We start from the raw sequence: 230,686 nt of genomic DNA, 5'->3' as shown, positions 1-230,686 counted from the left end.
CCATTGCGCGGGCGCTGGCCATCAAGCCCAAGCTGATGCTGTTCGACGAGCCCACCTCGGCGCTCGACCCGGAACTGCGCCATGAAGTACTGAAGGTCATGCGCGACCTGGCCGAAGAGGGCATGACCATGGTGGTCGTTACCCACGAAATGGAGTTCGCGCGCAAAGTGGGCAGCCGGCTGATTTTCATCGACGCCGGCAAGGTGGCGCACGATGGCCCGCCCGCCGAACTGCTGTCGAATCCCCCCAGCCAGCGCCTGCGCGACTTCCTGCAGCACGTGGCATAGGCAGGCCCGATACGGTCTCCAGGTGCCTGGCTTCCGCAAGGGAGCCAGGCACTTTTTCATCGCGGCCGCAAATGGTTTTCGTCGATTGGCCTGCTGGCAATGATCTTGTACCAATTGGCTGATTTCCGGTCCGGAAAAATACTTGCCTTGGGACCGATACAGTTCTAGAGTGAGCCCAGCTTGCCGAGAAAGAGACAGCTGGCGAGGCAGCCAGCCGCTAACGTGGCCGGCACGGGAACTGAACAAAAATACGATCCAATTGGTTCACTATGGTGGGCCCGGCCCGTGGCTGCGTACCCTGCCGCGTACCGCCGCCCGCACACTCGAGGAGGGCTGGAGACATGATTTTTCCCACAAGAAAATGGTGGTGCGGCGCCGCCCTGGGGCTGGTGGCCTGCTGGGCGCATGCGCAGTATCCCGATCGGCCCATCACCATGATCGTGCCGTTTCCTCCTGGCGGCGTGGCGGACACGGTGGCACGGCCGGTGGCCGAGGCGCTGTCGCATCAACTGGGCCAGAGCGTCGTGATCGAAAACAAGGCGGGTGCGGGTGGCTCGGTGGGTATCGGCCAGGCTGCGCGTGCGGCGCCCGATGGCTACACCGTGCTGATGAGCCTGTCCTCGATCTCGATCCTGCCCGAAGCCGATCGTATCCTGGGCCGCAAGGCGGCTTTCCAGCTCGATCAGTTTGCGCCCATTGCCCGCGTCACGGCCGATCCCACGGTATTGATCGTGCGCGCCGATTCACCCTGGAAGACCCTGCAGGACTTCGTGGCCGAAGCCAAGCGCCGGCCCGGCGCCCTGAACTATGGCAGTTCGGGCATCTATGGCTCGATGCACGTGCCGATGGAAATGCTGAAAGGCGCCGCCGGTATCGACTTGACGCATGTGCCGTTCACGGGGGCTGGCCCGGCCGTGGCGGCCTTGCTGGGCGGGCAGGTCGATGCCATATCCAGCGGGCCTTCCAGCGTCGTGCAGCATATCCAGGCCGGCAAGCTGCGCGCCCTGGCGCACTGGGGCGATACCCAATTGGCCGCGCTGCCGCAGGTGCCCACGCTGGCCTCGCAGGGCTATGACGTCAAGTTCGTGCAGTGGTCGGGCATCTTCGTGCCGGCCGGCACGCCAGCTCCGGTGGTGGAGCGCCTGCGCGAAGCATCGCGCAAGGCACTCAACGATCCCAAGGTGCAGCAGACCATCCTGGGGGCAGGCAGCCCGGTGCAATACATGGACGCGCCCGAGTTCGCCGCCTACTGGAAAACCGATGCGCAGGCCATGGCCCGCGCAGTGCAGCGCATCGGCAAGGTGGAATAGGCTTTGGCCGTGCCGTGCACGGTCACGCGTTCGCGTCGATGCCCCATTCCCGCAAGACTTGGTCCAGTGTCTGCGGGCTGGCGGCGCGCGGCGGCGAGGGGGGGGCCGTGCCGCTGCGGCTAAAGCGCGGGGCGGGGGCAGGCTGCACCACGCCATCCACGTTCACGAAGGTCTGCCGGGCCCGCAGGTGTGGGTGCCGGGGCGCTTCGTCCAGCGATAGCACCGGCGCATAGCAAACGTCCTGGTGGGCCAGGGCGTCGCACCACGCTTGCCGGGGACGCTGGCGGAAGATGCCGGACAGGGTGGTGCGCAGCCGGGGCCAGGTGGCAGGATTCGCGTGGTCGCCCAGTTGCTCGATAGCCGCCGGGCTCAGGCCCAGCGCCTGCAGCAGATTATGATGAAACCGCGCCTCGATCGGGCCGATGGATATCCATGCATCGTCGCTGCATTGGTAGACATCATAGAAGGGCGCGCCCGAGTCCAGGATGTTCGTGCCGCGCTGCGGCTGCCAGCAACCGGCCGCGGCTAGTCCGAAGAAGGTAGTGGCCATGTGCGCCACGCCATCGACGATCGCGGCATCCACCACTTGCCCCTGGCCCGACGTGCGCGCTTCCAGCATGGCCGCCAATACACCGGTGGCCAGGTACAGCGCGCCACCGGCAAAGTCGCCGACCAATGCCAGCGGTACGGTGGGCGGCTGGCCATGCCGGCCGATCGCATCGAGAATGCCGGTGATCGATATGTAGTTGATGTCATGGCCGGCCACCGGCGCCAGCGGGCCATGCTGGCCCCATCCGGTGACACGGCCATACACCAGCTTCGGGTTGCGCGCCAGGCACGCATCGGGCCCCAGGCCCAGGCGCTCGGTGACGCCAGGGCGGAATCCTTCAATCAGGGCATCCGCCCGCTCTACCAGCTTGAGCACCAGTTCGACCGCATCGGGCCGCTTCAGGTCCAGGGCGATGGGGATGCGGTTGCGCAGCAGCAGGTTGTAGCGCAGTTCCCGTTTCACGCCCAGGTCGACAGGTTCCGTGCGTTCGATGCGCAGTACCGTGGCGCCCAGGTCGGCCAGCAGCATGGCCGCCATCGGTCCGGGGCCTATGCCGGCCAGTTCGACGATGCGCAGGCCCGCCAGGGGCCCGCGCGCGGAGGCAGATTGATCAGGCGTCATGCCGTGGGCTCCGGGTTCAATCACGTTCGATGGCCATGGCGGTTGCTTCGCCGCCGCCCAGGCACAGGCAGGCCACGCCGCGCCGCAAGCCGTGGCGCTCCAGCGCATGCAGCAGCGTCACCACGATGCGTGCCCCGGTCGCGCCCACCGGATGCCCCATGGCGCAAGCGCCACCGTGCACATTGACCTGCTCCGGCGGCAGCGCCAATTCGCGCAAGGCAATCAGCGTCACCACGGCGAAGGCTTCATTGATCTCGTACAGGTCGACTTGGTCGCGTGTCCAGCCGACCTGGTCCAGCAGGCGAGTGATGGCCTGGACAGGAGCCTCGGGAAAACGGCCGGGCGCCAAGGCCGCGGTGGCATGGCCGACAATGCGCGCACGCGGTGCCAGCCCCATGCGGTCGGCCTGCGACGCCAGGCTCAGTACCATGGCGGCGGCGCCATCCGAGATCGAAGAGGCATTGCCCGCGGTAACGGTGCCGTCGGGGTTGAACACCGGTTTCAGCCTGGGCAGTTTGTCGGCCTTGCACAGGGCCGGGGTTTCGTCATCGGCGATCATCGGTCCGGCCGCGCCGGCCGCTATTCCAGGGCTGCGGGGCAGGGCCGCGATCTCGGCCGCAAAGGCCCCCTCGGCCACGGCGCGCTGCGCGCGCTCGATGCTGCGGGCGGCATAGGCATCCTGGTCGGCGCGGCCAAAACCCAGCTCGCGCGCTGCCAGATCCGCGTAGTGCCCCATCAGGCAGCCCTCGTAGGCATCCTGCAGGCCGTCGCGATACATGTGGTCCAGCAGTTCGCCGCCGCCCAGGCGGTAGCCTTGCCGGCCCCGGGGTATCAGATGCGGGGCGTTCGTCATCGATTCCATGCCTCCGGCCAGCAGTACCCGGGCAGAGCCCGCGCGCAGCATGTCGTGCGCCAGCATGGCCGCCTTCATGCCTGAACCGCACATCTTGCTCAGCGTGGTCGCTTGCACGCCGACGGGCAAGCCGGCACCCAGCACCGCCTGGCGCGCGGGCGCCTGCCCCAGATTGGCGAACAGGCAGCATCCCATGAAAGCCTCTTGTGGCGTATCGATGGCGATGCCGGCCTGATCGACGGCGGCGCGCAAGGCGTGCGCGCCCAGCGCCGTGGCGGCGTAGGCCGACAGGGCGCCTTGGAAGGCGCCGATAGGGGTGCGCTGGGCACCGAGGATGACAACAGGATCCTGAGCGGGTTTCATGCGGGCTGTCCTGGAAAGAAAGCAGGGGCGTTCATCAGGCGGGCGTTACGGCGTCGCGCACGATGTCCAATAATGGGCGAGCCGGCCCGGCCAGTACGTGGGCGCCGATGGTCGCGGCGCACTGCTGTTCCGATGCGCCGGTGGCGCGCCATTCGCGCAGGCGGGCGGTGCGCAGGCCCAGTGTCAATTCATCGGTGACGCCGATGGCGCCATGGACGGCATGGGCAATGGCGCATACGGTGGGCACGGCTTCGCAGGCACGCAGGCGTGCCATGGCCGCTCGTGTCGGGTCCGGCTGGTGCGCCGTGGCGGCGCATCCCAGCCGGGCCGCCATGGCCACCGAGGCCACTTGCTCGGCCAATACGCTGATATCTTGCTGCACCGCCTGAAAGCGGCCCAGCGGCTTGCCGAACTGGCTGCGCTCTTGGGCATAGGCAATCGTCTGGCGCAACACGGCTTGCATGGTGCCTGCCATCTCGGCACTGCGTAGGGCGTTGGTCCATGCCGCGGCGCCGGCGTGCTCGAGCGCCAACCGGGCGGTTGCCGCCTCGCGCGTGGGCCACGAGGGGCTGCCCGAGCTGCGGCGGTACGTGCCCGCCGTTATCCGCGCCTGGGCGGCGGGCATCAGCAGCCAGGTATCGTCGTGCTCTACCAGGAACGCGTCCACCAGCCAGGCGCCAGGCACCTCGGCGCAGGCGATGCCATCGCCGGCGGCCGGTATCGATTTCGCGATGGCGATGCACGCCCCGTTGCCGGAATGGCCTGCGCGGGCCAGCAGCGCGCGCGCCGCAATGGTGTCGCCGAACGGGAAAGGCAGGCCGGCCTCGCCCGCGGCGAATAGCAGGCCGAACACTTCGGGCAGCACCAGCCCGGCGCCGCCGCCGCCATCCGGTATCAACGCGTCGGTGTAGCCCAGGGCATCGATGGCATGCCAGGCGTCGGCGTGCGCCTGCCGGTCCTCGATGTTGCGTACCGTTGCGGCCGGACAGAGTTCGGCCAGGGGGCGGGCAATGCTTTCGTACAGGGTGTCGGCCACGGAATCAGTCATGATGGATGGAGTTCCTATAGATAGTCGACATTCGCGCGTCAGCGCAGGCCCAGTTCGCGGGCGACGATGCCGCGCAGGATGTGGCGCGTTCCGCCTCGCAGCGAAAACGTCGGGCTGATACGCGTGATGTAGGCCAGCGTGCGCGTCAATTCAGCATCGGCCAGGGTACCGGACTCGCTTCCCAGGTGTGCGGCAATCCATTCGGCGACGTCGCGTTCGAACTCGGTGCCCAGGTCCTTGACCAGTACGGCGTGCAAGCCGGCATTCTGCCCCCGCTCCAGTTGATCCGCCACTGAAAGCGACATGGCGCGCAGCACCGCCAGCCGGGCCGCGATTCGTCCGGCCAGCTCGGCCGTCCGTTCATCGCAGGGGCGGGCACGTGCGTGTGCCAGCCAGGTGTCGATCAGCACCATGCTGGAAAGCAGGCGTTCCGGCCCGCTGCGTTCCAATGCCAGTTCGGCGGTTACCTGCTGCCAGCCAGCGCCCTCGTCGCCGATCAGTGCCTCGGCCGGCAGCGCGACGTTGTCAAACAGCACTTCGCAGAAATGCGTGTCGCCCGCGATGTCGCGCACTGGCCGTACCGAAATACCTGGCAACGACATGTCCACGATGAACTGCGACAGGCCCTGGTGACGGTCCTGCGGCGTGCCCGAGCTGCGCACCAGCGCGCACATATAGTGCGACCGATGGGCGTTGGTCGTCCATATCTTGCGGCCATTCAACCGCCAGCCCCCGTCGAAGCGCTCGGCGCGGGTGCGGATGCCGGCCAGGTCCGAGCCTGTGTCGGGCTCGCTCATGCCTATGCAGAAAAAGGCCTCGCCGCGAATGATGCGCGGCAGGTAGAACTCGCGCTGGCCGGCCGATCCGTAGCGCAGAATCAGCGGCGCAGTCTGCCGGTCGGCAATCCAATGGGCCGACACCGGCGCGCCGATGGCCAGCAGTTCTTCGCTGGCCACAAAGCGGGCATAGTTGCTGCGCCCGGCGCCGCCGTAGGCGCGGGGCAAGGTCAGGCCCAGCCAGCCTTGTTGCGCCAGTGCGCGGCTGAAATCGGCGTCGTATCCCATCCACGAACGGGCGCGCACATGCGGCGCAACCTGCGCCAGCGCCTCTTTCAGGAACATTCGCAATGGCGCGCGCAAGGCTTCGTCTTCGGGGGGGATGGCGATCACGCGCAATGCGCCAGCAATGTTTTCCAATAGGCCTCCGGATACGGAATGGTGCTGGCTGCGCGGCATGCCGCACCATGCCAGCTTTGATTGGCAATCTACCTGCGCGTGTCCGGCCAGTCTAATATTAGATATAGACCGGGCAATATCCATTACATATCGCGAGCCGGCGCGCCCATCCCACGGAGCATTCCGCATGGAGCTACGCCAGCTCAAGCAACTGCTAGTACTTTCCGAGACCCTGAACTTTCATCGTGCCGCCGAGCGCCTGCACATGGCGCAGCCGCCGCTGTCGACGGCTATCAAGAAGCTCGAGGAAGAGCTGGGGGTGCAGCTGTTCGAGCGTCTGCCCGCGGGCTTGAAGCCCACGCCCGCCGGTGAGGTGGTGTTGCGCTACGCGCGTACTACGCTGTTCTACGCAGATGAAGTGCGGCGCGCCGCAAAAGAGGGCGCGGCGGGCGAACAAGGAGAATTGCGCGTGGGCTTCGTGGGGTCATCCACCTACGGACTGATGCCGCGCATATTGCCGGCGTTTCGCCGGGCATATCCGCGCGTCGACCTGATCATCGAAGAATCCACCACTGCGGAACTGCTGCGCCGCCTGGACGAGCATTCGCTGGATGTCGCCTTGGTACGCTTTCCGGTGCTGGAACCTTCTGATGCACGCCTGGTCTTGTTGCAGCATGACCACCTGGTACTGGCCGTGCCTACCGACAGCCCCTATGCGGGACGCGACGAAGTTGCCCTTTCGGAACTGGCGCAAGAGCCTTTCATCGGCTATTCCCGTACCCACGTACCGGCCATGCACGCCTTGGTACTGTATGCGTTCCAGACCGCGGGCGTGCAGCCGCGCATTGCCCAGGAGGCGATCCAGGTGCAGACGATTCTCAGCCTGGTGGAAAGCGGACTGGGCGTGGCGCTGGTGCCGGCGGTTGCCCGCCGCAACGCGGGCAGCGTGGCGCTGGTGAAGGTGACGGGGCTGGCCGAGATCATCAAGGTGGGCATCGCGCTGGCTGTGCATCCCGATACGGCTTCGCCCACCGCCGCGAATTTCATGGCGATGGCGCTGCAACTGATGGCAGCCGACGCGTCGGATTGAGCCCCGTCGAGTTCACTCTTGCTGGATATTCGCCTGCTTGGCGATGCGCTGCATGGTGCGCAGCTCATCGAGCTGGAAGTCGCGCAGCACTTGCGGGCCTCCGGTGAAAGGTTCGCCTCCCAGTTTGGCCAGGAAATCCACGCCTTCGGGGCTGTCCATCGCCTGTTGAATGGCTTCGGACACCGTGGCGACAATGGTCGGGTCGACCTTGGCGGGAAAGAACGCGGCCGTCCAGGCGTAGGCCTTGTATCCCTTGGTGCCGCTTTCTTCCAGCGTGGGGACTTCAGGCAGGTCTTTGATGCGCTGGGCGCTGGTGACGGCAAGCGGATGCAGTTTGCCGCCACGTATCAGCGGCAAGGCGGCGCTGACGTCCGCGACGCTGTATTGCGCCACGCCGGCAGCCACATCGGTCAGCGCCGCCGATGTGCCCTTGTAGGGCACATGCGTGGCCGAGATGCCATTCTGTTCATGGAACAGTTCCATCACGACCCGGTATGTGGCCGTGCCGCTGGCGTAGTTCAGTTTGCCCGGCGCCGCGCGGGCCGCCGAGATCAGGTCGGCAATATTCCGGTACGGAGAGTTCTCGGGAACCACGATCACCATGGGGAACTTGGCAATAGGCGCGATGGGCGCGAAGTCGTTCACGGCGTCATAGGGCAGTTTCTTGAACACCGCGGCATTCGTGGTCATGGGCGAATTGCTGGCCACGAACATGGTGTAGCCGTCAGGCGGGGCGCTGGCCACGGCCTGCGCGGCGATAAAGCTGTTGGCCCCCGGCCGGTTTTCCACAATGAACGGCTGTTTGAAAGTTTCACCCAGGTGCTTGGACAGGAAGCGGGCTGTCGAATCTGCGCCGCTACCCGGTGGCAGCGACACGATGATCTTGACCGGACGCTCCGGATATTGCGCCGCCAGCGCGCAGGGGCTGGCACCCATCGCAAGCGTGGCGGCCAGCAAGGCGGCGGGCAAGGCATGTTGTGTCTTCATTTTCTGTCTCCTTTTTCCTTATGCATGCACGGCCTGGCAGTGCCGTGTTCGATCATCGTCATTCCGGCTGGATACCCGCCACCTCGACCGCCTGGCGCCATCGATCGACTTCAGCGCGCAGGTAACTGCCGAATTGCTGTGGTGTGGATACTTTCAGGTCCACCCCTTGTTGCGAGAACTGTTGCGTGATCTGCGCATCGCCCACCGCGGCGCGCAGCGCGGCGTTCAGGCGGTCGATGATGGGCGGCGGCGTGCCGGCGGGCGCCAATACCCCATGCCAGGTGCTGGCCTCGAAGTCCGGCATCACGGTCTCGGCCAGCGTGGGCGCGTCGGGCAATACCGTGCTCCGGGCGGTGCCCGTAACCGCCAGTGCCCGGACTCTTCCGTCGCGGATATACGGCAATCCCGAACTGACCGCATCGGCCATGAACTGTACCTGGCCGCCCAGCATGGCCACCATGGCCGGTGCCGTTCCCTGATAGGGCACGCCGACCGCGCGGGTGCCGGTGGCATGCAGGAACAGCGCGACGCTCAAGTGCGTGATGTTGCCGACGCCGCCCGTGCCGTAACTGAGCTTGTCGGGGTTGTCGCGCAAATAGGCGACAAAGTCCTTGATGTTCCCGGCCTGCATGGTGGGCGCAGCCATGATCACCAGCGGGATGGATGCGGTCTGCGCAATCGGCGAGAAATCGCGCACCGGGTCGTAGCTCAGCCGGCGGTGCAGGGCGGGGCTGATGGCCAGCCCCGATGAATGGTAAAGCAGGGTGTATCCGTCGGGGTCGGCGCGGGCGACCGTCTCGCAGGCAATATTGCCGCTTGCCCCCGTCTTGTTCTCCACTACCAGTGTCTGGCCCAATTGCGCAGAAAGTTTGGCCGCCAGCGCGCGCGCCAGGGTATCGGTAGGGCCGCCGGCCGAGTACGGCAGTACCAGGCGGATCGGGCGGCTTGGCCAGGCCGGCGCTGCGCGCACGCGTAGTGCGGGCAGCGCCGCCAGGGCGCCGATGAGTGCTCGTCGAGTGGCTTGCATAATGTCTCCTCCTGGGTGCCGGTCGTGGCCGGTCGTTGCTTATGTCGGGCGGCCGCTGCGCTTGCGTCTCTCGCGTGGCATCGATGCATTGCAGCGGTTCAGCGGCGCAGCCGCGCCAATGCGGCCTCGAGCGCGGCTTCGTGCTCGTCTGTGTGGTGGGCCAGCGCCTGATACGCTGCCGATAATTCCAGCAAGGTATCCAGCCGTGTATGCTGCCCTTCGCGCAGCAGCCGCTTGGTCAAGCGCATGGCATGTCCGGAATGCTGGGCGATCTGCTGTGCCAGGTCGCGCGCGGTGGGCAACAGGTCCTGGGCGTTCACGACCTCGGACACCAGTCCGTATGCCAACGCCGTCGAGGCATCGATGGTCTTGCCGGTAAAAGCCAATTCGCACGCGCGCGACATGCCCACGATGCGCGGCAGCAGCCATGCGCCGCCATCGCCGGCCGTCAGCCCCAGCCGCACGAAGCTCTCGGCAAAGGCGGCGTGCTCGGAAGCGATGCGGATATCGCACATGCAGGCCAGGTCGTTGCCCGCGCCGTGCGCGGGGCCGTTGACCGCGGCAATGGTTGGCACTTCCAGCTCGTACAGCGCCAGCGGCACCCGCTGGATGCCATTGCGATAGGCATGGCGGCTGTGCGGCGGGTCTCCCAGGCCGGCGCCCATTTTCTCGCGCAGCGTCTTCAGGTTGCCGCCCGACGAGAACACCTCGCCCGCGCCGGTAAGTATCACGGCCCGCACAGACAGGTCGGTATTGATCCAGGTGCAGGCCTGGACCAGCGCGTCGACGGCGTCGGGATCGGACAAGGCATTGCGCGTGGCCGGGCGGTTCATGGTCAGGGTGACCACCGCGCCATCGCGTTCGATATCAAGAAAGGGAGTCATGCGATTGTTCAAGTGGCGAATCCTGGGGGGGCGTGCGCGTGATGTTCCGGCGCAGCAGGCTGGCGATCGCGTCCTCGCCATACCCCGCTTCTTTCAGCACCTCGATGCTGTGTTCGCCCAGGCGGGGGGCGGGGCGATGGCCCGCAGCCGGCGTGCGGCTCCATTGCGAGGCCACGGCCATGGTGCGCAAGCGGCCTTCGCTAGGATGTTCGACAGGCTGGAAGAAGCCGATCGCCTCCAGTTGCGGGTCGTGCAGCAAGTCATCGATGCTCTGCATGGGCATGGCGGGAATGTCGGCCGTCTCGAACGCTTGCAGCCATTGGGCCGTAGTCCGGGTGGCCAGGATTTCCGCCACCAGGCGATATATTTCATGGATGTGGCGCGTGCGCGTGCCGATATCGCGAAAACGCGGGTCGTCCCGATACATTTCCGGGCGTCCGATCAGCGCCAGGAAGCTGGCCCATTGCTTATCGGAGTAGATCAGCACGCAGACATGGCCATCCTGCGTGGCGTAGGGACGCCGATCGGCATTGAGAATGCGCGGATACCCTGGCGGCCCCAGCGGCGGCTCGAATGTGCAGCCTCCCAGGTGATCGCCCAGTATCAATTGCGCCATGGTCTCGAACATGGGCACATCGATGGCCTGGCCCAGTCCGGTGCGCTCGCGGTGGTACAGGCCGGCTGTGATCGCCTGCGCGGCGCTGATGCCGACGATGCGGTCTGCGATGGCGCTGGGCGCATAGCGGGGCAATTCACTGCCGGCTTGCTGTGACAGGAAGGGAATGCCCACGGCGCCCTGGATTAGGTCGTCGTAGGCCGCACGGGCGGCGTAGGGGCCCCGCTGGTCGAAGCCGTACACGCCGACATAGAGAATTTCCGGATGAGCCGCCGCCACGTCTTCGTAGGCCAGGCCCAGGCGTGCCATGGCCTGGGGCCGTACGTTATAGACCAGCACGTCGGCCGTGGCCGCCAAGGCCAGCAGGGCCTGCCTGCCCTCGGCTTGTTTCAGATCCAGGACGATGCTGCGCTTGCTGCGATTGGCGTGCAGGAAAATGCCGCCCATGCCGGCATGCCGGCTGGGGCCGATGCCGCGCACATTGTCGCCGCCCGGTGGTTCGACCTTGATGACGTCGGCGCCCAGGTCGCCCAGAATCTGCGTGGCGTACGGACCCATCAGCACGGTGGTGATGTCGATGATGCGCACGCCGGCCAGGGGGCCGCTCATGCCATGCCCCCCGTATGCCGGGGGCAACAGCAGTACTTCGGGCCGGTAACGGCGATAAGGGCAAGAGACATCTGGCGATCCTTCAGAAGCGCGATGTCCCATCCTAGGCAGCGGGGGTGGCTGCGTAAAATACTATATTTGGGTCATCCGATACACGCGGTGTATTGGATGGATGCGGGGGCCGGGGCTAACCCTTCACGCGCACGATTTTCTGCACTTGCTGCACATGCCGGATGGCGCGGATGACTTGCGCCAGGTGCTTGCGGCTGTCGACCTGGATGGTCAGGTGCAGCGACACGGTCGAGACGGCATCGTCGTGCATGGTGATCTGCACGATATTGGCGTCGGCGGCCGTCACTTCGGCGGCCAGCCGGCCCAGCACGCCGCGCTCGTTGCGGGTGATCACGTCCAGCCGGGTCGACAAGTGCTTGGCGGTTTGCGCGTCCCAGGCCACATTGACCCAGCGTTCGGGTTCGCGTGCGCGCTGGCGCACGGCGATGGGGCAGTCCAGGGTGTGCACCACCAGGCCTTGGCCCAGCCGCAGGCCGGCCACGATGGGGTCGCCCGGCAAGGGGCCGCAGCAGGGGGCCAACTGCACCGCCTGGCCTTCATTGCCCTGGATCAGGATGGGCGCGCTGCGTGCCGAGGTGATCTCGTCAACGGCGGCGGCCGTGGTGGCCACCAGTTGGTGTTCGGGCGCGAAGCGCCGCGCCACCACGGCGGCCAGCCGCTTGCCCAGGCCGATGTCGGCCAGGATCTCGTCGCGCGAACTGGCACCCGTGCTGCGCGCCAGCTTCTGCCAGGCGGGGTCGTCGGAGGTGGGCAGGTCCAGATGCAATTCCTGCAGGGCCTGTTCCAGCAAGCGCTCGCCGAAGGCCACGGACTCTTCGTACCTGACGGTGCGAAGATAGTGGCGGATTTCCGAGCGCGCCCGCCCGGTACGCACGTAGTTCAGCCATTGCGCATTGGGGCGCGAGGCGGGCGACGTGATGATCTCGACGGCGTCGCCGCTGCTCAGTTCGGTGCGCAGCGGCACGAATTCGTTGTTGACCTTGGCGGCCACGGCCTGGTTGCCGATGTCAGTGTGGATGGCATAGGCAAAATCCACCGGCGTGGCTCCGCGCGGCAGCGAGATGATCTTGCCGCGGGGCGTGAACACATAGACCGCATCGGGAAAGAGATCTACTTTCACGTGCTCGAGGAATTCGCCCGAATCGCCGGTCTGGCTCTGGATGTCGAGCAGCGACTGCAGCCATTGGTGAGTACGCTTCTGCAGGTCGTTCAGCGAGACGTCCACGCCCTTGTACAACCAGTGCGACGCGACGCCTTCCTCGGCGATGTGATGCATGTCGCGCGTGCGGAACTGGAATTCCACGGCGGTGCCATACGGGCCCACCAGGGTAGTGTGCAGCGACTGGTAGCCGTTGACCTTGGGGATGGCGATATAGTCTTTGAACTTGCCCGGCACCGGCCGGTACAGCTGATGCAACGTGCCCAGCGCCAGGTAGCATTCGGGCAGCGTGTGCACGATGATGCGAAAACCGTAGATATCGAGCACTTCCGAGAATGACTTCTTCTGCTCGACCATCTTGGTGTAGATGCCGAACAGGGTTTTCTCGCGGCCCGAGACTTCGGCTTCGATGCCCGCGGCGGGCAAGGCGGCGCGTACCGCGTCGCCGATCTTGCTGATGACCTCGCGGCGATTGCCGCGCGCGGCCAGCACGGCCTTGTACAGCACTTCGTAGCGATTGGGGTACATGGCCGCGAAGCACAGGTCTTGCAGCTCGCGAAACAGCAGGTTCAAGCCCAGGCGATGCGCGATGGGCGCGTAGATGTCGAGGGTCTCGCGCGCGATGCGGCGGCGCTTCTCGGGGTTGACCGCGTCCAGCGTGCGCATATTGTGCAGGCGGTCGGCCAACTTGATCAGGATGACGCGTACATCGCGCGCCATCGCCAGCAGCATCTTGCGGAAGCTCTCGGCCTGTTGCTCGGCCTTGGTGGCGAAATCCAGGCGGTCCAGCTTGGATAGGCCGTCGACCAGCTCGGCGACCTCGGGGCCGAATTTTTCGGCCAGCTCGTGCTTGGCAATGCCCTGGTCTTCGATGACATCGTGCAGCAGCGCGGCCGACAGCGCATTCGCATCGAGCTTCCAGGCCGCACAGATTTCGGTAACGGCGATGGGATGCGAGATATAAGGCGAGCCGCTGGCGCGGAACTGCCCCAGGTGCGCCTGGTCGGCGAAGCGGTACGCTTCGCGCACGCGCTCGATGTCTTTCTTGTCGAGATAGCTGCCGATGATCTCGGTCAGCGCTGCCAGCGATGCAACTGGCGACGAAGCCTTGCCGGTTTCGTCAGCGTCGCCCGCCGAGGCGGACAACTGGGCCGCGGAGCCCTTCTTGCCGGGGCGGCGCCCCAACCGGGAACCTGCGCGCAAAGCGGCGAGCAGGCCCGTGGAAGCATACTTCAGCCGGGGAAAAGCCATGTTGCCGCCCCCAGGCCCGGATCAGGTCGGGACTTTGCGCAGCATTTCCAGGCCGGTGTGGCCGCCGGCGATTTCACGCAGGGCGGTAACCGTGGGCTTGTCTTTGCTGTCGATGCGCGGTGCATGACCCTGGGCCAGCTCGCGGGCACGGTAGGTGGCGGCCAGCGTGAGCTTGAAGCGATTGGGAATTTGGTTCAGACAGTCTTCGACGGTAATGCGGGCCATGGATTACACCTGGAACGGGCTGTGAAAGAGATTGGGCGCGTCAATGGGCCGCTGGAATGCCCAATTGCGCAAACAGCGGCGCATGACGAACGGCCTGGGACGAAAAACGTAGCCGGGCGGCGCTGACGATCTGCGCAAGTTCCGCCAAGGCTACGCTAAATTCTTGATTAATAATAACATATTCGCATTCCGGCGCATGCGCGATTTCGCCGCCGGCCGCCAGCAACCGGCGCGCGATCACCGGGGGCGCATCCTGGCCCCGCGCCTTCAGGCGGTGTTCGAGTTCTTCGATGGACGGCGGCAGGATGAAGATGCCGATGGCATCCGGGTAGCGTTGCCGCACCTGGCGGGCACCTTGCCAATCGATTTCCAGCAGCACGTCGTGGCCCTCGCGGGTGGCCTGGTCGATGCGGTCGAGCGGCGTGCCGTAGAAATTGCCGTGCACCTCGGCCCATTCGAGCAGGGCCTGACCCTGGCGCAGCTTATCGAATTGTTCGGTGCTGATGAAGCGGTATTCGCGCCCGTCGACCTCGCCTTTGCGCGGCGGCCGGGTGGTGCACGAGACGGACAGCACGAGCGATTCGTCGCGGTCGAGCAGGGCCTTGACCAGGGTGGACTTGCCGGCGCCGCTGGGCGCGACGACCATGAAAACATTGCCGGGACGTTCGGACATGGGTCGGACAGACAAACTGGGGTAAGACGCGAAGGATAGCAAATCGGCCGCCGCCATGGGGCGGCGGCCGGGTATGCGGGCCGATTCAGTCTTAATTTCTTTTGGAAATAAATAAATTCCAAATTATTATATGTCATTCTGACGCCCGCCCGCGCCAAATCGTCACCCCCGCTTGCAAACCGGAGGACACTATTGCGTTAGGATTTCGCGGTTCAGTCAGAGGGAGAACCTGATGCGTTTGAATGAGCAACCCGGGGCCCAGGTCGCACTGGTTACGGGGGCCGGTACCGGTATCGGCCGCGCTGTGGCGCTGGAATTCCTGGCCCAGGGATACCGCGTCGTGCTGGCGGGACGGCGCCGCGAAATGCTGGAGCAGACCCGCACGGCGGCGGGCGACGACGGCTTGCGTGCCTTGGTCGTACCCACCGACGTCTGCGATGAGGAAGCGGTACGCCAGTTGTTCGACGAAACCCAGCGCGCCTATGGGCGCCTGGACGTGCTGTTCAACAATGCCGGCCGCAATGCGCCGGCGGTACCCATCGAAGACCTGCCGGTCGAAACCTGGCGCGAGGTGGTCGACGTCAACCTGACGGGCATGTTCTTGTGCGCGCAAGCCGCTATCCGGCTGATGAAAGCGCAGCAGCCGGGCGGTGGCCGCATCATCAACAACGGCTCGATCTCGGCACATGCCCCACGTCCGCTGTCGATCGCCTATACGGCTACCAAGCACGCCATCACGGGGCTGACCAAGTCGATCTCGCTGGACTGCCGCAGCTATGGCATTGCCTGCGGCCAGATCGACATCGGCAACGCCGCTACCGACATGACCCAGCGCATGGCGGCGGGCATCTTGCAGGCAGACGGCAACAAGCGTGTCGAGCCGCGCATGGATGTCGCCCACGTGGCGCACGCGGTGGTGGCCATGGCCAAGCTGCCGCTGGATGCCAATGTGCAATTCATGACCATCATGGCCACCAACATGCCTTTCGTGGGGCGCGGCTGAGCTGCCGTGTTTGATGATAGGCCATGAAAAAGCGCCCACTGGGCGCTTTTTCATGGCCTGGCGGGTTTCGGCTAGCGCCCCGCGTTGGCGCTGGCTACCAGGTGGCCTTGCGGCGCGGTAGCCGGCGCGGTGTCAAGGTAGCGCCGCGCCGCGACGTAGTGGCGCGACCAATAGCGGTTGTCGAGACTGTCGACCCGTACGCTGGAGCCGCGCGTGGGGGCGTGCACGAACTGGTTCTGGCCGATGTAGATGCCTACGTGCGATACCCCGCCGCGGCGTCGCGTGGCGAAAAAGACCAGGTCGCCGGGCTTGAGTTGTTTCTTTTTGACCGCCGTGCCTTCGTGGCGCTGCGCGCGCGCGGTGCGTGGCAGTTCCAGGCCGGCGATCTCGCGGAACACGAATTGCGTCAGGCCGCTGCAATCGAAACCGCCGTCGGGGTCTTCGCCGCCCCAGACGTAGGGGGTGCCCAGGGTATCCAGGCCGGCACGCACCACCATGTCGGGCAGGGTGGGGACGGTAAGCGGGTCGATCAGGCGCAGGCCCGTCAGCGATGCCAGCGCGTCGGTCGCGATGGAGGCTTGGGCGGGGGGAGACCAGGACAGGCCGATCGCCAAAAGCGGCGCGGCCAGGAATGCGGGTAAGGCGGATATAGCTAGACGGACTTTTCGCGTCGGTGGAGTCATTGCGACACTTCAGAATTCGGAGTGGGGCGGGATGGCTGACTACGTCAAGCCGGCGAAAGTGTGGTGCACATACAACGAGGCCACGCGGCATTTTACCGGATTGACGTTTCTTTGCATTTACGGGTTATTACTGAGCCGATGCATGCAGATGATGATGGCTTGCCGCGGCGCAAGAGACGTCGTGTGGTTACGGCATAATCGAAATACCCTGCCGCCGGCACGCTGTTTTTCCGGAACCGCAACATGACTGTTGACTTTTCGATCGCTTCTATCTATTGCCCCGAACCCCTGGCGTTCGAACGATTCGACCAGGCCCAGGCCGCGGTCGACCGCCTGATCGAGATCTACGGGCGCAACACGGCTTACATACGTGCCGCCTTCCAGGATGTGGTGAATGGGCGCGACCTGCCCGGGCCGATACGGGCCTGCTATCCGGCCATCCGCATCGCGGTGGATACCTACGACCCCATTGATACCCGTTTGTCGTTCGGCCATGTGGCCGAACCGGGCCGCTATCAGACGACGGTGACGCAGCCGACGCTGTTTCGCGACTATTACCTGGAACAGATCGGCCTGCTTTTGCAGAACCATGGCGGCACGGTCGAGGTGGGCGAGTCGGAATCGCCCATTCCGCTGCATTTCGCTTTTCCGGATGGAGCCTATGTCGAGGGCGAACGCCTGGAGGCCATGCGCCGGCCGCTGCGCGACCTGTTCGACGTCCCCGATCTGGCGGTCACCGACGATGCCATCGTCAATGGCTCGTGGCGCGGCCGCGAGGGCGAGCCGCGTCCCCTGGCGCCATTCACGGCGCCGCGGGTCGACTATTCGCTGCACCGCTTGCAGCACTACACGGCCACCGCGCCGGCGCATTTCCAGAATTTCGTTCTGTTCACCAACTATCAGTTCTATGTCGACGAGTTCTGCGCGCGCGCACGGGCCCTGATGGCCAGCGGCAGCGGTGCCTACGACGCGTTGGTGGAACCCGGCAACCGCATCACCCGCCGCGGCGACAATGCGCCGCCGCCCGCGCCGGCCGCAGGCGTGCGCCTGCCGCAGATGCCAGCCTATCACTTGGTGCGGCCGAATCATTCGGGCATCACCCTGGTCAATATCGGCGTGGGGCCGTCCAATGCCAAGACCATCACCGATCACATTGCCGTGCTGCGCCCCCATGCCTGGCTGATGCTGGGCCATTGCGCCGGCCTGCGCGACTCGCAGCGCCTGGGCGACTACGTGCTGGCGCACGGCTACGTACGCGAAGACCATGTGCTGGACGACGACCTGCCCACCTGGGTTCCCGTGCCGCCGCTGGCCGAAGTGCAGGTCGCCCTGGAACAGGCGGTCGAAGAGGTAGCCGGACTGTCCGGCTGGGAATTGAAGCGCATCATGCGTACCGGCACGGTGGCCAGTATCGACAACCGCAACTGGGAACTGCGCGACCACAATGAATTGGTACAGCGTTTTACCCAGTCGCGCGCCATTGCGCTGGACATGGAATCGGCCACGATCGCGGCCAATGGGTTCCGCTTCCGCGTGCCGTACGGCACTTTGCTGTGCGTGTCCGACAAGCCCTTGCATGGCGAGCTGAAGCTGCCCGGCATGGCCAGCGCTTTTTACCGCGACCAGGTCAACCAGCACCTGGAAATCGGCATCCGGGCACTGGAACGGCTGCGCGAGATGCCGCCAGAGCGCTTGCATTCGCGCAAGTTGCGCACATTCATGGAAACCGCCTTTCAATGAATATGGCACTAAAGTAGTGTTTTTAACAAAAAAACTACTTTAGTGCCTTGCTTCATATGCCATTTAATGGCAATATAGTAGCAATATCAACGCTTTTGCTACTTTAGTGCCATGAAAACACTGCCTGCCATCGCCGATACCCTGCGCGCACGCCTGCAGCAACAGGGCCTGACCCAGGCCGGCCTGCGCGATGCCGCGGGCATTGCCCAGCGCACGCTTACCAATGTGCTCAGCGGCGAACAAGACTTCAAGGTCAGCACGCTGCTGGCGCTGGCCGATCGCCTGGGCCTGGAAATGGTGCTGGTGCCCAAGGGGGCTGCGGCGGCCATCGACGCCGGGGCCACGGTCAAGCCCAAGGTGCCCACCCGTATCGCGGTGGCGCGCCGCCAAGCCGGAGGGGTATCCGAATGAACGTCCAGGCATTGGCCGTCTTCATCGGCACCCAGCGTGTCGGTGTGCTGTTCCAGTACCGCATGCCGGGGGCGGAAGTCGTCACCCGGTTCGTGGCTGACGACGCCTTTGCGCGCCGGGCCGATGCGCCTGTCGTATCGGCGGCTTATCTTGCCGATTCGCCCGCCGACCAGGCGGCCTTCTGGGCCGACGTGCGCAGCGAGCCGCTCAATGGCCGCCATTCGCCGCAGAACGGCTGGCTGCTGCCGGCGTTCTTCCAGAACTTGCTGCCCGAAGGGGTCTTCCGCGATCACGTGGCACGCATTCGCGGCTGCGATCCCAAAGACCATTTCGAGATGCTGGCTGCCTGCGGAGCCGACCTGCCCGGCAATATCTACGCCAGGCCGGTGGAACTGTCGCGCGACGAACTGGCGCACTACGTCACGCAAGACCAGGACGCGCTGGAAATGACGGTAACGGCCGACCCCATGGAGCAAGGCGTGTCGCTGTCGGGCGTGCAGCCCAAGCTGGGTGTCATCAAACAGGGTGAACGCTACGTGGGGCGCACGCGCGACCACGACACCCATATCATTGCCAAGCTGCCGGTAGTGGGGCAGCCGCTGCTGCCCGAGCTCGAGGCGCTGTCGCTGCAACTGGCTCACGCGGCTGGCGTGGATATCTGCCAGGCGTACCTGGAACCCCTGGAAAAATTGTCAGCCGAACATGGCTACGACCTGGGCGATGCCGATGCGCGCACCTGTTTCCTGGCCGTGGTGCGCTACGACCGGGCGCCGGGACACCGCGTGCATTGTGAAGATTTCGCGCAGATCCTGGGTGCCATGCCCGAAGAAAAATATCGTGCGGCAACGTACCTGGACGTTGCCGCCGTGCTGCTGGCGTTCGATTCGCTGGGAGAGCCCGCGGTGCATGAACTGCTGCGCCGCATGGTGGTCAATGAAATGCTGGGCAATCCCGACATGCACTTGAAGAACCTGGGCCTGGTCTATCCCGATGGCAAGACACCGCGGCTTGCGCCCGCGTACGACATCGTGGGCTACGCGGCGTATCACGCCTGCCAGGGCCATGCCTTGCGGATCGTTCCGCCAGGCCTCGAGCCGCGCCGCGGCGCCAGGCAAGCGGCGGGCACCAAGCCCGCGCTGTCGCCCGCCATGCTGCGTGCGTTCTGCGCCAGCCTGGGTATCCCCGAAAAGCCCGCAGCCAAAGCGGTGGCCGATTGTGTCAAGGCGGCCCATGCACAATGGCCCGCGCTGATCGCCGGATCGGCGCTTACCGCACGCCAGCAACAGAAACTGCTGACGCATTTCCAGGCCCATGCGATGGTGAAATCGGTGCGATAAAACGGGAACTTCCGGGCGCAAAAGGGGTCTTACTTTCATGGGCGTACGTCAACGCCCCAGGAGACCACTATGACCTACACGTCACGCGGGGAACGCGAAGACTACATGAGGTGGCCAAGCGACTTTCCCGGTAAGCACTGACCCTTCCTCTCGCTGTTCCATGGCCCGCTTCGGCGGGCCTTTTAGTGGGTCGCGAATGCGGCATGACGCGTGGTCATTCCTTGCGCGGCGGCATCGTCCAGATGCGCTCAGGATGGCGCCGTTACTCTAAGATGGCTGCTTTCCAAGACCGGGGGCGCATCATGGAATTGCGGCAACTGGAACTGTTCATCGGCATTGCCGAATCGGGGGCGTATTCGCGCGCCGCGATGCGGCTGTCGATCAGCCAGCCCATTCTCAGCCGGCAGATCAAGGCGCTGGAAGATGAACTGGGCGTGGCGTTGTTCTACCGTACCGGGCGCGGCGTCACGCTGACCGAAGCCGGGGCGCTGCTGGAGCAATACGCACGCGGCCTGGTCGAGACCGCGCGCAGTGCTGCCCTTGCCGTCAAGGCGATTGGCGGCGCCCCCACGGGGCCCGTGGTGCTGGGCATGCCGGCCTCGATATCCACGGTGCTGTCGGTCTCGCTGATCGAGGCGTTCCGGCGCGCTTATCCCGGGATGTCGTTGAAATTCATGGAAGGCTATAGCGGCCATGTGCTCGAATGGCTGGCCGCCGGGCGCACCGATATTTCGGTCCTGTACGATGCGCCGCGCCTGAGCATTTCCACCTTGCCGACCGAAGCCCTGCTGACCGATGAGCTATTCCTGCTGGGGCCCGCCAACGATCCGGCCGGCCTGGGCAGTGGCCCGGTGCCAGCGGTCCGCTTGAGCCGCATACCCATGATCCTGCCCAGCCGTCCGCATGGCATACGGGTGCTGGTCGATGAATCGCTGGACAGCATCGGCCTGGCGCCGAATGTGGAAATGGAAATCGATGCCATGCATTCGATGCTGCGGCTGGTAGAGAGCGGACTGGGCTATGCGGTGCTGTCCTACGCCTGTGTCGCGGCGCAAATCGCACAGGGGCGCATGCGGATCTGGCGCATCGTGCAGCCCACCATTACTCGCTCGCTGGTCATCGCCACTTCGACCCAGCGTCCGTCGACCCACGCGGTGCGGGCATTGGGCACGCTGCTGCGCCGGCAGATCCAGGACCTGGTCGAGCAGGGGCGTTGGACGCCCGAACCGTCGGTATTCTCGTGAGGGCGCGGCTTGCGGCAGGTCAGTCCGGCAGTGCCAGGCGCGTCAGCGCGTCGGCCTCGCGCAGCAGTTCCCGGGCCAGCGCCTGGGCACGGTCGTCATCGATGTGGCCCGACATGCCGGCGGCCGTCAATGAATGGCTGAGCCGGCCCTTGGTGTCGAATACCGGCGCGGCCACCAGCGTGACGCCGGCGATGTAGTTGCCGGTATCGATGCTGTAGCGTTGCACGCGCGCCAGTTCGACTTCGGCGCGCCAGTCGGCGAAGTGGGGCGGGGATTCCCAGCGCAGCGTGCCGAAGCGCTGTTCGATGCGCGACCAGGGGGTACGCGAAAACGCCGCCATCAGGCGGCCCGTGGCGCTGATCAGGCCCGGGAATCGGCTGCCCACATCGACATGCAGCCGGAACGGCGCATGCGCCTTGGACAGTGCCACCACCACCATGTGATCCAGGTCGATGACTTCGGCGGCGATGGCTGTCACGTTCCACTGCGCCGCGATGCGATCCAGCACCGGCTGGGCCAGCGATGGAAACGAATTGGTCTGCAAGGCATTGCGGGCCAACGACAGCAGGCCGCTGCCCAATGAATAGCGCTTGGTGCTTTCGTCGACCTTCAGCAGGCCTTCATCGACCAGCACGCGCACGATATGCAGGCAGGTGCTGGTGACCAGGCCCAGCGATTCAGCGATGGCCTTCACCCCCATGGGGTTGGGAGAGCGCCCCAGCAGGCGCAAGATCGCCACGGCACGCGATACCGCCGGCACGGGCCGCAGGCATGGTGTTTTGGCTGGCGCAGGAATGGAAGAAGCAGCGGGCGTGGGCATCGGGCGTCCTTCGAACTGGGTGGGCAACGGTTTTTAATTATTGTACCAAGACAAATTAAGGGCTTATTTGACAAACCATGCCTGCCCTCTGAACAATGGCCCCATCTCTGGCAAAACTGCTTTTCGGCATCCGGCAGGCCGGGTCGCAGTCCCTTTAATAATTGTATTAGTACAAATATCAGGTCTATTTCGCAACTACCTGGCCATCCATGCCCACGCTTACCGATATCACTTCCTACGCCGAGGCCCAGGCGCAGTTCTCGCCGCAAGCCTTATGGGACCTGTTCGACGGGTCGCGCGAGACATTCAATATTGCCCACGAGTGCGTCGACCGGCATGCGGCCGGGAACGGCACGGCCGTCATCGTGGCGCAGGCCGACGGGGGCGAGACCTCGATAACTTTCCGGCAACTGGCGCGCCAGTCCAGCCAGTTTGCGCACTGGCTGGCAGCGCGCGGCGTACGCCCGGGCGACCGGGTCGCCATCATGCTGGAACCATCGCCGGCGTTCTATGCGGCCATGTTCGGGGCGCTGAAGGCCGGGGCCATTGCCGTGCCCTTGTTCACGCTGTTCGGCCCCGACGGCGTACGCCTGCGGATACGCGATTGCACGCCCCGCCTGCTGGTGACCAATGCCGAGAAGGCCGAGATGTGCCGCGCGCTGGGCGATACCGAAGTACTGGTGGCCGACGCGGCCTTCGATGCCTTGCTGCAGGCCTATCCGGACACCTACGCCCCCCGCACCCAGGCCGGCGACAACGCCATTTTCCAGTACACATCAGGTACGACGCGCGAACTGCCCGCGGCGGTCAGGCACACGCATCGCGCATTGGTGACCTTGATGCTGGCCGCCCTGTATGGCACCGGCCTGCGTCCCGGAGACCGGTTTTTCTGCCCGTCCTCGCCGGCCTGGGGCCATGGCCTGTGGCATGGAACGCTGGCCCCCTTGGCGCTGGGTATCACCATCGGCGCCTACAGCGGCAAGTTCAACGCCGAACGTTTGTTGAAGGCCTTGCAGGACGGCCGCTTCACTACCATTTCGGCGGCGGCGACGCACTTCCGGATGATGCGCAATTCCGGCGCGGTGGCGCGCTATCGCTATGACCTGCAGAAAGTGTCGTTCACCGGTGAACCCATGGATAGCGAAACGGAGGCATTCGTGCGCCAGGCGTTCGGCCGGCCGGTCTGCAGCATGTACGGCACTACGGAAATCGGCGTGATTCTGGTCAATTACCCGGGCGCCGAGGATTTCCGAGTCAAGCCGGGTTCATTGGGCAAGCCGGTTCCCGGCGGCACGGTGCAAGTGCAAGACGCGGCGGGGCAGCCGTGCCCGCCGGGCGTGACCGGCGAGCTGAAAGTATGGCGCGGCGGCACCTGGGTGGCCACCAAGGACCTGGGCCGGGTGGATGACGAAGGCTATTTCTACCATGCCGGCCGCGCCGACGACGTCATCATCTCGGCAGGCTGGACGATGAGCGCGGTCGAGATCGAAGACGCCATCCTGAAGCATCCCGATGTGCGCGAGGCTGCGGCGATCGGCGTGCCCGATCCGTTGCGCGGCCAGGTCGTCAAGGCGTTCGTCGTGGCGGGGCGTCCGGGCGACGCACCCTTCATCAAGGAAATCCAGGATCTGGTGCGCAGCCGGCTCAGCCAGCACGAGTATCCGCGCCATGTCGTGTTTGTCGACGAACTGCCGAAAACCCCCGCCGGCAAAGTCCATCGCAAGGCGTTGCGCGATCAGGAACCGCGCACCGCCGCAGTTTGAGCAACCCCCAAGGAGATACCCACATGTCCGCCACCGGCGAAAGAACGTTTCCCAAGATCACGCAGCAAGGGCTTGATGCCCTGCGCGAACGCATCGGCCACAAAATCGACAATACCGCCGAGCCTTGGTGCCATGAGGCCACCCGCGACAACATCCGCCACTACGCGCATGGCATCGGCGACGATAACCCGCTGTGGTGCGATCCGGACTATGCGGCGCGCACCCGCCATGGCGGTATCGTGGCCTTGCCCAGCTTCCTGTTTGCCACCAATCGCATCATTTCCGGGTATGTGGGCGGCCTGCCTGGCGTGCACGCGATGTGGTCGGGATCGGACTGGACCTGGCACAAATCTGTGCAGCGCAACGACGAGATTCGTACCGAGGCCTACCTGAAAGACCTGGTCGAGCACGAGACGCGCTTTGCGGGCCGCGCCATCCAGCAGATCTACCACGTGGATTTCTACAACCAGCAGGGCGACAAGGTGGCCGAGGCCGATAGCTGGTGCTTTCGCACTGAACGCGACCACGCGCGCGAGCAGGGCACCAAGTACAGCGAAGTGCGCGCGCGTGAGCCGCGCCGCTATACCCCTGAAGAGATCCGGGAAGCCTGCAGGTTGTACCGCGACGAGCCGGTGCGCGGCGCCCAGGCCCGCTATTGGGAAGACGTGGCCGAGGGCGAGGCGCTGCCCGTGATGTTCAAGGGACCCATGACGGTTACCGGCTTCATTGCCTATGCGCAAGGATGGGGCGGGCTGTATATCCGTGCCAACAAGCTGGCCTGGAAACTGATCGACGCCCATCCGGGCGTGGGCATCACCAACCGGTTCGGCATTCCCGATGTGCCCGAACGCGTGCACTGGGAAGAAGATTTCGCGCACGAGGTAGGTGCGCCCGGCGCCTACGACTATGGCCCCGAACGGGCTTCGTGGCTGACGCACCACCTGACCAACTGGATGGGCGACGACGGTTTCCTGCGCCAGGCCCAGTGCAAGATCCGCCGCCACAACCCCGAGGGCGACATGCTGTTCATCAAGGGCAAGGTGGTGGGCAAGTATGTCGAAGAAGGCCGGCACCTGGTGCGCATCGAACAAGAGGCCCGCAACCAGCACGACGAATTGTCGGTAGTGGGTTCCGGCGTCGTCGAGCTGCCTTCCAGGAAGTAGAACCGCGGCAAGGAGACAGCATGACCGAGACCCCGATCCCTGATCCCACGGCCGCCTTGCCGCCGCGGCGCCAGGGTGCCGGGGCGCTGGCTGGCATACGCGTTGTGGATCTGTCGCGCGTGCTGGCCGGCCCCCTGTGCACACAGATGCTGGCCGACCATGGTGCCGATGTCGTCAAGGTCGAGCCGCCTTTTGGCGATGAGACCCGGCGGTTGGGGCCGCCGTTCGATGCGTCGGGAGACGCGGCGTATTTCAGCGCGCTCAATCGTGGCAAGCAATCCATCGGCCTGAACCTGGCGCAGCCGCAGGACCGGCAGATACTGCATGGCCTGCTGCGCGATGCGGATGTGCTGGTCGAGAACTTCCTGCCCGGCACCATGCAGAAGTGGCAGCTCGATTTCGAGCGCGACCTGGCGCCGCGCTATCCGCGCCTGGTCTATTGCAGTATTACGGGCTTTGGCGGCGACGGGCCGCTGGGCGGCCTGCCTGGCTACGATGCCGTGCTGCAGGCCATGTGCGGCCTGATGAGCGTCAATGGCAGCATCGGCTCGGGGCCCACGCGCATCGGCGTGCCCGTCGTGGACCACCTGACCGGCTATGCCGCGTTCTCGGGCATCTTGATGGCCTTGCTGGCCCGCCAGCACCATGGCGCGGGCCAGCGCGTGGAAACCACCTTGTTCGATACGGCGCTGAGCCTGCTGGTGCCGCATGCGGCGAACTGGTTCTGCTCCGGCCAGGCGCCGGGGTTGACCGGCAACGCGCATCCCAACATCGCGCCCTATGACCAGTTCGACGCGGGCGACGGGCCCATGTTCCTGGGCATCTTGAACGACGGGCAGTTCCGCAAATTCTGCGACCGGGCAGGGCGCCCCGACCTGGCGCTGGATGAGCGCTTTCAATCGAACGCGCTGCGCCTGCGCAATGCCGCCGCCCTGCGAACCGAGATCGAGACGGCACTGCGTGCCTGCCGGCGCGACGAGCTGTGCCGCGACCTGATGGCGGCGGGCGTGGCGGCCGGGCCGGTCAACACCGTGCCGCAGGCGCTTGGCCATGCACATGCGCAGCATCGGCGCATGCATGTCGTGGATGGCGCATACCAGGGGATCGGGCTGCCCATCAAGTTGTCGGCGACGCCGGGCCGGGCGGGGGCCGCGCCGCCGGCCTTCGATCAACACCGCGGCAGCATCCTGGACGAGGCCGCGTCATGTGACCCGCCTGGCGCCAAAGACGCCTGATTGTGCAGCCGCAACCGCATCACCACGGTGCCAGGCACACAAGGTGCCCGACATCGCCAGCAGTCCCTGCAGTCCACATACCGATAAACCAGGAGACATAGCCATGTTGCGTTCCACCTTGCTGGCGGCCTGCGTTCTTGCAGCCGTCGCTGCGCCCGTTTCGGCTCAGCACGCGTATCCCGATAAACCCGTCAAGATCATTGTTGCCTATACCGCGGGCCAGGGCACCGATGTTGCCACGCGGTATTTCGCCGAACAGCTCACCCAGTTGCTGGGGCAGACGTTCTATGTGGAAAACCGGGGCGGTGCCGGCGGCAATATCGGCACTGACCTTGCCGCCCGGTCCGCGCCAGACGGCTACACGCTCACCATGGGCACGAACGCCACCCATGCCCTGAACCAGTTCCTGTATCCCGGCATGACGTATGACGCCGCGCGGGATTTCGCACCGATCGCGCTGGTGGCGACGTTTCCCATGGCCTTGCTGGCGGGTAGCGATTCGGCGTTCACGTCGGTGCCCGATGTGCTCGAGGCCGCGCGCGCCAAGAAAGGCGGCGCGGACGTCGGCATGCCCAGCACCACCGCGCGGCTGGTGCTGGAACTGCTCAAAGAGCAGACCGACGCGCCCTTGTTCGGCGTGCCGTACAAGGGATCGTCCAATGCCATGACCGATGTGATCGGCAAGCAGATTCCGCTGACCATCGACACTGTCGCCGCGGCGCGGCCGCAAGTCGAAGGCGGCAAGCTCAAGGTGCTGGGCGTGACCAGCCGGCGGCCCACCGAGCTGCTGCCCGGCGCGCCTACTGTGGCGTCGCAGGGCGTGGATGGTTTCGAGGTCATTGCCTGGAACGCCTTGTATGCCCCCAAGGGCACGCCAGCGGACGTCGTGGCGCGCCTGAACCAGGCCGTCAACCAGATACTGCGGCAGCCCGCCACCCGCCAGCGCCTGCTGCAGATGGGCTATGAGCCGGCGGGCGGCAGCGCCCAGGATCTGGCCGATTTCGGCCAGGCCGAGCGCCGCAAGTGGGAGCCGATCATCAAGAAGGCAGGCATCCGGGCGGGTTGACGCAAGGGCAATGCCGGACCTGGACGTCCGCCGGGTGCCCGGCGCCGGTGGTCCCGGTCAGGATTTCCCCCGGATCGGCACGCCGCCCCAGGTCTCGACCACCTTGGCGATGTGGGTGAAGTCGGCCTGTTCGCCGCACAGCGTGGTGGTCAGCACCAACATTTCGCGCACTGCCGAACCCACCACCATGGGCACCCCGATGGCCTCGGCCTCGTCCACGCAGAGCCGCACGTCTTTGTAGGCCAGGCGCGCCGCGAAGCCGATGTCGAAGGTGCCGGGCAGCACCGCCTTGGGGAATTTGTCCTGGGTGGCCGTGTTGCGACCCGAACCGGCGTTGATGACGTCCAGCATCACGGCGGCATCCAGGCCGGCCTTGACGCCCATGGCCATCGCCTCGGACGTGATGGCCACCGCTGCGGCCGACAGCAGGTTGTTGGCCAGCTTCATGGTCTGGCCTATGCCAGCGTCCTGGCCCAGGTAGAACACCGGCCCGAAATGCTTCAGGACAGGTTCCAGGGCCTCGTAGTGATCGCGCGGGCAGGCCGCCATCACGGCCAGCGTGCCGCGCTGGGCGCCGCCCACGCCGCCGCTGACTGGCGCATCCACGTACAGGATGTCGCGCGTTCCCAAGGCCTGGGCCACCTGCCTGGCTACGCGCGGCCCGATGGTCGACAGGTCGACCACCCGGCGTATCCGTGTGCCGCCGGCCAGGCCGTCGGCGCCAGCCGCCACTTGCTGCACGATTTCGGGCGTAGGCAGGCTCAGGAACACGGTGTCGGTGGTGTCGGCCACCTCGCGCAGGCTGGCGCAGGCGCGCGCGCCGCGGGCCTGCAAGCGTGCCACCGCATCGCGGTTGGTGTCGTAGACGGCCAGCGGGTAGCCAGCATCGAGCAAGCGGCCGGCCATGGGGGTTCCCATGTTGCCCAGGCCGATGAATCCGTAGGTCTCTTCAGACATGACAATTTCCTTCGGTTGAGTAAACAGTGCCGGGGCCGCTTCAGCGCGGCTGCAGGCCGATCTGCTGGGCCAGGTCGGCCACGCGCCGACTATCCTGGGCGAGCAGCTTGGCGAACGGATCGGGGCCGCGTTCGGCCGGGCTGGGCGCCTGGACGGCCAATTGTTCCAGCCGGCCCTTGAACTCGGGGCTGTCGACCACCGTCGACAGGGCCTGGGCCAGTTTGTCGATCACCGCGCGGGGCGTGCCCTTGGGTGCGACCACGCCATTCCAGATTGCCAGGTCGAACTGCGGCAGGCCGCCTTCGGCGAAGGTCGGTACGTCGGGCATCTGGGGCAGGCGCGCCGGCGCCGAGACGGCCAGCGAGCGGATGCGGCCGTCCTGGTGCAGGGGCATCATGGTGACGGTCTGGTCGATCACGCCGTCGATCACCCCGGCCATCAAGTCGGCCAGCGCGGGGCCCGAGCCGCGGTACTGGATCAGTTCGCCCTGGGTCTGGGACAAATGCAGGAACATGCCCTCGGCCAAATGGGCAGTGGTGCCGGGCCCGCCCGAGCCGAAGTTCAGCTTCGGGCCGGATTTCATGCGGTCCAGCAGTTCCGGCAAGGTCTTGATGCCGCTCTTGTTGCTGACCGACAGCACCATGGGCACCGTGGCCACCGTGCCGACGGTGGCCAGGTCGCGCACCGGGTCCACGCCGGCGTCCGGGTGCAGCAGCGGAATGATGGCCATCGACAGATTGCTGAACATCAGGGTATATCCGTCGGGGTCGGATTTCAGCAGCCGCTGCATGCCGATCAGGCCGCCCGCGCCCGTAGTGTTTTCCACCACCACCGGCTGCTTCAAGGTCTTGGATAAGGAATTGCCAATCAGGCGCGCCAGCGTATCCAGCGTACCGCCGGGTGCGACGCCCACGATGATGGTGATCGGCTTGGTGGGGAAGTCTTGCGCGGCGGCCTGCCCGGACAGCATCAAGGCGGCTATGCAACTGGCAAAAAATCGCAACATGTCTTGTCTCCTTGGTTCTAGGCGTTCACAGGGTCTGCCCTGTTTTTCGATTCACCCGCCCGGCGCCTTGCGGGCACCGGCCAGCCGGGTCATCCGATACTAGCCATGAGCAGTGCAACAAGCCTCTACGGCGCCGACATACCAGCCTCGTCATTTCCGGCATAACAGGCGGGCATGCCGCTTGCTAACGCGGCGGCACCGTTACTCTGTAGAGAAAGTCATGAAGCCAATCCGCAAAGCCGTATTTCCCGTGGCAGGCATGGGTACCCGGTTCCTGCCTGCCACCAAAGCCATGCCAAAGGAAATGCTGCCTATCGTCGACAAACCGCTCATCCAGTACGCGGTAGAAGAGGCCGTTGCGGCGGGGATTGTCGAATTGGTGTTTGTCACGGGACGGAACAAGCGCGCCATCGAAGACCATTTCGATAGCGCGCCCGAGCTGGAAGCGGGCCTGGCGGCCATGCACAAGACAGCCCTGCTGGAGGCGGTGCGCAACGTCATCCCGCCGCATGTGACGTGCATCTATACGCGCCAGCCCGCCCCCCTGGGCTTGGGACACGCGGTGCTGTGCGCGGCGCCCATCGTCGGCGACGAGCCGTTTGCCGTGCTGCTGGCTGATGACCTGATCGATGCCGATACGCCGGCCACCGGGCAACTGATCGATGCCGCCCGCCGCCACGACGGAAGTGTGCTGGCCATCCAGAACGTGCCGCGCGACCAGACCGGCAAGTATGGCATCGTCTCGGGGCGCCGTATTGATGCGCGCACCGCCCGATTGCAGGGCATCGTGGAAAAGCCGCTGCCCGCCGATGCCCCGAGCACGCTGGCGGTGGTGGGCCGCTATATTCTCGAGCCCCGGATATTCGATTTGTTGCGTGCCACCCAGGCCGGGGTAGGCGGCGAGATCCAGTTGACCGACGCTATTGCCAGCCTGCTGCAAGAGCGCAATGTGTACGGCTACCAGTATGAGGGCGTGCGGTACGACTGCGGCAGCAAGGCCGGCTTTTTCGCGGCCACCATGGATCTGGGCCGCAAGTATCACGGGCTGGGCATACCCGACGAGGAACCCATGGCCCTGGCCGACGACGATTGAGATGGTGGCGGCACGCGGAGTAAGCTGCCGTACGATCCCGGGAAAACCGCATGCTCGTGCTGCTGAGGCAGGAAAAACTATTGCTGCTGGCCATCGCGGCGGCTGCCGTGGCCTACGCCGCCGGCGCCCGCCTGACGGCCAGCGGCGCGACGACGGCCATCGTCTCCACGGTGCTGCTGGTGGCGGCCATCATTTGCGCGTCGCAGCGGGTGGCCTTTCACGCCGAACAACTGGCGCATCGGCTGGGCGACCCTTATGGCACCATGGTGCTGACCCTGTCGGCCGTGCTGGTCGAAGTGGTGGTGCTGGGCATCGTGATGTCGCACGACCCATCCCCCACGCTGGTGCGCGACACGATCTATGCCGCCGTCATGCTGGACATCAACGGCATCCTGGGGCTGGCGGCGCTGATGGGCGGGCTCAAGCACGGCGAGCAGGCCTACAACGACGATTCCGGCCGGGTGTACACCGTCATGATCCTGACCGCCATGGCGATCTCCATGATCGTGCCGGAGTTCGTTCCGCGCGACCGCTGGCACCTTTATTCCGGCTTCACGATCGTCGTCATGATCATGCTGTACGCCGTGTTCCTGCGCATGCAGACCGGGCCGCACAGTTATTTCTTCAGCTACAGCTACCCCGACAAGCGACGCCGGCCCGCCACGCCATCGACGGGCGACCCCACCACGCTGTCCTCCGTGGGCCTGCTGGTGGCCGGGGTGGTGGTCATCGGGGCCTTGGCGGAAGTCATGGCCAAGTCGCTGAACGTGTCGCTCGAGCACGTGGACGTCCCGCCGGCGTTGCCGGCCCTGGTGGTGGCGCTGATCTCGGCCAGCCCCGAAATCTTGACCGCCTTGCGCGCCGCGCTGGCCAACCGCATGCAATCCGTGGTGAATATCGCCCTGGGAGCCTCGCTATCCACGGTCATCCTGACAGTGCCGCTGATGGAAGCGCTGGCGCTTTACACCGGGCAGCCGTTCGACATGGCAATGACGCCCATACAGACCATGATGGTGCTGGTTACCCTGATCGTGACGGCAATCAACGTGAACGATGGCCAGACCAACGCCATCGAAGGCATGACCCACTTTGCCTTGTTTGCCACGTTCCTGATGTTGTGCGTGCTGGGCCTGTAAAAGGGCCGGGCGCCAATCAATGGTTTTCCAGTCATTCCTCGAGGAGCATGCCATGAGCCCAAAGACTGACCCCGGCGAGCCTGGCGATGCCCGTAGCGGGCAATCGTCCGAGCGTGATCCGGCGGACGAGAAAGAGCTGATCCATCATCGGTCGCGCCTGGCCCACCTGTTCGACCACTTCGCGACCGCCGTGGCCCGTGCGACGGGCTCGCCCATCGCTTTCGGTTGCGCGGTGCTGATCATCGTGCTGTGGGCCCTGGCCGGCCCCTGGGCGGGTTTTTCCGAGGTATGGCAGTTGGTGGTCAACACCGGTACCACCATCATTACCTTCCTGATGGTGTTTCTTATCCAGCAAAATCAGAACAAGGACAGTCGCGCCCTGCACGTGAAACTCGACGAACTGTTGATGGCATTGAAGGGGGCCAGCGACAAACTGGTGGACATCGAAGACCTGGAAGAAGACGAGCTCAACGCCCTTGCCGAGCGTTACCGCCGCCTGGCGACCGCTGCGCGCGACCAGGCGGCAGCGAAATAAGCGTGGGCATGGAGCTTGCTGAGCCACCGCTTCAACTTCGAGGAGATCGTCATGACTGTTTCCAACCATCGCGAACCAGGTGGCCCGCCGGATATTCCTCCGGGTGATCCCGGCCAGCCCGGCGAGCCCGGGCCCGACAATCCCACCCCTGACCCCGACCGGCCGCCACGCGATCCGGAGCAAGTGCCGGGCACCCCCCAGGGCCCCAATCCGGCCTCGCCCGATCTCGTCGACCTGGCCTAGAAAACAGGCTTCAGGCCCAGTCGCCGCGCTCAACTGCCATCGTGTCGCGCCAACGCTTCCCGGATCGCGGTGCGCTGGCTGGCCTCGATCGTCTGGCGCAGTGTCATGGCCAGCGGCGGCAAGCTGGCCGGCGGCTTGGCGCTACCCGACGGGGCCTACGACACCTGGCGCACGCTGTACGGGCAATTGCAGGAATTCCAGCAAGACCTGGCTGAACATATCCCCCTGGAAAACTGCGTGCTGTTCGTGCGTGCGGCGGGTACCGAGCCGGGCTGACCCGAGGCGCTATCCGGCGCCTTCACATGGCGCCTGCAATTTCCACCGTGCGGGCGAACAACGTGCTAGTGTTTGGTCGCGCCGAAGCCATTCTTTGGCCGTGCAAGTCAGGTTGCGCGCGTTTCAGGCCGCGCCTGGTACCTAAACTCAGTACGAGACAATGATGAAATACATCCGTATTGCCGCCGGGTTCTTGTTGTCGTGCGCGTTGGCAGGGTGCGCTACCACTGCCGACGACATCGCGGACACGAAGCCGGTTTTTACCGCCGTGACCGAGCGTAGCGCCACTGAATACGTGCAGTGTGTTTCGGATGAGTGGGCGGAATATGGTCCGATCGACCAGGCAGACCTCTTTCGCGGCAGGCGGTTGATCGTCCAGTCCGCGGGCCGCCCGACGTACGTCCTGGATGCGGTGAAAGACCGCGGCAATATGAAGGTCCGCGTGTATGGGAACGCCTCGGCCGATCAGCAGCGGCTGATTAACGCGGCGGCTGACTGCCTGTGAATGCCTGGCCGAGACGGCTGGGCGCTTGGGGTTCGATAGCTGCTGCGACGCCTATTCGATGTTCTGCGCCTGCTCGCGCATCTGCTCGATCAGCAGCTTCAGGTCCATGGCGGCGCGGGTGACTTCCATGCTGCTGGCCTTGGAACCCAGGGTGTTGGCTTCTCGGTTCATTTCCTGGAACAGGAAGTCCAGGCGCTTGCCGGCACTCCCGCCGCTGCGCTTGCCATCGGCCTTGGCCTTGGCCTTGGAGCCGCCGCCCAGCAAATGGCGCAGCTCTTCCAGGTGCGATCGCAGCCGTGCAAGTTCTTCGGCCACATCGATGCGCAAGGCAAACAGGTTGGCCTCTTGGGCCAGGCGTTCGGAGAGCTCGGGGCCTGAAATGTGCGCAAAGCCGCCAGGGAAGGCCGCCTCGACCGATTCGCGCAGCTTGGCGGCCAGCTTTTCGCGGTGGTCGGCCAGCAGCTGGGGCAAGTGCTCATCTACCGATTCAAGGATGCGCGCGACGCCATCGGCGCACTCGAGCATCGTGGCGGCCAGGCGCTGTCCTTCGCGTTCACGGCCTTCTTGCAACTGGACCAGGGCCTGCTTGGCCGCTTGCAGGCAGGCGGCGCCCCAGGCTTGCGGATCGAGCGCGTCGTTGCCGCGCTGGCCGGGCCAATTGAAAAGTTCGGCCAGGCGTGGCGGCGTCACCTCGGGTAGCACGCTGCGCGCGGTTTGCAGTTGTTCGGCCAGGTGCCGCAGCCAAGCCGGGTCCAGCGTCGCCAGCTCGGTACCGGCGTTGCGGGTGTACGAGGCCCGGATCTCGACCTTGCCGCGGCCCAGATTGGCCGTCAGCAGCTCGCGCAGCGGCGTCTCGGTATGGCGCAGTTCGTCGGGCAAGCGAAAGTACAGATCCAGGTAGCGGCTGTTGACGCTGCGCAGTTCCAGTGCCAGCGTGCCTTGTTCGAGGTCGGCGCGGGCATTGCCGAAGGCGGTCATGCTGCGGATCATGGGGGGCGTCCTGAAGAAATCCAAAAAATGAATCGGGGCAGCGGGCGCCCCGTTTTTGGCAGGATACCTCAAGCCCCCGGATTGCGTGCTGACGGCACGTACAATGCGGCCCAATATCCCTGTTTTGTGGAGTCCGCCCGTGTCCTCAACTTCCGCCCCCAGCGTGCCGCGCCCGTCCGGCCGCGCCGTCGACCAACTGCGTCCTTTCAGCCTGCAGCGCCATTACACCCGCTATGCCGAAGGTTCGGTGCTGGTGCGTGCCGGCGATACGCACGTGCTGTGCACGGCCAGCGTGCTGGACAAGGTGCCGCCGTTCCTGAAAGGGCGCGGCGAGGGTTGGGTAACGGCCGAATATGGCATGTTGCCGCGCGCCACCCATACGCGCGGCGACCGCGAGGCCGCGCGCGGCAAGCAAAGCGGCCGCACCCAGGAAATCCAGCGCCTGATCGGCCGCAGCCTGCGCGCCGTGTTCGACATGAAAACCCTGGGCGAGCGTACGCTGCACCTGGATTGCGATGTCTTGCAGGCCGATGGCGGCACCCGCTGCGCCAGCATCACCGGCGCCTGGGTGGCGGCAGCCGATGCGGTCGCCTTGTTGATGCAGCGCGGCGACCTGGCGGCCAACCCGATCCGCGATACCGTGGCAGCGGTGTCGGTCGGCCTGGTGGCCGGTCGGCCGGTTCTTGACCTGGACTACCAGGAAGACTCCGCCTGCGATGCGGATGTGAACGTGGTCATGACCGGCGCGGGCGCATTTGTCGAGGTCCAGGGTACGGGCGAAGGCGCCACCTTTGCGCGCGCCGAACTGGACGCCATGCTGGCCTTGGCCGAGCAAGGTATTGCCCAGTTGGCCAAGACCCAGCGCGAGGCGTTGGCGTAAACACGGCCGGCCGCCTGCACAAAGTGTCAGCCGCCGCCGTTTATCTGGCCGGCAAAAGGGCGCCGATGCGCGGCAGGTTTTCCAGGTTCCAGACGGTCTCGATCAGGCCCTGGACTTCGGCTTCGGTGGCGGCCTGGGCATAGACCCCCAGGCGCAGCGCCTTTTCCTCGATTTCGGCGCGGCTGAGCGTGTTGCCCGGGTCGCCCTTGGGCTCGTCCACCCGTGCATGCAGCACGCGGCCATCGGTGGTGTGCACGGTCACTTTGCCGATCCAGCGTTCGGGGTAGGCGGCATCCACTTCGGGGTCGAGTTCCATGCGGACCTTGTCCCGCAGTACAGCCACGTCCTTGTCGCCCAGGGCGGCGTCGAATTCGGCCAGGCCGGCGCGGCCGGTGCGCGCGATGAGCGCCAGCACGGTGCCCATCGAGAATTTCGACTGGTGCACGGTCTTGGGGTCGACCACCGGCCCGAGTACGTCGATGGCCCCCTGGTGCACGTGCGTGATGACTTGCGCCAAGTCGCTTTCGCGCAGCTTGTATTCGCGCATGGCTTGTTGCAGGGCATCGGCGGCCGGGTGGGTATGGCGGCACGAGGCGTGGTACTTGAACGAGGTCTCGGCCAGCGCCCAGCGCTGGCCCAGGCGGTCGAGCAGGCGGGCCGGGTCGGCGTCTTGCGACATGCCGGCGGCCATGCCTTGCGCACCTTCCAGGATGCGGCGCGCGCCGGTGAAGCCTTCCTTGGCCAGGTAGGCCGCGGTCAGGCCATCGGCGGCTGCCTTGGCGGTGTGCAGTTGCTTGGAATCGGCTGCGTCGCGCAGGAATTCCCACAGCCCGGCAGCCTGGGTGCCCGCTGAACCCAGCGCATGCAGCATCTGTTCGGCATTCAGGTCCAGCAGCTTGCCCACCGTGACAGCCGCGGCCACGGTGCCGACGGTGCCGGTGGTATGGAAGATCTTGTAGTGCGAACGGCCCAGGTATTCGCCGACGCGGATGCCGACCTCATACCCGGCCACCGATGCCACCAGCAGGTCTTTGCCGGACCGGCCCAGTGCCTGCGCCACGGCCAGGGCCGGCGGAAACACCACCGCGGCCGGATGGAATACCGACCCGTTGTGCACATCGTCTTGCTCGACCACATGGGCGGCGGCGGCGTTGACCATGGCCGCGAACAGCGGCGTAGTCTGGCTGCGGGTAATCAGCACTTGGGCGGGCCCGTCGGCCGGCCCCATGGCGGCGGCGTAGCGTGCAATGGCCTGTACCGGCGCAGCGCCGGCACCGGCCAGGATCGAAGCCAGGCAATCCAGCAGCAGGTCTTCGGCACGGCGCAGCACGGGCGCGGGGATGTCTTCGAAACGCAGCCCGACGACGAACTCGGCCAGGGCGGCACTGGGGTGGGGATGGATAGCGGTCATGGCAAGGGACTCAGAACGAACGAGGCAGGCCCAGCACGTGCTCGGCCACGTAGGACAGGATCAGGTTGGTGGAAATCGGCGCCACCTGGTACAGGCGCGTTTCGCGGAACTTGCGCTCGACGTCGTATTCCGTGGCAAAGCCGAAGCCGCCATGGAATTGCAGGCAGGCGTTGGCCGCTTCCCAGGACGCATCGGCCGCCAGCAGCTTGGCCATGTTGGCCTGGGCGCCGCAGGGCTGGTGTGCATCGAACAGGCGGCAGGCTTCGTAGCGCATCAGGCTGGCAGCCTCGACGTTGATGTGCGCCCGCGCGATGGGAAACTGCACGCCCTGGTTCTGGCCGATGGGGCGGCCGAACACGACGCGTTCCTTCGCGTAAGCCGCCACCTTGTCCACGAACCAGTAGCCGTCGCCGATACACTCGGCGGCGATCAGGGTGCGTTCGGCGTTCAGGCCGTCCAGGATGTACTTGAAACCCTTGCCTTCCTCGCCGATCAGGTTTTCGGCGGGGATTTCCAGGTTGTCGAAAAACAGCTCGTTGGTCTCGTGGTTGACCATGTTGGGAATGGGGCGTACCTGCATGCCGTGCTTGACCGCATGGTGCAGGTCGACCAGGAAGATCGACATGCCTTCGGATTTGCGGGTGACCTGCTCCAGCGGCGTGGTGCGCGCCAGCAGGATCATCAGGTCGGAATGCTGCACGCGCGAGATCCACACCTTTTGTCCGTTGATGACGTAGCGGTCGCCGCGGCGCATCGCGGTGGTCTTGATCTTGGTGGTGTCGGTGCCGGTGGTGGGTTCCGTGACGCCCATCGACTGCAGGCGCAGTTCGCCGTTGGCGATGCGCGGCAGGTATTCGCGCTTCTGGGCCTCGGAGCCATGGCGCAGCAGGGTGCCCATGTTGTACATCTGGCCGTGGCAGGCGCCCGAGTTGCCGCCGCTGCGGTTGATTTCTTCCATGATGACCGAGGCTTCGGTCAGGCCCAGGCCGGAACCGCCGTATTCCTGGGGAATCAGGGCGGCCAGCCAGCCGGCTTCGGTCAAGGCACGCACGAATTCTTCGGGATATCCGCGTTCTTCGTCGATTTTTCGGAAGTATTCGCCGGGAAACTGGGCGCACAGGTCGCGTACGGCTTCGCGGATGTCCTGGAAAGCGTGATTGGTGTCGGGCATGGCGGGGTTCTATGATGAGGCTTGCAGATAATCCAGGCACTTTGCCGCAACCCGGGCCGGATTGCCAATTTATGATTGCTTAATACCGGGTTAGCAATTGCCGAAGAACAGAGGAATACATGGCGGGGCACTTCGATCTGACCGACTTGCAGCTTATCGTGCATATCGGCGACTGGCACAGCCTGACCCGCGGTGCCGAGAAAACCCATTTGTCGCTTCCGGCGGCCAGTACGCGCATCAAGAACCTGGAAGAGCACTTTGGCACCCAGTTGCTGTACCGCACCAGCCAGGGGGTCACCCTGACCCCGTCTGGCGAAGCCCTGACCCGCCACGCGCGTACTGTCATGCGGCAGGTGGAACAGTTGCGCGGCGACATGCAGGAATTCGCCCGCGGGGTCAAAGGCCATGTGCGCGTGCTGGCCAACACCACCGCCATGACGGAGTTCATGCCGGCGGTGCTGGGCCGCTTCCTGGCCGCGCACCCCGACGTCAACGTCGAACTGCGCGAACGCCTCAGTTACCTGATAGTGCGGGCGGTGGCCGAAGGGTCGGCCGATGTGGGCATTGTCGCCGGCCATACCGCTGACCAGGGATTGCAGTTCATTCCCTATCGCAAAGACCGCCTGGTGATGGTGGCCGCGGCCGGCCATCCGCTGGCCGGCGAGCCCGCGGTGGCGTTTGCCGATACGCTGGGCAACGACTATGTCGGCTTGTCCGAATGGAGCGCCATCCATCCGTTCCTGGTGCAGGCGGCCGCGGCGCTGGGGCGCACGTTCAAGTTCCGTATCGAAGTGGGCAATTTCGAAGCCGTGTGCCGCATGATCGAGACCGGCGTGGGCATCGGCGTCATTCCCGAATCGGTGGCGCTGCGCTACGCGCGCGCACTGAAGGTGGCCATCGTGCCGCTGACCGATGAATGGGCGCTGCGCGAACTGCAGATCTGCGTGCGCGACCGCGACGCGCTGCCGGCCTTCGCGCGCGAACTGGTCGACATGCTGGTGGCCGACGTGCCCGAGCACGAACGCAAGGCTACGCAAGGCGCCCGGCGGGCCTGAGTGTCAAGAATCTGCCAAGTTCGGCCCGCATAATCGTGCCGCCTTCCGCGCATCCGGTGGAAGCTCTGTACGGGAATATATGCGCAAGACTTTTAGCGTGAACTGGGCGCTGTCGGCCATGCTGGCAGTATTCGTGGGGTTGTTCGTGGCCGCCGCCGCGGCCGGGGTCGGGCTGCTGCGCGACAGCCGCGCCGATATCGAAGCGCTGGGGCGCGGCAATGTCGAGCGTGCCAGCGACCTCAGCGACCTGAGCAGCCGGCTGTTCCAGGCGCGCGCCTGGTTGACGGACGCCAAGACCTATATGGAAGGCGGGCTGCAAGAGCAGCGCGATCAGGCGCTGGCGCAGGCGCAGGCCTTGCTGGCCCAGGCGCAGTCCAGCCATCAGCGCCTGCGCGCCAATCCCGATGTGCAGGGGCAGGGCGGCGAGTTGTTCGGCGCGGTGCAGGCGGCCTACACCGCGCTGGCCGGCGATGCGCTGCAGCCGCTGCAAACAGCCATCCAGGGCTGGAATGGCATCGAGGCCAACCGAGTCGTGGACCAGGTGCTGCCCGCGCGCAGCGCCGCCTACCTGGATGCGGTGCAGGCGTTCCAGGCTTATGCGCGGGCGCAGGGCCAGGCGGCGGTAATGCGCGCCGGCCGGGTGCTGGATCGGGCCGGCGTGGCGGCCGCCATGCTGTCGGCCCTGGTGGCGGCGCTGGGCCTGGGTTTCGGGCTGGCGTTTCGCCGCATGGTGCTGCGTCCGCTCAGGCAGGCGGGCATGCATTTCGACCGCATTGCCGATGGCGATCTCAGCTGCGCCATCGCCACACGGGGCGATAACGAGATCGGGGTGCTGTATTCGGCCATGCACCGCATGCAGTCCGGCCTGACGGGTGCGGTGGCGGCTGTCCGGCATGGCGTGGAAGAAATTCACGGCGGCGCGCGCGAGATTGCAGCCGGCAACGGCGCGATGTCGGACCGCATCGCGCGGCAGGCTGACGCGCTGCAAGAGGCGGCTGCCAATATGGCCGCGCTGGCCGGCACGGTGCGAATGACGGCGGAACATGCCGATCAGGCCCAGCTGCGGGCGCTCGAGTCGGCACGCCGGGCCGAACGCGGCGGGCAGGCCATGGACTTGGTCGCTACGGCCATGCAGAACATCGCCGACGACACCCGGCGCATCCAGGACATCGTCGAGGTGGTCGACAGCATCGCTTTTCGTACCAATATCCTGGCGCTGAACGCGGCGGTCGAGGCCGCGCATGCCGGCGAACAGGGCAAGGGCTTTGCCGTGGTGGCCGGCGAAGTCCGGCTGCTGGCGCAGCGCAGCGCCGCGGCGGCCGACGAAATCCGCGTGCTGATCCAGGCGGCGTCGCAGCGCGTGCAGCACGGCGTAAGCCAGGCTGGCGCGGCGGGCCAGGCAGTGCGCGAGGCCGTGGCCTCGGCCGGGCAGGTGACGCGCCTGATGTCCAGCATTACCGAAGCCGCTACCGAGCAGGCCGCCGGTATCGTGTCGGTCAACGATGCAGTGGCCAGGCTGGATCGCGCCACCCAAGAGAATGCTGCCATGGTCGAGCAAACTGCCGCGGCCGCCGCGTCGCTGGAGGCCCAGGCGGCGGCGCTGCAACGTGCCGTGGCCGTATTCCGGCTGGCAGGCGGCCAGCGGGCCGGCCTGGCGCCTGCGCCGGACCCGGCAGCGGTATCGCTGCGCCTGGCGGGCGCAACAGGCTAACCGGGGCACCCGCCCGCGCCCGACTACAATGGCGGCATGACGTCGACGAATACCGAAACTTCCCTGGCCCGCGTGGTGCTGGCCTCGAACAACCCGGGCAAACTGCGCGAATTCTCAGCCTTGTTCGCGCCGCTGGGTATCGAACTGATCCCCCAGGGCGAGTTGGGCGTGCCCGAGGCCGAAGAACCGCATGTTACGTTCGTCGAGAATGCGCTGGCCAAGGCGCGCCATGCCAGCCGCCTGACAGGATTGCCGGCGTTGGCCGACGATTCCGGCCTCTGCGTGGCGGCGCTGGACGGGGCGCCCGGCGTGTATTCGGCACGCTATGCACAACTGGCCAACGCGGCGGCCGAACGCAGCGATGCCGCCAATAATGCCTTGCTGGTCGACAAACTGGCCGGCGTGGACGACCGGCGCGCGTGGTACGTGGCGCTGCTGGTACTGGTGCGTAGCCACGACGACCCACAGCCTCTGATCGGCGAAGGGGTGTTGCATGGCCAGATCGTCGATGCGCCGCGCGGCGATCATGGTTTTGGCTACGATCCGTATTTCCTGCTGCCCGACCTGGGGCGCACCGCCGCCGAGCTGGACCCGGCCGAGAAAAACCGCATCAGCCATCGTGCCCGCGCCTTGGCGCAATTGCTCGACAAGTTGGCGCCGCGCTGATCGGCGGCAACCGGCAAGTAACCGCGCTTTTCCATATTGTGGCTATCACGATTCCCATCCACCAGGCCGGCTCCGGCTCCGGCACCCGCGCGCGGGTGGTAATACCGGCAGGCGCCACCCTGACCAGCCTGCCGCCGTTGTCGGTCTATGTACACGTACCCTGGTGCGTGCGCAAATGCCCATATTGCGACTTCAATTCGCATGCGATGCCGGCCGAGCTGCCCGAGCGGGCCTACCTGGACGCGCTGCGCGCCGACCTGGAGCAAGCATTGCCTTCGGTGTGGGGCCGGCAGGTGGTCTCGGTCTTCCTGGGAGGCGGCACGCCCAGCCTGCTGTCGGCCGCGGCGCTGGACGAGGTGCTGGCCATGCTGCGCGCCTGTCTGAACTTGCTGCCCGATGCCGAGATCACCATGGAGGCGAACCCGGGTACGGCCGAGGCCGGGCGTTTTCGCGATTACGCGGCCAGCGGCGTGAACCGGCTGTCGCTGGGCATCCAGAGTTTCGACGATGCCCAATTGAAGAAACTGGGACGTATCCACGACGCCGCCCAGGCACGCGCCGCCATCCAGATGGCACAGCGCGCCGTAGGGCGCGTCAACCTGGACCTGATGTTCGCCTTGCCCGGGCAAGACTTGGCGGCCTGCCTGGCCGACGTGCAACAGGCCCTGTCGTTCGGCACCGAGCATCTGTCGCTGTACCACCTGACCCTGGAACCGAATACGGTCTTTGCCAAGTATCCGCCCGAACTGCCCGACGACGATGCCAGCGCCGCCATGCAGGACGCCGTCGAGGCCGCGCTCGAGGCGGCCGGATTGCAGCGCTACGAGGTATCGGCCTATGCGCGGCCGGGCGCCCGTTGCCGCCACAACGTGAATTACTGGGAATTCGGCGATTACCTGGGCCTGGGGCCAGGCGCGCATGGCAAGCTATCCTTCCACGACCGGATCGTGCGCGAGGCCCGCCTGCGCAGCCCCGATACCTGGATGGCCGCCGCCATGGCCCGCGACGGCAGCCATATCGCCGAGACCCGCGTGGTAGGGCCCGACGAACTGCCGTTCGAGTTCATGCTGAACGCCCTGCGCCTGAAGGACGGCGTGGCGGCCTCGTCTTTCTTCGAGCGTACCGGGGTGTCCCTGGCCGCCGTCGCCCAAGCCCTGGAAATCGCCAGCGCCCGGGGTTTGCTCGACCCAGATCCTACCCGCCTGCGTGCCACTGCCTTGGGGTGGCGCTTCCTGAACGACCTGCAGGAAATGTTCCTGTAGCCAGTTTGCACCATACTGGTGCTTTCATGCCCCGTGTTTTGCACTATTATGGTGCTTTCATGCCCCTCCTTGGATTGCATGGCCCGGGGATGCCCCGTGATGGGTCTTGGCACGCATATTGCTTTCTTCTGTTCATGCCAGCCGGATCAAGGCTCAGCCCCCGGCGCTTTTATCACATGGAGATGACATGGCAAGCCCGAAAGACATCCTGAAACTGATCGCCGATAACGAAGTCAAGTTCCTGGACTTCCGCTTCACCGACACGGTGGGCCGCGAACATCACGTATCCGTTCCCACCACGGTTGTCGACGAAGACAAGCTGGAAAGCGGCCAGGCGTTCGACGGCTCGTCCATTCCGGGCTGGAAGGGTATCGAAGCTTCCGACATGTTGCTCATCCCCGACCTGGATACCGCCAACCTGGATCCGTTCCGCGAAGAGCCCACCCTGGTCCTGAGCTGCGACGTGGTCGAACCGTCCGACCTGAAGGGTTACGACCGCGACCCGCGCTCGCTGGCCAAGCGCGCCGAAGCCTACCTGAAGTCCTCGGGCCTGGGCGATACCGCCTACTTCGGTCCGGAACCCGAATTCTTCGTGTTCGATGGCGTGACCTGGAACACCGACATGTCGGGCACCTTCGTGAAGATCAAGTCCGAAGAAGCCCCGTGGTCGTCGGCCCTGGAATTCGAAGGCGGCAACATGGGCCATCGTCCGGCGGTCAAGGGTGGTTATTTCCCCGTGCCGCCCGTCGACTCGTTCCAGGACATGCGCTCGGAAATGTGCTTGCTGCTGGAACAAATGGGCGTGCCCGTCGAAGTGCACCACCACGAAGTCGCCGGCCCCGGCCAACTTGAGATCGGCACCAAGTTCAGCACGCTGGTCAAGCGCGCCGACTGGACCCAGATCCTGAAGTACGTCGTGCACAACGTGGCGCACGCCTACGGCAAGACCGCCACCTTCATGCCCAAGCCCATCGTCGGCGACAACGGTTCCGGCATGCACGTGCACCAGTCCATCTGGAAAGACGGCCAGAACCTGTTCGCCGGCAACGGTTACGCCGGCCTGTCCGAATTCGCCATGTTTTATATCGGCGGCATCATCAAGCACGCCCGTGCGCTGAACGCCATCACCAACCCCGGCACCAACTCGTACAAGCGCCTGGTGCCGCACTACGAAGCCCCGGTCAAGCTGGCTTACTCGGCCCGCAACCGGTCGGCCTCGATCCGCATCCCGTACGTGGGCAACCCCAAGGCCCGCCGCGTCGAGACGCGCTTCCCGGATCCCCTTGCCAACCCGTACCTGGCGTTCTCGGCCCTGATGATGGCCGGCCTGGACGGCGTGCAGAACAAGATCCATCCGGGCGATCCGGCCGACAAGAACCTGTACGACCTGCCGCCGGAAGAAGACGCGAAGATCCCGACGGTGTGCGCGTCGCTGGACCAGGCGCTCGAAGCGCTCGACCAGGACCGCGAGTTCCTGACGCGCGGCGGCGTGTTCAGCAACGACATGATCGACGCCTACCTGGCCCTGAAGGAAGGCGAAGTCCAGCGTCTGCGCATGACCACGCACCCCGTCGAATTCGACATGTACTACAGCCTGTGATGTTTCTGGCTTAGTCGGGGCGGGCGGGGCGGCTCGCCGGCCCGTCCTGCCCCGGTGCTGCAAATGATGAATGTCGATGCGTTTGACCTACTGGCCACGGCCGTCGTCCTGCTCAATGAGCGTGGGCATATCGAACATGCCAATGCTGCGGCCGAAGACCTGTTTGGGCGGTCCCGCAAGCAGTTGCGCGGGCTGTCGGCCGCAACGTTGTTCGGCCACCCCGAGGCTCTGCAGTCGTCCATCGACCGCGCCGTAGCCGGCCAGTTTGCCGATGTGCGGCAGTTGTCTTCGGTGCGCCGTGCCGGCGAGTCGGTCGAGGTTACCGCCACCACGGTGTCGCTGGCCGGCCAACCCTGGCCGGTACTGATCGAGGCGCGCGAGATCGAACAGCGCGTGCTGGCCGATCGCAACCACCGGCTGGTGGAAGAGATCGAGGCGCATCGCGAATTGCTGCGCAACCTGGCGCATGAAGTCAAGAATCCCCTGGGCGGCCTGCGCGGCGCCGCGCAGTTGCTCGAGGCCGAACTGCCCAATGCAATGCTGGCCGAATACACCCAGGTAATCATTTCCGAGGCCGATCGCCTGCAGGTGCTGGTCGATCGCCTCAGCGGCCCGCAACGTGTGCCGTTGGCCACGCGGCCGGTCAATATCCACGAGGTCTGCGAACGTGTCTGCGCGCTGATCCAGGCCGAATTCCGCGACAAGGTCATGCTGGTGCGCGACTACGATGCCTCGGTGCCCGACCTGCAGGGCGATGCCGCAAGGCTGATGCAGGCCGTGCTGAACGTGGCGCGCAATGCCGCGCAAGAATTGTCGCTGCAACAGCCGGGGGCCGATGTGCCGGCGGCGCAGATCATGCTGCGCACCCGTGTCGCCCGCCAGGTCATGCTGGCGCACCGCCAGCACCGGCTGGCCCTGGTGCTGTCCATCATCGACAACGGACCTGGCGTGCCGGATTCCATCCGCGACCGCATTTTCCACCCCCTGGTCACCGCCCGGCCCGGTGGCACCGGACTGGGCCTGAGCCTGGCCCAGGATTTCGTGCAGCAGCACGGAGGCATTATCGAATTCGAATCCCGACCCAGGCACACTGAATTCCGTCTGGTCTTACCGATGGAGCAGCCGCTGTGACCAAACTCGTTTGGATCGTCGATGATGACCAGGCCATACGCTGGGTGCTGGAAAAAGCCCTGGCGCGTGCCGGCATACCTACCCGCAGCTTTTCGCAGGCCGCCGACGTGCTGGCCGCACTGGACACCGCCACGCCGGCCGCGCTGGTGTCCGATATCCGCATGCCCGGCGGCAGCGGCCTGGACCTGCTGCGCCAGATCAAGGAACGCCATCCGCGCCTGCCGGTGATCGTCATGACTGCTTTTGCCGATCTGGACAGCACGGTATCGGCCTTCCAGGGTGGGGCCTTCGATTACCTGGCCAAGCCTTTCGATGTGAACGAGGCCGTCGCGCTGATCGAGCGCGCCGTGCACGAATCGGCGCCGCAAGACGAGCGGGCCGGCGAAGGCGAGGGCGGCGAGGCGGGCCAGAACAACGAGCGCTGGATGATGACGCAGTCGTCTTCCACTGCCATGCAGGAAGTCTTCCGCGCCATTGGCCGCCTGGCTCAGTCCAAGGTTACCGTGCTGATCACGGGCGAATCGGGCACCGGCAAAGAACTGGTGGCGCGGGCCTTGCATGGCCATGGCGCGCGTGCGGGTGGCCCGTTCGTGGCGCTGAACGCTGCCGCCATCCCGCGCGATCTGCTGGAAGCGGAGCTCTTCGGCCACGAGCGCGGCGCGTTCACCGGCGCCAATACCCTGCGCCGCGGCCGCTTCGAAGAAGCTCACGACGGTACGCTGTTCCTGGACGAAATCGGCGACATGCCGATCGAACTGCAGACCCGTTTGCTGCGGGTGCTGGCCGAAGGCAGTTTCTATCGGGTCGGCGGCGCCCAGCCTGTGCGCGTGGATGTGCGCATCGTGGCGGCGACCCACCAGCCGCTGGAGCAGCGCGTCGAACAAGGCCTGTTCCGCGAAGATCTGTTCCATCGCCTGAATGTGATACGCCTGCGCTTGCCGCCGTTGCGCGAACGGGTTGAAGATATCCCGGGCCTGGCAAACCATTTTCTGGCTGGCAGCGCTCGATCACTGGGAGTACCGGTCAAGCGTCTGACGCCCGACGCGGTGGCGGTGCTGACGCGCTTCGATTTTCCGGGCAACGTACGGCAGCTGGAAAACTTCTGTCATTGGCTGACGGTCATGGCGCCGGGCCAGACGATCGAGCGCGCCGATTTGCCGCCCGAGATCCGGGCCATGGATCTTCAGCCGCAAGCCGCCGCAAATGGTGTCATGGCCGTGCATGGCGGTTTCCCCTCGGCTGGCGGGGCAGCCGCGACAACGGCGCCGGCATTGCCTGGGCGCACCGACGGCGCCGTAGCGGATTGGCAGGCGGCATTGCTGCGTGAGGCCAAGCAGCGTCTCGAGCGCGGCGAACCCGCTGTCATGGCGACGCTGACGCGCCAGTTCGAGCGCATATTGCTGCAAAGCGCGCTGGACGCCAGCCGCGGCCGTCGCGTCGAAGCCGCATCGCGCCTGGGTATCGGGCGCAACACCATCACGCGCAAGTTGCGCGAGCTGGGTATCGAAGAATAGGGTGACATCCTGCAATAGCGGGCGTTACGCTGGTATGGTGCAATGATCTCTCGTTCAATTGCAGGACAGCGCCGTGCCCGACCGCCAGGCAGTGCCCCAGGCCAAGCCCAAGCCCAAGGCTAAACCCGAGCCCAAGCCCAAGCCCAAGCCCAAACCGAAATCCAGGCCCGAAGCCAGCCCCGTCCCCACCCCAAAGGGGTGGTCCGCCGATGCCATCCCAGACGCGCCTTACATGGAAGAGGCGGGCATCGCGTTGCTGCGCGAGCGCCTGTCGGGTGTTCGCACCTATCTGGAATATGGCTCGGGCGGCAGTTCGCTGATGGCGGCCAAGGCCAATGTCAGGCGGATTTACTCTGTCGATACCGACAAGCAATTTTTGCAGGCTGTGCGGCAGCGCCTGGAAAACGAAAACGTGCCGCGCAGGCGCTATGTGCCGGTGTACGTCGATATCGGGCCCACCGGCGCCTGGGGCCGCCCCAAAGACGATTCGCACGCTGCTCTGTGGCCTCGCTATTGCGGCGAGCCCTGGCGCAAGCTGCGCCGGGCTGGCGAAGAGCCCGAACTGATCCTGATCGATGGGCGTTTCCGGGTCGCGGCGTTCCTGATGTCGATCTTGATGGCCAAGCCGGGCTGCATCATCTTGTTCGATGACTACTTCATCCGCCCGTACTATCACATCATCGAACATTACTTGAAGCCCACCTGGCAGGCTGGGCGCATGGCCGAGTTCATTGTCCAGCCCCTGGCCGAGCGCGACCAGGCGCTGATCGACATGATGGCGTACTCGACCGACTCGCGCTGATCGATTCCGCCGCGCCGGCTACAGGCCCAGCAGGCTTGCGCACAGGCGCGGCGAGCGCATCTTCTGCAGCCACCACTTCAATGCCTCGCCCGCTGTCTCGGCGCGCCATGCGTAGACCAGTTGCTCGGTCATGGGTACGCCGTTGTCAGTGGCGCATTGCACCAACTCGCCCCGTGTGATGTACGGTGCGGCCAGGGTCAGCGGCAAATAGCCGCAGCCCAGGCCGCGGATCTGCGCGTCGATCTTGGCTTGCATGGTGGGCATCACGATCAGGGGTTGCTTGTTCAGCAGGCCGCGTGTCAGCGGCGGCAAGTGGCGCGAGGTATCGGCCACCGCAATCGCGCAGTAGGCCGCGATATCGTTCGCCCCCAAGGGCCGGTCCAGCATCGCCAAGGGGTGGTGCGGGGCGACGCAGAAAGCAAACTGCACTTCGCCCATGGGCTGCGACCGATAGGCGCCCGGCGGAGCGCCAGACGCGTCGGCCCCGATCAGCAGGTCGGCGCGCCCGGCCGTCAGCGCATCCCAGTTGCCACTGAGTACTTCGGTGGAAAACCGCAGCGTCGTCACCGAGGCCAGCTCGCGAAATTCCTCTATCAAGTCGTACAAGGGCGGCCAGGGCAGTATGGCATTGACCGCCACGCGCAACTCCAATTCCCAGCCCGTGGCCACGCGCTTGACCCGCCCGGCCAGGGCGTCCAGCGACTGCAACACCTGGCGACCGTCCTGCAAGAGCGTTTCACCCGCCGGGGTCAGGCGGGCCCGATGCCCGCTGCGGTCGAACAACAGGACGTCCAGCGCATCTTCCAGCTTGCGCACGGCATAGGTCACGGCCGAGGGCACCTTGCCCAGTTCGCGCGCGGCCTTGGCGAAGCTGCCATGGCGGGCAATGGCATCGACCATGTACAGTAGTTCCGGCGTAATGGCTTGCATGATGCATAATCATTCAAATAATTTGAATGATCTCATCAAACCGATTCAGTCTCAAGCCCCAGGCCCAGGCGCACAATGCCTTTCATCAGCGGTAAACAACGCCCCATGCGCTGTCACTGCTAGTTCATTAAATTGAAAGGAGTTCACCATGCTGACCCTGCGCCGTAGCAACGAACGTGGCCATGCCAACCACGGCTGGCTCGATAGCTATCACACCTTCTCTTTTGCCAACTACTACGACCCGGCGCATATGGGTTTCGGCCCGCTGCGCGTGATCAACGACGACCGCATCGCGCCCAGCCGCGGCTTCGGCACGCACGGCCATCGCGACATGGAGATCATCACCTACGTACTCGACGGCGCCGTGGCCCACAAGGACAACATGGGCAGCGGCTCGACCATCCGCCCGGGCGATGTGCAGCGCATGAGCGCGGGACGTGGCGTCATGCACTCGGAATTCAACCCGCTGGACGATCAGCCAACGCACTTGCTGCAGATCTGGATCGAACCCGACGTGACGGGCATCGTGCCCGAGTACGAAGAGCAGCGTGTGCCCGAAGCGGAAAAGCGCGGGCGCCTGCGCCAGGTCGTGTCGCCTGACGGCGCCGACGGGTCGATGCGCATTCACCAGGACGCGCGGCTGTACGTGGGCTTGTTTGACGGTGCCGAGCATGCCGAGCTGCCGTTGGCGGCGGGGCGCCGCGCCTGGGTGCATGTGGCGCGTGGCCGGGTCAGCGTCAATGGCCAGGCCTTGTCGGCCGGCGATGCGGTGGCCCTGACCGATGAGAACGCCATCCGTATCAGCGGCGGCGAACAGGCCGACGTGCTGGTTTTCGATCTGCCGTAACGGTGTCGGGCACCTTGTGTGCCTGGCACCATCCAACTCACCACTACCCCATATCGAACCGGGTCCATGTGCCCCAGAAAGGAGAACCCCATGTCCGCCATCGAAACACTGATTGTTCCCCGCAGCAGCGACCTGGGCGGCGGGCTGCAGGTCCGCCGGGCCTTGCCCTCGGCCCAGCGGCGCACCGTCGGGCCATTTGTCTTCCTGGACAACATGGGGCCGGCCATGTTCGAGCCGGGCAGCGGTGTCGACGTGCGTCCGCATCCCCATATCGGCCTGTCGACAGTCACGTACCTGTACGAAGGCGCCATGATGCATCGTGACAGCGCGGGCAATACCCAGGAAATCCGCCCGGGCGAACTCAACTGGATGACGGCGGGGCGCGGCATCGTGCATTCTGAACGTACCCCCGCCCAGCAGCGCGATACTGGCCATCGCCTGTCGGGGCTGCAGTTATGGGTGGGCCTGCCCAGCCGCCATGAAGAAACCGATCCGGGCTTCGTGCATTATGGGTTGGATGCACAACCGGTCATCGAAGGCGAGGGCGTGCGCGCTCAAGTGGTGGCCGGTTCGCTATTCGGCCAGGCTTCGGCCGTGCAGACCCTGTCGCCGCTATTCTTTGGCGACATCATCCTGCAAGAGGGGGCCACGCTGGTCGTGCCGGCCGAACATGAAGAGCGTGCCGCCTACCTTAGCAGTGGTGCCGTGCAGATCGACGGCCAGACCTATCAGCCGGGCCAATTGCTGGTGTTCACCGCCGGCCAGCCGGTCACGGTGCGCGCGCTCGAGGCAGCCCGTTTTGCCATACTGGGCGGCGAACCCCTGGACGGCCCGCGCTTTGTCTGGTGGAACTTCGTCTCCAGCAGCAAAGAGCGTATCGAACAAGCCAAGCAGGACTGGCAGCGAGACCGCTTCAACCAGGTGGTGCCCGGCGACGAGACGGAATACATTCCGCTGCCGCCTCCCCGGGCCTGATTACATGCCGCGCGCGTAGGCCTGCTGGCGTTGCGCCACCAGTGTCTCGCGCCGGACGAAATCGCGCACGAAGCCATCGGCGGGGTGGTGGTGCAGATTGTAGGGGGTGTCCCACTGCACGATCTGGCCATCGCTCATCACGCCGATGCGGTCGGCGATGGCAAAGGCTTCGGCCTGGTTGTGCGTCACCAGGATAGCCGTATGCCCGGTCGACTTGAGGATGTCGCGCACCTCGAAGGCCAGCCGTTCGCGGGTATCCACGTCCAGGTTGGAAAACGGCTCGTCCAGCAGCAGCAGATCGGGCGACGGCGCCAGCGCGCGGGCCAGGGCCACGCGCTGCTGCTGGCCGCCGGATATTTCATGCGGGTAGTTGTCGGCCGAGGCCGCCAGGCCCACCATATCCAGCATCTCTCGCACGCGCGCCGCACGCTCGGCCTTGCCCAGCTTGCGCAAGCCAAAGGCCACGTTCTGTGCTGCGGTCAGGTGCGGAAACAGGGCGTAGTCCTGGAACATCATGCCCACGCGGCGCAGTTCGGGCGCCACCTGGACGGTGGGCGACGAAATCACGGTGCCGTCCAACGATATCTGTCCGGCGCGCAGCGGCTCGAAGCCGGCGATGGCGCGCAGGATGGTGGTCTTGCCGCAGCCGGACTCGCCCAGCAGGCAGCCGATGTGGCCCGCCGGCAGCGCCAGCGACAGGTCTTGTACCACCGGGCGCAGGCCTTGCGGCGTGTCGTAGGCCAGGTGGATGCGATCTAGTTCAAGCAGGTCGGGCACGATGTCAATGTCCCATCTTCAGATTGGTTCGTGCCAGCAGGATCACCGGCAACAAGCCGGCCAACACAATGGCCAGGGCCGCTACGGCGCCTTCTTCATAAGTGCCGCGCGCAGCTTCGGCATACAGCCAGGTGGCCAGCGTTTCGAAGTTCAGCGGCCGCAGCAGCAAGGTGGCGGGCAGTTCTTTCATGGCGTCGACGAATACCAGCAAGGCGCCGGCGGCCAGCGCCGGATGCAGCAAAGGCAGGTGCACGCGACGCAGCGTGCCGCTGGCGCTTTCGCCCAGCAGCCGCGAGGCTTGTTCCAATGACGGCGGAATACGCGCCAGGCCGGCCTCGATGCCGCCCACCGATACCGCCAGGAAGCGCATGGTGTAGGCGCACACCAGCGCGCCCATCGAGCCCATCAGCAGCAGGCCTTGAAACCCGAAGACCGAACCCAGTTGCCGATCTATCCAGGTAAAGGGCACCAGCAGGCCGATGGCCAGCACGGTGCCAGGAACCGCATAGCCCAGGCTGGCGATGCGGGCGCAGGCGCGCCCCGGATTGAATCGTGCGCTTTCGCGCAGCGTACGGCCCGCCCAGGCCACCACCAGGCCGCAGCCCAGCGTGACAAGGGTTGCGGTGAAGGCCACGATCAGGGTATTGGACAAGCCATTGAGCAACTGGCCCGACACACCACCCACCAGATGCAGGCGCTTGGCGGTTTCGACGATCAAGTACCAGGCCGGCGCGACGAAGCCCAGCAGCACGGGGATCCAGCCCAGCGCCACGGCCAGCCATGCAGCCGCGCCGCGCAGCCGCCGCGGCTGCATGGGGCGCATGCGTTGCGTATTGGCGTAGCGCTGGCGCTTGCGGCCATGCCGCTCGAGCAGAATCAGTCCAACCACGATGGCCAGCATGCTCAGCGCGATCTGCGCCGCGCTGGCCAGGTCGGAACGCGTGACCCAGGTGGTGTAGACGGATACGGTCAAGGTCTGCACGCCCAGGAATTCCGAGGCGCCGATGTCGTTCAGCGTTTCCAGCAAGGCCAGGCTGGCGCCCACCGCAATGGCAGGGCGGGCCAGCGGCAGGGCCACGCGCAAGAACACGCCCACTCGGCCGGCCCCCAGGGTACGCGCCGCTTCCAGCAGGCTGGCGGCCTGGGTCATGAACATCACCCGGGTACTCAGGTAGACATAGGGGTACAGCACGAAGCCCAGCACGAAAATTGCGCCATAGATGGAACGCAAGTCGGGCAAGCGGAACTGGCGCGGGCTGTCGTAGCCCAACAGCGCGCGAATAGCGGTCTGGATAGGCCCGATGGGGTGCAGCAGGTCCAGGTAGGCAAAGGCAATGATGTAGGTCGGTACTGCCAGCGGCAACAGCAAAGCCCAGGTCAGCACCTTGCGGCTGGGAAACTCGTAGGCAGTCACCAGCCAGGCGGCACCGGTGCCCAGCAATGTCACCAGCACGCCCACTCCGGCCAGCAATATGGCGGTGTTGGCGAAGGCCTGCGGCAAAACGTATTGCGCCAGGTGGGACCAGTGCGACAGGTCGGCGTGCATCGCTTGCCAGGCCAGCGCCGCCAGGGGCAGCAAGACGGCCAGGGCGATCAGCATGGCGCCCGCCAGCCAGCCCGCGCCCCGTTCGGGGCCACGCAGCCGCCACGGGCGGGGCAGGGTTTCAGTTTGCATACTTAAAAAGAAACAGCCCCCAACGCCGCGCCTTCAGCTTGCTGTGCCCCGTGGGGCCTTTGGGCTTGAGGCAGCGTGGTGGCACAAAAAGCCGATGTGCCAGGCCCGCCTTGCGGCGCCTGGCACCCGGTTACGACAGCCGCCCCGACAAGAGCGGCATCAAGTTCAGTTATCGAAGCCTACCTTATCGACCAGTTCGCTGGCTTGCTTGCGATGCTTGGCGATTTCGGCCACTGGCAAGGAATCGACCTTCAGTTCGCCGAAGCTGGCCACCACGGGGTCCAGTTCCACGCCCGAGCGGATCGGATATTCGTAGTTGGCGCGAGCGTACAGGGCCTGTGCCGGTTCGGAAACCAGGAATTCCAGCAGCTTGATGGCGTTGTCTTTATTGGGCGCATGCGCGGCCACCGCGGCGCCGCTGATGTTCACGTGCGTGCCGTCGCCGCCGTTCTTGAAGGTGGGACGCACGACTTTGATGGCATCGCCCCACTTGCGGGCGTCGGTGCCGGGCTCGGCGTTCTTCATGTGGCCCACGTAATAGGCATTGGCGATGCCGATATCGCAGATGCCGCCCAGGATGTCCCGAGCCACGTCGCGATCGCCGCCGGCCGCCTTGCGCGCCAGGTTGCCCTTGACGCCGCGCAGCCATTGTTCGGTGGCCTCGGCACCGTCATGGGCGATCATGGCCGCTACCAGTCCGGTGTTGTAGGGATGCTGGCCCGAACGGATGCAAACCTTATCCTTCCATTTGGAATCGGCCAGGTCTTCATAGTGGAAGCTGTCGAGTTCCACATCGTTGGCCACATACAGCACGCGGTCGCGCAGCGACAGGGTGTACCACTTGCCATCGGCGCCACGCAGATTGGCGGGAATCACCGAATTCAGGGTGTCGGACTGGATGGCCTGGGTAATGCCGCCGTCGACCAGGTCGATCAGGTTGCCGATATCCACCGTCATCAGCACGTCGGCGGGGGACTGCGCGCCTTCGGCCTTGACGCGCTCGAGCAGGCCGTCTTTGACGAACACCGTGTTGACCTTGATGCCGCTTTCCTTGGTGAACGCGTCCAGCATGGGCTGGATCAGCTTGGGTTCGCGGGTGGTGTACAGGCTGACCTCATCGGCGGCCAGGGCAGGGGCAGACAAAAAAGTGCCGGCCAGGGCCAGTGCGCCCAGCAGGGGCGTCAGAGAGGGAAGGCGGATCGACATGGGGGCTCCGGTGCGTTGTATAACGGACACAAATCCACTGCGGCTGCGCTGCAGACGCGTCCGTTAACGAAAATGATTATCAAGTAGGTGCGACAATACCAGGAAGCTGTGCCCCGTTCAACTTGATGTCAGTCTCCAGTCCCGCCTAGTGATTCCAATCAAAAAGTTATAAGGGAATTACGGATTAATGAGACGAGTTATCAAGCACTCGCGGTAAAATAGGGAAAACCCTGAGCCCCGCGCCCGTCTTTTGCACGGTGCGGAATCCCACCCGGCGCACTCGTGCGTTGTACCTTTTTCGACGACATGGCAGCTTTCAATACCGAGCGCGTACTTAGCGTGCGCCATTGGAACGATACGCTTTTTTCCTTCACCACCACGCGTGACGCGGCCTTGCGGTTCCACAACGGCCATTTCGTCATGATCGGCCTGGAAGTCGAAGGCAAGCCGCTGATGCGCGCCTACAGCATTGCCAGCGCCAACTACGAAGAAAACCTCGAATTCCTCAGCATCAAGGTGCAGAACGGCCCGCTTACCTCGCGCCTGCAGCATCTGAAAGAGGGCGACACCATCCTGGTCAGCCGCAAGCCGGTGGGCACCCTGGTGGTTGACGACCTCAAGCCGGGCAAGCACCTGTTCCTGTTCGGTACCGGCACCGGGCTGGCTCCCTTCATGAGCATCATCAAAGACCCCGATGTGTACGAGCGCTTCGAGAAAGTCGTGCTGGTGCACGGGGTGCGCTGGGCCAGCGAATTGGCCTATGCCGACTTCATCGAAAAAGAACTGCCCGACAACGAGTTCTTCGGCGACGTGGTTCGCAACAAGCTCGTCTACTATCCCACGGTGACGCGCGAGCCGTTCCGCAACCAGGGCCGTATCACCCAGCTGATCGAAAACGGCAAGCTGTGCCAAGACATCGGCCTGCCGCAAATAAACCCCGAAACCGATCGCGCCATGCTTTGCGGTAGCCCGCACATGTTGGCCGACATCAGCGGCATGCTTGATTCGCGCGGCTTCCAGGTTTCGCCGGGCGTAGGCGACCCGGGCGACTACGTGGTTGAACGCGCATTCGTCGAAAAGTGAGCTTGAGCCGCCCCCCGGGGCGGCCCATCCGCAGGCGCTCAGGCCTGTGATCTTTCCAAGGTGGCGCCCGCTTGCGGCGCCATCGTGCTTTCATGGTGGGCGCGCTGGCCTATGCCCAAGCGCTGTGCTGCGATACCCATGGCCACGATCACACCCGCCAGGGCCGACGTATAAGTCACTTCGGTACGGTACGTGCCTTCCACGATCATCGTTGCCAATGCCGCAATGATGCACACGATGACGGCATAGGTCAGCCACGGGAAAAGCCACATCTTGAACTTCAGTTCCACGCCTTCGGCTTGCAGCCGGTAGCGCATGCGCAGTTGCGAGCATGCGATTGCCAGGTAGACGAACAGGGCGATCGTGCCGGTGGCCTGCATGAGCACGTCGTAGAGATCCATCGTCGAGGTGGCCATCATCCAGATGGCGGCGAATGCGAACACGCTGGATACCAGCACGCCTACGTAGGGAGCGCCCGTGCGGCGGCCGGTGGTTTGCATGATGCGATGCGCATCGCCGCGCCGCGACAGCGAATACAACATGCGCGAAGCCGTATAAAGCGCCGAATTGAAGCAGCTGCATACCGACGTCAGTACCACGAAATTGACGATGGCCTGGGCATAAGGAATACCCAGCATGCTCAGGGCGGCGTTGTAGCTGCCGTGCGTGGGTTGCACCAGCATGGGGTCGTTGTACGGCACCAGGCACACCACGATGAAGATCGAACCGACGTAGAACAGGCAAATACGCCAGACCACCGACTTGATCGTCTTGATGATTTCCTTGGCGGGATTGGCCGATTCAGCCGCCGCAACCGTGACGATTTCCGCGCCAATGAAAGCGAACATCACGCCCAGCAGCGCGACCACCACTGACTTGATGCCGTTGGGCATGAACCCCTGGGCAGTCAATTGCGACGCGCCGCGCGCCTGGCCCCATGGCCAAAGGTGCATGATTGCCAGGCTGCCGACGACCAGGAAGACGACGATGGCGCCGACCTTGACCAGGGCGAACCAGAACTCGAATTCGCCATAGTTGCGCACGTTCATGAAATTTACGGCGATCAACGAGACAGTGACGATCAGGGCATAGCCCCAATCGGGCACGAACGGGAACCAGCTGTGCAGGATCTGCCCCGCCACGTAGGCCTCCCAGCCCATGAGCAGCGCCCAGAAGTACCAGTACAGCCAGCCGATGGTGAAGCCGGCCCAGCGCCCGATGGCGCGATCGGCATAGGTGGAGAATGAGCCCGTATCGGGCTGGGCAACGGCCATTTCGCCCAGCATGCGCATCACCAGAATGACGAGCAGGCCGCCGCCTATGTATGCCAGGATCACCGCGGGCCCGGCCAGCGCAATCTGCTTGCCCGACCCCACGAACAGTGCGGCGCCGATGACTCCGGCAATGGACATCATGGTCAGATGCCGGGATTTCAAGCCACCTTTCAGGCTCGTGTGTTGTGTGTTTGCCAATTAGCTTCTCCTTTCTGCCGGGTAGCACGGCAGCTGGCCTGGACGCGTCTGGGACAGTGCCTGCGCCGCATGCCGGGCGTCAGGCTACGCCAGCGCCTGCATGCGGCGCTTGACCAAGCGCAACGGCCCGGTGGACGCGTTTGCGTATCCACCGGGCCGCAGGAAAGGCACGGCGCGCCTGTCGCGCCGCGGCATTGTGTGCTACTCGGGCTTGATGCCGGCTTTCTCGATGATTTCCCCCCATTTCCGGGATTCGCCCTGCTGGAACGCTGCCAACTCTTGCGGGGTGGAGGTGGCGGGCGCCGTGCCGGTCGATTGGTAGAAATGCTTGGCCGCTGTGCCCTGCGTGGCCTTGATCAGCAGTTCGTTCAGCTTCGCCACCACCGCATCCGGCGTACCGGCCGGCACATAGGCGCCGAACCAATAACCCATTTCGTAGCCGGGCACGCCTGCCTCGGCAATCGTTGGCAGGTCGGGGGCCAGCGGCGAACGCTCGTTGCCCGTAAAGCCCAGGGCGCGCAGCTTGCCCGCCGTGACTTGCGGCAGGCCCGTGGCCGAGTCGGTGATCATCATGTCGATCTGCCCGCCCAGCAGGTCGGTGACCGCCAGCGGGTTGCTCTTGTACGGCACATGCAGCAACTGCACGCCGGTCATCTGTTGCAGCAGCTCGCCGGCAATGCGACTGCTGGAACTGCCGCTGCCGAAGCTGAGCTTGCCAGGCGATTTCTTGGCCAGCGCCAGGAATTCGGTCACGCTCTTGGCTTGCGACGACGGGTTTACCACCATGATCTGGCCGCCCTTGCCCAGCAGGGTGATGGGCGCGAAATCCTTCACCGGGTCGTAGGGCAGGGTCTTGTACAGGTGCTCGTTGGCGGCCTGGGTGGTGTTGGTAGTGATCAGCACCGTATATCCGTCGGCGGCCGCGCGCGCCGCGGTTTGGGCGCCGATCATGGCGCTCGCCCCCGGCTTGTTCTCAATGACTACCGACTGGCCAGAGTGCTCGGCCACGCCCTGGCCGATGGCCCTGCCCAGTTGGTCGGTGGCGCTGCCGGCTGCGAACGGCACGATGAAGGTAATGGGTTTGCTGGGGAAATCTTGCGCGGCCGCTGCCAGCGGCAGGATCGCGAACACGGTGGCAAGCAGCCGTATCGGGGGGGCAATGCGCATGGGAGTCTCCTGGTGTTGTTGTAGAAACGCAGAAAAAGCCGGTTTACCGAGGCGCTTGCGGCACGCTGGAGGGCCGGTCGCCCGGGATGTCCGGCAGGCGTCGCGCCAGTTCAGGCGCGACATCGACCTGCAGGTCCAGCAAATGGAACGACAGGCTCTTGCCATGGGTGTCCAGGTTCAAGGCGTCGTTCACGCCGCCATCCAGCACGCCTTCCAGTACGAAGTTCATGGCGTGCAGGCTGGGGATCAGATATCGCGTGACGCGGGTGGGGCGCCGGTAGGCAAACCATTCGGCGACACGCGCTTCGGTGACCTGGGCCGCCAGCACCGCATAGCAGTCCGGGTCCCAGGCAATCAGGCTCAGGTTGGAAATATCGCCCTTGTCGCCCGAGCGGCTGTGCGCCAGGCGGTACAGGGGCACACTCAGTTCGGCGTGCCTGGATTTCATGCTGTCGGTTCCATCATGGTCCAGCCGCTGAGCACGGCATCGCGCGGGATGGTGCATGACACCATGTTCAGGCGCGACCGCAGGGCCGTGCGCACGCCACCGCCACCGGCCGGCCCGCAGGTGTAAAGCGCCGTCACCTCGCGCAGCAGCCGTTCGGCCACGCGTGCCTCGGGATGTTCGGCGGCCAGCCGCAGCCTTACGTCGCGGCCCGCGCCCGCGGGGCGTGCGCCCAGCATGGCGCCGCTGTCGTCGCCCAGGATGCTGAGTACGCCGATCAGGTCCGTGCGCACGCGCAAGCTGGAACCCAGGCGGCGCTGGACGATATCGGCGGCCAGGCGGGCACGGGCCTCTGCCTGCACGCCGGCATAAGAGATTTCCGCTTCGGCCAGCCAGCCACCGCGATAGCAGACGTTGACTTTCAGTTCGTCCGGCCTGGGATGGCCAGCGATACCGTGCACGGCCACGCGATCGGATCCCAGTACCTGCACCGATGCCTGGCTCAGGTCGGCCACCACGTCCGGCGTCAGGTAGCGCGACGGGTCATGCACTTCATACAGCAACTGCTCTTTCACCGTGCGCGCATCGACCGCGCCGCCGGTGTGGTCGGCCTTGCCGATCACAAAGCCGCCGTCGGCATCGATTTCGGCGATGGGATAGCCCGCCACATGCACATCGGGCACCTCTTTCAGGCCAGGCACGCAAAAATAGCCGCCGGTTACCTGGGTGCCGCATTCCAGCATATGGCCCGCCATGGTGGCGCGTCCCAGCCGCGTCCAGTCGTCCGGGGCCCAGCCGTAGTGCGCCAGGGCCGGCCCTACCGTCAAGGACGGGTCCGCCACGCGGCCGGCCACGACGATCTGGGCATCGGCACGCAGCGCATCGGCGATCTCGCTTGCGCCCAGGTAGACGTTGGCACTGACCACGTCCATCTCGTCCAGGCTCGGCCCCAGCCGCTCGCGCAGCAAGGCGCGCTGTTCGGGCGTAGTCAGCGCATCGCCGTGCACCACCGCGATGCGCGGTGCGGGCAAGCCCTGGCTGCGTGCCAGGTTGGCGATGCAGCGCGCCGCCGCCGGCGGATTGGCGGCGCCGAAGTTGCCCACGATGCGGATGCCGTGGCGCAGGCAATCGCCCAGCACCGGGGCCAGCAGTTCTTCCAGCAAGGGCTCGTAGCCGCCGTCGGGGTCGGCATTGCGTGCCAGTTGCGCCAGGGCCAGGGTCCGTTCGGCCAGGGTTTCGAAGGTCAGCGTACCGCCGCCGCGGGCGGCCAGCGATTGCACCACCGCATGCGCGCCGTCTGTGCGGTCGCCCGAAAAGCCCGTTGCGCAGCCGATCAGAAAAGGAGAAGCAGCCATCGTGGATCCATGAACCGGGCGCTGCCCGGCGCCGCTTGTAATGCGGCCACTATAGGCAGGCTTGCTTCATAAGTGAAATAGAAATATAAGATTGATTAATCCAAGGTTTCTATGAATTTATCCGCCCGCCAACTGCGTGCTTTCGTGGCCCTGGCCGACGAAAAGCACTTCACGCGCGCAGCCCAGCGCTGTCACCTGACCCAGCCGGCATTCAGTGCCTTGATCCGCGCATTGGAAGACGCCGCCGGCGTGCGGCTGTTCGACCGCAACACCCGCAACGTGGAACTCACAGCCGAGGGCCGTGTGCTCGACGTGTCGGCGCGGCGACTGCTGGGCGACTTCGAACTGGTGGTCGAAGACCTGCGCGACCATGCGGCGCGCCGGCGCGGCCGTGTCACGGTGGCCGCGTTGCCCTCGCTGGCCGCCGGCTGGCTGCCCGGCCTGCTGGCGCAGTTCCATCGCGACTATCCCGGCATCACCCTGCAATTGCGCGATGCCTTGCTTGATCCTTGCCTGGATATGGTGCAGGCAGGCGCCGCCGATTTTGCCGTGGCCGCCCAGCGCGCCGATATGTCGGACCTGGACAGCGAATTCCTGCATGCCGACCGTTTCTTCCTGGTGTGCCGCAAAGACCATCCATTGGCTGCGCGTGCCCAGGTCCGACTACGCGACCTGGGCCGTTGGCCCTTGATCCAGCTTGCCCGCGGCAGTAGCGTGCGGCGCCACCTGGACGACGCCATGGGGGCCGCGCCGGCGCAGCCCTTGCTCGAGGTCGAGCACTTGGCCACCGTCACCGGCCTGGTTGCGGCCGGCCTTGGTGTCAGCGTCGTGCCGGCGATGACGCTGTTTCATTTCCGGCGCGATGAACTCGTCATCAAGCCCCTGGCCGGCAAGCCCTTGACCCGGCCGCTTTATCTGGTGCGGCGACGAGGCCGCGGCTTGTCTACCGCTGCCCAGACTTTGTATGACTTGTTGCTTGAACATCGGGGACGGATCGGGGAAGAGTAGGGCGGATTGCCGGCAAGCAAGGGACGGGCTGTTTTCTGCGTCTGGGCGGAATTCCTGGCTTTCGCAAATGCCTATTGCTGTTTACACTTCAATAGTCCAGTCTGGTTCCGACTGATTTTCCGAGGATACGGCTCATGAGCAAGCAAATCATCCATACCGACGAGGCGCCGGCCGCGGTTGGCCCTTACTCGCAAGCAGTGGCCGCCACTGGCAGCAAGACGGTGTATCTGTCCGGCCAGATCGGCCTGGAACCTGGCACCGGCGACCTGGTATCCGAAAACTTCGACGCCCAGGTGCGCCAGGCCTTCACCAATATGCAAGCCGTCGTCGAAGAGGCGGGCGGTACCCTGCACGATATCGTCAAACTGACGCTGTTCCTGACCGACCTGAACAAGTTCACGGCGGCCAACGCCATCATGGCCGAGCTGATCCCGCAGCCTTTCCCGGCACGGTCCACGGTGGGCGTGGCCAGCCTGCCCAAGGGCGCGCAATTCGAAGTCGAGGCCATCCTGGTCCTGTAGCGCCGCGGCCGTTGTCTGCACCGGGCCCATAGCGTCATGCCGGCCACCGCCGCAGCACGCAAAACGCCTGGCGCCGCTTCCGGTGCCGGGCGTTCCCTGACGGATGTGCAGCGCAAGCTGCATAGCCTGGGCCTGCTTACGGCCGACGACTGTATCCTGCATTTGCCGCTGCGCTACGAAGACGAAACCCGTGTCGTATCCATCGGGTCGCTGCGCCCGGGCGCGGTAGCCCAGGTCGAGGGCGAGATCCTGCGCAGCGAAGTCCTGTATCGGCCGCGCCGCCAGCTTACTGCGGTCATGGCCGACGGCAGCGGCGAATTGCAGTTGCGATGGCTGAATTTCTATCCCAGCCAACAAAAGCAACTGGCCATCGGCCGCCGCTTGCGCGCGCGGGGCGAAGTGCGCGGCGGCCTGTTCGGCCGCGAGATCGTGCATCCGCGCATGGGCAGCGCCGAGACTGCGCTGCCCGATGCCTTGACGCCGGTTTATCCCAGCACCGACGGCCTGTCGCAGCCTTCGCTGCGCAAGGCCATCGCCCAGGCCCTGCAACAAGCCGACCTGGGCGACACGTTGCCGCCGGCGGCGTTGCAGCGCTACGAGCTGATGGCGTTCGAGCCCGCCATCCGCTTGTTGCACGCGCCTCCGCCAGGAGTGTCCGAACAAGACCTGGTCGAACGCGGCCATCCCGCCTGGCGCCGCATCAAGTTCGATGAACTGCTGGCACAACAACTATCGCTCGCGGCCGCGCGAGCGGCGCGGCGCATCATCAAGGCCGAGCCGCTGCCGACGCAGAACGGCCCGGGCGGGCTGGTGGCGCGCCTGTACGCGGCGTTGCCATTCCAACTGACCGGCGCGCAGCAACGTGTCGTCCAAGAAATCTGCGCCGACCTGGGCAAGCCGTATCCCATGCACCGGCTCTTGCAGGGCGACGTGGGCAGCGGCAAGACCGTGGTCGCCGCCATCGCGGCCGCCCAGGCCATCGCCTGCGGCGCCCAGGTGGCGCTGATGGCCCCTACCGAGATCCTGGCGGAACAGCATTTCCGCAAGCTGGTGTCGTGGCTGCAGCCGCTGGGCGTCAACGTCGCCTGGCTAAGCGGCAGCCAGGCCGCCAAGGCGCGCCGCCAGGCGGCCGCCAGCGCGGCGGACGGCAGTGTGCAACTGGTGGTGGGCACCCAGGCCCTGATCCAGGACCACGTCGAGTTTCACCGGCTTGGCCTGTCCATTGTCGACGAGCAGCATCGCTTTGGCGTGGGCCAGCGCCTGGCGCTGACGCGTAAAGGCGAAGCGCCGCGCGGCCAGGTCGTGCCGCATCAGTTGAACATGAGCGCCACGCCCATTCCGCGCACCCTGGCCATGACTTTCTTCGCCGACCTGGATGTCTCGGTCATCGACGAACTGCCGCCGGGACGCACGCCGGTAGTCACCAAACTGGTATCCGACAGCCGCCGCGACGAGGTCATCGCCCATATTGCGCACGCGGTACGCGAAGGCCGCCAGGCCTATTGGGTCTGTCCGCTGGTCGAAGAAAGCGAGGCGCTGCAATTGCAGACCGCCGTCGATACCTACGAAGCCATGCGCACCGAGCTTCCCGACCTGCGGCTGGGACTGGTGCACGGCCGCCTGCCGCAAGCCGACAAGGCCGCCGTGATGCAGGCGTTTCGCGATGGCGACATCGATTTGCTGGTTGCCACGACGGTCATCGAGGTCGGCGTGGACGTGCCCAACGCGTCGCTGATGGTCATCGAGCATGCCGAGCGCTTCGGCCTGGCCCAGTTGCACCAGCTGCGCGGGCGAGTAGGGCGGGGCACCGCCGAATCGGTCTGTGTATTGCTGTATCAGTCGCCCCTGTCGCAGGTGGCGCGCCAACGGCTGCGCGCCATGTTCGAGACATCGGACGGTTTCGAGATCGCGCGCCGCGACCTGGAACAGCGCGGCCCCGGCGAATTCCTGGGCACCCGCCAGTCGGGCATGGCGCTGTTGCGCTTTGCCGACCTGGAGTCCGACGTAGGCATTGCCGAGCAGGCACGCGATGCCGCCGCCTGGCTGCGTGCCGAGCATCCCGCCGCAGTCCAGGCGCATCTGGCGCGCTGGATGCGCGGTCGCGAAGATTTCCTGCGTACATGAAACCCATATCCACATCCCGCCGTCAAACGCCGTCCCACGCAAGGTACGTATTGCCATGACTCTGACCGAACTCAAATACATCGTCGCGGTCGCGCGCGAACGGCATTTCGGCCGCGCCGCCGAAGCATGTTTCGTCAGCCAGCCCACGCTCTCGGTGGCTATCCGCAAGCTGGAAGACGAATTGGGTGTCACCTTGTTCGAACGCGGCGGCGCCGAAGTCGGCGTTACTACAATCGGCCAGCGCATCGTCACGCAGGCGCAGAAGGTGCTCGAAGAAAGCGCCAGCATCAAGGAAATCGCCCGCCAGGGGCATGACCCGTTGGCTGGCCCGCTGCGCGTCGGCGTGATCCATACCATCGGCCCGTATCTATTGCCGCGATTGGTGCCGATGCAGATCGCGCGCACGCCTCAAATGCCGCTGCTGCTGCAAGAGAACTTCACCCTGCGACTGGTGGAACTGCTGCGCCAAGGCGAAATCGACTGTGCCATCATGGCCCTGCCGTTGCCCGAAGCCGGCCTGGTCACCCAGCCCCTGTACGACGAACCCTTCATGGTGGCCGTGCCGCGCGATCACGGATGGGCTACCCGCCCGGCCGTCAGTTCCGAAGACCTGAAACAGCAGACCATGCTGTTGCTGGGTACCGGCCATTGCTTTCGCGACCAGGTGCTGGAAGTGTGCCCCGAGTTGTCGCGCTTTTCGGCGGCCAGCGATGGCATCCAGCGCACCTTCGAGGGCTCGTCGCTCGAGACCATCCGCCACATGGTGGCGGCCGGCATCGGCGTCACGGTGCTGCCCGTCACGGCCATTCCCGAGGAGCGCCAGTCCAACGATCTGCTGCGCTACCTGCCCTTCGAGGGCATGCCGCCCGAACGCCGCGTGGTACTGGCCTGGCGCCGCAGTTTCCCGCGCCTGGCCGCCATCGAGGCGCTGGCCCAGGCGGTGTACGAATGTGGGCTGCCTGGGGTGAAGATGCTGGATAAAGAGGCGGTGGCCACATGAAGGCCGCCACCCCGCTATTTGTTTCATTCCAGTGGTATTCTTGTCTCGTCCTTGTCCTTATATAAAGGAGCACTACATGGCCAAGTCGTCCAAAGCTGCCAGCGCTGCTGGCGTCCGCATCAATATCGGTATTTCCGACAAAGATCGCACCGCGATCGCGGGCGAACTTTCCAAGGTGCTAGCGGATTCCTATACGCTGTACCTGATGACGCACAACTTCCACTGGAACGTTACGGGTCCGCTCTTCAATACGCTGCACCAGATGTTCATGACCCAATACTCCGAAGAGTGGGCGGCGCTCGATGACATCGCCGAGCGCATCCGCGCGCTGGGCGTGCACGCGCCGGGCACATATCGCGAATTCTCCAAACTGTCGTCCATCTCCGAACCGGGCAGCGTGCCCGACGCCATGGAAATGGTGCGCCTGCTGGTCAAGGGCAACGAAGCCGTGTCCAAGACGGCTCGTGCCGCCTTCGACAAGGCCGACAGCGCCAACGACCAGCCCACCGCCGACCTGCTGACCCAGCGCATGGACATTCACGAAAAGAACGCCTGGATGCTGCGCAGCCTGCTCGAATAAGGTCGGCTTGCTCTCGATCTGCCTGACCGGCTTCCCGTCATGGGAAGCCGGTGTCGTTTTTGCCGTACTCCGATGCCGACCATAATCACCGGCCACAACCCGATTGCCAGATTCAGCATGACGCCTTCTTCAACTTCTGCCGACGTGCCGGCTTGCGTACTGATCACGGGCGCCACCGGCGGCATCGGCGGGGCATTGGCGCTGGAATATGCCCGTGCCGGCACCTCGACCCTGATCCTGCAAGGGCGCAATCGTGCCCGCCTGGACGAGCTGGCAAAGGCTTGCGGCAAACTCGGAGCGCGCGTGGTATTGCATGAACTGGACGTGCGCAACCACGACGCATTGATGCAGTGGTTGGCTGACATGGGCGCCGCTGAAGCCCCCGGCCTGGTCATCGCCAATGCGGGCGTCAATATCAACACGGGCCCACAGCAGCAGGGTGAAGGCTGGGACGACATGCATCGCTTGTTCGACGTCAACGTCAAGGCGGTGATGGCTACTGTGCAAGCCTGCATTCCCGCCATGCGAGCCCGGGGGGAAGGGCAGATCGCCCTGGTCAGCTCGCTGGCGGCCTGGCGCGGCCTGCCCGAAACCCCCAGTTATAGCGCCAGCAAGGCTGCCGTGAAGGTATATGGCGAGGCCATGCGCGATTTACTGGCAGGCGAGGGGATCAAGGTCAACGTCATCATGCCGGGGTATGTCGAATCGCAGATGTGCTTCGACATGCCGGGGCCGAAGCCGTTTTTGTGGAAAGCGGACAGGGCGGCGCGGGTGATCCGGCGCGGCCTGGCGCGCAATCGTGCGCGTATCAGTTTCCCGTTTCCCTTGAATCTGGGGTGTTTCTTGCTGGCGGTGATTCATCCGGCACTGTCGGGGTGGATATTGAAGCGGCTGGGATATCGTGGCTGAGGCCTGGCCCGGAATGCTGCTGGCTGCCTACCTGGGTGGGCTGGCCCTGTCATGGGGCCTTGAGCTGCTGCTGCAGCCCAGGCCCGTGGCGCCCTGGCGACGGCCGCCGGCGGCGCTGGCGGTGCATCTGGGCACGTGGACGCTGGCATTCGCCTTGGCCCTGCTGCTGTATCGCCGGCCTGTCTTTGCTGCGCTCAACGCGCTGGCGATCGAACTGGTGATCGTGCTGGTCAGCAACGCCAAGTTCAAGGTGCTGCGCGAGCCCTTCATCTACGCCGATTTCGAATACTTCACGGATGCGATCCGGCATCCCCGGCTGTACCTGCCATTCCTGAGCATATGGTCCGTCGTATTGCCGCCCCTGGGTTTTGCCTTGGCCTGCATCGCGGCCTTCATGCTGGAACCCAGCCTGCCCGCGCAGATGGGCAGCGCCGGTGCCTTCGGAAGCTTACTGGTGGGGCTGGCCGTCGCGGGTGCCTTGTTGTGCTTCATCCGGCCAGGGCGCATGCAATTCGATGCAAGTGCCGATTTGCACGCGTACGGCTTGGTGGCAAGCTTGTGGGCCTATGGGCGTGCCGAACGGCAAATACCGGCATTCCAGGTTCCCGCCTGGCCGGTGTTCGCCGCTGGCCAGCCCAAGCCCGACCTGATTTCGATCCAGAGCGAATCTTTCTTCGACCCGCGGCCCCACTACCCTGCCTTGCGCCCCGAGCTGCTGGCAGGGTTCGACCGGCTGTGCAGTGAAGCGTGCGCGCACGGCCAGGTGAGGGTCCCCGCCTGGGGGGCAAATACGGTGCGTAGCGAGTTCGAGTTCCTGACCGGGTTGGCGGGCGAATCGCTGGGCGTACACCGGTTCCAGCCGTATCGTCGGCTTGCCCGCCAAGGCGTGCCCGCGCTGGCGCGGCACCTGCGCGACCAGGGCTACCGCACAGTCTGCATTCACCCGTACCACCCCGGCTTCTACCGACGCGACACGATCCTGCCGCAGCTGGGATTCGATGCTTTCATCAGCCTGGACGCCTTCGAGCACAGCCCCAAGACCGGGCCCTATATCGGCGACGCCGAGGTGGCGCGCCAAGCGCTGCAATTGCTGGACCGCGACGACCCGCGACCGCTATACCTGCACTTGATCACCATGGAAAACCATGGTCCCTTGCATTGGGAAAAGGCCGGCCTCGAAGACTACGCCGCGGTCGCCCGCGCAGAATTACCTGCAGGTTGCGACGACCTGGTTGTCTATGCACGCCACCTGCGCAATGCAGACGCCATGTTCACGATGGTGGCGGATGGATTGCGCAGCCACTCACGGCCAGCCAGCCTGTGCGTGTTCGGTGACCACGTGCCGATCATGGCGGATGTCTATCGAGCGCTGGGTGAACCGGCGGGAACGACGCCATACCTGGTCTGGGGCAATGGCCCGGCAGCGGTTGCCGGCGCGCGGCAGGATGTGCGCTTGAGCGAACTGGCCGGGCTCTGGCTGGCCCGTGCCGCGAATTCTCGCGACGCCTAGCGCCTTACGAATAGGCCTGGGGCGGCGCTTCCGGGCCGGCAGGCGGGTCGAACCGGACGATGTCGTCTTCTTCCAGGTAAGGCCCGCTCTGGACTTCGATCATGATCAGGTCGCGCATTCCGGGATTGCTGAGGCGATGCAGCGACCCCGCAGGAATATAGGTGGACTGGTTCTTCTCGATCAGCATTTCCTGGTCGCCATTGACCACCTTGGCCGTTCCATCCAGCACCACCCAATGCTCGCTGCGATGTTGATGCATCTGCAGCGATAGCGAGGCGCCCGGCTTGACACGCAGGCGCTTGATCTTGAAATTCGAACCGGTCTCGAGCACTGTATAGGTGCCCCAGGTGCGGTACACGGTGCGGTGCGCGGGGTGATCTTCGTGTCCGCGCGCCCGCAACAGGACCAGCACCGGATGTATCAGCTCGACGCGGCGGGCATCCATGACCAGCAGCGCGTCCGGCGTGTCCACGATGGCAAGCCGGTGCACGCCTGCTGCCGCCACGAGCCTGTCGCTGGAATGAATGGTGCATTCCCGCACCTGGTTCAGAATGACGTCTCCTTGTACGCGATTGCCCTCGGCATCTGCTATCTGCTGCCCGGCCAATGCGTTCCACACTTCGACATCTGCCCAGTCCAGGTCGCGCGCGATCTCGGAACCGGTCACGGCTTTCTTGTACAAGACGTAGCTGCTGCTGGCAGGATTGTCGCCATCGTGTTCCGCGTGCTGCGCGAGGTCGGTTTCCAGGGGTGTATCGGCCTCGGTGGGCCGATATATCACGCCGTGCTGGAAGCAGCTGCGGTGGCCGCGCGCCTGCGCCGTTGACACGATATGCTCCACGAGCCCTGGCCTGTCGGTATCCATGACCAGCACGGCGTCGGGAGTGTCTACGATGGTCAAGCCACGAACGCCCGCCGCAACGACCAGCCGATCGTCGGCCCGCACGTAACAGTCTTGCGTGCTGTGCAGCAGCGTTTCGCCTTGCGTGCGGTTGCCCTCGGCGTCCGCCGCTTGCCGCTGCGCCAGCGTGTTCCAGTTGCCTACGTCGCTCCAGCCCAACTGGCAGGACACGACGGCGATACGCTTCGTTTTTTCCAGCAGGGCATAGTCGATGGAGATCGGCGCAATGGCCTCGTAGCTGTCCCGGCCGATCTTCATGCGGTAGGTGCCTGGGTGGGAGGCTTGCGTGGACGAGGCGAGGCTGAGGCGGACCTGCTCCAGCAATTCGGGGGCATGCTCGGCCAGCTGAGCCAGCAGAGTGGATGTCCGGGCGCACAGCATGCCGGAATTCCATAGGAAATGGCCGCTGTCGACATAGCGTTGCGCCGTTTCGCGATCCGGTTTTTCCACAAAGCGCAGCACCTCGTGCCCGTCGGCCTCGATATAGCCATAAGAGACTTCGGCGCGATCCGGCTGGATGCCGAACGTCACGAGATCGGGGCCCTGCGCCAGCACTTGCGCCTGGGCAACCGCGTGGCGAAAAGCGCCGCTATCGTCGATCACATGGTCCGCCGTCAGGAACAGCAGCGTGGCATCGCCATGCCGTTGCTGGCAAGCGAGCGCCGCGGCCGCTACCGCGGCAGCCGTGTTACGGGCCACGGGCTCCAGGATGTATCCCAGGGTAAGGCCAGTCCGCGCGGTGCCCGCGTAGGCCTCCACTGTCTGGGAGTAGAGGTCTTGCCGGGTGACGGTGATGATTTCGTGCACGGCAGGCAGGGCCTGGGCACGGGCAAGGGCCTGCTGCAGCAGATTTTCGCCACTGTCCAATTCGATGAACGGCTTGGGAAAACGCGCGCGCGAAAGCGGCCAGAGCCGCTTGCCGGCACCACCAGACAGAATGACGGGGATGAGGCTCACGTCAGTTTCGGGTCGAGGAAAATACCGCCAATGGTAGCTGAAGCGGCGATCCGAAAAGACAATGATGGCAAACTTGGCTGCAATCCGCGGGCCGGCGGTATTAACTCGAAACAAATGAAAAAAGGCGGCCGAAGCCGCCTTGCAAGAGGGTGAGGATCTGTTCTGCTCGAGCCTGGATCAGGCGGCGCGCTTTTGTTCGGCCCAGTACGAGTACGTGCGCAGAACGTGCAGCTCCAGTACAGCCTGGCCCTGGGCGCCGTGCACCGCGGCGGGAATCACCGCGGCACCGTTGGTCCAGCGCATGGTCGCGCCATGTACGTCTTGCGGATTGTGCAGCCCGGACAACCGCGAATCCAGCAGATCGATGTCGCGGCGGCCGGCTCCGTCCTCAATGGTCATGCGTACCAGGCCCACGCCCACTTCGCGCAGGTCGCGGCGGGCATGCGCGGTGGTGTCGCGCACAACCGCCGAGCGGGACAGGATGCGAAGGTCGCTGGCCTGCACGCCGGCCGGCAGCACAAAGCGCATCACGCCTTCCAGTTGGCCTTCGGTTTCGGCACGGATCTCCACGCCATTGGTTTCGACACGCAGGAGCGGGTCCGACACGCGTACCGACTGCGTCAATGCCTCGGCCCGCTTGAGCAGGCGCTTGCGCACGGCTTCGACTTCCGGGCCGGAACGCAGCACCTGGATGCCGTCGATCTTGGGGCGGCCTTCCGCCGGGCCAAAATCGGGGGACAGCGATACCGTGTCCGCATTCTGGAACATGGAACGGTTGCCGGTATCCACATACGACTCGGCAGGCGCGCCTTCCGCCAGCAGAATGTCGAAGCGATCCAGTTCAACGTGGAAGTATTCGAACACCTGGCGCGAGAAGTCCTGCGTGATCGTCTTGCCGTTCACCAGCATCATGGCGGGGATCAGCTTGCCGTCGAAGTACACGTGGTGCCCAGGCGACAAGGTCAGCTCGCGGTGGGGCACGTTCTCGGCGATGGAGCCCTTCTGGAACACGACCGGGAAGGCACGGACCGCGTCCTTGGCCGGGATGCGCACTTTGCGCAGCGTGCGGTAGCCCAGCCACTTGACGGTGGCCACGCCGCCGCTGGCGGTCAGAACCTTGTCGCCGGCCTTCAGCTCTTCGACCTTGGTTTCGCCTTCGGGCGTGGCGATGTGCGTGCCTTTCAGGTAGCAGGCATAGGTCATGGTGCCGCCGCTGAACGTGACCAGATCCGGGTCCAGGCCGTCGGCGTTGAAGCGGCCCACAACGATTCCATTCGAGTCACGGAAGATCAGGTCGCCGCCCGAATATTCGCCGCTGGTGGCGTTGGCTACCTGGATCTGGTCGCCTTCGGTGACGCCCGTGATGTTGGGATAGCCTGACAAATTGAGGTTGATGCCGGTGGCATCGTAGATGAACGTCGAGGCGCCCGTGCCATCCATGTTGACGTTGATCGTGTTCGCCAGGCCTACGTTCAGGAACGCCGAGGACATATCCAGCGTGGAGCCTGCCGACAGGTTGTAGTTGAAGGTGCCGATGAGATTGGCACCGGCCAGGCCGGTCAGCGCGACGTGGGCGTTTTCGCCCAGATTCACCGTGTTGTTGGGAGCCACACCGAGCCCGATGGTCTGTTGCAGTTCAAGCACATCGGGGGAATTGGTCGTGTTGGTGACGGTGAGGTTCGTGCTGCCGATGGCATTGATATTGAGCAGCGTGTCGCCGTCGTACGTGCTTTGGTCGACCGTTCCGTTGGTGGGATTGCCGAGACCGCCGAGATTGAGATCGATTGTGGCCATGATAGCTCCTTCAAAAAATCGTGGGCACTACACGACAGGCGCAACAACTCTCCCGGCCACCGGTTGGGGCGGCAACGAAGGACACGAGTAGGTGGGATACGCGCTGCGGTAGAAGAAAAAAACAGACCGAATAGCAGCGCGCGTCAGGATGGCGGCGACATCATCTTTCTCCCATATGGAAAGCTTGCTGTCTTGCTGGTAGGACCTCTCTGGGTCCAGAGTGCTGAATGAGGCCGCCCTGAACAGGGAAGGTGGTTCACTCAGATACTCGAAGCGAAGCGTATCGACTTGGAAGGAAAGGTATGTGTCTAAAAAACACTTTTAGTTAGGTTTATTTGCGTAATGCCTTGTGTATTTTTCAGAAATTGACTTAATTATTTCATTAAGTCTCAAAAAAGAACTGTTTGAGTTTTAATGTCTTCCTTGATTGGTTTCAATTAGTTAATAAATAGTATTTTTTGAATTGAATTGGCGAATGATTGGCATATAACTTGCAAGTTGCTTAAACCGTTGACTCACGCTGTCGGGATGACTAAGCTTCGCGAAGAGACAAGGTGTGCGTTACTAAAACAATTAGAGGTCAGGCGGGCTGGCACAGCCGTCTGCAGAACAACGTAGAAACAAGACGGGGTTCTTTCTCTGCTTTATCCAGCGCCGTTATCTGAAGTGCAAAACAAGGCGGCTGGGTCGAGAAAGGACAAATCGGCGAACTGCGGCTTGAATGGCGCAGCGGTTCGCCAATTGGCGGTATCAGGAAGCGAGGAGGGATCCATGCCCAGAGCTGACTCGGCATAGCTGCACGCCACGAGGTTGCGATCTTCGGGTATCGCAGCGTTCGTTTCATACCTATCGAATTGCTTTTCCGGTGTTGCCCATTGCCATGGGCGACGCTGCATGCCTGCGTCCAAACGGGCTTTGCCGACGCGAGAGATGTCGCGGGCGTCGGGATCAGCGTTCACAGGAACAGCATGGATTTCGTGCGGCGAATAATCAAAAAAAGGAGTTTTCCATGGTCCAGAACCCATGTTCCAGCGCGATGGATGGGGTGCCTCCGCTTTTTCAGGTGGAGTCGGTAGTTGAGGGGCAACAACTCATCTCGTGGGTGACATTCAGTTCGCATGCGGCGAGCGCATTGGAAGACTTTCACTACGCCTTTTATTTCAAGAAAGACGGCATACGCATCGGTCTGCGGAAGTACTCCACGGCCAATCGGGCCGTCTTTCCCCTGAGCGGCGAAGGCAGCTATAGCGTCTCTGGATTCGTGAAGCACAGGAATTCGACGCAATGTTACCCGTCGCAAAGCTCTCGGCCCATGGTGCTGTCGACGATCCGCACGGAAAAGGCCACGGCCCGGATCATCCCTTCCTGTCCGCCGCGACCCGGAGGGCCGGTCAGGTACGAATACCTGTATCTATTGCCGAACCAGAGCGGCTTCGGTCCATCGGCGGATTCCATTGTGTTCAAGCCCCGCCCCGATGTTGACGCCTATGAAGTCTCGTTTCCCTTCCAATGGGACATGGATCCGTTTCAGGACGAGAATTGGCAGGCTCAGCTGCATATGTGGAGGCTGGTCGATTTCATCATCATCGACGCCGAGAAGTCGTCGAACATGCGCTTGTTGCATCGCCTGATGCCCGTGATCCGGGATTGGCATCGCCATCACATTGCAGAGATGAAGTCGGCCAGGTTCGCCTGGCAGGACATGATGGTCGGCTTGAGGGCAATGAAGCTGACGTACATCATCTCAAAGTGGCAGCATGGGATCATGTCTTTATCTTCAGCCGATATCGACTGTCTCGATCAATTGGTAAAGGAACATCTGAAGTTCCTGCTCAATCCGGAAAATGTCCGTTTCAACAATCACACCATTTCGGATCTGGTCGGCCTGCGATCGCTTGCGGAAGTCGTGGAGCCTGAAACGGCGGGCCAGATAGAACAATTCGTGGACCTGATGTTCGGCAGGCTCATGGCGAACCAATTCACCGCGGAGGGTGTGCATAAAGAGAACTCCACGGGTTATCAGAAGTTCACCGTCGGGTACATGCAGAAGATAAGAAGGAGCGGCTGGTTTTCCAAGTATGGACTCAACCAGGCGCTCGACAGCGCCCAGAAAGTGCTGGGCTGGTTCGTGATGCCCGACGGACGGCTTGCGCCGGTCGGGGACACCAGCGGATCGGCGCCCGTCAAGAGCGTCAAGAGGCCCTGGTTCACCAGCCGGAACGAGGTCTTCAGTTCAGCTGGCTATGTCGTGGTCAGGGACGACGGAGGCGGCTCCATGCGCGATTCGTCGTATTTCTTCTTGATGGGAGCATCGCATACGATCGCGCACAAACAGGCGGACGACCTGTCGTTTATCTGGTTCCACGGCGAGGAAATTCTGTGCGATCCCGGCAAGTATGCCTACACTAACGACAAATACCGCAGATATGTCGTCTCGCGAGTGGCGCACAATACGGTGACTTCGAGCGGGCGGGGGGATCATCGATTGGCCGCGGGGCAGTATGGATCGGCAATCCAGGCGATCCAGAGCCATGATTGGGGCCACTGCATCTCTGCAGCGCTGGAATTCGAAAAAATGGGGTATGTGCATGAACGCCATTGCCTCTATTCGGTCGATGGCTGGCTGCTGGTGGTGGACAGGATATCCGCGGCATCGCCAGGGGATTTCGCCCAGTGGTCGCATTTCGCCCCGCCCATTACCGATTTTGTCGCGTGCCCAAACGGCTACGATGCCGCCTTGCCATCGGGCCGGGCATTGGCGATCCGCTTCGCAGCCTCGGCTCCCTGCACATCGGAGCTGATTCGCGGCGCACTGGCGCCTAGCGTGCAGGGATGGATAAGCGAGGGCTACAAGCGAGTCAAGCCAGGCACAGTGCTGAAGATAGGCTTGAACGGCGATCAGCGCACGTTTGCCACGCTGTATGCGATCGATGATCCCGACTGCGCAGTGCAACTGGTCGATCCCAATATGCTGGTGGTTTCGGCAAAGCATGGCACACTGGCTTTGAGCGTCAATCTTGGCGAATCGGGATGCCAGGTGAGCGCGACGCCCGGCACATTGCCGATGCCCGAGGAAGAGGAAGCGCTGGCGGTTGCCAGCGCAGCGACAGAGAAGCCCCTAGTGTCCCAGTAATTCCTCGAGCGGGGATTTTTCACGCAATAGCCGTGCGACTGAATTGCGGATGCCCAGCTTCATGCCGCTACGCGAGTAGAAGCCGCCATTCACTTGCGTGGCATGGATGACGACATTGCGGAAATGCTGGAAAAGGTCGGCATCCGGCGGGGCTGCATTGCTCCAGAACTCGTCCAGATTGCCCTGGAACGTCAAGTCCGGCATGTTGTATATGGCGCTTGCCAGGGCGATCGTCGGGCGGCTGTGGACCAACGCGGAGCTGCCCACAGTGCTGTTCACCGTGACAACGCCGCATGCATGGTTCAGGATCGTGGGCAAATGGCCGGTCTCGACGTAGACAACCCTTTTTTCCACGTCGAATTTGCGGGCGATGCCGGAGACGAGTTTTTTGTACCCGCACAGCCCGGTATCCAGCGGATGGTTCTTGATCAGCAACATCTCGCCCGATCCGGCATGCATGGAAAAAGACTCCACCGTCTTTTCCACCACTTCTTCCATATCCCTGAAAGGAGAGTGATCCCGGATCTGGGTGTCGCTGTTCAGTTGCAGCGGCAATAGCCAGAAGCGGCGGCGCAGGCGGATAAGGTCTTCGATTGTCTTCTTGTCTTCCCGTTGGGCGAGGGGCAGGGAAAGCGCGCGCCGCAGGTAGGCGCAGTACTCCACCGGCGCGCTCACCTGAGCATGCGTACGGTAGCCGGGATAAAAGACGGGATTCTGCAGATTGCCCACGTGATACCACACATCATGGCAGGCGCGGATCAGGAATGACGACTCGAACGGTTCGCCATTTTCGTACTTGGGCACGGCCGGCCCGATTTCGTTGTACCAGTCCGGATCGCGCGGCAATAACGAACGTGCGTTGACCCCGCTGCGTTCCAGCGTAATCCAGTAGGGCCGGAAATAGCCTTCTTCGAAGACGTGCACGCGGGCACCCGTGCGTTCGGCGACCCGGATCGCGGGCATGTGCAAAGGGCGGCAATCCCCGAATAAAACGAGATCGGTCGGGCTTGCCCGGTCGAAAATTCGCTGATAGAACTCGGCGAGGTCGGCCAGCCCGTTACGGTGCGCGATGGTTCCCCCGCCTTTCCAGTACAGGGAATCGCCGCCGTTGAAGTTGATCTTGTGGACGTGATGGCCGGCATCCCGCAGGGCCTGGCCCAGCAATGAAAAATAGGGGGTGCACATCCCCTGCAGCAGCAGAAAGGAGCGCTTCATGCTTTTCGGAATACCCGTGCGATGGCCCGGCGCACTAGCGAGGCCTGCTTGCCCGGAGGATCCCGGCGCCAGTCCAGCAGTTCCGTCAGCGCGCGTTCGGCGGTCGTGTAGCGCCGGCTGTGGCGACTGACGTAGGTCGGATACAGCAGCAACGTGCCGGCGACCAGCTCTTGCAGCGTCAAACGCCTGGCGCGACGGTCGGCTACCTCTGGGGATAGTGCAAGATCGCGTGTCAATCCCCAGCCGGCATAGAACGGCTGGCCGTAAGTCGTGACCGGGATATCGCGTATCAGGGCTTCGAAGCCGGCCAATGAGGTCAGGACATGCAGTTCGTCCACGTTATCCATCATGGTGTTGATGGAGATGTCGCCGACGATTTCATCGCACCAGTTTCCGATGTCGGTTTCGCCCGCGCCCTGTTGGCGCAAGCCCGCAAGTACATCGGGGTGCGGCTTGTAGACGACCCATGCGTCGGGATTGGCCTCGCGCACAGCGCGAACCAGCGCCATGTTGGTGGATACTGCCATGGCGCCGTATTTGATGGAAGCATCGCTTTCGACTTGACCGGGCACGAGGATCACGCGAACGGGTTGGGATGGACGCTGCCATGTCGGGCGGCCTGTATTGTATTTGGTCACGCCCGTCTCGATCAGGCGCGTCAGCAGTATCTGGGCGCGGTCGCGCAGCGCCGCCGAGAAGTCTGTCGTGGCCAGAAGCTGTTCCAGCCGCGACGGGCGGGTGGCATCGTAATAGATTCCCAGGTCGTCGACAACCCACGAGAGCGGCCGGATCAGGTCGGCGCCCAGGCCGACAGAGCGCAAGAAGCCGTCTTCGATGCGCAGGACAGGGCAGGATGCCGGCCGCTGCCGGACAAGGGCATCGTGTTTGCGGCCCCATAAGGCGATTGCGCCTGGAGTCAGCGCAACGCTGCCTGGATTCTTGCGGAATTCCAGCCGGCTACCCCACAGGAAGTCGCGCAAAAACGTCTTTTTCCACCGGGAGAAGCCTGCCGCGATGATGTGCGCCGGCAGTCGCTGCCGCATGCGGCGCTGCAAAGCCACCCACGCCAGGACGGTTTCTGCTTCGCATGGCAGGCTGGTTTCGGGGTCCATGTACTTGGGGTAGTCGATCAGGGCGGCATGAACCAGCGCTTCCAGGCTCGCGGGATGGCGCCGGTCGGGCGGCGGGAGTTCGTCTCGCGTCAGGCCCCAGCCGGCATAAAACGGCATCCCGAACGTTCGCACCGGCCTGCCCCAGAGCAATGCTTCGAATCCCAGTTGCGAGGTGACGACATACACGCACTCGGCAAACTCCAGCAAGGTCGCGGGGTGGGCGTCCTCGTGCAGCAGGAGGATTCTGTCGTTTTGCCGGATGGTGTCGATGTCGAAATGCCCGGATTTCCGGCGATGGACGACGTCGGGATGGACCTTGAGTATGACCTGGCTGTCGGGATTCTCGGCAAGCGCTGCTGCCAGCATGGCCTGGAAACTCGACGGATCGGCCGAGCCATATCGGATCGAGGCATCGCCATGGACTTGGTCGACCACCAGGACATAACGGCCAGGCAGCGAAGCGAGGGCCGGGTCGGGCGCGCTGTTGTATTTGGAGACCCGGCCGGCGCGCCATGCCTCGATAATGGATCGGGCGCGAGCCCGTTGCGGAGCGTCCAGTTCACGTTGCACCAACCGTTCCAGGCGGGAAGGGCGGGTGGCATCGTAATAAATGCCGACGTCATCGACCACGATCGACAACGGGCTCTCTGCGGCTCCGTTGTCGATAGAGCGTAAAAACCCGTCTTCAAGAAGCCAGCACTTCGATTGGTAGCGGCGAGCCCTTTGCTGGGCGCGGCGACCGCTGCGCTTGCGCCCCCACCCGACAAAAACCGAGCCGGGTGGTGGGCGCGAGCCTAGGTGCGGAACAATATGCGTCCCGAGTATCCGTCGCAAATATTCAACTCGCCAGAGCTTCCAGTCCGGGAGAGAGGCGAATACATGCTTGGCGTCCATGCAATATTAGAAGCGGTTTCCGATCAATACTGCCTGGACAATGGGGCTGATAATTTTCTGCCATTCATAGACTGCGGCATTCGTGACATAAATGGCGTCTTCGGGTTTTACGAGGAATTGTCCCGCCAGGAATATGGATTCGGGATTGCGCATGTTGAGCTGGAACACGACCGCCTTGGGCTGATTGGTTTCCGGATCGATGTTGCGGCGGAAGATGAATACACCGGTAGGATCGGCCATGGCTTCTTTCAGGCCACCGATCGAACCCATTGTTTCCAGCAGGCTGGGGTTTTCCGACGGCAAGTCGTGCAGCCCGGGGTCGGTAACCGCGCCCATGGCCACGAAGCGTTTGCGGGCACGTTCCACGATGATTTCCGAACGGGGCGGCACCGGCATATTGCGCCCGTCCAGGATATCTTTGTAGTTGTATATGCGTACGCTCTTGCCCGTGCGCACGGTGACGGTCGTCAAGTGCGGCTCGGGAATGGGGCCGCCGGCCAGGTTGATGGCATCCAGCAGCGTGAGGGGGCCTTGCAGGGTGGAAAAGCGCCCCGGTGCCTTGACGGTGCCAGCCACCAGCACGGAACCCGACAGGTCGCCCACCAGCTCCACGTGGACTTGCGGGTCGGAGGTTTTGCCACTCAGGTTTTTCTCGATCTTTTGGGCAACCTGGTCCAATGCAAGACCCTGCACGCGGATCCTGCCTGCATAGGGCAGGTTGATGTCGCCCCTGGCGTTGACGCGAACGGCGTCGAATACGGTTCCTCCCGAAGACAGGGGAGCAAAAATCGAGCCTTCCGGCGCGCTGTCCGAAATCATGATTCTCAGCACGTCGCCCGATACCAACCGAACGTTCGGCATCGGTGTGTCCGACGTCGTGCTCAACGGGGGAGTTTCTCCAGCGATGAGGTAGGGGCCGATGGTCTGGGCGCTGAGATCGACCAGCGTATAGGATGCGTCACTGTCGACCATCCGGATCGACGCGCTGTAGGGGCCGGCGCCGGACAGAATGCCGCAACCCGCAAGTGGCAGCACGAGCGCCATTACGGCCAGGCCGCGCTTGAGCGTCCCGGGAAGGAAATTGTTGTCAACGTTCATTGCGGCGCTTGTCATGAGAGTTATGCGAGTATTGACTTGATTAGTGCGATTTGTGTTGGCCTGGGCTGCTAGCGGGAAGCGGTTGCGGCTCGTTTCGTGCTTGCCGTGGCGCGGGAGCGGACCTGTTTCCTGGCATGGTCGTACACGGCTTCATAATGCCGGGCCGCCGTGGCGGGAGACCTGGTGGCGCGCGCCCAGTCGTGGGCCCGCTTTACCATTGCCTTCACCGGTACCGTTCCGGCTTCGATGCGATGCAGCAATTTGGGTAATGCGCTCCAGTCCGCAGTTAATACGATTTTCTTGTCGTTCCAGATAAGACCGCAAAACATTCCACTATCGCTTGTTTCGATGATCGGCACGCCCGATGCCATGGCGTTCAACGCCCACATGGTCAGGCGTTGCTCAGTCCAGCATTCGGACGTTTCGGGTAAGACCAGGCACTGCTGGCTGCGCAAGAATTCACGCGCTTCCGTGCTGCTGTGTTGCCGGCTGTCGACATACGCAATGTCAAGACCCGGATACTGGGCTGCAATAGTACGCCAAAGGTCGAGCCTCTGATTGTTGCCATATATGGCAAGGTGCATCTTGTCCGCTGCCCCCAGGCCGTCAAGCAGGGCAGGCAAGAGCGTGGCGGGAACGGATTCGGCGACGATCCCGATCCGTCGGGTGTTGCTGTCCTGCGTCAATGGTGCCCGGGCGGGCGTGGGATCCGGCGTATGTACGGTCTCCGGTACGACGAAGATCTTGTCGTCGGCGACACCCTGGGCGACCAGCCTGGTTTTCATGGCGTCACTGATGGTGATTACGGCCGTCGCCAAATGCATACAGCGAAGTTGCTGTTCGTGGCGTAGCGCAACAAGTTCGGATCCGGTGTGCCAGCCGGGTTCGTCGGCGTACAGGCCGAAAGGCTGCCTGATTTCGTAGACAGTCGGGATTCGCAGATGGTGGGCAATCGCCAGCCCCCGCAGAGCCAGGTCATGGCCGCGCCGTCCGGCATGGGCATGGATGACCGAAATCTGGTTTTGGCGGCACACATGGGTACCCAGTATGACGTCCAATTCCATGATCCGCGTTCGCTCGATCTTTTCCTGGGCCGAGGTACTCAGGCTATCCAGTTGAAACCAGGGTATACCCGAGCGTTCGGCTTTTTTCCACGGACCGTGCGACGGCTTCTCTTGCAGGTACTCGGCTGGAGTGAGCAGGATGGGCTGGACACCGTCGGGAGCATGTTGCGTGGCGATGTGCGCGATACATTCCAGGCCGTCTTCCCCGCCGTCCGCCGAGTCCCCGCACAGGTGGGCCACGCGGTGCGGCTGGCGGGCGTTAGGGCGCTTTTGTGCCGCCGGCGCGCCCGAATCGGATCCAGCCGCCAAGGGCAGCCAATAGGGATCCAGCTCTCGCAATTCGTCCAGCCACAGCAGAATGGCCTGGCGGTCGATCTGCCTCGAGTCCAAGGCCAGCAATGCCGCTGCGGATCGACGCAATAGCGATGCATTGCCATGGCGCCGGGCGAATGCAAGGATGTACTGCAATAGAGATAGGTCCTCGGTGCCTTCGTCAAGAGCGTCGCCGCAGGCCAGGCTGGCAGCCTGCGGTGATCTTCGCTCATGCGCCTGAAGGCTTTCCAGGGATTCCCGTTCCGCGTGCAGGACAACCTCGCCGTCTATGGTGACGCTATCGCTGCCCTGCCATTGGAGCAGACTGATGTCGACGTGGCAGGCCTCAGGCGGAGGAACAAAAGGGCGAGATTCCGATTTCTGGCTGGCGTTGGCCGCCGAGGGCAAATAGGCGGCCCACTGCTCATAGCGCTTGGAGAAGGTCCAGTGCGGGATCGGAGTGGCGACGACCTGCCCAGCGGCATCCAGGAAACGCAGGTTCAGCAATACTGCCTTCTCGTTGACGCGGTCTTCGCGGTCGAGCAATGTGATGCAAACGCGATACGCCTTGGCCGGTATGACAGGCATTCGTTGCTGCTTCAGCAGCTTGCCCGCGGCGGTTGCCGGTTGCGCGGCGCGCGGCGCTGTTGCTGCAGGCTTGCCGCCGGCCTTCTTGCTCGTTGCGGAGGAAGAGGGTGGCAATTGTCGATTGGTCATTCCGGGCCCTTACGTAAAGGTAGGGGGCAGCAGTCTGCCTGATCAGTCTCGATGGTCCTCGATCGTGGTGATGATGAATCGTGCAATGCCGTACAGTAGCCCAAGCACTATCAGAATGGTCAAGAGGTTATACAGCGCTTCGGGATACGCCGCTCGTTCCGGCAGGTTCGGCGTCGCGATCGTGACCAAGGTGCGTATCTTGCGCGTGGCTTCGATGCGGGCGTTCTGTTGCGCAGTGATGGCAAGCTTGTAGGCCTCTTCCGCCACCGACGCGTCGATGGTCAGATTGCGGAACTCCGCCGCGAGCAAGTTCATCTTGTCGTCGCCCTGTGCGGATACCAGGCGCCGCTGTTCGGCCTGCAATTGTCCTTCCAGGGCGGCGATGCGATTACGCTGCTGGCGTACCTGCGGGGAATTCGGGTTGAGGGTGGCCTCCAGGCCTTTCAGCGTCGCCCGCTCCTGGCTCAGCGAGGTTTCGATCTGGGTAATGATGCCGGCCCGCGACTGCGCGGAAGCCTGCGCATCCAGCACACTATATTTGTTCTGGAATTCCAGCAGCAGGTGCTGCTTCTCGTCATACAAGCGGCGCGCCTTCAGGAGTTCGTCGGCGGCGAACTTCATATGGTCGCGGGCGATCCGGTGCGAAATCTCGTTGACGAAGCTCTCGCTGCTTTCCAGGATCACTTTGAGCATGTCCTGGGCAAGCTGGGGATCGAACGACTGGACCTCTACGCGCAGCAGCCCGGTGACGTCATCGAAATGCGGCTGGACGATACGCTGGTAGTAGGCGAGTTTGGTCTCGGCGTCGGCGTCGGCGCTGATCCAGAAGAAGGGGTCGCGCCATTGGCCCGAATATCGCTCCACCCAATTCACACGCTGTTCCAGTTCGTTCATCAAATCGGGGGATTTGATGTATTCGGTCAGGAATAGGGTTTCTTCACGAGAAGTGGGATTGGTTCCACCCATCAGCATGGCTAGGCCGGGAACGGTTGCCGATTGGCTTTCGTCGGTTTGCCGGACGACTACAAGCGCGGAACTGGCATAGCGGTCCACCGCCAGGACGGCGTAATAGGCCAGTGCCAGCAGCATGGGGACGGCGACCAGCCAGATGGCCAGGCGGATAGATTTGAGCTTTTCGAAAGAGATCATTCTTGGCGGTGATTATCTAGTTTGAATTACGTTTGATAGGCCTTGATGCCCTCTCGAACATCCTCGTAAATATATGGCTTGCCATCGCGCAGCAGGATGACGATGTCGCACAATTTCTGGATCTGAGCCATCGAGTGGCTGACCAGTATCACCTTTGAAGTTTTCAGCCGTGTGCTGAACGCTTCAGTGCTCTTGCGGCGGAAATGCGCATCGCCGACGGCCATCACCTCATCGATCAGGTAATAGTCGAAATTGAATGCCATGCTCATCCCGAAGGCCAGGCGCGATCGCATCCCGGACGAATAGGTCCTGAATGGCTCGTCGAACCACCTGCCGATCTCGGCGAAGTCTTCCACATAAGCGATCTTTTCTCTCATCAGATCGCCGGTGGCGCCATGAACCCTGCATACGAACTTGACGTTGTCGCGACCGGTCAGGCTGCCCTGGAAGCCACCGCTCAGACCCACCGGCCACGAGATATTCTTGTCGGTGATGACCTTCCCGGAGTCAGCGGTGTCCGCTCCTCCCAGCAACCTCATCAGAGTCGTCTTTCCGGAGCCATTGCGTCCGATGAGCCCGATATTGCGATCGGGAGGGATGACTAGCGATATATTCCTGAATACATACCGGCGGCCTCGTGCCGTCAAGTATGATTTGGTCAAGTTGCGAAGTTCAAACATGTCTATTCGAGCTGGATTGGACTGTCGTCTTTTACAGCGACATGAGTTGCAGGCGCCGTAGCCGATACATGCCCATGCCCAGGAAAAGCAGTACGAGCGTGCAATGAATGACGTATTCGAGCGATATGCCGTCGGCGATACGATAAAAAGGAAAGACATTTACCCGAATCAACTCCATGAAATGGAGAAACGGGTTCCACAGTAATAGCGGCATCCATTGCGGTGGGAAATGGGAGGGAGGATAGACCACGCCAGAAAGCAGGTACAGCGGCATGAATATCAGTCGCAGCACCATCTTGCTTTCCGGCAGGACGCTGACGATCATCACCAGATTCAATCCCAGTGCAAACGCGAACACCAGCCCAAGGGCAATCACCCCCAGCCATTCGATGGGCCGCACGATCCGAGTGTCGAATCCTATCCAGGTAAACGCCGCGAGCAAAATGATGAATACCGTGGCAGACAGGCTGAATTCCACCACAGCGCGGGCGACAAAAGTGCTGAACGGCTGTATTTGCTTGTAGGCAAATAGAGCCTTGTTGGCTTCTACGCTGCTCATGAGCTTGAGCGATATATTCTTGTACAGCAGGAACGGCGTGAGGCTGACAAGAAGGAATACCGGAAAATCCAGTCCCGGAATGCTCCGGCCGCGCAGGTACACCATGATGGCCGTTATGGCCAGAATATGGGCCAGCGGCTCAAAAATCGTCCACATGGCTCCCATGCGTATGCGGCCGAAGCGCCCCTGCATTTCTCGCAGCACGAGCGCATATATCACCGTCAGGAAAATTTTTAGCGACGAGCGTCTTTGCATGGTTTATATGGGCATCCAGCTCATTTTGATTCGTTCAGCAATGCCTGCCGATCGGCACGATTTCCAGTATTTCGCCCAATCGCTTTTCCCAGGTATGGCGCTTCAACACATGCTCGGAAGCCGAGCGTACCATGTCGCGGTCAGAGGGGCGCCAGCCATTCCGCAATGAGTCAAAGAGCGTGCTCATTTCCTCTGGACTGGAGACAATATGGCATAGCTCGGGAAACAGTTTCTTTATCGATAATGCAGGAGTGCTGACAGCCAGCCCTCCGGATGCAAGAATCTCGAGGAATCGACGCGAAAACATCGTCGCGGAATCTTCGATGGTATTGACGTTCAGGCATAGCATGTGCTCGCGATAAATCTGGGCCGTCCTGGCATGGTCGATTTTGGTGTGTATGTCGATCCATGGGCGAACAGGATACCTGTAGACTTCCGATTTTCGGTCCGAGTTTCGATCATAAACTGTCAATCCAATGTCGCGCGCGCTTTCGAATAACATATCCTGCCACATGCGCCGACGCGGATGGATGTGGTGGCTGTAACTGCCGACAAAACAGGCTCGACCATATCGATATGTGTCATTGCTCGGTGCATGCAGCGCGGGCTGAATGGAAAACATCAACGTTGCCAGGCGCGCATCGTCTCCCAGGGCTGCACGGTATAGCGGTATTGCGTTCTCGTCGACCGTGAAAATATAATCAAAAAGCGAGGCACTATTAATGAATCTATCAAAATGGATAGCGTCTTCCTTGTTCCAGAAAACGCTGGGTATTCCCAGTTCCCTGGCATAGGAGACCACCCGTCGCAGTTCGTCGTTGGTGCGCTTGGGGTGTTCCTTGTATGACGCAATCTTGAATTTCCATGCATTGTTCCTGCCACACCAGGCAGATTCAGTCAGCAAAATGTCAGGGCGCCAGTACTTCAGCATCCATTTGTAGTTGCGAGGCGATACCGCACGTACCTGGCATTCGTAGGAAAGGCACAATGAAGTGAAATCATCGGAGATCAGTGCAACCTTGAGGTTCTTGAATTCGCCGGACAGCTTAGCCTGCTTGCCGAGTACAGGACGTTTGAAAGGGTAAAAGGAAATCATCAGATGATGGCATCGGGAAAGCGTCTGGCAGTGCAGGAGGGTGCGCAAATGGTCATGACGCTATGCAACAATATATTAGGATGAAGCTGTTTATTGATAGGTTGATGTACATTGCCACAGATTGTGGATTTTTCCTGCTAGGGCGCAATATGTCTATACCATTATATAGAGTCAAACTCGCGGTGGCACTTGGATTGCTGTTGATATCGGCTGTTGATGCGCGTTTGACACAGGCGCGGGAGTTGACCATCTATGTAGCACCTCAGGAGCAAAAGTCAGGCACAGGCCTGAAGCCGGCCGAGCCGGTCGGCTCGCTCGCGGAGGCGCTCCGGGCCGCGAAGGCCAACATGGCTGAGGACGTGACCGGCGTCACCGTCCAAGTCGCCAGCGGCACGTATAAGGGACAGCGGCTGAGGCTCAATGGAACGCCAGGCGATGTGCCCTTCCATCTGCAGGCCGACCCGAAAGCTTCCAGCCGCCCGAAATTCGATGGCGGAGGAAAGGGTGTCTGGTTCGTGCTGAAGTCGACCAAACACGATACCAGTCCGGTGCGCATCTCCGGCCTCGAGGTCTTCAACTATGTCAGCGCGGTTTCGTTGAGCGGACAGCGCAAATCCGAAGACCTGTGGAACGGCGGCAACGAGATTACGGACAACGTGTTCGCCAAAATCGGGCAGGGCAATGCCAAGAGTCGCCCGGCCACGGCAGCGGTGAGTCTTGTCAACTCTCGAAACAACAAGGTTGTCGGGAACACTTTCAAAGATATCCGCAATGTGAAGGACTGCAATCTTTTGCACGCTATATATATTGCCCACTATTCGGCCAATAATATTATTTCCGACAATGTATTTGATGGCGGCTGCGGGGCAGCGATCAAGGTCAGGGATGCCTCGCATGCCAATAAAATCGTGCGGAACAAATTCGTGAATCAGCAGGCGGAAGCGTTTCAAGACTCGTTCTGCGATAAGTCTCGAAGCTCGATGTGCACCAAGAGCACGGCCGAATGCCCCTCGTGGGATACCGTCTTCGAAAATAACACCATGGCAAAGCTTCCGAAAATGCAGGCCTTTTCGGCATCCGCCGGCAAGGCCCCGATCAAGCAGCCTAAACTGACCGTCGTGAAAGGGCAGGCTCAGCCGCCCGGGTGTCCTACTCCCCCGGGCCAGCCGCGGCGTATCAAATCCCTGGAAAATAAGTATGTAGACTAATTGGCATTGGATTTATTCGCGCGTGCCCAGGCTCGAAAGCGCCATGGCGCGCGTGAGTATTTCGGGCACCAGTTTTTCCGGTTCTCCCCGATGGCCGGGGCGATCGTGATAGAGCCAGGTCTGCAGCGTGCCGTCACGGGCGCTGCCGCCCTTGAGCGGAAGCCCGAATTGACTGCAGAACGGAACATAATGATGTTCGTAGTGGCGCTTGTCGTTCCGGCTTTGCACATATAGCACTTTGGCGTTGGGCGTGCGGTCAATTGCGTCGATGGCGGACAACCGCTCCTTGATCAGCTCAGGTGCGAGGGCGTCTGCGCTGGATACCCCGAATGCAATCTTCAAGAAGTTGTTGACGGCCCGAAGGTTGTACCGCAGGACATGGCTCTGCGGATTGATGGCGACGGCAGTGGCATCCCCCAGGGCCGCGGCCAGGGTCATGGCCCCGAATCCCCCTCCGGACGAACCGTAGATGATCACGTCAGAGGTCTTGATCCCGAGTTTTTCGCACGTGGCCCGAACCAGTTCCGCCATGGCCGTCGTCCAGTTATTGGCTGCCGTACCGACGTACCACGCCAGCGCGAGCTTGCGGCCCGCCCAGGCTATCGTGGGGTCGGTGATGCATAGCATCGACCCTGGAAGCGTAGGGTGCCAGCTATAACGGGTGAACTCGGGCCCGCGGATTTTCCAGTTGCGTGCTCCCGAAAGCATGATAAACAGCTTTTGGGTGGAGCGCTTTCGAATGAACAGGCAATCGAACTTGTGGCCGTCGGGCAGGTCGACAGTGAAACGGCCTTTCTTCAGCTTGGGCTGCTCTTTGTATTCCGCCAGGCCCGAGAATATCTTCCAGGGTTTTTCGATAAGTTGGGCGGGCAGAGATTCTTTCTGTATATATACTTGCTTGACCTTCTCGGGTTCGCTGTGCGTGATGGCCTGTTCCGCCAGGGTCACCTCTTCCAGCCCCGAATCGTTGAATGCAATTGCGTGCTCGATGATGTCCGCGAACAGATCCTGGGGTTCGGCGGAAGTGCGGCTGCCCCCCTCGTCGTAGAGCATGACTTCCATGTTGTCGTCGCGGAAGGAGCCGGCTGACGAGTCAAGTCCGAACGCACTGCAAAAAGGCAGGAAGTGCCTATGGAATGTATGGGCATCAGCTCGATTCTGCACGTACACGAGCTTGGTTTCGGCCGCGCCTTGCAGCGCCACGATGGCGGAAAGCCGCCGCTCCAGATCGTCGGTGTGCTTCAACACATCGCTGCCCGAGCCAAAGCATTTCGAGAAGAATGAATTGACGAAAGCTGTATGGTATTGCCGTACATCCGTATGCGGGTTGATGGCAATGGCAGTGGCCGGGCCCAGCCCGCATGCAAGCTGGATAGCCGCCAGCCCGGCGCCGGCCGTTCCCAGGACATAAATGTCTTCAGGCATCAGGTTGGAGTTGGCGGCAACTTGTTGCACCAGTCGCACCAAAGCCTGGCCCCAGTCGTGGCGCACCGTGCCCAGGTACCACCCCAGGCTCAGCGTTCGGTCGAGAAACAGCGTCGGATCGGACACGTACAAGACCGATCCGGGAAGCTGCTGATGGGGTTTGAGCGCCTTGAAGGTCGGCAAGGGGCTATTCGGCGCATGGGAACTGGTCAATACGATGAACAGGCGCGAATATTCCGGCCGCAAGTCCAGCCTGCACTCGAACAGGCCGGTGTCGGCATGGACGGAGAACCGACCTTCCTTGAGCGGGCTGTCCCGGTATACCTCCAGGCTGGGAAATTGTGAGTCAGCGGGTGCAGGTTCGTCATGGGGCAGCACTTTGGGCTGCAGGTCGTTCGCCGAAATGCCCGAATTCGTCGCCTGGAATTCGGTGTTCGGTCGCATGCTCGTTACGGTGCCTATCATTGAGTTTCTCGATAATGAGAGCTTAATCATGATCCATCAGCTTGGCGCCAGCGTCCTGCGGTAAACCTGAGCAACCTCTTCACCCGCAGTCGTCCAGGTCCGATTTTCGATGACCCATTCACGTCCCTTCTTGCCAAGAGCCGTACGCAATTCGGGTGATTCAAAGAGCGAGACTACCTTGTCGGCCAGGCTGTCGGGATCTCCTTTTTCAAAGATCAATCCGGTCTCTCCATCGAGGATGATCTGGCTCAGGGCCCTGACGCTCGATGCCACAACGGCCTTTTCAAGGGCGAGCGCCTCGAATGGCTTCATTGGCGAAACAGTTTCGCACACTTGCCAGGGCTTGCGTGCATAAACCAGCACATCAATCAGTGAATAGTAGTTCTTGACCACGTCATGCGGCACCCGTCCCGGCAGGATCAGTTTGTCACCCAACTGTCTGGCCAGGGCCTTGTGGTTCTGCTGCCCGCGGCCGTCGCCCACCAGCAATACGCGGCAGTCGATTCCGCGGGCGAGGATGCGTTTGGCGGCGCGAATGAGATCGTCCAGCCCCTCGTAGTCCACGAATGTGCCGACATAGCCCATCACTGGCACACCCGGCGGGATGCCCAGTTTTTCGGCCAAGGCGTCATCGCGCGGGATCGGCACGAATTGTTCGGGCGACACGGAGTTGGGGATCAGATGGATTTTCTCGCGATCTGCGCCGCGCGAAACCAGTTCGTCCACCATGCCTTCGGTAAGCGTGATGACGCGATCCGCATTCAGGATGGTGAAGGTCTCCAGGTCGCGGATGCGATCGATCAGGTGCTGGAGCGCCCCTGTCTTGTCCCGAGAGGCGTGGACGAGTTCCCAAAGGCCGGATACTTCGTAAACGAAGGGCAATCCCGCCCGGCGAGCCGCGATCAGCGCGGGGAGTGCCGTGAGGTACGTCGACCGGCCATGCACGAGGGCGGGGCGTTCCTGGCGCAGGACTCGCTCGAACTCGTCGATCATGCTGAGCATGTATTCGATTTCGCTCACTGCGCCACGATTGGCGCCGCCGAAAATCCGGTGGTAGGAAATGCCGTCGACCACATCCGCGTCGTCGAAGGTCTCATCGGGCCCGATTTCCCGGGTATCGACCGGAAAGCCCGGGCGCGTATAGGGGGTGATGTCGAAACCGGCAGCGAGCGTTCCCTTGACAATGCCATGTGCCCGGGTGGCGTAACCGCCGGACAGGTGAGGCAAGCTGCTGTGCAGGAAGTAGAGCGTCTTGGTTTCCGAGACCGGCACGACACGGTTTTCTTCGCCAGTGCCGAAGGCGCGTGTCAACAGAGTCTGGAATCGAGCCAGTTCGACGATATGCGCTCCGTCGCTCCGAACCGCATGGATAGGGTATTTCGGGTGCAGGACCTGGGCTTCGATGACGTCGTGAGCCTTGCCGCCTGTCTTCAGCCAGGTGCGTTCCTGTTCGACCCAGACGCGCCCGTTCTCCCCAAGGCGTTTACGCAACTCGGGTTGCTCGATCAACAGACGCAACTGGCGAGAGAAGTCGGCTACATTGCCTTTTTCGAAGATGAGACCGGTTTGTTCGTGCTCGACCATCTCGGACAGCGCGCGCACGCTCGACACGAGAACGGCTTTCTTCATCGCCATCGCTTCCAGCGGCTTCATGGGGGAGACCATCTCGCAAACGGGTAGCGGTTTGCGAGGGAAGGGCGCAATGTCGATGAGCGAGTAGTGGCTTTCGACCTCGGAGTGCGGAATGCGGCCCGGCATGATGAGCCATTTCGAGAACCCGGCTTTCTCCGCGATGTCGCGGACCGCCTGCGTGATCGGGCCGACTCCCGTGCCCGAGACATCCTCGTTGCCCACCATCAGCAGGCGGAATTCGATGTTCTGTTCCTTGAGTTGAGCGCATGCTCCGGCCAGGTCTTCCAGGCCTTCGTAGTGGACGAACGTTCCGATATAGCCGATGACAGGCACATTGGGCGGAATATTCAGGCGCTTGGCCAGGGCTGCATCGCGTTCGCCCGGGTGGAAGCGGGTGGGATCGCACGAGTTCGGCAGTAGTACGATTTTCTCCGCTTCAACACCGCGGTCGATCAGCTCGTCGCGCATCGCTTCGGTAAGCGTGAACACCTGGTCGGCGCGCGCGGCCAGGCCGCCTTCCATCGCGCGGTCCACCGCATATGCGATCGTCTTGGCGAATTCGGGTTGCCGGGAAATGCGGGTGACTTCCCAGAAGCCCCGCACTTCATAGACAAAAGGCAGTCCGAGCCGTCTTGCGGCAAGCATCGCCGGCAACGCGGTCTGGTAATTGGAGGCGGCGATGACCACTGAAGGGCGCAAGGCGCGCAGGCGCTCCGTCAGCGCATCGGCAGCCGCCACCAGGTATTCATCAGCGGGCAGGCCGTCTCGGGAGATCGAGGTCGATCGCTTGGGTTCCAGAACGCGTTCGTAGCGGATACCGTCGACCGACTCCTCGGCCGGGATGTCGGACAGGCTGAGCGAAGTGTTGATATCGAGTGGGAAACCCGGCCGCGTCAGCATGATGACTTCGTAGCCCGCCAGCTTGAGCCCGCTGGCGATGCCGTGTGAGCGTGTGGCATACCCGCCCGAAGAGAACGGCAACGAGTTGTGAAGGATGTAGACGGCGCGATTGGGTTCCGGGGTGATCGGCGTGACGGGATCGTCCATATGGCGATCCAGCAAGTGCAGACGGTAGATCCGGTGCTCCTGCAGTCGCTTCAGGCTCTCGATTTTCTTGGGGCCCGCGCCCCGGTAGAGATGCTCAAGGGTCTTGACCGCGCGGTATGCCAATTCAGGCCGGTTGGCGTGCACGGCCGCCCATAAATAGCCGCGCCAGATGGCGTCGTCCTGGAATTGCTTGATCGCCAGTTCCGCCAGAGGCCATTCGATTTCCTTGGCGCCCTGCTCGCGGAAGTTCTTGCCAATGGCCAGCAGCGACATGGCATTGGCTCGCGCAGGACGATCGCCCTTGGGGTTGACAAGCTTGAGGACGGCGGCGGCGCCATCTTCGCGGAAGGCTTCCAGATACTTGTTCAAGTCCGTGCCAACGACCTTGGCAATCTGCGCCTTGCTCGATTTCTCGCTCGCGTTTTCCGACGAGGCAACATTGGCCAACTTGGCGGCCTTGAGCGCGCGGCGCTTTTTCCCATCTTGCAGCAGCGTCCAGAACAGACGCGGCAAGGCAACGAACTGGCCCCACGATTGGGTCGCTCCGACCAGCATCTTCCCCAGTCGGAATGAATCGCTGCGATACACGGCAGCCAGGGTGCCTTCCATGGAAGCGTGCTGTCGCGTCGCCTTGCGCAGCTCCATGTTCAGCGTGCGATTGTCGTTTTCGAACTGAGCCTTGACCGTCAGCAGGTCCAGGTTTTGCACTTGCAGATCGCGGCACTGGGTTTGCAGCGCTTCGACTTCATCAGTGTGGTTCGCAGTGCGATCCTGCAATGCCTTGAGTTGTTCCTCGGCTGCACGATGCGCCTGCGCCGCCTCCTGCCACTTCCTCTTGGCTTGTTGCCAGCGGCGACTGACGTCTTCCAGGCGGCGCTGTCGGTCGGACAGGGCTTGATCCGACGACACCAGCAATTCATGGAGATCTTTGAGCTGATATTCGCTGGATATCTGCCGGGTCGCCAGGCAGCGGACGCATCCGTCGTCATACGACAAGTGCTGGACTTGGAGATGTCGTTCCAGTGCCAAGGCGACTTGAATGGGGGAGGCGCCTATCGTCGACACTATCAGGGTGCCGTAAGGCTTGATCAGCCCTACTGCCCAGTGCAGTTGCAAGGGCAGTTCCTTGGCATCGTCGCTGAGGCTCGTCACGATAGCGCAATCGTAGGGACTCGACGCCGGTATTGAGCCCAAAGTGGTAACAGCCACCGTGTCGACTGTGGTGCCGTTGGCGGCCAACGCATCGGCCAGACCCGGCACGGAGCCGCCAACGAGAACAACGTTCTCGCCGCGTTGATGCTCCTTGATCCAGGCGATACGAGGATTATTCATCTCAGAGGGCTTGGCGGGCTTGCGGCGCTTGGGGCTCTTTACCGTGGCCTTGTCCGTGGGCAAGCCAATCGCCATCTCTGCGCTGTTTTTAACGGCGTCAGTCGTCACTGCTACTCCTAAATCGATTCAATCCGGCCCCCTTTTAACCGGGCTTTGACAAATCATGGCGGTTCCCGCGATGCTCGCGGGTACCGCCGATTGCCAACTTATTGGTGTTTTTTACTGCACGATACCTACGGCGTCTACAAAGATCTGTCCGTCGCGGCGTTGCAGCTTGGCCTCGCGGAACGGCGTGTGGGAAACCAGCACGGCTACCACGTCGGCCGTCGCCAGTGCATCGTCCAGCGACGAAAGTTCGTATTCGCGCAGATCGCGCGGCATTTCCTCGATGTAGGGCTCGACGATCTTGAACTTGCAGCGCAGCGAACCCAGCACCGCTTCGGTGATATGGAGGGCGGGGCTTTCACGCAGGTCGTCGATATCGGGCTTGAAAGCCAGTCCCAGCAGGGCCACGGTAACGTCCTCGAGTTTCTTGCCCGAGGTCACGACTTGCTCGACGGCCGCCTGGACGCGGTCGGCCACCCATTTGGGCTTGCCATCGTTGACCTCGCGGGCCATGCGGACCATACGGGCCTGTTCTGGCGTCTTGTCGACGATGAACCAGGGGTCGACCGCGATGCAGTGGCCGCCCACGCCTGCGCCCGGCTGCAGGATGTTGACGCGCGGATGGTGGTTCGCCAGCTTGATCAGTTCCCAGACGTTGATGTCTAGACGATCGCAAATCAGCGACAACTCGTTTGCGAACGCGATGTTGATGTCGCGGAACGCGTTTTCGGTGAGCTTGGACATCTCGGCCGTGCGCGCGTTGGACGCCAGCAGCTCGCCCTCGACAAACAGGCGATAGACGGCGCGCGCCTTCTCGGTCGATTGGGCATTGATCCCGCCGATGATGCGATCGTTCTCCACCAGTTCGCGGACTACCTGGCCCGGCAGCACGCGTTCGGGGCAATATGCCACGTAGACGTCGCTGTCCGTGCTGCCCGGCAGGGGCAATGCCAGGTCAGGGCGCAATTCGGACAGCCACTGCACGACTTGCTCGGTCGTGCCGACGGGAGAGGTCGATTCCAGAATTACCGTGTCGCCTTTCTTCAGCACGGACGAAATTGCCTCGGTCGCCGCCCTGACATACGACAAATCGGGCTCGTGATCGCCCTTGAAGGGCGTGGGCACTGCGATCAGGAAGGCATCGGCCGGCTCTGGCTTGGTCGTTGCGCGCAGGTAGCCCTGGGTCACGGTTGACTGCACGACCATGTCCAGTTCGGGTTCGACGATATGGATCTTGCCTTGGTTGATGGTGTCGACGGCGTGCTGGTTGATGTCGACGCCGATGACTTTGACCCGTCGGGAGGCGAGCACTGCCGCCGTAGGCAATCCGATATATCCGAGCCCGATAACGGAGATGGTATTCAGGGGGGTGTCCGTGGTCATGCTGATGCTCACTCTTGGGAATGTTGATTAAGGAGTGCTTGAACTATTTGCAGCGAAGCTGTCCCGTCCCCATAGGGATTGTGGGCATACGCCATTTTCTTGTATTCGATCTCATTGTCGGTAAGGTCTTTGACGCTCTGCACGATACGCGCAGCATCGGTTCCGACCATTCTGACCGTGCCCGCGGCAACGGCTTCGGGGCGTTCCGTGGTGTCCCGCATGACCAGCACGGGTTTGCCGAGCGAGGGGGCCTCTTCCTGGATGCCGCCGGAGTCGGTCAGGATCAGGAAACTGCGGCGCATGAGGTACACGAACGGCAGGTAGTCCAACGGTTCGACCAGATGCACGTTCTTGAAACCGCGTAGCAATCTGTTCACGGGTTCGCGTACGTTGGGGTTCAGGTGGACCGGATAGACAAAGTCCATCTGGGGGTAGACCTTGGCCAGGTCCGCGATGGCCGTGCAGATATTCTCGAAACCGCCGCCGAAGTTCTCTCGTCGATGACCGGTGATGAGGACCACCTTGCGGTCCTCAGCCAAAAACGAGAATTGATCCGAAAATTGCTTCAATAACACCGTATCATTTTCGATCTTGGTCTTGACGGAAAGCAGGGCGTCGATGACGGTATTGCCTGTCACGAAGATGCGATCTTCCGGCTTGCGCTCTTGCCGCAGGTTCTGGCGTGCCTGTTCAGTTGGAGCGAAGTGCAGGTCCGCCAGAACCCCGGTGATTTGGCGGTTGGCTTCTTCGGGCCAGGGCGAGCGAATATTGCGGGTTCGCAGGCCGGCTTCCACATGTCCTACGGGAATCCGCGAATAAAATGAGGCCAGCGAAGCTGCTAAGGTAGTGGACGTGTCGCCGTGCACCAGCACATAATCAGGCTTGATATCAGAAAGCACCGACTTTATGCCGTTAAGAATATCTGTCGTAATGGAAAAAAGGTCTTGGCCGGGACGCATTATATTCAAATCGAAATCCGGCTTGATCTCGAATAATTTCAATACTTGGTCCAGCATCTCCCGGTGCTGCGCGGTCACGCAGACATAGGATTCGATATTCGGATGATTCGATAATGCGTTGACCAGGGGAGCCATCTTGATGGCTTCCGGCCTGGTGCCAAATACGGTCAGTATTTTCATGTGGTCTGCGGGTTTCGGGCGATTCATTGGTGCGAAACGAACTCGTAACTCTACCCCACGGATAGGTCAATCTCGTGAATCCCGAGGATAATCAAATGTATCTTTTGTGTCTAAAAAAGGGGGTTTGACAAAATGCCGCCCAGGTAGGTAATCCGGTGTTTTTTCTAGGGGTTGAGAGCGGAATCCTGAGGGGGCGGCCTCTTGCGTGACGGCTGTCGGGGGCCGCAAAACACTATATGCCCTCCGGGTTGCAAATTATTGTAATTGAAGGGCTGGGCTAAGAATTGGAAGCTGCCAATTGCAGTGGCGTAACGTGCCAAGATATGTAGTTTGCCATAAAAGGCAACTTATATATAGTTTTTACTGGATCATATAAAGACCTGCTTGGTTTGTCGTCCGTGTCCGAAGTAATGCAATATTTGCGAATAATTGTTACATACCTGGGGTGTCCAGGGCCGCATATTGAGAGGTCGCGGTCGGCTGCTCACAGTAGATAGGGGACTCTGTGCGAATCGAGAATCTAACGGCCAGCCCGCGCTCGGGCCCGTCGGCGTTTGTGGCGGGAGTTACGGGAGCGCATCATGCGATTGAAGTGCTTCCCGATTTATTAATGTATTACCCCGTACTGAAGCTGAATCCTTTCCTGGAATTGCTGTACGGCGGCGCGGGAGCGGCAGGGGTCGTGGTCATCCCGTTGTCGGATATACGGGTCGTCGACGAAATCGCCTGGGGCGATCGCACGGTCATTCACTTGCACTGGTTGCACACATTATTGAGCCCCGCGAAATCCCAGGGCGAGGCCCATGTCATTGTCGAAGAGTTCGCCCAGACCATTTCGGGTTGGAAGGCGCGGGGCATCAAGATCGTCTGGACAGTGCACAACGTATTGCCGCACCGGCCGCGTTTCCCGGATGCGGAGCTTGCATTGCACCAGCTCGTCAGCGTAGAGGCTGATCTCGTGCATGTGATGAACCGGCAGACTCCCAGGCTTGCCGAGTCGTCGTATCGGTTGCCCGATGGTCGTACCGTCCACGTGCCGCACCCTTCCTACGCGGGCTGGTACGGAAACGCCCTGGGTAGGGCCCAAGCCCGGCAGTTGCTGGGGATCAGGGACGACGAATGGGTATTCCTGTGTTTCGGGTCCTTGCAGCGTTACAAAGGGCTGATGGAGCTTGTGGAGGCCTTCGAATCGTTACGCAAGGAGAATCCCGCACGGCGCGTGAGGTTGTTGATCGCCGGCATCGTGGCCGACACGGAATACGTCAAGCAACTGAAGCAGCGCGCAGCGGCTTGCAGCGAGATCTCGATCATCGCGCGCAGTATTCCCGAGGGGCATATACAAGTCTATTTCAACGGGGCAGACGTGATAGTTGCGCCCTATACTCGCACGTTGAACTCCGGAGTGGCGCTATTGGCCGCCACTTTTCGGCGCCCCATGGTCGCTCCTGCCATGGGCGCGATGACGGAAGTCCTGGGAGCGGAGCATCCGCTTTTGTACGATGCCGCCCGTGAAGCGGGGCTGCTGGACGCCATGCGGCAATCCGTGGACCACACCGTCCAGCCCGGCTATTTTGACGAGATCCTGGAACGGCACGAGCCAAACAGGATTTCGGCGCTTTTCTTTGCCGAGGTGAAGAAAATGCTCGACGGTAAACCGCGGCCCCGCAAGGGGCGCGCTCAGGGGCGCAGGAAATAAAGCTGTTGCCAGTCGTCCAACTGCTCGCGGATGACTCGCTCGAATAGCCTGTCCAGGCAGGCGGCGATTGCAGCCTGCTGTTCTTCGTTCCTGGCGGCCGGCGCCGCCAGGTCGTCGTGCACGCGCAGGTCAAACCGCGTGCCGGCGATGCGCTGCATATGAACAGGCGTCAGCGGCGCGCCGGTTGCCGCCGCCAGCCGAATGGCCAGGCTCAGATTGCTGCCATACGGCATGGGCCTGCCGAAGGTGGGAAAGTAGATCTGCTTGCCGCGCGCTTCGTCCAGGTGGATCAGAATGGCGCCGCCTGGCGTACGGAGATGGTCCAGCAATTGGCGCGTGGTCCGCAGGCCGGGTTCCAGCACCGAGGCCCCATGCTTGCTGCGCAGCTTTTCGCTGAGCCGCTGGCGAAAGCGGTTGGGCAGCCTGCGGCTGACGGTCATGCCACGCGGGCCGATCAATTGCATCAGGCACATGCCCAGAAGATCGCCCAGGTTGCCGGTGTGCACCGATACGAAGATCCGGGACCGCGAGGGGTCGGTGAGGTCCAGGCGCCGATGTTCCGGCACGATGGCTACCCGCCTGGCATTCCAGACGCGGTCCATGATCAGTGTTTCCAGGAGGGCGCGCCCGGAATTGCGATGCAGCCTGTCGAGCAGGGCATCGATCTCGCTGGCGGGCAGGGCGGGGGCCGCCACGGTGAGCGCCTTGCGGGCCTGGGCCTCGAGTTTCCTGCGCGCGGCGCCGACGTGGCGTCCTCGCATGGCTCCGAGCTTCGAGCACAGGTCGATGGGCAGCAGCCGGAACAGATAATAGACGGCCAATTCCCCGGCGCCGCCCAGTGGCTGTTCTATCCAGTATTTGACCCAGTTGCGCCGCGCCTCGGTGCCGCCCAGCACCGAGGCCAGCCCGGGCGGGCCCGCGGGCCTGGCCGGGGGCCTGATTATCGGCACATTGCGCTGTCTCGCCACCTCGGCATCTTCCTGCTAGTGATTGAAACCGTGCCGCCTACAGCGCGGCCGCGAGCAAGTCGACGGTATGGCGCAATTGCTCTTCCGTGTGCGTGCACGATATGAAGAACCGCAATCGCGCGACACGCTCCGGTACGGCAGGATAGAGGATGGGCTGGACATTGACGCCTTGTTCGAACAGCAATGTGGACAGCCTGGCGGCCTTCAACGAGCTGCCGGTGATTGCCGGGATAACGGCCAATCCCGCGCTTGTGCCTGTATCGACACCGGCGGCCCGGGCGAGTTCCAGGAAATACTTTCCGCGCGCCTGCAGGGTGGCTACCCGTTCCGGCAGACTTTGCATACGCTGCAATGCGACCAGCGAAGCCGCCGCGACGCTGGGGGGCATGCCCACGCTGTATAGAAATCCCGGCGCCAGGAATTTCAGATGCTCGACCAGCGCGCTTTCACCGGCGATGAATCCGCCGCAACCCGCCAGGGACTTGCTGAGTGTGCCCATCCAGATGTCGACATCCTTGCCATCGATGCCGAAATGCTCGCGAAGACCGTATCCCCGGGCGCCCATGACGCCCAATGAGTGGGCTTCGTCGATCATCAGGAAGGCCTTGTGGCGTTGCTTGATCTCGATGAAGCGGGGCAGGTCCGGGAAATCGCCGTCCATGCCGTACAACCCTTCCAGCACGATCAGCACGCGCTCGAAGTCGCGGCGCTGATCTTGCAGGATGCGATCCAGCGCTGCCCAGTCATTATGGGCGAACGGCAGGCGGCGAGCCCCCGACAGCTGTATGCCCTGCAGCACGCTGTTGTGGATCAGCTCGTCGTGCAGGACCAGGTCGCGCGAGCCAAACAGGTGCCCGATGGTCGATACGTTGGTGGCATGGCCGCTGACGAAGACGATCGCATCGTCCACGCCGTACATCCCGGCCAGGGCCTGCTCGAGCTGCCGGTGGACCGGGCGTTCGCCAGACACCAGCCGGCTTGCCGAGACCGACGTGCCGTATTGATCCAGCGCTTCCTTGGCCGCTGCGATGACGGCCGGGTCGCCCGACATGCCCAGGTAATCGTAGCTGGCGTAGTTGATATAGGTCTTGCCGCTGATGCGGGTCTGCGACCCGGCGATTCCCTCGTGAACCTTGAAAAACGGACTGCGCACGGCCATGCGCGCGGCACCTTCATTCAGGATGCGCAACTGGCGATACCCCGGGTGCTGGTCGAAACGATAGAACTCTTCGGGCAAGGCTGCGAGACCGTCGAGCGGGCGCGGCAGCGAGGGCTGGGATTGTTCTTGCTCGACCTGGCGGAACTTGCGTTCCAGGCTTTGTTGGATCAGCTTGTCTTTGATATTTGCCGTCAGGCCAGGCAACCCTTTCTTGGTCGTGCTCATGACTGCGTTACAACATCGGTGGCTGGTTTCATGGAATCAGGCGTTTGGTGCCGGCGGCGCCGGATCGCAGGTCGTTGGCGAACGCCTCGACGACATCGTCGGCCATTTCGTCCGTATGCTGGGAGACTACCTGTTCGACTTCGGCACGCAACGTGTCTTGCTGCGATGCGTCCTCTTCGTTCCGTAGCAATTGCAGTAGCCGGCTTGCCAGCTTGGCAAGTGTGGGGCTTTCGTTCAGCGCCATGACAGGCAGCCGGATGCCGAATCGGTTTTCCAGCGCCACGACCAGCTCTACACCCATCAGCGAATCCAGGCCCATGTCATAGATCGAGACCTCGGGGTTGAGTTTGTCGGCGGGCACGCGCAAGATTTCGCCTACTTCGGCCCTGAGCATGTCGACAATCATGGGATGCAACGCATTGTCATCGAGCGTGGCCAGCAGGTGGTCGATATCCCGAGTGTCTGCGTCATCCTCTCCGCTTTCGCCGGCATGGCGTGCGAGCAAGCTGAACTTGGGGGCCGCCGCGGTGGGCAGGAAGCGGCGCAGCGCACGCCAGTCGAGTTCGAGCACACCGAGGCCGCTGGCACTGGCCAATAGCATATCTTCCAATACCTGCAACGCTACATCGGATGCCAGCGCGGCACCGCCCATGCGGCTTTGCAAGGCGTCTTTGACCTTCTTGTTGCGAGCCAGGTAGCCAACATCGTCGATGGCACCCCAACGTATGCAAGTAGCGGGCAGCCCCAAGGCGCGCCGGTGCCGCGCCTGGCTTTCCAGCCAGCTGTTGGCGGCAACATAGTTGGCTTGGCCGGGATTGCCGAACAGGGTCGTGGCTGATGAGAACGTGACGAAGAAGTCGAGCGGCAGTTCGCGGGTAGCGATATCCAGGTGCAGGGCGCCCAGTATCTTGGGCGCCAGTACACGCTGGATTTGATCCGCCGTGGTGCTGCGCACCAGGCCGTCGTCGATCACCATGGCGGCATGCACGATGCCCTTGAGCGGCGGCATGTCATCGCCAATGTGCCGCAGCAGCGCCGCTACTGCCTCGGCGTCGGTCACGTCGCAGGCCGCGGCGTGCACGGCAACTCCTCGCGCTTGCAGGGCCGCGATGGCCTGCGATGTTGCGTCGGACGCCGGGCCGCTGCGACTGACCAGCGCCAAGTGGCGTACGCCCTTGTCGGCCAGCCATTGAGCTGTGCGCAGGCCGAAACCGCTCAAGCCACCGGTGATCAGGTATGTGGCCTGGTCAGACAGCCCCAGCGAGGCAGGCTCGGCGGCAGCCGCCGCTGCGGCGCAATGGATGTCGCGAATCCCGTTGCGGTAGGTAATGACGATCTTGCCGATCTGGCGTGCCTGCTGCATGTAGCGGAATGCGTCGACGACGTCGTTGGCGTCGAATTCCTGGTACGGCAGCGGATGCAGGGCACCCTGTTCGAACAAAGCCATCATTTCGGCGAACAATCGGCGAGTGAGGGCAGGGCGTTCACGCAGCAGTTGGTCGGCGTCGATGCCGAAATAGCTGATGTTATTGCGGAAAGGCCGCAATCCGATGCGCGTGTTCTCGTAGAAATCGCGCTTGCCCAGTTCCAGGAAGCGGCCGAACGGCTTCAGTACCCGGAAATTGCGATTGATAGCTTCGCCCGCCAGCGAATTCAGCACCACGTCTACGCCGCGGCCGCCAGTGTCGGCCAGGATCGCGTCAGCATAGGCCAAAGAGCGTGAGTCGTAGATATGCTGCACGCCCAGCAGGCGCAGGAAATCGCGCTTTTCGTCGGATCCGGCGGTGGCATAGATTTCGGCACCGCGCCATTGGGCGAACTGGATGGCGGCGATGCCAACCCCGCCGGCTGCGCCATGGATCAGCACCTTCTCGCCTTCTTCGAGTTGCGCCAAGTGATGCAGCGCGTAGTAGACAGTAAAGAAGGTGCTGGGGATAGTGGCAGCCGCCTCGAATGAGATTCCCTGGGGAATATGGGCGACCGCGTCGGTCTTTGTCACGACAAGATTGGCGAAACTGGCCGGCCCGAAGCCGACGACGGCATCGCCCACCTTATATTGCTGGCCCGCTTGGGTCCCGGCACGTACTACCGTGCCGGCGAATTCCAGACCCAGGGAAGCGCCTGCGTACCCATTTTCTATGGCTTCATCAGACAGCAGGCCCAGGGCATACATGACATCGCGGAAATTCAATCCAGTTGTGTGTACCTGGATTTCCAACTCGTCTTCGGCCACCGCGGCGACTGTACGAGCTTCCCAGCGCAGGTTGCGCAATTGCCCGGGAAACTCGAACGCCAGGCGAACCGTCCCGGCCGACGGTACGGGCGGGATCGCGGCAGACGGACGCTCGACCGCTCTCAGGCGTGGCGCATATCGCGCGCCGCCAGCCGTGATTACCGACTCTTGTTCCGCATCAGGTTGGCACAATTCACGCTCGAGCGCCTGCAATGCGGCTTCGCCCGGCTCTGCGCTGGGCAGATCGACCAGGCGCACGGTGAACTGGCCAGCCTCATTCATCATGGTCCGGCCATAACCCCAGAGCGTGGCATCGTGCAGTGACGTTTCGTCTGGCCGTCCTGTGGCCCAGTGCTGCGCGGTGCCCGCCGTCAGCAGCCACAGGGTGGCACCAATGCCGCTGCGCTCCAGTGCCTGGAATGTGGCAGCAGCCAGGGTGCAGCGGCGCACCTGCTCTTGCAACATGTCGGCGGGCGAGGTGCAAGCCTGCAGCGCCAGGCCGTCCATATGGATGATGCCATCGACTTGGGACAGGCGGGTCCTGGCCTGTGCCAGGAGCGTGTCCATCTTGGCAGGGTCGGCGTTGCACTGGATATGCGTGCGATGGCCGGCGGCATCCAGGCGCCGAGCCACGGCCTGGGCCAGGGCGAGGTTGCCGGGTTGTTCGCTGGCCAACAGCAGCCAGCCGGATGGCACGACCGGCAAGGTGCCGGCAGCGGATTGCGAAGCTCCGGTGGCGACGCCGGCGACCGCAGGCAACAGGTACGGACCCGAAAGCGTGTCAGGCGCGAATTCCAGCACGGGTTGGCAAACGCAGCCTTGTTCTGCCAAGGCTTCCTGCCAGAACCGGGCGGAGTACTGGCACGAGGCTGGGCGGCCGTCTTCAGCCGTCGTGCTCCACCAGGAGGGGGCCGATCCGGCAATGAAGTCGAGCCATGCCACCGGGTGCGTCCCTACCAGCAGCAACAGGCCTTGCGCCTTCAGGTGCTGCCGCGCATATTGCAGGGCGCGTTGAGCGTCGGTGGCGTTGGCGGCGTCGATATGCAGGATGACCAGGTCGTGCACAGACGGGCTGGCCGCTTCGGCATTCTGTCCTATCAGCGTTATCGTCGCTTCGGGATACGGATCGAGCAGGCGTTGTGCGTGCTCGAACGAGTCTGCCGAGGTCGAGGCATAACTGTAGTCGGCCAAGTCGAAATCCAGGGTACTGCAGCAATCTGTTGCGAAAGCCGGCGCGTGATCGCTGACCTCCAGTACGCTCAGCCGGGCACCAGGGGGAAGCGAAGCCTGCGCGCGCGCAAGCTCGGCCCGCAACGCGGATCCGGTGCGCTGGCGTGCTTCAGCTCCCAGGATCTGCCGGACCAGCGCGCCGGGGGTGGATTGGATGGAATCTGATTTGATTGCGACACTGCGTCCCTGCAGCAGTGCCGCCAAATGCAGTCCGCCCCGGCCTGCGGCGTGCACGATGTGTGCGTAATCGGGATATTCGCGAACCAGGCTGTTCCAGATGTCGATAACGCCGGGCGCTGCCTCGTCGTCTTCGGCGGCTACGCAAGTCCAGCCTGAAGGCGTGCGTTCCAGCAGGCCTGCGTGGACCGCTCGGGCCAGCAAATGATCGAGCAGGAGGGCGGTATCGGGTACAGCCTGGCGGCACCGGTCGACCACATCGTCGTATAAGTGGCCGGTGTCCGGCGCCAGGTCGCGTATCGCCTGCAGCAAGAAGCGGTCGCACAGGCTGTCGAGCAGCGGCTCGATTTCATGCGCGTAGCGTGCATGGGTACCGTCGTGCACTGCTGTCGCGATCATCGACGACAACGCATTTGCCACGGCCGGAGCGTCCAGTGTGCTCTGACGGCTGTCGGGATTGTCGGCATGAGGGCTGGGCACGCCGACTTCGGCCAGGAAGTCGGGTGCGCGGGTCGTTGCCTTGGACAGCCGGATACTTCGGAAGCGCGTGTCGCGCACCGCGGCTACTTGTTCGCCCGCCTGGTTGAACAGCGCGAAATCGACAGTCAGAGAGTGGGGGCTGCGGCGCCGCAGTGTGGCGCGCACCCACTGAGGTGTGCCGCGATCGCCATCCAACGCCAATCGGCCGATTTTGGCGGGTACGAATGCGATGTTCCGGTCGGCGGATGAGTTGTCGAACAGCAATGGCACGACCAACTGGAAAGCACTATCGAGCAGGGCGGGATGCAGGTGAGTCCGGGCTAATCCATCTTGCAGGGTTGCTGCCGGCTCAAGCCGGGCAATGACGGTATCGGGAGCCTCTCTCCAGCCATGCTTGATGGCACGGAAGGCCGGTCCGTAGTCGAGCCCAACGGCATGGGTCAGCCGGAAGTGCGCATCGGCGGTAAAGTCAGCGGGGCGATCCGGTTGTTGTACGGGTGAATCCGTCAGCAATGCGCTTCCCGGTTCACGCAGGATCCGGCCAGTCGCATGCAAGGCCCAGGGTTCGGTACTGCCCAGTTCTTTTGCGTGGATCCGGAAAACACCATCGGCCGGGTCGAGAGTGAAGCGCACGCGCTTGGATGGCGCCGCAGCCAGCAGTAACGGAGCATGGATCTCGAGCTCTTCGATCTCGGCGCTGGCTCCGGGCTGCCACTGGGTGGCCGCCGCCAAGGCCATCTCTGCGAAACCTGCGCCGGGGAATACAGTGGCATCGCCGACCACGTGATCGGCCAGCCACGGATACATCGTGGTATCGAGCTGGTTTTCCCAGGTGGCGTCGTGTTGGCGCAGCGGATAACCCAGCAGCGGATGAACCTTGGCGCGCTGCAGTTGGCCAAGCGATTCGGACGTGACTGGATGCCAGTGCCGTTCACGCTGCCATGGATACGCGGGCAGGGATACATGGCGGCCGACCCATGGGAACAGATCTTGCCAATTGACGCGGGCACCGCTCAAGACAGCTTGCCCGGCCGTTTCGTGTATCTTGCCTGGTTCATCGCTGCCGCGGGTGGCCGTGATGAGGACAAGGCCTTTGCGATCGGCGGCCGCCAAGCTGTCATTGACGTATGAGCGCAGGACCGGATGCGGTCCTACTTCGATATAGACATTATCGCCACGTGCTACCAGGTTGCTGAGCGCCTGCTCAAATCGTACCGGCTCGCGTACATTGCGCCACCAGTAGTCGGCGTCGAGCTGCTTGCCATCGAGGCGGTCACCGCTGATGGTGGAGAAAAACGGGACATGGCCGGCTTGCGGACTCAGATGGCTCAGCGACTGCTGCAATCCCGGCCGGATGGCGTCCATGGTGGCGCTGTGGAAGGCGTAATCCAGATCCAGGCGCTTGTAGAACACCTGGCGTCTGGCCAGTTCGGTCTCGACCGTGGCCAGGGCGGCTGGGTCGCCAGCCAGCGTAGCGCCGCGCCCGCTGTTGTAGCCCGCGACGCACAGCGCATCGGCCAACTGCAATTCGGCAAGCAGGGCCTGCGCCGTTGCCCCGTCGATACCGACGGCGGCCATGCGGCCCTGGCCCTTGGTGGTGCCCTGCAGCCGGCTGCGGTGGAAGATGACCTGGACGGCGTCCGCCAGGGTCAGCGCACCGCATGCCCATGCTGCCGCCACTTCGCCGACACTGTGGCCGACAACGGCGGTGGGCAGGATGCCACGCTGCGCCAACATGCGTGTGATGCCGACCTGAATGGCGAATAGAGCCGGTTGGGCGATTTCGGTACGCTCATACTGATTTGCGTTGTCGGTACGGGCCAGTTCGTCGGCCAGGCGATATCCGGCCAGCGGCGCAAAGCGGTTGTCGATTTCATGCACTGCCTCGGCAAATACCGGGTCGGCCAATAACTGCCGGCCCATGCCCGCCCACTGCGAACCGTTGCCCGAGTAGACCAGCACAGGACCCTGCGCGTCAGGGACGGCGCTGCCGGTGGCTATGCTGTAGCGGGTGGCGTCGCCGTCGGCGTATCGGTTCAAGACTTGCGCCATGGCTTCGCCGTCCGTGCCATACACGACGGCGCGTTCGGGATGCCACTCGCGCCGCATGGCAGCGTGGTAAGCCACGTCATACAAGGCCCGTGCTGGTTGGCCCCGCAGCACGCCTGCCAAGCTGCGCGCAGAGGCTTTCAAGGCGTCGGGCGTTTTGCCCGAAACGATGACGGGTATCGCTGCAGTATTGGCCAGCTTGTCGCTCGGGTCAGCATCGCGCTCAGGAGGACTTTGCAGGATGACATGGGCATTGGCGCCGCCGAAACCGAACGAATTCACACCTATCGTCAGGGGCCCTTTCTGGCGCAGGGGCCGGTTCTGGGTGGCGACTTCGATATTCCAGCCCTCGAAGTCGATGGCCGGATTGAGCTTCTGGATCCCGATGGTGGCGGGCACCGTGCGGTGCTGCAGACTGTAGATCGCCTTGACCAGGCCGGCTGCCCCCGAAGCGGTTTCCAAGTGCCCCATGTTGCTCTTGACCGAGCCTATGGGCAGCGGGTTGCCGGCCCCGCGGGGCTGGCCCAGGGCGGCTCCGATGGCGCGCGTTTCGATGGGGTCGCCGACCGCCGTGCCGGTGCCGTGCGCCTCCAGGTAGTCGATGTCTTTCGGGGCAATGCCGGCACGTTCGTAGACTTGCCGCATCAAGGCAATCTGGGCATCGGCATTCGGCACGGTCAGGCCGGATTTGCGTCCGTCGGTATTTACGGCGCTGCCGGGAATGACGGCCAGGATGCGGTCGCCGTCGGCTACAGCTTGGTCGTAGTCCTTCAGCAGGAACAGGCCGCCGCCTTCCGAGCGCACGTAGCCGTTACCCGAAGCGTCGAAGACCCGGCAACGGCCGTCGGGCGAGAGCATCGACGCCTTCGAGAAGGTGATGAATCCGTAGGGGTGCAAGTGCAGGCTGATGCCGCCGGCGATCGCCAGATCGGTCTCGCCGGTGACGATGGCGCGGCAGGCCTGGTGCACGGCCACCAGGGATGACGAGCAGGCCGTGTCGACGGCCATGCTGGGGCCATGCAGGTCGAACAAGTATGACAGCCGGTTGGCAGCCACGCTGGAGGTGTTGCCCGTGGCCATGGACGCATCAATTGCGTCAAGATCATCGGACAATCGATGCGAATAATCGGCACTGGCAATCCCGATATAAACCCCGCAGTCGCTGCCCTTCAGGCTGGATGGCCGGATACCGGCATGCTCGATCGCTTCCCAGCATAATTCCAGCAGCAAGCGCTGCTGCGGATCCATCAACGCGGCTTCGCGCGGCGAAATGCCAAAAAAGTGCGCATCAAAGCCCGAAATATCGCCGATCGAGCCAGCGGCGAAGGTGTAGGCCGTACCCGGGTGGTCTTTGGCAGGATGCAGATAGGCATCCTGTTGCCAGCGATCGGCATCGACTTCGGTGACCAAGTCTCGCCCGGCCAGCAGGTCGGTCCAGTATCGGTCGGTGTCGGTATGTGGAAACCGGAACGAGAGCCCCACGACGGCAACACGCTTTGCCATGTATATCTTCCTTCGAACAACAGCTTTCGAGAGCTTTCTTGATTTTTTTTTTGCTATGGATAGACGACGCAGGGACCGGTTGCGGGGGCAACGGACAGGCTGTGTCTAACAGGCAATGATTAGTGGGGTGACGGCTGGTGGCCGGCTCGGCACGATAAGAATAGGAAGGATCCTTGTGTAGTTAAGGCTGCCACGGGTTCAATGAAAACAGAATGTCGTGCGGCGCGGATGGATTGAAGATTGGCCATTATGGTCGGGATGTCCGCAGATATCGAGGGTCAAATTTTACAGTTTATTGTGGTAAACAGAGACGCCCCGTGGTGCGCGGCAAGATGAGGATACAAAACGCTGCGCAATGCCGGGTTTCCGCAAATAAAGCTTCATTTGTGTTGGCTTCAGTATATTTGTCGGCCTTTATAGCCGACCCATGGCCGCCGTCATGTCGATTACTTATGTTGTAGTAACTACGGTAACAAAATGAGTGTAAATTGCCCGCCATCGCAAGTTATGAAATTTTTAGTTTCCTTGATGGGGTCTGGCGAGCGAATAAGCGACAAGTCAGCCGCCACATAAAAAAGGCCCCTGACGGGGCCTTGGAGTGCTCAGTACCGGGCAAGGGCATCGGGCCCTTTGCAATTCTTTATTTAAAAGCCGTCTTGCTGCCGTCTTTGTGCCAGGTAAAGACCTGGAATTCGAAGTCGTTCAGGTCGCCCTGCTTGTTCCAGGACGTCTTGCCGATGGGGGTGTCGAACGAGTTGGCGTGCAGGTAGTCGGCCACTTTGGTGGGGTCGGTGCTGCCCGCGCCCTTGATGGCTTCGGCGATGACCTGGGTGGCGGCATAGGCCGTGAGCTGGAAGGCGCCGCTGGCGTTGCGCTTCTTGCTTTCGAAGGCCTTGACGATATCGGCGTTGGCCGGATTCTGGGTGAAGTCGGCTGGCAAGGTCAGCAGCATGCCTTCGGCGGCATCGCCCGCGATGGCGTTGATATCGGGGTTGCCCACGCCTTCGGGGCCCATGAACTTGGCTTTCACACCCTGTTCGTGGGCTTGGCGCAGCAGCAAGCCCATTTCGGGGTGGTAGCCGCCGTAGTAGACGAAGTCGACGTTGTTGGACTTGAGCTTGGTGATGACGGCGGAATAATCGCTGTCGCCGGCATTGATGCCTTCGAATACCGCGACCTTGACGCCGCCTTTTTCAAGATTGTCTTTGACCGCGGTGGCGATGCCCTGGCCATAGGACTGCTTGTCGTGCAGCACGGCAACCGTCTTGGGCTTGATGTTTTCCAGGATGAACTTGGCGGCGGCGGGGCCTTGCTGGTCGTCGCGACCGATGGTGCGGAAGATGAACTCGTAGTTTTTGCCGTCGGTCAGGGCGGGCGAGGTGGCCGAGGGGGTGACCATGACCACGCCCTCGTTGTTGTAGATGTCGGCGGCTGCGATAGTGGCGCCGGAGCAGACGTGGCCCACCACGAAGCCGATCTCGTCGTTGACCACGCGGTTGGCGGCCACCGGGCCTTGCTTGGGTTCGCAGCCGTCGTCGATGACCACGGTTTCGAGCTTCTTGCCGTCGATGCCGCCGGCGGCATTGATGCGTTCAACCGCGGTGTCGACGCCTTCGCGCACCATGGCGCCGTACTGGGTGACCGGGCCGGTGGTGGGGCCGACCACGGCGATCTTGATGCTTTGCGCCTGTGCGCCGGCCGACACGGCCAGGCCCGCGGCCAAGCCGAGGGCGGCCAGCACCGGGGTGAGGCGGAATGATTGCTTCATGGGGAATCTCCTTTGCGTCGTTATATAAGCCGGTGAGCCTGCCTTGGCAGGCACCAGGCTTGTGCAGGCAAGCATACCTGAAAGCCCGGTGAATTTGCGCCAGCCGGGTAGACAATCGGATGGGCCGCCCAGCATTCTTTATGCCTCTGCGTATATATGCAAAAGACGATTTATTCGTTTGCGATCATAAGGTCGCGGGGCATTATTGACGCCATGAGATTCCAACCGATTATCGTTGCGGGCTGGAAAGACTCCGGCCCTGGCCACTGGCAAACCCGCTGGGAGCATTGCCTGCCGCACGCGCAGCGTGTGCAGCAGCCCGATTGGGAAACCCCGGATCCGGCGGTGTGGACTGCCACGGTGGCCGCCTATGTCGATGCGGCCGCATGTCCGGTCTTGCTGATTGCCCACAGCCTGGGCTGCCTGGCCGCGGTCAACCTGCCGGTGCCATTGCGTGCCAAAGTCGCGGGCGCGCTGCTGGTGGCGCCGGCCGATGTCGAACAGCCTGGCATGCCCGGTTGCCTGCGCGCATTCGCGCCGGTGCCGCTGCATTCGCTGTCGTTCCAGTCGGTGGTGGTGACGGGTGACAACGACCCGTACTGCCGGCAGGAACGGGCCAGGCAGTTTGCCGCTGCCTGGGGCAGCCGCTTCGAGGTCATTCCGCAGGGCGGACATGTCAACGCGGACAGCGGGTTCGGCGAGTGGCCGCAAGGCTTGAAGCTGCTGTCGGCACTGCGGCGCCGGGCGATCTGGCGCGTGGCGGCGCCGTTGCCGCGGGTGTCGCCGGTGCCGGCGTCCGTTGCGGCGCCGTAGGGACCGCCGCAGCCCGGTACCCGAATCGGGCGGCAGGTGCCGCTGCCGCTAGGTGTCCTGCACCCGCCGTCCGGTATCGGTCTCGAACCAATGCAGCGCGTGGCGCCCGTCGGGGCCCACGCTGATCCGGTCGCCTGGTTTGGCCGGGGTCTCGGCCAACTGGCGGGTGGCGCAGCGCACCACCACCATGGTCAGGCCGCAACGGCAATGCACCAGTTGCTCGGAACCCAGCGTTTCCACCATCTCGACTTCAGCCGCCAGGCCCTGCGCATTGAGCAGCATGTGTTCGGGGCGCATACCCATGGTGACCGAGCGGCCGCGCACCTCGGCCGGCACTTGCAGCGGCGAGATCTCCAGCGGCAGGCCGTCCGGCGTCTGCAGCGTGCCGTCTCCGGATACGTTGACCGGCATCAGGTTCATGGGTGGCGAGCCGATGAAGCCGGCCACGAAGGTGGAGGCGGGCTTTTCGAATACCTCCATCGGGGTGCCGATTTGTTCGGGCACGCCCTGGTACATGACGATCATGCGGTGGGCCAGGGTCATGGCCTCGACCTGGTCGTGCGTGACGTACAGGCTGGTGGTGCCCAGCCTGCGATGCAGCTTCATGATTTCCAGGCGCATGGCCACGCGCAGCTTGGCGTCCAGATTGGACAAGGGCTCGTCGAACAGGAAAACCTTGGGTTCGCGCACGATGGCGCGGCCCATCGCCACGCGCTGGCGTTGCCCGCCCGACAATTGGCGAGGCCGGCGTTCCAGCAGCTTTTCCAGTTCCAGGATCTGCGCGGCCGCCTCGACGCGCTTGCGGATGTCGTCTTTGGGAAATTTGCGGATCTTCAGGCCGTAGGCCATGTTGTCGAACACGCTCATGTGCGGATACAGGGCGTAGTTCTGAAACACCATGGCGATGTCGCGTTCCGCGGGCTCGAGCTCGTTGACGACCTTGTCGTCGATCAGGATCTCGCCGCTGGTCACGGTTTCCAGCCCGGCCACCATGCGCATCAGGGTGGATTTGCCGCAGCCCGAGGGGCCGACAATGACGATGAACTCGCCGTCTTGCACGTCGACGTCGATGCCGTGGATGACGGCGATGTTGCCGGCATAGGTTTTCTTGACGTTGCGAAAGCTCAGGGTAGCCATGGGATGTTCTTTGCTTGGACGGGTGCGGGCAGGACGCTCATTTCTCGGTGTCGACCAGGCCCTTGACGAACCATTTCTGCATCAGGATCACGACCAGGGCCGGCGGGATCATGGCCAGCATGGCGGTGGCCATGGTGATGTTCCATTCGGTTACGCTATCGCCGCCGCTGATCATGCGCTTGATGCCGATGACCACCGGGTACATGTTTTCCTGGGTGGTGATGAGCAAGGGCCACAGGTACTGGTTCCAGCCGTAGATGAACTGGATCACGAACAGCGCGGCGATGCTGGTGCGCGACAGCGGCAACAGCACATCGCGGAAAAAGCGCAAGGGTCCGGCGCCATCGATGCGGGCGGCCTCGACCAGTTCGTCGGGCACCGTCAGGAAGAACTGGCGGAACAGGAACGTGGCAGTGGCCGAGGCGATCAAGGGCAGGGTCAGGCCGGCATAGCTGTTGAGCAGCCCCAGGTCGGCCACCACCTTGTAGGTGGGCGCTATGCGCACTTCGACCGGCAGCATCAGCGTGACGAAGATCATCCAGAAAAAGAACATGCGTCCGGGAAAGCGGAAGTACACCACCGCGAAGGCCGACAACAGCGATATGGCGATCTTGCCCAGCGAAATGACCAACGCCATGACCAGGCTGACATACAGCATGCGGCCCACGCCGGCGCTGGCCAGCGCGCGGGCGTAGTTGTCGACGAAATGCGGTCCGGGCATCAGCGACATCGGCGCGGCGGCGACCTCTTGCGCGGTCTGCGTCGAGGCCACGAAAGTGACATACAGCGGGAAGGCCACCAGCGCCACGCCGCACAGCAGGATCAGGTGGGCCAGTATGTCGAGCCAGGGGCGGCGTTCAACCATGGTGTCGTAGCCTTGTGGTTCAGTACTGCACTTTGCGATCGATGTAGCGGAACTGCGCCACGGTCAGGGTCACCACGATGGCCATCAGCACCACCGATTGAGCGGCGGACGAACCCAGGTCCAGCCCGTGGAAGGCATCGCTGTACACCTTGTAGACCAGGATCGACGTGGCCGTGCCGGGCCCGCCTTGCGTGGTGGTATCGATGATCGCGAACGTGTCGAAGAATGCGTAGATGATATTGACCACCAGCAGGAAGAACGTGGTGGGCGACAGCAGCGGGAACACGATGGTCCAGAAGCGCCGTGCCGGCGAGGCGCCATCGATGGCGGCGGCTTCGATCAGCGAGCGCGGGATCGACTGCAGGCCGGCCAGGAAGAACAGGAAGTTGTACGAAATCTGTTTCCAGATGGCGGCGATTACCACCAGCGTCAGCGCCTGGTTGCCGTTCAGGCGGGGATTCCAGCCTACGCCCATGTTGTGCAGCGCCACCGCCAGGATGCCCACCGATGGCGAAAACAGGAACAGCCACAGCACGCCCACCACGGCGGGGGCCACGGCGTATGGCCAGATCAGCAGCGTCTTGTACAGGCCGGCTCCGCGGATGACGCGGTCGGCCATCACCGCCAGCACCAAAGACACGGCCAGGCCCACGAAGGCCACCAGCACCGAGAAGACGGCGGTGACGCGGAATGAATCCAGGTATTCGGGTTGGCGGAACAGGTCGACGAAATTGGCCAGGCCGACGAATTCGGAAGACAGCCCGAAGGCGTCCTGCAGCTGCATGGATTGCCACATGGCCTGGCCCGCCGGCAGGAAGAAGAAGATCAGCGTGACGGCGATCTGCGGGGCCAGCAACAGGTAGGGCAGGGTCTTGTGCCGGAAGACGACGCGTTTTTCCATGTAAGCACACCCTTGGGGCTTTATGAGAAGACGGCCTGCGTAGCGCCGCCGTGAAATGCCGCGCCGGCCGCGCCGCGGGCCCCGGTCGAGGCGGCGGCGCGGCCTGGCGGTTTACTTGACGCTTTTCTCGAACTTCTCGAGCAGTTCGTTGCCGCGGGTGACCATGGTCTTGGTGCCGTCCTGGGCGCTGACCTTGCCGGACATGATGCGTTCGATTTCCTGGTCCTGGATTTCGCGGATCTGCGGCAGGAAGCCCAGGCGCACGCCGCGCGACTGCGCGGTGGTCTCGACGTTGAGCTGCTTGACGCCCACTTCGGTGCCGGGGTTCTTGTCGTAGAAACCTTGCTTCCTGGTGAGCTCGTAGGCGGCCTTGGTGACCGGCACGTAGCCGGTCTGCTGGTGCCAGCGGGCGGCGATTTCAGGGCTGGCCAGGAAGTGGAAGAACTTGGTCACGCCCTTGTAGGTCTCGGGCGACTTGTTGGCAAACACCCAAAGCGAGGCGCCGCCGATGATGGTGTTCTGCGGCGCGCCCTGGACGTCGGCATAGTAGGGCAGGGTCGAGGTGCCGAATTCGAACTTGGCATTCTTGGCGATATTGGCGCGCAGCCCGCTCGAGCCGGTGATCATGGCGCACTTGCCGCCGATGAAAAGCGAATTGGGCTGGTCGCCGCGCCCGCCGTACATGAAGATGCCTTCTTTGGCGAGCTTGGCCAGGTTGTCCAGATGGCGCACATGCAGCGGTGTGTCGATGGCCAGGCGGGCGTCCAGGCCGCCGAAGCCGTTGTCTTGGGTGGCATACGGGACGTTGTGCCAGGCCGAGAAGGTCTCGAGCTGTACCCACGACGGCCACGACGTGGTGTAGCCGCATTCCTGGCCGGCGGCCTTCAGCTTCTGGCCGGCGGCGGCCAGTTCTTCCCAGGTCTTGGGCGGCTTTTCAGGATCCAGGCCTGCCTTCTTGAAAGCGTCTTTGTTGTAGTAGAAGACCACCGTCGAACTGTTGAACGGCATCGAGATCAGCTTGCCGTCCTGCGACGAGTAATAGCCCGCCACCGCGCCGATGAATTGCTTGGGATCGAGCGGATCGCCGGCTTCTTCGGTCATCTGTTGCACCGGCTTGATGGCGCCCTTGGCGTACATCATGGTGGCGGTGCCCACTTCGAATACCTGGAGGATGTCGGGCGCATTGCCGGCGCGGAACGCCGCAATGCCGGCGTTCATGGATTCGCCGTAGTTGCCCTTGTAGACCGCGTTGATTTTGTAGTCGGTGTTCTTCTTGTTGAATTCCTGGACCAGTTCGTTGACGCGTTCTCCCAGCGCGCCTTCCATCGAGTGCCAGAACTGGATTTCCGTGGCGGCGTAGGCCGAAGATCCGGCGAAGGCCGCCAGCAGGGCGGCGAAAGTGAAGGCAAGGCGGTGGGATCGCATGGGAAGGTCCTCCTGGTTGCGTTGCCGCGGGGCGGGGGTATCCGGCCGCGGAGAACACGACACCTTATGTATGGTTTGTGACAGAGACGTGACTTTTACATCACCGGCCTATGCTGTCAAACATGAAATAGCGTATGACAGTAACGGTTCTTTGGCGAATAAATTGCGGCGGGGGCTGATACCCGCTGCCTGGCTCAGCGAGCCGCCGGCTCGGCTGCCGCCGGCCGGGCCAGGTTCCACATCAGGGCCCGGAACGGTGCGAGCATGCTCAAATTGACGGCCAGCTTGATGGCCAGGTCGCCCAGCATCCAGGTAACCCAGGGCGTGCCGGTGGCGGCAAAGGCCACGCTGAAGAAGATCGCCGTGTCGAGCACCGCGCCCACCGTGCCCGAGAGCAGGGGCGCACGCCACCAGCGCTGGTCGCGCAGGCGATCGAAAACCCGGATGTCGGCCAGTTGGGCGCAGATGTAGGCCAGGCCCGAGGCCAGGGCGATGCGCGGCGAGGCCACCCAGATCGACACCGCCAGGGCGGTCGCGAAGCCCACCCAGGCCACGCGGCGCGCGGCGGCGGGGCCGAATCGGCGATTCAGGACATCGGTAACCAGGAAGGCCACCGGGTAGGACAGGCCGCCCCAGGTCAGCCAGTCGTTCAGCGGCACCTGGACCAGGATATTGGACCCCACCACGATCAGGCCCATGCAGAACACCGCCACGGCGAACTGCCGGGCATTCATGGCCTGGAAGTGCCGTGCAGCCTTCATTTGCCGAACTCGCTGGCCAGTTCGCGCGAACGCTGCGCGGCCGCTTCGATGGCCTGGCGCACGGTGGCGGCCAGGTCGGCCTGCTGGAAAACCTGCAGGGCGGCTGCCGTGGTGCCGCCCTTGGAGGTGACCCGTTCGCGCAGCACGGCCGGGGGATCATCGGACTGGGCGGCCAGTTGCGTGGCACCGGCCAGCGTGCCCAGCGCCAGTCGGCGGGCCTGCGCGGGACTGAGGCCGACGGCGATGCCGCCGGCGATCAGGGCTTCCAGGAACAGGAACACATAGGCCGGGCCACTGCCCGACAGGGCGGTGACGGCATCGAGTGCGGCATCGTCGTCCACCCAGACGACCTGGCCTACCGAGGCCAGCATGCGTTCGGCCAGTTCGCGCCCGGCGCTATCGACACCGGGCAGGGCGGCCAGGCCGGTGATGCCGGCGCCGACCAGGGCAGGGGTGTTGGGCATGCAGCGCACCAGGTTCTGCCACGGCGCATCGGGCTCGCCCAGCCAGCCCGCCAGGGTGTCGGCACGGATACCGGCGGCTACGCTGATGATCAGGGTGCCGGGCTGCAGCCAGGCGCGGGTGGCAGTGGCGGCCTCGCGCAATTGTTGCGGCTTGACCGCGTAGATCCAGACGCCGCAGGCCTGCAGCGCGGCATCGGGCGCGGCTGCGGCCGTGGCGCCGCGGCTGCGCCAGGCATCTTGCACGGCGGGGTTGGGATCGACGACGTGCAGGTTGCTGGCCGGGCAGGTCTTGCCGGCCAGCCCGCTGGCCAGCGCCGACGCCATGTTGCCGCCGCCGATGAAGGCGATAGAAGTCTGTTGGTCCATGGGGCGCGATTGTAGCCGCCGCTGATGGCGCAAGCACGGTGTAAGCATGCTGTCAGATACTGGCAGCCGTCCCGCTCGCCAGCCGGGTGGGGCTATGGTTTGGCCAATACATCCGTCCCTTTTTGTTCAGCCCCGCAAAATATTGGGGATTACACGCAGTGACACCGTGGGATGCTGCTTTCAGAATACCGCCCACGCTGTACTTTTGCCCAAGAAGCCGGCAATGGTCGCCTCGGGCCGCTGGGTATCCCCCGCCGATCCCGACCCGTCCAAAGCTGCCTATTCCTATCGCCGGAGAATTCCGAATGAAGCTTCTGCATCGCGTTACCCCTATTGCCATGGCATTTGGGGCATTGGTCCTGGCCGGTGCCGCCCATGCGGCCGACACCATCAAGATCGGCATTCCGCAGCCCATGACCGGGCCCAACACTCAATACGGCACCCAGATCCAGGCAGGCGCGCTGACTGCCATCGAGACCATCAACGCCCAAGGCGGTGTCAAGGGCAAGAAGCTCGAACCCATCCTTATCGATGATGGCTGCGAACCCAAGCAAGCCGTGCCGGCCGCCAACCGCGTGGTCAACTCGGGTGCCAAGTTCGCCGTGGCGCATGCCTGCTCGGGCGTCACCGTGCCGGCCGTCAATGTGTATGAACAAGAAGGTATCGTTGCGATCACCCCGGGCGCGACCTCGCCGCTGGTCACCGATACCACCAAGCCGCACTTCTTCTTCCGCACCATCGGCCGCGACGACCAGCAAGGCCCGTTCGCCGCGGGCTACATCGCCAATACGCTCAAGCCCAAGAAAGTGGCCGTGCTGCACGACAAGCAGACTTACGGCTCGGGCGTGGCCACCCAGGTCAAGGACTCGCTGGAAAAGAACAAAGTCAACGTGGTGATGTTCGAAGGCATCAACGTCGGCGACAGCGATTATTCGGCGGTGATCACCAAGCTGAAGTCAGCCGGCGTCGACCTGGTCTATTTCGGCGGCTACCACCCCGAACTGGGCCTGCTGCTGCGCCAGTCGCGTGAACAGGGCCTGGACGTGCAGTTCATGGGCCCCGAAGGCACCGCCAACCAGGACCTGGTGGCCATTGCCGGCCCGGCCATCGAGGGCCTGCTGGTGACGCTGCCTTCCGACTTCACCAAGCTGCCCGGCAACGAAGGCATCGTGAAGGCGTTCCACGACGCCAAGCGCGATCCCGACGGCGCTTTCCAGATGCCGGCCTACGCGGCGGTGCAGATCCTGGCCAAGAGCATCGACGCCGTGGGTGAAGACCCCACCAAGGTGGCCGACTACATGCACAAGACCGCCTTCGACACTGCCATCGGCAAAGTCGAATATGACGCCAAGGGCGACCTGAAGGACTTCGAATTCGCCGTCTTCAAGTGGGACAAGGACGGCAAGAAGACCCAGCTGTAAACACGCGCCGCCCCGGCCATCCGCCAGGGCTTGAACGCACGCCCAGGTTTCCGGCTCCGGGTCGTTCTACCGGGGCCGGAACCATTTGGAGCATAGGTACTTATCCATGTCAGACCTTATCCCCCAACTTACCCAGCAGATCTTCAACGGTCTTTCGCTGGGCGCGATCTACGCGCTGATTGCCATCGGCTACACAATGGTCTACGGCATCATCGGTATGATCAACTTCGCCCACGGCGAGATCTACATGATCGGCGCGTACGTGGGCCTGGTGACGCTTACCGCCATCGGCACCAATAGCGGCTTGCCGCTGCCGTTCCTGGTGGCGGCCATGCTGCTGGTGGCCCTGGCGGTCACGGGCGTATATGGCTTCAGCGTCGAGCGCGTGGCCTATCGACCGGTGCGTGGCAGCCAACGCCTGGTGGCGCTGATCTCGGCCATCGGTATGTCCATCTTCTTGCAGAACTGGGTCGCGCTGGGCCAGGGCGCGCGCGACATGGCCGTGCCTTCGCTGATATCGGGCTCGCTGCAGTTCCACATGGGCTCGACCTTCGACGTGACGTTGCCGTACTCGCGCATCATGATCATCGTGGTCACGGTGCTGCTGATGGTTGCCCTGTCTTTGTTCATCAAGTATTCGCGCATGGGCCGCGCCTCGCGCGCCTGCTCGCAAGATATGCACATGGCCAACCTGTTGGGCATCGACACCAACCGGGTCATTTCTTTCACCTTCGTGCTGGGCGCCATGCTGGCGGCCGTGGGCGGGGTGCTGATCGCCATCACCATCGGCAAGCTCAATCCCTTCATCGGGTTCCTGGCCGGCATCAAGGCATTTACCGCAGCGGTGCTGGGCGGCATCGGCAGCATCCCCGGCGCCATGCTGGGCGGCGTGCTGCTGGGCCTGGCCGAAACACTGGCGGCGGCCTATATCTCGTCCCAGTACAAAGACATCGTGGCCTTTGGGCTGCTGGTGCTGATTCTGCTGTTCCGGCCCAGCGGGCTGCTCGGCAAACCTGAGGTGGAAAAAGTCTGATGGCCAACAACACCCTTAAAAATGCCACGGTGGCGGCCATCCTGACGGCCGTTATCGTTACGCCGGTGTTCGGGCTGCAGCTGGTTCGCCAGGGGGCCCGCACCAACATGGAAACCCACTGGGACCTGGTGGCCCTGGCTGCCGCGGTGGTGTTTGTGTTCCAACTGCTGCGCCCGTGGCTGGCGCGGCCTTTCCAGAAATTGAAGACCAGCATCCCGGTGCTGCCCGCGGCACCCGCCAAGGGCAATAAGTGGATCATCGCGCTACTGATCGCGGCCGCCGTGATCTGGCCATTCTTCAGCGGCCGCAGCTCGGTCGACATTGCCACGCTGGTGCTCATCTACGTGATGCTGGGCCTGGGCTTGAACATCGTGGTGGGATTCGCCGGCCTGCTCGACCTGGGCTTCGTGGGCTTCTACGCGGTGGGCGCCTATACCTATGCGTTGCTGTACCACTGGGGCGGCTGGGGCTTCTGGGAAGCGCTGCCGTTTGCCGGCGCCATGTCGGCGCTGTTCGGGTTCGTGCTGGGTTTTCCGGTGTTGCGGCTGCGCGGCGACTACCTGGCCATCGTCACGTTGGGTTTCGGTGAAATCATCCGCCTGCTGCTTATCAACCTGAACTTCCTGACCGGCGGTCCCGACGGTATTTCGGGGATTCCCAAGCCCACGGTATTCGGCATGGAAATGACGCGCCGCGCCAGCGAAGAGGGCAGCCGTACGTTCCACGAGATCATGGGCTGGACGTTCGACAACCAGCACATGGTCAATTACCTGTACCTGATGGCGCTGGCGCTGGCCCTGGTCACGCTGTTCGTGTCCACGCGCCTGATCCGCATGCCGGTGGGCCGCGCCTGGGAGGCGCTGCGCGAAGATGAAATCGCCTGCCGCTCGCTGGGCCTGAACCCCACGCGTATCAAGCTGTCGGCCTTTACGCTGGGCGCGATGTTCGCCGGTTTCGGCGGTGCGTTCTTCGCGGCGCGCCAGGGCATGGTCAACCCCGAGTCGTTCACCTTCATCGAGTCGGCCCTGATCCTGGCCATCGTGGTGCTGGGCGGCATGGGCTCGCAGGTGGGTGTCATCCTGGCCGCCATATTGCTCACGGTGCTGCCCGAGGTGGCGCGCGAGTTCGCCGAGTACCGCATGCTGATATTTGGCCTGGTGATGGTGTTGATGATGATGTGGCGTCCACAGGGGCTCTTGCCCATGAAGCGTCCCCACGTGGAGCTGGCCAAATGAGCGATGTCTTGATGAAAGTGTCCGGACTGACCATGCGGTTCGGCGGGCTGCTGGCCGTCGACAGCGTGGGTTTCGAGGTGCAGCGCGACGAGGTGTTCGCCATCATCGGCCCCAACGGGGCCGGCAAGACCACGGTGTTCAACTGCGTGGGCGGTTTCTACAAGCCCACGGCCGGCGAGATCGTCATGGATGGCAAGTCGATTACCGGCTTGCCTAGCCACAAGGTGGCTCGCCATGGCCTGGTACGCACGTTCCAGAACGTGCGCCTGTTCAAGCAATTGACGGTACTCGAGAACCTGCTGGTTGCCCAGCATACGCAAGTCGAGGCCCGCCTGTTGCCCGGCCTGCTGAAACTCAAGTCATACCGGCAGTCCGAGGCCGACGCGCTGGTGCGTGCTGCGCAATGGCTGGATTTCATGGGCTTGCGCCCGTACGCCAACCGCGAGGCGGGCAACCTGGCGTATGGGCATCAGCGGCGCCTGGAGATCGCGCGCTGCATGATCACCAAGCCCCGCCTGCTGATGCTGGACGAGCCAGCCGCCGGCCTGAACCCCCAGGAAAAGCGCGACCTGCAGCAACTGATCGACCAACTGCGCCGCGAGTTCGGCGTGGCAGTGCTGCTGATCGAGCATGATATGAGCCTGATCATGGGCATATCCGACCGGATCCTGGTCATGGAGCACGGCAAGCCGATCACCACCGGCACGCCCGAGCAGGTGCGCAGCGACGAGCGCGTCATCAAGGCGTACCTGGGGGAAGAATGATGTTGAAGCTGGACAATATCCATACCTATTACGGTGCCATCCAGGCACTGAACGGCGTGTCGGTCGAGGTCAACCGGGGCGAGATCGTGACCCTGATCGGCGCCAACGGCGCCGGCAAGACCACGCTGCTGATGACGGTTTGCGGCAATCCGCGGGCGCGCCAGGGCACCATCACCTTCGAGGGCGAGGACATCACCCACAAGGAAACGCACCACATCATGCGCTCGGGCATTGCCATTTCGCCCGAGGGCCGGCGTGTGTTCAAGGACCTGACGGTGGCCGAGAATCTGATGATGGGGGGCTTCTTTGCCAGCCGCGAGGCCATCCAGGAAGGGCAGGAACACGTTTATTCGCTGTTCCCGCGCCTGAAAGAGCGTGCCGGCCAGCGCGCGGGCACCATGTCGGGGGGCGAACAGCAGATGCTGGCGATCGGCCGCGCATTGATGACCAGGCCCAAGCTGTTGCTGCTTGACGAGCCCACGCTGGGGCTGGCGCCGTTGATCATTGCGCAGATCTTCGACATCATCCGCACGATCCGCGAGCAAGGCGTCACGGTGTTCCTGGTAGAGCAGAATGCCAACAAGGCGTTGCAGGTGGCCGATCGCGGCTACGTGCTCGAGAACGGCAGGGTGGTGCTGCAGGATACGGGCGCCAACCTGCTGGTCAACGACGACGTGCGCAAGGCATATCTGGGCGGTTGAGGCCGGGGGACAGGCAGCCGGGCACCTGGGCTTGCCCGGCGCCTGCAAGCGCGACGGGCTGCGTCTATAGCCCTTCGGCTTTCAGCGCGGCCTGTACGCCCGCGTCGGCCTCCATGCGCTGGAAGAAGGCTGCCAGGTTGTCCATGCCGGACAGGTCGATCTGCTTGGCATGGGCCCAGCGCAGCACCACGTACAGATACGGATCGGCGATCGAGGGGGCCGCGCCCGCCAGGTAGTGCTTGCCAGCCAGTTGCTTGTCGAGCTGGCCGAACAGGGTGCGCAATTGGCTGGCTGCCGATGCGCGCAGTTGTTCCTGCGCGGCTTCATCGGGCAGGTAGCGCTGTGCACCGAAGACCAGCGAAAACGTGCGGTGCAGGTCGGAATTGATGAGCCCCAGCCAGCGGCGCACCTCGGCGCGCGAGGCGGCACTGCCATCGCCCAGCAACTGGCCTTGCGGCGCCTGCTCGGCCAGGTATTCCAGGATGGCGGCGTTCTGGGTCAGCGTTACGTCGCCATCGACCAGGGCCGGCACTGCGCCCAGGGGATTGATCTTCAGGAATTCGGGCTGCTTGAGCTCTTCGCGCGACAGCTTGTGGGTGTCGTAGGGTTTGCCGATCCATTCAAGCAGGATGTGCGAGGCCAGCGAGCAGGCGCCAGGCATGTAGTACAGTTTCATTGAGCGTTTCCTCCAGGAGAACAAGACGGCTTTCCGCCGTTCGCGCCTATGGTACGCCACTGGTGCGGCCGCCGGCCTATCCGCATTCTTGCCGACAACCCGACTATCGACGCTGCCGCGGGAGGTGCTTCATGTCGAGATTGCGATGGTGCCGGGTCTTGCGTCCGGCCACTCTGGCCAGCGCCGCGCTGGCGATGCTGCTGGCGGGTGCAACGCCTACCGCGTCCTGGGCGCAGACCCAGGCGCAGCCAGCCACGCAAGGCCAGGTTCAAGTCACCGAGCTGGCCAAAGGGCTGGAACATCCATGGTCGCTGGCATTCCTGCCCGACGCCAGCATGCTGATTACCGAGCGGCCGGGCCGGTTGCGGCGGCTGGACGCACAAGGTGTGCTTTCGCCACCGTTGGAAGGAGTGCCCAAGGTGCATGCCCAGGGGCAGGGCGGCTTGCTGGACGTGGTGCTTTCGCCGGATTTCAAGCGCGACCGGCTGGTGTACTTGTCGTACGCCGAAGCCGAAGGCGACCGTAGCGGCACCGCCGTGGGACGCGCCAGGCTGTCCGAAGATGCCAGGCGGCTGGAAGATTTCACCGTGATATTCCGGCAGCAACCCAAGCTGTCCAGTGGCCAGCACTATGGAGGCCGCATGGTATTCGGGCAGGATGGCGTGCTGTTCGTCGCGCTGGGCGAGAACAATCGCCGCCCCACGGCGCAAGACCTGGACAAGCTGCAGGGCAAGATCGTGCGGATCAATCCCGACGGCACCGTGCCCCGCGGCAATCCCTTTGCCGACCGTCCCGGCGCGCGGGCCGGGATCTGGACCTACGGCATGCGCAATCCGCAGGGCATGGCATTGAACCCCTGGACCGGCGAATTATGGGAAAGCGAACACGGCCCGCGTGGCGGAGACGAAGTCAATATCATTCGTCCCGGCTTGAACTACGGCTGGCCCCTGGCGACGTACGGGATCAACTATTCTGGTTTCGCCATCCCCGAGGCCAAGGGCGAAACCGTGCCGGGCATGCAGGCGCCGCTGTACTGGTGGAAGAAATCGCCGGCCATCAGCGGCATGGCTTTCTATGATTCGGATCGTCATCCTGCGTGGCGCGGATCGCTGTTCATCGGCGCGCTGGCCGAGCAGGCCCTGATCCGGCTGCAACTCAAGGACGGCAAAGAGGTCGTGGCTGAAGAGCGCCTGCTGCGCGACCTGGGGGCGCGCATCCGCGATGTCCGGCAGGGGCCCGATGGCGGCGTGTATGTGCTGACCGATGCGGGCGACGGGGTGCTGCTGCGGTTGGCGCCCGCACAAGCCCAAGGAGACGGCAAATGAGCACCTATGAATTGATCGGCTCGCGCGGCTGCGGGTCGGCGATCGTTGAAATGGCGCTGGAACTGGCCAATGTGCCTTACACGGTGACGGACCTGCCCTATCTCAAGCCGGGGCCTGGCCGAGAACGCCTGCTGCGGCTGAATGTCACGGGCCAGGTGCCGACATTGGTGCTACCCGATGGCGAAGTCATGACCGAAAGCGCGGCCATGATCCTGCACCTGAACGACGTGGTCCCGGCCGCGGGCCTGGCACCACCGGCCGACAGTCACGAGCGGGCCAGGTTCTGGCATTTGCTGATGCGCCTGATCGGGGCGGTTTATCCCACCTTCACGTATGCGGATGATCCGCCTAAGTGGACCACGGCGGGCGAAGCGGCCGAGTTGTTGCGCAAGCGCGTGCACGACCGCCGGGCGGAACTGTGGATGGAAATCGAGCGTCATGCCGGCGAGCCCCACGTGCTGGGTCGACGCTTCAGCGCGCTGGATCTCTATGTGGCCGTGATGATTCGTTGGCGGCCCGGGCCGCAGTGGTTCAAGGCGTACTGTCCGGCTTTGTATGCCGTAGCCGAGCAGGCGGCCGGCCAGGCAGATGTGGGCAAGGTGCTGGCGCGGCATTTCGATCCGCCGCTGGAATAGGCCTGCCGCAGGGCGCCGGCCGCATCATGCCGAGCGCCAGGCCGCCCATGCCACCAGAGCCCATGCCGCCAGGAAGGCCACCCCGCCCAGCGGCGTGATGGCGCCCAGCCAGCGCGTGCCGGTGATGGCCAGCAAGTACAGGCTGCCGCTGAACAGCACGATGCCGGCGAACATGACCATGCCTGCCGTCGACAGTAGCGTCGAGCCGAAGCGCGCGCCCAGCAATGCCACCACGAACAATCCCAGGGCATGGACCAGGTGATACAGCACGCCTGTCTGCCAGACCGCCAGCAAGTCGGGGGCAAGCATGCGCTTGAGCCCATGGGCCCCGAACGCACCCGCGCCCACGGCGGCGATCATGTTGAGAGCGGCCAGGATGGTGAGCTGCCGGTCGGTCATGGCGGGGAGGTCCTTTGCGAGAGTTTGGAAGGGGCGCCGTTGCAGTTGGCATCTTGCCAACTGCTGGCCCACGCGTGACTTTACCCCGGCATGCCGCGTCGAGCGCTGCTTCGACTGCCTGCGGTGAGCGAGGCAACATGGCAATGGCCGTATCACATTGTCTATAGACAATTTTAGGTTGTCTTTGACAATTGAGGGGCTCATTGAGATTATGCCCCCACGGTCTTGGGCCCACTAGAACAAAAGAGGAGACTTCCATGAGAGCAAATGCGTTGCGTGCCGGCATGCTGCTGGCGGTGGTGCTGGCACTGATGGGTGCGGCTGCGCCCGCCGGCGCCCAGGGCACCTGGCCCCAGCGGCCCATCACGCTTATCGTGCCGTTGCCGGCCGGTGGCCCGGTGGATGCGGTCGGCCGCCGCCTGGCCGATCAGTTGTCGCGCCAGTTGAAGCAGCCGGTCATCGTGGAAAACGTGGTGGGCGCCTACGGGACCATCGGGCTGAACCGTCTTTCACGTGCGGCGCCCGACGGCTATACCTTGGGCCTGGGCGCGACGGGCACGCACGTGATGGCGCCCATGATCAACAAGGAAATCACTTACGACCCCTTGAAGGGGTTCACACCCTTGTGCATCGTCGCCGAGTACGCCAATGTGCTGGTGACGAATCCCGCCTTGCCCGTCAAGACGGTGGCCGAATTGGTGGCGTATGCCAAGGCGAATCCATCGAAGGTGACTTTCGCCTCGTCCGGGTACGGCTCCAGCAACCATCTGTCCGGCGAACTGCTCAAGCGGATGACCGGGGCCCCCATGCTGCATGTGCCGTACAAGGGAACCGCGCCCGGCCTGAATGACGTCGTCGCCGGCAATGTCGGCCTGATGTTCGATGTGGTGTCTTCGTCGCTGCCGTTCATCGAGTCGGGCAGGCTGCGTGCGCTGGCCACGACGGGTGCGCAGCGCAATCCAGCCTTGCCCGATGTGCCGGCCATGGCGGAAACGCTGCCGGGGTTCGAGGTGACAGGCTGGTTTGGATTGTTTGCGCCGCCAGGCTTGCCGCCGGATGTGGCGGCCCCCTTGAATCGCGCGCTGGCCGCCAGCCTGGATGCGCCGGACATGCGGAAATTCCTGACCGACAGCGGCTATGAGCCGGTCACATTCGATCCGGATGCGCTGCGAAGCCAGATCCGCAAAGACATCGATTATTGGAAGCCAGTCGTGGAGGGGTTATGAAAGACGAGGCGGCGGAAGTGATTCCCGTATACGAAGCCCTGGCCCGCGACCTGAAGGCGATGCAGGTGGAAGTGGTATTTGCGCTGATGGCGGAAGATACGGCGCTGCTGGCCGTGACGCTGGACGCCATGGGTATCCAGTTATGCGGTGCGCGCCACGAAAACAATGCCGTCGCCATGGCCGAGGGCTATGCCGCCGCGTCAGGACGCCTGGCGGTTGCCCTGATCGGGCGCGGGCCGGCCACGGCCAATGGCCTGCATGCAAGCGTCTATGCCAGCCGTACGGGGTCAGGGGTCTTGCTCATCTGCGGCGCCGCAGCGGCCCGCCCGCGCCTTAATGGCCTGGGCCCGGACACCAAGGCACTGCAGAGCGTGCAGGTCTTGACGGCCGCCGGCGTTGCGGCGTTTTGCCCCAGCAACGCGGGCGCGGCCCGCCATGCCCTGGCCGAAGCCTGCGAGGTGGCCCGGCGCGGCACGCTTGCCGCGCTGTTACTGCCGCTGGATGTGCAGCAGGAATCGATCGCCTACGCGCCGCCGCCGCCACCGGTGTCCGCACCTATTGCCGAGCCCGCAATGGGCCGGCCGGCCGCTATTGCCGCTGCCGCAGCGTTGCTGGCCCAGGCCAGGCGCCCGCTGATCGTCGCCGGCAAGGGGGCCTGGAAAGCCGGGGCGCGTGCAGCCCTGGAGCAGTTGGCGGACAAGCTGGGCGCGGGACTGTGCACGACGCTGAAGGCCAAGGATCTGTTTCGCGGCCACCCGTTCAATGCGGGCATCGTGGGTTCGTTTTCGCTGTCGGCCGGGCGGCGCTTGATCGACCAGGCCGATTGCGTGCTGGCATTCGGCGCGGGTTTGAACCAGCGCACGACCAGTGTCGGCACATCGATACCCGCCGGCGTGCCGCTGGTTCAGGTCGACACCGCGCGCCGCAGTATCGGGCAGAACTGGCACGCGGACGTGGCGATCGTTGGCGATGCCGCGGTGGTGGCGCAGCAGCTTTTGCAGGCCATGCCTGATCGGCCCGCGGCCGACAAACCCTTGCACGGCGCCGAGCAGCGCCAGGCCCTGGCAGCGTTTCGTCCCGAGCAAGATTTCACTGCCGCGCATACTGCCCATACCGTCGATCCGCGCAGCCTGGCCATCGCCCTGGACCAACTGCTGCCCGAAGATCGGAACCTGGTGTTCGATGCCGGGAATTTCCTGGGCGCCTTGCCGTATTTCGGTGTTGGCGGACCGCATGCCCTGAAAAACACCAGTGAGTTCGGGTCGATAGGATTGGGGCTGGGCACGGCGCTGGGATGGCGGCGTGGTACAGCCGCGGCATGCACGGTGTTGATCATCGGCGACGGTGGCTTGCTGATGGCGCTGGGCGAACTGGAAACCATGGTGCGCGAAGACCTGCCGCTGGTGATCGTGGTGATGAACGATTGTGCCTATGGAGCGGAAACGCATTTCCTGAAGAACCGCAATATGCCGGTGGCCAAGTCGCTGTTCGCCGATGTGGATTTCGCCGCCCTGGCCCGGACTTTGGGTATCGAAAGCGCCACGATCCGCTCGCTGGACGACCTGCACAGCTTGCGCTCAATGCTGATGGCGCCGGATGGCCCGGTGCTGTTGGACTGCAAGATCAATGGCGCGGTGGCCGCGCCGTTTACTGCGGAGTGATGCGGGCGTCAGGGCCGCCGCCGCGCCGGGCGCCGCATCAGGGTCGATTTGCCGAACAGGCTCTGCACCAGTTCGGTCGTCAGGACGGCCGTCTTGTTGCGCACGTCCAGGGCAGGGTTCAACTCGACGATATCCAGCGAACCCAACAAGCCGGTGTCGGCGATCATTTCCATGCATAGCTGAGCTTCCCGATAAGTGGGACCGCCGGGAATACCGGTGGCCACCGCGGGTGCGATCTCGGGGTCGAGGAAATCGACGTCGAAGCTGACGTGCAGGTGCGTATCCGGGCCCAGGTCGGCCAGGGCTTCTTCCATGACGGCGCGCATGCCGATCTCGTCGATGGTGCGCATATCGTAGGCATCGACGCCGGCCGCGTCGATCAGGCGCTTTTCGCCGTCGTCGACACTGCGTATGCCTATCTGGCGTATCCACTGCGGTTGCAATGCGGGGACATGGCCAGCCAGCGCCGTCAGCGGTTCGGGGCCATTGCCGCACAGGCAGGCCACGGGCATGCCGTGCAGATTGCCCGAGGGAGTCAGCGCCTGCGTGTTGAAGTCGACGTGCGCATCCAGCCAAAGCACGCGCAGCGACTTGCCGGCGCGCCGGCAGTAGCGGGCCACCGCGCTGATCGATCCGATGCCCAGGCAGTGGTCGCCCCCCAGCAGGATGGGCAGGCGGCCGCGCTCGAGTTCCGCATGCACCGCGTCGTGTACCGCGACGTTCCAGGCGACGACTTCGGCCAGGTGGCGGTAGCCGTGCTGGAGCGGCAGGCAGGGGTTGGGCGGGCCGGACAGGTTGCCGGCGTCTTCGACGTCGTAGCCCAGCGTTTGCAGTGCCGGGCCCAGGCCGGCCACGCGCAGCGCCTCGGGGCCCATCGAGGCCCCGCGCGAGCCCGCGCCGATGTCGGTGGGGGCACCGACCAGGGTCAGGGCGTGCGGGGCATGGGCAGGGGATGTGGGCACGGTGGCAGGCCTTCTGGGTGGCCAGGCACTGCCTGGCGGGGTATGGGTATCTTTATCGATGTGGGGCCGCGACGCAAGCGGCTGCGCGATGGGTGACCCGGTCGGCCGCAGGGGCATGGGCGGGTGCGCCCGCCGGTCTGCGGCACAATGGTGTTTTCCTTCTGGCGCTGCCCGCGCGGGCGGCCATCGACTCATGTTTCGTTTTTCGAGATTGCGCCTGGCTGGCCTGTTCTGCCTGCTGATGCTGGCCGGTGCCGCCGGGGCGGCGCAAGACAAGCCGCTGCGCATAGGCGTGATTGCCAGCGTGGCCAACGAGGCCACCGAGATCGCCATTGCGCAGGCGCGCAAGCAGGGGCTGAAGGTCGAGCTGGTGGAATTCAGCGATTGGGTCATGCCGAATATCGCGGCAGCCGAAGGCTCGGTGGACGCCAATTTTTTCCAGCACGAGCCTTTCCTGCAGCTTTTCAACCGTAGCCGAGGCGCCAATCTGGTGCCCATCGCCTATGGATATTCGACCACCATAGGCTTGTTCTCGAAGCGGCTCAAGCGGGGCGATCCGGTGCCGCAAGGGGCTCGTATCGCCATCCCCAACGACCCGGTCAATACCGGGCGTGCCTTGCTGCTGTTGCAGTCGATGGATTTGCTGGTGCTGCGCACCGGCGCCGATCACCAGGCCACCATGCAGGACATCGTGGCCAACCCCAGGCAACTGGCGCTGATCCAGGTCGAGGGCTCGCAATCGGCCCGCACGTTCGATGATGTGACGGCATCGGTGACATACACCACCTTCGCCAAGCATGCCGGCATCGACGAAAAAGACGGCCTGGCGTTCGACAATACCGACCCGCAGAACGTACGGCGCTACGCGATCCGCTGGGTCACCACGCCGGAACGTGCCCAGGATCCGCGCCTGCTGGAATTCATCCGCATCTATCAGCAATCGCCCGAGGTCAAGGCGAAGCTGCGGCAGTTGTACGGCGATCTGATCGCTTTTCCCTGGTAGCCGGCAGGGTGGGGTTCAGGTTGGCAGGGCCAGCATTTCGCCCATGCGCACCGGACCGCGTACCGAAGGGGTGTCGGTCCAGCGTACCCGGTTGGGCCCGAACAGCACGATGACCGTCGAGCCCAGCTTGAAGCGCCCCATTTCGGCGCCCTTGTCCAGGTGGATGGGGGCGCGAGCGGCCTGGTCGTAGCGCTGCGAGCGGATTTGCCGCTTGTGCGGCGTCACCAGCCCCGCCCAGACGGTTTCGATGGATGCGACGATCATGGCGCCCACCAGCACCATGGCCATGGGGCCGTATTCGGTGTCGAACAGGCAGGCGACGCGTTCGTTGCGGGCGAACAGCTCGGGCACGTGGCTGGCGGTAAGCGGATTGACCGAGAACAGCCGGCCCGGCACGTGGACCATTTCGCGCAGCGTGCCCGCGCAGGGCATGTGCACGCGGTGGTAGTCGCGCGGCGCCAGGTAGATGGTGGCGAAATCGCCGCCCACGAAGGGTTCGGCGCGGCCGGGATCGCCGCCCAGCAAGCTGGTCAGGCTGTACGAATGGCGCTTGGCCTGGAAAATGCGGCCATGTTCGATGGGCCCCAGTTGGCTGATGGCGCCATCGGCGGGGCACAGCACGGCGCCCGGCTCGGTGTCGAGGGGGCGGGCGTCCGGCCTGAGGCCCCGGGTAAAGAATTCGTTGAACGAGGGGTAGGCCAGCGGATCTTGTACCAACGCTTCGCTCATGTCGACCCCGTAGCGGCGCACGAAGCGCGAGATCATCCAGTTCTTGACCGCGGGTGTGCGGCAGTCGGCGGCCAGGCCCATCAGGCGCGACACCAGGTGGTGGGGCGCGGCGTATTGGCTGGCAAGAAAGATCTGGTCTTTGAAAAGCATGGAATCCAATGAGTGTGCGTGGGGCTGCCGCAGGGTGGGGCTGCCGCAGGGCTAAGGATGTTACTTGGTCTGGCCACCCGGCGCCAGGGCTGGCAGCCGGCCTAGCCGCGCGGCAGCGGTACGACCGGCACGCCTTCGGGAATGTGCCGTACGCGCTCGCGATGGATCTGGCGCATGGCAAAGCCGGTATGGCGGCTGGCCGCGTTGCGCAGCAACACCGACAGTACCGAGCCCTTGTCCTGGATCCAGCGGGCCTTGCCGCGCAGCAGCCGGACGGCGTTTTCCGGCGTGCCCAGCCGGTAGGCGGTGGCGTTGATGGTGATGCTGTGCTTGCCGTCGAAGGTGGATGGGTCCTGGTCGATGATGGCGGCGGCGTCCAGGTTGCTGGTGTTGTGGTCTATACGGTACAGGAAGGTGATGCTGTTGTAGGGGTCGCGAATCGCAATGAGCTTGTCGGCCCCCGACACGTCGGAAATCATGCCTATGATCGGCGATTCGACAAGCTGGTTGCCGCGCTGCTCTTCGGTGTAGAGCAATACGGTAAGCGGCGTGTCGGCGGAAAAATCGGGCATGGATGGCACGGCGGGCGGGATGGGCGGATTCTAGCGCATCAGGCCGGCGGGCCGCCCTGGCAGCAAGCATGCCCGGCGCCGTCCGGGGCCGGGCACCCGATGCCCTTGAAGGCCATGGTGAGATCAGGGCGCGAGGCTGATCCAGGTGGTTTTCAGGTCGCTGTATTTGTCCAGCGCATGCAGCGATTTGTCGCGGCCGAATCCCGATTGCTTGACGCCGCCGAAGGGCACGGTGATGTCGCCGTCGGCATAGCAGTTGACCCACACCAGGCCGGCGCGCAGGCGCCGCGACAGGCGGTGGGCGCGGCCCAGGTTGGCGGTCCACAGGCCGGCGCCCAGGCCGTACACCGAATCGTTGGCCAATGCGATGGCTTCGTCTTCGGTGGCAAAGCGCTGGGCAGCCAGCACCGGGCCGAAAATCTCTTCGCGCACCAGAGAATTATCCTGCCCGGCGCAGTCGAAGATGGTGGGTTCGATGTAGTAGCCGCCGCTGTCGCCGCGCACGCGCGTACCGCCCAGCCGCAGCGAGGCGCCTTCGCGCTGGCCGGCCTGGATGCGGTCAAGCACGGCCTGCATCTGCCGTTCGTCGACCATGGCGCCCATGGCCGTGGCGGGGTCCAGGGGATCGCCGGGTTGCATGGCGCGCGCATGCGCGGCCACACGATCCATGAACGCATCGTAGATGCCGGCCTGCACATACAGGCGCGACCCGGCAATGCACACTTCACCCTGGTTCACGAAGATGCCCGCCGCGGCCGCCAATGCCGCGCGTTCCAGGTCGGGGCAGTCGTCGAACACGATATGGGGCGACTTGCCGCCGCATTCGAGCCAGACACGCTTCAAGTTCGACTGGCCGGCATACTGCATGAAGCGCTTGCCGGTGGCGGTGGATCCGGTGAAGGCCACGCAGTCCACATCGGGATGCATGCCCAGTGCCTGGCCGGCCTGCGTACCCAGGCCGGGCACCACGTTGAAGACCCCGGGCGGGATGCCGGCCTGCGATACCAGGTCGGCCAGCATGATGGCGCTGAGCGACGATTGCTCGGCCGGCTTCAGGATGACGCTGTTGCCGGCGGCCAGTGCCGGCGCGACTTTCCAGGCTGCCATCATCAACGGGTAGTTCCACGGCACGACCGCCGCCACGACGCCCAGCGGCTCGCGCGTGATGGTGGCCAGCGCCTGGCCGCCGGTGGGGGCGATCTCGTCGTAGATCTTGTCGATTGCCTCGCCGTACCAGGCGTAGCAGTGCGCGGTTTCGGGCAGGTCGAACGCCAGGGCATCGCGGATGGGCTTGCCCATGTCCAGGGTCTCGGCCAGGGCCAGTGCTTCGGCATGTTCGGTGATCAGGGCCGACAGCTGCTGCAGGCGTGTCTTGCGTTCGCGTGGCGGCAGGTCGCGCCAGGTGCCGGCCTCGAAGGCGCGCCGCGCGGCCTGCACGGCGCGGTCGACGTCGGCCTTGTCGCAGGCGGCGATGTCGGCCAGCTTGCGTCCATCGATGGGGCTGTGCGCCGCAAAGGTGGCGCCGTCGGCGGCGTCGACATAGGCGCCGTCGATATAGGCCTGGCCACGCAGGCGCAAGGCGGCGGCTTTGCCGCGCCAGTAGTCGATATCGTGCAGGGACATGGAAGGGCTCCTGTGAAAGCGGCGGGTTTCAATTGCCTGCGGTCGTTTCAGTGCGCGACACCGGCACGCGCCACCATGGCGTCGAGCAGCACGTTGCAACCGGCCTGCAGGTGGTCGGGACGTGCATCTTCGATTTCGTTGTGGCTTATGCCGTCTTTGCAGGGCACGAAGATCATCGCGGTGGGAGCCACCGCCGCCATGTAGACAGCATCGTGGCCGGCACCAGTCACGATGTCCATGCGCGGCAGCTCGCGCGCGGCGGCGCCGTCGCGGATCTTGCCTACCAGGTCGGCGTCGAAGGGCGTGGGCGGGAAATATTGCACGTCCTTGACCTCGATGCTGACGCCATGGCGTTGCGCCACATCCTGGGCGGCCTGATGCCAGGCTTCATGCATGCGCGTCAGGGTGGCTTCGTCTTCGTGGCGCAGGTCTGCCGTCAGGCGTACCTGGCCGGGAATGACATTGCGCGAGCCGGGATGCGCATGGATTTCGCCCACCGTGCCGCGGCCATGCGGCTGGTGGGCGTTGGCAATGGCTATCACCGACTGCACCAGGTGGCTGGCGGCCAGCAGCGCGTCTTTGCGTATGCCCATGGGCGTGGGGCCGGCGTGCATTTCCATGCCGGTGACCACCACGTCGTACCAGCGCAGCCCCAGCGAGCCCGTGACCACGCCGATGACCTTGTCCTCGTGTTCCAGGATGGGGCCCTGTTCGATATGCGCTTCGAAATAGGCGTCGACCGGGCGGCCGCCAACCGGGTCGGGGCCTGCATAGCCGATGGCCTGCAATTCATCGCGTACGGCCTTGCCCTCGGCATCGCGGGCGCTCAGCGCGGTTTCCAGCGGAAATTTGCCGGCGAAAACGCCCGAGCCCATCATGACGGGCACGAAGCGCGAGCCCTCTTCATTGGTCCAGATCGCCAGTTCCAGCGGCGCCTCGGTCTGCACGCCTGCGTCGTTCAGGCTGCGCATGACTTCGAGGCCGGCCAGCACGCCGTAGCAGCCGTCGAACTTGCCGCCGGTGGGCTGGGTGTCGATATGGCTGCCGGTCATGACCGGGGGCAAGGCGTCGTTGCGTCCGGCCCGGCGGCCGAAGATGTTGCCGACCTGGTCCACGCGCACCGACAGGCCGGCATCCCGCATCCAGCCGGCTACCAGGTCGCGTCCCTGGCCGTCCAGCGCGGTCAGCGCCAGCCGGCAGTTGCCGCCCTTTGGGGTGGCGCCGATCCGGGCCAGGTCCATCAGCGACTGCCACAGCCGCTGGCCATCAATGGATATCGTCGGAGTCGTCATGGATCATGTCCCTCAGGAATGGGTGGGGTGGTCGTGCGCTGCCAGTGCGCCCTGGCGGATGGCGGCCAGGGTCAGGCCGGGGGCGATGCCGTCGGGGTCGTAGCGCAATTCCAGCAAGGCCGGCAAGCGTTCGCGATCGGCGAAGGCGCGGGCCCGTTCGAACGCCGCCCCGAAATCGGCGGTGCGTTCCACGGCTTCGCCATAGCCGCCGTAGCCCTTGATGATTTGCGTGAAATCCGGATTGTCGAAGCCCAGCGCGATGGGGCGGGCGGGGAATTCGCGTTCCTGGTGGGCGCGGATGGTGCCCCACATGCCGTTGTTGAACACCAGGATCACAATGCCCAGCCGGTACTGCATGGCCACGCCGAGTTCCTGCATGTTCATCTGGAAGCAGCCGTCGCCGGCGTAGCAGACCACGGTTTGCGCCGGGTCTTGCAGCTTGGCGGAAATGGCGGCAGGCAGGCCGTACCCCATCGCGCCTACCGTGGGCGCCAGGCTGGTGCCGGGGCCGGTGAACTGCCGGTAGCGATGCGGGTACAGCGCGTAGTTTCCGGCGCCGACGGTGACGCAGGCACCGGGCGGCAATTGCGCGTTGACGTGCGCGGCGGCGGCATCCAGGCTGAATTCGCCAGGTGCGGGCAGCGGTTGCAGGCTGGCCAGGTAGTCGGCGCGGGCGCGGCGCACTGCTTCGCCGCGCGAGGCAGCATGGCCCGGCTGCAACGCGGCCAGCGCGTCGGCGAAGGCCGCCACGCTGCTGACGATGCCCAGCGTGGGAGCGTACACACGGCCCAGTTCGGCGGCGTCGGGATACACGTGCACCAATTGCTGGCGCGGCAGCGGGCTTTCGACCAGGGTATAGCCTTCGGTGGTGGCCTCGCCCAGGCGCGTGCCTACCGCCAGGACCAGGTCGGCATCCAGTACGCGCTGCCGCAGTTCGGGTGTCATGGCCCAGCCCACTTGCCCGGCTGCGTTGGCGTGACGCTGGTCGTAGCATTCCAGGCGGCGCCAGGCGGTGCCCACCGGCAGTTCGAATCGCTCGGCAAAGGACGCCACCTGGTCGATGGCGTGGCGGGTCCAGCCGCTGCCGCCCAGCATCAGGAAGGGCCGCTGCGCCTGGTCCAGCAGCGCCACCATGCGGGCCAGGTCGGCCGCGCCGGGATGGCTTTGGGAACGGGTGTAGCGGGGCAGGTCGGGCACGTTGGCAGTGCCCCACAAGGTGTCTTCGGGCAGGGCCAGCACCACCGGCCCGGGACGCCCGCTGGTGGCCACGCTGAAGGCGCGTGCCACGTATTCGGGAATGCGGTCGGTGCGATCGATCTGCGCAACCCACTTGGCCATCTGGCCGAACATGCGGCGGTAGTCGATTTCCTGGAAGGCTTCGCGTTCGTAGAAGTCATTGCCGACCTGGCCCACGAACAGGATCATGGGGGTCGAGTCCTGGAACGCGGTATGCACGCCGATGCTGGCATTGGTGGCCCCGGGGCCGCGTGTCACGAAGCAGATGCCGGGCTCGCCGGTCAGCTTGCCGTAGGCCTCGGCCATGTAGGCGGCACCGCCTTCCTGGCGGCACACGATCGGCTGGATCGCGTCGGTATGGTCGTTCAGGGCGTCGATACAAGGCAGGTAGCTTTCGCCGGCCACCATGAAAAGGCGGCGTACGCCGTGGATGCGCAACTGCTGCACCAGGATCTGGCCGCCGTTGCGGGCGGGCGGGAAGGCGCGGGTCATACAGGGTCTCCTGGACTGGGCGTTGCCTGGGTGGCGGCATGCCAGTTCTCGAATTCGGCGTGGCGTGCCAGCAGGCGGCGCGCCGTGTTGTAGTCGGGTGGGTCGATGCGGGCGCCGGCGTCCGGCTCGCCGCGCCGCTGTGCTTCATAGGCCAGGGTCAGCGCTTGCGCCGAGCGCACTTCGGCCGCGTTGGGCGTGAATGCGGCGTGAATGGCCGCCACCTGTTCGGCATAGACGGCGCACTTGGATTTCAGGCCGATGCGGCGTGCCCAACGCAGATCGGCGGCTTGCGCCTGCGGATCGCGGTAGTTGAACGGACAGTCGATGGCGACGCATCCGGCGGCCGTGCAGTCGACCAGGAAGCGGCTGCGCAGCGCATGCAGTTCGATGCCGTCGGGGCCGCGTTCGGCGCCCAGGTCGGCCGTCAGGTCTTCTGCGGCCAGCAGGCAGGCGCTGATGCGCGGGCTGGCGCCCAGGATGTCCAGTGCGCGGCTGACGCCGCGCGCCGATTCCAGGGTAGGCACGATTTCGGTACGTCCGGCGGGCAGGCCCCATTGCGCCTCGCAGGCCGCGATAGCCTGGTCCAACGCCAGGATCTGCGCGGCGCTTTCGGCGTGCGGCAGGAAAATGGCATCCGGCGCACCGGCCATGACACCACGCAGGTCGTCCAGCCCATCGCCGGCCAAAGTATTGATGCGCACCGCGGCCACCGTGCCGCGCGCGCGGCACAGTGTCATCAGAGCCACGATGCGGTTGCGCGCGGCGGGCCGGTCGGCTGGCGCGGTGAACTCTTCCAGATCGGCCACCAGTACGTCCGCGCCGCTATCCAGGCCGGCCTGTTGCGCGGCTGCGTCCAGGCCGGGCACGAACATCCAGCTGCGGCGCAGGCGCGCCGGGCGGAAAGGAGCAGAGACGGGTTTCATTGGACGTGCCTGGGCAGGTACAGGACCAGTTCGGGGACAAAGGTAAGCAACAGCATGACGGAAGTCATGGCCAGCATCATCCAGGTCAGCGGGCGCAGGGTCTGCATCATGTTGATGCCGCCGATCTTGCAGGCCGCCATCAAGTCCACCCCCACCGGCGGCGTGTTTGCGCCGATGGCCATGTTGATGGACAGCAGGATGCCGAAATGCACCGGGTCGATCTGGTAGTGCGCCAGCACCGGCATGACGACCGGGGCCACGATGATGATGACCGGAATGGCCTCCATGAAGGTGCCCAGCAGCAGCAATACCACCGTCAGGACCAGCAGCACGGCGGTCTTGCTGTCGGTCCAGTTCACCAAGAGTTGCGACAGCGCTTGCGGCACCTGCTCGGCCACCAGGATCCAGGCGAACAGCGCCGATGCGCCGATCAGCAGCAGGATCGACGCGCTGCCTTCGCCGGTGGATTTCAGGCTTTCCCATACCGCGCGCAGGCTGAGCGTGCGATACCAGAAGAAACCGATCAGCAAGGCATACACGATGGCGCTGGAGGCGGCCTCGGTAGCGGTGAAGATGCCCAGGCGGATGCCGCCGATGATCAGTACCGGCACCATCAGCGCCGGCACGGCCTCGACCAGCGCGGTCCGCAGTTCGGCCCAGCTGAAGGGCGCTCCGCCGGCCCAGTTGTGCTTGCGGGCCTGCCAGATCGCCACCACGATCAGCGAGCCGCCCAGCATGATGCCCGGGATGATGCCCGCCAGGAACAGCTTGCCCACCGAGGTATCGGTAATGGTGCCGTACACGATCAGCACGATGCTGGGCGGGATGATGGTGGACGCGGCCCCGGCGCTGCCCACCAGGGCGCAACTGAAGCCTTTGTCATAGCCGCTGCGCGCCATGGCGGGCAGCAGCAGGCTGCCGATGGCCACCACGTCGGCCACGCCCGAGCCCGACAGCGCGCCGAACATCAGGCAGGCCAGCACCGCCACCACGGCCAGCCCGCCGCGTATATCGCCGACAATGGCGGCGCACAGGCGCACGATGCGCTGCGTCAGCCCCGCACCGTTCATCAACTGGGCGGCCAGGATGAACAGCGGAATGGCCAGCAGCGTGAAGCTGTCCAGCCCGGACACGTATTGCTGCGCCGCCAGCATCATGGGCGCGGTGTCGTAGACGGCCAGGTAGGCCAGGCACGACAGCACCAGCCCGAAGGCGATGGGCATGTCGATCAGCACCGTGATGGTGAACACGCCCATGAGAAAGAGGGCACCCGTAGACATCTTGTTATTCCTTCGACGCGGCCGCCGGGGCCGCGAACAATTGCGCAAGGTGCACCAGCACGGCCGCCGCGCAAGCCACGGGCAGCGCCAGGTAGACGGTGCCTGCCGAGACATCCAGGGCGGGCAGCGTCTGGTCCATGGTCAGTTGCGCCAATTGCCAGCCTGCGTACCCCAGCACGGCCAGCCCCACGATGATCAGCACCTGGTTCAAGCGTTCGACGCGGGCCAGTATGCGCGGGCTGCGCACAAAGAACGGCAGCAGGCCGGCCATCAGGTGGCTGCGTTCATGGCTGCAGGTGATCCCGCCTACGAAGGCAGCCCATACCAGCACCAGGCGCGGCAGTTCCTCGGCCCAGTGCGGCGTGTCATGCGTGACGAAGCGTTGGAACACCACGTAGGTGATCAACCCGGCCAGCACGGCCACCGCCACGGCGGCGATGGCCTTGCTGGCCCAGGACAGCAGGTCGGCAAGGCGCAGCAGCATTATTGGCCCTTGCGGTATTGCTGCAGGATGCCCATGAGCTCGGGACCATAGACGGGCTCGTAGGTCTTCCAGACCGGCGCCACGGCAGCGATGAACGGGGCCTTGTCGACCTCATTGACCTGCATGCCTTTTTCTTTCAGCTGGGCGATGAAGTCGGCATCGCTCTGCGTGATCATCTTGCGCTGTTCGTCGCGCCACTTGTCGGCGGCCGCCTGCACGACCTTCTGGTCTTCGGGCGAAATGCGATTCCAGGTGTGCTTGGCCAGGATCAGGCTGGCCGGCCCCCAGACGTGGCCGGTCAGCGACAGGTATTTCTGCACCTCGAAGAACGACGAGGTATAGATGATGGACAGGGGGTTTTCCTGGGCATCGAACACTTTCTGCTGCAGCGCCGAATACAGTTCGCCGAAGGCCAGCGGCGCCGGATTGGCGCCCAGCGCCGTGAAGGTATCCAGCCGCATCTTGTCCGGCGTGACCCGGGTTTTCAGGCCCTGCAGGTCGGCGGGAGTGTTGATGGGGCCACGGTTGTTGGTCAGGTGCCGAAAACCGTTTTCCCACCACGACAGGATCACCAGGTTCTTGGCAGCGGCCAGCTTCGCCAGCGCCGCGCCCAGTTCGCCGTCGTAGGCCGCATAGGCTTGCGGGGCGCTGGTCCAGGTGTAGGGTAGTTCGACGATGCCGAACTTGGGCTCGATGGGCTGCAGCGATCCCGAGCCTATGATGGCGGCGCCCTGGCTGCCGATCTGCAGGCCTTCCAGCATGGTTTTTTCGTTGCCCAGCTGGCCGCTGGGGAACAGCACGAAGTTCACGCGGCCGTCGGTCTTTTGCTTGACCTCGGCGGCGAAGCCCTCGGCTGCCTTGTTCCAGCTATGGCTGGGGGCCAGCACGTGGCCCAGTTTGATGTCCAGCGCATGCGCGGCGGGAGCCGCCGCGAGCGACAGGCCGGCGGCCGCCAGCAAGGCGGCAAGGGTTCGGGTCAGCTGCATGATTTCACCTTGATATGTTGTGTATTGGAGTAATGGCCGTTGGGGTACTGGGTAGCGGCTTTACCGGATGCCGCCGCTGCCGAAGTCTTCGCGCAGCCGGGCCAGGATGCCGACCAGGTGGTCGTGCATGGCATGGCGCGCGCGGATGGGGTCGCGGTCGACGATGGCGGCCAGGATGCGGTCGTGCTCTTGCCGGGCGGCCTGCCAGACCTGCGTGGTGACGAAATGCTTTTCCAGCCGGCTGAATACCGGGCTGGCAATACTGAGCTGCCAGATATGCGAAATGGCGGCCGCTAGCGCGGCGTTGCCGCAGGCATCGGCGATGGCGCTGTGAAAGGCGCGGTCGTGCTTGCCGGGCGAATCGGTCAGCGACATGCCGGCGTGCGCGGCCTGGATGGCGGCGATCTGGGCCGGCGAACCTCGCTGCGCAGCCAGGGCCACGCATTCGGGCTCGAGCAGCAAGCGCGTTTCCAGCAGATCGAACGGACCGATGTCGGTCGGTTCGGCGGCAGGCGCCTCGATGGCGGCGGGCTGCCCGTACTTGCCGTCTTCGCGCGGCATGGCCACGAATACGCCCGTACCCACCCGCACTTCGACGTAGCCCTCGATTTCCAAGGCAATGAGCGCTTCGCGAATCGAGGCGCGGCTGACCTGCAACTGTTCGGCCAGGTCGCGCTCGGCCGGCAGCCGCGTGCCGGCCGGGAAATCGCCTGCCCGGATCCGTCCGGCGATCTGGTCGGCGATCATGCGGTACAGCCGGGTGGTGGCGACGGCTTGGAAGGTGCTCATAGTGCCTGGCTGCCTGATGGTCTAGTGGTCAGGCCACTGACTCTACAGCACACCCAGCCCGCCTCAAACTGGGGAAAACCATAGGTCGGCATGGAGTTTGCGCCTGGCGTGGGCAGCGGCGCACTTTCGCGCCAACCCAACACCGGAGAACAGCCCATGCCTACCCCCCGAACCCCCCAGGCCAGCGATGACGGCAAGCCCCGCCGCCAGGCCCAGCCCGGCCGCCAGGAGCGCATGCAACCCCCGCCGCAGGGTGAAGAGCGCGCCTATCAGGCCGCCGGCAAACTGCGCGAACGATGCGCCGTGATCACGGGCGGCGACAGCGGTATCGGCCGGGCGGTGGCGGTGGCGTACGCCAAGGAAGGGGCCGATGTGCTGGTCACCTACCTGGAAGAGCACGAAGATGCGCGCGAAACCCGGCGCCTGGTGGAAGAGACCGGCCGGCGCTGCCTGTTGATCGCCGGCGATCTGGGCGACGAGGCCCATCTGCGGCAAGTGGTCGAACTGGCCCGCCAGGAGTTCGGCCGGGTGCACGTGCTGGTGAACAATGCCGCCGAGCAGCATGTGGTGGAGTCGTTCGAGCACATCGCGCGCGAGCAGCTCGAGCGCACGTTTCGCACCAACTTCTTTGCCATGTTCAGGCTGACCCAGGAAATCCTGCCCTTGATGCGAGAGGGCGCGGCGATCGTCAATACGGCGTCGGTGACGGCCTATCACGGCAACCCGCAACTGATCGACTATTCGGCCACCAAGGGCGCCATCGTTGCGTTTACGCGTTCATTGTCGACGGCCCTGGCCGAGCGCGGCATCCGGGTCAACGCGGTGGCGCCCGGGCCGATCTGGACGCCATTGATTCCATCGACCTTTCCGCCAGACAGCCTGGAGTCTTTCGGCAAAAACACGCCGATGAAGCGGCCCGGGCAGCCGGACGAGGTCGCGCCTTGCTTTGTATTCCTGGCCAGCGATGACGCAAGCTATATGTCGGGGCAGGTCATGCATCCGAACGGCGGCCAGATCGTCAATGGCTAGGCCGGGCCTACTGCCTGCCGCGTACCTGGATGTCGTTGCGCACTTCTTTCACGCCGTCGACGCCGCGTGCCGCATTGACCGCCTGCGTGGCAGCATCCTGGCTGGGAACGAAGCCGCTCAATTGCACCACGCCGCCATAGGTTTCCACCTGCACGTCGGCGGCCGAGACGCCGTCGGCCTGTACCAGCGCGGCCTTGACGCGTGCAGTGGTGGCCGTGTCGTCGGTGTATTGGCCGGCGCTGCGATGCCCGTCTTGCGCGGCGCAAGCGGCCAGCATGGCGGCCAGGATGACGGCGCCCAGGCCGTGGAGAACGCGGGAAGTGAACATGGTTGCTCCTTGATGGTGGCGGGCCGCCTGATGCGGCGCCTGCCACCGGAAGGCAAATAGCGTGCCTGCGCCGTTCGGGCAGATTTACCGCTTCCTGCAACATTGCGGGCCGTTGCCCCTGCGCCGGCCCGCCCGATCGCAGGCATGGAGCTTGCGGTACCACCTGCTCTTACACCGTTTGGAGACTCACATGAAGCGTGAACTACTTTCCTTGGCCGCGGCCATGGCCCTGATGGGCGGCATGGCGGGAGGCGCATACGCGCAGTCCACGCCCGACACCGGCAACCCATCGAGCACGTCGCCATCGACGACACCGAATGACGGGTCTGCCGTGCCGCCCAACACACCGGTGCCTCCCGGTCAAGTGCCGCCGGCCGGCGAAACCGACCCTGCGCACCGTAGCCAGGGCTCGATGGGTTCAGGTTCCCAAGGCCACATGGATACCGGCACCACTGGCGATCAGTCGGGTGCGCCCGGCAGCCAGACCGGCATGCCTACGGACCAGAACCAGGTGCCGAACCGCCAGGAGCCGGGCACCTCGGATCCGAAGATGCCCAATACCGGCGGCAGCAAGTAGCGCAACGGTAGCGCGATAGCGGCAGCGGCGCCCGCGGGCGCCGCTATTGCTGCTTGGACGGACAGGCGCAGGTCAGTATTGCCGCCGCATTTCGGCTGACGGCCGCTTGATCTGGGCACGGTACTTCGACACCGTACGGCGCGCCACCACGATGCCGTCGGACGCCAGTTTGCTGGCCAGCGCCACGTCGGACAGCGGCATGCGGGGATCTTCGTTGTCGATCAGTTCGCCGATCAGGGCGCGCACGGCGCCGGCCGAGCACGAGCCGCCGGTGTCGGTGGCCAGTTCGCGCGAGAAGAAGTACTTGAATTCCAGGATACCCATGGGCGTGGCCATGTACTTGTTGGCAGTGGCTCGGGACACGGTCGATTCGTGAATGTCGAGTTCGGCCGACACTTCCCGCAGCATCAACGGGCGCAGCGCCACCGGGCCGTATTCGAAGAACATGTGCTGCATGCGCACGATGGCCTCGGCCACGCGCTGGATGGTGCTGTAGCGTTGTTCGACATTGCGTACCAGCCAGCGGGCTTCCTGTAGTTCTTGCGCCATCGGGCCGCGGTCGCGATAGCGGGTGGTGCGGAACAGGTCGGCATAGACGCGATGCAGGCGCGGCTGGGGCACGGCGCCGCGGTTGCAGTGCACGCGCCATTGGCCGCTTTCCTTGCGCACGATGACGTCGGGCACGATGTAGGCGGGCGGTGCCTGGTCATAGCGCCGGCCGGGCCTCGGATCGAGCGAACGCACCACGTCGCACGCCTGCCGCAGCTCAGTCTCGCTGCAGCCCATGGCCCGTTGCAAGGCTTCGTAGTCGTGCCGTGCCATGATGTCCAGGTGCTGCTCGACGATGCGGCGCGCCAGGGCCACGCCGGCTCGTTGGGTGTCCAGTACCTGAAGCTGCAACGTCAGGCATTCGCGCAAGTCGCGCGCGCCCAGGCCAGGCACGTCGAGTTGCTGAACCAGGCACAGCGCAGCACGCCACTCGCTTTCATCGGGAGGCGCGCCGAATACGGAATTGTCGGCCAGCTCTTGCAGCGGCTGGCGCAAGTAGCCGTCTTCATCCAGGGCTTGCACGATGTATTGCGCCAGCAGCCGGTCGCGCGGCGACAGGCGATAAGTGCGCAGTTCCTGGTCCAGGCGTTCGTGCAGCGATACCGATGCTCCTACCCATTGGCCCATATCCATCGGCGCGCCGTCATGGGTGCGCCGCGAGGACGGATAGTCTCCGGAGTACTCCGGCATATTGCCGCCTTCGCCAGACGAAGCCGGCGGCGTCACCGCGGGGGCCTGTTCGGCAGTGCTATCCGCATTGGCGCCGTCATGGGTGTGGGGCGACGCCGCGGCGACTTCCTCGTCTTCTTCCAGGAACGGGTTTTCAACCAGCGCCTGGCGCACTTCCTGGTTGAATTCCAGGGCCGACATCTGCAGCAGCTTGACCGATTGCTGCAGGCGGGGGGTTAGCGCGGTGTGCTGGTGCAGGCGCAACTCATGGACTGCGTGGATCAAAGTCGTCTCCTTTCAGGCTGCAGGCGTGCAATAGGCACTTGCTGTCTATGCAGAAAGAAATCATGCAAGAACCGTGCCAACTCTGTGCCATAGGGAAGCAAGGCCTTCGACATGCCGTGCGCAGTCGTTTCTTACGGTGTTGTGTAAGAAGTGCAGGGAAGCCGCTTGGTACGCCGGCCAGAGGAAAGCGGGCCGCACAGACGGCATACCGCTTGTGTCGTCAGTTGGCGGCGGGCCGTTTCAGCACGCTGATGTTGCCGTCGGGCTCCATGTAGGCCCGGCGAATGTTCGATAGGTCTTCGACGCCGTGTTGCCGCAGTTCGCTCATCAGTTCTTCGGGCGTAATGTACTCTTGCCGCATGCTGCGTCGAATCATCCGGCCGTCCCGAACCAGGCAAACCTTGTCGGCTTCCAGCAGGCGCCCCAGCCAGGGCATGAAATAGGTCAAGCGGTCGATCAAGGCCACCCAGCCCACGATGGTGGCAGTCAGGATGGCACCGTCGGTAATCGACTCGTATTGGCCCGCCATGCCGTTCTGGGCGGCGTCGGCGATCAGGACCAGCACCAGCATGTCGGCTATGCCCAGCGACCCGACATCGCGCCGGCCGGCCACGCGCAGCAAAATCAGAATGAACCAGTACATGACCGAGCCGCGCACGATCAATTCCAGCGGTGGCACAGTCAGCCGGAATAGCTCTGGCCAATCGACATCCATGGCCGGTCTCCCTAGACGAAGAACAATGCAGGCGCCCAGCCGCGCCTAGTCGGGTTTGCCGCCGTTACGCACAGGATCGGGACGCGAATGCGCCAGGCCAGCTTCGTCTTCGTCGACCACGCGGTCCGCCTCGATGTCGGTGCCGGTATCGTCCTCGAGCGAGGGTTCTACGCTTTCCCGTTCGCCCGTGCCTTGCGAATCGGTGTCGTGTTCTCCCGCCGTGCCAGGCAAATCGCTGCCTGAATCCGACGAGTCGCTGGGGCCCAGGCCAGGCTGACGCGGCGCAGCATGGAAGGAAAAGGGCGAAACACGGAATAGGGCCAGAACCATGATGTACTCCCGTTGACAGGTGCGCCACATGGCGCCCCGGCTGCACTGCAAACCGCGTGCCCGGCCGGGAACGCCAATTGCGGCGGGCGTGGGCGTTTCTTTTTTCTGGAGCCGCACCATGCCGAATGCCGATAAGCCCTCGACCGACCAACCCCCGCGCGACCGCCGCGAACAAGAAGACGAACGCATGCGGCGGCGCGATACCGACCGCACCCTGAGTGACCGGCCCGCCGATCCCAATCGTGCCGGCGCCAAGGTCCGTATTCCGCCGGGCGTGGATGCCGAGGACGTTCGCGACCCGGGGCGGCAGACCCCCGGGGCGCCGCCCGTGGACAACCGCTCCTGACCTGACCTGGTTTGGCCTGACCAGCCTGGGCTGCCGGGTCGCCTGGCGTGCCGCCGGCCTGGCGGGCATGCCGGTTGCTGGGACTGCCCAGCCCGCAAGCAGCGGGTATCCCCAAGGGGGCCGACATGAATCCATGGAAAATGGCAGGCAGCACGGCCGCCGCTGCCGCGGCCATTATTCTGGGCATACAGGCATATGCATCGTCGGCCGCACTCGGGCACGCAGACCGGCTGTTCATGGAAGCCGCAACACGGGCGGGCTTGTTCGAACTGAGATCGGGGGACCTGGCCCTGCAGCGGGCTTCGCGCGATGAAGTGCGGACTTATGCGCAAGCCGTGATGCGCGACCATGCAGAGGCCCGCGCGCGGCTCATGGCGCTTGCCGCGGCCAAGTCGCGCGCCGTACCCGGCGCGATTGGCGCAGAGCAGCATGCCGTGCTGGGTGAATTGCAGCAGGTGCCGTCCGGCGCCTTCGATGCGCTATACCTGGAGAAGGTGGCGGTGGATGGCCAGGCGGCCGTGCTGGCGCTGTTCAAGCAGGCAGTGCGCGACAGCAAGGACCCGGAAATCCAGGCTTACGCCGCCAGCGTGGTACCGATGCTGCAGCAGCATCTGCACCAGGCCCGGCTGCTGCAAGCCGCCCAGTGGCCCGAGACGGCCCGGGCTGCCGGGCACGCGGGGTAGGCCGACCGCGTCCAGCCTCAGTTGCCGGGCCGATCGAACAGGCGCCGCAGCAGGTCGACGGGCACGGGGAACACGATGGTCGAGCTCTTGTCGCCGGCGATGTCATACAGGGTGGACAGATAACGCAGTTGCATCGCCTCGGGCGTGGTGGCCAGCGTGCGCGCAGCCTCGACCAATTTCTCGGCGGCCTGCTGTTCGCCTTCGGCGTTGATGATGCGCGCGCGGCGGTTGCGCTCGGCTTCGGCCTGGCGGGCGATGGCACGCACCATGCTTTCGTCGATGTCCACATGCTTGATCTCGACGGTGGCTACCTTGATGCCCCAGTCTTCGGTCTGGCGGTCCAGGATTTCCTGCAGGTCGGCGTTGAGCTTGTCGCGTTCGGACAGCACCTCGTCCAGGTCGTGCTTGCCCAGTACCGAGCGCAGCGTGGTCTGGGCCAGTTGGCTGGTGGCGTCCATGTAATGCTCGACCTGGATCACCGCGCGGTCGGCATCCACGACCCGGAAATACAGCACCGCATTGACTTTTACCGACACGTTGTCACGCGAGATGATGTCCTGCGTGGGAATATCCAGCACCACCGTACGCAATTCGACCCGTACCATCTGCTGCACGAGGGGAATCAGGACGATCAACCCCGGCCCCTTCACGCCGGTGAAGCGTCCCAGGGTGAACACGACCCCCCGCTCGTATTCGCGCAGCACGCGGATCATGGAAACAAGCAGCAGCACCAATAGTGCCGCGGCGATGAGATAAGCGATCAAGGTCATGCGGGTTTCTCCTGTTTTGGGGCCGGGCCGCGTACGACCAGCACCAGGCCCTTGCGCGATTCGATAACCGCCTGTTGGCCGGGCGCCAGGGGCGCTTCCGAGCGCGCCTGCCATGTCTCGCCGCCGGCCCGCACCAGTCCGCTGTGGCCATGCCAGGACAGCACTTCGACCGGCTGGCCAGCCTGGGTGCTGTCGCCGGAAACCACACGCCGGCGCTGGGCGCGCAGCGCCGTGAAAAAGATCAGGAACAGCAGCAGGGCGCTGGCGGCCGCCGCCCCGATGACCAACGGTACGGACAGAGAAAAGTCGGCGGCCTGCGTGTCGTACAGGAACAGCGACCCAAAGGCGAACAGCGCCACGCCGGCGGCGCCCAGCAGGCCCAGCGTGGGCGTGAATGCCTCGGCTGCCATGAGCGCGATGCCCAGCAGCACCAGGCCCAGCCCCGCGTAGCTGACGGGCAGCATGTTCAAGGCGAACAGGGCGGTGACCAAGGCCACGGCGCCAAGCGCTCCCGGCAATATGGCGCCTGGATTCATCATCTCGAACAAGATGCCGTAGATGCCCAGCAGCAGCAGGATATAGGCGATGTTGGGATCGGTGATGACGGCCAGCACGCGGGTACGCCAGTCGGGCTGCAGTTCGATCACGGACGCGTCGCGCGTGGCCAGTGTGATGATCGAGGCATTGGCCCGTACTTCGCGGCCATGGGCCTGGTTCAGCAGGTCTTGCGTGTCGCTGGCCACCAGGTCGATCACTTTCTGCTGCTGGGCCTCGCGCGCGGCCAGGCTGGCCGCGCCGCGTACCGCTTCCTCGGCCCATTCGACATTGCGGCCACGCAGTTCGGCCAGGCTGCGAATGAATGCCGCGGCATCATTGACGGCCTTGCGCTCGTGCGCATCGGGGCGGGAGGGGGGCTCTGGCTGGTCGTCGGCGCGCTCGCCCGGCTTGTGCTGCTTGTTGTCGTCAGCCTGGCCCCCGCCGCCCATCTGCACCGGCGTGGCGGCACCGAGGTTGGTGCCGGGGGCCATGGCAGCCACATGGCAGGCATAGAGAATGTAGGTGCCCGCGCTGGCCGCCTGCGCGCCGCCAGGGGCCACGTAGCCGATCACGGGCACCGGCGAGGCGATGATGGCGCGTACGATGTCGCGCATGGACGATGCCAGGCCGCCGGGAGTATCGATGCGCAATATCACGGCCGCTGCGCGCCGCGCATCGGCATCGGCCAGGCCGCGGCGCAGGTATTCAGTGGTGGCGGGGCCGACCGCGCCCTGCAGTTGCAGCATGACCACAGGGGCAGGCTGGCCCGACGCGGCCAAGGGGGCCTGGGCTGGCGCCAGCACCAGGGCGGCGGCCGCCAGCCATAACCAGGCCGCCGCGCACAGCAACCCGCGGACGGGGCCGGCGCGTGGCGTGGGGCGTAACCTGGAATGCGGCATTGCGGCGCTCCTGGAGGCGGGCCCGCGTGCGTGCCCTTGCATCCATGGTAGTGCCTGCGCCCGCCCGTCACAAGGCGGCGCGGTTCAGCCGGGCGCGCCGGGTTCCAGCGAATGCAGGTAATGCCGGAAGCGGTCGTAGTGATTGACCAGGTCGGCCACGACCTGATCGGTGTGATAACCGTGGATGTCGTAGCCGCGCCCGCCCTTGTTCAGGAAGACCTCGGTGCGGTAGTAGCGGCGTTTCTCGCCTTCGCGCCGGGCGCCATCGCTGAGCGCGAAAGCGGGTATGGGTTGGCCGACCAGCCGCACGGCGTAGATGAAGTCCTCGGCGGTACCGCCATGCTGCACCGTAAGCTGCGCGCCATCTTCGAGACGCACGGCTTCGGTGGCGATGTCGCGCTTCTTCAGTTCGGTTGCCACCTGTTCGAAGGCCTGCATCACGGTCTGGTCGATAAAGGCATTGGCCTGCGCCTTGGTGGGATGGCTGACGATGCTGTGCAGGCGTTGCCGCAAGGACAGGCCGCCCTGAGAGGCGATCAGCGGCGCCGTGGGCAGGCTGCGGCTCAGATTGATGACGACCTCGTCGTTCAACCCCTTGAGTATTCCGTAGCACATCAGCACCATCACGACCGATAGCGGCAGGGCGGCGATGACGGCGGCCGACTGCACTGCCTCGAGCCCGCCGGCAAGCAGCAGGCCGGCGGCCACGCCGCCGCATGCCAGCGCCCAGAAGATGCGCAGCCACAGCGGCGGCTCTTCATCCCCCTTCGAGGTGATCATGGACACCACCAGCGCCCCGGCGTCGGAAGCCGTCACGAAGTACACGGCCACCAGCAGGCCGGTAATCCAGGCCAGCAGGCCCGACCAGGGCAGATAGTCGAACACGGTGAACAGCGCGATCGGCAGGTTGCCCGCAACGGTGCGCGAGATCTCGCCGGCGGCCACGTTCTGATCCAGCCAGATCGCCAGGTCGCCAAAGACCGTGAACCAGATGAAGCTGAAGCCGGCCGGGGCGAACAGCACGCCCACCAGGAACTGGCGGATGGTACGCCCGCGCGAAATGCGCGCGATGAACATCCCGACGAAGGGCGACCAGGATATCCACCAGCCCCAGTAGAACAGCGTCCACTTGCCCATCCAGTCATTGGGTTCATAGGCACTGATGTGGAAGGTGCGGGCGACGAAGGCATGCAGGTAAAGGCCGATATTCTCGACGAACGCCTGCAACAGGAAGCGGGTGGGGCCCAGGATCAGGATCAGCAGCATCAGCCCCACGGATACCAGGATGATGAACTCGCTGAGCCGCCGTATGCCGTTGTCCAGCCCCGTGGCGACCGTAATGGTGGCAAGAATGGTGACGATGCCGATCAGGATGAGCTGCGTACCCAGCGTTTGCGGCACGCCCATCAGGTAGCTCATGCTGGCGTTCAATTGCGATACGCCCAGGCCTAGCGAAGTGGCCAGGCCGGCCAGCGTGCCGACTACCGCGAAGATGTCGATGAAATCGCCGATGGGGCCGTACACCCGATCGCCCAGGATGGGATGGAAGGCCGAGCGGATGGCCAGCGGCATGCCGCGCCGATAGCCGAAGTAAGCCATGGCCAGGCCCAGCACGGCATAGATGGCCCAGGCATGCACGCCCCAGTGGAAAAAGGTGATCTCCATGGCTTCGCGGGCCGCTTCGACCGAGCGCGGCGCGGCATCGGGCGGCTGCGAAAAGTGCATGATGGGCTCGGCCACGCCGTAGAACACGATGCCGATACCCATGCCGGCGCTAAACAGCATGGCGACCCAGGTACCGTACTTGTAGTCGGGCACCGAGTCATCCGGGCCCAGCTTGACGGTGCCCAGCCGGCTCATGGCCAGGCCCAGCAGGAAGATGACGAAGATGCCGACCGACAGCATGTAGAACCAGCCGGCTTCGTTGATGATCCAGGTGTTGACGGCGTCGAAGCGCGAGGCCGCCGAGTCGGGCGCCATGACCGCGTAGATGATGAGCCCCAACGCAATGATGGCCGAGCCGATGAACGTAACCGGCGCAACGCGTGCGGTGTTGTTCTGCAAGATCTTCCCCCTTTGGGTCGTGACGGACAGCAGGTTCGGACGCTGGCCCGGCGCGCGCCGCGAGCTCGCGCCAACTTGCATGGCCTTTTTCAGCTTATACCCAGTCGACCCAATGGCGCAATGCACCTGGGAAAACGGCGCAACAATCAGGGAGGATCAGTGGCCAGCAGCGAGACCAGGTGCGGAACGGTGGTCTGGGGCGGGCTGGCTTGCGCGCCGCGGTCGAACAATTGCCCGATGGCATCGGCCGCGCCGTGGGCCGCACCGGCTTCTTGCGCCATGGTGGTGTAGTAATCGAGGTCTTTGCGGGCATTGGCCAGCGAGAAGCGCAGCCCCGAGTCGTCGCCTGATTCAAGGAAGGGGCGCATGCGTTCCAGCGCCACGCCGCCGCCGCCGCCCTTGGAGAGAATATCGACCAATACCGAGGCCTCGATGCCGGAACGCTGCGCGCAGGCGGCTGCCTCGGCAATCACGGCGGCGCAGCCCAGCGAGACATAGTTGTGGATCAGCTTCATGCGGTGGCCGGAACCTACTGGGCCGGCATGCATGATGTTCTCGGCATAGCAGCGCAGCAGCGGTTCGCAGCGCTCGTACAGGGCGCGCTCGCCGCCCACGATGAGATTCAGCCGGCCTTGGGCGGCCTCTTTGGGCGTGCGGGTCATGGGGGCGTCCAGGAACTGCCCGCCGGCTTCGGCCACGGCCTGGGCGATGCGCACGGTGGAAGAGGGGATGGCGGTCGAGCAATCGATAACGATGGTACCCGGGCGCAGGCCCTGCAACAGGCCGTCGGGGCTGAACAAGACGTCTTCGACCTGGGGCGTGCCAGTCACGCACAGGATGACCACATTGGCTTGCCGCGCGATTTGCGCCGGGCTGGCCACCTTGGCTGCGCCGGCCGCCAGCAGGTCGTCGACCGGCTGGTTGCCGGGGTGGTCCAGCAGCACCAGGGAATAGCCGTGCTTGACGATATTGCTGGCGATGCCGTGGCCCATCAGGCCCACGCCTATCATGCCGATGGTGTCTTTCCCGGTAGTCATGAGATGGTTTCGCGCCAAATTGAAAGATGACCGCCGCCGCGGCGGGACGGTGATCATCATACAAGTAATGGGCGCGCACTATCGTCTGTACACAACGGGGTCAGGCACCTTCGGAGCCTGACCCCTGGCAAGCGCTTCGGGGGTGGGCTTGTCAGTGCCAGCGCCTTCCACGGGCGGCGCCGAGTACCGTGCCGCAGATCAACACGGTGGCGCCTGCCCACAGCAAACCCCGCCCGCCGGTGGATAGATGGGTGTACATGCTGGTCTTGCGCACGTGTGGCACCCGGGCGCCGTCGCGGGCCGTGTCGCCGCCTGCCGGCGTGCCGGCTTCGTACAGTGCATCGGCGCGCTCGCCGGCGGGCGCATCGCTGCGCTGGTTGCGGATCAGCCAGCCAGCCATGCGGTCGGCCAGGCCAGGCATGCGCAAGCCCACCGAAGACATTGCCTTCGAGGCGCTGCCCACGAAAATATCGCGCTGCGGATGCTGGGCGGCATACAGGATGGCTTGCGCCACGGTGTCGGCCGCATACAGCGGCGGCGGCAGGCGCGGCTCCACGTCCATGTAATTGCGGGCGTGCTCGGCGTACCCGGTGGCGATCGAGGCCGGCTTGATCAAGGTGACGGATACGGGAGCACCGTCGGCCTCGAGTTCCATGCGCAGCGCATCGGTGTAGCCCTTGACGGCATGTTTCGAGGCCGAATAGGCGCCTTGCAGCGGGATGGCGCGGTCGGACACCTCGCTTCCCATGTTGATCAGCGCGCCGCCCTGTTTTTTCAAGTGGGCCACCGCGGTGGTGGACCCGTACACCACACCCCAGTAATTGGTGTCGAACAGTTTTCGTTGATCTTCGACCGGTACGTCTTCCAGGCGTCCGAAAATGGATACGCCCGCATTGTTGACCCAGGTATCCACCCGGCCGTAGCGCTCGATGGCCGCGCCCAGGATGCGGTCATGGTCGGCGGCCACCCCGACGTCGGCGGGTACCGCCAGGGCATCGCCGCCATCGGCGCGTATGCCCGCCACGACATCGTCCAGCGCCTGCTGGTTGCGGCAGGCCAGCACCACCTTGGCGCCCTGGCGGGCCGCCAGCTGCGCGGTTGCCAGGCCTATGCCGCTGCTGGCGCCGGTAATGACAATGACCTGATCGTGTAATTTCTTCAAACGGACTCTCATGTTGATCTCCCGCGTAGGGTGCATTCGGTTACCTGGGCGCGGGGCCGCGCCAGGGTAGCGAATGTCGTAGCTCGGTTTCGATATGGCGCCGCCGCTCGCTGGGCACATGGCGCGCCAGCCGCAGGCGGACGGACCCGTAGTGCAGCCAGAGCGTATCCGGCGTATCGGGCCGTCGCACGAGCCGTGCCCAGTTACGGTTGAATACATGGCGCGTCGTTGCGGCGCCCGAATGCACTTCCACGATCATGCGGCCGTCGGCCAGCAGTATCACCGTCTCGCCGTCGCGCACATGGCGGGCAAAAGACAGCGTGGCGCCCGCGATCAACAGGATTTCCGCGGCGCCATAGACAGCCACGGGCCACAGGCCGCGCAAGGTGAAATACAGGCTGACGAGCAGCGCGATCGCCGCCGTACCGCCCATGCCCAGCAGGAATTGGCCCGGTGTGACGCAGCAGTTGCGCTTCAATACCCAGCATTGCTCGATGTCGGTGCCGGTGCCGGTGCCAGCGCCGGCGGGCGGCGCAACGCCTGCCGGCGCCGCCTGGGTCGGGGGTGTCAGGGGTGGCGGCGCACCCGTGATGGCGTGGGCGGGTCGCATGGGGTTGAACCTAGCGAATGTCCGGCGGCACGGCAAAGGTATGGTGGGGGGCCGGCGACGGAAGGGTCCACTCCAGGCCCTCGGCGCCTTCCCATGGCTGCGCGGCCGCCGCATCGCCCTTGTTGCGGTAGCAACACAGGATGATGTACAGGAACAGCAACTGCGACAGGCCGAACCAGAACGCGCCTATGGTGGCCACCTGATGGAACGTGGTGAACTGCGCGGCGTAGTCGGCATAGCGGCGCGGCATGCCGGCCAGGCCCAGGAAGTGCATCGGGAAGAACGTGACGTTGAACGAGATCATGGTCGACCAGAAGTGCAGCTTGCCCAGCTTCTCGTTGTACATGCGGCCCGTCCACTTGGGCACCCAGTAGTAGGCGCCGCCAAACAGGGCGAACAGCGAACCGGCCACCAGCACGTAGTGGAAGTGCGCCACCACGTAGTAGGTGTCGTGCACCTGGATGTCGATCGGGGCAATTGCCAGGATCAGGCCGGTGAAGCCGCCCATGGTGAACACGAAGATGAACCCGATGGCAAACAGCATGGGCGTCTCGAAACTGAGCGAGCCGCGCCACATGGTGGCGATCCAGTTGAACACCTTCACCCCGGTGGGGATGGAGATCAGCATGGTGGCGTACATGAAGTACAGCTGGCCGGTGACCGGCATGCCGGTGGTGAACATATGGTGCGCCCATACCAGGAACGACAGCACGGCGATGGCCGAAGTGGCATACACCATGGATGCATAGCCGAACAGCTTCTTGCGCGAGAACGTGGGCACGATCATGGATACGATGCCGAAGGCCGGCAGGATCATGATGTAGACCTCGGGGTGCCCGAAGAACCAGAACACGTGCTGGTACAGCACCGGGTCGCCGCCGGCGGCGGCGTTGAAGAAGCCGGTGCCGAAGTGGCGGTCGGTCAGCACCATGGTTACCGCCGCGGCCAGCACGGGCATGACCGCCAGCAGCAGGAAGGCGGTGATCAGCCAGGTCCAGCAGAACATCGGCATCTTCATCAGTGTCATGCCGGGCGCTCGCATGTTCAGGATGGTGACGATGATATTGATGGCCCCCATGATGGACGAGGCGCCCATGATGTGGATGGCGAAGATGGCCAGGTCCATGCCGGGGCCCATTTGCGCCGACAGGGGGGCATACAGCGTCCAGCCCGCGGCGGTGGCGCCGCCGGGCACGAAGAACGATGCAGTCAGCATGACGGCAGCCACCGGCAGCAGCCAGAAGCTGAAATTATTCATGCGTGCGAAAGCCATGTCGGCCGCGCCGATCTGGATCGGGATCATCCAGTTGGCGAAGCCCACCAGCGAGGGCATGATGGCGCCGAAGATCATGATCAGGCCATGCATGGTGGTGAACTGGTTGAACAGTTCAGGCTGGAAGAACTGCAGGCCGGGCTCGAACAGTTCGGTGCGCAGCAGCAGGGCCAGCACGCCGCCCTCGAGCAGCATGACGAACGAGAAGATGAGATACATCGTCCCGATGTCTTTGTGATTCGTGGCGAACAACCAGCGGCGCCATCCGTGCGGGGCGTCGTGCCCGTGGGGGGCATCGTGTGTGATCGTGTCCATGTCGCATCCTGGGGCAAGGGCGGAATGGCGCAGCCGGCAGCAAACAGCATGCCGCGCCGGGGACCTGAGATCCATGGCGCTTCCCCGAGGGGGGAATGCTCTGAAGACCTGATGCCGTCATTGAGCGCCCAGATGCCTGACATCTTCCTGAATTGTCGGTGCCCCGGGGGCCGGGCAAGGGGCTGCCTACCCCGGCGCGCTGGTGGATTTCCCGGCACGCGCCTGGCTGCGGCTGCCGCCTCGGCGCAGGCGGGCTTCCAGCATGACGTATAGCAGCAGCGCGATGGCCAGGGGGGCCAGGTAGTACACCGCACGATAGGCCAGCAGCGTGCCCAGCACCTGCGCCTGCGACACCTCGGAAGCCAGCATTGCCACGAAAACGGCTTCCAGCACGCCCAGGCCGCCGGGAATATGGATCAGCGCGCCGGCAATACTGCTGATCAGCAGCGCGGCCAGCACCAAGGTATAGGAAACCTGCCTTTCGAAGAGCAGATACAGGATGCCCGCGATTGCGCCCCAGCACAGAACCGACAGGACGGATTGCAGCAGGGCAATGCGCAGCGAGGGCAGCGGCACGCGGTGCTTGCCGATACGCAGGCGCCGGCGGCGCGAAAAGGCGCACAGCGCCAGGTAGCTCGCGGCAACGATCAGCATTGCAGCGCCGGCTATCTGCAGGGCCGTGTCGCTCAGTTGCCAGGCCGTAGGCGCCTGGTGCAGTGCGAACAGGCCGCCGAACAGCCACAGGTAGCCCAGCCAATTGGTGAAGATGCTCATCGCCAGTATCTTTGATATCACCGACAGGCGCAGGCCCAGTTTGCCGTACAGGCGAAAGCGCAGCCCCACGCCGCCCACCAGGGCGCCCAGGTTCAGGTTGACGGTATAGCTGACGAATGCCACGGCCATCGTGGTGCCGGTGCCGAGTTTGTGCCCGGTGTAGGTGCGGCCGATCAGGTCGAACGCGGTGTAAGTGAGATAGGCCACGGGCACCAGGCAGGCGCTTTCCAGCAAGGCAGTATTGGGCATGTCCCGCAATACCTGCCAGACCTCGTGCCATTGCACATCGCGCGCCAGCTTGGCCAGCAGCACAATCGCGGCGACCATGAAAAGGCCGGTCCAGATGCGCCGGGTACGCTTCCAGAAGTGGCGCACCCCGCGCCACGACGAGCGCTGGAACAGGCGGCTGCGTTCAGTCATGGCGGGCCTCGTCGGTAGGTGCAGTGGGTTGCGGCGGTTCGACGCGCTGCAGTAGAGGATCGCGCGATGGAAAGGCTGCGGCCCATGCGGGGAACCGATGCAGGAAGTGAAATACCGCCACCCCGAACCACAGCCGGCGCAGGACGCGTTTCATGCCGTGCTGCGGCGTGATGCGGCGGCAGTGGCGCTGGATCAATTCTTCCAACGAGTCGCGCAGTTCCGCGGTGAACGCCTGGTCGCGCACGACCACGTTGGCTTCCAGGTTCAATGCCAGGCTGAGCGGATCGAGGTTGCTGGATCCCACAGTGGCCCATTCATCGTCGATGCAGGCCACCTTGCCATGCAGCGGCCGTTCGCAATATTCGTAGATGATCACGCCGGCCGACAGCAGGTAGTCGTACAGCGTGCGGGCGGCCAGTTGTGCAATGGGCATGTCGGGCTCGCCCTGCAGGATCAGGCGCACCCGCACGCCTCGGCGCGCGGCGTTGCGCAGGTCACGCAGCAGCCGGTAGCCAGGAAAGAAATACGCATTGGCGACAATGATCTCGTGCTGTGCCGTACGGAATCCGGCGCGATAGTAGCGTTCGATATCGGTGCTATGGCGATCGTTGTCGCGCGTGACGAACAGCGCCGCGCCTTCGCCGCTTGCCGCATGGGCCGGCCCGCGGCGCCGCGGCCAGCGCCGCCGCCGCCCGCCGTGCACCGCGTCGCGGGCAAAGCGGCGGATGTCTTCGACGATGGGGCCCTGTAATTGCGCTGCGTAGTCCTGCTTGGCATCCGGCCCGAATTCGGCCAGGTGATCGGCCGAATAATTGATTCCCCCTACGAAGGCGACCTGGCTGTCCACCACGACGATCTTGCGATGCATGCGGCGCAGGGCGTTGACGCGAAAGCCGAACACCCTGGGGCGCGGGTCGAAAATATGGAAGCGCACGCCGGCTTCGGTCAGCCCGCCAATGAAGGCTTCGTCCAGGCAATCCGAGCCGTAGCCATCCACCGTGACATCGATCTCGACGCCACGCTGCGCGGCTTCGATCAGGGCCTGGCGCAGCTCCTGGCCGACCTTGTCGTCGAACAGGATGAAGGTCTCGAGCAGGACTTCCTGCCGGGCCGCCCGGATGGCCTCGAACACACGGGGAAAGAATGCCTCGCCGTTTTCCAGCAGGCATACCGTGTTGCCGTGGCGCCAGGCGGCGGTCATAGCCGCACCTCGGCTGCCAGCGGCGCATGGTCGGACAGATGGCGCCAGACCCGGGATGCCAATGCCACGGGCCGTGCCGCGGCCACGTTGCGTACATAGATGCGATCCAGCGCCAGCAGGGGCCATTGGGCCGGAAATGTGCGCGGTTCGCGTCCTAGCGCCGTGCGGAATACATCGTGTACCGAGCAGGCCGACAGCAATTGGCCGGCACGTCGCCGCCAGTCGTTGAAATCGCCGGCAATCAGTACCGGTGCATGGGCGCCGATGCCGCGCACCAGCGCGCACAGGCGCCCGAGCTGCACTTGGCGATGCGCCTCGCGCAGGCCCAGGTGGACACAGACCAGGTGCAAGTCGTCCGCCAGCTCGGGGTGGCGCACAGTGCAGTGCAACATGCCGCGGCTCTCGTGGCTGCCTACCGAAACATCGTGGTTCTGGTGCTGGACGATGGGCCAGCGCGACAGTACCGCGTTGCCATGGTCGCCATCCGGGTAGACGGCATTGCGCCCATAGGCAAAGTCGCTCCACAGGGTGTCCGCCAGGAATTCGTACTGCGAGGTGGCAGGCCAGGCCGCGAGCTGGCGCGCATGCCGGTGGTGCGATCCGATGACCTCTTGCAGGAACACGATGTCGGGCCGGGCATCGCGCAACGCAGCACGCAGTTCGTGCAGGATGAACCGCCGGTTGAAGAGCGTGAAGCCTTTATGGACGTTGACTGTCAGCAGCGTGAGAGTCGCGCGTGGGCGCGCCACCGATTCCTGACCTGGCATGTAGCTCTCCGTTGGGCATTGTCTTCCTGCATGCAAGAACCATGCCCAGCACCTGTCGCCGCCCGCCACGACGGGCATCCGTCTTTTTTACCAACCGACGCAAGAATTCCACTTCCGGACCGGTGGCGGCGGGCTGGTGGCAGGCATGGCATATGCTGAGGGCGCCGGCTGCCGCGTTGCGTGGTGTTACGGTGTTCTTGGCGCGGCCCAGGCATACTGTCCTGCCGTCCGGTAGGCTCGAGCCAAATCGCCTGCTGCATGTCGATAGAGGGTGTGATGTTCTCAAGGCAAGACCGGGTAAGCAATCCTTGGGCCGATATTCGTGCGCGCCTGGAAGACGAACGCGTCATGCTGCAGCGCATTGCCGCGGGCGCGCCATTGGCCGACGTATTGGGCGATGCCATGCGCGCTGTCGAGCAGCAGTCCAGCGCGGACTTGATGACATCGATCATGTTTGTCGATGAGGTGGGTGGTCGCCTGCATGGCCAGATCGCCCCCAGCCTGCCGCCCGAGTTCCTTGCGGCTACCGAAGGTGTGGAAATCGGCGCGAACGTCGCTTCCTGGGGCGCCGCGGCATACCTGGGCAGCCCGGTCTACGTGGCCGACATCGCCACACATTCCAACTGGCTGCCTTGGCGCGAAGTGGCCCTGAAGTTCGGCTTGAGGTGCTGCTGGTCTACCCCCATCAGGGGTACCGACGGCACGCTGCTGGGGATTTTTTCGAACTATTACCACACAGTGCGTATCCCCACGCCGCGGGATATCGACGCCATTGCGCTGGTCACCCGCGTCGCCACGCTGGCGATCGAGCGCCAACAGACCGAGCATGCCCTGCGCGAGAGCAATCAACGCTGGCGCGGCATGTTCGAGCGCATGCAGGAAGGCTTCTTTCTTAGCGAAGCCATGCGCGACCCCAAGGGGCGGATCGCGGATTTCCGCTTCCTGGCAGTCAACCCCGCTTTTGAGCAGCAAAGCGGCTTGCACGCCGGCCAGACGCTGGGCCATACGCTACGCGAGATGATGCCGCGCGTGCCCGACATGATCATGGAAACCTTTTCCAATGTGGTCGAGACGGGCATATCGACACAGTTCGAGCTGGCAGCCTCAGTCCATGGCAAGCAAGCCTGGTACGAAGCCCACGTACATAAAGAAGGGCCTGACCGGATCACGGTGCTGGTGCTGGACATCACGGGTCGCAAGGCGGCCGAGGAAGAACTGTGGGCCGAGCAGCATCGCAAGAACTTCCTGTTGTCGCTGGTGGACCAGATGCGCGAAATCCACCAGCAGGCTGATATCGAGCATGCGGCCTGTGAAGCGCTGGGCCGGCAACTGGATCTTGGCGTGACGGCCATCCTGGAGTTCGATGCCAGGGGCCAGTTCGACAAGGTGGCCACGCATTGGATGTCGGACCAGGCCGCAGAAGAAGGCGAGTCCCTTGATCACCGCCAACTCGGCAGCGAATGCGAGCAAGCCTTCGATGAAGGCCGAACCTCATATCTGTCGCCCTTGCTGACTACGGCGGCGGGCGACACCAGCCCCATGGCCATCGCCATACCGTTGCGTCGCTGGGGCTGGCCCACCGGCCTGCTGTATGTGCGGGCGCAGCGCAGCCGGCCGTTCAAGGGGGCCGATATCGGGTTCATTGAAGAAACGGCCGAGCGCCTGTGCGAGGCCATCGAGCGGTCGCAGTATGCGCGCGTCCTGGAGCAGCGCATCGAATCGGCCATTGCCGAACGCGACCGGATATGGCGCCTGTCGCCCGAGCTGCTGGCCGTGGCGAATGCGCACGGCCGCTTCGTCAGCGTGAACCCCGCCGTTCGCACCATCCTGGGTTGGACACCAGAACAGTTCCTGGCGATGCCGCTGCGCGAATTGATACACCCCCAAGACCTGCAGCGGGTCAGCGACAGCCTGCTGCATACCGAAGACCCCGGCCCCCGGATATCGCACCTGGAGTGCCGCGTGCTGAACAAGCGGGGCGGCCATAGCTGGATCACCTGGACAATTTCCTGGGCGCACGATAATTTTTACCTGGTCGGGCGCGACGATACCGATTTCAAGGCGCAGGCCGAGCAACTGCGGCAGGCGCAGGCTGCATTGCTGCAGGCTCAGAAAATGGAAGCCGTCGGTCAACTTACCGGCGGTATCGCCCACGATTTCAATAATATGCTGCAGGGTATCAGCGGCGCCTTGTACCTGATCCAGCGCAAGCTCGATGCCGGCAAGTACGAGGACGCCAACCGCTTCATCGCAACCGCCATGGACTCCACCGGTCGCGCTGCGCGGCTTACCCAACGGCTGCTGAGCTTTTCCAGGCGCCAGCCGCTGGATCCCAAGCCACTGGGCCCCGCGGCGACGCTCGCTTCCATGGAAGAGCTGTTCCGTCGCTATACCAGCGAAGGCATCACATTGGTATGCCGCACCGACCCTGATGTGCACACGGTCAAGTGCGATGTCAACCAGTTCGAAAGTGCCTTGCTGAACCTGGTGATCAACGCTTGCGATGCCATGCCCGATGGCGGCCGGCTCGTGGTGGAAGCACGCAACATCTGGCTCGAGGCGGATTTCCTGGGCCATCATCCTGATGTGCAGCCCGGCGACTTCGTCGAGGTCAGTGTCTCGGACGAGGGTTGTGGCATGTCGCCCGAAGTGCTGACGCGCGCCTTCGAGCCTTTTTTCACGACCAAGCCACTGGGCGAGGGTACGGGCCTGGGCTTGTCGATGATCTACGGCTTTGCCCGCCAGGCAGGTGGGCTGGTGTCCATAGACAGCTTGCCCGGTAACGGTACCGTGGTACGGCTATGCTTGCCGCGCTATGCTGGCCGCCCGGCGGGCGATGCGCCCGCCGCCGCGCGCGTGGCAGCCGATGCCGGCGAATTGCCGGCTGAGGCCGTCATCGTGCTGGTCGAAGACGACACCAATGTGCGGGAAATGGTACGCGAAAGCCTGGTTGGGCTGAATCTGCGCGTATTGACCGCGTCGGACGGCGAAGCCGGCGCCCAGCTCGTGGCCAACACGCCGGTGCTCGACCTGCTGCTGACCGACGTGGGCCTGCCGGGGATGAACGGACGCAAGCTGGCCGACGTTGCACGCGAGACCCATCCTGGCCTGAAGGTACTGTTCATGACGGGCTATGCCGAAAACGTCGTGGACGGCAGCGAATTCCAGGGCGAAGGGCTCGAAGTCATCATGAAACCGTTTTCGCTGGGCGAACTGATACGGCGCATTCGCAAGATGCTGCAGCAGAAGCCGGCCGGAAATACAGTCTTGCCAGCCTCTCAACTGGCAATGGAAGGCGCCATCGTCAAGCCATCCACACGCTGACGGGCGCGTCCTGCAGCAGTTGCGCCAGCGCCAGGCAGTCGCGGGTGTCCGTACGCAGCGATTGGTGGGTTTGCGTGTTGCGCCAGGCCTGGCGGCACAGGCCTGCCGGCAGCCGAATGCGGGTATCGGCCCAGAATGCCGCTGCCTGTTCGGCGTTTTGCTGGCCGGACAGGCGCATGGCGCACAGGTGCGGCACGACCACCAGCGCATGCTGGTCATCGTGGCAGCGGGCGAATGCCACCACGTGGGCGGCCTGGGCGCCGTGCACCGAAAGCGGCAGGTAGCTGCCGTGATCGAACAAGAGCGGATGCGCCGCGCGCAAGTGCAGCAAGCGCTGGATCAACTGTTGCTTGGCGTGCCCCGCCTGCGACAGGGCCGCGGCACGGGCGGCATAGTCCACCGGTTGGCGATTGTCGGGGTCTACCAGGCTGAAATCCCAGAACTCCGTGCCCTGATATAAATCGGGCACGCCGGGTACGGTCAGCCGCAAGGTAGTCTGGGCCAGGCTGTTGACCAGGCCGGCTGGGGCGATGCGCTGCGCGAAACCGGCTATCCGGGCAAGCGCCGGCGGGTGCCCGTCGTCGCCGGCCTGTTGCAGCTTGTCCAGGTAGGTTTTGCCGGCCGCTTCGTAGTCCAGGTCTGGCTCGGTCCAGTTGGAATGCTGCTTGGCTTCGCGTAGCGCCTTGCCTTGCCATGTTTGCACGCGCGCCAGGAAAGCGGCCACGCCGTCTGTGTCGCCAGGCTGAAGATCCAGCGGCCAGGCTCCCACCAAGGTCTGCAGCAGCATGTAGCGGTCGGTGGCCGCGGGCGGCGTGCCCGGGGCACCGAGCCATTGCTGCACCTGTCGCAGCCATTCCAGCGGTATCTCGGTCAGTACGGCCAGGCGGGCACGCACGTCTTCTCCGCGCTTGTGGTCATGGGTGGCGGTGGCCAGCATGGCGGCGGGAAAGCGCCGCGCACGCGCTGCGCAAGCGCGGTGGAATTCAGCCACCGAGAGTGCGAATTGTTCGGGCGATGCTCCTACCTCATTGCGCGACAACAAGGGACCGTATCGGTAGAACAAGGTGTCTTCCAGCGCCTTGGCAGCTACCGGCGGCGTCAATTGCTGGAAACGCCGCAGCGCCAGGCGCTGGGCAGGGTGCTGTGCATCGCCGGCCAGCCAGCGATTGACCTGGTCCAGCAGTTCATTGTCGGCGTGCGACAAGGCGGTGCCCGGCAATTGTCGCGCCCGTGTCGCCGCCGCCTGGCAGCAGGCCTGGTCGGCCGCATTGCGCCCGTGCGGACCTGCATACGTGCGATACACCGGAAACGCCGCCAGCCATCGCGTCAGCACGCGGTCGATGGCGTCCTCGCTCCAGTCGCGGGTGTCGGGTTCCGAGCGGGCCACCCGCAGCAGGGCTTGCACCAGGGCGCGACGCTCGGCCGCGAAATGGCGTGTCAGCATGCGCAGCCGGGCGGCTTCCAGTTGTTCCCGCACCGGACGGGCGTCATTGACCAGCACCTGCCAGGCCTGGGTCAGGACGGATGCGGCGGCCGGATCGTGCAGCAATGCGCCAGCCTGGTCCATGAAGTCGTAGCCGGTGGTGCCATCGATTTCCCAGCGCTCGTCCAGCGCTTCGCCGGGGCCCAGTATCTTTTCCACTACCAGATAAGGATCGCGTGGCAGGCCGGCCAGCAGGCGCGCATCGCCGCTGTCGCGCAATGCCGTGCGTAGCCGCCGGCAGTAGTCGATGGGGTCGGCCAGTCCATCTACGTGGTCGACCCGCACGCCATCGACCAAGCCCTCGGCGTACAGGCGCAAGACCAAGGCATGGATGGCATCGAAGACCTCAGGCTGCTCGACCCGCATCCCTGTCAGTCCGGAGATCTCGAAGAAGCGGCGCCAGTTGATCTGGTCGGCGGCCGTACGCCACCAGGCCAGCCGGTAGTGCTGCTGTTCAAGCAGCTGGTGCAGGCGGGTGCGGCCGGCTTCGGTATCCGGGTCGTGCGAATCGCGCGGATTTCCCGGTGAGCGCTGGGTGGGCTGCGTGCCCGCGGCCAGCGGCAGCCGGGCACCGGCCGCGTCGATGACAAACTCGTGCGCGCCGGCGTCGTAAGCCAGCTGGATTTCGCCGGTGCGCAGGCTGGTGCCGTACTGCTGGCTGAGTTGCGGCAGCAGCACCTTGCCATGCAGGGCAGGGTCGGCGGGTTTCCAGTCGATGTCGAACCAGTCGGCGTAGCGGCTGTCCGGCCCCTGTGCCAGGACGTCGCGCCACCAGGGGTTGGCGTAATCGGCGGCCATGTGATTGGGCACGATGTCGATGATCAAGCCCATTTCATGGCTGCGCAAGGCTGTCACCAGGCGCCGCAGCGCGGGCTCGCCGCCAAGTTCGGCGCTGAGCTGCCCATGGTCGACGACGTCGTAGCCGTGGGTGGAGCCGGGACGGGCTTGCGTCACGGGCGAAAGGTATAGGTGGCTGATGCCCAGTTGGGCGTAGTAGGGGACCTGGCTGGCCACGTCATCCAATGTGAACGTGCCATGCAGTTGCAGCCTGGCAGTGGCGCGGGGTGTCATGGCGCGCTCCGTGCCGCTTTGATGGCCTCTATGCAGGCGCGCAATGTCGGGTCTTGCAGCAGGGCGTTTGTGCCATGCGGCAAGCGTTGCCGCCAGTTGGGGTGCTCGCCCACGGTGCCGGGCAAGTTGGGCTGGTCTGCCATGGCGGCCAGATCTTCCAGGGGAGCCAGCATCAGCGGTGCAGGGGTGGCGGCCACGAAGCCCAGCATGGCGGCGATGGGTGCGTCGTCCGGTGGCGGACCTGCGCCCGCCAGGCCGGCTGCGTGCAGGCTGGCCCAAAGGATCGTGCGCTCGGCCTGGCGTGAACGCCGGGCGCTTGCAGGCTGTCCGGCTGCCGCCGGCCGCAGGCGTTCGCGCCAGTGCAGGTCACGCCCTTCCCACCATCCGCGTAGCGTGGGCAGGTCGTGCGTATCGGGCATGGCAATGGCGTCGGCGGGCCACGCCTGGGCAGGCAGGAAACTGGCAGGCGTTTGCGGATCCGCGCCGCGCGGTGTTGCGGTTTGAAACCACAGCACGCTGGTGCCCAGGATGCCGCTGCGCGACAGCCGTTCGTTGAAACCCGCTGGCACGGTGCCCAGGTTCTCGCCCACGATCAGGGCACGATGACGCCAGGCTTCCAGCGCGATAAGCCGCAGCAGGTCGTCCAGCGGATAGTGCAGGTACGCCCCCTCGGCAGGGGACGCGCCCGGCGGTACGACCCAAAGCCGTGCCAGCCCCAGGACATGGTCTACACGCAATCCGCCGGTGTCGGCCAGTACGGCGCGCAGCATCTCGATGAACGCCGCATAGCCCGAGTCGCGCAACGCCTGGGGTGAAAACGCGGCCAGGCCCCACTGTTGGCCGGCCGAGTTGAAGATATCGGGCGGCGCCCCGATCGACAGGTCCGCCAGGACATCGGCCTGGCGGCTCCAGGCATGGCTGCCTCGCGGGTCGGTCCCCACCGCCAGGTCGGCGATCAGCCCCAGGCGCATGCCGGCGTGGCGGGCCTGGCTCTGGGCCTGGGCCAGGCTGGTACGCGCCAGCCACTGGGCAAAGATGTGAAAACCGACTTCGCGCTCGTGCGCCGCGCCGAACCCCCGGGTGCGAGGCGATCCAGGGTCGCGCAGGGCGTCGGGCCATTGCCGCCAATCATTGGCGCCAGCCGAGTCGGCGGCATGCCGGGCATGCAGTACTTCGAATACGGCATGATTCTGCAGTGCCTCGCCGCCTGCCTGGCGAAACCGCACGCAAGCATCCTGCAATACCGGTGCGGCATTCGGGAAACCGTCATATAGCTTGCGCAATAACGCCATCCGCAAGGCGCCGGCCGCCGGCCAATCGACCTGGCAGGCCTGTTCCAGCGCAGTTGCGCGATGCCCGGTGTCGACCGCCGCCATGGCCGCGCGAACCTCATCGGCCGTGAATACCGCGCACGGATCGGCGTACAGCACATTCAGGAACAGCCGGCTGGATGGGGCATACGGGCTGCAGGCGCCAGGCTCGGCACTGAACATGGCGTGCACGGGGCTGATGGCCAGGGCGTCTGCGCCATGCTGTGCAACTTGGCAGGCCAGTTCGGCCAATGCGCCGAAATCGCCGTACCCGGCTGCCGCAGGGTGGAGGGCCGGGTCGGCGTGGCGCAAGCTGTATATTTGCGCGGCGATGCCCCAGGCACGCGGCCGGTCCTGCTGCAGCAGTTCCGACGGCGAGGGACACCTGGCCGGCGCCACCGCCAGGCGCATGGTCTGGCTATCGAATTCCAATTGGTGGTAGCCCGGCAGATCGGGCACCGGCAGGCTGGCATGCCCACCATCGCTGATTGTCTGGCCCTCGGCCAGCGTGCCGTCTTCGTACGTGATGCGGTAGCGGCGCGGGCGCGTGCCTGGCAGGCGCAGGCGCTCGCCCGCCTGCACGACGGTCAGTGGCGGCGAGGCGATCTGCGGCTGGCGCAAGAACGCCAGGCTGTCGCCGATCTGCGCCGGCGTGGCGGCAGGAAGTGCCATGGCTTCGAGAACCGCGCGCAGCGTATCGGGGGTCACGGTCTGCTCCCGCCCATGAGAGTCTGTCCAGCCTACCGCCAGGCCTGCGGCTTCGGCCAGCGCCGTCAACGGCTCCGGGGCCGGCGCGTTGGTGGTCATGGCGTTTCCTCGATGACACATACGGTGCACGCTGCGGGCAACGTGCCTGCGGCCAGCGCGCCGCATGCGCCCGGGCAGCTCTCGAATAGCACCAGCGCCGTCGTCACCTGTGGCAACGGGCCTGGCAATGCGCTGATTTCTGTTCCGAGATTGGTGTACAGCGACAGCCTTGCCTCATCGCTCATGCGCCAGTGCGCGGCCACGGCTCGAGGGCCCAGCGGGTAGGCCGCCTCGACACGTATCCCAGCCAGCCGCGGCACGACCATGCGTTGGCGCACGGCCAGCAAGACCTGGTAATACTCCAGCCATTGCTGTGCATCGGGCCCGTCGGTCCAGGGGTAGCAGCATGCATACGTACCGTATTCATTGGGGTCCGGCAATGGCATCGAACCGTCGCCCCGGGGGCCGGCATCGAAGCGGAATTCGCGTTGCCGGCCTTCACGGACGGCCTGCGCCAGTGCCGGATCGCGATGATCGGTGAAATACAGGAAAGGCGCCTGCGAGCCACATTCCTCGCCCATGAATATCAACGGTATCTGCGGGGCCAGCAATTGCAGGGCCACGGCCGCCCGCAGGGTGTCCTGGCGTTCGCCCACGAGCGTGCGCAAGCGTTCCCCCAGGGCGCGGTTGCCGGTCTGGTCGTGATTCTGCAGGAACAGCACGAAGGCGGTGGGGCACAGGTCGGCGCTGGGCTCTCCGCGCAACCGCGCTGCGTTGCGCAACGTGGGCTGGCCCTGGTAGACAAATCCTTCGGCCAGGCAGCGCGCCAGCATCTCGGCGGGTTCCCGCACGTAGTCGGCGTAATAACCGTGAGTCTCGCGCGTAAGCAGGTGATGTAGCACGTGGTGGCCATCATCGTTCCATTGCGCATCGTAGCCGTCCCGCAGCAGCGAGGCGCGGTTGCCATGGTTCTCGACTACCAGGTGGACGTGACGCTGCGCCGAAATATGGCTGCGTACGTAGCGTGCCAATTGGGGTAGCCATTCCGGGTTGGCGATGGCATGCACCGCATCGAGCCGCAAGCCATCGAAGCGGAATTCCGTCAGCCAGTACAAGGCGTTTTCTTCGAAATAGCGGCGCACTTGCGGACGCCGGAAGTCGATGGCCGGCCCCCACGGCGTCTGTATGTCGTCGCGGAAGAATTCTTTGGCGTAGGCCGGCAGGTAATTGCCGTCGGGGCCGAAATGGTTGTAGACCACGTCGAGCATGACGCTCATGTTCAGCGCATGCGCAGCATCGATCAGTTTCTTTAGCTGTAGCGGCGTGCCATAGCAGGTGTCGGGCGCGAATGGCAGCACGCCGTCGTACCCCCAATTGCGCTGACCGGGAAAATCCGCGATCGGCATCAACTGCAGCACGGTAATGCCCAGCGTCGCCAGATCAGGCAGCCTATCCTGCAAGCCAGCGAAACCGCCTGCCAGGCCTGCATGAACCTCGTAAATCACCGCTTCATCCCAGGGCCGGCCGGCCCAGTCGGGCGTTGACCAGGCATGGCCGCCCGGCGCGGTGACCACGCTCTGGCCGTGTACATCGTCGGCTTGCAGGCGCGAGGCCGGGTCCGGTACCGTGCGGTCCGCATCGAGCCGATAGCAATAGCGCGTGCCCGCGGGGCAGGCCACGTGCGCGCGCGCCCAGCCAGCCTCATCAGGCTGCAAGGGGATGGGCGCCATGCCTTCGATTTCCAGGGCCAGGGTGGCGGGGGCCGACGGCGCCCATAAGTGGAAGTGAGTCGTGCCGTCCGGCATGGCCAGCGCGCCAAAGGTGGGGAAGGCGTCATCGACGAGCGCCTGCAATGGCTCCGGCGTGCCGGCCTGGCCGGCATGGCGGGGAACCGTGGGCGTCATGACCGGTTCCCCGCTGTGCGCGCGGCAAGCAGCGCCAGACTGTGTGCGGCGATCTCCAGAGTGTCGCCATCGACAGGCTGCGGCGGGCGCTGCGTTGCGGAGCTGTCCAGCTCCAACGTCCACGCCAATGCGGGCGGTGCCAAAGTGAAGACGGCCGGTGCATCACCGGCATTGAGCAGCATCAAGGTGACATCCACCTCGTCCGCATCGTCGCTGGTACTGGCGCGACGCATCGCCAGGCAGTGGCGGCCGGCATCCTCCCACGTCGCGGTGTCCATCGGCTGGCCGTTTTCGGCAAACCACGACAGCGCCGCGATGCCGGGTGCGATTTCGTTGTCGACATCGTCATAGCGGGCGGTTCGCAGGCTGCAGTGGGCCTTGCGCAATGAAGTCAGCCGGCCCACATAGTGGGTCAACGCTGCGCCAGGATCGTCGGCGGCCTGGGACCAATCCAGCCAACTGATTGGGGTGTCCTGGCAATAGGCGTTGTTATTGCCTTCCTGGCTGTTGCCGAATTCGTCGCCCGCCAATAGCATGGGCGTGCCGTCGGCCAGCAGCACCGTGGCCAGCATTGCGTGCTGGGCGAGGGCACGCAGCGTTTCGACGTCCTGGCCGCCGCCCGGGCCTTCGTTGCCCCAGTTGGCGCTGAAGTTCTCGCCATGGCCATCGTTGCCATCTTCGCCGTTGGCCTCGTTATGGCTGCCGCTATAGGCCACTACGTCGCGCAATGTGAAGCCGTCATGCGAGGCGGCGTAATTGATCGTGGCCCAGGGGCGCCGGTGGCGACGGTCGAACAGGTCGCGCGAACCGGCCAGGCGCGCCGCCAGTTCGCCGACCATGCCGTCATCGCCGCGCCAGTAGCGGCGAACGCCATCCCGGAAGCGATCGTTCCACTCGGCAAACCCGGGAGGATGCTGGCCCAATTGGTAGCCGTCGGGCCCCACATCCCAAGGCTCGGATATCAGTTTCAGGCGCGCCAGCTCCGGGTCTTGCAGGATGGCATCGAAGAACCCCGATCCTGGGTCGAAGCCGGTGCCTTCTCGACCCAGCGTGACCCCCAGGTCGAAACGGAAGCCATCCACCTGGTAGGCTGAAGCCCAGTAGCGCAACGAGTCCATCACCATCTGCAGGACCCGTGGATGAGAGATATTGACCGTGTTGCCACAGCCGGTATCGTTGATGTAATGACGCTCGTCGCCGGGAATCAGGCGGTAATAGCTGGCATTGTCCAGTCCGCGCCATGACAGGGTGGGGCCCAGCTCGTTGCCTTCGCAGGTATGGTTGTAGACCACATCCAGGATGACCTCGATGCCCGCGGCATGCAGGCGCCGCACCGCCTGCTTCAGTTCATTCGGGCCGCCTTGCGGAACGTACGCAGGTTCAGGTGCAAAAAAAGACAGCGTGCTGTAGCCCCAGTAGTTGCGCAAGCCGCGCTCGACCAGGAAACGATCCTGCAGGAAGGCATGGACGGGCATCAGCTCGACCGCGGTGACTCCCACGCGGTGCAGGTGGTCGATGAAGCGCGGGTCTGCCAAGGCGCTGGCAGTGCCGCGCAGAGGCGGGCGCAGGTCGTCGCGTTGCATCGTGGCGCCGCGTAGATGCACTTCGTACAGCACGGTATCGCGCCAAGGGGTGCCGGGGGGCACGTTGCGACCCCAGTCGAAGTAGTCGTCGATCACGATGGCCTTGGGCATGGCCAGGGCGCTGTCGCGCCGGTCCATGCTCAGGTCGGCCTTGGCGTGCTGCATGCGGTAGCCGAACAGCACGTCCGACCAGCGCGGTGCGCCCGTCAAGCGGCGCGCATAAGGGTCGAGCAGGAGTTTGTGCGGATTGAAGCGATGGCCGTTGCGCGGGTCATAGGGGCCGTGGGCGCGGTAGCCGTATACCAGCCCGGGTTGCGCATCAGGCAGATACCCGTGCCAGACTTCGTCGGTACATTCGGGCAGCGTCAGTCGGCACAATTCTTTGCGGCCGCGGTCATCGAACAGGCAAAGCTCGATACGCGTGGCGTTGGCCGAGAAAACCGCAAAATTGACGCCCAGGCCGTCGCTGGCCGCTCCCAGGGGATACGGGGAACCCGAAGTCAGCCGCCGTTGCGCGGGAATAGCCATGGTCATACCTCGTGGCGTAGCAGTAGTGTGGAGAACGGGGGCAGCGTCAGCGATACCGATTGCGCCTGGCCGTGGGCTGGCGTGCCATCGGTATGGGCCAGGATGGGGCCCGCCAATCCTGTACCGCCGTAGGCCGCATCGTCGGTATTGATCCGTGCGCGCCAGCGGCCCGCTACAGGTATGCCGATGCGGTAGTCATGGCGCGCCACCGGCGTGAAATTGCACACCGCCAGTACGTAATGCTGGCCATCGGTACGCACGAAGGCAAGCACACTGTTGGTTTCGTCGTCGCCCACCATCCAGGCAAAGCCCGATGGATCGGCATCGCGCCGGTGCAGTTCGGGCAGTTCGCCATACAGATGATTCAGATCGCCTACCAGCCGCTGCATGCCGCGCCGCGCCGGGTCGTCCAGCAGGCCCCAGTCGATGGCGGCATCGTGGTTCCATTCGTCTTGCTGGGCAATCTCGCCGCCCATGAACAGCAGCTTCTTGCCGGGATGGGCCCACATATAGCCGTAGTACAGGCGCAGCTGCGCCATACGGTCGGTATGGCTGCCCGGCATCTTGCCCAGTAGCGAACCCTTGCCGTGCACCACTTCGTCATGGGAAAGAGGCAGTATGTATCGCTCGGAATACGCATACATCATGCCGAAGGTGACATCGTGATGATGGTAGCGGCGATGCACCGGGTCGTGGCGCATGTAGCGCAGCGTGTCGTGCATCCAGCCCATATTCCACTTGTAGTCGAAGCCCAGGCCGCCGTCCTGGACGGGCGCGGTGACGCCCGGCCAGGCTGTTGATTCTTCGGCCACGGTGATGGCGCCCGGGCATTCGCAGCCCACCACGGTATTGAGCTCACGCAGGAAATCGACCGCCTCGAGATTCTCGCGCCCGCCATGGCGGTTTGGAATCCATTCGCCCGGCGCGCGGCTATAGTCTCGATACAGCATCGAGGCCACGGCATCGACGCGCAGTCCGTCTATATGAAAATCGCGCAGCCAGTGCAGGGCGCTGGCGATCATGTAGGCCTTCACCTCGTTGCGCCCCAGGTTGTAGACCATCGTGTTCCAGTCGGGATGGAATCCCTCGCGCGGATCGGCGTATTCGTACAGCGCGGTGCCGTCGAAGCGGACCAACCCGTGGGCGTCGTTGGGAAAGTGCGCGGGTACCCAATCCAGTATCACGCCCAGCCCCGCCGCGTGGCATTGGTCGATGAAGCGCGCGAAATCGGCCGGCGTGCCGTAGCGGGCTGTGGGCGCGAACATGCCCAGCGGCTGGTAGCCCCACGAGCCGCCGAACGGGTACTCCATGATGGGCATCAGCTCGATATGCGTAAAGCCCAGGGCGCGTGCGTAAGCCGGCAGGCGTTCGGCCAGGCGGTCCCATAGCGGGCCGGGCGCGGGATCGCCCAGCCATGACCCGATGTGCACTTCGTAGATCGCCATGGGCGCATCGGGGCTTTGGCGGGCGGCGCGCCCTTCCATCCATGCCGCGTCGTTCCAGGCGTAGGGGGCCGGATCGGGCACGATGGAAGCGGTGGCGGGCGGCGCCTCGGTCTGGCGGGCCATGGGATCGGCCCTGAGCGTGGTGGCGCCGTCGGCACCCAGTATTTGGTATTTGTAGCGGCTGCCCGCTGCCACGCCGGGCATGAAAATCTCCCAGACGCCGGCGGTATGGCGCAGACGCATGCCGTGGCGCGCGCCGTTCCAGCCGTTGAAGTCGCCGATCAAGGCCACGCGGCGTGCATTGGGGGCCCATACCGCGAATCGTACGCCGGCCACGCCATCGATCTCGCACTGCCGCGGACCCAGGGCCAGTCCGGCGTACAGCCATGAGCCTTGTGCCAGCATGCCCAGGTGCGCGTCATCGAGCAGCGGGCCGTAGGCGTAAGGGTCGTCGATTTCCTCGGTGCCACCGGGCCAGCGCACCCGCAGGCGATAGGCTGGTTTCCCATTGCCCGCGTGCTTGCCGATGTCGGCCGCATACAGGCCGTCGCCTATCGGGGGCAAGGCCAGCGTCGACCCGTCGGCGAATACCGCGTCTACTCCCAGCGAGCAAGGCATCAGCACCCGCAGCAGCGTCAGCTCCGCCACGGTATGGAGGCCCAGTACGCCGAAAGCATCGGGATAGCGGCCCGCCACCAGGGCTTCCTGCACCGTGGGCTCGAGGCCGGGGGTGTTGGTTTGCGCCATTTTGCTCATGGGCGGTGTTCCTCGTGATCGACAGCGGCCGCCATCAGTTCAGCGCGCGCCAATTCGGCCAGGCCGCACAGCGGGATAGCCACCCAGTCGGGGCGATGGTGTGCCTCGTAACAGATCTCGTAGGCCGCTTTCTCGATCAGCGCGGCCTGTACCAAGGCTTGTTCCCGCGCGGGCGGCAAGCGCAGCGCGGGCTCGGCGGCCGCATGGTAGCCCTCGGTGAAGGCCTGGACCGCACGGGCGCGGAACTGCGCCAGCAGGGTGCCGCGGCGATCTTGCCCACTGTCGGCGGGCGGGCCGGAGCCGCCCTCGGGCACCGGTGCGGTGGCGCCGGGCGGTTCGCTGCGGCTGACGGTGGCCATGGCGTAATCGAACGAGCGCAGCATGCCGGCCACATCCTTCAACGGGCTGGCCTTGGCGCGCCGTTCGGAGAGCGGCCGGGCCGGCTCGCCCTCGAAATCGATCAGGTAGGCGTCGGTGTGCGCCAGCAGTACCTGGCCCAGGTGGAAGTCGCCATGGATACGCAAGTGCGTGGCGCCGGTCTCGGCCTGGGCCAGCAGGGTAGCTTGCCGGGCCAGCCGGTCGCGATGCTCGCGCAGCCAGGCGGCGCAGGCACGCGCGGTGGCATCCAGTGTGTGGTCCAGCCCTTGCAGCAGCACCAGGGCGCGGTCGAGCATGGCTACGATCTCGTCGGCGCGCGCTTGCGCGTCTTCCGCCTGGCAGGTCTGCGGCGCGAAGGCGGGATCGTCGCAGGGTTGGACCAGCACATTGTGCAGCTCCGCCAGCCGTCTTCCCACGGTGCTGGCCACGGTGGCATAGCCGGACAAGCTTTCGTCGAACTCCTCGACGCTTGCATTGCTCAGCAGCGCATCGTCCAGGGTGCGTTTCAGGTAGCCGATGGTCCAGGTCCAGGCATCGCCTTCGTGCAGCAGGTAGGCATGCAGCAGGGCCAGGGTGCGCATCGACCCGTCGGCGTCACGGCGGGCCACTTCTCCCAGCAGGGCTGGCGTGTTGGCATAGCCGGCCTGGGTCAGCCGCCGTGACATCTCCACTTCGGGGAACATGCCGGGTTCGATTCGGCGCAAGATCTTCAAGATGGCCTGGCTACCCAGGGTGATCGACGTGTTGCTTTGTTCTCCGCTATGCCACTGCAGGGCTATGTCGGCTGGCAGTACCAGGTCGTGCAGGCCGGCCTCCGGCAGGAAACACAATGTCGAGGCCGATTCGCCGCCGGCGGCCTGTTCGCGCCCGGTTTGCAGGGCGGCCACCAGCGTGCGCACATAGCCTTCCTGGCGCGATGCGTCAGTCAGTATGCCCACGTCGGCGCCGCGGCGGGTGCGCGCCAGCACGTAGTCTTGCGGGGACGCGGCATGCCAGGCCACTGCCAGCGGCACATGCAGGCGCGTGCGCGCCGTGCCGGTGCCGGTTTCCAATTCAGTGACCAGATATTCTTCGCTGCCGCCGCTGGCCAGGGGCGTGCTGTCCACCAGGCGCGCCACGCCTATTTTGTGCTCGGCCGGAAACCAGCGCTGGCGTTGCAGGAAGGCGGGCAACACATCATGTTCGAGCGCGCGCCGCGAGGATTCTGTCAGCGCAAATCCGCTGCGCCCCCGCATTACCAGGGTGGTCAGGTCGGGCATGGGTTCGGTCTGCTGCGCGTGCCAGGCGGGCGAGGCGCGGTCGCTGCTCAAGTCGAACCAGTAGAAACCATAAGGCGGCAGGGTCAGCATGTAAGGCAGCGCGCCGATGTCGGGAAACGGGCTTTCGCCCAGCATCTCGACGGGAACTTTGCCGGCGTACGCAGCCAGGTCCAGCTCGACCGGCTGGGCGGCGCTGGACAGGTTGGCCACGCACAAGATGGCGTTGTCGCCTTCCTGGCGCAGGTAGGCCAGAATCTTGCGGTTACCGGGATACAGGAACTGGAGCGAACCGCGCCCGAACACCTGCGACTGCCGGCGCGTCGCCACCATGCGGCGGGTCCAGTTCAGCAGCGAATGCGGGTCGCGCTGCTGGGCCTCGACGTTGACAGCCTCATAGCCGTACAAGGGCCCCATCAGCACCGGCAAGGGCAGGCGTTCCGGGTCGGCCCGCGAGAATCCGCCATTGCGGTCGGGCGACCATTGCATGGGGGTGCGCACGCCATCGCGGTCGCCCAGGTGGATGTTGTCGCCCATGCCCAGTTCGTCGCCGTAATACAGCACCGGCGTGCCGGGCATGGACAGCAGCAGGCTGTTCATCAGTTCGATGCGGCGCCGGTCGCGGTCGAGCAAGGGCGCCAGCCGGCGCCGGATGCCCAGGTTGATGCGGGCGCGCTTGTCGGCAGCGTAAACATTCCACAGATAATCGCGCTCTTCGCTGGTTACCATCTCGAGCGTCAGCTCGTCGTGGTTGCGCAGGAAAATCGCCCACTGGCAGGTCGCGGGAATCTCCGGCGTCTGCTTGATGATGTCCGTGATGGGAAAGCGGTCTTCCTGCGCGATCGCCATGTACATCCGCGGCATCAGCGGAAAATGGAACGACATGTGGCATTCGTCGCCGGCGCCGAAATATTCCTGTGCATCTTCGGGCCATTGGTTGGCCTCGGCCAATAGCATGCGGCCGGGGTATTCGGCGTCCATTACGGCGCGGATCTGGCGCAGCACCTGGTGGGTTTCTGGCAGGTTCTCGTTGTTGGTCCCTTCGCGTTCCACCAGGTAGGGCACGGCGTCCAGTCGCAGGCCGTCCACCCCCATGTCCAGCCAGTAGCGCATTACCGACAGGATCTCTTTCAGGACCTGGGGGTTGTCGTAGTTCAGGTCCGGCTGGTGCGAATAGAAACGATGCCAGAAGTAGGCCCCGGCTTCGGGATCGCGCGTCCAGTTCGATTTTTCGGTGTCGCAGAAAATGATGCGGGTGCCCGAATACGCCTGGTCGTCATCAGACCATACATAGTAATTGCGGGCAGCGCTGCCCGGACGGGCGCGCCGCGCACGCTGGAACCACGGATGCTGGTCCGAGGTGTGGTTGACCACCAGTTCGGTGATGACGCGCAGGCCGCGTGCGTGGGCGGCGCGGATGAAGCGCCGCGCATCCGGCACGGTGCCGTAGTCGGGGTGTACGCCGCGATAATCGGCAATGTCGTAGCCGTCGTCGCGACGCGGCGACGGGTAAAAGGGCAATAGCCAGATGGTATCCACGCCCAGGCTGGCAATGTAGTCCAGCTTGGCGGTCAGGCCTTCGAAATCACCAATGCCGTCATTGTTCGCATCGTAGAACGAGCGTATGTGCAACTGGTAGATCACCGCGTCCTTGTACCAGAGCGGTGCTGTCAGGGCGGATCGTGCAGAGGACATAGAAGCTCCGCGGCTCATACATGCGCCGACAGGCGCCATAAGCGATAAGGTTGATCGGGATGCAGCGTGATGTCGCGCCATTTGCCATGCCAGGATTCCTGTTGCTGCTCCAGCAGGTCCTCGGCGCACAGCAGGCCGTCGTCAGGTTGGCCGAACAGCCAGAGCGGCGCCTCCAGCCGGACCGATTGCGCCTGGTGCGGGTCCAGGCTGATGGCCGCCAGCACCACATTGCCGCGGCTCGGCGTGGCCTTCCAGAAACCCAGTACCTTGTCGTTGCCGGTTTCGACGGCGGTGAATCCCTGGTGGGTCTGCAAGGCAGGGTTGGCTCGGCGGATGGCGTTCAATCGGGCAATCTGCGCCGTGATATTGCCCGGCGCCTGCCAGTCGCGCTGGCGCAATTGGTACTTTTCGGAATCCAGGTATTCCTCTTTGCCGGGCACGGGCTGGAATTCGCACAATTCGAAGCCGCTGTACACGCCCCACAGGCCCGAGGTGGTGGCGGCCAGTGCTGCGCGGATGAGAAAGCCCGGCCGGCCCGACGTCTGCAGGAAATACGGATTGATGTCCGGGGTGTTGACGAAGAAATGCGGGCGAAAGAAGTCCGCCGCGGGCGGGGCGGACAGCTCTTGCAGGTATTCGGTCAATTCGTGCCTGGTGTTGCGCCAGGTGAAGTAGGTATATGACTGGGTGAAGCCCACCTTGGCCAGCCGGTACATCATCTTCGGGCGGGTGAACGCCTCGGACAGGAAGATCACGTCAGGGTGCCGGCCTTGCACTTCCCCTATCAGCCATTCCCAGAAGGGCAGGGGCTTGGTGTGCGGGTTATCCACCCGGAAGATGCGTACTCCGTGGTGTACCCAGAACAGGACGACATCCCGCAGGGCCAGCCACAATGACGACTTGCGGGCCCGCCGGCCGCTGCCGCCATAGAACGACACATTGACGATGTCTTCATATTTCTTCGGCGGGTTTTCGGCATAACGGATGGTGCCATCGGCGCGCCGTTCGAACCAATCGGGATGCTGGGCCAGCCAGGGATGATCCGGCGAGCACTGGATGGCGAAGTCCAGGGCGATTTCCATGTCGTGCTCGCGCGTGCGTTGCACCAGCCGCAGAAAATCGGACAACGTGCCCAGTTCGGGGTGTATGGCATCGTGGCCCCCTTCGGCGCCCCCGATGGCATAGGGGCTGCCCACATCGCCCTCCTGGCTGTGCAGGCTGTTGTTGGGCCCTTTGCGGTGCGTGCGGCCGATAGGATGGATGGGCGGGAAGTACAGCACATCGAATCCCATGTCGCGCACTTGCGGCAGGCGCGCGATCACGTCGTCGAACGTGCCATGCATCTGGGGCTCGGCTGCCATCGAACGGGGAAACAATTCATACCAGCTTGCATAGCGGGCCGCGCGACGGTCCACCCATAAAGGATAGGGCGCCGCACTCGAGTAATGGAACGGCTTGTCGCCAAGCTCGCGCATGGCGTCGGCCAGGCCGTCGGCCAGCAGCGCCTCTACGGCCTGGTCACCGCTCGCGGCCTGGTCTTTTCCCGTTTCCAGCGCGGCGACCAGGGGGGCCAGCACGGCCTCGGCGGCCGACGCCTCGCGAGCGAGCGCCAACGCAGCGCGCAGCAGGGCGGCCCCGTCCATCAGGTCGGCCGTCAGGTCCAGGCCGGCGTCGCGCTTTTTCATCAGGTCGGTGCGAAAGGTTTCCCACGTGTCGCGCCAGGCGCTGATCATGAATTCGTGGCGGCCAACGCGATATGGGCTGATCGAGGCTTCCCAGCGATCGTTGGGCAATGCACGCATCGGTACTGTGCGCCAGCCGGTCTCGTCGGCTGCGCGCCACAACACCTGGGCAGCCAGCTTCTCGTGGCCATCGGTATAGATGTCCGCTTGTACGCATACCTGGTCATGGGCCACGCATTTGGTGGCGAACCGGCCGTTGTCGACCGTCGGGGCCACGTTCTCGACCGCGATGCGGCTGCCTCGTCGGATATGCGAACCGCCGCGGCGGCCGATGGCGGCCATCTGCACAGGGGGCAGCGGCCTGATGATGAACACTGCGACGCCTTCCGGCTCCAGCGCCGCGCCGCGCAGGCGCACAGCAGGCGGTATGTTGTCATGGTGTGGCTCGCCGGCCGGCAGCAGGCGGCCGACGTGATCCCAATCTACACGGGCCGGCAGGTCGGCGGCGGGGTTGGCCAGCAGCACCCGCGCGCCCGAACTGGCGCCGTCGGCGCAAGTGTCGTGGTGCACCAGCACTGTGCACATGCCATCCCGCCCGCCGCTGACGCACAGGGCGCCTGCGGAAGGCAGCTCACGTATCCAGGCATTGAGCTGCGCGTACATTTGCTGGCGCGTATCGAGCCCGCCCTCGACCAGGATGCCGTCGCCGCTGACGCCGGCGGTCCACAGCGCCCGCTGAGCCTGCGGACGGGTGGCCGATGCTAGGCCCGGCGGCGTGGCGATCACCGGGGCGATGGCGCGCAGGCGGGCGTGCTCTTCGGCCAGCCACGGCGAGTGGAAATCCCACCACGGCAGCGAAGAAAAGACGGCATCGAAGCCCGCCCCGCGCAGGGCCTTGAGTTGCTGGGGGTCCAGGCCCGGCGTCCACGCCAGGAAGCGGCGATCGGGGAAGGCGGCGCGTAGCGGCGCCAACATGGCGCGCCAGTCGTCCGCGTCGATACGATGCGGCGCGTCGATGCGAAAACCCGCCAGCCCCGCGTCCAGCCAACGCGCCAGCCGCTCGCTCCAGTCATGGATGAAGCCTTGCGGTAGCGGCCCTTCGCGCAGATAGCGGATGCCGTGCTCGCTCAGTGCCATGCGCGGATCGCGGGCAGGATCGTCGACTGGCGGCAGATACCAATCCGGATACCGCATATTCGCAGCGCAATCGGCGGCAATGCGGTCCAGCACGAGATCCATATACACCTGCAGGCCGTGGCGCGCGCCGCTGGCCGCCACGCGCTGCAACAAGGCGGGCAGGGCGGCACCGGTAGCCAGGCCGGGATCGGCGCGGTCTGGATCCAGGGGGGCTGCCGACCAGGCCGCGCCCGCCGGGCGCAGCCACAGCGGGTCGGTCAGCAAGGCGTTGAAACCGGCTGCGCGCACGCGCTTGCACAAGGTGTCCCAGGGTAGGGCTGGGTCGGCCCCGGGGCGGCCGATCTCGGTCCCGCGCACGTAATAAATGCGTAGCGGTTCCTGCGCCGCGGGCGCGGCGCCCGGCAGGCCAGCCTGGTGCGTGGGACTCTCCATGCGTGTCCTGGCCTCAGTAGGCTAACGGTACGGGTATACCGCCGTCGAGCGGATGCCGCGCGTAGGCCGGCACGGGCTCTGGCCGAATCGTGGGCGCGGGCACCTGGCCACGCGGCGAGGCACCGGCCAGGCTTGCGAACAGGTCGATGTAGGGCCGGGCCGCCATGTCCCAGCCGAATTCGCAGGCCATGCCATTGCGTTGCATGCATCGCCATACTGCGGGCTGCGCGTACAAACGCAGGGCGCGATCGATCGCCTGACCCATGTCGTGCGGGCTGTCGCCATCGAACAGCACGCCGGTCGCGGCCAGCATGGCTTTGTCGCCGCCCAGCTCACCCGGATCGACAATGGTGTCGGCCATGCCGCCCACGCGCGAGCCGATCGGCACAGCGCCATAGCGCATGGCGTATAGCGGGGTCAGGCCAAAGGGCTCGAAGCGGCTGCCGTGCAGCAGCATGTCGGCCCCGGCATGCAGGCGATGGGCAATGCCCTCGTCATAACCTATGCGCACGGCGCAACGGCCAGGATAGCGTGCCGCGAGCTCCACAAGCGCCTGTTCATACCGGTGGTCGCCGCAGCCGATGACAGCCACTTGCAGGCCCGGGTGGCGTTCCATCGCGGCGGGCAGTGCCTGGACGGCCACATCGGCCATCTTCTGTTCGGTGAGGCGGCTACCCATGGCCAGCAAGGCGGCGCCGCGCTCGACGTGCAACCCCAGGGCATTTTGCAGCGCGCGCTTGGCCTGCGTTTTCCCGGCCGGCTTGCGCGCGCTGTAGCCGATGCGGCCCAGATGCGGATCGCTGGCCGGGTTCCACAGGATGTCATCGATGCCATTCGGAATGGGCACCAGGTCCGCAGCGCGGGCGCGTAGCAGCGGATCCAGGCCGCAGCCGAACTCCGGCGTGAGGATTTCGCGGGCGTAGTTGCGGCTGACTGTCGTGATACGGTCGGCATAGCGCAGGCCTGCCTTCAGGAAGCTCAGCTGATCGTAGAACCGGGCGCCATCATCGGTGCAATAGCTTTCGGGTATGCCCAGCTCGCGCGCGCAAGCCAGCGGAAACATCCCCTGGAACGCCAGGTTGTGAACGGTAAACACCGTTTTTACATAGCGCAGTCCTGCCGCGCGCACCAGCAAAGGCACCAGGCCGGCGTGCCAATCCTGGGCATGCAGAATGTCCGGCTGGCGCGCGCCCGGCAGGCCGCCAGCCATGCGTACGGCGGCGTGCGCCAGGGCTGCGTAGCGCAATGCGTTGTCGGCGTAGGGCTGGCCGTGTTCGTCCTGGTACAGGCCGTGGCGGTCGTACAGGGCGTCATTGCACAGCAAGTACACGGGCAGGCCCGATTCCGGGCATAGTGCGCCCACCAAGGTCGCTTCGCCTCCGGGCATGCCGGCCAGGTGCGCGATATGGTGGGTCCCGACTACGCGTTCCCGCACGCCGCGGTAGGCCGGCATCAAGAGGCCCACTTCCGTGTCGGCGCGGCTGAGCGCCTGCGCCAGGCCTGTCACGGCATCGCCCAGGCCGCCGCTCTTGGCCAGGGGGAATGCCTCGGATGCCACCATCAAGCTTCTTGTTCGCGCCATGACCGCTCCCGTGCGTGTGCTGTGTATGCTTGTACCCAGATGAAAAAGGGACGTGCTTTTATTACCCGGGATAAGTACGCAAGCAGCGTGCCCGCCATGGCAAGCAGGCCAGTCCAACGATAGGCGGGGATTTTCAGGGCGGGGCGGGCGCGGTCGCCGCGCTGCCGGGCAGTGGGCGATATGACAGGATGAAGCCGAGCACAACGCGCCGTTGTTGCAGGCGCTTGTAATTCTGGATGGTCAGCTTGAGGGTGGCGAGGTTTCGGCGCTGTAGGCGCCCAGGCGGTTGTAGAGCGTCTTCAGGCTGACGCCCAGCGTGTCGGCCGTGCGCTGCTTGTCGCCATCGTGATGCGCCAGCGTGGCCAGGATGACATCACGCTGCACCTGGCTCAGCGGCGTTCCCACCGGAAAGCACAGCATTCCGTCAGCAGCACCGCGCGCCGCAGTGGAAGGAGTACGGCGCCGGAACTCGGCTTCGACCAGCGTATCCGACATGATGAACGCGCGCTGCACGGCGTTGCGCAGCTCGCGCACATTGCCCGGCCAGTCGTACATCGATAGCGCATCCATCATGCGGGTCGAGAAGCGCTTGCGCGTCTGGTGCGCGGCGTTCAACTCATCCAGGAAGCGCTGCGCCAGGATGCGCACATCGCCTTCGCGCTCGCGCAATGGCGGTACCCGCAGGGGCACCACCAACAGGCGATGCAGGAAATCCTGGCGCAACTGGCCGGCTTCGACGGCGGCAAAGGGGTCGCGGTTGGTGGCGCAGACGATGCGGACGTCGGTGTGCAGCAACTCGGTGCCGCCCACGCGCTGGTAAGTGCCGCTTTCCAGAACGCGCAGGAACTGCACCTGCAACGAGTCCGACATTTCGGTCACTTCATCCAGGAACAGCGTACCGCCGTTGGCCGATTCGAAGTAGCCGGCAGTTTGCCCCAATGCGCCGGTGAAGCTGCCTTTCTCGTGGCCGAATAATTGGGCGTGCACCAGCGAACTGCTGATGGCACCGCAATTGACGGCAATGAACGGGTGTTTGCTGCGTTCGCTGCCATCGTGGATGGCGCGCGCGATCATTTCCTTGCCTGTGCCGCTTTCGCCGGTGATGAACACGGTGGCATCGCTACGGGCGGCGCGGCCTATCTGCACGCCGAACTCGCGCATCAGTGCGCACATGCCGGCAAAGGCGTCTTCGTTTTGCGCGGACGAACGGATTGGCGGCCTGGCTTGGCCGGGCGAAATGGCCTGCATGTGTTCCCCCGGGACAAAACGGGGCCGGTTAGGGCCGCGTTCGGTATCTAGTCTGTTCGTTGAATGATACGGCAGCAGTTAACGCCATTTGCAACCATGTGCAAATATTGGCAAACGTTGATGGGGCTATCAAAAGAAGCCTGTCTTCGCCAACGGCCGCGGGGTATGCTCAATGCAGCACAGCCGGCACGATTCTTCCCGCCGGGGTTCGATTTTGTAACGGAGCAACAATGCCTCATTTGCTCGTTCTGGACGATGACGCAGCGATACGCGAGGTCTTGGCTGAAATCGCCCGTGAACATGGTTTTTCAGTCGCGCAGGCTGCAACCATGAAAGACGCAGTGATCCAACTGCAGCGGCAACAGCCCGACCTGGTCCTGACTGACGTACGCCTGCCTGGCGCCAGCGGCATGGAGATCTTCAGCCGCATGCCCAACTCCGATGCCGAGGTGGTGGTGATCACCGGCCATGGCAGCATGGACAATGCCGTCGAGGCGCTGCGCCTGGGCGCAACCGATTACCTGGTCAAGCCAGTATGCATGGATCGCTTGACCGAGATCCTGAACCGGGTTGCCGCCGATCGCGGCGCGGCAATCGACAATATGCCGTTCCAGGAGCCGGGGCGCTTCGGCAAGCTGCTGGGGATATCCGACTCGATGGAGCAGCTGTATACGCAATTGGCGCGCGTGGCAGCTACCGACGTCACGACGCTGCTGATCGGCGAAAGCGGCACCGGCAAGGAACTGGCCGCGCATGCCATCCATGAGCTGAGCAACCGCAGCAACAAGCCGTTTATCGCGGTGAACTGCGGGGCGATCTCGCCGAACCTGATCGAAAGCGAACTGTTCGGACACGAGCGGGGCAGTTTCACGGGGGCCGATCGCCAGCACAAGGGGTACTTCGAGCGTGCCGATTCCGGCACGCTGTTCCTGGACGAAGTCACCGAGATGCCGCTGGACCTGCAAGTGAAACTATTGCGGGTGCTGGAAACCGGGCGCTTCATGCGGGTGGGTACCCATCGCGAAGCGGCTTGCGATATCCGCATCGTGGCGGCCACCAACCGCAACCCCGAACAAGCCATCCAGGAAGGCAAGCTGCGCGAAGACTTGTATTACCGGCTGAGCGTATTCCCCATCGAACTGCCGCCGCTGCGTGAACGCGGCACCGATATCCTGTTCCTTGCCGATCGTTTTCTGGCCGCGCTGAACGACAAGTACGGCGAAGAGAAGGCGTTTTCCGAGCCGGCGCGCCAGGCCATCTGCGAATATGCCTGGCCGGGCAATGTCCGCGAACTGAAAAACTACGTGCGCCGGGCATACATCATGGCCGAAGAAGGCATTCTGGGCGCCGATGCACTGCAGCCGCAGATCGCGCCCGATGGCGCCGGCCAGGCGGCGCGAGTCACCGTGCCGCTGGGGGTGACGCTGGCCGAGGCTGACCGCCGCTTGATCATGGCCACGCTGGAGCGCTGCGGCGGCGTCAAGAAGCAGACCGCCGCGGTCTTGGGCATCAGCGCCAAGACCCTGTACAACCGGCTGGAAGAATACACGCGGGCCGGGTATGAGGTGCCCAGCGAAGACCGCAAGCCGCAGGCGGCCGAGAACTAGCATGGCCTGACGGGCACGGCGCTTGCTGTGGCAGCCCCCATGGAAACCCTCTATGGGAGCAGGCATGCAAACGGTGTCGGACTTCATCCTGTCACGCTTGGCGCAATGGGGCATCCAGCGCATCTACGGCTATCCCGGTGATGGCATCAACGGGCTGATGGGCGCCTTCGGGCGTACCTCGGAACCGCTGGAATTCATCCAGGCGCGCCACGAGGAAATGGCTGCGTTCATGGCGTGCGCGCACGCCAAGTTCACCGGCCAGGTCGGCGTCTGCATGGCCACCTCCGGGCCCGGCGCGATCCACCTGCTCAACGGCTTGTACGACGCCAAGCTGGATCATCAGCCGGTGGTGGCGATAGTGGGCCAGCAGGCCCGCAGCGCCATGGGCGGCGACTACCAGCAAGAAGTGGATCTGGTCAGTCTGTTCAAGGACGTGGCGCACGATTTTGTACATGTGGCCTCGACCCCCGTGCAAGCGCGCCATCTGGTCGACCGCGCCATCCGGATCGCCATGGAACGCCGGGCGGTCACGTGCCTTATCGTGCCGAACGACGTGCAGGATTTACCTGCGGTGCAGAATCCGCCGCGCGAGCACGGCACCGTCCACACCGGCATCGGCTTCACCTCTCATGCCGGCGTGCCGGCCGCCGCCGCGCTGCAGAACGCGGCCGATATCCTGAACAAGGGCGAGCGTGTGGCCATCCTGGCGGGCGCGGGTGCCTGGGATGCCGGGGACGAGCTGCTGCGCGTGGCCGATCTGCTGGGCGCGGGGATCGCCAAGGCGCTGCTGGGCAAGACAGTCGTGCCCGACGACGTGCCCTACGTGACCGGTTCGATCGGCCTGCTGGGCACGCAGCCCAGTTGGCACATGATGAATGAGTGCGACACCCTGCTGATGGTGGGAACGGCCTTCCCGTATGGGGAGTTCCTGCCTGCCGAAGGCCAGGCGCGCGCGGTGCAGATCGATCGGGATGGCCGCATGATCAGCCTGCGCTATCCCGTGGAGCAAGGCCTGGTGGGCGATAGCAAGGCCACCCTGCAAGCGCTGGCCCCCTTGCTGCAGGCGAAGGAATCGCGCGGCTGGCGCGACAAGATCGAGAAGAACGTCGCCCAGTGGTGGCAGACAGTCGAGGCCCGTGCCATGGTGTCGGCCCGGCCCTTGAACCCGCAACGCCCGTTCTGGGAATTATCGTCGCGGCTGCCGGACCGCAGCATCATTACGTGCGATTCGGGGTCGGCCGCCGGGTGGTACGCACAGCACCTGCGGCTGCGCAAGGGCATGAATGCCTCGCTCTCCGGGGGGCTGGCCACCATGGGCAGTGGCGTGCCCTATGCCCTGGCGGCCAAGCTGGCCCATCCCGACCGTCCCGTATTCGCGTTGGTGGGCGACGGCGCCATGCAGATGAACGGCATGAACGAGTTGATCACCATCGCGCATCGCTGGCGCGACTGGCGCAACCCCACGCTGGTGGTGATGGTGCTGAACAACGGCGACTTGAACATGGTGACATGGGAGCAGCGCGTCATGAGCGGCGATCCGCGTTTCAAGGATTCCCAGTTGCTGCCGCCGTTTCCCTACGCCGATTATGCGCGCCTGCTGGGCCTGGAAGGCATCCGGGTCGACGATCCCGACCAGGTCGGCAGCGCCTGGGACCGCGCCATCGCGGCCGACCGGCCAGTACTGCTCGAGATGGTGACCGATCCCGAAGTGCCGGCCATACCGCCGCATATCCCGCTGAAGCAGGTGCAGAACTATGTGAAGGCATTGCGCCAGGAAGATGCCTCGGGTGGCGCCGCCTTGCGCGCCACGTTGAAGCAGTGGTGGGCCGGCTGACGCGCCGGCCACGCCACGCTGTTTGCGTTCTTTGCCGATTGATGGAGTCTTGCCATGATCTACACCCCGCACCCCATGCCCGCCGCGGATAGCCACAGCCATTCTCGTCCGCCGCCCGAGCCGGTGCAGGACCCGCCGCGTCATCCCGATGACGAGCCCGGCCAGGCACCGGATCCTGACCGTAAACCCTACCCGCCCGACAGCATTCCCGACCCCATGCCTGGGGTGGACCCGCAGCAGACCCCAGGCATCGACCGGTTGCAGGACGATGCGTTCGAGGCGGCCTGGCGCCGTGCCACCCGGGAACTCTGATACGCGGCCGCACCGTGGCGCGCACGACCGCTTGCGCCGCTGGCGAACCGCCCGCCGAAGCGGTGGCGCAGGCCCGGACGGCATGGCGTGGCACAGGACTTGCGTCGGGGACTGTTCATCCGCGCCGGCGCGGGCCGGCAGTTTACAAAGGAGTCATTCATGAATCTGCATACCCACCGTAACCATGATTCGAGCGAGGCCCAGGATCGCATGAAGGGCGGCCTGCGCGATCTGGTCGCCGGGGTCGAGGACCTGTTGCGTTCCACTGCCTCGTACAGCGGCGCCGATATCGAGTCGACCCGCGATCGCCTGAAGCGCCAACTGGACGCTGCGCGCGAGCAGGCCACGGCGTGGGAGCGTTCTGCCGTGGGACGCTACCGCCATGTGTCGGCGGCCACCGACGGCTACGTGCATGACCATGCCTGGAAGACCGCCGGGCTGGCGATCGTTCTGGGCATTGCCATTGGAGCCTGCCTGGCGTCCGATCACTGGCGTCGCTGAGCCGATTAGCGGCCTGGCGAAGTGTTGAACAAGTCGAGGCCGCCTGTAGCGGCTTCGATTTCTTACTGTACCGGTGTAAGAAAGTGCAGCTCCGCGCGCCCCGCCGCGGACCGGTGCGCCGTGGCACACCGATTGCGTGGCCCCAGGCACCGGCGGCCCGGATTTTCCGATGCCTGCCAGTGATTTTTGCAGGAGAGGAGCCATGCCATATTCAAACCGGCCCCCGCAGCGTTATCACGCCGACGATCCAGATCGACGGCCGGACGATCGGGGCGACGAGCGCGACGAGGCAAGCCGCTATCGGCGCGAACACCATACCAGGCAGAGCGGCCAGTGGGGCGGCGACGAACCGTCTTATGGGCGGCGCTACGGGAACCGGCCCGCCGAGTCGGTGGGTGGCGGCAATCCCAATCACCACGGTCCCCAGTTCGAACAGGGGGGCCAATACCCGGGCACCCGCGGCACCGGGCCATTGCGCTACGACTGGCAAGACCGCGCATTGCAGAGATCGCAGCGCATTACGCCGAAGGGCTATGTGCGCTCGGACGAGCGCGTGCGCGAAGATCTTTGCGAGCGCCTGAGTCGCAGCGGCCTGGACGTCAGCGACGTGTCGGTCGATGTCAGCGACGGCACGGTCACGCTGGAAGGTACCGTGCCGAATCGTGGCACCAAGCACGCCATCGAGGATTGCGCCGACGATTGCCTGGGCGTAAGCGATATCCAGAACCATATCCGTGTGGCCAGCCACACGCATCCCGGCTCGACCCGGATGGAATGAAGGCGCATTTTCCTGATTCACAACGGAGATCCATCATGAGCAACGATACCCTCGGCCAGTCCCGTGCGGACGAGCACACTCGCATCGTAGGCAAGGGCAAGGCCACGGCAGACGGCCCCGGGCCGAACGTCATGGCGGCCGACACCCTGACCGGCAACGACGTCTACAACCCTGCCCATGAAAAGCTCGGCACCATCCAGGACATCATGCTGGACGTGCCCCACGGCCGCATTGCCTATGCCGTGCTGTCGCATGGCGGCCTGCTGGGCGTGGGCGACAATCTGTATGCCATTCCCTGGGGCGCCCTGGTGCTCGACACCGACCGCAAGTGCTTCGTGCTTGACGTAGGCAAGGATAGGCTGAAGAACTCCAAAGGCTTCGACAAGGATCACTGGCCCAGCATGGGAGACAAGCAGTGGGCCCAGGAACTCTACGACTACTACGACCAGCCTCCGTACTGGTAGGGCATGCAGTCCGGCTCTAGCCAGGGCAGCGCGGACGCGCGGCGTCCGCACTTTCCCGTTTCTACGGGGACCAGCCGGCCGCGGCGTTGGCGACGAACTGAAAGAGGCTGAGATGGGGTTGACGGGCAAGGTGGTGGTGATTTCCCCGCATTTCGACGACGCCGTGCTGAGTTGCGGCGACTGGCTGGCCGCATGTCCGGGAAGCACGGTCTTGACCGTGTACTCGGGTGTACCGCCCAGCACCGCATCGTTGCCTGATTGGGACCGCCGTTGCGGTTTCGAGCGGGCCGACCAGGCAGCCATGGCGCGCCACGAAGAGAATCGCGCGGCAATGGCGGTCTTGGGCGCGCGCGGGCTGGGCCTGGGATTGCTGGACGAGCAGTATGAGGGGCCGGTGCCCGAGACCGGCCGCATCACGGGCATGCTGGCCACGGCACTGACGACCTTGCAGCCTGCGGTGGTGCTGGTGCCGCTGGGGCTGTTCCATCGCGATCACCTGCGCGTGTCCGATGCGTCATTGACCGTGTGGCGGCTGTTTCGCGCCGCCATGGCCAATACCTGGCTGGCGTACGAAGAGGCCTTGTACCGCCGCAAGCCCGGCTTGGTGCAGCAGCGCCTGGCCACCCTGCAGGCCGAGCGCATCCAGGCAACGCCGATACAGGGGCCCAGGTACAACGGCGAACGCAAGCGGCGCGCCGTGGCCGCCTATGCAAGCCAGCTCGATGCGCTGGAGCTTACGCCGGGACAGGGAGACGACGCTGCGCCAGAAAGCTACTGGCGCCTGGAGATCGAAGGAGCCGCGCATTGACGATGCCAGCCCGCATTTCCGTCGTGGTATTGACGCACAATCGTTGCGCCGAACTGATGCGCACGCTGGGCGGCCTGGCCCGGCTGCCAGGGCGTCATCCGATCATTGTGGTGGACAACGGCAGTACCGACGGTTCGGCGGAAGTGGTGCGCCGCCAGTTTCCCGGGCTTGACCTGGTCCGGTCCCCGGCCAATGTCGGCGCGGCGGGACGCAACCTGGGCGTGCGCGCGGCACACACCGAGTACGTGGCTTTCTGCGACGACGATGCATGCTGGGAGCCCGACGCCCTGGAAACCGCCGTGGGCATCCTGGATGCGGCGCCCGAGATCGGCGTGCTGAACGCCCGGGTGTTGGTCGGCACCGAAGGCCGCCTGGATCCTGCGTGCGCGGCCATGCAGGAGAGTCCTTTGCCGGAACAGCCAGGCGTGGGGCCCTGCCTGCTGGGTTTCATGGCCGGCGCATGCATCATGCGTACCCAGGTCTTCCGGCATGCCGGCGGCTATTGGCCGCCGCTGCTGATCGGCGGCGAAGAGGCCTTGCTGGCGCTGGATGTCCTGGATGACGGGTGGCGCATTGTGTATGCCCCTGCCGTGTGCACCCGCCATTGGCCCTCGTCGGTGCGCGATGCGCCGTTGCGGCGGCGCCTGCTGGCGCGCAACGCGGTCTGGACCGCCTGGATGCGGCTGCCGCCCCGTATGGCCTGGGATGTCACGACTCGCGAGTTCCGCTTGCAAGAGTCGGCGCGCGAACGGGTGCGCCTGGCGCGCGATATAGGCCGCGGCATGGCGGCCGTATTGGCGCGGCGGCGGGTGGTGTCTTCTCAGGTACGGGAATTGCTTGCCTGCACGGGAAGCCCACGCTCCAGGAGGCCATGATGTCATTGATTGTTGCAGCTCGGTTCCAGACTTTCGACCAGGCCGAAGCCGCCGCGCAGAATCTCTACGGCGCGGGCTTTCGCGACGAAGATATGCATACCTTCTACGTAAATATCGCTGGCGAGCACGCACGGTATCCAGTGGGGGGCGACCGCAAGGCCGATCCGGATTCGCGTGGCGCCTCGATGGGCGCGGTCATAGGCGCGGCAGGGCTGGGCATACTGTTTGCCCTGGTGTGCGCGGTGATCGCCTGGCAGATCGATCCGTCGGCCATCGCCGTGACCGCTGCCGGCGGTGTAGGGGCCTATATCGGTGCCCTGGCGGGTGCCCTGTGGGTCACCGGCCAGGGCAGGCGCCTGCGTCATGGCACCTGGGACCGCGATATCCACCCGGAAGTGCGGCAGGCCGGGGTGCTGCTGGCGCTGCATATCCAGCCTGACCAGGAAGCGCGCGCGGTGGCCATGTTGCGCGAAGCCGGCGGCACAGACGTGGAACGCGCCAACGGCCGCTGGATAAACGGCAAATGGCAGGATTTCGACCCCTTGACGCCGCCCGAGCGTGAGCCGGAACCTCCCGCCGGCCATGCCGGCGCATCGCAGGTCTGAGGAGCGCCGTCATGGCCATGCCCCGCAAATCCGCCAAAAAGAGCCCGTCCAGGCCGTCGGCCGCGAACTCGGCCGCGCAGCGCAAGGCCGTGCGGCCGGAAACGGCCGTGGACGGCAAGATGCTGCCGCCCCGCGACACGGTCGACGTACCCCGCCAGCCGGCCAAGCCTGCGGCCGGCACGCCGGACGAGGCCGGCAAGGACAGCCGTCCGGCACGCGACAACCAGGATGAATCCAATTGGACCGATGGCTCCAAGCCCCGGCCGCACGCCAAGAATGCGCGCTCGCATTTGCTGTAGTGCGTTAGTGCGTTATGCCTGTGTCGGTCGGTAGCTGCGCAGGAACTGCCACAGGCGCCGCTCGTCCGCGTTCAGGCCGCGCGGCGTGGCCGCCACCGCTTGGCGGGCGGGCAGGGCGCCGCGCAGATAGGCTTCCAGGATAGCGGGGTGGATATAGCAATTGCGGCAGACCGCCGGCGTGTTGCTCAGCCGCTGCGCCACTTGCTTGACCACCTGCACCAGCGTGCGCCTGGCCTGGGCCTCGTCGGCCGCCGGCAGGCCCTGCAGCAGCACGAAGGCCATGACCGAACCGGCCCAGGTGCGGTAATGCTTGGCCGTGAAGCCGCCGCCGCCCGCCGTTTTCAGGTACGTATTCACCATGTCGGAGTCCACTGGCCGGGTGTCGCCCGCGTCGTCGCGGTAATGGAACAGCTGCTGGCCAGGCAAGTCCATGCAGCGCTTGACCGTGCGCGCGATGCGCGCGTCGTTCACGGTGACATCGTGCGCCACGCCGCTCTTGCCGATGAAGCGCAACCGCAGCCGGCCACCCGCCACGGCCGTATGGCGGCGTTTCAGCGTGGTCAGCCCGTATGAGTTATTGGCGCGGGCATATTCGCGCGTGCCGATGCGTATCAGGGTGATTTCCAGCAGGCGCACCAGCACCGCCAGTACCTTGTCCTGTGACAAGGCCTGCAGCTGCATATCGCGCGCGATGCGCCGGCGTATGCGTGGCAGGCGGGTTGCGAAGTCGACCAGCTGGTCGTACTTGCTTGCATCGCGCACGGCCGTCCAGTCCGGGTGGTAGCGGTACTGCTTGCGGCCGCGCGCATCGCGCCCGGTGGCCTGCAGATGGCCGTTTTCGGCGGGGCAGATCCACACATCGGTATAGGCCGGCGGAATCGCCAGCGCGTTGATGCGGTCGATGACCTGCGTGTCGGCGATGGGCTTGCCCCGCGTGTCCAGGTAGCGAAACTTGCCCGAGCGGGTCCGCCGGCGCGTATAGCCCGGACGGCAGTCGTCCGCGTAGACCAGGCCTGCCTGGCGCAGGGGCGGGTACGCGGGTTGCTGCCCCACAGATTGTCTTGGTGAGCTGGAAACGGAGGTGTTTATGGAAGGCTCCTTGAAAGATGTCAACGTAGCCATTCTTGTGGTGGATGGTTTCGAGCAGGTCGAGCTGACCGGCCCGCGCGATGCCCTGGCCAGGCAGGGCGCGCGCACGGTGCTGGTGTCGGCCGCGCGCGAACCGGTGCAGGGTATGAACCACGACCAGAAGGCCGACAAGTTCGATGTCGACCTGACATTCGCCGAGGCGCAACCGGCCGAGTTCGCTGCCGTGCTGCTGCCCGGCGGGGTGGTCAATGCCGACGAGATCCGTATGCATCCCAAGGCGCAGGAATTCGTCCGCGCCATGCATGAGCAGGGCAAGCCCATCGCCGTCATCTGTCACGGTGCATGGCTGCTGGCATCGGCCGGATTGCTGCGCGGCCGCACGCTGACGAGCTGGCCCTCTTTGCAGGACGACTTGCGCAATGCCGGAGCGCAGTGGGTGGATAAAGAGGTCGTGGTCGACGGCACGCTGGTCAGCAGCCGCAAACCCGACGACATTCCCGCTTTCAATCGCGAGATGCTGCGCGTGATCCAGGCAGCCGCCGGATAGGCGGGCAAGAGGGTGCGCCGCGCTACGAGCGGCGTGCCCCCGCGCCGCGATTGCGCTGGCTCTGCTGGTCCTGGCCCGAGCCGACCTGGCTCGTGTGGCCGTCTTTTTTCGAGCGGTTCTGGGTGTCTCCATGGCTTTTCTGCGCGTCGCGCGAGGTATCGTCGTTGGAAGCGGCGGGGCGAGGTTGCTGCTGTTTCGTGGTCATGGCGGGCTCCTTGGCCTGCATCACGGCGGTCGGCGGCTCGCCGGCCTGCCAGGCCTGGTGGTAGTGGGGTAGGCGGGTGAGTGCATAGCGGGCGCTGGCCTGCCGGATGGCATTGCGCGCGCCGGTAAAATGCCGTGTCTCGGTATAGACCACCGGACGCGCATCGGCCACGCCGGTCCGGAACAGCCAGGCATAGCACTGGGTGCCTGGTTCGATGCCATCATCTGTGTCGTCGGTTATGCCGGTATTGGCGATCGCCACCGAGGCCGGGCTGTTGCGGCAGGCACCCAGCGCCATGGCCCGGGCCACGGCTTCGCTGGTCAGGTTGCAGCGCCGCAGCAGGGCCGCGTCCAGGCCCAGGCAGCGCGTCTTGGATTCGGGCGCATAGGTCACAAAGGCGCAGTCCAGCAGGCTGCCCGCGCCAGGCACGTCGGCCAGCGTGGCGGCGATCAGGCCTGCCGTGCAGGACTCGGCGGTTACCAGCACCAACGAGTGTTCCGACATGAAGCGCGCCACGCGTTCGACTTCGTTCATGAAACGAACTCCGTTAATGAGTGGATCTTCCTGCAAGCCGCGTGCCCGGACATGGCCGGCCGCCCGCGCCCACGCTTGCTAATGTTCGACCGGCTCGCCGCCGACCCGCGCGCCGACGATCATTTCGGTAGCCCAGTTCAGCAGGATCGAGGTGTACGCCCGCTGGGCCGCCTTGTCTGTCAGGCCATGATCGGCGCCATCCACGATGCGGTGTGTCATCGAATGCGCGCGCAAGAAAGCCGAGCGGTAATTCATGATGGTGGAATGCGGAATGAAGGTGTCGTGCTCTGATTCCACGATCAATACGTCTCCTGCAAAAGCTTCGCAGGCTGCCAGCGCCCGATTCTCGTCCGGCGCTATGCGCGTCAGGCGATAGGCCGCCAGGCTTTCGCGGCTGAGCGAGCCCTTGGGACGATCCCATTCTTCGTCGCGATACAGGGCCGGCACGTGCAAAGCCAGCCATTTCACCGGCCGCAAAGTCGACAAGATAGCCGCAAGGTAGCCGCCATAGCTGCTTCCCACCACCGCGATCGCGTTGCTGTCGATCGACGGATGGCGCAGCAACTGGTCGTAGGCCGCCACCGCATCGCGCAGGTTGTCATTGCGCGATACGCGCGAGCGCTGCGCCTCGGTGGCGGCATGGCCGCGCAGGTCGAAGGTCAGGCAGACACATCCCAGCCCGGCAATATCGCGGGCGCGCACCAGGTCGAACGTCTGGCTGCCGCCCCAGCCGTGGATGAACAGCACGCCGGGGATCCGGGTCTCGGGCGACAGGAAGGTGCCCGACAAGTCCTGTCCGTGTACCGGGATGGATACCGGTTCGCTATGCGTCGCCATGCCTTACGACTCCCGCGGATTTGCTGATATGGCCCACATGCGGATCGTCATCGTCGTACACGATGGTGGCCTCGGAAGGGCGGGCATCATCGTCGCCGTATCTTTCGGCGGCACGCGCCCGCACTTTCTGCAGGCTGGGGTCGCGGCTGAAAGCTTCCAGGGCGCAGGCTTCCGCCATGCTGGCGCCTCCGGCGCGCCATGATTGCTCCAGCACGCCGCGCCGGCGATCGCCAGCGGGGCCGAGCCCTTCGGCCACATCATAATTACGGCGCGAGGCGAAGAACCCCGGGTAGCATTCCTGCACCGCGGCATCGTAGCGCCGCGCCAGGGCAATAGCCTGTTGCAGCGCGGCCGGCCAATGGCGCGCGGCCAAGGCATCGAACCCGCCACGCACGAAAAGCATGTCCGACCCACCGTAGACCGCATTGTCGTCATTGTCGCGGGTCAATTGCTGCGTGCCGACATAACTGGCCTCGATGCCCGGCAGCTGCACCGTGCCGACGCTGTAGGTGACGACATCCTCCAGGTGTTCTTCCAGCACCAGGCCGCACTGAGCGATCTCGTTCACATCCTGGCCGCGCACGGCTTCGCGCAGCGCGGCCTGGTCGCACATCTTGACCTGGCCGCGTCCGGCGGTGGCCTGCACTGGCTTGAGACGGACCGGACCGTCGCGCAACAGCAGGGTGCCGGCGTGCAAGGCGTCCTCGGCCGAAAAGACGGTGTATCCCGCCAGCACGGCGTCCTGCAGGCGCAAACCCAACCGGGCCGACCAGCCCGCCGGTGGCGGCGCCAGCGCGGCGTCCGGCACCGGGTGCGTAATGGCCTTGCTGGCCACGAAATCGTAGGGCACCACGCCGCCGAACAGGTCTGCTTCGGTGCGGATATCCAGGCGGGCAGCGGCCGGGCTGCCCAGCGTCATGGCCGGGACGTAGTAGATCTTGCCGCGCCGGCCGCCAGGCCTGGGCGCGGGATCGTAGTCGGGATCGCAGGGGCAGCCCAGCAAGCTGGCCAGCCTGGCGGCCAGGGCGCGATGGCTGGCCGTGTCGTGTGCGCAGGCGCCCAGGCGGCGAGGGTAGGCCACCACCAGGTCGGGACGAGAATCGGGATTACTGGCGGGCAGGGTTGGCATGGGCAGGCCTGATCGAAGTGAACGGCTGTCCTGCCACGCATGCGGCGTGCCCGGGGCTGTCAACCATTCAGCCAGCGCATCGCCAAGGCCAGCAAGGCCAGTAACAAGGCCGCTCCCACCCAGGCGGCGGCGATCCGGCCGAATCTCTTGAATGCTTCAGGTTTCATTTATAAATAACTGATTTAATTGAATATTTATTTATTTTCGACGCTTGCCATGGGCGCTTGATCCGCAGTTTTCGTGCCAGGGGCCTCGCCTGGCGGCCCCATTCCGGCAACCAGGACTATTCAGCTTGTTGTAAGAAATGCTAAAACACGGGCTTCGTCCTTCTTTTCACTCGGAGATTGCATGCTTGAGTTTTTGCAGACCCTTAGCTGGGCCGCCGTGTTCCAGATCATTCTTATCGACATCCTGCTGGGCGGCGACAACGCTGTGGTCATTGCGCTGGCCTGCCGCAACTTGCCGCCCAAGCAGCGCATGCAGGGCATCCTGTGGGGTACCGCGGGCGCAATCGGCTTGCGCGTGCTGCTGATCGCATTCGCACTGACGCTGCTGACCATTCCCTACCTGAAGATCGTCGGCGCGCTGCTGCTGCTGTGGGTGGGCGTGAAGCTGCTGATCCCCGAAGAGGACGCGCACGGCAATATCAAGGGCGGCGTGTCGATCTGGGCCGCGGTCAAGACCATCATCGTGGCCGACTTCGTCATGAGCCTGGACAACGTCATCGCCATCGCCGGTGCCGCGCAAATGGCCGATCCGTCGCATCAGATCGGCCTGGTGATCTTCGGCCTGGTGGTCAGCGTGCCCATCATCATCTGGGGCAGCACGCTGGTGCTCAAGCTGATCGATCGCTTCCCGATGGTGGTTACGTTCGGTGCGGCGCTGCTGGGCTGGATCGCGGGCGGCATGCTGGTTACCGATGTGATCGTTGTGGAACGCTTCGGCGAAGTATCCGGCATGACGAAGATCGCTGCCGAAGTGCTCGGCGCACTGCTGGTGGTGGGCCTGGGCCGCTGGTTTGCAGCGCGCAAGAAGGCTGCCACGGCGGCGCCGGAGGTCAGCCGCCAAGAGGCTTGATCCTGGCCTGAGCGCCACTGTGCCGCACGCCGGCACGGTGCCGTGCAATGCCCTCGGGCATCGCGCGGCCCGTGCCGGCGTTTTTCATTGGTGCTTCCTGGCGCCTGGCCGCGCACGGCGGGCCGGGCGCCGATGCGCGCATAACGTCATATCGACTAAGTATTTTTCAGGCGCCCGGCGCAGGCCCAGAATCGTTGCTTTCCTGGCTAGATGGAGCAGCGCTTTCGATCATGACGATCCTGATGTTGGCAGGCAGCCCGGCGCTGCACTCACGTTCATCGGCCTTGTTGCGCTATGCCGGCCAACGCCTGGCTTCGCGCGGGCTGACCAGCAGCGAGCTGGGCTTGCGAGACCTGCCGGCGGTGGATTTGATCGAGGGCCACTATGGTGGCCCAGCCGCGGATGAGCTGCGACGCCGTGTCGCGGCGGCGCAAGGCTTGTTGATCGCCACGCCGGTCTACAAGGCTTCGTTCTCGGGCGGCCTGAAGGCTGTGCTCGACCTGCTCGATGAAAAGGCGCTGGCCGACAAGATCGTGCTGCCCATCGCGACGGGCGGCAGTACCGCGCATTTGCTGGCACTGGAATACGGACTAAAGCCCGTGCTGTCCGCACTGGGCGCGCGGTACATCCTGGCGGGTGTGTACGCCACCGATCGCCAGGTGAGCGTGCGTGGCGGCGAGACGGCCATCGACGACGACGTGCGGCTCCGGCTGGACGTGGCGGTGGACCGGCTGGCCACGCATGTGGCAGCCGCGCCGCTGGCGCAAGGCTATGACCTGGGCTACCTGGCCGTGAACGCAAGATTCAGTATCTGACAAGGAGCCTCTTCGATGGCCGCTTTATCCGTTCGTTTCCTGCGTTCCGCGTTAGCGCTTTGCCTGGTGCTGCTGGCCGGCGCGCCGGCGGCGGCGCAAGATGCCGCGACCTTGCGCATCGGTTTCCAGAAATACGGCACGCTGACCATCCTGAAGGCGTTGGGCACGCTCGACAAGAAGCAGGCCGAGCAGGGTGTCGCGATCAAGTGGATCGAGTTTCCCGCCGGCCCGCAGTTGCTGGAAGGCCTGAATGTGGGCTCGATCGATTTCGGCACGGTGGGTGAATCGCCGCCCATCTTCGCGCAAGCGGCCGGTGCGCCGCTGGTGTACGTGGGCAACGAGCCGCCCGCGCCCGAAAGCGAGGCGATCCTGGTGCCCAAGGACTCGCCCATACGTTCGGTGGCCGACCTGAAAGGCAAGAAGGTGGCCTTGAACAAGGGGTCGAATGTCCATTACTTGCTGGTCAAGCATCTGGAAAAAGCCGGCGTGGCCTATCGCGATGTCAACGTCGCCTATCTGACGCCGGCCGACGCGCGCGCCGCCTTCGAGCGCGGCTCCGTGGATGCGTGGGTGATCTGGGATCCATTCCAGGCCGCGGCCGAGCAGCAACTGGGCGCACGGGTACTGGCCGATGGCAAGGGAGTGGTCAACAACTACCAGTTCTTCCTGGCCTCGCGCGATTACCTGGACCGGCAGCCGCAAGTCATCAAGACCTTGCTGGACGAGATCCACAAGGGCGATCTCTGGGCCCGCGACAACCAGCAGGCTTCGGTCGATTTGCTGCAGCCGGTGCTGGGGCTGGAACGTCCCGTGGTAGAGCTGGCGGCCAGGCGGCTGGCTTATGGCGTGACGCCGGTGACAAGCCAGGTGCTGGACCATCAGCAAGAGATTGCCGATGCCTTCTATGCGCTCAAGCTGATCCCGCGCAAGCTCGATGTGCGGCAGGCCGCGCCTGCCGAACTGCAATAGCAATGGATATGGAAGGCTGAATATGCAGGTATTCTGGTTCATTCCCACTCATGGCGATTCGCGTTACCTGGGCACGTCCCAGGGGGCACGCGCCGCCACGTACGATTATTTCCGCCAGATTGCCGTGGCGGCCGATACGCTGGGCTACGACGGCGTGCTGCTGCCCACGGGGCGTTCTTGCGAAGATGCATGGGTGGTGGCGTCGAGCCTGATCGGCGCGACCCGGCGGCTGAAGTTCCTGGTGGCCGTGCGCCCAGGGATCAGTTCGCCCCAGTTCGCCGCACGCATGGCCGCCACCTTCGACCGCCTGTCCGATGGGCGGCTGCTGGTCAACGTGGTCACGGGCGGCGATCCCGCCGAGCTCGAGGGCGACGGGCTGTTTGTCGATCATGATGAACGCTATGCCATCACCGCCGATTTCCTGAAAATCTGGCGCGGCATCCTGCGGTCCAGCCACGAAGCAGGCGCCTACAGTTTTGAAGGCACCAGGCAGGTATCGCGCAATGGCAAGGTCATCTTTCCGCCGGTGCAGCGGCCGTATCCACCGCTGTACTTCGGGGGGTCATCCGAAGCCGCGCACGAGTTGGCAGCCGAGCAACTGGATGTCTACCTGACCTGGGGCGAGCCGCCCGCCGCGGTGGCGGCCAAGGTGGCCGACATGCGGGCCCGCGCGGCACGGCACGGCCGCACGCTGAAGTTCGGCATCCGGCTGCACGTGATCGTGCGGGAAACGGAACAGGCGGCCTGGGATGCCGCCGACGCGCTGATCAGCCACCTGGACGATGACACGGTGGCGGCGGCCCAGGCCGCCTTCGGCCGCATGGATTCGGAAGGGCAGCGGCGCATGGCCGCGCTGCATGGCGGACGCCTGCGCGACGCACAAGGCGGGCGAGGGCACCTTGAGATCGCGCCCAATCTATGGGCAGGCGTGGGCCTGGTGCGGGGCGGCGCGGGAACGGCGCTGGTCGGCAGTCCCGAGATCGTTGCCCGGCGCATACAGGAATATGCCGACCTGGGCATCGATACGTTCATTCTGTCCGGCTATCCGCACCTGGAAGAATCGTTCCGTTTCGCCGAGCTGGTGTTCCCGCTGTTGCCCGGTAAACAGGCCGCTCAGGTCAGGCAGGGTGCGCTCACGGGCCCGTTCGGAGAAGTGATGGGCACCGAACTGGCCCCCGTGCGGGCGGCGCACTGATGAGCGGGCCGATTGCCATCGGCGCGTGGCGCCGCCGTGCGCTGCCCTGGCTGGTGCCGGTACTGGTGGTGGCCGCCTGGCAGATCTCGGCGCAACTGGGGTGGCTGTCGTCACGCATTCTGCCGGCACCATGGGCCGTGGCCCGGGCAGGCTGGGACCTGGCCGTATCGGGCGAACTGTGGGAACACCTGCGCATCAGCGCGCTGCGGGCGCTGTGGGGCCTGCTGCTGGGCGGCGGGCTGGGACTGGTGCTGGGCTTGCTCAACGGTGCATCGCGCCTGGCGGAAACCCTGCTGGACACCACGCTGCAGATGGTGCGCAACATTCCGGTGTTGGCGCTCATCCCGCTGGTGATCCTGTGGTTCGGCATCGAAGAAGCGGCCAAGCTGTCGCTGCTGGCGCTGGGGGTGTTCTTTCCCATGTATCTCAACACCTTCCATGGCATCCGCTCGGTCGATCCCGCGCTGATCGAAATGGGCCGGTCGTACGGCTTGTCGGGCTGGCGCCTGTATCGCGACGTGATCCTGCCGGGCGCCTTGCCGTCCATCCTGGTCGGGCTGCGCTTCGCGCTGGGGCTGGTCTGGGTCATCCTGATCGTCACCGAGACGATCTCGGCGCAGTCGGGCATAGGCTACATGACCATGAACGCGCGGGAATTCCTGCAGACCGACGTGGTGCTGCTCGGCATCTTGCTGTACGCGCTGCTGGGCAAGCTGGCCGACTTGTGCGCGCGCGGCCTGGAAGGGCGCCTGTTGCGCTGGAATCCGGCCTATCGGCCGGCCTGATGCAGATATCGTGCCGGAGCCGACCATGCACATGAATTTCAACGAGTACGAATTCCTGCAGTACCTGCGGCCGCCGCGCGCCGACGAAGCTGACCCACCGCCTGCCGAGGCGCCGGCACAACCCGCCGTGCGCGTGGCCTTGCATGGCTTGCACAAGCATTACGGCGCGCGCCATGTCCTGAAAGGGCTGGACCTGGACATTGCCCCCGGCGAGTTCGTCGCCGTGGTGGGGCGCAGCGGTTGCGGCAAGAGCACGTTGCTGCGGCTGTTGGCTGGCCTGGAAACGCCGTCGGCTCAAGCCGCGCAGCAGTCCGTTGGCGCCGCGGTGCGCTTCGATGGCGTGGCGCAGAGCGGCGCGGACGACCGGGTACGCATCATGTTCCAGGATGCCCGGCTGCTGCCCTGGAAACGGGTGCTGGACAACGTCGCCATCGGCATGCCGCCGCGCGCGCGCGGCCACGCGGCCGCCGTGCTGCGGCAGGTGGGCCTGGGCGAGCGCGCTGGCGAATGGCCCGCGGCGTTGTCGGGCGGCCAGAAGCAGCGCGTGGCATTGGCGCGTGCGCTGCTGCACCGGCCCGGGCTGCTGTTGCTGGACGAGCCGCTGGGTGCCCTGGATGCGCTGACGCGCATGGAAATGCAGCAACTGATCGAGGACCTGTGGCAGCGCGACGGATTCACCGCGGTGCTGGTCACCCACGATGTGAACGAAGCGGTTGCGCTGGCCGATCGGGTCGTGGTCATAGAAGAAGGCAGCATCGTGCTGGACCAGCATGTATCGCTGGCGCGGCCGCGCAATCGGGGCAGCGCAGCCTTTGCCGCGCTCGAGGGGCGCGTGCTGGATGCCGTGCTCGAGCGCGGCCACGCGCGGCCCGCGGCAGACAAGCCATTGGCGCCCGTCATTCCCATCGGCCATTTGCGGCTGGCCGTCTAGGATCCGTCATGTCGGCGGACCCCAGCCCGCAGTTTTGTCAAACAAGGAAGCCATCATGACCATTCAATCCATCAATGCCCGCAACCAGTTTCGCGGCCGTATCAAGGAAATCATCCTGGGGCCGGTGCTGTCCGAAGTCGATGTCGAGACGCCTGCCGGCACGGTGACCTCGGTGATCACCACGCGTTCGGTAAAAGAGCTGGACCTGCAGGTGGGCTCGGAAGTGCTGGCCTTCGTGAAGGCAACCGAAGTCTCGGTGGCCAAGCTGTAGGCCGGTTCCAGCAGGCTGGGGCGGTCATCGGAGGCCCGCGTCGCGTGGCGTCGCGGGCTTTCTTCATGCCGCATTGCAGCTTGACGGGCCTTCTGCCCATGGCGTAGCGTCAACGGCGCCTTCCACCCCTGGAGATATCGCATGCACGCACGCGTCGATTCATCCTCGCCGCCAGGCGACGAGCCGGCGGCCACGGCTCGCGACCGCCGCGAATTCCTGCGCCGCGGCGTCGCGGCAGGCGGCTTGCTGGCCGCGGCGGCAACTGTGCGGGCCGCACCGGCTGCCGAGGCAGCCGACGCGCCGCTGGCCATTCCCGAATGGACCCGCGCGCCCGGCGCGGCCACAGGCGCGCAGCCTTATGGCCATCCATCCGCTTTCGAGAAGCACGTAATACGGCATCTGCGGCCGAACGACAAGCAGTACATCTCGTCATCGACCCGATCGCCGCTGCAGGAACTGGATGGCATCATCACGCCCAACGGCCTGTTCTATGAACGCCACCACGGCGGCGTACCGGCCATCGACCCGGCCCGGCACCGGTTGGCGGTGCACGGCCTGGTGGCATCGCCCCTGCTGTTCACGGTAGACGACCTGCGCCGCTTTCCGTCCGAGTCGCACATCTACTTTCTGGAATGCTCGGGCAACCCCGGCTACAACGTCTACGGCAAGACCGCCGCCGAGGCCAACGGCCTGGTGAGCTGTGCCGAATGGACGGGCGTGCCGCTGCGTACCGTGCTGGCCGAAGCCGGCGTGCAGCCGCAAGCCAAATGGGTGGTGGCCGAAGGCGCGGATGCGGCAGCCATGACGCGCAGCATCCCGCTCGAAAAATGCCTGGACGACGCCTTGCTGGTGTACAGCCAGAACGGCGAACGCCTGCGGCCCGAGCAAGGATATCCGCTGCGCCTGCTGTTGCCCGGCTTCGAGGGCAACATGAGCATCAAATGGCTGCGGCGCCTGCATGTCACCGATGCGCCGGTGCAGTCGCGCGAGGAAACGTCCAAGTACACCGATCCGATGCCCGATGGCAGCGCGCGGCGTTTTACCTACTACATGGAAGCCAAGTCCATCATTACCGCGCCGTCGGGCGGACAGCGCCTGGCCCATCGCGGTTTCCACGAGATCCGCGGTATCGCCTGGAGCGGCCACGGCAAGATCGCGCGCGTCGAAGTCTCGGTGGATGACGGCGCCACTTGGCACGAGGCCGAGTTGCAGGCCCCGGTGCTGACCCGTGCCATTACCCGGTTCCGCTTCCCCTGGCAGTGGCAAGGCCAGCCCGCGGTGATCCAGAGCCGCGCCATCGACGAGACGGGCTATGTGCAGCCCACGCTGGAAGCGCTGGTGGCGGTACGCGGCGTAAACGGCACCTATCACAACAATGCCATCACGCCCTGGCGCGTGGCGGCCGACGGCGAGGTCAGCAATGCACGCATCAAGGCATCCTGAAGGCCGGCCGGCACGGCCTGGCCGCCGTTTGTTCGCAGCCATGCTGCTGCCATTCGCCCTGGCGGCGGCGTCCATGGCGCAGCAGGCGCCTGCTGCCGGGCGCTACGGCATAGGAACGCCGCTGAGCGAGACGCGCCTGGAACCCTGGAACATAGACGTGGCGCCCGGCGGGCGCAACCTGCCGGCCGGGCAGGGCACGGTGGCAGCGGGGCGCGCCCTGTACGCGGCCCAGTGCGCGGCCTGTCATGGCGCGCAGGGCGAAGGCGGGCAGGGCGATCGGCTGGCCGGCGGCGCCGGCACGCTGGCCAGCCCCAAGCCCATCCGCACGGTGGGCAGCTATTGGCCTTATGCCACGACGTTGTATGACTACATCCGCCGCGCCATGCCGCTGCAAGCGCCGCAGTCGCTCAGCAGCGACGAGGTGTATGCCGCCACTGCCTATATCCTGCACCTGAACGGCTTGCTGCCCGACAATGCCACGCTCGACGCCCAGTCGCTGCGCCAGGTGCGCATGCCGAATCGGGACGGCTTCGTCGACGATCCGCGGCCCGATGTCGGGCCCACCGCGGCCCGGTAACATCGCGGCGGTTTGGCGCACCGCGGCATGGGCCTTTATCATGGCGGCGGCGCCTGTTCTTTGGGCACCGCGTTGCCGCGGCCCGCGCACTAGTGGCCGCCTGTCTCTCGAAGGAGGCCGCCACGTGGCTCGGCAAGCACGTTACACCAGATCCCTGGGCATGTATCTTGACTCGGCATTGCCGCGTGCGCGGTTGGCCGTGCCGTGGATGCGGGCAGCTTGCGCGATGCTGTTGCTGGTGGCCCTGGTCCTGTGCCTGGGCAACGCGGCGCGGGCAGCCGCGGCAGCCGAGCCCGCGGCTTCGACCGAAGCCGCTTCGGAACTGACCCCATCCCGTCTGGCGGACCTGCTCGATGATCCGGCCACCCGGCAACAACTCATCGAGCGCCTGCGCGACCAGGCGCCTGCGTCCGCAGAGGGCGCCGCGCCGGCAAGCCAGTCGGCCGACGCCAACCGATCGCTGCCTTCCCGCATCGCGCAGGGGGCCCAGTTGTTCCTGGCTGGCATGGCCGCGCATGCCGGCCAGGCGGTCGAAGAGCTGACCGCGCTGGCCACGGGCCAGGGCATGCCAGCCCCGCAGCGCCAGGCGTTGGTCGACGCACTGCTGGGGCTGGCCGTCGCGGCGGCCGCCACCGTGGTGGCATTCCTGCTGCTGCGGGCCATTGCGGCGCGCATCTACGCCCGCATCGACCGTTGGGTGGCGCGGGCGCCGGCGCCGCTGCCGGCACCCGCACGTACGGGTGCGCACAAAGGGGGCGCCATGTCTGCCATGGGCCGGCGTGCTGTCGCGATGTTGGGGGCCCTGTTCATCGACCTGGTCATCGTGTTGCTGGCCGGCGCGGCGGGTTACCTGGTGGCTTTGTACGGATCCGAATCCCGCGGCACCATCAGCGCCGCCCAATCGATGTTCATCAATGCCTTCGTGGCAGTCGAGATCACCAAGGCCCTGATCCGCGGTATTTTCGCCACCCGTTACCCCATGCTGCGTCTGTTCACCATGGCCGACGACGTGGCGCGCTACTGGAACGACCGCCTGGGGCGCATAGCTGCCGTCATCGGCTATGGCCTGCTGCTGGCCGAACCGCTGGCCAAGTCGCTGCTGTCGCCCTCCATAGGCGAATTGCTGGGACTGGTCATCATGGTGGCGGCGTATAGCTACGCGCTACGCACCATCTGGCGCAACCGCCAGGTCCTGCGCGAACGGCTAGAGCAGCGCGCGACCCGCGCCTCGGCCACGTACTTCGGCACCTGGTTCCGGCTGCTGGCGCGCAGCTGGCATGTACTGGCCATCGGCTATTTCACCGTATTGCTGGTGGTCAGCCAGGTGGACACTGAAAGGGCACTGCCTTTCATGGTGCAGGCCACCGCCCAGTCGCTGCTGGCACTGGGGATAGGCGCGCTGCTGATCGTGTTGCTGGCCACCGTGCTGACGCGCCGCATCACGCTGCCCGAAGATGTGCGCCGCAAATTGCCGATGCTGGAGGCCCGGGTCAATGCCTACGTGCCCGCGGCACTGCGCGGCCTGGGCATCCTGATCCGCATCGTGGTCGCCTTGTTCGTGCTGGACGCCTGGCGAGTGTTCGATTTGTCGACCTGGATCGTGTCCGATGCCGGAGCCGCCGCCGTACGCATGGTGGTCAATGTGGCCATCATCCTGCTTATCGCCACAGTGGCCTGGACCGTGATCGCCAGCATCATCGAGCACCGCCTCAGCCTGAGCGAAGGCAGCGGCATGCCGACAGCGCGTGAGCGGACCCTGCTTTCGCTGTTCCGCAATGCCGCGCTCATCGTCATCGTGACGCTGACGGTGCTGGTGGTGCTGTCCCAGATCGGCGTGGATATCGCGCCGCTGATCGCCGGCGCCGGGGTAGTGGGCCTGGCCATCGGCTTCGGCTCGCAGAAGCTGGTGCAGGACATCATTACCGGTGTCTTCATCCAGCTGGAAAACGGCATGAACCAGAACGACGTGGTGCAGGTGGCCGGTATCTTCGGCACCGTCGAGAAAATCACCATCCGGTCGGTGGGCATACGCACGCTGGATGGCGGCTACCATTTGATCCCGTTCTCGTCGGTGGACGTGGTTTCCAACCACATGCGCGACTTCTCGTATCACCTGGGCGAATACACCATTGCCCATCGCGAAAGCGTAGACGACGCGATCCAGCATCTGCGCCTTGCGTTCGACGAGCTGATGCAGGACGAGCTGCTGGCGTCCGAAGTGCTGGAAGAAGTCAGCATCCCGGGGGTCACGGCGCTGAGCGAGAAGGGCGTGACCATCCGCGTGCTGATCAAGACCACGCCGGGCATGCAGTGGGCGGTGCAGCGCGGCTATAACCGCCTGGTCAAGAAGCACTTCAATGCCGCCGGCATCGAGCTGCCGTACCCGCATACCGTGGTCTACTTCGGGCAGGACAAGAACGGCTACGCGCCGTCCGCCAACCTGTTCATGCAGACCGACCGGCCTGCCGGACACGGCAATGCGGACGCCGCCGGCCATACGCGACGCAGGCTGTCCAAAGAACAGGGCACGGCCAGCGAAGACGTGCTGGGCAACGAACTCGACCGGGTGGTGGATGACCCGGATGCCGAGCCGCGGCCGGCCTAGCGCATGCCGGACTAATCCCCCCGCGCACCCCAGGGCTGGTGTAACCCTGGGGCGGTGGCCGGCCGTTGCTTTGGCGGCCGGACTACCGCGATCTTTCCGCCCGACCTTCCACGGACCATGCCATGCCTACGAATTCCCGCTTTCCTGTCTTGACACGCCGCCGGCTGCTGGCCGGCCTGGCGCTGGCGCCCGCCTTGACCTGGGCAAACACCCCCGATACGCGGGTCCGGGTCTGGAAGTCACCCACCTGCGGCTGCTGCCAGGACTGGGTCGCGCACTTGCACGACAACGGCTTCCAGGTCGAGGTGCAAGAAGTGCCGGACACTTCCGCCGTGCGCGAGCGCCTGGGCATACCGATGGAGTACGGTTCATGCCACACGGCACTGATCGACGGCTACGCCCTGGAAGGCCACGTGCCGGCCCGCGAAATCCGGCGCCTGCTGCGCGAGCGGCCCATGGCTGTCGGCCTGGCGGTGCCGGGCATGCCGCTGGGTTCGCCCGGCATGGATGGCCCGGAATACGAAGGCCGCAAGCACCCGTACGAAGTCTTGCTGGTGCGGCGCTGGGGCATGACGCAGGTATACCAGGCTTACCTGTAAGATCCCGGCCGTGGCCGGCCAGGTCAGTGCCTTTCGGGCGGCGGCGTATCACCGGCGCCCAGGTCCCAATACAGGCCCGTCATCAGGCCCAGCGCTTCGCGCAGCAATTCCGGCGGCAGGTGTTCGTTGGGTGCATGCTGCGAGCAGCCGGGGTACGAGTGCGGCACCCAGATCGTGCGCAGCCCCAGCACCTCGGTGAAAATATCATTGGGCAGCGAGCCGCCCAGATTGGGCAGGATCGCCGCCTTCTTGCCACTGGTCTGCTCCAGTGACGCCACGGCCCAGCGTACCCAGGCATCGTCGGGATCGATGCGCGTAGCCCGGAACATGGTTTCGCGCGTGGTCTGTACCTTCACCATCGGGAAGCCCTGGCGGTCCAGGTGGCGCCGCAGCGCCGGCAACAATCCGTCGGGGTTCACGCCCACCACGAAGCGCAACTGGCAGCGCGCCCAGGCACGCGGGGGGATGGCATTGACGGGGGTCTCGGGGTTGCCGGTCTTGTAGGCCAGCACTTCGAACGAACACCAGCCGAACACCCGTTCGGCGGGCGACAACCCGGGCTCGCCCCATTCCGGTTCGATGACCGGCCCATCGGCACCGCCATCCACCTGGCAATCGGCCAGCGCGCGGCGCACTGCGGACGGCAGTTCGGCGGGCACCCATTCGGGCACGCGGATCTGTCCGCTGGGCGATACCAGCGTCGAGATGGCATGAGCCAGCTGGATGCCGGGGTTCGAGATCAGGCCGCCCCAGTTGCCCGAGTGATGGCCGCCGGCCCGGGCCTCGATGCTCAGGTCGAAATTCAGGCTGCCGCGCGCGCCCAGGAACACGGTGGGGCGTTGCGGGCTCAGGCGCGGGCCGTCCGAGGCGATCAGCAGGTCGGCCGCGAAGCGGTCTTTGTGCTGGGCGCACAGTTCGCGCAAGCCCATGGACCCGGTTTCTTCGCCCATTTCGATCAGGTACTTCACGTTGAAACCCAGCTTGCCGCGTGTTTGCAGCACCAGGCGCAGGGCTTCCATGTTGACGCTGTGCTGCCCCTTGTTGTCGGCGATGCCGCGTCCGTACCACCGGCCATCTTGTTCGACCAGTTTCCAGGGCGACAGGCCGGGATGCCATTCCGGTTCCAGGCCGCGGATCACGTCGCCGTGGCCATAGCCGAACACCGTGGGCAGGGCAGGGTCTTCGATGCGCTCGGCGTACAAGAAGGGCGCCAAGGCTCTTTCATGCGTCAGCGTGCTGCATTCGAAGCCCATGGCCTCGAATGCCGGCCGCATTTCCGATTCCAGGTAGGCCGCCAAGTCCGCGGCGCGGGCGGGATTCTGGCTTTCGGTGGGCACGGCCAGGCGCCGGGCAAGCAGGGTGCGGAAAGCACCGGAATCGAAACATTGTTCGGCGTTGGCGATGGCAAGGGCGCGGCTCATGGCTGAAGGATTCCTTGGGTGGGCGGCGGATAGAGATGGCAGGCGACCAGCGCCTGTTCCTGGTGCAGCAGGTCGGGGCGCGACAGGCGGCACTGCGGCATGGCGTGCTTGCAGCGGGGGTGGAACGGGCAACCGGCCGGCGGATTGATGGGATCGGGAAACGACAAGCCCAGCCCCGTATCAGGTATGCCCAGTCCGGGCTCGGGCGTCAGGACCGAGGCCAGCAGGGCCTGGGTGTACGGGTGGCGCGGCTGGCGGAACAGTTCGGCCGCCGGGGCGGATTCGACCACCCGGCCCAGGTACATCACCGCCACATCGGTAGCGATGTGCTCGACCACGGCCAGGTTGTGGCTGATGAAGACATAGGTCAGGTTGAACTCCTGGCGCAGCGCCATCAGCAGGTTCATGATCTGCGCCTGCACCGAGACATCCAGCGCCGATGTGGGCTCGTCGCAGATGACGATCTCGGGGTTCATTACCAGCGCCCGCGCAATGGCCACGCGCTGGCGCTGCCCGCCCGACAACTGGCCAGGCGTGTTGCCCGCCAGGCGGGCCGGCAGGCCGACTCGCTCGAGCATTTCGATGGCCTTGTGCTGGCGCGGGTTGGCGATGCCATGCACTTCCAGCGGCAACGACACGATCGAGGCAATGGTACGGCGCGGGTTCAGCGATGAATACGGGTCCTGGAATACCGGCTGCACGCGGCGTGCCAGGCTGCGCCGCGACATGCCGCGGATGTCCTGGCCTTCGATGCTGACCGTGCCGCCCGTGGTGGGAATCAGCCCCAGCAGCAGGCGCGCCAGCGTGGATTTGCCGCAGCCCGACTCGCCCACTACGCCCAGGACCCCGCCGCGCTGCACCGCCAGGTCTACGCCGTTGACCGCGTGCAGCGTGCGGCGCGGCTGGAACATGCCGGTCTTGACGGTGAAGCTGCGGCTGACATCCCGCGCCTGGATCAGCGTATCCATCAGGCGGCCTCCGTGCGGATACAGCGCCATTGCCGGCCGGGCGGCGCCTGGTGCACCGGCACTTCCTGCCGGCAAACCGGCTGCGCATGGCGGCAGCGGTCGTGGAAGGCGCAGCCATGCAGGTCGCCCACCAGCGCGGGCACCACGCCCGGAATCGTGCCCAGCGGCGTGCCCGGCGGTGTGCGGCCCGGTACCGGAATACAGGCCAGCAGGCCCTCGGTATACGGGTGGCGCGGCGCAGCGAACAGCTCGGCCACCGGCCCCTGCTCGACGATCTGCCCGGCGTACATGACCGCTACCTGGCGGGCGATGCGCGCCACCACACCCAGGTCGTGGGTGATCAACACCATGGCGATGCCCAGTTCGGCCTGCAGGTCGGCCAGCAAGCGCAGGATCTGCGCCTGGATGGTGACATCCAGCGCGGTGCTGGGTTCGTCGGCGATCAGCAGCTCGGGGCCGCACATCAGCGCCATGGCGATCATCACCCGTTGGCGCAGGCCGCCCGATAGTTGGTGCGGGTACTGGCCCAGTCGTTGCCCGGCCGAGGCGATGCCGACTTTCTCCAGCAGTTCCACCGCGCGCTCGCGCGCCTGGGCGGCCCCGGCGCCCCGATGGTGGCGATAGTGCTCGGCCAGTTGTTCGCCGATGGTATAGGCCGGATTCAACGCCGTCATGGGCTCCTGGAAAATCATGGCCATCTTGTTGCCGCGCAGCGCATTGACACGGCGCCGGCCGGCCCGCGACAGGTCTTCGCCCAGCACTGCAAGGCGCGTCGTGCTGCGCCGCGCCGCGCGAGGCAGCAAGCCCATGATGGCCAGCGAGGTCATCGACTTGCCGCAGCCGGACTCGCCCACCAGGCACAGGGTCTCGCCGCGCCGCACCTGGAACGACACGCCGCGCACGGCATGCAGGGGACCGCGCGGCGTGTCGATGTCGACCCGCAGATCCTGTACGTCCAGCACGATATCGGAAGCGCTCATGCGCGGCTCTCTTTAGTGTGAACAGGCCCTAAGCCTTGTCCTCGGGTGTCAGCCACTGGTGCAGGCCGTCGCCGGCCAGGTTGATGGCGAAGATCAGCAGCGCCAGCGCGCTGCCGGGTATGGCAATCAGCCAGAACGAAAAGAACATGTAGGCCTTGGCTTCCGAGATCATCAGCCCCCACGAGGGCAGCGGCGGCTGCACACCCAGGCCCAGGAACGACAGGGCCGCTTCCAGCAGGATGGCGCTGGCCGCCTCGAGCGTGGCGATGACGATCAGGTGCGGCACCACGTTGGGCAGCACTTCGCCGCGCACGATGCGCCAGGTCGAGGCACCGGCCGCCTGCGCCGCCGAGACATATTCGAGCGAGCGCACCTGCTGGGTGGCGCTGCGCATCACGACGGCGAAGCGGTCCCATTTCAGCAGCCCCAGCACCAGGATCACCACCCACAGCGAGCCGCCGACGATGGCCACGGTGGCCAGCGCCACCAGGATCACCGGCATCGACAGGCGGGTAGTGACCAGGAAAGACACCGCCATGTCGATACGCCCGCCGAAGTATCCGGCCGCCATGCCCAGCGCCGTGCCTATCAGGCCCGATATCAGTGCCACGCTGACGCCGATCAGCAGCGAGATCCGCGCCCCATAGAACAGGCGGGACATGTAGTCGCGCCCCAGCTGGTCGGTGCCCAGCGGATGCAGCCATGTGCCTTTCTCGAACCAGACCGGCGGGGCGGTGCGGTGCGTCAAGTCCTGGAAGTACGGATCATGCGGCGACAGCCAGGGCGCCAACAACGCCACCAGCACGATCAGCAGCAAGATGGTGCCGCCCACCAGCAGCGCCTTGTTGTGGCGCAGCCGGCGCCAGGTCAGGCGCGCAGGCGCCTCGGTGGCCACGACGGCGGGGGGGCTGGGCACATTGGCCAATACCGGGGGCAGGGGCGCGGCCATGGCTCAGGATACCCGGATGCGCGGATCGAGCCACGCGTTAGCCACGTCGGCCGCCAGCGTCAGCAGCACGTACAGCACCGAAAGCAGCAGCACGATCAACTGCATGACGGGATAGTCCTTGAAGGTGATGCTCTGGTAGGCCAGGTAACCCAGCCCGTCGAGCGCGAAAATGGTTTCGATCACTACCGAGCCGCCCAGCAGGTAGCCCAGCTGCACCGCCGCCAGGGCCACCACCGGCACGATGGCGTTGCGCAGCGCGTGCTTGAAGATCACCTTGCCGGCCGGCAGGCCCTTGGCGCGGGCAGTGCGGATGTAGTCGGCACCCAGCACTTCGATCATGCCGGCGCGGATCAGGCGCATGAACGCCGGCGCCACGTAATAGCCCAGGGCGATCGCCGGCATCACGAAGTGCTGCCAGGTGCCGCTGCCCGATACCGGCAATATCCGCCACGTAATGGAGAACAGCATGATCAGCAGCAGCGCGAAGAAAAAATTGGGCAGCGCCTGGCCCAATACCGCCACGGCCAGGCACAGGCGGTCGGCCAGGCTGCCCTTGTACAGGGCGGCCAGCACGCCCAGGGGAATCGAGATCAGCAGCGCCACGCTCAACGCCGCCACGCCCAGCAGCAAGGTGGTCTTGAGCTTGGCGAAGATCAGCGGCCCCGCGTCGGTCTTGAAGTACACCGATGTGCCGAAATGGCCGTTCAGGATGTTCCACAGCCAGTCGGCGTACTGCACGACCACCGGGCGGTCCAGCCCGTAGGTCTTGCGGATCATGTCGATATCGGCCTGGCGCGCGCCTTCGCCGGCCAGCGCCACGGCCGGATCGCCCGACAGGTGCAGCAGCAGGAAAGCCAGCACGGACACGGTCAGCGCCACCAGTACCGCCAATCCCAGCCGCCGGATCATGAATGCAAGCATTGTTTTCCCCCATGTTGCTGCCGCACCGGCCGGTTTATTTCCAGCTCATTTCCCAGAAGCGCACCAGCTCGTCGGGATACGCCTTGAATTCCACGTCCTTGCTGGCCACGTAATACACCGGCAGCGACCACAGCGGCGCCGCATAGGCGTGTTCGGCGATCATGGTCAGGGCCTGCTTGTAGGCAGCATTGCGCGCATCGCTGTCGATGGTGCGGTCACCCTTGTCCAGCAGCTCGCGCACCTTCTCGTCGTGGGTGATGTCGTCGTTGCCGAAGGCGAAATACACGGGCGTCGAGGCCGACACGTCGTTGACCAGGTTCGAGCCCCAGGTCTGGTGGGTAAGCGATGCCTTGCCGGCCCGGATCATGTCGCGCATGGCGGCGTACTGCAGGTAATTCAGCTTGGCGCGAATGCCCACGGCCTGCAGGTAGTTGATGATGGCCTCGGTCTGGTTGCGCTCGCGATAGGCCACGATGTCGATATCGAAGCCGTCGGGGTAGCCCGCCTCGGCAAGCAGCTTCTTCGACAGTTCGGGGTCGTACTTGTAGACGGGCGCGCCCTCGTCGGTGCAGCCCACTTGCGAGGGCGTGCAGATGGTATTGAGGATCTCGGCGCCTTCGCCCACGATGTTCTTGATGATGGCTTCGCGGTCGATGGCGTGCAGAATCGCCTTGCGCACCCGTTCGTCTTTCAGTTGCGGGGCCGGCGTGTTGTCCAGGATGTTCATCTGCATGAACACGATGCGCATCGTGTTGCCGCTCTTGACCTGAAGCTGGGGCAGCGTCTTCAACTGCTCGGCCTGGTCCTTCGGCACGTGCATGATGAAATCCTCGCCGCCCGAGATCACTTCGGCCATCTGGGTCTGTCGATCGGGAATGAAGCGGATCACCACCTTGCCTATCGTGGGCTGGGCCTTGGGCGAATCCTTGAAATAGTCTTTGTTGGCCTCCAGCGTGATCGACTTGCCGGGCACGTATTCCACTACCTTGTACGGGCCGGTGCCCACCGGCTTGGCGTTCATGCCTTGCGGGCCGACTTCGGCGTAGTACTTGGCCGGGTGGATGGCCACCGTGGTAGACAGATATTCCTTGGCCCCGGGGAAAGGCTCTTTGGTGGTCAACCGCACCTTGTACTTGCCCAGTTTCTCGACCTTGTCGATCCAGCGCACATTCTGCTGCGTGGTGGCCTTGTTCTTCGGATCGGCCACGAAGTTCAAGGTGTACACCACCGAGTCGGCGTCGAACTCTTCGCCATTGTGGAACTTGACGCCTTCGCGCAGTTCGAATTCCAGCGTCTTGTCGTCGACCTGCTTCCAGCTCTTGGCAAGCTGGCCCTTGTACTCGTTGGTCAGCGGGTCCCGATACAGCAGCGTGTCCCAGACATTGGCGGCAATGATCACCCCGATGCGCACATTGTTGTAGTAGGGGTCGACGCTTTCGGGAGCCTGGTCGTAGGCCATGCGCAGGGTGTCGTCCTGCTTGCCGGCAACGGCGGGCTGCACGGCCAGGGCGGCACCGGCCAGCAGCAGCGCGGCGGCGGGAAAGCGGAAAGACAGCGGTGCAACGAAACTAACGCGACGTTCAGCCATGATTGGCTCCTGTAGACCGTATCGGTTGAGCGGAATACTGCGGTGTTGCGTGAACCGTGCCTGGACTCGCCGGGGCCGCTAGGGGCTGTCTGCACTGAAAGAAGCCATGCACTGGCCGGGGTCCGGGTCGGGGTGCTGCGGCGGCGCCTTGGCATGCGCCATGGTTTTCAATGCGGCATCGCACTTGCGCTGCAGATGCGTGCGCATGATGCCAGCCAGGCGTTCGGCATCGCGCGCGGCCAGCGCATCGGCCATCTCGATGTGCTCGCGCATGGCCTGGTCCCATTTGTCGCGGTTCTCGTTCGACACGAAGCGCAGGTTCTGGATGCGCACATTCTGGGTTTCGTACAGCCGCGTCAGCAAGCCGTTGTGGGCGGCCTGGCTGATGCGGGCATGGATCTCGCGATTGGCGCCGTAGTACGTCGGCAGGTCGCGGCGCGCATGGCTGGCCATCATCTCGTAGGTCAGGGCGCGGATCTCGGCGATTTCATGTTCGGTGGCGCGCTCACAGGCGTAGCGGCACGACAGCGCTTCCAGCCCACCGATTACTTCGAAGGCTTCGCGGATATCCGCCACAGACAAGGCCACCACCTGGGCGCCACGGTTGGGCTCGATGCGTACCAAGCCCTCGGCAGCCAGCAGCCGGAACGCTTCGCGCAGCGGCGTGCGCGACACGCCCAGCAGGTCGCCCAGCGCGCGTTCGTTCAAGCGTGTGCCCGGAGGAAATTCACCCTGGATGATGCGCTCGCGCAATTGCTCGGCCACCGCGGCCGGCAGCGTGCGGCGGTCGCCCGCGGCCCGGACAGGGCGGGCGGCGGGTGCGGCGCCGGGGCCGGTATCATCAGGCTTCAATGCAGGATTGCTGCGCATTTGGTATACCAAAACGATTTGGTCTTTGTCCCAATATAAAGCAGTCGGCAGGCCTGCCATCATGGGGGAATACCCTGAATTTTCAATATAAAACAAAGGGCTAGGGGTTAATCATGATAGGGCCGTTACGGATATGGATTGCTCGTGCGCCAGGGCTTGCGTATGATGTTTGCACCTGTTTTCTAGTTGTATACCAATTTCGCCGACTAGAGGCTCACTCATGATTTCCTTGCACGGGCATCCGTCCGGCCGCCATTTCCTGCAAATACCCGGGCCGACCAATGTGCCGGATCGCGTGCTGCGCGCCATGCACCATGCCACCATCGACCACCGCGGCCCGCAGTTCGGCGACCTGGGGCAGGCGGTGCTGCAAGGCATGCAATGGGTGTTCCAGACCCGTTCGCCGGTGGTGATCTACCCGTCGTCAGGCACAGGCGCCTGGGAAGCCGCGCTGGTCAATACCCTGTCGCCCGGCGATGCGGTGCTGATGGCCGAGACCGGGCATTTCGCCGCGCTGTGGCACCGCCTGGCCAGCCGCCTGGGACTGGATGTCGAGATCATCGAGGGCGACTGGCGCCACGGCGCCGACCCGTCCCGGATCCAGGAACGCCTGGCCGCCGACACCGGGCACCGTATCAAGGCAGTGTGCGTGGTGCACAACGAGACTTCCACCGGCGCGCTCACCGATATCGCACAGGTGCGCCAGGCCATCGATCGCAGCGGCCATCCGGCGCTGCTGATGGTGGATGCCATTTCGTCGCTGGGCGCCCTGGACTACCGCCATGACGAATGGGGCGTGGACGTGGGCGTGGCCGGTTCGCAGAAAGGTCTGATGCTGCCGCCCGGCCTGTCGTTCAACGCACTGAGCGAGCGCGCGCTGGCTGCCGCGCAGAGGGCGCGCCTGCCGCGCTCGTACTGGGACTGGGGCGCCATGCTGCCCATCAATGCCACGGGCTATTTTCCCTACACACCGGCCACCACCTTGCTGTACGGGCTGCATGAAGCACTGGACATGTTGCGCGCCGAGGGCCTGGAGCAGGTCTTCGCCCGCCATCAGCGGCTGGCTGGCGCCACGCGGGCCGCGGTGCAGGCCTGGGGCCTGGAAATCGTCTGCCAGGACGCGGCCGCCCGCAGCGACGCCTTGACGGCAGTGCTGATGCCCGCCGGGCACAGCGCCGACGCCTTGCGCAAGGTGATCCTCGAACGCTATGACATGTCGCTGGGCCAGGGGTTGGGGCGCCTGTCCGGCAAAGTATTCCGCATCGGCCACCTGGGCGATTTCAACGACCTGTCGCTGTGCGGTACCCTGGCCGGTGTCGAAATGGGCCTGGCCGCGGCCGGCGTGCCGCACCGCCGCGGCGGCCTGCAGGCCGCCGTCGATTACCTGGGACGGCTCGCCGCCGGCGCCGCGCAGGCGGCCTGAAGCTGCCCTGAAGTTACCCCGAAGCCGCCCGCATTCATGAAGGGATATCACATGCAAGAGACATTGATGCAGCAGGCGATCCAGTTCGCCCAAGAACACGAAACCGCCTGGGACCGCGAAGTCGACGGCGTATGGGGAGTGCACCAGCAAGATCCGCCTCCCTGGAACCGCCTGCTGGGCCCGGTGCACGGGCGCGGGCCGATAACCGGGCTGGTGGTGGTCGATGGCCAGACCGTCGCGTCGTGGGGCGAGCCCCAGCGCGCCGACCTGACATTCAGCGTGGCCAAGCTGTACCTGGCGCTGGTGGCGGGGGTGGCGCACGATCGCGGCCTGCTGCCCGATGTCGATGAACCGGTGCGCGCGCGCGTGCCGGGCATCGGCTTCGATACCGGCCGCAACGCGAAGATCACCTGGCGGCACCTGCTGCAACAGACCAGCGAATGGGAAGGCGAGCGCTTCGGCGTGCCCGACCAGGTCGACCGCTATCGCGCCGTCACTTTCGGCACGCCGCCGGCCGGCAAGAAAGGCGACCCCCGGCCGCTACAGGAACCCGGCACCTACTGGGAATACAACGACGTACGCATCAACCAGTTGTCGTACGCGCTGCTGCACTTGTTCCGCAAGCCCTTGCCCGAAATATTCCGCGAGGCCATCATGCGCCCCATCGGCGCCAGCGACGACTGGCATTGGGTCAGCTACGACAACGCCTGGGTCGAGATCGACGGCGAGCTCATGCCTTCGGTGCCGGGCGGTTCGCACTGGGGCGGCGGCATGTCGATCAGCAGCGCCGACCAGGCCCTGATCGGCCGCATGCTGCTCGACGGCGGCCGCGCCAACGGCCACCAGGTCATTTCGACTGAATGGCTGCGCGCCATGCGCACCCCCAGTGCGCTGGCGCCGTACTATGGCTTCCTGATCTGGCTCAATGAAGGCCGGCGCGTATTCCCCAGCGTGCCGGCTTCCAGCTTCTTCGGCGTGGGCGCGGGCAGTTCGTTCACCTGGATCGAGCCCGAACGACGCATGGTGGTCATTGTGCGCTGGCTGGACTCGGCGCACGCCGACACCTTGTTCGGCAAGATCCTGGCAGCCGTGGACGCCTGAACCGATGCGGCACGCGGCCGTGCCCCACAGGGGCACGGCCGGCCATGGCGAGCGCTTGACGGGTATCAATTACGGCCGGGTTTGGCGGCACTACCCTGGCCAACAGGCAGGGCGTCCGCCCGCCATTTACCCAGAGCATCGCCATGTACCAACACATCCTGATTCCCATCGATGGTTCCGATCTGTCGCAAATCGGTCTTACGCAAGGCCTGGCGCTGGCCCGCGCACTGCAGGCCCGCGTCACCATCATGACCGTGCTCGAACCATTCCATATCCCGTCCTCCGAAGGGGTGCGGCTGGCCAGCGTGCAACAGCAGTTCCAGCGCCAGGCGCGCGAGCGGGCCCAGGGCTGGCTGGACGCCGCCGCAGCCCGCGCCCAGCAAGCCGGCATACCCTGCGACAGCCACGTGCACGATGAAGGCCAGCCCTATGCGGCCATCGTCGAATACGCCGCCCAGGCGGGTTGCGACCTGATCGCCATGTGCTCGCACGGGCGCAGCGGCATGGCGGCCATGGTGCTGGGCAGCCAAACCCAGAAAGTGCTGGCCAAGTCCAAGATTCCCGTACTGGTCTACCGCTAGGGCCTGACACATGCCCGTGCCGGCAACGCCGGCTGCCGTGCAGCTTCGAAACCCAGGCCGGACTGGATATAATCGCCAGTTCGGCCTTTTTCGTGGCCGTCCGATGTTTCTTCCTTTGCGCGCGTTGCGCACGATTTCATATGAAAAAACTGACCGCTGTCTTTCTGGCCTGCGCCACGTCGCTGCTGGCCGCTTGCGGCCAAGGCGACGATCCGGCGCCCCAGGCCGGCGCCCCCGCCGCCCAGAAAATCGTCGTAGGCCTGGACGACAACTTCCCGCCCATGGGCTTTCGGGATGAAAGCAACCAATTGGTCGGCTTCGATATCGACATGGCGCGCGAGGCCGCCCGCCGGATGGGCATCGAAGTCGAGTTCAAGCCCATAGACTGGAGCGCCAAAGAAGCCGAACTGAACGGCAAGCGCGTCGATGCGCTCTGGAACGGCCTGACCATCACCGAAGAGCGCAAGAAGAACATCGCCTTTACGGCACCGTACATGGCCAACCACCAGATCATCCTGGTGGCCCAGGCCTCGCCCGTGCAGGCCAAGGCCGACCTGGCCGGCCGGGTGGTAGGGGCCCAGGACGGCAGCAGCGCCGTGGACGCCATCAAGAAAGACACGCAGGTAGCCGCCAGCCTGAAAGGCCTGAAACTGTTCGGCGACAATGTCACCGCGCTGATGGACTTGTCGGCCGGCCGCCTGGATGCCGTGGTGGTCGACGAGGTCGTGGGCCGCTACTTGGCCAGCAAGCGGGAAGGGCAGTACCGTGTGCTGGACGAGAACTTCGGTACCGAAGACTACGGCGTGGGCGTGCGCAAAGACGACACCGAACTGCTGGCACGGCTCGACCAGACCCTGGACGCCATGAAAAAGGACGGCAGCGCCGCCCGCATCGCGCAGCAATGGTTCGGCGCCGACATCATCAAATAAGCCGGCCTGGCACGGCCGGCTGACGGAACCGCCGCATGGATTACGTCATATCCCTGTTGGGGCCGATGGCACAGGGGGCCAAGACCACCCTGACGCTGTTCTTCGTGACGTTCGCGCTGGCAGTGCCCCTGGGGCTGCTGCTGGCGCTGGCGCGCATTTCGCACTGGCGGCTGCTCAGCCAACTGGTCAACGGCTATATCTGGCTGATGCGCGGCACGCCGCTGATGCTGCAGATGCTGTTCATCTATTTTGCGCTGCCGTTCGTGCCAGTGGTGGGCGTACGCCTGCCCGATTTCCCGGCCGCGGTGGTGGCGTTCACGCTGAACTACGCGGCCTATTTCGCCGAGATCTTCCGGGCCGGCATCCAGTCGGTCGATCGCGGGCAATACGAGGGCAGCAAGGTGCTGGGCATGAGCTACCTGCAGACCCTGCGCCGTATCGTGCTGCCGCAGATGGTGCAGCGCGTGCTGCCGCCCATGAGCAACGAGACCATCACGCTGGTCAAGGATACGTCGCTGATCTACGTGCTGGCGCTCAACGATATCCTGCGCACCGCACGCGGCATCGTGCAGCGCGATTTCACCACCACGCCGTTCCTGGTCGCGGCCGCTTTCTACCTGATCATGACGCTGTTGCTGACCTGGCTGTTCCAGCACATGGAAAAACGCTATGCCAAGTACGACCAGTAGCGTGCCAGCCGGCACCGATACCCGCTCCGTGATGATCGCCGCCCGTCAGGTCGGCAAGTCGTTCGGCATGGCACGGGTGCTGGACCAGGTGTCGCTGACCTTGCGCAAGGGCGAGGTGGTGGCCGTCATCGGCCCGTCCGGCTCGGGCAAGAGCACCTTCCTGCGCTGCCTGATCCACCTGGAAACCATCGACCAGGGCAGCATCGAGATCGAGGGCGAAGCGTTGGCCACCGCCATGCCCGACGGCCCCAGCCGCTATGCGCGCGATGCCGATGTACGGCGCATTTGCCGCAAGATGGGCATGGTGTTCCAGTCGTTCAACCTGTTCCCGCACATGACGGTGCTGCAGAACATCATCGAGGCGCCGATCACGGTGCAGGGTGTGCCGCGCGATGTGGCCATCCCCAAGGCCGAGGCCTTGCTGCGCAAGGTCGGCCTGCTGAACAAGCGCGACAACTACCCGGCGCGCCTGTCCGGTGGCCAGAAGCAGCGCGTGGCGATCGCCCGCGCGCTGGCCATGGAGCCCGACATCATGCTGTTCGACGAGCCCACTTCGGCGCTCGACCCGGAACTGACCGGCGAAGTCCTGCGTACGATGCGGCAACTGGCCGACGAGCACATGACCATGCTGGTGGTCACCCACGAAATGGGTTTTGCCCGCGAGGCCGCCCACCGCGTCATCTTCATGGACGAGGGCCGCATTGTCGAAGAGTCGGCCGCCGAAGCCTTCTTCCGGGCGCCGCAGCAGGCGCGGGCAAAGGCCTTCCTGGGCCAGATGCTGTAACAGGCAAGCTCGTCAGTTCTGCGAAATCAGAGGTGTCAGGCTCCGCAGGTGCCTGACACCATGGTGGGCAGCGACTGTCTCCATCGTACGGTGTCAGGCACCCTGACGGGAGCCAGACACCTGACAGGGCGACAAGCGCGCCACATTGTTACACCCAATGAAAGAATTCATAAAATAAAACAGCATTTCTCCACCATCTGATTACCTTAGTAACGTTGCGTCAGCCGACCAGATGCGGCGGCGCTTTCGGGCAGACAGAGAGGAGACGAAATGCGTACGTTCAAACGCAGGATTGCCGCATGGCTGGCATGTGGCGCCATGGCGCTGCTGGCTGGTTGCGCCGCGCCAGGCGGCAAGAAAGACACGATCGACATGGCGGGGCTGTCGCAGCCGGTAGAGCTGCTGCGTGACAAGCACGGCGTTACCCACATCTACGCCCAGAACCAGCACGATTTGTTCTTCGCCCAGGGCTTCAATGCCGCGCGCGACCGCATGTGGCAATTAGACCTGTGGCGCCGCCAGGGCGAAGGCAAGATGGCCGAGCAGTTCGGGCAGCGTTTTGTCGACCAAGACCGCGCGGCACGCCTGTTTCTGTACCGTGGCGACTTGCAGGCGGAATTCGCCAGTTACCATCCCGAGGGGCAGGCCATCCTGACCGCGTTTGCCCAGGGCATCAATGCATACGTCGATTGGGTGAAGGCCAATCCGGATCAGATGCCGCCCGAGTTCAAGCTGACCGGCACCGAACCCGGCTATTGGAGCCCGCAGACATCGCTGATCCGCATCTACGGCCTGACCCGCAACGCGGCCAGCGAAGTGAAGCTGTCGCAGCAGATTGCCGCGCTGGGGCTCAATGCCGTGCAAGACCTGGGTGTGTACGAACCACCCATCGCGCTGCAGGTGCCGGCCGGGCTGAACGTGGACCAGATCACCGAAGCCGTGCTGGCCGACTACAACCTGGCGCGCAAGGGGCAGAAATTCGAAGCGGCCGATTTCCCGCGCAGCCCCTTGGCCGCGGCCCAGCGCGACGAACTGGCGCGCAGCCTGTCGGCCAACCTGCAGGCATCGCTGGACCCGGATCTCGATCCTTTGGCGCCCCGCTATGAAAGCAATAACTGGACCATTGCCGGGCAACGCACGTCTACCGGCCGGCCGATCCTGGCGGGCGACCCGCACCGCAGCATCGCGATGCCGTCGTTGCGCTACATGGTGCACCTGAACGCTCCCGGCTGGAACGTGATCGGTGCCGGAGAGCCCGCGTTGCCGGGCGTGTCGATGGGGCATAACGATCGCATCGCGTTCGGCCTGACGATCTTCTCGTTCGCCGACGAAGAAGATCTTTACGTCTACGACACCAATCCGGCCAACCCCGACCAATACCGCTACCGGGGCGGTTGGGAAGCCATGCGTACGCTGGAAGAGACCATACCGGTACGCGGGCAGGCCGCGGCCACGCGGCAGCTTAAATTCAGCCGCCATGGGCCGATCATTCATGAAGACCCGATCCGCCACAAGGCCTACGCGTTGCGGGCTGCCTACCTGGAATTCCCGGGTACGGCGGCCTACCTGGCCAGCCTGCGCCTGAACCAGGCGCAGAACTGGGACCAGTTCGTCGCGGGCATGGAAAAACACTACACGCCCAGCGAGAACATGGTCTATGCCGACGTGGACGGCAACATCGGCTGGTTCGGCGGCAGTATCGCTCCCATCCGTCCGCGCAAAGACTGGTCAGGCATGTTGCCAGTGCCCGGCAACGGTGATTTCGAATGGAACGGATTCCTGCCCACCACCTCGCTGCCCAAGGCGCTGAACCCGCCCGAAGGCTATGTGGCGACCGCCAACGAATACAACCTGCCATACGATTTCCCGCACAAGGACATGTCGGCCCGCACCTGGTCGGAACCGTATCGAGTGCAGCGCATCCGCGAGGTATTGGCCGACAAGAGCGGACTAAGCCTGGAAACTTCGCAGCACCTGCAATTCGACAACCTGTCGATTCCGGCGCGCACGCTGGTGGCTTATGTGAAACCGCTGAACTCGACCGCTCCTGGCGCCGGCGAGGCGTTGCGCCTGCTGCAAGACTGGGATTACCGTACCGAGATCGATTCCCGGGCCGCTACGGTGTATGAGTTCTGGCTGCCTGAAGTGGTCAAGCGGGTATCAGACCTGTACATCCCGGCCCAGGGGCGCGCGGCATTTGGCGACCTGTCGACCGGCAAGGTACTCGACAAGCTGGCCACGCCGGACGCGGCCTTCGGGCCACGCCCCGAACAAGGGCGGGACGCGCTGTTGCTGGCCGCGCTGGACGACGGCGTACGCAAGCTGACGGCAACGCTGGGCACCGATTCCAGGCAGTGGGAATGGGGCAAGCTGCACCACATCCAGTTCGAGCACGCGCTGGCCGGCCTGCTGCCGCCCGAAACGGCCAAGGCCTACGGAACGCCCCGCTATCCGGTCAGCGGGGATAACGATACGGTGCACCGCGCCACTTTCCGCAAATCGGATTTCCGCCAGATCAGCGGCGCGTCGTACCGGCAGGTGATAGACGTGGGCAACTGGGACAACTCGCGCATGCAGAACATGCCGGGCCAGTCGGCCGACCCGCGCAGCCCGCACTACCGCGATTTGCTCGAGGGCTGGGCCACCGGCAAATACATACCCATGGCCTTCAGCCGCGAGAAGGTGGAAAGTGAGTTGGGCGACAGCCTGACGTTGCAGCCTCGGTAGTAGGGGGGACGCGGCGCAGCGTATTGGCGGACACCCATGGCACTGCCTTAGGAAAGGACGGGGCCGTGTCGCGCTATTGCCAGGTGTCAGGCTCCCGCCAGGGTGCCTGACACCGTACGATTGAGATAGTGGTGGCACACCATGGTGTCAGGCACCTGCGGAGCCTGACACCTGGCAGTATCCTGGCCAAGCCTTCGGCTCCTGGCCCCGTTCATCCCGATCCGCCCGCTGCGTCACCGCCCCTGGGCCCGCAGCCGGGCATCCAGGCGTGGGTACACGCGGCGCGCGTTGCCCTCAAAGATCTGGTGGCGCGCCTGCGGCGACAAGCCGCCCGCATTGATATAGCGGCGCGTATCGTCAAAGTGATGTCCGGTGTCCGGGTCGATGCCCCGCACCGCGCCGATCATCTCGCTGGCGAACAGCAGGTTGTCGATGGGGATGACCTGGGTCAGCAAGTCGATGCCGGGTTGGTGATAGACGCAGGTATCGAAGTAGATATTATTCAGCAGGTGTTCCTGCAGGCGCGGTTTCTGCAAGGCCTGCGCCAGCCCGCGGAATCGTCCCCAGTGATACGGCACCGCGCCGCCGCCATGCGGAATCACGAACCGCAGCGTCGGGAAATCATGGAACAGGTTGGAATCCAGGCATTGCATGAAGGCGGTGGTGTCGCCGTTCAGGTAGTGCGCCCCGGTCGTGTGAAAGCACGCGTTGCAGCTTTGGCTGACGTGGATCATTGCCGGCACGTCGTATTCCACCAGCTTCTCGTACAAGGGGTACCAGTACCGGTCAGACAGGGGCGGGCTGGTCCAGTGCCCGCCGGATGGGTCGGGATTCAAGTTGACAGCCACGTTGCCGTATTGCTCGATGCAGCGCCGCAGTTCGTCGGCGCAGGTGGCGGGATCCACCCCCGGGCTTTGCGGCAGCATGGCGGCCGGGACGAAATGGTCCGGGAACAGCACGGACACCCGGTAGCACAGCTCGTTGCAGATCGCCGCCCAGGCCGAAGACACCTGGAAGTTGCCGATGTGATGCGCCATGAAAATGGCGCGCGGGCTGAAGATCGTCAGGTCGTGCCCGCGTTCGCGCATGGCGCGCAACTGGTTGTGTTCGATCGCTGCGCGGATCTCGTCGTCGCTGATGCGCAATTCCGACGCGCGGGGCATGGGCGTGCCGTCGGCGACCGCTGCGATCTGGCGCGTGCGCCATTGTTCCAACGCGGGCGGAGCCGTGGTGAAGTGTCCGTGGCAATCGATGATCATGTCGTGTTTCCGGTGTGTCAGTTGCTGGTGATGCCCGCGCTCTTGATGACTTCGCCCCAGCGCTGGGTTTCCGACTTGAGAGATTCGCCGAACGCCGCGGGCGTCTGCGTATCGACAATGGCACCCACGCCCGCCAGGCGTTTTTGTACCGCCTTGTCATCCAGTACGGCCAGCAGATGCTTGCTCAATGTGTCGATTGCCGTGGCAGGGGTCTTGGCCGGCACCAGGAAGCCCCACCAGACCGTGGCCTCGAAGCCCGGCACGCCGGCTTCGTCGAACGTGGGTACATCGGGCAGGGTAGAGATGCGCTGGCGCGAGGCCACGGCCAGTGCGCGGATATTGCCGGCCGCCACGCGCGGGGCGGCCTCCAGCGGGTTGACCATCATGAAATCCAGCCGGCCGCCGATCAGGTCGGTCAGCGCCGGCACGCCGCCCTTGTAGCCGATGTGCATGGCCTGGATGCCGGCCGTGCGCTTGAGCATTTCCACGGCCAGGTGTCCCGATCCGCCCACGCCGGACGATCCATAGTTCATCTTTCCCTGCTTGTCGTGCGCGGCCTGCAGCAATTGCTGCAGCGTCTGGTACGGCGATTCTGCATCCACCACCAGCACCAGGGGCGCGTACCCCACCCGCGCGACCGGCACCAGGTCTTCCTGCGGGTTGAAGGGCAGGTTCTTGTCCAGCCAGGGGTTGGTCGCCAGCCCATTGGCACCCAGCAGCATGGTGTAGCCATCGGGCTGGGCGCGTACGACTTCGTGAGTGCCGATGTTGGCATGGTTGCCGGGCTTGTTCTCGACGATGACCGGTTGGCCCAGCCGGGCCGCCAACGGGTCGCCGATGATGCGGGCCACGCTGTCGACCGCGCCGCCCGCCGCGAAAGGCACCACGATGCGCACCGGATGGTCGGGGAAAGTGTCCGCATGCGCCGGGGCGCTGGCCGTCCAGGTGCCGAATGCCGCGCAGGCCACGGCCAGGGCGGCCTGCCAATACTTGCGGTACCGATAGCTTGCGTAGCTGCCCATGTTTGTCTCCTTGGTGGTTTATATGCAGGGCTCTTCGGGCCCGGGGGGCTGGTACGCCAGGATTGCGCCCGCCTTCGATCTATGGTGCTATGCGCGCTACCTAGGGTCAAATATATATTTCTACCGGTTTTCCATATAAAAAACGAATACATGGACCTGCGCCAACTGCGTTATTTCGTGGCGGTGGCGGAAGAGGCCAGCTTCACGGCCGCCGCGCGTCGCCTGAACATCAGCCAGCCGCCCTTGAGCATGCAGATCAAGGCGCTGGAAGAAGCGCTGGGTGCGCGGTTGTTCGATCGCGCCCATCGCAGCCTGCGGCTGACCGAAGCCGGGCGCGTGTTCCTGGAACAGGCGCGCCTGACGCTCAGCCAGTTGGCCAGTGCGGTGCAACTGGCCCAGCTGGCCGGCCGCGGCGAGGCCGGCTTGCTGCGTATTGCATTTACCGGTTCGGTGCCGCTGGTGCCCGGCTTTGCCAGCCTGATCAAGACCTTCCGCCGCGAACGGCCGCTGGCGCGGCTCGAGATCGCCCATATGCCTACCGGACAGCAACTGCAGGCTTTGCAGACACGGCGTATCGACGTCGGGTTGCTGCGGCCGGCACCGCAATTCCAGCCGCCCGAACACCTGCAGTTCATGCCGTTCTGGAAAGACGAACTGCGCGTGGTGGTCGCCAGCGACCATCCGCTGGCCGCACACGAGGGTCGTATTCCGGTCAAGGCGCTGGCGGCTTATCCGCTGATCCTGTTTCCGCGCGAGATCAGTTGCGGGCTGCACGACCAGATCATCCAGTTGTTCAACCGTGCCGGCCTGGTGCCGCAAATTGCGCAAGAGGCGCGCGAAGGCACCACCATCGTCGGCCTGGTGGCGGCTGGCGTGGGCATTTCGTTGCTGCCCGACGCTTATGCCAGCCTGCGGACCGAAGGCGTGCACTATGGGCGGCTGGAGGCAGGCGCAGCCAATTGCCCGCTGTTGCTGGCGTACTGGAAAGACGGCCCCAGCGACCTGGTCAACCGGTTCGTGAAGCTGGCGCGCACCATCGCGGCCGATGAGCCGGCCGCCTGCGTGCCGAAACGGGGCCGCCTGCGCGCGGTCAGCTGAGCGCCGGGCCCCGCGTTGAGTCATCGAGCCGGGCGCGTGCGCGCAGGCGGCGCGCGTATACGGTGCCCCAGGCCAGCCCCAGCAACGCCGTCGCCAGCGATCCCAGCAGGACGCCCAGCTTGGCTGCGCCCAGCAGGTTGCCGTTGCCGGCAAAGGCCAGCATGGCAATGAAGATCGACATCGTGAAACCCACGCCGGCCAGCAGGCCGATCAGGGCGATGCCGCCCCAGGTTACGCCGGGCGGCAGTCTGCACCACCCCAGCCGCACCATCAGCCAGCTCGTGCCGATCACGCCCGCCGGCTTGCCCACGATCAGCGCGATCGCCACGCCTGCCATCACCCATTGCGAACCGCCGGCCGACAGGTCTATGCCGTCCAGGCTGACACCCGCATTGGCCAGGGCAAACAAGGGCATGATGGTATAGGCCACCCAGGGATGCAGCGCGGCCTGCACGCGCACGACAGGCGGCAGCACTTCGCGCTGCGCCAGGCGCAACTGCCGCAGCGGCTGCGCCAGGCTGCCGGGCAGGGCATCCGCTGCGGCATCGTATCCGGCCAGGTCGCCCGCCACGCGCGACACCATGTCTACTGGCCGCTCGCGCATGCGCCGGGACACCACCGGCGTCATCAGGCCCAGTACCACGCCGGCCAGGGTGGGATGCGCGCCTGTCATCAGCAGGCCCACCCATACGACGGCGCCGGGAATCACATAAGCGTAGGCCGAGCCGGCGCCGATGCGCTGCAGGCCCAGCACCGCCAGGATGCCCAGCCCTGCCACCAGGAAGCCGCTGTAGTCCAGGCCCCCGGAGTAGAAAAAAGCGATGATCAGTACGGCGATGATGTCGTCGATGATGGCCAGCGCCAGCAGGAATATCCGCACATTGCCGGGTATGGAGCGACCCAGCAGGGCCAGCACGCCCACCGCGAAGGCAATGTCGGTGGCCGTGGGCACGGCCCAGCCGTCACGCCGCCCGGCTTCGGTATTGAAAGCCAGGTAGATCAGCGCGGGCACGGCGACGCCGCCCACGGCGGCGGCCAGGGGCAGGGCGGCCTGCTTGAAATCGCTGAGCGCGCCTTCGTGGATTTCGCGGCGAATCTCCATCCCGATGACCAGGAAGAAGATGGTCATCAAGGCATCATTGATCCAGAAATGCAGGGGCTGCACGAACTGGTGGCTGCCCAGCCCGAACGACAGCGGCGTGTGCCACAAAGCGTGGTAGCCATGGGAAAAGGCGGAATTGGCCCAGATCAGCGCAATGGCGGCGGCAGCCAGCAGCACGATGCCGCTGACGGCTTCGATATGCAGGAAACGTTCAAGGGTGGCGAAGGCGCGCTCGGCAAGCAATTGCGCGCGCGGCAGATTCCGGGGGGCGGAATGGTGTCGGTTCATGGACGCGGGTATCCTGCGTGGCGGCCCGACCAGCGCAATCAACCTGCCTCGCCGCACGATGCGGCTGACACCCGGGGGCCATTTTACACAGGCAATGCGGCGCTGGCGACGGCTTTCGCCCGGCCCGCGCGGTGCCTGCTCACTTCTTGTTGTTGCCGGCGAAAGCCGCCATGACGCCCAACCCGATCAGCATGGTGCCGCCCACGTAGCGTTCGAAATGCAGGTAGCTGCGGCTGCGCCGCAGCCATCGGCCCGCGGCACTGGCCGCGAACGCATAGCATGCATCGCTGGCCAGGCCCAGCAGCGTGAAAACCAGGCCCAGGAAGACCACCTGCGAGGCGACGTGGCCACGGTGCACGTCGACGAATTGCGGCAGGAACGCCAAGAAGAACAGCGCGGTCTTGGGATTGAGCAGGTTGACGATGAAGCCGTCACGGAACAGCCGGCCGTAGCGGCGCGCTTTGGGCGGCGCATCAATGGCGGCAACGACCGGGCGCGTGCAAATTTTCTTGACGCCCAGCCAGATCAGGTAGGCGGCGCCTGCGTACTTCACGATGCTGAAGGCCAGTGCGGAAGACGCCAGCAAGGCCGACAGGCCCAGCGCTGCCGCCACTACATGCACCAGCGTGGCGGTATGGATGCCCAGGTCGGACACCAGGCCTGCCTTGCGTCCTTGCTCGACCGACTGGGTAATGATGTAGAGCACCGCCGGGCCGGGAATCACCAACAAGATCAGCGCGGCACTGACGAACAGCGCCAGATTGGCGGTACTGGGAATCACGAATTCCATGGCCGGGGCTCCGGGTGGTGGTCGGGGGAAATGGAATCGCTACTGTACCGCAGGGCGGCAAGGCGGCACATGGCTTGCTGGCAGGCAAAGCGGCGGCTTGCCGCGCCCGGCACGGCGATGTGCCGGGCATCCAGGAGACGACCATGACAAAACATCGGAAAGCGGATGCACGCACGAGCCCGCCGGGCGAGGCTGAGCGCCGCCACGCATCGCCGCTGGCCGAAGGCGCGCAAGTGCCTCACAGCGACTGGAGCGACCCGGAGCGGGATAACGGTGCGGGCACGGCGCCGGCAGGCAGCCGCGGCGCGGGTCACGAAGTCGCCGGCGACCGGCGGGTGCGCGACCAGGGCGATGGCCGGCAGCCTCGTGCGCCCGCGGATCCGGCGAAGCAGGCCGGCGCAGGTTCGGCCGCCCACCATGGCAGCGGCACCGGTGGCGAGGCCCGGATCTACGAACAAGGTGCAAAGAGCGGCGATTACGAGGGCACGGGTGTGAATCGCGGCTATGGCATCGAGTCGGGCGACGCGCAACGGCGCAATACCTATCGCGAGGCACGCGAGGGGAAATTCGGCGATGTCGAGGACAACGAGGATCTGTACGGCGAAGGGCGTGAGCCCGATTCACGCTAGCGGGGCGGGCCCGTTCAAGGATCTGGGCGGCGTGCCGGGCATGCCGGCCCAGCCTGCGTCAGCGGGATTCCAGCGCCTGCTTGATCTTCTTGTCGGTGTTGTATTGGCTCAGGGCGTACACGGCCCAGATCGCGGCGGGAATCCAGCCGATGAGGGTGATTTGCAGAATCAGGCAGATGATGCCGGCAATGGGACGGCCGATCGTAAAGAAAGCCAGCCACGGCAGCAGCAGAGCAATAAGCAGGCGCATGAGGTTGCCTATGTAGAAGAACAGGCCATGGAGTTTACACCGCGCGTGGCGCGCGCTCTTGACGACGTCGCGACCCGCCCATACGGCGGCAGTCCCACCACCCGTGTGATCGGCGAATCCCGGACGCCGGGATCCTCAGGCACCCGGCAGCGCGTCGGCCACGCCCAGGTCCGTGGCCAGTTTCGCCATGCCTTGCCAGATCCTGTCGTCGAAGACCAGTGCATCGGCATTGTGCGCACGGTTGCGCGCTTCGTATTCGCCCGGATATTCCACTTGCTGCACGCCCGGCTGGGGCGGGCAGTCGTGCAGGTAGTCTATGAATGCCGCCACTTCCTGGGTGCGCCAATCAGTATTGAAGTCCACCTGCGGGTCGAGCAAGATGGCGAACATATTATTGGTGGCCGCGCCATTGCGCGGGTTCTGCGGCTGGATCGTGCCACCCCCCGACAGCACGCCAGCCAGCAGTTCGGCCACCAGCCCCATGGCATAGCCTTTGTGGCCGCCAAAAGGCAGCAGCGCGCCGGGCGGATCGGCGAACAGGGCGCCGGGGTCGGTAGTGGGGTGGCCTTGCGCGTCGATCAGCGTGCCCTGCGGCGCGGGTTCGCCCTTGGCGGCCAGTACCCGCGCCTTGTTCACGGCGATGGAACTGGTGGCCATGTCTACCAGCAGGGGCGGACGGCCGCCCGGCAAGGGCCCGGCAAAGCACAGCGGATTGGTGGTCAGGCAGGCGCGGGCACCGCCGAAAGGCGCCACGGTCGGTGCGCGGTTGATGACGTTGGTGAACGCCAGCAGGATCAGGCCCTTCGCCGCCGCCATTTCACCGTAATGGCCCATGCGGCCCAGGTGATGGCTGTGGCGCAGCGTCACGATGCACTGTCCGTGCTGCTGCGTGCGCTCGATGGCCTGCTCGATGATCACCTTGCCCACGTACTGGCCCAGCCCGTGGTGGCCGTCGTAGGCCAGCATGGCGCCGCGGTCGTTCACCAGTTCGGGGCGGCCATCGGCGTGTGCCAGTCCGGCATCCAGCACCTTGCGGTAATTGGCCAGGATGGACAATCCGTGGCTGGTGTAGCCCACCCGGTCGGATTCCACCAGGTGCACGGCGACGGCCTCGGCAATGTCGGCGGGCGCGCCCAGCGCGCCCAGTATGCGTTCACCATAGGCCTGCGCCTGGGCAAGCGAAATTTTCATCTGCGCCTCCGTTTCAGAGCCAACCCAGCCAGCGCCACCAGGTCAGGCCGAAGCCCAGCATCAGCAGGTAGCCAATCACGGTGATTACGATCCCGATCTTGGCGAACTGCTTGGCTGTAAAGGTCTCGGTGCCCAGGCAAACCATGTTTTGCGGCGCGTTGATCGGCAGGATGAATCCGTAGCTGACCACGAAGCCCAGCAGCATGGTCATGCCCAGGCGGTTGAAGTCGCCGGGCAGGGTGGCCAGCACCGAAATCAAGATCGGCAGCATGGCCGAAGTCAGCGCGGTGGCGCTGGCAAAGCCCAGGTGGATGAGGATCAGGAACGCCGCCAGGATGGCGAAAATGCCCAGCGGGCCTACGTGGTCCAGCCCGGTGTGCGCCACCACTTGCGCGCCCAGCCATTGTCCGGCCTGGGTGGTCAACAGCGCCGTCCCCAGGCTGATGCCTACGCCGAACACAATGACCGTGCCCCATGGAATGCGCGATTGCACGTCTTTCCAGGTCATCACGCCGATGCGCGGCAGCATCAGCAGCACCAGGCCGAAGTACGTGGTGGACGTGGTGTCGAACCGGTGCAGCTTGCCTTCGGTAGCCCAGCACAACAGCAGCAGGATGGACACCGCCATCAGGCGCTTTTGCGGCGCGGTCATGGGGCCCAGTTCCTGCAAGGACCTCTCGACGGCTTCCTTGCCGCCGGCGATGTTGTCGCTTTCGGGCGGCATCATTTTCAGCACCAGGAATACCAATACCGCTGACATGATCAACGCCCATGGGGCGCCGGCGATCAGCCAGTCGGACCAGGCCACGCGTTCGCCCAGCATCTTGTCCATGAAGCCCACCGTCAGCAGGTTCTGCGCCGCCGCGGTCTGGATGCCTACGTTCCAGATGCTGGTGGCCTGCGCCACGATGATCATGATGCCGGCCGCGATATTCGAGCGCTTTTCCACGCCGAAGGCGGCAATGATGCCCATCATGATGGGCACCACCGCCGCGCTGCGCGCCGTGGCGCTGGGCACCACCAGGCTCAGCACGATGGTCACGGCGATGCAGCCCACCAGGATGCGGCGGGTACTGGTGCCTATCCGGGCCAGCGTGACCAGGGCGATGCGCCGGTCCAGCCCGGTGTAGGTCATGGCGGCGGCGATGAACAGGGCGCCGGCCACCAGGGCCAGCGCCGAGTTCGCGAATCCGGTCAGCGCCATGCCGATCGCCGCGGAAGTGCCATACAGCACGGCGGGATCTTTCACCGTAGGGGCCGTGCCCAACAGGAATGCCATCAGTGTCGTGACCATGATGGCGCTGGCTTCGTACGACACGGCCTCGGTTACCCAGACCACGACGGCGAAGACCAGGATGGCCAGCATGCGATGGCCGGCCGGGGGCAGGTCGGCGGGCAGGGGAAGCAGCAGCACCAAGACCATGGCGGCAAAGCCGGCCGCTAGGCCGATAGGGATCTTTGCCTGTTGCGGTGCTTGACTGGGGGGCGGCGCTGCGGTCGCGGTCGTCATGCCTATCTCCGGTTCAGGTACAAACTGTCTACCATAGCGAAAAAAGCAAAAATCTCATAAAAAACAATAGTTTGATATTATTATTTAAAGTATTTTATTTGAAGTATTTTATTTGAAGTGAATTCTAGATTTACGCATCCAGGTGGTATTCCTGCGGGTTGCGCTGAATGCAACAATACGATTATTTCTTATTTGCCATCCTGCCTGTACGAATGAGAGACGCTTGATACATACGCATACACCGTCGCGGCCCCGGTTTGCCGCCGCCTTGCTGGCTTTGATCCTGGCCCTGGGCTTGCTCTCGCTTGCCTCGATGCCAGCCAGCGGGCAGAACGCCGCGCGTCCCGAACAGGCCATCGAACGCCTGTTCGCGGCGCCGATCCAGCAAGCATGGTTCACGCCCGCATTCCTGAAGCAGGTTCCGCTTGACCGGATGGCCGGCCTGCTGCGGCAACTGCAGGCGCAGCATGGCGCATTCGAATCGGTAAAGCGGGATGGGCGCGGCTACATGGTCAGCCTGCAGCGCGCCCGCGTGCCCACGCGCCTTGTGCTGGACACGGAAGGCCGGATCGCCGGCTTGTGGTTCGAGGCGCCCATCATCCCGGGCAGCTTGCAAGACCAGGTAGCCGCGATTGCCGCATTGCCCGGGCAGACCGCCGTGCTGGTCTTGCGCGATGACGCGCCCATGGCCGCCCATCGCGCCGACACGCCGCTGGCCGTGGGGTCCACCGCCAAACTGGCCATTCTGAAAGCAGTGGCCGGTGCCGTGGCCCAGGGCAAGATGGCCTGGGATCAGGCCGTGCCGCTGGATCCGGCCTGGCGTTCGCTACCCACCGGAATACTGCAAGACTGGCCGGCGGGTACGCCCATCACCGTGGCAAGCCTGGCCAACCTGATGATTTCCATCAGCGACAACACGGCGACCGACGCTTTGATCTGGCTGGCGGGACGAGATGCGATCCAGGCTGTCACGCCGCGCAATACCCCATTCATGACGACCCGGGAATTGTTCACCATGAAGGCGGCCGGCCACGCCGGCCTGCGCAGCGCATGGGTGGCAGGCGACCCGACGGGCAGGCGCGCACTGCTTGACGGCATGGCCACGGCCCCTTTGCCGGACGCCGGCCAGTTGGAAGCGCAGCCGACGATCGACGTCGAATGGTACTTGTCGGTGCGCGAGGCTTGCGCCTTGATCACCGAACTGGCGGTGCAGCCGGCGCTGCATATCAACCCCGGCTTGGCGGCGCCCGCCAAGTGGGCACGTATCGCCTACAAGGGCGGATCGGAACCCGGCGTGCTGAATTTCACGATCTTCATGCAAGATCCTGAGGGAACCCGCTATTGCGTTTCGGCAAGCTGGAACAACCCGGCAGCGGTCTTGGACGACCAGGCTTTGGCGGGCCCTTATCGCGCCATTCTCGACAGTTTGCAGCCCGGCGGCTGATTGGTAAGAAAATATGGAGAATTCTCGCAAGTACTTGCATGATTGCATGACCGTACTTAAAGTTAGGCAACGGCCACCGCGCGTAGAGCAATATGGCTGGCGTTCCCGCACGCGAATGAGCAAGTTTTGATCGTTGAGTCCTGGCAAGTCATGTGCCGGGCAACGTAGCCCTCGCATTGGATGCTCATGCGAAAGTCGATGTTGTCGATGGTTTTGTGTTGGAGTGTTTTTTGGCCGGGCAGCACCTGGGCCTGCGATATGCAGGCGTCCTGGATGCAGCGCGCCTGCGATCGCGTCGAAGAAATCTGGACCACCGGTACCAACGACCTGTACCTGACCGGGTGGGCGTGGCATAACCGTTCGATGTACAGCGCGAGCAAGATCCGCGAGTTCAACGAGGCCGCCTGGGGCGGCGGATTCGGGCGCAGTATTTACGACGAGGATGGTGATTGGCAAGGGCTGTACGCCATGTCGTTCCTGGACTCGCATAAGCGCATACAGGCCATGGCCGGTTATGGCTTCCTGAAGATTGCCGAGATTTCACAGCACTGGCGCCTTGGGGCCGGCTACACGCTGTTTGTCATGTCTCGCAAAGACATCAATAACTACATTCCTTTTCCTGGTGTCTTGCCGTTGGTGTCCGCGCAATACCGGCGGGCAAGTGTCTTTGCAACGTATATCCCTGGGAGAAGTGGCTCAGGCAATGTGCTGTTCGTGTTCGGAAAGTGGTCTTTTTGATCGGCCTATTGCGCAGTTGATAGGGGCCTCTTGTTCGTAGTCCGGCGCTGGGCCGGCCCGTCTCGGCGCACGAGGCTGGCAGGGTAATGCGATCTGGAGTGGCACCGACGAAAGCGGCCTGATTGGCAGGCCGCTTCGTCGCCAGGGAGATTTGGTGATGACGCGAGTGAATGGCATGTCTTGCCATGCGTGGCGGATCGCGATCTTTGTACTGGCCATGGCTGCTGCCGGCTGCGATCGGCGCTCGGGCGAGCCGGCCGCAGCCATCCCGCCGACGACTGTGCTGGTCACGACCGTGACGCGCGAGCCGATTGATTTCGAGTTCGACTTGCCCGGCCGCATCGAACCGCAGCGCACCGCCGAGATCCGTGCCCGGGTGGACGGCATCGTCGAGCGGCTGCTCTATACCGAAGGCACGGACGTGGCCGCGGGGACCCCGCTGTTCCAGATCGATGCCAGCGATTACAAGGCCCAGCTTGCGCAGGCCGAAGCGATGCTGCAGCGCGCGCAGGCGGTGCAAAAGAACGCCGCCTCGGTTGCGCAGCGATTTCGCCCGCTGGTCAGCCGGCAGGCGGTCAGTGCCCAGGAATACGAAGCGGCGCTGGCGGCGCTGGGGCAGGCCCAGGCCAACGTGGCCGATGCCAGGGCCACGGTGACGCTGGCCACGCTGCGCCTGGAACGCTGCACCGTGCGCGCGCCCATCGCGGGCCGGGTCGGGCGGGCGCTGGTCACGGAAGGAGCGCTGGTCAGCGCCGCGCAGGCCACTTTGCTGGCGCAGATCAATCAAATTTCGCCCATCAGCGCCACCTTCACGAAATCCAGCACCGCCATCCTGGACCTGGCCGAATATGTCCGCTCGGGCGCGCTGACCACGCCGGAAGATGGCAAGTTCTCGGTCCGGATCACCTTGCCCAACGGCAGGGAATATGCAGAGCGGGGCGTGGTCGATTTTGCCGACCTGGTGGTGGACCGTACCTCGGGCGCGCAGACTGTGCGGGCACAGTTCGAGAATGCCGACCGGGCGCTGTTGCCAGGGCAATTCGTCAGGGGACGCTTTCACATCGGCGTGCGGCACGACGGGGCGCTCGTGCCCGCGCGGGCCGTACAACTGAACAACGGCATTGCGAGCGTCCTGGTGGTCGGGGCGGACGACATCGTGCAGCCCAGGCAGATCGAGATAGGCGAGCAACAGGAGGGCAACTGGGTAGTGCGCCAGGGGCTCGACAGCGGGGATCGGGTCGTTGTCGATGGATGGCACAAAGTCAGGCCGGGGCAGCGGGTCACTCCATCCGAGGACAGTACAGGCCGATAGCGGAATCCGAGCCATGAATTCATTCTTCGTGTTCCGTCCGGTGTTCGCATGGGTCGTCGCCCTGTTCATCCTGCTGTTCGGCGCCATTGCCCTGATGCTGCTGCCCATCGAGCAGTATCCCAACATCGCGCCGCCTTCGATCAGCATACAGACGCACTATCGTGGCGCCGACGCGGCAACCATCGACCGCAATGTCACCTCGATCATCGAAGAAGAGATGAACGGGCTCGACAACTTCCTGTACATGG

The 230,686-nt window shown here is 64.7% G+C and carries 196 protein-coding genes (2 of these 196 running past the window's edge); 91 read left to right on the top strand and 105 right to left on the bottom strand.

Going from position 1 to position 230,686, the window contains the following annotated elements; translation table 11 throughout:
- Both glnQ and KW845_RS25060 read left to right on the top strand, forming a co-directional pair.
- Nucleotides 1-287, top strand: partial view of a glutamine ABC transporter ATP-binding protein GlnQ gene (glnQ, locus tag KW845_RS25065; protein ID WP_255592912.1) — the final stretch only. Its footprint begins 442 nt before the window's first position; the window shows 287 of its 729 coding nt (coding positions 443-729); the start codon falls outside the window, past its left edge; the stop codon is at nt 285-287.
- 341 nt (nt 288-628) lie between these two features.
- Nucleotides 629-1,597: a tripartite tricarboxylate transporter substrate binding protein gene (locus KW845_RS25060; protein WP_218372063.1), complete on the top strand. Its 969-nt coding sequence runs from the start codon at nt 629-631 to the stop codon at nt 1,595-1,597.
- Nucleotides 1,598-1,619: 22 nt separating this feature from the next.
- Here KW845_RS25060 and KW845_RS25055 read toward each other — a convergent pair whose 3' ends face one another.
- The 4 genes from KW845_RS25055 to KW845_RS25040 are packed head-to-tail and all read right to left on the bottom strand — an operon-like array spanning nt 1,620 to nt 6,267.
- Entirely contained in the window at nt 1,620-2,768 is a 1,149-nt protein-coding gene (locus KW845_RS25055; protein WP_218372062.1) for a CaiB/BaiF CoA-transferase family protein, read from the bottom strand.
- Nucleotides 2,769-2,784: 16 nt separating this feature from the next.
- Nucleotides 2,785-3,984, bottom strand: a complete 1,200-nt coding sequence (locus KW845_RS25050) for an acetyl-CoA C-acyltransferase (RefSeq protein WP_218372061.1) — start codon at nt 3,982-3,984, stop codon at nt 2,785-2,787.
- A 34-nt stretch (nt 3,985-4,018) separates the two neighbouring features.
- Nucleotides 4,019-5,032, bottom strand: a complete 1,014-nt coding sequence (locus KW845_RS25045; protein WP_218372060.1) for an acyl-CoA dehydrogenase family protein — start codon at nt 5,030-5,032, stop codon at nt 4,019-4,021.
- A 38-nt stretch (nt 5,033-5,070) separates the two neighbouring features.
- Nucleotides 5,071-6,267: an acyl-CoA dehydrogenase family protein gene (locus KW845_RS25040; RefSeq protein ID WP_218372059.1), complete on the bottom strand. Its 1,197-nt coding sequence runs from the start codon at nt 6,265-6,267 to the stop codon at nt 5,071-5,073.
- 127 nt (nt 6,268-6,394) lie between these two features.
- Here KW845_RS25040 and KW845_RS25035 point away from each other — a divergent pair, with 127 nt between their 5' ends.
- A complete protein-coding gene (locus KW845_RS25035) occupies nt 6,395-7,297 on the top strand; it encodes a LysR family transcriptional regulator (RefSeq protein WP_218372058.1) in 903 nt (300 codons plus the stop codon).
- A gap of 12 nt (nt 7,298-7,309) precedes the next feature.
- Here KW845_RS25035 and KW845_RS25030 read toward each other — a convergent pair whose 3' ends face one another.
- From KW845_RS25030 to gmk, 7 genes are all read right to left on the bottom strand, one after another.
- Nucleotides 7,310-8,284 (bottom strand): tripartite tricarboxylate transporter substrate binding protein, encoded by a 975-nt coding sequence (locus tag KW845_RS25030; protein ID WP_218372057.1) that lies wholly within the window; start codon nt 8,282-8,284, stop codon nt 7,310-7,312.
- 58 nt (nt 8,285-8,342) lie between these two features.
- Entirely contained in the window at nt 8,343-9,311 is a 969-nt protein-coding gene (locus KW845_RS25025; protein WP_218372056.1) for a tripartite tricarboxylate transporter substrate binding protein, read from the bottom strand.
- Nucleotides 9,312-9,409: 98 nt separating this feature from the next.
- A complete protein-coding gene (locus KW845_RS25020; RefSeq protein ID WP_218372055.1) occupies nt 9,410-10,195 on the bottom strand; it encodes a crotonase/enoyl-CoA hydratase family protein in 786 nt (261 codons plus the stop codon).
- Nucleotides 10,179-11,420 (bottom strand): CaiB/BaiF CoA-transferase family protein, encoded by a 1,242-nt coding sequence (locus tag KW845_RS25015; RefSeq protein ID WP_218372054.1) that lies wholly within the window; start codon nt 11,418-11,420, stop codon nt 10,179-10,181. Before KW845_RS25015 ends, KW845_RS25020 begins: the two co-directional genes overlap by 17 nt.
- Before the next feature lie 187 nt (nt 11,421-11,607).
- Nucleotides 11,608-13,902, bottom strand: a complete 2,295-nt coding sequence (locus tag KW845_RS25010) for a bifunctional (p)ppGpp synthetase/guanosine-3',5'-bis(diphosphate) 3'-pyrophosphohydrolase (RefSeq protein ID WP_218372053.1) — start codon at nt 13,900-13,902, stop codon at nt 11,608-11,610.
- 21 nt (nt 13,903-13,923) lie between these two features.
- Complete coding sequence (rpoZ, locus tag KW845_RS25005; protein ID WP_026641271.1) at nt 13,924-14,127, bottom strand: DNA-directed RNA polymerase subunit omega; 204 nt, start codon at nt 14,125-14,127, stop codon at nt 13,924-13,926.
- A gap of 40 nt (nt 14,128-14,167) precedes the next feature.
- Nucleotides 14,168-14,800: a guanylate kinase gene (gmk, locus tag KW845_RS25000; protein ID WP_218372052.1), complete on the bottom strand. Its 633-nt coding sequence runs from the start codon at nt 14,798-14,800 to the stop codon at nt 14,168-14,170.
- Nucleotides 14,801-15,032: 232 nt separating this feature from the next.
- On the opposite strand from gmk, the gene KW845_RS24995 reads away from it, so the two are divergent.
- A complete protein-coding gene (locus tag KW845_RS24995; protein ID WP_218372051.1) occupies nt 15,033-15,803 on the top strand; it encodes an SDR family oxidoreductase in 771 nt (256 codons plus the stop codon).
- A 71-nt stretch (nt 15,804-15,874) separates the two neighbouring features.
- Here KW845_RS24995 and KW845_RS24990 read toward each other — a convergent pair whose 3' ends face one another.
- A complete protein-coding gene (locus KW845_RS24990; RefSeq protein WP_218372050.1) occupies nt 15,875-16,486 on the bottom strand; it encodes a C40 family peptidase in 612 nt (203 codons plus the stop codon).
- Between the two features lie 243 nt (nt 16,487-16,729).
- Here KW845_RS24990 and KW845_RS24985 point away from each other — a divergent pair, with 243 nt between their 5' ends.
- From KW845_RS24985 to KW845_RS24970, 4 genes are all read left to right on the top strand, one after another.
- On the top strand, nt 16,730-18,226 hold the full coding sequence (locus tag KW845_RS24985) for an AMP nucleosidase (protein WP_218372049.1): 1,497 nt from the start codon (nt 16,730-16,732) through the stop codon (nt 18,224-18,226).
- A gap of 111 nt (nt 18,227-18,337) precedes the next feature.
- The gene (locus KW845_RS24980; protein ID WP_218372048.1) at nt 18,338-18,637 is read left to right on the top strand and encodes a helix-turn-helix domain-containing protein; all 300 of its coding nucleotides are present in this window, start codon (nt 18,338-18,340) and stop codon (nt 18,635-18,637) included.
- Nucleotides 18,634-19,974 (top strand): type II toxin-antitoxin system HipA family toxin, encoded by a 1,341-nt coding sequence (locus KW845_RS24975; protein WP_218372047.1) that lies wholly within the window; start codon nt 18,634-18,636, stop codon nt 19,972-19,974. The genes KW845_RS24980 and KW845_RS24975 overlap by 4 nt, the downstream gene beginning before the upstream one ends.
- Nucleotides 19,975-20,246: 272 nt before the next feature.
- Nucleotides 20,247-21,218: a LysR substrate-binding domain-containing protein gene (locus tag KW845_RS24970; RefSeq protein ID WP_255592910.1), complete on the top strand. Its 972-nt coding sequence runs from the start codon at nt 20,247-20,249 to the stop codon at nt 21,216-21,218.
- A 19-nt stretch (nt 21,219-21,237) separates the two neighbouring features.
- Here the strand turns inward: KW845_RS24970 and KW845_RS24965 are convergent, their stop codons facing one another.
- A complete protein-coding gene (locus KW845_RS24965) occupies nt 21,238-22,038 on the bottom strand; it encodes an IclR family transcriptional regulator (protein WP_218372046.1) in 801 nt (266 codons plus the stop codon).
- A gap of 209 nt (nt 22,039-22,247) precedes the next feature.
- On the opposite strand from KW845_RS24965, the gene KW845_RS24960 reads away from it, so the two are divergent.
- From KW845_RS24960 to KW845_RS24945, 4 genes are all read left to right on the top strand, one after another.
- Nucleotides 22,248-23,801, top strand: coding sequence for an acyl-CoA synthetase (locus KW845_RS24960; RefSeq protein WP_218372045.1), 1,554 nt, complete (start codon nt 22,248-22,250; stop codon nt 23,799-23,801).
- A gap of 23 nt (nt 23,802-23,824) precedes the next feature.
- Entirely contained in the window at nt 23,825-24,964 is a 1,140-nt protein-coding gene (locus KW845_RS24955; protein ID WP_218372044.1) for a MaoC family dehydratase N-terminal domain-containing protein, read from the top strand.
- A 20-nt stretch (nt 24,965-24,984) separates the two neighbouring features.
- A complete protein-coding gene (locus KW845_RS24950; protein ID WP_218372043.1) occupies nt 24,985-26,199 on the top strand; it encodes a CaiB/BaiF CoA-transferase family protein in 1,215 nt (404 codons plus the stop codon).
- 103 nt (nt 26,200-26,302) lie between these two features.
- On the top strand, nt 26,303-27,265 hold the full coding sequence (locus tag KW845_RS24945; protein WP_218372042.1) for a tripartite tricarboxylate transporter substrate binding protein: 963 nt from the start codon (nt 26,303-26,305) through the stop codon (nt 27,263-27,265).
- A 57-nt stretch (nt 27,266-27,322) separates the two neighbouring features.
- Here KW845_RS24945 and KW845_RS24940 read toward each other — a convergent pair whose 3' ends face one another.
- Both KW845_RS24940 and KW845_RS24935 read right to left on the bottom strand, forming a co-directional pair.
- Nucleotides 27,323-28,222, bottom strand: coding sequence for an NAD(P)-dependent oxidoreductase (locus tag KW845_RS24940; RefSeq protein WP_218372041.1), 900 nt, complete (start codon nt 28,220-28,222; stop codon nt 27,323-27,325).
- A gap of 40 nt (nt 28,223-28,262) precedes the next feature.
- Nucleotides 28,263-29,228 carry a tripartite tricarboxylate transporter substrate binding protein gene (locus KW845_RS24935; RefSeq protein ID WP_218372040.1) on the bottom strand — a complete coding sequence of 322 codons (966 nt, stop codon included), beginning with the start codon at nt 29,226-29,228 and terminating at the stop codon, nt 28,263-28,265.
- Nucleotides 29,229-29,448: 220 nt separating this feature from the next.
- On the opposite strand from KW845_RS24935, the gene galU reads away from it, so the two are divergent.
- The 6 genes from galU to KW845_RS24905 all read left to right on the top strand — a co-directional run bounded on the left by galU (nt 29,449) and on the right by KW845_RS24905 (nt 33,016).
- Nucleotides 29,449-30,321 (top strand): UTP--glucose-1-phosphate uridylyltransferase GalU, encoded by an 873-nt coding sequence (gene galU / locus KW845_RS24930; RefSeq protein ID WP_218372039.1) that lies wholly within the window; start codon nt 29,449-29,451, stop codon nt 30,319-30,321.
- 50 nt (nt 30,322-30,371) lie between these two features.
- On the top strand, nt 30,372-31,457 hold the full coding sequence (locus KW845_RS24925) for a calcium:proton antiporter (RefSeq protein ID WP_218372038.1): 1,086 nt from the start codon (nt 30,372-30,374) through the stop codon (nt 31,455-31,457).
- A gap of 52 nt (nt 31,458-31,509) precedes the next feature.
- Complete coding sequence (locus tag KW845_RS24920; protein WP_218372037.1) at nt 31,510-31,992, top strand: low affinity iron permease family protein; 483 nt, start codon at nt 31,510-31,512, stop codon at nt 31,990-31,992.
- 51 nt (nt 31,993-32,043) lie between these two features.
- Complete coding sequence (locus KW845_RS24915) at nt 32,044-32,235, top strand: hypothetical protein (RefSeq protein WP_218372036.1); 192 nt, start codon at nt 32,044-32,046, stop codon at nt 32,233-32,235.
- 69 nt (nt 32,236-32,304) lie between these two features.
- On the top strand, nt 32,305-32,511 hold the full coding sequence (locus KW845_RS24910; protein ID WP_218372035.1) for a hypothetical protein: 207 nt from the start codon (nt 32,305-32,307) through the stop codon (nt 32,509-32,511).
- A 160-nt stretch (nt 32,512-32,671) separates the two neighbouring features.
- On the top strand, nt 32,672-33,016 hold the full coding sequence (locus KW845_RS24905) for a hypothetical protein (protein ID WP_218372034.1): 345 nt from the start codon (nt 32,672-32,674) through the stop codon (nt 33,014-33,016).
- A gap of 51 nt (nt 33,017-33,067) precedes the next feature.
- On the opposite strand, the gene KW845_RS24900 is transcribed toward KW845_RS24905, so the two are convergent.
- The gene (locus tag KW845_RS24900) at nt 33,068-34,006 is read right to left on the bottom strand and encodes a YicC/YloC family endoribonuclease (protein WP_218372033.1); all 939 of its coding nucleotides are present in this window, start codon (nt 34,004-34,006) and stop codon (nt 33,068-33,070) included.
- A 139-nt stretch (nt 34,007-34,145) separates the two neighbouring features.
- Between KW845_RS24900 and rph the strand changes: the two genes are divergently transcribed.
- Entirely contained in the window at nt 34,146-34,886 is a 741-nt protein-coding gene (gene rph / locus KW845_RS24895) for a ribonuclease PH (protein ID WP_218372032.1), read from the top strand.
- A 40-nt stretch (nt 34,887-34,926) separates the two neighbouring features.
- Here rph and KW845_RS24890 read toward each other — a convergent pair whose 3' ends face one another.
- On the bottom strand, nt 34,927-36,297 hold the full coding sequence (locus tag KW845_RS24890; RefSeq protein ID WP_218372031.1) for an MmgE/PrpD family protein: 1,371 nt from the start codon (nt 36,295-36,297) through the stop codon (nt 34,927-34,929).
- 10 nt (nt 36,298-36,307) lie between these two features.
- The gene (locus tag KW845_RS24885) at nt 36,308-37,468 is read right to left on the bottom strand and encodes an acyl-CoA dehydrogenase family protein (protein WP_218372030.1); all 1,161 of its coding nucleotides are present in this window, start codon (nt 37,466-37,468) and stop codon (nt 36,308-36,310) included.
- Between the two features lie 119 nt (nt 37,469-37,587).
- Between KW845_RS24885 and KW845_RS24880 the strand changes: the two genes are divergently transcribed.
- From KW845_RS24880 to KW845_RS24845, 8 genes are all read left to right on the top strand, one after another.
- The gene (locus KW845_RS24880) at nt 37,588-38,523 is read left to right on the top strand and encodes a LysR substrate-binding domain-containing protein (RefSeq protein ID WP_218372029.1); all 936 of its coding nucleotides are present in this window, start codon (nt 37,588-37,590) and stop codon (nt 38,521-38,523) included.
- A gap of 79 nt (nt 38,524-38,602) precedes the next feature.
- Nucleotides 38,603-40,234, top strand: a complete 1,632-nt coding sequence (locus KW845_RS24875; protein WP_218372028.1) for a methyl-accepting chemotaxis protein — start codon at nt 38,603-38,605, stop codon at nt 40,232-40,234.
- 36 nt (nt 40,235-40,270) lie between these two features.
- Entirely contained in the window at nt 40,271-40,900 is a 630-nt protein-coding gene (rdgB, locus tag KW845_RS24870) for an RdgB/HAM1 family non-canonical purine NTP pyrophosphatase (RefSeq protein WP_218372027.1), read from the top strand.
- Nucleotides 40,901-40,938: 38 nt separating this feature from the next.
- Entirely contained in the window at nt 40,939-42,162 is a 1,224-nt protein-coding gene (gene hemW / locus KW845_RS24865) for a radical SAM family heme chaperone HemW (protein WP_218372026.1), read from the top strand.
- 187 nt (nt 42,163-42,349) lie between these two features.
- Nucleotides 42,350-43,762 carry a type I glutamate--ammonia ligase gene (glnA, locus tag KW845_RS24860; protein ID WP_218372025.1) on the top strand — a complete coding sequence of 471 codons (1,413 nt, stop codon included), beginning with the start codon at nt 42,350-42,352 and terminating at the stop codon, nt 43,760-43,762.
- 66 nt (nt 43,763-43,828) lie between these two features.
- Nucleotides 43,829-44,893: a nitrogen regulation protein NR(II) gene (gene glnL / locus KW845_RS24855; RefSeq protein WP_218372176.1), complete on the top strand. Its 1,065-nt coding sequence runs from the start codon at nt 43,829-43,831 to the stop codon at nt 44,891-44,893.
- Nucleotides 44,890-46,407 carry a nitrogen regulation protein NR(I) gene (gene ntrC, locus KW845_RS24850; RefSeq protein ID WP_218372024.1) on the top strand — a complete coding sequence of 506 codons (1,518 nt, stop codon included), beginning with the start codon at nt 44,890-44,892 and terminating at the stop codon, nt 46,405-46,407. The genes glnL and ntrC overlap by 4 nt, the downstream gene beginning before the upstream one ends.
- Nucleotides 46,408-46,480: 73 nt before the next feature.
- Nucleotides 46,481-47,209, top strand: coding sequence for a class I SAM-dependent methyltransferase (locus KW845_RS24845; protein ID WP_218372023.1), 729 nt, complete (start codon nt 46,481-46,483; stop codon nt 47,207-47,209).
- Nucleotides 47,210-47,227: 18 nt separating this feature from the next.
- Here the strand turns inward: KW845_RS24845 and KW845_RS24840 are convergent, their stop codons facing one another.
- On the bottom strand, nt 47,228-48,139 hold the full coding sequence (locus KW845_RS24840) for a LysR family transcriptional regulator (RefSeq protein WP_218372022.1): 912 nt from the start codon (nt 48,137-48,139) through the stop codon (nt 47,228-47,230).
- Nucleotides 48,140-48,287: 148 nt separating this feature from the next.
- Between KW845_RS24840 and KW845_RS24835 the strand changes: the two genes are divergently transcribed.
- Both KW845_RS24835 and KW845_RS24830 read left to right on the top strand, forming a co-directional pair.
- The gene (locus tag KW845_RS24835; protein ID WP_218372021.1) at nt 48,288-48,986 is read left to right on the top strand and encodes a pirin family protein; all 699 of its coding nucleotides are present in this window, start codon (nt 48,288-48,290) and stop codon (nt 48,984-48,986) included.
- Between the two features lie 90 nt (nt 48,987-49,076).
- The gene (locus tag KW845_RS24830; protein ID WP_255592909.1) at nt 49,077-49,961 is read left to right on the top strand and encodes a pirin family protein; all 885 of its coding nucleotides are present in this window, start codon (nt 49,077-49,079) and stop codon (nt 49,959-49,961) included.
- Here KW845_RS24830 and KW845_RS24825 read toward each other — a convergent pair whose 3' ends face one another.
- The 3 genes from KW845_RS24825 to KW845_RS24815 form a co-directional block, all read right to left on the bottom strand.
- Complete coding sequence (locus tag KW845_RS24825; protein ID WP_218372019.1) at nt 49,962-50,738, bottom strand: ABC transporter ATP-binding protein; 777 nt, start codon at nt 50,736-50,738, stop codon at nt 49,962-49,964.
- Between the two features lie 4 nt (nt 50,739-50,742).
- Nucleotides 50,743-52,413: an iron ABC transporter permease gene (locus KW845_RS24820; RefSeq protein WP_218372018.1), complete on the bottom strand. Its 1,671-nt coding sequence runs from the start codon at nt 52,411-52,413 to the stop codon at nt 50,743-50,745.
- 165 nt (nt 52,414-52,578) lie between these two features.
- Entirely contained in the window at nt 52,579-53,619 is a 1,041-nt protein-coding gene (locus tag KW845_RS24815; protein WP_218372017.1) for a Fe(3+) ABC transporter substrate-binding protein, read from the bottom strand.
- 306 nt (nt 53,620-53,925) lie between these two features.
- Here KW845_RS24815 and KW845_RS24810 point away from each other — a divergent pair, with 306 nt between their 5' ends.
- The gene (locus tag KW845_RS24810) at nt 53,926-54,702 is read left to right on the top strand and encodes a ferredoxin--NADP reductase (protein ID WP_218372175.1); all 777 of its coding nucleotides are present in this window, start codon (nt 53,926-53,928) and stop codon (nt 54,700-54,702) included.
- A 38-nt stretch (nt 54,703-54,740) separates the two neighbouring features.
- Here the strand turns inward: KW845_RS24810 and KW845_RS24805 are convergent, their stop codons facing one another.
- The 4 genes from KW845_RS24805 to KW845_RS24790 form a co-directional block, all read right to left on the bottom strand.
- Complete coding sequence (locus KW845_RS24805) at nt 54,741-56,117, bottom strand: amino acid permease (protein ID WP_370628293.1); 1,377 nt, start codon at nt 56,115-56,117, stop codon at nt 54,741-54,743.
- A 258-nt stretch (nt 56,118-56,375) separates the two neighbouring features.
- Nucleotides 56,376-57,341 carry a tripartite tricarboxylate transporter substrate binding protein gene (locus tag KW845_RS24800; protein ID WP_218372015.1) on the bottom strand — a complete coding sequence of 322 codons (966 nt, stop codon included), beginning with the start codon at nt 57,339-57,341 and terminating at the stop codon, nt 56,376-56,378.
- 43 nt (nt 57,342-57,384) lie between these two features.
- Nucleotides 57,385-57,789, bottom strand: coding sequence for a hypothetical protein (locus KW845_RS24795; RefSeq protein WP_218372014.1), 405 nt, complete (start codon nt 57,787-57,789; stop codon nt 57,385-57,387).
- Nucleotides 57,786-59,141, bottom strand: a complete 1,356-nt coding sequence (locus tag KW845_RS24790; RefSeq protein ID WP_218372013.1) for an acyclic terpene utilization AtuA family protein — start codon at nt 59,139-59,141, stop codon at nt 57,786-57,788. The genes KW845_RS24795 and KW845_RS24790 overlap by 4 nt, the downstream gene beginning before the upstream one ends.
- 111 nt (nt 59,142-59,252) lie before the next feature.
- On the opposite strand from KW845_RS24790, the gene KW845_RS24785 reads away from it, so the two are divergent.
- The 7 genes from KW845_RS24785 (at nt 59,253) to KW845_RS24755 (ending at nt 66,793) form a co-directional block, all read left to right on the top strand.
- A complete protein-coding gene (locus KW845_RS24785) occupies nt 59,253-60,149 on the top strand; it encodes a LysR family transcriptional regulator (RefSeq protein ID WP_218372012.1) in 897 nt (298 codons plus the stop codon).
- 134 nt (nt 60,150-60,283) lie between these two features.
- A complete protein-coding gene (locus KW845_RS24780) occupies nt 60,284-60,670 on the top strand; it encodes a Rid family detoxifying hydrolase (protein ID WP_218372011.1) in 387 nt (128 codons plus the stop codon).
- Between the two features lie 36 nt (nt 60,671-60,706).
- Entirely contained in the window at nt 60,707-62,794 is a 2,088-nt protein-coding gene (gene recG, locus KW845_RS24775) for an ATP-dependent DNA helicase RecG (protein WP_218372010.1), read from the top strand.
- A gap of 55 nt (nt 62,795-62,849) precedes the next feature.
- Complete coding sequence (locus KW845_RS24770) at nt 62,850-63,794, top strand: LysR substrate-binding domain-containing protein (RefSeq protein WP_218372009.1); 945 nt, start codon at nt 62,850-62,852, stop codon at nt 63,792-63,794.
- Nucleotides 63,795-63,870: 76 nt separating this feature from the next.
- Nucleotides 63,871-64,374, top strand: coding sequence for a Dps family protein (locus tag KW845_RS24765; protein ID WP_218372008.1), 504 nt, complete (start codon nt 63,871-63,873; stop codon nt 64,372-64,374).
- Nucleotides 64,375-64,491: 117 nt separating this feature from the next.
- Nucleotides 64,492-65,283 (top strand): SDR family oxidoreductase, encoded by a 792-nt coding sequence (locus KW845_RS24760; RefSeq protein WP_218372007.1) that lies wholly within the window; start codon nt 64,492-64,494, stop codon nt 65,281-65,283.
- Nucleotides 65,276-66,793: an LTA synthase family protein gene (locus KW845_RS24755; RefSeq protein WP_370628287.1), complete on the top strand. Its 1,518-nt coding sequence runs from the start codon at nt 65,276-65,278 to the stop codon at nt 66,791-66,793. Before KW845_RS24760 ends, KW845_RS24755 begins: the two co-directional genes overlap by 8 nt.
- A 4-nt stretch (nt 66,794-66,797) precedes the next feature.
- Here the strand turns inward: KW845_RS24755 and KW845_RS24750 are convergent, their stop codons facing one another.
- The 3 genes from KW845_RS24750 to KW845_RS24740 form a co-directional block, all read right to left on the bottom strand.
- A complete protein-coding gene (locus KW845_RS24750; RefSeq protein ID WP_218372006.1) occupies nt 66,798-68,651 on the bottom strand; it encodes a sugar phosphate nucleotidyltransferase in 1,854 nt (617 codons plus the stop codon).
- A gap of 177 nt (nt 68,652-68,828) precedes the next feature.
- Nucleotides 68,829-70,445 carry a Hint domain-containing protein gene (locus KW845_RS24745; protein WP_218372005.1) on the bottom strand — a complete coding sequence of 539 codons (1,617 nt, stop codon included), beginning with the start codon at nt 70,443-70,445 and terminating at the stop codon, nt 68,829-68,831.
- A gap of 644 nt (nt 70,446-71,089) precedes the next feature.
- Nucleotides 71,090-71,470: a hypothetical protein gene (locus KW845_RS24740; protein ID WP_218372004.1), complete on the bottom strand. Its 381-nt coding sequence runs from the start codon at nt 71,468-71,470 to the stop codon at nt 71,090-71,092.
- Here KW845_RS24740 and KW845_RS24735 point away from each other — a divergent pair.
- Nucleotides 71,455-73,578, top strand: coding sequence for a heparinase II/III family protein (locus tag KW845_RS24735; protein ID WP_218372003.1), 2,124 nt, complete (start codon nt 71,455-71,457; stop codon nt 73,576-73,578). The genes KW845_RS24740 and KW845_RS24735 overlap by 16 nt on opposite strands.
- Here KW845_RS24735 and KW845_RS24730 read toward each other — a convergent pair.
- The 8 genes from KW845_RS24730 to KW845_RS24695 form a co-directional block, all read right to left on the bottom strand.
- Nucleotides 73,564-74,742: a capsule biosynthesis protein gene (locus KW845_RS24730; protein ID WP_255592907.1), complete on the bottom strand. Its 1,179-nt coding sequence runs from the start codon at nt 74,740-74,742 to the stop codon at nt 73,564-73,566. The genes KW845_RS24735 and KW845_RS24730 overlap by 15 nt on opposite strands.
- A 47-nt stretch (nt 74,743-74,789) precedes the next feature.
- Nucleotides 74,790-76,799 carry a capsular polysaccharide biosynthesis protein gene (locus tag KW845_RS24725; protein WP_218372001.1) on the bottom strand — a complete coding sequence of 670 codons (2,010 nt, stop codon included), beginning with the start codon at nt 76,797-76,799 and terminating at the stop codon, nt 74,790-74,792.
- Between the two features lie 6 nt (nt 76,800-76,805).
- Nucleotides 76,806-77,897, bottom strand: coding sequence for a polysaccharide biosynthesis/export family protein (locus tag KW845_RS24720; protein ID WP_218372000.1), 1,092 nt, complete (start codon nt 77,895-77,897; stop codon nt 76,806-76,808).
- A gap of 68 nt (nt 77,898-77,965) precedes the next feature.
- Nucleotides 77,966-79,990 (bottom strand): glycosyltransferase, encoded by a 2,025-nt coding sequence (locus KW845_RS24715; protein ID WP_218371999.1) that lies wholly within the window; start codon nt 79,988-79,990, stop codon nt 77,966-77,968.
- Nucleotides 79,991-80,032: 42 nt separating this feature from the next.
- Nucleotides 80,033-81,079, bottom strand: a complete 1,047-nt coding sequence (locus tag KW845_RS24710; RefSeq protein ID WP_255592906.1) for an ABC transporter permease — start codon at nt 81,077-81,079, stop codon at nt 80,033-80,035.
- An 86-nt stretch (nt 81,080-81,165) separates the two neighbouring features.
- The gene (locus KW845_RS24705; protein WP_218371997.1) at nt 81,166-81,819 is read right to left on the bottom strand and encodes an ABC transporter ATP-binding protein; all 654 of its coding nucleotides are present in this window, start codon (nt 81,817-81,819) and stop codon (nt 81,166-81,168) included.
- 31 nt (nt 81,820-81,850) lie between these two features.
- On the bottom strand, nt 81,851-82,633 hold the full coding sequence (locus KW845_RS24700; protein WP_218371996.1) for an ABC transporter permease: 783 nt from the start codon (nt 82,631-82,633) through the stop codon (nt 81,851-81,853).
- 34 nt (nt 82,634-82,667) lie between these two features.
- Nucleotides 82,668-83,729, bottom strand: a complete 1,062-nt coding sequence (locus KW845_RS24695; RefSeq protein ID WP_218371995.1) for a glycosyltransferase — start codon at nt 83,727-83,729, stop codon at nt 82,668-82,670.
- 80 nt (nt 83,730-83,809) lie between these two features.
- Between KW845_RS24695 and KW845_RS24690 the strand changes: the two genes are divergently transcribed.
- On the top strand, nt 83,810-84,937 hold the full coding sequence (locus KW845_RS24690; RefSeq protein ID WP_218371994.1) for a right-handed parallel beta-helix repeat-containing protein: 1,128 nt from the start codon (nt 83,810-83,812) through the stop codon (nt 84,935-84,937).
- Between the two features lie 12 nt (nt 84,938-84,949).
- On the opposite strand, the gene KW845_RS24685 is transcribed toward KW845_RS24690, so the two are convergent.
- The 4 genes from KW845_RS24685 to wecB all read right to left on the bottom strand — a co-directional run bounded on the left by KW845_RS24685 (nt 84,950) and on the right by wecB (nt 93,465).
- Nucleotides 84,950-86,806, bottom strand: coding sequence for a hypothetical protein (locus tag KW845_RS24685; RefSeq protein WP_218371993.1), 1,857 nt, complete (start codon nt 86,804-86,806; stop codon nt 84,950-84,952).
- A gap of 57 nt (nt 86,807-86,863) precedes the next feature.
- Entirely contained in the window at nt 86,864-90,946 is a 4,083-nt protein-coding gene (locus tag KW845_RS29765) for a glycosyltransferase (RefSeq protein WP_218371992.1), read from the bottom strand.
- 111 nt (nt 90,947-91,057) lie between these two features.
- On the bottom strand, nt 91,058-92,326 hold the full coding sequence (gene wecC, locus KW845_RS24675; RefSeq protein WP_218371991.1) for a UDP-N-acetyl-D-mannosamine dehydrogenase: 1,269 nt from the start codon (nt 92,324-92,326) through the stop codon (nt 91,058-91,060).
- Between the two features lie 8 nt (nt 92,327-92,334).
- Complete coding sequence (gene wecB / locus KW845_RS24670; protein WP_218371990.1) at nt 92,335-93,465, bottom strand: non-hydrolyzing UDP-N-acetylglucosamine 2-epimerase; 1,131 nt, start codon at nt 93,463-93,465, stop codon at nt 92,335-92,337.
- Between the two features lie 505 nt (nt 93,466-93,970).
- Between wecB and KW845_RS29760 the strand changes: the two genes are divergently transcribed.
- Nucleotides 93,971-95,161 (top strand): glycosyltransferase, encoded by a 1,191-nt coding sequence (locus KW845_RS29760; RefSeq protein WP_218371989.1) that lies wholly within the window; start codon nt 93,971-93,973, stop codon nt 95,159-95,161.
- Here the strand turns inward: KW845_RS29760 and KW845_RS24660 are convergent.
- The 4 genes from KW845_RS24660 to KW845_RS24645 all read right to left on the bottom strand — a co-directional run bounded on the left by KW845_RS24660 (nt 95,143) and on the right by KW845_RS24645 (nt 106,953).
- A complete protein-coding gene (locus tag KW845_RS24660) occupies nt 95,143-96,129 on the bottom strand; it encodes a hypothetical protein (protein ID WP_218371988.1) in 987 nt (328 codons plus the stop codon). The two genes, KW845_RS29760 and KW845_RS24660, sit on opposite strands and share 19 nt — an antisense overlap.
- A 37-nt stretch (nt 96,130-96,166) precedes the next feature.
- Nucleotides 96,167-97,513: an aminotransferase class I/II-fold pyridoxal phosphate-dependent enzyme gene (locus KW845_RS24655; protein ID WP_218371987.1), complete on the bottom strand. Its 1,347-nt coding sequence runs from the start codon at nt 97,511-97,513 to the stop codon at nt 96,167-96,169.
- Nucleotides 97,514-97,541: 28 nt separating this feature from the next.
- On the bottom strand, nt 97,542-105,185 hold the full coding sequence (locus tag KW845_RS24650; protein WP_218371986.1) for a type I polyketide synthase: 7,644 nt from the start codon (nt 105,183-105,185) through the stop codon (nt 97,542-97,544).
- A gap of 640 nt (nt 105,186-105,825) precedes the next feature.
- Entirely contained in the window at nt 105,826-106,953 is a 1,128-nt protein-coding gene (locus KW845_RS24645; protein ID WP_218371985.1) for a branched-chain amino acid ABC transporter substrate-binding protein, read from the bottom strand.
- 213 nt (nt 106,954-107,166) lie between these two features.
- Between KW845_RS24645 and KW845_RS24640 the strand changes: the two genes are divergently transcribed.
- Nucleotides 107,167-107,766, top strand: coding sequence for an alpha/beta hydrolase (locus KW845_RS24640; protein ID WP_218371984.1), 600 nt, complete (start codon nt 107,167-107,169; stop codon nt 107,764-107,766).
- Between the two features lie 48 nt (nt 107,767-107,814).
- Here the strand turns inward: KW845_RS24640 and KW845_RS24635 are convergent, their stop codons facing one another.
- The 6 genes from KW845_RS24635 to proC all read right to left on the bottom strand — a co-directional run bounded on the left by KW845_RS24635 (nt 107,815) and on the right by proC (nt 113,685).
- The gene (locus KW845_RS24635; RefSeq protein ID WP_218371983.1) at nt 107,815-108,903 is read right to left on the bottom strand and encodes a sn-glycerol-3-phosphate import ATP-binding protein UgpC; all 1,089 of its coding nucleotides are present in this window, start codon (nt 108,901-108,903) and stop codon (nt 107,815-107,817) included.
- 37 nt (nt 108,904-108,940) lie between these two features.
- Entirely contained in the window at nt 108,941-109,768 is an 828-nt protein-coding gene (gene ugpE, locus KW845_RS24630) for a sn-glycerol-3-phosphate ABC transporter permease UgpE (protein ID WP_218371982.1), read from the bottom strand.
- A gap of 19 nt (nt 109,769-109,787) precedes the next feature.
- Entirely contained in the window at nt 109,788-110,669 is an 882-nt protein-coding gene (gene ugpA / locus KW845_RS24625) for a sn-glycerol-3-phosphate ABC transporter permease UgpA (protein ID WP_218371981.1), read from the bottom strand.
- Nucleotides 110,670-110,780: 111 nt separating this feature from the next.
- Entirely contained in the window at nt 110,781-112,094 is a 1,314-nt protein-coding gene (ugpB, locus tag KW845_RS24620; RefSeq protein ID WP_218371980.1) for a sn-glycerol-3-phosphate ABC transporter substrate-binding protein UgpB, read from the bottom strand.
- A gap of 194 nt (nt 112,095-112,288) precedes the next feature.
- A complete protein-coding gene (locus KW845_RS24615) occupies nt 112,289-112,855 on the bottom strand; it encodes a queuosine precursor transporter (protein WP_218371979.1) in 567 nt (188 codons plus the stop codon).
- Entirely contained in the window at nt 112,852-113,685 is an 834-nt protein-coding gene (gene proC / locus KW845_RS24610) for a pyrroline-5-carboxylate reductase (protein ID WP_218371978.1), read from the bottom strand. The genes KW845_RS24615 and proC overlap by 4 nt, the downstream gene beginning before the upstream one ends.
- 305 nt (nt 113,686-113,990) lie before the next feature.
- Between proC and KW845_RS24605 the strand changes: the two genes are divergently transcribed.
- From KW845_RS24605 to KW845_RS24585, 5 genes are all read left to right on the top strand, one after another.
- Complete coding sequence (locus tag KW845_RS24605) at nt 113,991-115,106, top strand: branched-chain amino acid ABC transporter substrate-binding protein (RefSeq protein WP_218371977.1); 1,116 nt, start codon at nt 113,991-113,993, stop codon at nt 115,104-115,106.
- A gap of 106 nt (nt 115,107-115,212) precedes the next feature.
- Nucleotides 115,213-116,139: a high-affinity branched-chain amino acid ABC transporter permease LivH gene (livH, locus tag KW845_RS24600; RefSeq protein ID WP_218371976.1), complete on the top strand. Its 927-nt coding sequence runs from the start codon at nt 115,213-115,215 to the stop codon at nt 116,137-116,139.
- Nucleotides 116,139-117,374 carry a high-affinity branched-chain amino acid ABC transporter permease LivM gene (locus KW845_RS24595; protein WP_218371975.1) on the top strand — a complete coding sequence of 412 codons (1,236 nt, stop codon included), beginning with the start codon at nt 116,139-116,141 and terminating at the stop codon, nt 117,372-117,374. Before livH ends, KW845_RS24595 begins: the two co-directional genes overlap by 1 nt.
- Nucleotides 117,371-118,138: a high-affinity branched-chain amino acid ABC transporter ATP-binding protein LivG gene (gene livG, locus KW845_RS24590; RefSeq protein ID WP_218371974.1), complete on the top strand. Its 768-nt coding sequence runs from the start codon at nt 117,371-117,373 to the stop codon at nt 118,136-118,138. Before KW845_RS24595 ends, livG begins: the two co-directional genes overlap by 4 nt.
- On the top strand, nt 118,138-118,839 hold the full coding sequence (locus KW845_RS24585) for an ABC transporter ATP-binding protein (protein ID WP_218372173.1): 702 nt from the start codon (nt 118,138-118,140) through the stop codon (nt 118,837-118,839). The genes livG and KW845_RS24585 overlap by 1 nt, the downstream gene beginning before the upstream one ends.
- 64 nt (nt 118,840-118,903) lie before the next feature.
- On the opposite strand, the gene KW845_RS24580 is transcribed toward KW845_RS24585, so the two are convergent.
- Entirely contained in the window at nt 118,904-119,515 is a 612-nt protein-coding gene (locus KW845_RS24580; RefSeq protein ID WP_218371973.1) for a glutathione S-transferase family protein, read from the bottom strand.
- 131 nt (nt 119,516-119,646) lie between these two features.
- Here KW845_RS24580 and KW845_RS24575 point away from each other — a divergent pair, with 131 nt between their 5' ends.
- Both KW845_RS24575 and KW845_RS24570 read left to right on the top strand, forming a co-directional pair.
- Nucleotides 119,647-120,840: a PQQ-dependent sugar dehydrogenase gene (locus KW845_RS24575; RefSeq protein ID WP_370628285.1), complete on the top strand. Its 1,194-nt coding sequence runs from the start codon at nt 119,647-119,649 to the stop codon at nt 120,838-120,840.
- Nucleotides 120,837-121,475 carry a glutathione S-transferase family protein gene (locus KW845_RS24570; protein ID WP_218371972.1) on the top strand — a complete coding sequence of 213 codons (639 nt, stop codon included), beginning with the start codon at nt 120,837-120,839 and terminating at the stop codon, nt 121,473-121,475. The genes KW845_RS24575 and KW845_RS24570 overlap by 4 nt, the downstream gene beginning before the upstream one ends.
- A 24-nt stretch (nt 121,476-121,499) precedes the next feature.
- On the opposite strand, the gene KW845_RS24565 is transcribed toward KW845_RS24570, so the two are convergent.
- Entirely contained in the window at nt 121,500-121,874 is a 375-nt protein-coding gene (locus KW845_RS24565; RefSeq protein WP_218371971.1) for a DUF423 domain-containing protein, read from the bottom strand.
- 257 nt (nt 121,875-122,131) lie between these two features.
- Between KW845_RS24565 and KW845_RS24560 the strand changes: the two genes are divergently transcribed.
- A complete protein-coding gene (locus tag KW845_RS24560) occupies nt 122,132-123,100 on the top strand; it encodes a tripartite tricarboxylate transporter substrate binding protein (RefSeq protein ID WP_218371970.1) in 969 nt (322 codons plus the stop codon).
- Nucleotides 123,097-124,761: a thiamine pyrophosphate-binding protein gene (locus KW845_RS24555; RefSeq protein WP_218371969.1), complete on the top strand. Its 1,665-nt coding sequence runs from the start codon at nt 123,097-123,099 to the stop codon at nt 124,759-124,761. The genes KW845_RS24560 and KW845_RS24555 overlap by 4 nt, the downstream gene beginning before the upstream one ends.
- Nucleotides 124,762-124,769: 8 nt before the next feature.
- Here the strand turns inward: KW845_RS24555 and rocF are convergent, their stop codons facing one another.
- A complete protein-coding gene (rocF, locus tag KW845_RS24550) occupies nt 124,770-125,723 on the bottom strand; it encodes an arginase (protein WP_218371968.1) in 954 nt (317 codons plus the stop codon).
- A gap of 193 nt (nt 125,724-125,916) precedes the next feature.
- Here rocF and KW845_RS24545 point away from each other — a divergent pair, with 193 nt between their 5' ends.
- Nucleotides 125,917-126,726 (top strand): MetQ/NlpA family ABC transporter substrate-binding protein, encoded by an 810-nt coding sequence (locus tag KW845_RS24545; protein ID WP_218371967.1) that lies wholly within the window; start codon nt 125,917-125,919, stop codon nt 126,724-126,726.
- A 15-nt stretch (nt 126,727-126,741) separates the two neighbouring features.
- On the opposite strand, the gene asd is transcribed toward KW845_RS24545, so the two are convergent.
- The 10 genes from asd to KW845_RS24495 all read right to left on the bottom strand — a co-directional run bounded on the left by asd (nt 126,742) and on the right by KW845_RS24495 (nt 137,282).
- Nucleotides 126,742-127,605, bottom strand: a complete 864-nt coding sequence (gene asd, locus KW845_RS24540; protein WP_218371966.1) for an archaetidylserine decarboxylase — start codon at nt 127,603-127,605, stop codon at nt 126,742-126,744.
- A gap of 101 nt (nt 127,606-127,706) precedes the next feature.
- Nucleotides 127,707-128,177, bottom strand: a complete 471-nt coding sequence (locus tag KW845_RS24535; protein WP_218371965.1) for a hypothetical protein — start codon at nt 128,175-128,177, stop codon at nt 127,707-127,709.
- Between the two features lie 123 nt (nt 128,178-128,300).
- Nucleotides 128,301-129,800, bottom strand: a complete 1,500-nt coding sequence (locus tag KW845_RS24530; protein WP_218371964.1) for an aldehyde dehydrogenase — start codon at nt 129,798-129,800, stop codon at nt 128,301-128,303.
- A 47-nt stretch (nt 129,801-129,847) separates the two neighbouring features.
- A complete protein-coding gene (locus tag KW845_RS24525; RefSeq protein ID WP_218371963.1) occupies nt 129,848-131,092 on the bottom strand; it encodes a Zn-dependent hydrolase in 1,245 nt (414 codons plus the stop codon).
- 12 nt (nt 131,093-131,104) lie between these two features.
- Nucleotides 131,105-132,820 carry a thiamine pyrophosphate-binding protein gene (locus tag KW845_RS24520; RefSeq protein WP_218371962.1) on the bottom strand — a complete coding sequence of 572 codons (1,716 nt, stop codon included), beginning with the start codon at nt 132,818-132,820 and terminating at the stop codon, nt 131,105-131,107.
- The gene (locus KW845_RS24515) at nt 132,817-133,743 is read right to left on the bottom strand and encodes a CoA ester lyase (RefSeq protein ID WP_218371961.1); all 927 of its coding nucleotides are present in this window, start codon (nt 133,741-133,743) and stop codon (nt 132,817-132,819) included. Before KW845_RS24515 ends, KW845_RS24520 begins: the two co-directional genes overlap by 4 nt.
- Nucleotides 133,740-135,023, bottom strand: a complete 1,284-nt coding sequence (locus KW845_RS24510) for a TRAP transporter large permease (RefSeq protein ID WP_218371960.1) — start codon at nt 135,021-135,023, stop codon at nt 133,740-133,742. The genes KW845_RS24515 and KW845_RS24510 overlap by 4 nt, the downstream gene beginning before the upstream one ends.
- Before the next feature lie 4 nt (nt 135,024-135,027).
- Entirely contained in the window at nt 135,028-135,507 is a 480-nt protein-coding gene (locus KW845_RS24505; RefSeq protein WP_218371959.1) for a TRAP transporter small permease, read from the bottom strand.
- Nucleotides 135,507-136,493: a DctP family TRAP transporter solute-binding subunit gene (locus KW845_RS24500; protein ID WP_218371958.1), complete on the bottom strand. Its 987-nt coding sequence runs from the start codon at nt 136,491-136,493 to the stop codon at nt 135,507-135,509. Before KW845_RS24500 ends, KW845_RS24505 begins: the two co-directional genes overlap by 1 nt.
- A 60-nt stretch (nt 136,494-136,553) precedes the next feature.
- Nucleotides 136,554-137,282, bottom strand: coding sequence for a FadR/GntR family transcriptional regulator (locus tag KW845_RS24495; protein WP_218371957.1), 729 nt, complete (start codon nt 137,280-137,282; stop codon nt 136,554-136,556).
- A gap of 156 nt (nt 137,283-137,438) precedes the next feature.
- Between KW845_RS24495 and KW845_RS24490 the strand changes: the two genes are divergently transcribed.
- Nucleotides 137,439-138,311 (top strand): SDR family oxidoreductase, encoded by an 873-nt coding sequence (locus tag KW845_RS24490; protein ID WP_218371956.1) that lies wholly within the window; start codon nt 137,439-137,441, stop codon nt 138,309-138,311.
- Between the two features lie 7 nt (nt 138,312-138,318).
- Here the strand turns inward: KW845_RS24490 and KW845_RS24485 are convergent, their stop codons facing one another.
- A complete protein-coding gene (locus KW845_RS24485; RefSeq protein WP_218371955.1) occupies nt 138,319-138,639 on the bottom strand; it encodes a BON domain-containing protein in 321 nt (106 codons plus the stop codon).
- A 190-nt stretch (nt 138,640-138,829) separates the two neighbouring features.
- Here KW845_RS24485 and KW845_RS24480 point away from each other — a divergent pair, with 190 nt between their 5' ends.
- Entirely contained in the window at nt 138,830-139,216 is a 387-nt protein-coding gene (locus KW845_RS24480; protein ID WP_218372184.1) for a hypothetical protein, read from the top strand.
- Between the two features lie 72 nt (nt 139,217-139,288).
- Here KW845_RS24480 and KW845_RS24475 read toward each other — a convergent pair whose 3' ends face one another.
- From KW845_RS24475 to KW845_RS24465, 3 genes are all read right to left on the bottom strand, one after another.
- Nucleotides 139,289-140,719, bottom strand: coding sequence for an RNA polymerase factor sigma-54 (locus KW845_RS24475; protein WP_218371954.1), 1,431 nt, complete (start codon nt 140,717-140,719; stop codon nt 139,289-139,291).
- Nucleotides 140,720-140,939: 220 nt separating this feature from the next.
- Entirely contained in the window at nt 140,940-141,434 is a 495-nt protein-coding gene (locus KW845_RS24470) for a DUF421 domain-containing protein (protein WP_218371953.1), read from the bottom strand.
- A 45-nt stretch (nt 141,435-141,479) separates the two neighbouring features.
- A complete protein-coding gene (locus KW845_RS24465; protein WP_218371952.1) occupies nt 141,480-141,764 on the bottom strand; it encodes a MatE family transporter in 285 nt (94 codons plus the stop codon).
- 118 nt (nt 141,765-141,882) lie between these two features.
- On the opposite strand from KW845_RS24465, the gene KW845_RS24460 reads away from it, so the two are divergent.
- Both KW845_RS24460 and KW845_RS24455 read left to right on the top strand, forming a co-directional pair.
- Nucleotides 141,883-142,110, top strand: a complete 228-nt coding sequence (locus tag KW845_RS24460; protein ID WP_218371951.1) for a hypothetical protein — start codon at nt 141,883-141,885, stop codon at nt 142,108-142,110.
- A gap of 125 nt (nt 142,111-142,235) precedes the next feature.
- Nucleotides 142,236-142,793 (top strand): DUF4142 domain-containing protein, encoded by a 558-nt coding sequence (locus tag KW845_RS24455; protein WP_218371950.1) that lies wholly within the window; start codon nt 142,236-142,238, stop codon nt 142,791-142,793.
- A gap of 17 nt (nt 142,794-142,810) precedes the next feature.
- Here the strand turns inward: KW845_RS24455 and KW845_RS24450 are convergent, their stop codons facing one another.
- The 10 genes from KW845_RS24450 to KW845_RS24405 all read right to left on the bottom strand — a co-directional run bounded on the left by KW845_RS24450 (nt 142,811) and on the right by KW845_RS24405 (nt 154,622).
- Nucleotides 142,811-143,563, bottom strand: coding sequence for a slipin family protein (locus tag KW845_RS24450; RefSeq protein WP_218371949.1), 753 nt, complete (start codon nt 143,561-143,563; stop codon nt 142,811-142,813).
- Nucleotides 143,560-144,999, bottom strand: coding sequence for a nodulation protein NfeD (locus KW845_RS24445; protein ID WP_218371948.1), 1,440 nt, complete (start codon nt 144,997-144,999; stop codon nt 143,560-143,562). Before KW845_RS24445 ends, KW845_RS24450 begins: the two co-directional genes overlap by 4 nt.
- 84 nt (nt 145,000-145,083) lie before the next feature.
- Complete coding sequence (locus KW845_RS24440) at nt 145,084-147,144, bottom strand: BCCT family transporter (RefSeq protein WP_218371947.1); 2,061 nt, start codon at nt 147,142-147,144, stop codon at nt 145,084-145,086.
- Between the two features lie 65 nt (nt 147,145-147,209).
- Nucleotides 147,210-148,100: an NAD(P)-dependent oxidoreductase gene (locus KW845_RS24435; RefSeq protein ID WP_218371946.1), complete on the bottom strand. Its 891-nt coding sequence runs from the start codon at nt 148,098-148,100 to the stop codon at nt 147,210-147,212.
- A 151-nt stretch (nt 148,101-148,251) separates the two neighbouring features.
- Nucleotides 148,252-149,274: an SDR family oxidoreductase gene (locus KW845_RS24430; protein ID WP_218371945.1), complete on the bottom strand. Its 1,023-nt coding sequence runs from the start codon at nt 149,272-149,274 to the stop codon at nt 148,252-148,254.
- 28 nt (nt 149,275-149,302) lie between these two features.
- Nucleotides 149,303-149,872, bottom strand: a complete 570-nt coding sequence (locus KW845_RS24425) for a DUF2244 domain-containing protein (protein WP_218371944.1) — start codon at nt 149,870-149,872, stop codon at nt 149,303-149,305.
- A 10-nt stretch (nt 149,873-149,882) separates the two neighbouring features.
- Nucleotides 149,883-151,460, bottom strand: a complete 1,578-nt coding sequence (ctaD, locus tag KW845_RS24420) for a cytochrome c oxidase subunit I (RefSeq protein WP_218371943.1) — start codon at nt 151,458-151,460, stop codon at nt 149,883-149,885.
- Nucleotides 151,461-151,646: 186 nt separating this feature from the next.
- Nucleotides 151,647-152,654 carry a lysylphosphatidylglycerol synthase domain-containing protein gene (locus KW845_RS24415; protein WP_218371942.1) on the bottom strand — a complete coding sequence of 336 codons (1,008 nt, stop codon included), beginning with the start codon at nt 152,652-152,654 and terminating at the stop codon, nt 151,647-151,649.
- Nucleotides 152,647-153,855: a cardiolipin synthase ClsB gene (clsB, locus tag KW845_RS24410; RefSeq protein WP_218371941.1), complete on the bottom strand. Its 1,209-nt coding sequence runs from the start codon at nt 153,853-153,855 to the stop codon at nt 152,647-152,649. Before clsB ends, KW845_RS24415 begins: the two co-directional genes overlap by 8 nt.
- Nucleotides 153,852-154,622, bottom strand: coding sequence for an endonuclease/exonuclease/phosphatase family protein (locus tag KW845_RS24405; protein WP_218371940.1), 771 nt, complete (start codon nt 154,620-154,622; stop codon nt 153,852-153,854). Before KW845_RS24405 ends, clsB begins: the two co-directional genes overlap by 4 nt.
- Before the next feature lie 276 nt (nt 154,623-154,898).
- Here KW845_RS24405 and KW845_RS24400 point away from each other — a divergent pair, with 276 nt between their 5' ends.
- Entirely contained in the window at nt 154,899-157,946 is a 3,048-nt protein-coding gene (locus KW845_RS24400; RefSeq protein WP_218371939.1) for a PAS domain S-box protein, read from the top strand.
- On the opposite strand, the gene treY is transcribed toward KW845_RS24400, so the two are convergent.
- The 9 genes from treY to KW845_RS24355 form a co-directional block, all read right to left on the bottom strand.
- On the bottom strand, nt 157,927-160,500 hold the full coding sequence (gene treY / locus KW845_RS24395) for a malto-oligosyltrehalose synthase (RefSeq protein ID WP_218371938.1): 2,574 nt from the start codon (nt 160,498-160,500) through the stop codon (nt 157,927-157,929). The two genes, KW845_RS24400 and treY, sit on opposite strands and share 20 nt — an antisense overlap.
- Nucleotides 160,497-162,617 (bottom strand): 4-alpha-glucanotransferase, encoded by a 2,121-nt coding sequence (malQ, locus tag KW845_RS24390; protein ID WP_218371937.1) that lies wholly within the window; start codon nt 162,615-162,617, stop codon nt 160,497-160,499. The genes treY and malQ overlap by 4 nt, the downstream gene beginning before the upstream one ends.
- Nucleotides 162,614-164,362 (bottom strand): malto-oligosyltrehalose trehalohydrolase, encoded by a 1,749-nt coding sequence (treZ, locus tag KW845_RS24385; RefSeq protein WP_218372171.1) that lies wholly within the window; start codon nt 164,360-164,362, stop codon nt 162,614-162,616. Before treZ ends, malQ begins: the two co-directional genes overlap by 4 nt.
- Before the next feature lie 95 nt (nt 164,363-164,457).
- Nucleotides 164,458-166,578, bottom strand: a complete 2,121-nt coding sequence (gene glgX / locus KW845_RS24380) for a glycogen debranching protein GlgX (protein ID WP_218371936.1) — start codon at nt 166,576-166,578, stop codon at nt 164,458-164,460.
- On the bottom strand, nt 166,575-168,773 hold the full coding sequence (glgB, locus tag KW845_RS24375; RefSeq protein ID WP_218371935.1) for a 1,4-alpha-glucan branching protein GlgB: 2,199 nt from the start codon (nt 168,771-168,773) through the stop codon (nt 166,575-166,577). Before glgB ends, glgX begins: the two co-directional genes overlap by 4 nt.
- Entirely contained in the window at nt 168,770-172,102 is a 3,333-nt protein-coding gene (treS, locus tag KW845_RS24370; protein ID WP_218371934.1) for a maltose alpha-D-glucosyltransferase, read from the bottom strand. The genes glgB and treS overlap by 4 nt, the downstream gene beginning before the upstream one ends.
- Before the next feature lie 14 nt (nt 172,103-172,116).
- Nucleotides 172,117-175,353 (bottom strand): maltotransferase domain-containing protein, encoded by a 3,237-nt coding sequence (locus KW845_RS24365; protein WP_218371933.1) that lies wholly within the window; start codon nt 175,351-175,353, stop codon nt 172,117-172,119.
- A 13-nt stretch (nt 175,354-175,366) separates the two neighbouring features.
- Nucleotides 175,367-176,935: a glycogen synthase GlgA gene (glgA, locus tag KW845_RS24360; protein WP_218371932.1), complete on the bottom strand. Its 1,569-nt coding sequence runs from the start codon at nt 176,933-176,935 to the stop codon at nt 175,367-175,369.
- A gap of 240 nt (nt 176,936-177,175) precedes the next feature.
- The gene (locus KW845_RS24355; RefSeq protein WP_218372170.1) at nt 177,176-178,096 is read right to left on the bottom strand and encodes a sigma-54 dependent transcriptional regulator; all 921 of its coding nucleotides are present in this window, start codon (nt 178,094-178,096) and stop codon (nt 177,176-177,178) included.
- Between the two features lie 317 nt (nt 178,097-178,413).
- On the opposite strand from KW845_RS24355, the gene KW845_RS24350 reads away from it, so the two are divergent.
- The 10 genes from KW845_RS24350 to KW845_RS24305 all read left to right on the top strand — a co-directional run bounded on the left by KW845_RS24350 (nt 178,414) and on the right by KW845_RS24305 (nt 186,266).
- Nucleotides 178,414-179,790, top strand: coding sequence for a sigma-54 dependent transcriptional regulator (locus KW845_RS24350; protein WP_218371931.1), 1,377 nt, complete (start codon nt 178,414-178,416; stop codon nt 179,788-179,790).
- A gap of 64 nt (nt 179,791-179,854) precedes the next feature.
- Nucleotides 179,855-181,624, top strand: a complete 1,770-nt coding sequence (locus KW845_RS24345; protein ID WP_218371930.1) for a thiamine pyrophosphate-requiring protein — start codon at nt 179,855-179,857, stop codon at nt 181,622-181,624.
- Between the two features lie 54 nt (nt 181,625-181,678).
- Nucleotides 181,679-181,936, top strand: coding sequence for a hypothetical protein (locus KW845_RS24340; RefSeq protein ID WP_255592904.1), 258 nt, complete (start codon nt 181,679-181,681; stop codon nt 181,934-181,936).
- A 159-nt stretch (nt 181,937-182,095) separates the two neighbouring features.
- Nucleotides 182,096-182,437 (top strand): YqjD family protein, encoded by a 342-nt coding sequence (locus tag KW845_RS24335; RefSeq protein WP_218371929.1) that lies wholly within the window; start codon nt 182,096-182,098, stop codon nt 182,435-182,437.
- Nucleotides 182,438-182,639: 202 nt separating this feature from the next.
- Nucleotides 182,640-183,215 carry a BON domain-containing protein gene (locus KW845_RS24330; RefSeq protein WP_255592903.1) on the top strand — a complete coding sequence of 192 codons (576 nt, stop codon included), beginning with the start codon at nt 182,640-182,642 and terminating at the stop codon, nt 183,213-183,215.
- Between the two features lie 35 nt (nt 183,216-183,250).
- A complete protein-coding gene (locus KW845_RS24325; RefSeq protein WP_218371927.1) occupies nt 183,251-183,679 on the top strand; it encodes a PRC-barrel domain-containing protein in 429 nt (142 codons plus the stop codon).
- A 112-nt stretch (nt 183,680-183,791) separates the two neighbouring features.
- Nucleotides 183,792-184,487 (top strand): PIG-L deacetylase family protein, encoded by a 696-nt coding sequence (locus KW845_RS24320; protein ID WP_218371926.1) that lies wholly within the window; start codon nt 183,792-183,794, stop codon nt 184,485-184,487.
- A 2-nt stretch (nt 184,488-184,489) separates the two neighbouring features.
- Nucleotides 184,490-185,362 carry a glycosyltransferase family 2 protein gene (locus KW845_RS24315; RefSeq protein WP_218372168.1) on the top strand — a complete coding sequence of 291 codons (873 nt, stop codon included), beginning with the start codon at nt 184,490-184,492 and terminating at the stop codon, nt 185,360-185,362.
- Nucleotides 185,362-185,967 (top strand): hypothetical protein, encoded by a 606-nt coding sequence (locus KW845_RS24310; RefSeq protein ID WP_218371925.1) that lies wholly within the window; start codon nt 185,362-185,364, stop codon nt 185,965-185,967. Before KW845_RS24315 ends, KW845_RS24310 begins: the two co-directional genes overlap by 1 nt.
- A gap of 11 nt (nt 185,968-185,978) precedes the next feature.
- Complete coding sequence (locus tag KW845_RS24305) at nt 185,979-186,266, top strand: hypothetical protein (RefSeq protein ID WP_255592902.1); 288 nt, start codon at nt 185,979-185,981, stop codon at nt 186,264-186,266.
- A 12-nt stretch (nt 186,267-186,278) separates the two neighbouring features.
- Here KW845_RS24305 and KW845_RS24300 read toward each other — a convergent pair whose 3' ends face one another.
- Nucleotides 186,279-187,319 carry a DNA topoisomerase IB gene (locus KW845_RS24300; RefSeq protein WP_370628284.1) on the bottom strand — a complete coding sequence of 347 codons (1,041 nt, stop codon included), beginning with the start codon at nt 187,317-187,319 and terminating at the stop codon, nt 186,279-186,281.
- Between the two features lie 34 nt (nt 187,320-187,353).
- Here KW845_RS24300 and KW845_RS24295 point away from each other — a divergent pair, with 34 nt between their 5' ends.
- Nucleotides 187,354-187,902: a type 1 glutamine amidotransferase domain-containing protein gene (locus KW845_RS24295; protein ID WP_218371923.1), complete on the top strand. Its 549-nt coding sequence runs from the start codon at nt 187,354-187,356 to the stop codon at nt 187,900-187,902.
- A 22-nt stretch (nt 187,903-187,924) separates the two neighbouring features.
- Here the strand turns inward: KW845_RS24295 and KW845_RS29755 are convergent, their stop codons facing one another.
- The 3 genes from KW845_RS29755 to KW845_RS24280 form a co-directional block, all read right to left on the bottom strand.
- Nucleotides 187,925-188,641, bottom strand: a complete 717-nt coding sequence (locus KW845_RS29755) for a nicotinamide-nucleotide amidohydrolase family protein (protein ID WP_218371922.1) — start codon at nt 188,639-188,641, stop codon at nt 187,925-187,927.
- Between the two features lie 78 nt (nt 188,642-188,719).
- Nucleotides 188,720-189,478, bottom strand: a complete 759-nt coding sequence (locus tag KW845_RS24285; protein ID WP_218371921.1) for a S9 family peptidase — start codon at nt 189,476-189,478, stop codon at nt 188,720-188,722.
- Nucleotides 189,465-190,607 carry a DUF3182 family protein gene (locus KW845_RS24280; protein WP_218371920.1) on the bottom strand — a complete coding sequence of 381 codons (1,143 nt, stop codon included), beginning with the start codon at nt 190,605-190,607 and terminating at the stop codon, nt 189,465-189,467. Before KW845_RS24280 ends, KW845_RS24285 begins: the two co-directional genes overlap by 14 nt.
- A 348-nt stretch (nt 190,608-190,955) precedes the next feature.
- On the opposite strand from KW845_RS24280, the gene KW845_RS24275 reads away from it, so the two are divergent.
- The 11 genes from KW845_RS24275 (at nt 190,956) to KW845_RS24225 (ending at nt 201,874) form a co-directional block, all read left to right on the top strand.
- Nucleotides 190,956-191,684 carry a TerC family protein gene (locus KW845_RS24275; RefSeq protein WP_218371919.1) on the top strand — a complete coding sequence of 243 codons (729 nt, stop codon included), beginning with the start codon at nt 190,956-190,958 and terminating at the stop codon, nt 191,682-191,684.
- Nucleotides 191,685-191,914: 230 nt separating this feature from the next.
- Entirely contained in the window at nt 191,915-192,499 is a 585-nt protein-coding gene (gene ssuE, locus KW845_RS24270) for an NADPH-dependent FMN reductase (protein WP_218371918.1), read from the top strand.
- Nucleotides 192,500-192,514: 15 nt separating this feature from the next.
- Nucleotides 192,515-193,468 (top strand): sulfonate ABC transporter substrate-binding protein, encoded by a 954-nt coding sequence (locus KW845_RS24265; RefSeq protein WP_218371917.1) that lies wholly within the window; start codon nt 192,515-192,517, stop codon nt 193,466-193,468.
- 22 nt (nt 193,469-193,490) lie between these two features.
- Nucleotides 193,491-194,663 carry an FMNH2-dependent alkanesulfonate monooxygenase gene (ssuD, locus tag KW845_RS24260; RefSeq protein WP_218371916.1) on the top strand — a complete coding sequence of 391 codons (1,173 nt, stop codon included), beginning with the start codon at nt 193,491-193,493 and terminating at the stop codon, nt 194,661-194,663.
- Nucleotides 194,663-195,448 (top strand): aliphatic sulfonate ABC transporter permease SsuC, encoded by a 786-nt coding sequence (ssuC, locus tag KW845_RS24255; protein ID WP_218371915.1) that lies wholly within the window; start codon nt 194,663-194,665, stop codon nt 195,446-195,448. The genes ssuD and ssuC overlap by 1 nt, the downstream gene beginning before the upstream one ends.
- A gap of 25 nt (nt 195,449-195,473) precedes the next feature.
- A complete protein-coding gene (locus KW845_RS24250; RefSeq protein WP_218371914.1) occupies nt 195,474-196,379 on the top strand; it encodes an ATP-binding cassette domain-containing protein in 906 nt (301 codons plus the stop codon).
- 55 nt (nt 196,380-196,434) lie between these two features.
- Nucleotides 196,435-196,650 (top strand): molybdopterin-binding protein, encoded by a 216-nt coding sequence (locus KW845_RS24245; RefSeq protein ID WP_218371913.1) that lies wholly within the window; start codon nt 196,435-196,437, stop codon nt 196,648-196,650.
- Nucleotides 196,651-196,791: 141 nt separating this feature from the next.
- The gene (soxC, locus tag KW845_RS24240) at nt 196,792-198,093 is read left to right on the top strand and encodes a sulfite dehydrogenase (protein WP_218371912.1); all 1,302 of its coding nucleotides are present in this window, start codon (nt 196,792-196,794) and stop codon (nt 198,091-198,093) included.
- Nucleotides 198,094-198,133: 40 nt separating this feature from the next.
- Nucleotides 198,134-198,670 carry a c-type cytochrome gene (locus KW845_RS24235; protein ID WP_218371911.1) on the top strand — a complete coding sequence of 179 codons (537 nt, stop codon included), beginning with the start codon at nt 198,134-198,136 and terminating at the stop codon, nt 198,668-198,670.
- 160 nt (nt 198,671-198,830) lie between these two features.
- Entirely contained in the window at nt 198,831-201,275 is a 2,445-nt protein-coding gene (locus tag KW845_RS24230) for a mechanosensitive ion channel domain-containing protein (RefSeq protein ID WP_218371910.1), read from the top strand.
- 122 nt (nt 201,276-201,397) lie between these two features.
- A complete protein-coding gene (locus tag KW845_RS24225) occupies nt 201,398-201,874 on the top strand; it encodes a DUF411 domain-containing protein (protein WP_218371909.1) in 477 nt (158 codons plus the stop codon).
- Nucleotides 201,875-201,897: 23 nt separating this feature from the next.
- Here the strand turns inward: KW845_RS24225 and KW845_RS24220 are convergent, their stop codons facing one another.
- The 7 genes from KW845_RS24220 to KW845_RS24190 form a co-directional block, all read right to left on the bottom strand.
- Nucleotides 201,898-203,295 carry a M20 family metallopeptidase gene (locus KW845_RS24220; protein ID WP_218371908.1) on the bottom strand — a complete coding sequence of 466 codons (1,398 nt, stop codon included), beginning with the start codon at nt 203,293-203,295 and terminating at the stop codon, nt 201,898-201,900.
- Nucleotides 203,292-204,263 (bottom strand): ABC transporter ATP-binding protein, encoded by a 972-nt coding sequence (locus KW845_RS24215; RefSeq protein ID WP_218371907.1) that lies wholly within the window; start codon nt 204,261-204,263, stop codon nt 203,292-203,294. The genes KW845_RS24220 and KW845_RS24215 overlap by 4 nt, the downstream gene beginning before the upstream one ends.
- Nucleotides 204,263-205,243, bottom strand: coding sequence for an ABC transporter ATP-binding protein (locus tag KW845_RS24210; protein ID WP_218371906.1), 981 nt, complete (start codon nt 205,241-205,243; stop codon nt 204,263-204,265). The genes KW845_RS24215 and KW845_RS24210 overlap by 1 nt, the downstream gene beginning before the upstream one ends.
- Before the next feature lie 28 nt (nt 205,244-205,271).
- Nucleotides 205,272-206,192: an ABC transporter permease gene (locus KW845_RS24205; protein WP_218371905.1), complete on the bottom strand. Its 921-nt coding sequence runs from the start codon at nt 206,190-206,192 to the stop codon at nt 205,272-205,274.
- Between the two features lie 3 nt (nt 206,193-206,195).
- Nucleotides 206,196-207,113 carry an ABC transporter permease gene (locus KW845_RS24200; protein ID WP_218371904.1) on the bottom strand — a complete coding sequence of 306 codons (918 nt, stop codon included), beginning with the start codon at nt 207,111-207,113 and terminating at the stop codon, nt 206,196-206,198.
- 34 nt (nt 207,114-207,147) lie between these two features.
- The gene (locus tag KW845_RS24195) at nt 207,148-208,701 is read right to left on the bottom strand and encodes an ABC transporter substrate-binding protein (RefSeq protein WP_218371903.1); all 1,554 of its coding nucleotides are present in this window, start codon (nt 208,699-208,701) and stop codon (nt 207,148-207,150) included.
- Between the two features lie 78 nt (nt 208,702-208,779).
- On the bottom strand, nt 208,780-209,571 hold the full coding sequence (locus tag KW845_RS24190; RefSeq protein ID WP_218371902.1) for a GntR family transcriptional regulator: 792 nt from the start codon (nt 209,569-209,571) through the stop codon (nt 208,780-208,782).
- A gap of 220 nt (nt 209,572-209,791) precedes the next feature.
- Between KW845_RS24190 and KW845_RS24185 the strand changes: the two genes are divergently transcribed.
- The 7 genes from KW845_RS24185 to KW845_RS24155 all read left to right on the top strand — a co-directional run bounded on the left by KW845_RS24185 (nt 209,792) and on the right by KW845_RS24155 (nt 217,805).
- The gene (locus tag KW845_RS24185; RefSeq protein ID WP_218371901.1) at nt 209,792-210,994 is read left to right on the top strand and encodes an alanine--glyoxylate aminotransferase family protein; all 1,203 of its coding nucleotides are present in this window, start codon (nt 209,792-209,794) and stop codon (nt 210,992-210,994) included.
- A 51-nt stretch (nt 210,995-211,045) separates the two neighbouring features.
- Complete coding sequence (locus tag KW845_RS24180) at nt 211,046-212,095, top strand: serine hydrolase (protein WP_218371900.1); 1,050 nt, start codon at nt 211,046-211,048, stop codon at nt 212,093-212,095.
- Between the two features lie 143 nt (nt 212,096-212,238).
- Nucleotides 212,239-212,676 (top strand): universal stress protein, encoded by a 438-nt coding sequence (locus KW845_RS24175; RefSeq protein ID WP_218371899.1) that lies wholly within the window; start codon nt 212,239-212,241, stop codon nt 212,674-212,676.
- Between the two features lie 140 nt (nt 212,677-212,816).
- Nucleotides 212,817-213,605 carry an amino acid ABC transporter substrate-binding protein gene (locus tag KW845_RS24170; RefSeq protein ID WP_218371898.1) on the top strand — a complete coding sequence of 263 codons (789 nt, stop codon included), beginning with the start codon at nt 212,817-212,819 and terminating at the stop codon, nt 213,603-213,605.
- A 35-nt stretch (nt 213,606-213,640) separates the two neighbouring features.
- Nucleotides 213,641-214,294, top strand: a complete 654-nt coding sequence (locus tag KW845_RS24165) for an amino acid ABC transporter permease (RefSeq protein WP_218371897.1) — start codon at nt 213,641-213,643, stop codon at nt 214,292-214,294.
- Between the two features lie 31 nt (nt 214,295-214,325).
- Nucleotides 214,326-215,078 (top strand): amino acid ABC transporter ATP-binding protein, encoded by a 753-nt coding sequence (locus KW845_RS24160; protein ID WP_218372166.1) that lies wholly within the window; start codon nt 214,326-214,328, stop codon nt 215,076-215,078.
- Nucleotides 215,079-215,396: 318 nt separating this feature from the next.
- On the top strand, nt 215,397-217,805 hold the full coding sequence (locus KW845_RS24155; protein ID WP_255592943.1) for a penicillin acylase family protein: 2,409 nt from the start codon (nt 215,397-215,399) through the stop codon (nt 217,803-217,805).
- Nucleotides 217,806-218,038: 233 nt separating this feature from the next.
- Here KW845_RS24155 and KW845_RS24150 read toward each other — a convergent pair whose 3' ends face one another.
- Together KW845_RS24150 and KW845_RS24145 are read right to left on the bottom strand one after the other, a co-directional pair.
- A complete protein-coding gene (locus tag KW845_RS24150; protein WP_218371895.1) occupies nt 218,039-219,064 on the bottom strand; it encodes an amidohydrolase family protein in 1,026 nt (341 codons plus the stop codon).
- Nucleotides 219,065-219,081: 17 nt separating this feature from the next.
- On the bottom strand, nt 219,082-220,086 hold the full coding sequence (locus KW845_RS24145) for a tripartite tricarboxylate transporter substrate binding protein (protein WP_218371894.1): 1,005 nt from the start codon (nt 220,084-220,086) through the stop codon (nt 219,082-219,084).
- Nucleotides 220,087-220,236: 150 nt separating this feature from the next.
- On the opposite strand from KW845_RS24145, the gene KW845_RS24140 reads away from it, so the two are divergent.
- A complete protein-coding gene (locus KW845_RS24140; protein WP_218371893.1) occupies nt 220,237-221,184 on the top strand; it encodes a LysR substrate-binding domain-containing protein in 948 nt (315 codons plus the stop codon).
- Here KW845_RS24140 and nhaA read toward each other — a convergent pair.
- Both nhaA and KW845_RS24130 read right to left on the bottom strand, forming a co-directional pair.
- On the bottom strand, nt 221,177-222,574 hold the full coding sequence (gene nhaA, locus KW845_RS24135; RefSeq protein ID WP_218371892.1) for a Na+/H+ antiporter NhaA: 1,398 nt from the start codon (nt 222,572-222,574) through the stop codon (nt 221,177-221,179). The genes KW845_RS24140 and nhaA overlap by 8 nt on opposite strands.
- A gap of 139 nt (nt 222,575-222,713) precedes the next feature.
- Nucleotides 222,714-223,364, bottom strand: coding sequence for a LysE family translocator (locus KW845_RS24130; RefSeq protein ID WP_218371891.1), 651 nt, complete (start codon nt 223,362-223,364; stop codon nt 222,714-222,716).
- A 143-nt stretch (nt 223,365-223,507) separates the two neighbouring features.
- On the opposite strand from KW845_RS24130, the gene KW845_RS24125 reads away from it, so the two are divergent.
- Entirely contained in the window at nt 223,508-223,993 is a 486-nt protein-coding gene (locus tag KW845_RS24125) for a hypothetical protein (protein WP_218371890.1), read from the top strand.
- A gap of 58 nt (nt 223,994-224,051) precedes the next feature.
- On the opposite strand, the gene KW845_RS24120 is transcribed toward KW845_RS24125, so the two are convergent.
- The 3 genes from KW845_RS24120 to KW845_RS24110 form a co-directional block, all read right to left on the bottom strand.
- A complete protein-coding gene (locus KW845_RS24120; protein WP_218371889.1) occupies nt 224,052-224,243 on the bottom strand; it encodes a YqaE/Pmp3 family membrane protein in 192 nt (63 codons plus the stop codon).
- Nucleotides 224,244-224,378: 135 nt separating this feature from the next.
- On the bottom strand, nt 224,379-225,434 hold the full coding sequence (locus KW845_RS24115; protein WP_218371888.1) for an Ldh family oxidoreductase: 1,056 nt from the start codon (nt 225,432-225,434) through the stop codon (nt 224,379-224,381).
- Nucleotides 225,435-225,447: 13 nt separating this feature from the next.
- The gene (locus tag KW845_RS24110) at nt 225,448-226,944 is read right to left on the bottom strand and encodes a DASS family sodium-coupled anion symporter (RefSeq protein ID WP_218371887.1); all 1,497 of its coding nucleotides are present in this window, start codon (nt 226,942-226,944) and stop codon (nt 225,448-225,450) included.
- Between the two features lie 223 nt (nt 226,945-227,167).
- On the opposite strand from KW845_RS24110, the gene KW845_RS24105 reads away from it, so the two are divergent.
- The 4 genes from KW845_RS24105 to KW845_RS24090 all read left to right on the top strand — a co-directional run.
- Entirely contained in the window at nt 227,168-228,388 is a 1,221-nt protein-coding gene (locus tag KW845_RS24105; RefSeq protein ID WP_218371886.1) for a serine hydrolase, read from the top strand.
- A 198-nt stretch (nt 228,389-228,586) separates the two neighbouring features.
- Nucleotides 228,587-229,126, top strand: a complete 540-nt coding sequence (pagP, locus tag KW845_RS24100; RefSeq protein WP_218372165.1) for a lipid IV(A) palmitoyltransferase PagP — start codon at nt 228,587-228,589, stop codon at nt 229,124-229,126.
- 157 nt (nt 229,127-229,283) lie between these two features.
- Nucleotides 229,284-230,438: an efflux RND transporter periplasmic adaptor subunit gene (locus KW845_RS24095; protein ID WP_218371885.1), complete on the top strand. Its 1,155-nt coding sequence runs from the start codon at nt 229,284-229,286 to the stop codon at nt 230,436-230,438.
- Between the two features lie 13 nt (nt 230,439-230,451).
- Nucleotides 230,452-230,686 carry the 5' end (the start) of a multidrug efflux RND transporter permease subunit gene (locus tag KW845_RS24090; RefSeq protein ID WP_218371884.1) on the top strand. It continues 2,972 nt past the right edge of the window, so 235 of the gene's 3,207 nt are visible here — the first part of the coding sequence; the start codon lies at nt 230,452-230,454; its stop codon lies beyond the right edge, outside the window.

This window comes from Bordetella sp. BOR01, assembly GCF_019218885.1.
Classification (GTDB): Bacteria; Pseudomonadota; Gammaproteobacteria; order Burkholderiales; family Burkholderiaceae_B; genus Bordetella_A.
This window is presented reverse-complemented; position numbering and strand designations above follow the sequence as displayed.

Excerpts from the sequence above, each read along its gene's own strand:
- KW845_RS24700 (WP_218371996.1), bottom strand. The coding sequence starts at position 82,633 with ATGCAAAGACGCTCGTCGCTAAAAATTTTCCTGACGGTGATATATGCG.
- KW845_RS24230 (WP_218371910.1), top strand. The coding sequence starts at position 198,831 with ATGTATCTTGACTCGGCATTGCCGCGTGCGCGGTTGGCCGTGCCGTGG.
- KW845_RS24130 (WP_218371891.1), bottom strand. The coding sequence starts at position 223,364 with ATGGAATTCGTGATTCCCAGTACCGCCAATCTGGCGCTGTTCGTCAGT.
- KW845_RS24200 (WP_218371904.1), bottom strand. The coding sequence starts at position 207,113 with ATGCTTGCATTCATGATCCGGCGGCTGGGATTGGCGGTACTGGTGGCG.
- asd (WP_218371966.1), bottom strand. The coding sequence starts at position 127,605 with ATGCTTTTCAAAGACCAGATCTTTCTTGCCAGCCAATACGCCGCGCCC.
- glgX (WP_218371936.1), bottom strand. The coding sequence starts at position 166,578 with ATGACCATGGCTATTCCCGCGCAACGGCGGCTGACTTCGGGTTCCCCG.
- KW845_RS24950 (WP_218372043.1), top strand. The coding sequence starts at position 24,985 with ATGACCGAGACCCCGATCCCTGATCCCACGGCCGCCTTGCCGCCGCGG.
- KW845_RS25020 (WP_218372055.1), bottom strand. The coding sequence starts at position 10,195 with ATGACTCCCTTTCTTGATATCGAACGCGATGGCGCGGTGGTCACCCTG.
- KW845_RS24835 (WP_218372021.1), top strand. The coding sequence starts at position 48,288 with ATGCTGACCCTGCGCCGTAGCAACGAACGTGGCCATGCCAACCACGGC.
- KW845_RS24735 (WP_218372003.1), top strand. The coding sequence starts at position 71,455 with ATGGTCCAGAACCCATGTTCCAGCGCGATGGATGGGGTGCCTCCGCTT.
- KW845_RS24725 (WP_218372001.1), bottom strand. The coding sequence starts at position 76,799 with ATGGACGCCAAGCATGTATTCGCCTCTCTCCCGGACTGGAAGCTCTGG.
- KW845_RS24985 (WP_218372049.1), top strand. The coding sequence starts at position 16,730 with ATGACTGTTGACTTTTCGATCGCTTCTATCTATTGCCCCGAACCCCTG.
- KW845_RS24595 (WP_218371975.1), top strand. The coding sequence starts at position 116,139 with ATGGCCAACAACACCCTTAAAAATGCCACGGTGGCGGCCATCCTGACG.
- KW845_RS24355 (WP_218372170.1), bottom strand. The coding sequence starts at position 178,096 with ATGCGCGAGTTCGGCGTGCAGATAGGCCGCGCCGCCCGTAGCGATGCC.
- KW845_RS24140 (WP_218371893.1), top strand. The coding sequence starts at position 220,237 with ATGGACCTGCGCCAACTGCGTTATTTCGTGGCGGTGGCGGAAGAGGCC.
- KW845_RS24575 (WP_370628285.1), top strand. The coding sequence starts at position 119,647 with ATGTCGAGATTGCGATGGTGCCGGGTCTTGCGTCCGGCCACTCTGGCC.
- KW845_RS24305 (WP_255592902.1), top strand. The coding sequence starts at position 185,979 with ATGGCCATGCCCCGCAAATCCGCCAAAAAGAGCCCGTCCAGGCCGTCG.
- KW845_RS24785 (WP_218372012.1), top strand. The coding sequence starts at position 59,253 with ATGAATTTATCCGCCCGCCAACTGCGTGCTTTCGTGGCCCTGGCCGAC.
- KW845_RS25045 (WP_218372060.1), bottom strand. The coding sequence starts at position 5,032 with ATGACTGATTCCGTGGCCGACACCCTGTACGAAAGCATTGCCCGCCCC.
- KW845_RS24820 (WP_218372018.1), bottom strand. The coding sequence starts at position 52,413 with ATGCAAACTGAAACCCTGCCCCGCCCGTGGCGGCTGCGTGGCCCCGAA.
- ssuE (WP_218371918.1), top strand. The coding sequence starts at position 191,915 with ATGACGATCCTGATGTTGGCAGGCAGCCCGGCGCTGCACTCACGTTCA.
- KW845_RS25040 (WP_218372059.1), bottom strand. The coding sequence starts at position 6,267 with ATGCCGCGCAGCCAGCACCATTCCGTATCCGGAGGCCTATTGGAAAAC.
- KW845_RS25060 (WP_218372063.1), top strand. The coding sequence starts at position 629 with ATGATTTTTCCCACAAGAAAATGGTGGTGCGGCGCCGCCCTGGGGCTG.
- KW845_RS24145 (WP_218371894.1), bottom strand. The coding sequence starts at position 220,086 with ATGGGCAGCTACGCAAGCTATCGGTACCGCAAGTATTGGCAGGCCGCC.
- KW845_RS24215 (WP_218371907.1), bottom strand. The coding sequence starts at position 204,263 with ATGGATACGCTGATCCAGGCGCGGGATGTCAGCCGCAGCTTCACCGTC.
- KW845_RS24445 (WP_218371948.1), bottom strand. The coding sequence starts at position 144,999 with ATGCCGCATTCCAGGTTACGCCCCACGCCACGCGCCGGCCCCGTCCGC.
- KW845_RS24535 (WP_218371965.1), bottom strand. The coding sequence starts at position 128,177 with ATGCCCGATTTTTCCGCCGACACGCCGCTTACCGTATTGCTCTACACC.
- wecC (WP_218371991.1), bottom strand. The coding sequence starts at position 92,326 with ATGACCACGGACACCCCCCTGAATACCATCTCCGTTATCGGGCTCGGA.
- KW845_RS24150 (WP_218371895.1), bottom strand. The coding sequence starts at position 219,064 with ATGATCATCGATTGCCACGGACACTTCACCACGGCTCCGCCCGCGTTG.
- KW845_RS24195 (WP_218371903.1), bottom strand. The coding sequence starts at position 208,701 with ATGGCTGAACGTCGCGTTAGTTTCGTTGCACCGCTGTCTTTCCGCTTT.
- KW845_RS24565 (WP_218371971.1), bottom strand. The coding sequence starts at position 121,874 with ATGACCGACCGGCAGCTCACCATCCTGGCCGCTCTCAACATGATCGCC.
- KW845_RS24830 (WP_255592909.1), top strand. The coding sequence starts at position 49,077 with ATGTCCGCCATCGAAACACTGATTGTTCCCCGCAGCAGCGACCTGGGC.
- KW845_RS24650 (WP_218371986.1), bottom strand. The coding sequence starts at position 105,185 with ATGGCAAAGCGTGTTGCCGTCGTGGGGCTCTCGTTCCGGTTTCCACAT.
- KW845_RS24765 (WP_218372008.1), top strand. The coding sequence starts at position 63,871 with ATGGCCAAGTCGTCCAAAGCTGCCAGCGCTGCTGGCGTCCGCATCAAT.
- KW845_RS29755 (WP_218371922.1), bottom strand. The coding sequence starts at position 188,641 with ATGAACGAAGTCGAACGCGTGGCGCGCTTCATGTCGGAACACTCGTTG.
- KW845_RS24325 (WP_218371927.1), top strand. The coding sequence starts at position 183,251 with ATGAGCAACGATACCCTCGGCCAGTCCCGTGCGGACGAGCACACTCGC.
- KW845_RS24415 (WP_218371942.1), bottom strand. The coding sequence starts at position 152,654 with ATGACTGAACGCAGCCGCCTGTTCCAGCGCTCGTCGTGGCGCGGGGTG.
- KW845_RS24170 (WP_218371898.1), top strand. The coding sequence starts at position 212,817 with ATGAAAAAACTGACCGCTGTCTTTCTGGCCTGCGCCACGTCGCTGCTG.
- KW845_RS25025 (WP_218372056.1), bottom strand. The coding sequence starts at position 9,311 with ATGCAAGCCACTCGACGAGCACTCATCGGCGCCCTGGCGGCGCTGCCC.
- glgA (WP_218371932.1), bottom strand. The coding sequence starts at position 176,935 with ATGGCGCGAACAAGAAGCTTGATGGTGGCATCCGAGGCATTCCCCCTG.
- KW845_RS24580 (WP_218371973.1), bottom strand. The coding sequence starts at position 119,515 with ATGAAACTGTACTACATGCCTGGCGCCTGCTCGCTGGCCTCGCACATC.
- KW845_RS24790 (WP_218372013.1), bottom strand. The coding sequence starts at position 59,141 with ATGGCTGCTTCTCCTTTTCTGATCGGCTGCGCAACGGGCTTTTCGGGC.
- KW845_RS24800 (WP_218372015.1), bottom strand. The coding sequence starts at position 57,341 with ATGCGCATTGCCCCCCCGATACGGCTGCTTGCCACCGTGTTCGCGATC.
- KW845_RS25055 (WP_218372062.1), bottom strand. The coding sequence starts at position 2,768 with ATGACGCCTGATCAATCTGCCTCCGCGCGCGGGCCCCTGGCGGGCCTG.
- KW845_RS24530 (WP_218371964.1), bottom strand. The coding sequence starts at position 129,800 with ATGTCCCTGCACGATATCGACTACTGGCGCGGCAAAGCCGCCGCCTTG.
- KW845_RS24905 (WP_218372034.1), top strand. The coding sequence starts at position 32,672 with ATGATGAAATACATCCGTATTGCCGCCGGGTTCTTGTTGTCGTGCGCG.
- KW845_RS24480 (WP_218372184.1), top strand. The coding sequence starts at position 138,830 with ATGAAGCGTGAACTACTTTCCTTGGCCGCGGCCATGGCCCTGATGGGC.
- KW845_RS24365 (WP_218371933.1), bottom strand. The coding sequence starts at position 175,353 with ATGGAGAGTCCCACGCACCAGGCTGGCCTGCCGGGCGCCGCGCCCGCG.
- KW845_RS24810 (WP_218372175.1), top strand. The coding sequence starts at position 53,926 with ATGGCAGCTTTCAATACCGAGCGCGTACTTAGCGTGCGCCATTGGAAC.
- KW845_RS24885 (WP_218372030.1), bottom strand. The coding sequence starts at position 37,468 with ATGCCCGACACCAATCACGCTTTCCAGGACATCCGCGAAGCCGTACGC.
- KW845_RS24760 (WP_218372007.1), top strand. The coding sequence starts at position 64,492 with ATGACGCCTTCTTCAACTTCTGCCGACGTGCCGGCTTGCGTACTGATC.
- KW845_RS24405 (WP_218371940.1), bottom strand. The coding sequence starts at position 154,622 with ATGCCAGGTCAGGAATCGGTGGCGCGCCCACGCGCGACTCTCACGCTG.
- KW845_RS24310 (WP_218371925.1), top strand. The coding sequence starts at position 185,362 with ATGTCATTGATTGTTGCAGCTCGGTTCCAGACTTTCGACCAGGCCGAA.
- KW845_RS24430 (WP_218371945.1), bottom strand. The coding sequence starts at position 149,274 with ATGAGAGTCCGTTTGAAGAAATTACACGATCAGGTCATTGTCATTACC.
- KW845_RS24710 (WP_255592906.1), bottom strand. The coding sequence starts at position 81,079 with ATGCTGCTGGCACTGGCCTATTACGCCGTCCTGGCGGTGGACCGCTAT.
- KW845_RS24695 (WP_218371995.1), bottom strand. The coding sequence starts at position 83,729 with ATGATTTCCTTTTACCCTTTCAAACGTCCTGTACTCGGCAAGCAGGCT.
- KW845_RS24245 (WP_218371913.1), top strand. The coding sequence starts at position 196,435 with ATGACCATTCAATCCATCAATGCCCGCAACCAGTTTCGCGGCCGTATC.
- ugpE (WP_218371982.1), bottom strand. The coding sequence starts at position 109,768 with ATGGTTGAACGCCGCCCCTGGCTCGACATACTGGCCCACCTGATCCTG.
- KW845_RS24485 (WP_218371955.1), bottom strand. The coding sequence starts at position 138,639 with ATGTTCACTTCCCGCGTTCTCCACGGCCTGGGCGCCGTCATCCTGGCC.
- treZ (WP_218372171.1), bottom strand. The coding sequence starts at position 164,362 with ATGCCGGACGGCACGACTCACTTCCACTTATGGGCGCCGTCGGCCCCC.
- KW845_RS24890 (WP_218372031.1), bottom strand. The coding sequence starts at position 36,297 with ATGACCGCTATCCATCCCCACCCCAGTGCCGCCCTGGCCGAGTTCGTC.
- KW845_RS24605 (WP_218371977.1), top strand. The coding sequence starts at position 113,991 with ATGAAGCTTCTGCATCGCGTTACCCCTATTGCCATGGCATTTGGGGCA.
- KW845_RS24235 (WP_218371911.1), top strand. The coding sequence starts at position 198,134 with ATGCTGCTGCCATTCGCCCTGGCGGCGGCGTCCATGGCGCAGCAGGCG.
- KW845_RS24115 (WP_218371888.1), bottom strand. The coding sequence starts at position 225,434 with ATGAAAATTTCGCTTGCCCAGGCGCAGGCCTATGGTGAACGCATACTG.
- KW845_RS24435 (WP_218371946.1), bottom strand. The coding sequence starts at position 148,100 with ATGACTACCGGGAAAGACACCATCGGCATGATAGGCGTGGGCCTGATG.
- livG (WP_218371974.1), top strand. The coding sequence starts at position 117,371 with ATGAGCGATGTCTTGATGAAAGTGTCCGGACTGACCATGCGGTTCGGC.
- glnA (WP_218372025.1), top strand. The coding sequence starts at position 42,350 with ATGGCAAGCCCGAAAGACATCCTGAAACTGATCGCCGATAACGAAGTC.
- KW845_RS24440 (WP_218371947.1), bottom strand. The coding sequence starts at position 147,144 with ATGCAAGTTGGCGCGAGCTCGCGGCGCGCGCCGGGCCAGCGTCCGAAC.
- KW845_RS25015 (WP_218372054.1), bottom strand. The coding sequence starts at position 11,420 with ATGAGCGGCCCCCTGGCCGGCGTGCGCATCATCGACATCACCACCGTG.
- KW845_RS24955 (WP_218372044.1), top strand. The coding sequence starts at position 23,825 with ATGTCCGCCACCGGCGAAAGAACGTTTCCCAAGATCACGCAGCAAGGG.
- KW845_RS24280 (WP_218371920.1), bottom strand. The coding sequence starts at position 190,607 with ATGCCAACCCTGCCCGCCAGTAATCCCGATTCTCGTCCCGACCTGGTG.
- KW845_RS24265 (WP_218371917.1), top strand. The coding sequence starts at position 192,515 with ATGGCCGCTTTATCCGTTCGTTTCCTGCGTTCCGCGTTAGCGCTTTGC.
- KW845_RS25035 (WP_218372058.1), top strand. The coding sequence starts at position 6,395 with ATGGAGCTACGCCAGCTCAAGCAACTGCTAGTACTTTCCGAGACCCTG.
- ssuD (WP_218371916.1), top strand. The coding sequence starts at position 193,491 with ATGCAGGTATTCTGGTTCATTCCCACTCATGGCGATTCGCGTTACCTG.
- KW845_RS24155 (WP_255592943.1), top strand. The coding sequence starts at position 215,397 with ATGGCGCTGCTGGCTGGTTGCGCCGCGCCAGGCGGCAAGAAAGACACG.
- KW845_RS24470 (WP_218371953.1), bottom strand. The coding sequence starts at position 141,434 with ATGGATGTCGATTGGCCAGAGCTATTCCGGCTGACTGTGCCACCGCTG.
- KW845_RS24615 (WP_218371979.1), bottom strand. The coding sequence starts at position 112,855 with ATGAAGGCTGCACGGCACTTCCAGGCCATGAATGCCCGGCAGTTCGCC.
- KW845_RS24505 (WP_218371959.1), bottom strand. The coding sequence starts at position 135,507 with ATGCTGCTGCGCCTTGCCGACCTGCTGTCCTGGGCCAGCAAGGCCATC.
- KW845_RS24315 (WP_218372168.1), top strand. The coding sequence starts at position 184,490 with ATGCCAGCCCGCATTTCCGTCGTGGTATTGACGCACAATCGTTGCGCC.
- KW845_RS24970 (WP_255592910.1), top strand. The coding sequence starts at position 20,247 with ATGGCTGCTTTCCAAGACCGGGGGCGCATCATGGAATTGCGGCAACTG.
- KW845_RS24520 (WP_218371962.1), bottom strand. The coding sequence starts at position 132,820 with ATGACCCGCGCCTTCCCGCCCGCCCGCAACGGCGGCCAGATCCTGGTG.
- ugpB (WP_218371980.1), bottom strand. The coding sequence starts at position 112,094 with ATGCGATCCCACCGCCTTGCCTTCACTTTCGCCGCCCTGCTGGCGGCC.
- KW845_RS24340 (WP_255592904.1), top strand. The coding sequence starts at position 181,679 with ATGATCTACACCCCGCACCCCATGCCCGCCGCGGATAGCCACAGCCAT.
- glgB (WP_218371935.1), bottom strand. The coding sequence starts at position 168,773 with ATGAGCAAAATGGCGCAAACCAACACCCCCGGCCTCGAGCCCACGGTG.
- KW845_RS24350 (WP_218371931.1), top strand. The coding sequence starts at position 178,414 with ATGCCTCATTTGCTCGTTCTGGACGATGACGCAGCGATACGCGAGGTC.
- KW845_RS24110 (WP_218371887.1), bottom strand. The coding sequence starts at position 226,944 with ATGACGACCGCGACCGCAGCGCCGCCCCCCAGTCAAGCACCGCAACAG.
- KW845_RS24585 (WP_218372173.1), top strand. The coding sequence starts at position 118,138 with ATGTTGAAGCTGGACAATATCCATACCTATTACGGTGCCATCCAGGCA.
- KW845_RS24560 (WP_218371970.1), top strand. The coding sequence starts at position 122,132 with ATGAGAGCAAATGCGTTGCGTGCCGGCATGCTGCTGGCGGTGGTGCTG.
- KW845_RS24875 (WP_218372028.1), top strand. The coding sequence starts at position 38,603 with ATGCGCAAGACTTTTAGCGTGAACTGGGCGCTGTCGGCCATGCTGGCA.
- KW845_RS24425 (WP_218371944.1), bottom strand. The coding sequence starts at position 149,872 with ATGCGACCCGCCCACGCCATCACGGGTGCGCCGCCACCCCTGACACCC.
- KW845_RS24120 (WP_218371889.1), bottom strand. The coding sequence starts at position 224,243 with ATGCGCCTGCTTATTGCTCTGCTGCTGCCGTGGCTGGCTTTCTTTACG.
- KW845_RS24295 (WP_218371923.1), top strand. The coding sequence starts at position 187,354 with ATGGAAGGCTCCTTGAAAGATGTCAACGTAGCCATTCTTGTGGTGGAT.
- KW845_RS24935 (WP_218372040.1), bottom strand. The coding sequence starts at position 29,228 with ATGTTGCGATTTTTTGCCAGTTGCATAGCCGCCTTGATGCTGTCCGGG.
- KW845_RS24655 (WP_218371987.1), bottom strand. The coding sequence starts at position 97,513 with ATGAGCACGACCAAGAAAGGGTTGCCTGGCCTGACGGCAAATATCAAA.
- ctaD (WP_218371943.1), bottom strand. The coding sequence starts at position 151,460 with ATGGACACGATCACACACGATGCCCCCCACGGGCACGACGCCCCGCAC.
- KW845_RS24450 (WP_218371949.1), bottom strand. The coding sequence starts at position 143,563 with ATGACCTTGATCGCTTATCTCATCGCCGCGGCACTATTGGTGCTGCTG.
- KW845_RS24495 (WP_218371957.1), bottom strand. The coding sequence starts at position 137,282 with ATGAGCACCTTCCAAGCCGTCGCCACCACCCGGCTGTACCGCATGATC.
- KW845_RS24220 (WP_218371908.1), bottom strand. The coding sequence starts at position 203,295 with ATGAGCCGCGCCCTTGCCATCGCCAACGCCGAACAATGTTTCGATTCC.
- KW845_RS24285 (WP_218371921.1), bottom strand. The coding sequence starts at position 189,478 with ATGGCGACGCATAGCGAACCGGTATCCATCCCGGTACACGGACAGGAC.
- KW845_RS24275 (WP_218371919.1), top strand. The coding sequence starts at position 190,956 with ATGCTTGAGTTTTTGCAGACCCTTAGCTGGGCCGCCGTGTTCCAGATC.
- KW845_RS24500 (WP_218371958.1), bottom strand. The coding sequence starts at position 136,493 with ATGCAGCTGACCCGAACCCTTGCCGCCTTGCTGGCGGCCGCCGGCCTG.
- KW845_RS24940 (WP_218372041.1), bottom strand. The coding sequence starts at position 28,222 with ATGTCTGAAGAGACCTACGGATTCATCGGCCTGGGCAACATGGGAACC.
- ssuC (WP_218371915.1), top strand. The coding sequence starts at position 194,663 with ATGAGCGGGCCGATTGCCATCGGCGCGTGGCGCCGCCGTGCGCTGCCC.
- KW845_RS24165 (WP_218371897.1), top strand. The coding sequence starts at position 213,641 with ATGGATTACGTCATATCCCTGTTGGGGCCGATGGCACAGGGGGCCAAG.
- KW845_RS24690 (WP_218371994.1), top strand. The coding sequence starts at position 83,810 with ATGAAGCTGTTTATTGATAGGTTGATGTACATTGCCACAGATTGTGGA.
- KW845_RS24705 (WP_218371997.1), bottom strand. The coding sequence starts at position 81,819 with ATGTTTGAACTTCGCAACTTGACCAAATCATACTTGACGGCACGAGGC.
- KW845_RS24210 (WP_218371906.1), bottom strand. The coding sequence starts at position 205,243 with ATGAGCGCTTCCGATATCGTGCTGGACGTACAGGATCTGCGGGTCGAC.
- KW845_RS24945 (WP_218372042.1), top strand. The coding sequence starts at position 26,303 with ATGTTGCGTTCCACCTTGCTGGCGGCCTGCGTTCTTGCAGCCGTCGCT.
- KW845_RS24965 (WP_218372046.1), bottom strand. The coding sequence starts at position 22,038 with ATGCCCACGCCCGCTGCTTCTTCCATTCCTGCGCCAGCCAAAACACCA.
- KW845_RS24545 (WP_218371967.1), top strand. The coding sequence starts at position 125,917 with ATGTTTCGTTTTTCGAGATTGCGCCTGGCTGGCCTGTTCTGCCTGCTG.
- KW845_RS24335 (WP_218371929.1), top strand. The coding sequence starts at position 182,096 with ATGAATCTGCATACCCACCGTAACCATGATTCGAGCGAGGCCCAGGAT.
- KW845_RS24880 (WP_218372029.1), top strand. The coding sequence starts at position 37,588 with ATGGCGGGGCACTTCGATCTGACCGACTTGCAGCTTATCGTGCATATC.
- glnL (WP_218372176.1), top strand. The coding sequence starts at position 43,829 with ATGAATGTCGATGCGTTTGACCTACTGGCCACGGCCGTCGTCCTGCTC.
- galU (WP_218372039.1), top strand. The coding sequence starts at position 29,449 with ATGAAGCCAATCCGCAAAGCCGTATTTCCCGTGGCAGGCATGGGTACC.
- KW845_RS25030 (WP_218372057.1), bottom strand. The coding sequence starts at position 8,284 with ATGAAGACACAACATGCCTTGCCCGCCGCCTTGCTGGCCGCCACGCTT.
- recG (WP_218372010.1), top strand. The coding sequence starts at position 60,707 with ATGCCGGCCACCGCCGCAGCACGCAAAACGCCTGGCGCCGCTTCCGGT.
- ugpA (WP_218371981.1), bottom strand. The coding sequence starts at position 110,669 with ATGGAAAAACGCGTCGTCTTCCGGCACAAGACCCTGCCCTACCTGTTG.
- KW845_RS24460 (WP_218371951.1), top strand. The coding sequence starts at position 141,883 with ATGCCGAATGCCGATAAGCCCTCGACCGACCAACCCCCGCGCGACCGC.
- KW845_RS24645 (WP_218371985.1), bottom strand. The coding sequence starts at position 106,953 with ATGAAGCAATCATTCCGCCTCACCCCGGTGCTGGCCGCCCTCGGCTTG.
- KW845_RS24780 (WP_218372011.1), top strand. The coding sequence starts at position 60,284 with ATGAGCAAGCAAATCATCCATACCGACGAGGCGCCGGCCGCGGTTGGC.
- malQ (WP_218371937.1), bottom strand. The coding sequence starts at position 162,617 with ATGACCACCAACGCGCCGGCCCCGGAGCCGTTGACGGCGCTGGCCGAA.
- KW845_RS24225 (WP_218371909.1), top strand. The coding sequence starts at position 201,398 with ATGCCTACGAATTCCCGCTTTCCTGTCTTGACACGCCGCCGGCTGCTG.
- proC (WP_218371978.1), bottom strand. The coding sequence starts at position 113,685 with ATGGACCAACAGACTTCTATCGCCTTCATCGGCGGCGGCAACATGGCG.
- KW845_RS24525 (WP_218371963.1), bottom strand. The coding sequence starts at position 131,092 with ATGACGACTCCGACGATATCCATTGATGGCCAGCGGCTGTGGCAGTCG.
- KW845_RS24715 (WP_218371999.1), bottom strand. The coding sequence starts at position 79,990 with ATGACCAATCGACAATTGCCACCCTCTTCCTCCGCAACGAGCAAGAAG.
- KW845_RS24770 (WP_218372009.1), top strand. The coding sequence starts at position 62,850 with ATGACTCTGACCGAACTCAAATACATCGTCGCGGTCGCGCGCGAACGG.
- soxC (WP_218371912.1), top strand. The coding sequence starts at position 196,792 with ATGCACGCACGCGTCGATTCATCCTCGCCGCCAGGCGACGAGCCGGCG.
- KW845_RS24400 (WP_218371939.1), top strand. The coding sequence starts at position 154,899 with ATGTTCTCAAGGCAAGACCGGGTAAGCAATCCTTGGGCCGATATTCGT.
- KW845_RS24745 (WP_218372005.1), bottom strand. The coding sequence starts at position 70,445 with ATGGCCACAATCGATCTCAATCTCGGCGGTCTCGGCAATCCCACCAAC.
- KW845_RS24515 (WP_218371961.1), bottom strand. The coding sequence starts at position 133,743 with ATGAAACCCGTCTCTGCTCCTTTCCGCCCGGCGCGCCTGCGCCGCAGC.
- KW845_RS24250 (WP_218371914.1), top strand. The coding sequence starts at position 195,474 with ATGCACATGAATTTCAACGAGTACGAATTCCTGCAGTACCTGCGGCCG.
- KW845_RS24925 (WP_218372038.1), top strand. The coding sequence starts at position 30,372 with ATGCTCGTGCTGCTGAGGCAGGAAAAACTATTGCTGCTGGCCATCGCG.
- KW845_RS24320 (WP_218371926.1), top strand. The coding sequence starts at position 183,792 with ATGGGGTTGACGGGCAAGGTGGTGGTGATTTCCCCGCATTTCGACGAC.
- KW845_RS25010 (WP_218372053.1), bottom strand. The coding sequence starts at position 13,902 with ATGGCTTTTCCCCGGCTGAAGTATGCTTCCACGGGCCTGCTCGCCGCT.
- treS (WP_218371934.1), bottom strand. The coding sequence starts at position 172,102 with ATGTCCTCTGCACGATCCGCCCTGACAGCACCGCTCTGGTACAAGGAC.
- KW845_RS24915 (WP_218372036.1), top strand. The coding sequence starts at position 32,044 with ATGACTGTTTCCAACCATCGCGAACCAGGTGGCCCGCCGGATATTCCT.
- KW845_RS24960 (WP_218372045.1), top strand. The coding sequence starts at position 22,248 with ATGCCCACGCTTACCGATATCACTTCCTACGCCGAGGCCCAGGCGCAG.
- livH (WP_218371976.1), top strand. The coding sequence starts at position 115,213 with ATGTCAGACCTTATCCCCCAACTTACCCAGCAGATCTTCAACGGTCTT.
- KW845_RS24980 (WP_218372048.1), top strand. The coding sequence starts at position 18,338 with ATGAAAACACTGCCTGCCATCGCCGATACCCTGCGCGCACGCCTGCAG.
- KW845_RS24510 (WP_218371960.1), bottom strand. The coding sequence starts at position 135,023 with ATGTCTACGGGTGCCCTCTTTCTCATGGGCGTGTTCACCATCACGGTG.
- KW845_RS24205 (WP_218371905.1), bottom strand. The coding sequence starts at position 206,192 with ATGGCCGCGCCCCTGCCCCCGGTATTGGCCAATGTGCCCAGCCCCCCC.
- KW845_RS24455 (WP_218371950.1), top strand. The coding sequence starts at position 142,236 with ATGAATCCATGGAAAATGGCAGGCAGCACGGCCGCCGCTGCCGCGGCC.
- KW845_RS24180 (WP_218371900.1), top strand. The coding sequence starts at position 211,046 with ATGCAAGAGACATTGATGCAGCAGGCGATCCAGTTCGCCCAAGAACAC.
- KW845_RS24975 (WP_218372047.1), top strand. The coding sequence starts at position 18,634 with ATGAACGTCCAGGCATTGGCCGTCTTCATCGGCACCCAGCGTGTCGGT.
- KW845_RS24685 (WP_218371993.1), bottom strand. The coding sequence starts at position 86,806 with ATGCGACCGAACACCGAATTCCAGGCGACGAATTCGGGCATTTCGGCG.
- KW845_RS24160 (WP_218372166.1), top strand. The coding sequence starts at position 214,326 with ATGATCGCCGCCCGTCAGGTCGGCAAGTCGTTCGGCATGGCACGGGTG.
- KW845_RS24465 (WP_218371952.1), bottom strand. The coding sequence starts at position 141,764 with ATGGTTCTGGCCCTATTCCGTGTTTCGCCCTTTTCCTTCCATGCTGCG.
- KW845_RS24640 (WP_218371984.1), top strand. The coding sequence starts at position 107,167 with ATGAGATTCCAACCGATTATCGTTGCGGGCTGGAAAGACTCCGGCCCT.
- treY (WP_218371938.1), bottom strand. The coding sequence starts at position 160,500 with ATGACACCCCGCGCCACTGCCAGGCTGCAACTGCATGGCACGTTCACA.
- KW845_RS24330 (WP_255592903.1), top strand. The coding sequence starts at position 182,640 with ATGCCATATTCAAACCGGCCCCCGCAGCGTTATCACGCCGACGATCCA.
- KW845_RS24490 (WP_218371956.1), top strand. The coding sequence starts at position 137,439 with ATGCCTACCCCCCGAACCCCCCAGGCCAGCGATGACGGCAAGCCCCGC.
- KW845_RS24840 (WP_218372022.1), bottom strand. The coding sequence starts at position 48,139 with ATGCAAGCCATTACGCCGGAACTACTGTACATGGTCGATGCCATTGCC.
- nhaA (WP_218371892.1), bottom strand. The coding sequence starts at position 222,574 with ATGAACCGACACCATTCCGCCCCCCGGAATCTGCCGCGCGCGCAATTG.
- KW845_RS24190 (WP_218371902.1), bottom strand. The coding sequence starts at position 209,571 with ATGCGCAGCAATCCTGCATTGAAGCCTGATGATACCGGCCCCGGCGCC.
- KW845_RS24995 (WP_218372051.1), top strand. The coding sequence starts at position 15,033 with ATGCGTTTGAATGAGCAACCCGGGGCCCAGGTCGCACTGGTTACGGGG.
- KW845_RS24805 (WP_370628293.1), bottom strand. The coding sequence starts at position 56,117 with ATGATGTCCATTGCCGGAGTCATCGGCGCCGCACTGTTCGTGGGGTCG.
- KW845_RS24900 (WP_218372033.1), bottom strand. The coding sequence starts at position 34,006 with ATGATCCGCAGCATGACCGCCTTCGGCAATGCCCGCGCCGACCTCGAA.
- KW845_RS24635 (WP_218371983.1), bottom strand. The coding sequence starts at position 108,903 with ATGGCTACCCTGAGCTTTCGCAACGTCAAGAAAACCTATGCCGGCAAC.
- KW845_RS24815 (WP_218372017.1), bottom strand. The coding sequence starts at position 53,619 with ATGTCGATCCGCCTTCCCTCTCTGACGCCCCTGCTGGGCGCACTGGCC.
- KW845_RS24920 (WP_218372037.1), top strand. The coding sequence starts at position 31,510 with ATGAGCCCAAAGACTGACCCCGGCGAGCCTGGCGATGCCCGTAGCGGG.
- wecB (WP_218371990.1), bottom strand. The coding sequence starts at position 93,465 with ATGAAAATACTGACCGTATTTGGCACCAGGCCGGAAGCCATCAAGATG.
- rdgB (WP_218372027.1), top strand. The coding sequence starts at position 40,271 with ATGACGTCGACGAATACCGAAACTTCCCTGGCCCGCGTGGTGCTGGCC.
- rpoZ (WP_026641271.1), bottom strand. The coding sequence starts at position 14,127 with ATGGCCCGCATTACCGTCGAAGACTGTCTGAACCAAATTCCCAATCGC.
- KW845_RS24720 (WP_218372000.1), bottom strand. The coding sequence starts at position 77,897 with ATGAACGTTGACAACAATTTCCTTCCCGGGACGCTCAAGCGCGGCCTG.
- KW845_RS25050 (WP_218372061.1), bottom strand. The coding sequence starts at position 3,984 with ATGAAACCCGCTCAGGATCCTGTTGTCATCCTCGGTGCCCAGCGCACC.
- KW845_RS24185 (WP_218371901.1), top strand. The coding sequence starts at position 209,792 with ATGATTTCCTTGCACGGGCATCCGTCCGGCCGCCATTTCCTGCAAATA.
- KW845_RS24740 (WP_218372004.1), bottom strand. The coding sequence starts at position 71,470 with ATGGGTTCTGGACCATGGAAAACTCCTTTTTTTGATTATTCGCCGCAC.
- clsB (WP_218371941.1), bottom strand. The coding sequence starts at position 153,855 with ATGACCGCCGCCTGGCGCCACGGCAACACGGTATGCCTGCTGGAAAAC.
- KW845_RS24125 (WP_218371890.1), top strand. The coding sequence starts at position 223,508 with ATGACAAAACATCGGAAAGCGGATGCACGCACGAGCCCGCCGGGCGAG.
- gmk (WP_218372052.1), bottom strand. The coding sequence starts at position 14,800 with ATGTCCGAACGTCCCGGCAATGTTTTCATGGTCGTCGCGCCCAGCGGC.
- pagP (WP_218372165.1), top strand. The coding sequence starts at position 228,587 with ATGTTGTCGATGGTTTTGTGTTGGAGTGTTTTTTGGCCGGGCAGCACC.
- KW845_RS24095 (WP_218371885.1), top strand. The coding sequence starts at position 229,284 with ATGACGCGAGTGAATGGCATGTCTTGCCATGCGTGGCGGATCGCGATC.
- KW845_RS24795 (WP_218372014.1), bottom strand. The coding sequence starts at position 57,789 with ATGAAATCCAGGCACGCCGAACTGAGTGTGCCCCTGTACCGCCTGGCG.
- KW845_RS24175 (WP_218371899.1), top strand. The coding sequence starts at position 212,239 with ATGTACCAACACATCCTGATTCCCATCGATGGTTCCGATCTGTCGCAA.
- KW845_RS24990 (WP_218372050.1), bottom strand. The coding sequence starts at position 16,486 with ATGACTCCACCGACGCGAAAAGTCCGTCTAGCTATATCCGCCTTACCC.
- KW845_RS24555 (WP_218371969.1), top strand. The coding sequence starts at position 123,097 with ATGAAAGACGAGGCGGCGGAAGTGATTCCCGTATACGAAGCCCTGGCC.
- KW845_RS24345 (WP_218371930.1), top strand. The coding sequence starts at position 179,855 with ATGCAAACGGTGTCGGACTTCATCCTGTCACGCTTGGCGCAATGGGGC.
- KW845_RS24570 (WP_218371972.1), top strand. The coding sequence starts at position 120,837 with ATGAGCACCTATGAATTGATCGGCTCGCGCGGCTGCGGGTCGGCGATC.